At 43.9% G+C, this 230686-nt stretch carries 181 protein-coding genes and 1 pseudogene (2 of these 182 running past the window's edge); 94 read left to right on the top strand and 88 right to left on the bottom strand.

Going from position 1 to position 230686, the window contains the following annotated elements; genetic code table 11:
* On the bottom strand, positions 1-1364 hold the 5' portion of the coding sequence (locus ACPEGP_RS04365; RefSeq protein ID WP_423814054.1) for a hypothetical protein. It extends 274 nt beyond the left edge of the window; only the first 1364 of its 1638 coding nucleotides appear in the window; its start codon is at positions 1362-1364; the stop codon falls past the left edge of the window.
* A gap of 607 nt (positions 1365-1971) precedes the next feature.
* Here ACPEGP_RS04365 and aceE point away from each other — a divergent pair.
* Positions 1972-4785 (top strand): pyruvate dehydrogenase (acetyl-transferring), homodimeric type, encoded by a 2814-nt coding sequence (gene aceE / locus ACPEGP_RS04360; RefSeq protein WP_423814053.1) that lies wholly within the window; start codon positions 1972-1974, stop codon positions 4783-4785.
* 39 nt (positions 4786-4824) lie between these two features.
* On the top strand, positions 4825-6603 hold the full coding sequence (locus tag ACPEGP_RS04355) for a 2-oxo acid dehydrogenase subunit E2 (protein WP_423814052.1): 1779 nt from the start codon (positions 4825-4827) through the stop codon (positions 6601-6603).
* A 158-nt stretch (positions 6604-6761) separates the two neighbouring features.
* Here ACPEGP_RS04355 and ACPEGP_RS04350 read toward each other — a convergent pair whose 3' ends face one another.
* Positions 6762-7397: an OmpW/AlkL family protein gene (locus tag ACPEGP_RS04350; protein ID WP_200661907.1), complete on the bottom strand. Its 636-nt coding sequence runs from the start codon at positions 7395-7397 to the stop codon at positions 6762-6764.
* 666 nt (positions 7398-8063) lie between these two features.
* On the opposite strand from ACPEGP_RS04350, the gene ACPEGP_RS04345 reads away from it, so the two are divergent.
* A complete protein-coding gene (locus ACPEGP_RS04345; protein ID WP_305935788.1) occupies positions 8064-9044 on the top strand; it encodes an ion transporter in 981 nt (326 codons plus the stop codon).
* Between the two features lie 125 nt (positions 9045-9169).
* Here ACPEGP_RS04345 and ACPEGP_RS04340 read toward each other — a convergent pair whose 3' ends face one another.
* Positions 9170-9835 carry a TerD family protein gene (locus ACPEGP_RS04340; protein WP_423814051.1) on the bottom strand — a complete coding sequence of 222 codons (666 nt, stop codon included), beginning with the start codon at positions 9833-9835 and terminating at the stop codon, positions 9170-9172.
* A gap of 158 nt (positions 9836-9993) precedes the next feature.
* On the opposite strand from ACPEGP_RS04340, the gene ACPEGP_RS04335 reads away from it, so the two are divergent.
* Positions 9994-10695 (top strand): IS1 family transposase, encoded by a 702-nt coding sequence (locus ACPEGP_RS04335; RefSeq protein ID WP_423814050.1) that lies wholly within the window; start codon positions 9994-9996, stop codon positions 10693-10695.
* Between the two features lie 70 nt (positions 10696-10765).
* On the opposite strand, the gene ACPEGP_RS04330 is transcribed toward ACPEGP_RS04335, so the two are convergent.
* A complete protein-coding gene (locus ACPEGP_RS04330; protein ID WP_423814049.1) occupies positions 10766-11941 on the bottom strand; it encodes a helix-turn-helix transcriptional regulator in 1176 nt (391 codons plus the stop codon).
* Between the two features lie 179 nt (positions 11942-12120).
* On the bottom strand, positions 12121-14892 hold the full coding sequence (locus ACPEGP_RS04325) for an AAA family ATPase (RefSeq protein ID WP_423814048.1): 2772 nt from the start codon (positions 14890-14892) through the stop codon (positions 12121-12123).
* A gap of 372 nt (positions 14893-15264) precedes the next feature.
* On the opposite strand from ACPEGP_RS04325, the gene rsmG reads away from it, so the two are divergent.
* From rsmG to ACPEGP_RS04275, 10 genes are all read left to right on the top strand, one after another.
* Positions 15265-15981 (top strand): 16S rRNA (guanine(527)-N(7))-methyltransferase RsmG, encoded by a 717-nt coding sequence (gene rsmG, locus ACPEGP_RS04320; RefSeq protein WP_423814047.1) that lies wholly within the window; start codon positions 15265-15267, stop codon positions 15979-15981.
* Positions 15982-16161: 180 nt separating this feature from the next.
* Positions 16162-16947: a ParA family protein gene (locus ACPEGP_RS04315; protein WP_423814046.1), complete on the top strand. Its 786-nt coding sequence runs from the start codon at positions 16162-16164 to the stop codon at positions 16945-16947.
* Between the two features lie 103 nt (positions 16948-17050).
* Positions 17051-18172 (top strand): ParB/RepB/Spo0J family partition protein, encoded by a 1122-nt coding sequence (locus ACPEGP_RS04310; RefSeq protein WP_423814045.1) that lies wholly within the window; start codon positions 17051-17053, stop codon positions 18170-18172.
* A gap of 80 nt (positions 18173-18252) precedes the next feature.
* Positions 18253-18984, top strand: a complete 732-nt coding sequence (locus ACPEGP_RS04305) for a MotA/TolQ/ExbB proton channel family protein (protein WP_423814044.1) — start codon at positions 18253-18255, stop codon at positions 18982-18984.
* Positions 18985-19042: 58 nt separating this feature from the next.
* Positions 19043-19486 (top strand): ExbD/TolR family protein, encoded by a 444-nt coding sequence (locus ACPEGP_RS04300; protein ID WP_423814043.1) that lies wholly within the window; start codon positions 19043-19045, stop codon positions 19484-19486.
* 143 nt (positions 19487-19629) lie between these two features.
* The gene (msbA, locus tag ACPEGP_RS04295) at positions 19630-21417 is read left to right on the top strand and encodes a lipid A export permease/ATP-binding protein MsbA (RefSeq protein ID WP_423814042.1); all 1788 of its coding nucleotides are present in this window, start codon (positions 19630-19632) and stop codon (positions 21415-21417) included.
* Between the two features lie 36 nt (positions 21418-21453).
* The gene (gene lpxK, locus ACPEGP_RS04290; RefSeq protein ID WP_423814041.1) at positions 21454-22572 is read left to right on the top strand and encodes a tetraacyldisaccharide 4'-kinase; all 1119 of its coding nucleotides are present in this window, start codon (positions 21454-21456) and stop codon (positions 22570-22572) included.
* Between the two features lie 21 nt (positions 22573-22593).
* Positions 22594-23436: a 3-deoxy-manno-octulosonate cytidylyltransferase gene (kdsB, locus tag ACPEGP_RS04285; RefSeq protein ID WP_423814040.1), complete on the top strand. Its 843-nt coding sequence runs from the start codon at positions 22594-22596 to the stop codon at positions 23434-23436.
* A gap of 108 nt (positions 23437-23544) precedes the next feature.
* Positions 23545-24687, top strand: a complete 1143-nt coding sequence (locus ACPEGP_RS04280; RefSeq protein ID WP_423814039.1) for a DNA polymerase III subunit delta' — start codon at positions 23545-23547, stop codon at positions 24685-24687.
* 42 nt (positions 24688-24729) lie between these two features.
* The gene (locus ACPEGP_RS04275) at positions 24730-25077 is read left to right on the top strand and encodes a PilZ domain-containing protein (RefSeq protein WP_144297597.1); all 348 of its coding nucleotides are present in this window, start codon (positions 24730-24732) and stop codon (positions 25075-25077) included.
* A gap of 272 nt (positions 25078-25349) precedes the next feature.
* On the opposite strand, the gene ppk2 is transcribed toward ACPEGP_RS04275, so the two are convergent.
* The gene (ppk2, locus tag ACPEGP_RS04270) at positions 25350-26363 is read right to left on the bottom strand and encodes a polyphosphate kinase 2 (protein WP_263612369.1); all 1014 of its coding nucleotides are present in this window, start codon (positions 26361-26363) and stop codon (positions 25350-25352) included.
* A 242-nt stretch (positions 26364-26605) separates the two neighbouring features.
* A complete protein-coding gene (locus tag ACPEGP_RS04265; RefSeq protein ID WP_423814038.1) occupies positions 26606-28300 on the bottom strand; it encodes an acetyl-CoA C-acetyltransferase in 1695 nt (564 codons plus the stop codon).
* Between the two features lie 478 nt (positions 28301-28778).
* On the opposite strand from ACPEGP_RS04265, the gene ACPEGP_RS04260 reads away from it, so the two are divergent.
* The 4 genes from ACPEGP_RS04260 (at position 28779) to ACPEGP_RS04245 (ending at position 33600) form a co-directional block, all read left to right on the top strand.
* Positions 28779-30179: a 3-oxoacyl-ACP reductase gene (locus ACPEGP_RS04260; protein WP_423814037.1), complete on the top strand. Its 1401-nt coding sequence runs from the start codon at positions 28779-28781 to the stop codon at positions 30177-30179.
* Positions 30180-30513: 334 nt separating this feature from the next.
* Entirely contained in the window at positions 30514-31428 is a 915-nt protein-coding gene (locus ACPEGP_RS04255) for a MaoC family dehydratase (protein ID WP_423814036.1), read from the top strand.
* A 48-nt stretch (positions 31429-31476) separates the two neighbouring features.
* On the top strand, positions 31477-32004 hold the full coding sequence (locus ACPEGP_RS04250; protein WP_423814035.1) for a beta-lactamase hydrolase domain-containing protein: 528 nt from the start codon (positions 31477-31479) through the stop codon (positions 32002-32004).
* Positions 32005-32181: 177 nt separating this feature from the next.
* Entirely contained in the window at positions 32182-33600 is a 1419-nt protein-coding gene (locus ACPEGP_RS04245) for a serine hydrolase domain-containing protein (protein WP_423814034.1), read from the top strand.
* A 123-nt stretch (positions 33601-33723) separates the two neighbouring features.
* Here the strand turns inward: ACPEGP_RS04245 and ACPEGP_RS04240 are convergent, their stop codons facing one another.
* From ACPEGP_RS04240 to ACPEGP_RS04230, 3 genes are all read right to left on the bottom strand, one after another.
* Positions 33724-34977 (bottom strand): cation:proton antiporter, encoded by a 1254-nt coding sequence (locus tag ACPEGP_RS04240; RefSeq protein WP_068408236.1) that lies wholly within the window; start codon positions 34975-34977, stop codon positions 33724-33726.
* Positions 34978-35189: 212 nt separating this feature from the next.
* Positions 35190-37100: a dihydroxy-acid dehydratase gene (ilvD, locus tag ACPEGP_RS04235; RefSeq protein ID WP_068408234.1), complete on the bottom strand. Its 1911-nt coding sequence runs from the start codon at positions 37098-37100 to the stop codon at positions 35190-35192.
* A 179-nt stretch (positions 37101-37279) separates the two neighbouring features.
* Positions 37280-38056, bottom strand: a complete 777-nt coding sequence (locus tag ACPEGP_RS04230; protein WP_068408232.1) for a hypothetical protein — start codon at positions 38054-38056, stop codon at positions 37280-37282.
* 247 nt (positions 38057-38303) lie between these two features.
* Here ACPEGP_RS04230 and ACPEGP_RS04225 point away from each other — a divergent pair, with 247 nt between their 5' ends.
* From ACPEGP_RS04225 to ACPEGP_RS04205, 5 genes are all read left to right on the top strand, one after another.
* Entirely contained in the window at positions 38304-38741 is a 438-nt protein-coding gene (locus ACPEGP_RS04225) for an HIT family protein (protein WP_423814033.1), read from the top strand.
* A gap of 298 nt (positions 38742-39039) precedes the next feature.
* Positions 39040-41085, top strand: coding sequence for a BCCT family transporter (locus ACPEGP_RS04220; RefSeq protein ID WP_200661925.1), 2046 nt, complete (start codon positions 39040-39042; stop codon positions 41083-41085).
* A 229-nt stretch (positions 41086-41314) separates the two neighbouring features.
* Complete coding sequence (locus ACPEGP_RS04215) at positions 41315-43354, top strand: BCCT family transporter (RefSeq protein WP_423814032.1); 2040 nt, start codon at positions 41315-41317, stop codon at positions 43352-43354.
* A 110-nt stretch (positions 43355-43464) separates the two neighbouring features.
* Entirely contained in the window at positions 43465-44502 is a 1038-nt protein-coding gene (gene dusB / locus ACPEGP_RS04210) for a tRNA dihydrouridine synthase DusB (RefSeq protein WP_144297609.1), read from the top strand.
* A 168-nt stretch (positions 44503-44670) separates the two neighbouring features.
* A complete protein-coding gene (locus ACPEGP_RS04205) occupies positions 44671-45558 on the top strand; it encodes an SDR family NAD(P)-dependent oxidoreductase (RefSeq protein ID WP_423814031.1) in 888 nt (295 codons plus the stop codon).
* Between the two features lie 333 nt (positions 45559-45891).
* On the opposite strand, the gene ACPEGP_RS04200 is transcribed toward ACPEGP_RS04205, so the two are convergent.
* The 4 genes from ACPEGP_RS04200 to ACPEGP_RS04185 all read right to left on the bottom strand — a co-directional run bounded on the left by ACPEGP_RS04200 (position 45892) and on the right by ACPEGP_RS04185 (position 49004).
* Positions 45892-46521, bottom strand: coding sequence for a hypothetical protein (locus ACPEGP_RS04200; protein WP_423814030.1), 630 nt, complete (start codon positions 46519-46521; stop codon positions 45892-45894).
* A 197-nt stretch (positions 46522-46718) separates the two neighbouring features.
* Positions 46719-47183 carry a hypothetical protein gene (locus ACPEGP_RS04195; RefSeq protein ID WP_423814029.1) on the bottom strand — a complete coding sequence of 155 codons (465 nt, stop codon included), beginning with the start codon at positions 47181-47183 and terminating at the stop codon, positions 46719-46721.
* Positions 47184-47362: 179 nt separating this feature from the next.
* Positions 47363-47893, bottom strand: a complete 531-nt coding sequence (locus ACPEGP_RS04190; protein ID WP_025651820.1) for an inorganic diphosphatase — start codon at positions 47891-47893, stop codon at positions 47363-47365.
* 238 nt (positions 47894-48131) lie between these two features.
* On the bottom strand, positions 48132-49004 hold the full coding sequence (locus ACPEGP_RS04185) for a lipoyl protein ligase domain-containing protein (RefSeq protein WP_423814028.1): 873 nt from the start codon (positions 49002-49004) through the stop codon (positions 48132-48134).
* A gap of 396 nt (positions 49005-49400) precedes the next feature.
* On the opposite strand from ACPEGP_RS04185, the gene ACPEGP_RS04180 reads away from it, so the two are divergent.
* The 5 genes from ACPEGP_RS04180 (at position 49401) to pncB (ending at position 57898) form a co-directional block, all read left to right on the top strand.
* Entirely contained in the window at positions 49401-50903 is a 1503-nt protein-coding gene (locus ACPEGP_RS04180; RefSeq protein ID WP_193030609.1) for a coniferyl aldehyde dehydrogenase, read from the top strand.
* A 316-nt stretch (positions 50904-51219) separates the two neighbouring features.
* A complete protein-coding gene (locus ACPEGP_RS04175; RefSeq protein WP_423814027.1) occupies positions 51220-53178 on the top strand; it encodes a glycine betaine ABC transporter substrate-binding protein in 1959 nt (652 codons plus the stop codon).
* A 34-nt stretch (positions 53179-53212) separates the two neighbouring features.
* A complete protein-coding gene (locus tag ACPEGP_RS04170) occupies positions 53213-54124 on the top strand; it encodes an ATP-binding cassette domain-containing protein (protein WP_423814026.1) in 912 nt (303 codons plus the stop codon).
* A gap of 400 nt (positions 54125-54524) precedes the next feature.
* The gene (gene msrAB / locus ACPEGP_RS04165) at positions 54525-56375 is read left to right on the top strand and encodes a bifunctional peptide-methionine (S)-S-oxide reductase MsrA/peptide-methionine (R)-S-oxide reductase MsrB (RefSeq protein ID WP_423814025.1); all 1851 of its coding nucleotides are present in this window, start codon (positions 54525-54527) and stop codon (positions 56373-56375) included.
* A gap of 281 nt (positions 56376-56656) precedes the next feature.
* The gene (gene pncB / locus ACPEGP_RS04160) at positions 56657-57898 is read left to right on the top strand and encodes a nicotinate phosphoribosyltransferase (protein ID WP_068408208.1); all 1242 of its coding nucleotides are present in this window, start codon (positions 56657-56659) and stop codon (positions 57896-57898) included.
* Between the two features lie 12 nt (positions 57899-57910).
* Here the strand turns inward: pncB and xseB are convergent, their stop codons facing one another.
* From xseB to ACPEGP_RS04145, 3 genes are all read right to left on the bottom strand, one after another.
* Positions 57911-58156, bottom strand: a complete 246-nt coding sequence (gene xseB / locus ACPEGP_RS04155; RefSeq protein ID WP_144297620.1) for an exodeoxyribonuclease VII small subunit — start codon at positions 58154-58156, stop codon at positions 57911-57913.
* Positions 58157-58352: 196 nt separating this feature from the next.
* Positions 58353-59879 (bottom strand): exodeoxyribonuclease VII large subunit, encoded by a 1527-nt coding sequence (gene xseA, locus ACPEGP_RS04150; protein ID WP_423814024.1) that lies wholly within the window; start codon positions 59877-59879, stop codon positions 58353-58355.
* Positions 59880-60081: 202 nt separating this feature from the next.
* The gene (locus ACPEGP_RS04145; protein ID WP_144297622.1) at positions 60082-60450 is read right to left on the bottom strand and encodes a hypothetical protein; all 369 of its coding nucleotides are present in this window, start codon (positions 60448-60450) and stop codon (positions 60082-60084) included.
* A gap of 184 nt (positions 60451-60634) precedes the next feature.
* Between ACPEGP_RS04145 and ACPEGP_RS04140 the strand changes: the two genes are divergently transcribed.
* The 11 genes from ACPEGP_RS04140 to purF all read left to right on the top strand — a co-directional run bounded on the left by ACPEGP_RS04140 (position 60635) and on the right by purF (position 71437).
* Positions 60635-61300 (top strand): alpha/beta hydrolase, encoded by a 666-nt coding sequence (locus tag ACPEGP_RS04140; RefSeq protein ID WP_423814023.1) that lies wholly within the window; start codon positions 60635-60637, stop codon positions 61298-61300.
* 80 nt (positions 61301-61380) lie between these two features.
* Positions 61381-62487, top strand: a complete 1107-nt coding sequence (gene zapE / locus ACPEGP_RS04135; RefSeq protein WP_068408266.1) for a cell division protein ZapE — start codon at positions 61381-61383, stop codon at positions 62485-62487.
* Between the two features lie 45 nt (positions 62488-62532).
* Entirely contained in the window at positions 62533-63222 is a 690-nt protein-coding gene (locus ACPEGP_RS04130; protein WP_423814022.1) for a nitroreductase family protein, read from the top strand.
* 213 nt (positions 63223-63435) lie between these two features.
* A complete protein-coding gene (locus ACPEGP_RS04125; RefSeq protein WP_286795676.1) occupies positions 63436-64722 on the top strand; it encodes an NAD(P)H-dependent glycerol-3-phosphate dehydrogenase in 1287 nt (428 codons plus the stop codon).
* Positions 64723-64812: 90 nt separating this feature from the next.
* The gene (locus tag ACPEGP_RS04120) at positions 64813-65271 is read left to right on the top strand and encodes a SixA phosphatase family protein (RefSeq protein WP_423814021.1); all 459 of its coding nucleotides are present in this window, start codon (positions 64813-64815) and stop codon (positions 65269-65271) included.
* Positions 65272-65391: 120 nt separating this feature from the next.
* A complete protein-coding gene (gene gspL, locus ACPEGP_RS04115; protein WP_423814020.1) occupies positions 65392-66684 on the top strand; it encodes a type II secretion system protein GspL in 1293 nt (430 codons plus the stop codon).
* Positions 66685-66686: 2 nt separating this feature from the next.
* Positions 66687-67250, top strand: a complete 564-nt coding sequence (gene gspM / locus ACPEGP_RS04110; protein ID WP_423814019.1) for a type II secretion system protein GspM — start codon at positions 66687-66689, stop codon at positions 67248-67250.
* A gap of 127 nt (positions 67251-67377) precedes the next feature.
* Positions 67378-67803 carry a DUF4870 family protein gene (locus ACPEGP_RS04105; protein ID WP_423814018.1) on the top strand — a complete coding sequence of 142 codons (426 nt, stop codon included), beginning with the start codon at positions 67378-67380 and terminating at the stop codon, positions 67801-67803.
* A 239-nt stretch (positions 67804-68042) separates the two neighbouring features.
* Positions 68043-69077 carry a quinone-dependent dihydroorotate dehydrogenase gene (locus tag ACPEGP_RS04100; protein WP_423814017.1) on the top strand — a complete coding sequence of 345 codons (1035 nt, stop codon included), beginning with the start codon at positions 68043-68045 and terminating at the stop codon, positions 69075-69077.
* Positions 69078-69157: 80 nt separating this feature from the next.
* Positions 69158-69655, top strand: coding sequence for a CvpA family protein (locus tag ACPEGP_RS04095; RefSeq protein ID WP_423814016.1), 498 nt, complete (start codon positions 69158-69160; stop codon positions 69653-69655).
* Positions 69656-69901: 246 nt separating this feature from the next.
* Positions 69902-71437 carry an amidophosphoribosyltransferase gene (purF, locus tag ACPEGP_RS04090; protein ID WP_068408191.1) on the top strand — a complete coding sequence of 512 codons (1536 nt, stop codon included), beginning with the start codon at positions 69902-69904 and terminating at the stop codon, positions 71435-71437.
* A 236-nt stretch (positions 71438-71673) separates the two neighbouring features.
* Here purF and ACPEGP_RS04085 read toward each other — a convergent pair whose 3' ends face one another.
* The 6 genes from ACPEGP_RS04085 to yajC form a co-directional block, all read right to left on the bottom strand.
* Positions 71674-72045, bottom strand: coding sequence for an AzlD domain-containing protein (locus tag ACPEGP_RS04085; RefSeq protein WP_068408190.1), 372 nt, complete (start codon positions 72043-72045; stop codon positions 71674-71676).
* Positions 72035-72766 carry an AzlC family ABC transporter permease gene (locus tag ACPEGP_RS04080; RefSeq protein ID WP_068408189.1) on the bottom strand — a complete coding sequence of 244 codons (732 nt, stop codon included), beginning with the start codon at positions 72764-72766 and terminating at the stop codon, positions 72035-72037. Before ACPEGP_RS04080 ends, ACPEGP_RS04085 begins: the two co-directional genes overlap by 11 nt.
* Positions 72767-72874: 108 nt before the next feature.
* Positions 72875-74269: an MATE family efflux transporter gene (locus ACPEGP_RS04075; protein ID WP_068408188.1), complete on the bottom strand. Its 1395-nt coding sequence runs from the start codon at positions 74267-74269 to the stop codon at positions 72875-72877.
* 179 nt (positions 74270-74448) lie between these two features.
* The gene (secF, locus tag ACPEGP_RS04070; protein ID WP_068408187.1) at positions 74449-75711 is read right to left on the bottom strand and encodes a protein translocase subunit SecF; all 1263 of its coding nucleotides are present in this window, start codon (positions 75709-75711) and stop codon (positions 74449-74451) included.
* 9 nt (positions 75712-75720) lie between these two features.
* A complete protein-coding gene (gene secD / locus ACPEGP_RS04065; RefSeq protein WP_068408185.1) occupies positions 75721-77598 on the bottom strand; it encodes a protein translocase subunit SecD in 1878 nt (625 codons plus the stop codon).
* A 309-nt stretch (positions 77599-77907) separates the two neighbouring features.
* Positions 77908-78237: a preprotein translocase subunit YajC gene (gene yajC, locus ACPEGP_RS04060; protein ID WP_068408182.1), complete on the bottom strand. Its 330-nt coding sequence runs from the start codon at positions 78235-78237 to the stop codon at positions 77908-77910.
* 475 nt (positions 78238-78712) lie between these two features.
* Between yajC and ACPEGP_RS04055 the strand changes: the two genes are divergently transcribed.
* The 3 genes from ACPEGP_RS04055 to ACPEGP_RS04045 all read left to right on the top strand — a co-directional run bounded on the left by ACPEGP_RS04055 (position 78713) and on the right by ACPEGP_RS04045 (position 84017).
* Complete coding sequence (locus tag ACPEGP_RS04055; RefSeq protein ID WP_423814015.1) at positions 78713-80023, top strand: hemolysin family protein; 1311 nt, start codon at positions 78713-78715, stop codon at positions 80021-80023.
* 286 nt (positions 80024-80309) lie between these two features.
* The gene (locus tag ACPEGP_RS04050) at positions 80310-80804 is read left to right on the top strand and encodes a nuclear transport factor 2 family protein (protein WP_191692031.1); all 495 of its coding nucleotides are present in this window, start codon (positions 80310-80312) and stop codon (positions 80802-80804) included.
* A gap of 171 nt (positions 80805-80975) precedes the next feature.
* Entirely contained in the window at positions 80976-84017 is a 3042-nt protein-coding gene (locus tag ACPEGP_RS04045; RefSeq protein WP_423814014.1) for a LysM peptidoglycan-binding domain-containing protein, read from the top strand.
* A gap of 137 nt (positions 84018-84154) precedes the next feature.
* Here ACPEGP_RS04045 and ACPEGP_RS04040 read toward each other — a convergent pair whose 3' ends face one another.
* On the bottom strand, positions 84155-85378 hold the full coding sequence (locus ACPEGP_RS04040) for a transglycosylase SLT domain-containing protein (RefSeq protein ID WP_423814013.1): 1224 nt from the start codon (positions 85376-85378) through the stop codon (positions 84155-84157).
* A 1080-nt stretch (positions 85379-86458) separates the two neighbouring features.
* Positions 86459-87352, bottom strand: coding sequence for a Nif3-like dinuclear metal center hexameric protein (locus ACPEGP_RS04035; RefSeq protein WP_423814012.1), 894 nt, complete (start codon positions 87350-87352; stop codon positions 86459-86461).
* Positions 87353-87767: 415 nt separating this feature from the next.
* Between ACPEGP_RS04035 and ACPEGP_RS04030 the strand changes: the two genes are divergently transcribed.
* Positions 87768-89102: a S1C family serine protease gene (locus ACPEGP_RS04030; protein WP_423814011.1), complete on the top strand. Its 1335-nt coding sequence runs from the start codon at positions 87768-87770 to the stop codon at positions 89100-89102.
* A 122-nt stretch (positions 89103-89224) separates the two neighbouring features.
* Here ACPEGP_RS04030 and yfaE read toward each other — a convergent pair whose 3' ends face one another.
* The 15 genes from yfaE to ACPEGP_RS03955 form a co-directional block, all read right to left on the bottom strand.
* Positions 89225-89491: a class I ribonucleotide reductase maintenance protein YfaE gene (gene yfaE / locus ACPEGP_RS04025; protein ID WP_068408173.1), complete on the bottom strand. Its 267-nt coding sequence runs from the start codon at positions 89489-89491 to the stop codon at positions 89225-89227.
* A 193-nt stretch (positions 89492-89684) separates the two neighbouring features.
* Positions 89685-90818 carry a class Ia ribonucleoside-diphosphate reductase subunit beta gene (gene nrdB / locus ACPEGP_RS04020; protein WP_068408171.1) on the bottom strand — a complete coding sequence of 378 codons (1134 nt, stop codon included), beginning with the start codon at positions 90816-90818 and terminating at the stop codon, positions 89685-89687.
* 77 nt (positions 90819-90895) lie between these two features.
* Entirely contained in the window at positions 90896-91267 is a 372-nt protein-coding gene (locus ACPEGP_RS04015) for a hypothetical protein (RefSeq protein ID WP_423814010.1), read from the bottom strand.
* 22 nt (positions 91268-91289) lie between these two features.
* Entirely contained in the window at positions 91290-91577 is a 288-nt protein-coding gene (locus ACPEGP_RS04010; protein WP_423814009.1) for a type II toxin-antitoxin system RelE family toxin, read from the bottom strand.
* On the bottom strand, positions 91567-91818 hold the full coding sequence (locus ACPEGP_RS04005; RefSeq protein WP_201617391.1) for a type II toxin-antitoxin system Phd/YefM family antitoxin: 252 nt from the start codon (positions 91816-91818) through the stop codon (positions 91567-91569). Before ACPEGP_RS04005 ends, ACPEGP_RS04010 begins: the two co-directional genes overlap by 11 nt.
* Before the next feature lie 141 nt (positions 91819-91959).
* Entirely contained in the window at positions 91960-93015 is a 1056-nt protein-coding gene (locus ACPEGP_RS04000; protein ID WP_423814008.1) for an AbiH family protein, read from the bottom strand.
* A gap of 107 nt (positions 93016-93122) precedes the next feature.
* On the bottom strand, positions 93123-95399 hold the full coding sequence (gene nrdA, locus ACPEGP_RS03995; protein WP_423814007.1) for a class 1a ribonucleoside-diphosphate reductase subunit alpha: 2277 nt from the start codon (positions 95397-95399) through the stop codon (positions 93123-93125).
* 551 nt (positions 95400-95950) lie between these two features.
* Positions 95951-96262: a YbeD family protein gene (locus ACPEGP_RS03990; protein ID WP_342343299.1), complete on the bottom strand. Its 312-nt coding sequence runs from the start codon at positions 96260-96262 to the stop codon at positions 95951-95953.
* Between the two features lie 221 nt (positions 96263-96483).
* The gene (locus ACPEGP_RS03985; protein ID WP_423814243.1) at positions 96484-97101 is read right to left on the bottom strand and encodes a class I SAM-dependent methyltransferase; all 618 of its coding nucleotides are present in this window, start codon (positions 97099-97101) and stop codon (positions 96484-96486) included.
* Between the two features lie 167 nt (positions 97102-97268).
* Entirely contained in the window at positions 97269-97916 is a 648-nt protein-coding gene (gene tenA, locus ACPEGP_RS03980) for a thiaminase II (protein WP_423814006.1), read from the bottom strand.
* 366 nt (positions 97917-98282) lie between these two features.
* A complete protein-coding gene (locus tag ACPEGP_RS03975; protein ID WP_423814005.1) occupies positions 98283-98444 on the bottom strand; it encodes a hypothetical protein in 162 nt (53 codons plus the stop codon).
* Positions 98445-98450: 6 nt separating this feature from the next.
* Positions 98451-98723 carry a hypothetical protein gene (locus ACPEGP_RS03970; protein ID WP_423814004.1) on the bottom strand — a complete coding sequence of 91 codons (273 nt, stop codon included), beginning with the start codon at positions 98721-98723 and terminating at the stop codon, positions 98451-98453.
* Positions 98724-98948: 225 nt separating this feature from the next.
* Complete coding sequence (gene rpoD / locus ACPEGP_RS03965; RefSeq protein WP_193029956.1) at positions 98949-100868, bottom strand: RNA polymerase sigma factor RpoD; 1920 nt, start codon at positions 100866-100868, stop codon at positions 98949-98951.
* A 619-nt stretch (positions 100869-101487) separates the two neighbouring features.
* A complete protein-coding gene (locus ACPEGP_RS03960; RefSeq protein ID WP_423814003.1) occupies positions 101488-103638 on the bottom strand; it encodes a DNA primase in 2151 nt (716 codons plus the stop codon).
* Positions 103639-103813: 175 nt separating this feature from the next.
* Positions 103814-104977, bottom strand: coding sequence for an outer membrane protein assembly factor BamD (locus ACPEGP_RS03955; RefSeq protein WP_200661973.1), 1164 nt, complete (start codon positions 104975-104977; stop codon positions 103814-103816).
* An 848-nt stretch (positions 104978-105825) separates the two neighbouring features.
* Between ACPEGP_RS03955 and ACPEGP_RS03950 the strand changes: the two genes are divergently transcribed.
* The 6 genes from ACPEGP_RS03950 to ACPEGP_RS03925 all read left to right on the top strand — a co-directional run bounded on the left by ACPEGP_RS03950 (position 105826) and on the right by ACPEGP_RS03925 (position 113479).
* Positions 105826-106902 (top strand): RluA family pseudouridine synthase, encoded by a 1077-nt coding sequence (locus tag ACPEGP_RS03950; protein WP_288726380.1) that lies wholly within the window; start codon positions 105826-105828, stop codon positions 106900-106902.
* A 91-nt stretch (positions 106903-106993) separates the two neighbouring features.
* The gene (locus ACPEGP_RS03945; protein WP_423814002.1) at positions 106994-107866 is read left to right on the top strand and encodes a polyphenol oxidase family protein; all 873 of its coding nucleotides are present in this window, start codon (positions 106994-106996) and stop codon (positions 107864-107866) included.
* 57 nt (positions 107867-107923) lie between these two features.
* Entirely contained in the window at positions 107924-108553 is a 630-nt protein-coding gene (locus ACPEGP_RS03940; protein WP_423814001.1) for a flavodoxin family protein, read from the top strand.
* 934 nt (positions 108554-109487) lie between these two features.
* On the top strand, positions 109488-110942 hold the full coding sequence (locus ACPEGP_RS03935) for a cytochrome c (protein ID WP_191690947.1): 1455 nt from the start codon (positions 109488-109490) through the stop codon (positions 110940-110942).
* 226 nt (positions 110943-111168) lie between these two features.
* The gene (locus ACPEGP_RS03930; RefSeq protein WP_144296890.1) at positions 111169-112770 is read left to right on the top strand and encodes a flavin monoamine oxidase family protein; all 1602 of its coding nucleotides are present in this window, start codon (positions 111169-111171) and stop codon (positions 112768-112770) included.
* Between the two features lie 76 nt (positions 112771-112846).
* Positions 112847-113479, top strand: coding sequence for a c-type cytochrome (locus ACPEGP_RS03925; protein ID WP_191690970.1), 633 nt, complete (start codon positions 112847-112849; stop codon positions 113477-113479).
* A 181-nt stretch (positions 113480-113660) separates the two neighbouring features.
* Here the strand turns inward: ACPEGP_RS03925 and ACPEGP_RS03920 are convergent, their stop codons facing one another.
* From ACPEGP_RS03920 to tolQ, 4 genes are all read right to left on the bottom strand, one after another.
* Positions 113661-114953, bottom strand: a complete 1293-nt coding sequence (locus ACPEGP_RS03920; protein ID WP_193029962.1) for a PD40 domain-containing protein — start codon at positions 114951-114953, stop codon at positions 113661-113663.
* Between the two features lie 133 nt (positions 114954-115086).
* Positions 115087-116106, bottom strand: coding sequence for a cell envelope integrity protein TolA (locus ACPEGP_RS03915; RefSeq protein ID WP_193029963.1), 1020 nt, complete (start codon positions 116104-116106; stop codon positions 115087-115089).
* Positions 116107-116200: 94 nt separating this feature from the next.
* The gene (gene tolR, locus ACPEGP_RS03910; protein ID WP_068408657.1) at positions 116201-116659 is read right to left on the bottom strand and encodes a protein TolR; all 459 of its coding nucleotides are present in this window, start codon (positions 116657-116659) and stop codon (positions 116201-116203) included.
* Positions 116656-117405 carry a protein TolQ gene (gene tolQ / locus ACPEGP_RS03905; RefSeq protein WP_423814000.1) on the bottom strand — a complete coding sequence of 250 codons (750 nt, stop codon included), beginning with the start codon at positions 117403-117405 and terminating at the stop codon, positions 116656-116658. The genes tolR and tolQ overlap by 4 nt, the downstream gene beginning before the upstream one ends.
* 519 nt (positions 117406-117924) lie before the next feature.
* Here tolQ and ACPEGP_RS03900 point away from each other — a divergent pair.
* The 7 genes from ACPEGP_RS03900 to guaD all read left to right on the top strand — a co-directional run bounded on the left by ACPEGP_RS03900 (position 117925) and on the right by guaD (position 131627).
* Positions 117925-119220 carry an NCS2 family permease gene (locus ACPEGP_RS03900; RefSeq protein ID WP_191690933.1) on the top strand — a complete coding sequence of 432 codons (1296 nt, stop codon included), beginning with the start codon at positions 117925-117927 and terminating at the stop codon, positions 119218-119220.
* 916 nt (positions 119221-120136) lie between these two features.
* Entirely contained in the window at positions 120137-123370 is a 3234-nt protein-coding gene (gene putA, locus ACPEGP_RS03895; RefSeq protein WP_423813999.1) for a bifunctional proline dehydrogenase/L-glutamate gamma-semialdehyde dehydrogenase PutA, read from the top strand.
* 11 nt (positions 123371-123381) lie between these two features.
* Entirely contained in the window at positions 123382-124074 is a 693-nt protein-coding gene (locus tag ACPEGP_RS03890) for a 1-pyrroline-5-carboxylate dehydrogenase (protein WP_423813998.1), read from the top strand.
* Positions 124075-124880: 806 nt separating this feature from the next.
* The gene (locus tag ACPEGP_RS03885) at positions 124881-126536 is read left to right on the top strand and encodes a xanthine dehydrogenase small subunit (RefSeq protein ID WP_423813997.1); all 1656 of its coding nucleotides are present in this window, start codon (positions 124881-124883) and stop codon (positions 126534-126536) included.
* 40 nt (positions 126537-126576) lie between these two features.
* Positions 126577-129126 carry a xanthine dehydrogenase molybdopterin binding subunit gene (gene xdhB, locus ACPEGP_RS03880; protein ID WP_423813996.1) on the top strand — a complete coding sequence of 850 codons (2550 nt, stop codon included), beginning with the start codon at positions 126577-126579 and terminating at the stop codon, positions 129124-129126.
* Positions 129119-130111 (top strand): xanthine dehydrogenase accessory protein XdhC, encoded by a 993-nt coding sequence (gene xdhC, locus ACPEGP_RS03875; protein WP_423813995.1) that lies wholly within the window; start codon positions 129119-129121, stop codon positions 130109-130111. The genes xdhB and xdhC overlap by 8 nt, the downstream gene beginning before the upstream one ends.
* A gap of 70 nt (positions 130112-130181) precedes the next feature.
* Entirely contained in the window at positions 130182-131627 is a 1446-nt protein-coding gene (gene guaD, locus ACPEGP_RS03870) for a guanine deaminase (RefSeq protein ID WP_423813994.1), read from the top strand.
* Between the two features lie 82 nt (positions 131628-131709).
* On the opposite strand, the gene ACPEGP_RS03865 is transcribed toward guaD, so the two are convergent.
* On the bottom strand, positions 131710-132882 hold the full coding sequence (locus tag ACPEGP_RS03865; protein WP_423813993.1) for a JmjC domain-containing protein: 1173 nt from the start codon (positions 132880-132882) through the stop codon (positions 131710-131712).
* Positions 132883-133034: 152 nt separating this feature from the next.
* Between ACPEGP_RS03865 and ACPEGP_RS03860 the strand changes: the two genes are divergently transcribed.
* Positions 133035-133226: an NF038104 family lipoprotein gene (locus ACPEGP_RS03860; protein ID WP_068408670.1), complete on the top strand. Its 192-nt coding sequence runs from the start codon at positions 133035-133037 to the stop codon at positions 133224-133226.
* 145 nt (positions 133227-133371) lie between these two features.
* Here ACPEGP_RS03860 and purB read toward each other — a convergent pair whose 3' ends face one another.
* Together purB and mnmA are read right to left on the bottom strand one after the other, a co-directional pair.
* Positions 133372-134763 (bottom strand): adenylosuccinate lyase, encoded by a 1392-nt coding sequence (gene purB / locus ACPEGP_RS03855; protein WP_201591193.1) that lies wholly within the window; start codon positions 134761-134763, stop codon positions 133372-133374.
* An 88-nt stretch (positions 134764-134851) separates the two neighbouring features.
* Complete coding sequence (mnmA, locus tag ACPEGP_RS03850; protein ID WP_200662097.1) at positions 134852-136078, bottom strand: tRNA 2-thiouridine(34) synthase MnmA; 1227 nt, start codon at positions 136076-136078, stop codon at positions 134852-134854.
* Positions 136079-136367: 289 nt separating this feature from the next.
* On the opposite strand from mnmA, the pseudogene ispF reads away from it, so the two are divergent.
* The 6 genes and pseudogenes from ispF to ACPEGP_RS03820 form a co-directional block, all read left to right on the top strand.
* Positions 136368-136844: pseudogene (gene ispF / locus ACPEGP_RS03845) on the top strand (2-C-methyl-D-erythritol 2,4-cyclodiphosphate synthase); the annotation flags it as partial.
* 217 nt (positions 136845-137061) lie between these two features.
* Positions 137062-137412, top strand: a complete 351-nt coding sequence (gene grxD, locus ACPEGP_RS03840) for a Grx4 family monothiol glutaredoxin (RefSeq protein ID WP_068408679.1) — start codon at positions 137062-137064, stop codon at positions 137410-137412.
* Between the two features lie 201 nt (positions 137413-137613).
* A complete protein-coding gene (locus ACPEGP_RS03835) occupies positions 137614-138162 on the top strand; it encodes a hypothetical protein (protein WP_191690915.1) in 549 nt (182 codons plus the stop codon).
* A gap of 259 nt (positions 138163-138421) precedes the next feature.
* Entirely contained in the window at positions 138422-140317 is a 1896-nt protein-coding gene (gene mnmG, locus ACPEGP_RS03830; protein ID WP_288727117.1) for a tRNA uridine-5-carboxymethylaminomethyl(34) synthesis enzyme MnmG, read from the top strand.
* A 192-nt stretch (positions 140318-140509) separates the two neighbouring features.
* Positions 140510-140713, top strand: a complete 204-nt coding sequence (locus ACPEGP_RS03825; protein ID WP_191690910.1) for a ChaB family protein — start codon at positions 140510-140512, stop codon at positions 140711-140713.
* 223 nt (positions 140714-140936) lie between these two features.
* Positions 140937-141896 (top strand): AEC family transporter, encoded by a 960-nt coding sequence (locus ACPEGP_RS03820; RefSeq protein WP_068408685.1) that lies wholly within the window; start codon positions 140937-140939, stop codon positions 141894-141896.
* Positions 141897-142015: 119 nt separating this feature from the next.
* Here ACPEGP_RS03820 and ACPEGP_RS03815 read toward each other — a convergent pair whose 3' ends face one another.
* The 4 genes from ACPEGP_RS03815 to ACPEGP_RS03800 form a co-directional block, all read right to left on the bottom strand.
* Positions 142016-142168 carry a hypothetical protein gene (locus ACPEGP_RS03815; RefSeq protein WP_190295496.1) on the bottom strand — a complete coding sequence of 51 codons (153 nt, stop codon included), beginning with the start codon at positions 142166-142168 and terminating at the stop codon, positions 142016-142018.
* A 48-nt stretch (positions 142169-142216) separates the two neighbouring features.
* Positions 142217-143218, bottom strand: a complete 1002-nt coding sequence (locus ACPEGP_RS03810) for an LLM class flavin-dependent oxidoreductase (protein ID WP_423813992.1) — start codon at positions 143216-143218, stop codon at positions 142217-142219.
* 285 nt (positions 143219-143503) lie between these two features.
* Entirely contained in the window at positions 143504-146062 is a 2559-nt protein-coding gene (locus ACPEGP_RS03805) for a membrane-bound PQQ-dependent dehydrogenase, glucose/quinate/shikimate family (RefSeq protein WP_423813991.1), read from the bottom strand.
* A 202-nt stretch (positions 146063-146264) separates the two neighbouring features.
* Complete coding sequence (locus ACPEGP_RS03800) at positions 146265-147194, bottom strand: LysR substrate-binding domain-containing protein (protein WP_423813990.1); 930 nt, start codon at positions 147192-147194, stop codon at positions 146265-146267.
* A 474-nt stretch (positions 147195-147668) separates the two neighbouring features.
* Between ACPEGP_RS03800 and ACPEGP_RS03795 the strand changes: the two genes are divergently transcribed.
* From ACPEGP_RS03795 to ACPEGP_RS03775, 5 genes are all read left to right on the top strand, one after another.
* Entirely contained in the window at positions 147669-149579 is a 1911-nt protein-coding gene (locus ACPEGP_RS03795; protein WP_423813989.1) for an AmpG family muropeptide MFS transporter, read from the top strand.
* Positions 149580-149644: 65 nt separating this feature from the next.
* Positions 149645-150553, top strand: a complete 909-nt coding sequence (gene prmC / locus ACPEGP_RS03790; RefSeq protein WP_423813988.1) for a peptide chain release factor N(5)-glutamine methyltransferase — start codon at positions 149645-149647, stop codon at positions 150551-150553.
* 102 nt (positions 150554-150655) lie between these two features.
* The gene (locus ACPEGP_RS03785; protein WP_144296910.1) at positions 150656-151450 is read left to right on the top strand and encodes a HesA/MoeB/ThiF family protein; all 795 of its coding nucleotides are present in this window, start codon (positions 150656-150658) and stop codon (positions 151448-151450) included.
* A 70-nt stretch (positions 151451-151520) separates the two neighbouring features.
* The gene (locus ACPEGP_RS03780; RefSeq protein WP_068408695.1) at positions 151521-152876 is read left to right on the top strand and encodes an ABC1 kinase family protein; all 1356 of its coding nucleotides are present in this window, start codon (positions 151521-151523) and stop codon (positions 152874-152876) included.
* A 119-nt stretch (positions 152877-152995) separates the two neighbouring features.
* Complete coding sequence (locus ACPEGP_RS03775) at positions 152996-154324, top strand: YbfB/YjiJ family MFS transporter (protein WP_068408765.1); 1329 nt, start codon at positions 152996-152998, stop codon at positions 154322-154324.
* Here the strand turns inward: ACPEGP_RS03775 and ACPEGP_RS03770 are convergent.
* Positions 154321-154809: an Lrp/AsnC family transcriptional regulator gene (locus ACPEGP_RS03770; RefSeq protein ID WP_068408697.1), complete on the bottom strand. Its 489-nt coding sequence runs from the start codon at positions 154807-154809 to the stop codon at positions 154321-154323. The two genes, ACPEGP_RS03775 and ACPEGP_RS03770, sit on opposite strands and share 4 nt — an antisense overlap.
* Before the next feature lie 227 nt (positions 154810-155036).
* Between ACPEGP_RS03770 and leuA the strand changes: the two genes are divergently transcribed.
* Both leuA and ACPEGP_RS03760 read left to right on the top strand, forming a co-directional pair.
* Complete coding sequence (gene leuA, locus ACPEGP_RS03765; RefSeq protein WP_423813987.1) at positions 155037-156821, top strand: 2-isopropylmalate synthase; 1785 nt, start codon at positions 155037-155039, stop codon at positions 156819-156821.
* Positions 156822-157107: 286 nt separating this feature from the next.
* Positions 157108-157719, top strand: coding sequence for a hypothetical protein (locus ACPEGP_RS03760; RefSeq protein ID WP_423813986.1), 612 nt, complete (start codon positions 157108-157110; stop codon positions 157717-157719).
* A gap of 124 nt (positions 157720-157843) precedes the next feature.
* Here ACPEGP_RS03760 and accC read toward each other — a convergent pair whose 3' ends face one another.
* From accC to ACPEGP_RS03740, 4 genes are all read right to left on the bottom strand, one after another.
* Positions 157844-159211 (bottom strand): acetyl-CoA carboxylase biotin carboxylase subunit, encoded by a 1368-nt coding sequence (gene accC, locus ACPEGP_RS03755; protein WP_144296916.1) that lies wholly within the window; start codon positions 159209-159211, stop codon positions 157844-157846.
* Positions 159212-159369: 158 nt separating this feature from the next.
* The gene (gene accB / locus ACPEGP_RS03750; protein ID WP_144296917.1) at positions 159370-159798 is read right to left on the bottom strand and encodes an acetyl-CoA carboxylase biotin carboxyl carrier protein; all 429 of its coding nucleotides are present in this window, start codon (positions 159796-159798) and stop codon (positions 159370-159372) included.
* Positions 159799-160046: 248 nt separating this feature from the next.
* Positions 160047-161414: an MATE family efflux transporter gene (locus tag ACPEGP_RS03745; RefSeq protein WP_191690966.1), complete on the bottom strand. Its 1368-nt coding sequence runs from the start codon at positions 161412-161414 to the stop codon at positions 160047-160049.
* A gap of 315 nt (positions 161415-161729) precedes the next feature.
* Complete coding sequence (locus tag ACPEGP_RS03740; protein WP_423813985.1) at positions 161730-162224, bottom strand: EVE domain-containing protein; 495 nt, start codon at positions 162222-162224, stop codon at positions 161730-161732.
* A gap of 284 nt (positions 162225-162508) precedes the next feature.
* Here ACPEGP_RS03740 and hemW point away from each other — a divergent pair, with 284 nt between their 5' ends.
* Positions 162509-163831 (top strand): radical SAM family heme chaperone HemW, encoded by a 1323-nt coding sequence (gene hemW / locus ACPEGP_RS03735; protein ID WP_423813984.1) that lies wholly within the window; start codon positions 162509-162511, stop codon positions 163829-163831.
* 64 nt (positions 163832-163895) lie between these two features.
* Here the strand turns inward: hemW and ACPEGP_RS03730 are convergent, their stop codons facing one another.
* Positions 163896-164036 (bottom strand): entericidin A/B family lipoprotein, encoded by a 141-nt coding sequence (locus ACPEGP_RS03730; protein ID WP_144296920.1) that lies wholly within the window; start codon positions 164034-164036, stop codon positions 163896-163898.
* Positions 164037-164291: 255 nt separating this feature from the next.
* Here ACPEGP_RS03730 and ACPEGP_RS03725 point away from each other — a divergent pair, with 255 nt between their 5' ends.
* A complete protein-coding gene (locus ACPEGP_RS03725) occupies positions 164292-164864 on the top strand; it encodes a tRNA (cytidine(34)-2'-O)-methyltransferase (RefSeq protein ID WP_286797729.1) in 573 nt (190 codons plus the stop codon).
* Positions 164865-164981: 117 nt separating this feature from the next.
* On the opposite strand, the gene ACPEGP_RS03720 is transcribed toward ACPEGP_RS03725, so the two are convergent.
* The 4 genes from ACPEGP_RS03720 to tusD form a co-directional block, all read right to left on the bottom strand.
* On the bottom strand, positions 164982-165338 hold the full coding sequence (locus ACPEGP_RS03720; RefSeq protein WP_144296922.1) for a TusE/DsrC/DsvC family sulfur relay protein: 357 nt from the start codon (positions 165336-165338) through the stop codon (positions 164982-164984).
* The gene (locus ACPEGP_RS03715) at positions 165335-165688 is read right to left on the bottom strand and encodes a hypothetical protein (RefSeq protein ID WP_423813983.1); all 354 of its coding nucleotides are present in this window, start codon (positions 165686-165688) and stop codon (positions 165335-165337) included. The genes ACPEGP_RS03720 and ACPEGP_RS03715 overlap by 4 nt, the downstream gene beginning before the upstream one ends.
* An 86-nt stretch (positions 165689-165774) precedes the next feature.
* Positions 165775-166098: a hypothetical protein gene (locus ACPEGP_RS03710; RefSeq protein WP_423813982.1), complete on the bottom strand. Its 324-nt coding sequence runs from the start codon at positions 166096-166098 to the stop codon at positions 165775-165777.
* 96 nt (positions 166099-166194) lie between these two features.
* Complete coding sequence (gene tusD, locus ACPEGP_RS03705) at positions 166195-166653, bottom strand: sulfurtransferase complex subunit TusD (RefSeq protein WP_423813981.1); 459 nt, start codon at positions 166651-166653, stop codon at positions 166195-166197.
* A 356-nt stretch (positions 166654-167009) separates the two neighbouring features.
* Between tusD and glnE the strand changes: the two genes are divergently transcribed.
* Both glnE and ACPEGP_RS03695 read left to right on the top strand, forming a co-directional pair.
* A complete protein-coding gene (gene glnE / locus ACPEGP_RS03700) occupies positions 167010-169859 on the top strand; it encodes a bifunctional [glutamate--ammonia ligase]-adenylyl-L-tyrosine phosphorylase/[glutamate--ammonia-ligase] adenylyltransferase (protein ID WP_423813980.1) in 2850 nt (949 codons plus the stop codon).
* Positions 169860-170164: 305 nt separating this feature from the next.
* The gene (locus tag ACPEGP_RS03695; RefSeq protein WP_068408726.1) at positions 170165-171094 is read left to right on the top strand and encodes a branched-chain amino acid transaminase; all 930 of its coding nucleotides are present in this window, start codon (positions 170165-170167) and stop codon (positions 171092-171094) included.
* 127 nt (positions 171095-171221) lie between these two features.
* Here the strand turns inward: ACPEGP_RS03695 and ACPEGP_RS03690 are convergent, their stop codons facing one another.
* The 11 genes from ACPEGP_RS03690 to aspS all read right to left on the bottom strand — a co-directional run bounded on the left by ACPEGP_RS03690 (position 171222) and on the right by aspS (position 182955).
* On the bottom strand, positions 171222-172103 hold the full coding sequence (locus tag ACPEGP_RS03690) for a ChbG/HpnK family deacetylase (RefSeq protein WP_423813979.1): 882 nt from the start codon (positions 172101-172103) through the stop codon (positions 171222-171224).
* On the bottom strand, positions 172100-172549 hold the full coding sequence (locus ACPEGP_RS03685) for a GtrA family protein (protein ID WP_193030169.1): 450 nt from the start codon (positions 172547-172549) through the stop codon (positions 172100-172102). Before ACPEGP_RS03685 ends, ACPEGP_RS03690 begins: the two co-directional genes overlap by 4 nt.
* Complete coding sequence (locus ACPEGP_RS03680) at positions 172542-173645, bottom strand: glycosyltransferase family 2 protein (protein WP_193030167.1); 1104 nt, start codon at positions 173643-173645, stop codon at positions 172542-172544. Before ACPEGP_RS03680 ends, ACPEGP_RS03685 begins: the two co-directional genes overlap by 8 nt.
* A gap of 74 nt (positions 173646-173719) precedes the next feature.
* A complete protein-coding gene (locus tag ACPEGP_RS03675; protein WP_423813978.1) occupies positions 173720-175327 on the bottom strand; it encodes a glycosyltransferase family 39 protein in 1608 nt (535 codons plus the stop codon).
* A gap of 209 nt (positions 175328-175536) precedes the next feature.
* The gene (locus tag ACPEGP_RS03670) at positions 175537-176463 is read right to left on the bottom strand and encodes an IS30 family transposase (protein WP_423813977.1); all 927 of its coding nucleotides are present in this window, start codon (positions 176461-176463) and stop codon (positions 175537-175539) included.
* 142 nt (positions 176464-176605) lie between these two features.
* Positions 176606-177304 carry a putative nucleotide-diphospho-sugar transferase gene (locus ACPEGP_RS03665; protein ID WP_193030152.1) on the bottom strand — a complete coding sequence of 233 codons (699 nt, stop codon included), beginning with the start codon at positions 177302-177304 and terminating at the stop codon, positions 176606-176608.
* 102 nt (positions 177305-177406) lie between these two features.
* On the bottom strand, positions 177407-178177 hold the full coding sequence (locus ACPEGP_RS03660; RefSeq protein ID WP_423813976.1) for a hypothetical protein: 771 nt from the start codon (positions 178175-178177) through the stop codon (positions 177407-177409).
* A gap of 94 nt (positions 178178-178271) precedes the next feature.
* The gene (locus ACPEGP_RS03655; RefSeq protein WP_423813975.1) at positions 178272-179120 is read right to left on the bottom strand and encodes a hypothetical protein; all 849 of its coding nucleotides are present in this window, start codon (positions 179118-179120) and stop codon (positions 178272-178274) included.
* 29 nt (positions 179121-179149) lie between these two features.
* Entirely contained in the window at positions 179150-179950 is an 801-nt protein-coding gene (locus ACPEGP_RS03650; protein WP_423813974.1) for a glycosyltransferase, read from the bottom strand.
* A 151-nt stretch (positions 179951-180101) separates the two neighbouring features.
* A complete protein-coding gene (locus ACPEGP_RS03645) occupies positions 180102-181061 on the bottom strand; it encodes a lysophospholipid acyltransferase family protein (RefSeq protein WP_423813973.1) in 960 nt (319 codons plus the stop codon).
* 67 nt (positions 181062-181128) lie between these two features.
* Positions 181129-182955, bottom strand: coding sequence for an aspartate--tRNA ligase (gene aspS / locus ACPEGP_RS03640; RefSeq protein WP_423814242.1), 1827 nt, complete (start codon positions 182953-182955; stop codon positions 181129-181131).
* Between the two features lie 423 nt (positions 182956-183378).
* Between aspS and sohB the strand changes: the two genes are divergently transcribed.
* The 5 genes from sohB to ACPEGP_RS03615 all read left to right on the top strand — a co-directional run bounded on the left by sohB (position 183379) and on the right by ACPEGP_RS03615 (position 189301).
* The gene (gene sohB / locus ACPEGP_RS03635; protein WP_423813972.1) at positions 183379-184365 is read left to right on the top strand and encodes a protease SohB; all 987 of its coding nucleotides are present in this window, start codon (positions 183379-183381) and stop codon (positions 184363-184365) included.
* Positions 184366-184658: 293 nt separating this feature from the next.
* Entirely contained in the window at positions 184659-185909 is a 1251-nt protein-coding gene (locus tag ACPEGP_RS03630) for an acyl-CoA dehydrogenase family protein (protein ID WP_423814240.1), read from the top strand.
* A 140-nt stretch (positions 185910-186049) separates the two neighbouring features.
* A complete protein-coding gene (locus ACPEGP_RS03625; protein ID WP_423813971.1) occupies positions 186050-187333 on the top strand; it encodes a phosphotransferase family protein in 1284 nt (427 codons plus the stop codon).
* Between the two features lie 90 nt (positions 187334-187423).
* The gene (locus ACPEGP_RS03620) at positions 187424-188182 is read left to right on the top strand and encodes a histidine phosphatase family protein (RefSeq protein WP_068408751.1); all 759 of its coding nucleotides are present in this window, start codon (positions 187424-187426) and stop codon (positions 188180-188182) included.
* Positions 188183-188431: 249 nt separating this feature from the next.
* A complete protein-coding gene (locus tag ACPEGP_RS03615) occupies positions 188432-189301 on the top strand; it encodes an SDR family oxidoreductase (RefSeq protein ID WP_423813970.1) in 870 nt (289 codons plus the stop codon).
* A gap of 131 nt (positions 189302-189432) precedes the next feature.
* Here ACPEGP_RS03615 and ACPEGP_RS03610 read toward each other — a convergent pair whose 3' ends face one another.
* The 3 genes from ACPEGP_RS03610 to ACPEGP_RS03600 all read right to left on the bottom strand — a co-directional run bounded on the left by ACPEGP_RS03610 (position 189433) and on the right by ACPEGP_RS03600 (position 194512).
* Positions 189433-191133 carry an AMP-binding protein gene (locus ACPEGP_RS03610; RefSeq protein WP_423813969.1) on the bottom strand — a complete coding sequence of 567 codons (1701 nt, stop codon included), beginning with the start codon at positions 191131-191133 and terminating at the stop codon, positions 189433-189435.
* Positions 191134-191792: 659 nt separating this feature from the next.
* Positions 191793-193490, bottom strand: coding sequence for an AMP-binding protein (locus ACPEGP_RS03605; RefSeq protein WP_423813968.1), 1698 nt, complete (start codon positions 193488-193490; stop codon positions 191793-191795).
* Positions 193491-193972: 482 nt separating this feature from the next.
* Positions 193973-194512 (bottom strand): thioesterase, encoded by a 540-nt coding sequence (locus tag ACPEGP_RS03600; RefSeq protein ID WP_423813967.1) that lies wholly within the window; start codon positions 194510-194512, stop codon positions 193973-193975.
* Positions 194513-194788: 276 nt separating this feature from the next.
* On the opposite strand from ACPEGP_RS03600, the gene xthA reads away from it, so the two are divergent.
* From xthA to ACPEGP_RS03585, 3 genes are all read left to right on the top strand, one after another.
* Complete coding sequence (xthA, locus tag ACPEGP_RS03595) at positions 194789-195613, top strand: exodeoxyribonuclease III (RefSeq protein WP_423813966.1); 825 nt, start codon at positions 194789-194791, stop codon at positions 195611-195613.
* Between the two features lie 114 nt (positions 195614-195727).
* Entirely contained in the window at positions 195728-196951 is a 1224-nt protein-coding gene (gene argJ, locus ACPEGP_RS03590; RefSeq protein WP_423813965.1) for a bifunctional glutamate N-acetyltransferase/amino-acid acetyltransferase ArgJ, read from the top strand.
* Positions 196952-197339: 388 nt separating this feature from the next.
* Positions 197340-197738: a DUF4377 domain-containing protein gene (locus tag ACPEGP_RS03585; RefSeq protein ID WP_333613163.1), complete on the top strand. Its 399-nt coding sequence runs from the start codon at positions 197340-197342 to the stop codon at positions 197736-197738.
* An 82-nt stretch (positions 197739-197820) separates the two neighbouring features.
* Here the strand turns inward: ACPEGP_RS03585 and ACPEGP_RS03580 are convergent, their stop codons facing one another.
* A complete protein-coding gene (locus ACPEGP_RS03580; protein ID WP_423813964.1) occupies positions 197821-199254 on the bottom strand; it encodes an L-serine ammonia-lyase in 1434 nt (477 codons plus the stop codon).
* A gap of 497 nt (positions 199255-199751) precedes the next feature.
* Here ACPEGP_RS03580 and ACPEGP_RS03575 point away from each other — a divergent pair, with 497 nt between their 5' ends.
* Positions 199752-201164: a solute carrier family 23 protein gene (locus ACPEGP_RS03575; protein ID WP_423813963.1), complete on the top strand. Its 1413-nt coding sequence runs from the start codon at positions 199752-199754 to the stop codon at positions 201162-201164.
* 104 nt (positions 201165-201268) lie between these two features.
* Here ACPEGP_RS03575 and ACPEGP_RS03570 read toward each other — a convergent pair whose 3' ends face one another.
* Positions 201269-202201, bottom strand: a complete 933-nt coding sequence (locus tag ACPEGP_RS03570) for a DMT family transporter (protein ID WP_288726351.1) — start codon at positions 202199-202201, stop codon at positions 201269-201271.
* A gap of 497 nt (positions 202202-202698) precedes the next feature.
* Here ACPEGP_RS03570 and ACPEGP_RS03565 point away from each other — a divergent pair, with 497 nt between their 5' ends.
* The gene (locus tag ACPEGP_RS03565; protein WP_423813962.1) at positions 202699-203733 is read left to right on the top strand and encodes a WG repeat-containing protein; all 1035 of its coding nucleotides are present in this window, start codon (positions 202699-202701) and stop codon (positions 203731-203733) included.
* A 128-nt stretch (positions 203734-203861) separates the two neighbouring features.
* Here the strand turns inward: ACPEGP_RS03565 and ACPEGP_RS03560 are convergent, their stop codons facing one another.
* Both ACPEGP_RS03560 and ACPEGP_RS03555 read right to left on the bottom strand, forming a co-directional pair.
* Positions 203862-204755 carry an alpha/beta fold hydrolase gene (locus ACPEGP_RS03560; RefSeq protein WP_286797068.1) on the bottom strand — a complete coding sequence of 298 codons (894 nt, stop codon included), beginning with the start codon at positions 204753-204755 and terminating at the stop codon, positions 203862-203864.
* Positions 204756-204999: 244 nt separating this feature from the next.
* Positions 205000-205164, bottom strand: coding sequence for a rubredoxin (locus tag ACPEGP_RS03555; protein ID WP_068406924.1), 165 nt, complete (start codon positions 205162-205164; stop codon positions 205000-205002).
* Between the two features lie 403 nt (positions 205165-205567).
* Between ACPEGP_RS03555 and ACPEGP_RS03550 the strand changes: the two genes are divergently transcribed.
* Positions 205568-206143, top strand: coding sequence for an adenine phosphoribosyltransferase (locus tag ACPEGP_RS03550; protein WP_423813961.1), 576 nt, complete (start codon positions 205568-205570; stop codon positions 206141-206143).
* Between the two features lie 97 nt (positions 206144-206240).
* Here ACPEGP_RS03550 and ACPEGP_RS03545 read toward each other — a convergent pair whose 3' ends face one another.
* Together ACPEGP_RS03545 and ACPEGP_RS03540 are read right to left on the bottom strand one after the other, a co-directional pair.
* Positions 206241-206750, bottom strand: a complete 510-nt coding sequence (locus tag ACPEGP_RS03545; RefSeq protein ID WP_288726349.1) for a hypothetical protein — start codon at positions 206748-206750, stop codon at positions 206241-206243.
* A gap of 151 nt (positions 206751-206901) precedes the next feature.
* A complete protein-coding gene (locus tag ACPEGP_RS03540; RefSeq protein WP_423813960.1) occupies positions 206902-207843 on the bottom strand; it encodes a transaldolase in 942 nt (313 codons plus the stop codon).
* A gap of 419 nt (positions 207844-208262) precedes the next feature.
* Here ACPEGP_RS03540 and pheA point away from each other — a divergent pair, with 419 nt between their 5' ends.
* The 6 genes from pheA to ACPEGP_RS03510 all read left to right on the top strand — a co-directional run bounded on the left by pheA (position 208263) and on the right by ACPEGP_RS03510 (position 215440).
* Positions 208263-209444 (top strand): prephenate dehydratase, encoded by a 1182-nt coding sequence (gene pheA / locus ACPEGP_RS03535; protein WP_423813959.1) that lies wholly within the window; start codon positions 208263-208265, stop codon positions 209442-209444.
* Positions 209445-209519: 75 nt separating this feature from the next.
* Positions 209520-210662, top strand: coding sequence for a histidinol-phosphate transaminase (gene hisC / locus ACPEGP_RS03530; protein ID WP_423813958.1), 1143 nt, complete (start codon positions 209520-209522; stop codon positions 210660-210662).
* Positions 210663-210856: 194 nt separating this feature from the next.
* Positions 210857-213196, top strand: a complete 2340-nt coding sequence (locus ACPEGP_RS03525; RefSeq protein WP_423814239.1) for a bifunctional prephenate dehydrogenase/3-phosphoshikimate 1-carboxyvinyltransferase — start codon at positions 210857-210859, stop codon at positions 213194-213196.
* 285 nt (positions 213197-213481) lie between these two features.
* Positions 213482-214435, top strand: coding sequence for an EamA family transporter RarD (gene rarD / locus ACPEGP_RS03520; protein WP_423813957.1), 954 nt, complete (start codon positions 213482-213484; stop codon positions 214433-214435).
* A 41-nt stretch (positions 214436-214476) separates the two neighbouring features.
* Positions 214477-214884, top strand: a complete 408-nt coding sequence (folB, locus tag ACPEGP_RS03515; protein ID WP_423813956.1) for a dihydroneopterin aldolase — start codon at positions 214477-214479, stop codon at positions 214882-214884.
* 4 nt (positions 214885-214888) lie between these two features.
* Positions 214889-215440, top strand: coding sequence for a 2-amino-4-hydroxy-6-hydroxymethyldihydropteridine diphosphokinase (locus ACPEGP_RS03510; RefSeq protein WP_423813955.1), 552 nt, complete (start codon positions 214889-214891; stop codon positions 215438-215440).
* Positions 215441-215582: 142 nt separating this feature from the next.
* Here the strand turns inward: ACPEGP_RS03510 and ACPEGP_RS03505 are convergent, their stop codons facing one another.
* Complete coding sequence (locus tag ACPEGP_RS03505; RefSeq protein ID WP_423813954.1) at positions 215583-216362, bottom strand: glucose 1-dehydrogenase; 780 nt, start codon at positions 216360-216362, stop codon at positions 215583-215585.
* A 103-nt stretch (positions 216363-216465) separates the two neighbouring features.
* Between ACPEGP_RS03505 and ACPEGP_RS03500 the strand changes: the two genes are divergently transcribed.
* Positions 216466-217008, top strand: a complete 543-nt coding sequence (locus ACPEGP_RS03500) for a DUF924 family protein (RefSeq protein WP_423813953.1) — start codon at positions 216466-216468, stop codon at positions 217006-217008.
* Between the two features lie 244 nt (positions 217009-217252).
* Here ACPEGP_RS03500 and cysE read toward each other — a convergent pair whose 3' ends face one another.
* The 5 genes from cysE to ggt all read right to left on the bottom strand — a co-directional run bounded on the left by cysE (position 217253) and on the right by ggt (position 225754).
* Positions 217253-218125: a serine O-acetyltransferase gene (cysE, locus tag ACPEGP_RS03495; protein WP_423814238.1), complete on the bottom strand. Its 873-nt coding sequence runs from the start codon at positions 218123-218125 to the stop codon at positions 217253-217255.
* Positions 218126-218369: 244 nt separating this feature from the next.
* Positions 218370-219266 carry an RNA methyltransferase gene (locus ACPEGP_RS03490; protein WP_423813952.1) on the bottom strand — a complete coding sequence of 299 codons (897 nt, stop codon included), beginning with the start codon at positions 219264-219266 and terminating at the stop codon, positions 218370-218372.
* The gene (locus ACPEGP_RS03485; RefSeq protein WP_423813951.1) at positions 219266-219643 is read right to left on the bottom strand and encodes an Hpt domain-containing protein; all 378 of its coding nucleotides are present in this window, start codon (positions 219641-219643) and stop codon (positions 219266-219268) included. The genes ACPEGP_RS03490 and ACPEGP_RS03485 overlap by 1 nt, the downstream gene beginning before the upstream one ends.
* 57 nt (positions 219644-219700) lie before the next feature.
* A complete protein-coding gene (gene dnaE, locus ACPEGP_RS03480; protein WP_423813950.1) occupies positions 219701-223417 on the bottom strand; it encodes a DNA polymerase III subunit alpha in 3717 nt (1238 codons plus the stop codon).
* A gap of 360 nt (positions 223418-223777) precedes the next feature.
* Positions 223778-225754, bottom strand: a complete 1977-nt coding sequence (gene ggt, locus ACPEGP_RS03475; RefSeq protein ID WP_423813949.1) for a gamma-glutamyltransferase — start codon at positions 225752-225754, stop codon at positions 223778-223780.
* 482 nt (positions 225755-226236) lie between these two features.
* Here ggt and ACPEGP_RS03470 point away from each other — a divergent pair, with 482 nt between their 5' ends.
* Entirely contained in the window at positions 226237-228321 is a 2085-nt protein-coding gene (locus ACPEGP_RS03470; RefSeq protein WP_423813948.1) for a hypothetical protein, read from the top strand.
* A gap of 120 nt (positions 228322-228441) precedes the next feature.
* Positions 228442-230250 carry a hypothetical protein gene (locus ACPEGP_RS03465; RefSeq protein WP_423813947.1) on the top strand — a complete coding sequence of 603 codons (1809 nt, stop codon included), beginning with the start codon at positions 228442-228444 and terminating at the stop codon, positions 230248-230250.
* 172 nt (positions 230251-230422) lie between these two features.
* Here ACPEGP_RS03465 and ACPEGP_RS03460 read toward each other — a convergent pair whose 3' ends face one another.
* Positions 230423-230686, bottom strand: partial view of a Spy/CpxP family protein refolding chaperone gene (locus tag ACPEGP_RS03460; protein ID WP_423813945.1) — the end only. The gene runs 288 nt beyond the window's last position; only the last 264 of its 552 coding nucleotides appear in the window; its start codon lies off the right edge, out of view; its stop codon occupies positions 230423-230425.

The following is a 230686-nucleotide window of genomic DNA, read 5'->3' as shown; positions in this document are numbered from 1 at the left end:
GCGATACATTTACCAGGCTCTATATTTGTGATTGAATCGGAACTAAAGATAGGGGTTTGAGAAGAAGTACCATTAGTACCGTCATAGTTTGCGTTGATATCACAGTTATTGACGTACTGCGACTTCACCAGTACGAGAGAGGCATAATCCGTTTCAACCTCACCAAAGTCTAGGTTAAGTAAATCGTCAGTTTTATAGTCAAATCTATTAGGATTTTTTGTTAGATCTATCTTACGAATATTTGGCGTAGTATCGACACTAAACGTCCATGGATCGGGCTCTGTTTGCACTAAACAAACTTCTTTAACTGGTAAATTAGCTATAGCGTTTGATGGAACAGTGAATTTGAACTGGCCTAGAGGACTATTTAAATTCGTTTGCGGGTTTGTATTAGAAGTAATAGTAGATATATTATTACCTTTGCAGTCAGTCAAGCTTACGCTTAAACCAGAAGTAGTTCCAATACCAACTTCGTTTGAACGATCAAAAATACCGTTAAAGTAGCTTGAATTACTTGTAAATTTACTTGAGACATCGAATTTAGTTTTAGGCTCGATATTACTTTTAAGAACTCCACCATTGTCGTTGAATACAAAACCTGTGAAGGTATAAGTAGTTGGCGCGATACAGAAATAAAAGTCTGAATAGCCCATGAGATGACCACCTAATGATGTTGTTGTGGCCAAATCATAAGAATTGCCATGAGTGACTACAAAAGGGGTGTTCGCAGTTTGACTATTACTCCAATCCACATTGAAATCACATGAATTAGTGGTGCTACAGTTGTTCCATTTAGTTCCCGATACAGTACTACCAGACTGTGTTAAATAGCCACTGCGTAAGTTGGAAAATACTCCATTGGCGGTGACCAGCGATAGTGATTCGATATACTTACTAGCTTCATTAGTGTCTAAGTCTTGAACAATGAAGCCATACTTAGATACCGACTTATTGATACTCCCTAACAGCCTATGGTTAATAGCTGCTTTTTGACTATTGTGAAACATATTAATAGCGCTGTTTGTCACACTAGGGTAGCTACTATAGCTTGGATAGCCCGTTTGCAAATTTGAGGTGTCAGAAAAAGACAGCGTAAATATAGTGCCATCGCTGAAAGTATAAGTAGTACTAGCGTTTCCTGTTCCACCCGACCAGCTTAGTGGTAGTTTCTCGTTTGGGGTATGGGTAGGGGTTTTATCACCTAGATAATACATCTTATGCCCGCTTGGGCAAATTTGGGCGGCAAGGGATGAATTGCTAATAGCAAGCAATATAATCGTAGACGCAAACATTAAAATTCGATATACATATCCACTAAATAATTGTGAAGCTATTGAATTTGAGAAGCGCTGAATCTGATACATATTGCTATCCCTATATACTGATATTTACTAACAATCACTGATGTAAGCAAGCAAGATAAACATAATCGAAAAGTTGTTTGTATTACGTAACTTAATATATTAAGCAAGAATCTTACAAAAATCCTAAAAAACAGACGAATGGCAGTTTTAGTATGACCAAACACATCAAAATGCTAAATTTAAGTAATAGTTCCGTAAAATAAAACGCCTAAACAATATTCTAAAATATCACAAAAAGAATAATCACTATTTATTTCAAAAATACTTGTGATATCGGCATTTCTTCATAGCTATAAACAAATCCACAATAAGTACCTATAATAGAGTGTCATTATCATTTGATAGTGAGAATCGCATAGTGGCTACCGTTTAATTTTACAACGGAGTTAATTTGCGCCTAATGCTACTCTACAGTGATACGATTTATTTAGAATTTTCTGTTATAACCCTGAATAATAATGCCATGCTTAAATGCAGCAAGGACGTTATAGGTAAGGCACCAATTCAATCGATTGCTCATTAAGATTAAAATTAAGATACGTACACACTCTGATTTAATAACACCCTGCCATCATGCAGGACTGACTGATAAAAAGGATTAATAAAGATGAACTATTATAAGGATGCTGATAGCACCGAAACCCAAGAATGGCTGGAAGCCTTTGAGTCGGTTATCAAACATGCCGATAAGGATCGGGCGCAGTTTCTATTAAAAGCGTTATATAACATGGCGGTACAAGAAGGACTGCCATTTAACCGTCTCGATACCGCTTATATCAATACCATCGCGGTTGAAGATGAGCCAATGTATCCAGGCGACTTGACGATTGAACGTAAAATTCGAGCTTTGATTCGCTACAACGCATTGGCAATGGTTATGCGTGCCAACAAAAATGATGATGATTTAGGCGGTCACTTAGCAACTTTTGCTTCAAGTGCGACCCTTTATGAGACAGGATTTAACCATTTCTTTCGTGCGGCAAGCGATCATTTCGGCGGTGATATGATTTATTATCAAGGTCACTCAGCGCCCGGTATTTATGCGCGCTCTTATTTAGAAGGTCGTTTAGATGAAGAGCAATTAGATAATTTTCGCCGTGAAGTGGGCGGCAAGGGTCTGTCAAGCTATCCGCATCCATATTTGATGCCAGATTATTGGCAGTTCCCAACCGTGTCGATGGGTTTGGGCCCAATTATGTCCATTTATCATGCGCACGTGCATCGCTATATGGAAAACCGCGGCTTGCTAGAAAAAGAAGATCGCAAGATTTGGACCTTCTTAGGTGATGGTGAAACCGACGAGCCAGAAAGCTTGGGTGCCATTTCGCTTGCTGGTCGTGAGAAGTTGGACAATTTAATTTGGGTCGTCAACTGTAACTTACAGCGTCTCGATGGTCCTGTACGCGGTAACGGCAAGATTATTCAAGAGCTTGAGTCGGTATTCCGCGGTGCAGGCTGGCGCGTGATTAAGGTGATTTGGGGCGGTCAGTGGGATACCTTGTTAGATAAAGATGTGACAGGCGTGCTTAAATATCGCATGGAAGAAGCGGTCGACGGTGAATATCAGTTATATGAAGCGCGTACGCCTGAATTTACCCGTAAAGAGTTTTTTGGTAAATATCCTGAGTTAGAGGAGATGGCGAACGAGCTGTCTGACCATGATATTTCACGCTTAAACCGTGGCGGTCATGATCCGATGAAGGTCTATGCGGCCTTTAGTGAAGCCATGAAAACCAAAGGCCAACCGACCGTGGTCTTAGTAAAAACGGTAAAAGGCTATGGCTTGTCTAATCAAGCACAAGCGGTCAATAAGACGCATCAAATCAAAAAACTCGATCATGAAGCTTTGATGTATTTCCGTGACCGCTTTGACTTGCCATTTACCGATGAAGAGTTAGAGACGCTGCCGTTTTATCGTCCAAAAGAAGACTCGCTGGAGATGAAATATCTAAAAGGTCGCCGTGAAGCCTTAGGTGGTCATCTGCCCAATCGCCGTAGTGGTCATATCCCATTAAATATTCCAGAGTTGTCTATTTTTGATCGCGTGCTAAAAGGCAGTAATGGTAAAGAGCAATCGACTACCATGGTGTTTGTGCGCTTGCTAGCAGCCATGCTAAAAAATAAAGATATCCAAGATCGCGTCGTACCAATCGTTCCTGATGAAGCGCGCACCTTTGGTCTAGAAGGTATGTTCCGCCAATTGGGTATTTATTCAGCTTCTGGACAGAAATATACGCCAGAGGATAGTGAAGCTTTGATGGGCTATAAAGAAGCCATCGATGGTCACATGTTAGAAGAAGGCATTAACGAAGCGGGCGCAATGAGTACATGGATTGCTCTGGCAACCAGTTATTCTGTCAACGCCTTGCCGATGATTCCACTGTATATTTATTACTCTATGTTTGGCTTCCAGCGCGTTGGTGACTTGGCATGGGCAGCAGGTGACTGTCAGGCGCAAGGCTTCTTACTTGGCGCAACGGCTGGTCGTACCACGCTAAATGGCGAAGGCTTGCAGCATCAAGACGGTCATTCACAAATTTTATTTAACGTCGTACCGAACTGCGTGACTTATGACCCTTGTTTCGGTTATGAGCTGGCAGTGATTATGCATGATGGTCTACGCCGCATGTATGGTGAGGGCGAGCGCGTTTATTATTACTTAACCTTGATGAATGAAAACTACGAACAACCTGCCATGCCAGAAGGCGTGGAAGAAGGCATCAAGCGTGGTATGTATTTGCTAGAAGACAATGGCTCAAGCCAAGTTCAGCTATTAGGTTCAGGCGTTATTTTACGTGAAGTGCAAAAAGCGGCGAAAATACTACAAGATGAGTTTAATATCTCATCTAACGTCTGGAGTGTGACCAGCTTTAATGAGCTAACCCGCGATGGTATGGCTTGTGATGATTATAATCGCCTGCATCCAATGGATGAAGAAGTGGTGCCATGGGTGACCGAACAGCTTGCTCCGCACGAAGGTATCGTCGTCGCAGCGACCGATTATATGCGCAATTATCCAGAACAAATCCGCGCGTGGTTGCCTGACAATCGCCCTTATACGACTTTAGGTACTGATGGCTATGGTCGCTCAGACACTCGTGAGCAATTACGTAGCTTCTTCCATGTCGATGCCGCGCACATTGTGGTTGCGACACTTAAGCGCTTAGCTGATGAAGGTGAGGTTGAGATGCGTCTGGTAAAAGATGCGATTTCAAGCTTTGGTATCGAAGCGGATCAACCGCCTGCATGGCAACAACAGCCTCATTATGATCATTTCCCAGATGCCCCAGGCCCTGACAATGTACATCCGAACCCTGTGCCAGAGTTTGTCAGTGAAGATGATGACGAAATAAGCAGCGAAGGCCGCGCAGAAGATCCAGCCGATGCCGCCTTACTCAATGATGACGACGTCAAAGAATAGCCCAAAGACAAGGCAACTATAATATAAGGAGAATTACGGATGGACATTAAAGCCCCCGATTTGGGTGTTGATAGCGCCGAAGTCAGTGAGATTATGGTCGAAGTTGGCGACGTTATTGCAAAAGATGACAATATTATCTTATTAGAATCCGATAAAGCCTCAGTAGAAGTACCAAGCTCAGCTGCCGGTAAAGTCACTAAAATTAGCGTAGCAGTCGGCGATCAAGTCAGCGAAGGCATGGTACTCATTGAGCTTGAAAGCGATACTGATGCTGACAGTGAAAGCGACAGTGACAGCCAAAGCACTAACGCTGATACACAAAACAAAACAGACGCTGCTGCCGACAAAAAAGATGCAGCGCAGGATAATCAGCAAGTAGATACTAAAACAGCTGAGGAAAATACTTCTCAACCAGCAAAACAAGCAAGCGAGCAAGCAGGCGAACAAGTAGGAAAAGCAACTACTCATGCCTTGCCTGATCTAGGTGTTGATGAAGCGCAAGTATCTGAGATTATGGTCAATGTCGGTGATACGGTCACGGCGGATCAATCCATTTTGCTCATTGAGTCTGATAAAGCGTCGGTCGAAGTGCCAGCACCAGAAGCAGGCAAGGTTGAAAAAATATTGGTGCAAGCGGGCGATATGGTCGCCAATGGTCAAGACTTTATCGTGATTATTGGTGAAGGTTCAGAGAGCGCCAATAATCATGCTAGTGAATCTAAGGCTGATACTTCTGAGTCGCAAGCGTCCAAGCCAGCTGAGTCAGATAAGAAAACAGATTTAGACCAAGAATCTAATAAGCAAACGACTGGTGAGCCTAAACAAGTCGCTAAGTCTACGACTAATACTAGTGCTGCAAATGCTAAGCTGACCGAAGCACAAGTCAATGAAAAAATGGTCGATATCTATGCTGGTCCTGCCGTGCGTAAGCTTGCGCGTCAGCTAGGGGTTGATATCACCCAAGTGACGGGTTCGGCGCTTAACGATCGTATCTTAAAAGAAGATTTGTTTGCCCATGTAAAAGACAGCTTGAGCAAGCAAAAAACTGCGCCTGCGAGTGGTAATATGACAAGCTCAAGCCTGCCAAGCTTACCTGATATGAGCAGTACTGAGATATGGGGCGAGAGCGAAGTACAAGATTTAAGCCGCCTACAAAAAGTCTCGATACCGCAGCTCAATTACAATACTTTGCTGCCGCAAGTAACGCAATTTGACTTGTCAGACATCACGGACACTGAAAAGTTACGTGGTGAGCTTAAAGGCGCTATGAAGGCGGAAGGTATCGGCTTCACGATTTTAGCTTTTGTCGTTAAAGCAACTGCTTATGCGTTAACCCAGCATCCACGCTTTAATAGTCATTTGAGTGACGATAATACCCAAATTATCTTACGTAAAAGCGTCAATATGGGCATTGCGGTCGCGACGGATGATGGCCTGATTGTACCTGTTATCAAAAATGTGCAAGATAAAGGCTTAAAGCAAATCGCCATTGAGATAGGCGAGCTTGCGGTCAAAGCGCGTGATAAGAAACTTACGGCTAAAGAATTACAAGGCGCGAGCTTTACGATTTCTAGTCAAGGTAATCTAGGCGGTACCGCATTTACGCCACTGGTAAATTGGCCACAAGTGGGAATATTAGGCGTATCAGAAGCCAGTATGCAGCCGCGTTGGAATGCTAATAAGCAATCTTTCGAGCCGCGTCTGATGTTGCCGTTATCTTTATCTTACGATCATCGGGTGATTAATGGCGCCGATGCTGCGGTATTTACCCGTTATATCGCAAGCTTATTGGCAGATCCACGCCGCATTTTGCTCTAGGCTTGCTTATTCATTACAATTAGATATATTGTTAAAAGGACTGTCTGCGGACGGTCTTTTTTATATCTCATTTATAAATGAATAAAAGGTATATGCAGACACAAAGAAGCCAGCTATTAAGCTGGCTTCTTTTACTTATGTTATAGCAATGGACTATATTAGAACTGTTTTACAAAAGCAACACCATATACCCAAGGGCTGATATCGATTTCACCAATATCTGTACCGTTCAACGTAGCATCAGTTTTGATGTCCATATAACGCGCATCAATACGGAAAGACTCAGTCGGCGCAAATGGGATATCTAGACCGATATGACCAGCAACACCAACGCTATCATCAAGTTTTAGTTCAGTACCTGCAACATTGGCTTTCTCTTTAAAGAAAGTTGTATAGTTCACACCAACACCAACAAAAGGCTTCACGTTCATAGGCATGTTATAGCCGTCGAAGTGGTACTGTAGTGAAAGAGTAGGTGGTAAATGTTGAGTTCTACCTGTGATTTCACCACCATTTGCATCAGTCAAAGTGAAATCATGATGAAATGGAATAGCTGCTAGTAGTTCAACACCAACGTTATTAGCGATAAAGTATTCGCCACTGATGGTTGGACGTACATCGCCGTCAACATCTACAGAATAATTTGTACTACCTATAGTGACGTTACCATTATCGCTTTTAGGGTCAACATAATGTGCGCCAGCAGCGATAGACCAAGTACCAGCAGGTACCGCAAAAGCAGTGGTCATAGTAAGGGCAGTTGCAGCAGCTAAAACTAGGGATTGTAGTTTCATCGTTAAGTTCCTCAACATAATAGATGTTATTGGTCAGTTTCTAATGAGGGATAGCATCAGTGACCATTAGATAACGTCAGAGTCAGGATATAACTCGTAACATTATTTCTCTATTATAGTACAAAAGCCTTACGATTAGTAAGGTTTTAAACAGGAAGTTAGCTTAATGGTATTTTATGTTACAGTCGTGACGGATTTTATGGGTTAAATTACTCTTTTCATTTTTAAATGCTTGTCTTATGCTACATCTGCGTTTTTAAACATTAATATTAAACAATGACATGGATAGATTGGATATTATGCTCGGTTATTGTAGTAACTCTCCGCTGCGCTGCGAAAATGCCCGCTCAATTAAGCTTTTAAACCAAATAGATGCCTGTTGTCCTAAATGCGGCTTGTTTTTATTACCAGCCCAAAACTTAAGCAATCAATTACGAGCGGATGAGCGTTTTTTACGTTTGGTCTTTTTTGTCACGGCGCTGCTATTGGTAATCACGACCTACATTTATTACATAAATTTTGTATAATCATAACGTCTGAAGCAAAAATTGCGATAAATTGTTTAAAAAACCCTCATTGATTCTGCAAGCGCAACTGCCTTTTTTTTGATATCTCCCACCTGATTTTTAATAATATAAAACCGGTATTACACCACATAGGGACGGCATGCTATTCCAATCTATTCGGCGCTTGCGTCTTTTCGTCTATAACATTTTGCAAAACGATGAGCATGACACGCTCTTTAGTCGTTATGTCGATTACTTTCTCATTTTTTTGATTATGGCGAACGTCACGGCGGTTATCGCTGAGTCGGTTGACAACTGGTATTACCCGTATCAAGCGTATTTTACGTGGTTTGAAAACTTCTCTATCGTGATCTTTTCTATCGAGTATTTACTGAGGTTATGGAGTGTCGCTGAAGCCAAACCCGACAATACCACGTGGCGTCAGCGCTGGGATTGGCTAAAAAGTCCGTCGGCGTTGATTGATATCGTTGCCATTGCCCCCGCATTTTTGAATTTCTTTGTCAGTATCGATTTGCGCTTCTTACGTATTTTGCGCCTGTTTCGAATTTTGAAACTTACCCGCTATTTTGTCTCATTGCGTATTTTATTGGTGGTTATCAGTAAGGAAAAAGGCTCGTTTCAAGCGGTCATTTTTATCTTAATTATTATGATTGTGACAGCGTCGAGCGGCATTTATTTGGTCGAAAACCACGTCCAGCCCGAGGAGTTTGAGTCGATACCCAAAGCTATGTGGTGGTCGGTGGTCACCCTGACGACGGTAGGCTACGGCGATGTCACACCTATCACCAATGCTGGTAAGATACTAGGTGCACTTATCACCATACTAGGCGTTGGTCTTGCGGCTTTGCCAGCGGGTATTTTGGCGACGGGTTTGGCAAATGAGCTGAGTCAGCGCCGAGAAGAGCTCGAGCAAGATTTTCGTGAGCAACTGGTCGATAGTAATTTTGATTTGGTGCAAAATCAGATGATGATTGAAAAGATTCGCCGCGAGCTTGGATTGGATAAGGAGCAAGCACAAGAAATCGTACTGCAAGTACTGCGCGAAAAAGAGCTTGAGCGCCGAGAAAAGGAAGTGCGGCAAAAGAATTTTTGTCCGCATTGCGGTGAGCCGTTAGAATAAAGCGAATAGTTAAAAATTTTGGGCAAAGATAAAAAGGGCAAAACGCGATATCCCAACAGTGTTTTGCCCTTTTTAATCGATAGGTTTTTTAACTGATGTATAATCAATCTAATATTGGTCATGTATCAGTTATACATAGCTGGCGTAATCGGTAGAGCGCGTGCCAATTCATGCGCCACTTCTTGCGCGGCGGTTGCTAAATCTTTTGCAGGTAGCGGTAGATTTTGCAGGGTCAAATGCCAATCATCCACTTCTCGCTGCAAGTGTGCCGCCCAAAGCGTTACACAGTCACGTGGTAGCTGCTTTAAATTAACCTCAAAAACGCGATTGCCTTCATCATCGCTTAAATGAATCTCGCCTTTTTTGACTCTGCTAAACGGTAGGTTGTGGTAAGAGTTAGCGATTAAGGCAATGTGGGTAATGTGCGCAGGTACTTTATCCAAATAAATTCTGATTTGCTCTTGGTCAAGGGGTGCAAGATACATCGCTTGTTCACCGCGGTCCTTACCGTTGAGACTATCGCCTTGATGTTTGACGGATTCTGCCTTATCCCGTAACTGTTTAAACCAAACGATATCGCTGATGGTGCAGTTGTCGTTATATAGTACGCAGGCCAAATCAATATCAATCGCGCCTTCATTTTTCTTAAAGCGTTTTTTTAGGTTTTTAAATAAGCCTTTTTGCTCAATCTTAGTAAATTCATAATTGAGCGCAAAAAATAATGTCCCCGTGTCTAAACCCAGCGCTCTTAAACTGTCTGAAAGTAACGGTGATGGGGTAGTGGCTGACATAATATTCCTTTTGGGTTTTTAATTTTGTATTAGGTTTTTAATTAAGATAAACGTTGGCGTATTGGCTACAGCGGTTAAATTTTTGGTGGTGTGTCAGAAAGTATGCTGAGGAGATGAAAGGAGGGTGACAGCCGAAGCAAGATGATATATTTGAGGTTATGAAGACACAAATAGATATCAGTTGCCCCGACTGTCACAGTAATAGTCTAAAGAAAAATGGCAAAAAAAGCTATGGTAAGCAGAATTATCAATGTAAGGACTGCAAACGTCAGTTTATTGGCGACCATGCCTTAACTTATCATGGCTGTCACTCTAAAGTAGAAGAGCTTATACGGCTCATGACAGTTAGAGGCTGCGGCGTTAGAGACATAGCTGTTATAGCCTCAGTCAGTATCGGTAAAGTATTGAGCACCATAGGCTCATCTGTTTATAAGATTACGCCTAAGAAGCGCTACTATGAACGCTTAGAGGTTGATGGATTCTGGACTTACGTGTATCGCAAAAAGCGTAAAGTTTGGCTTATTTATGCTTATGATCGCGTTACCAATGAGATTGTTGCTTATGTTTGGGGCAGACGCGACTTAAAAACGGCTAAGAAGTTAAGAGCTCGTTTCAAGCAGCTTAAAGTCAGCTATGGCTCTATCAGTATGGATAACTGGGATAGCTTTAAAACCGCCTTTAAAAGTGATAACAAACGAACTGGCAAACAGCACACCATAGGTATAGAAGGTAATAACTGTCGCCTTAGACACCGATTGCGACGAGCCGTTCGAAAGACCTGTTGCTTCTCAAAGAAGTTTGATAACCACTTTAAGGTGTTTGATTTGGTATTCTTCTATGTCAATTATGGCTATGTCTGATGCCGGCATACTTTTTAGAACACCACCAAATTTTTATCATCGTTAATAATTATAATCATTAGCCACCTTTTTATTGCCGCTGTGCATCATTGATGGGTTTGTCTAAAACCGCTTGATATAGGAGCGCAGGTTTGGCGTCTAATAGACCACTGCCAAAGCCACGTAGCCACCAAACCAGCTGTGAGGTTAAGTTGACGGTTGCGCGTATGGTTAGGGTTCCATCACTATTGATGATTACAGTTTGGTCGTCACTCAGCTTGCTTTCCGTTAAGCTTTTGCCCGCTTGTTTGGTAAATTGTAGCTCAACTGCGGTATGTTTGCCACGATCGGGTAGCTGGCTAAATAGAGGATGGCTAAAGCCCATGCCACCTGCATCTAAATAGTTATCGAGGTGGAAATTATCAGGGGTTTGAGCCGCGCTTTCTAGTATCTCAACGCTTGCAAAGCGGTGGAGGGCAAAGGTACGAATAATCACGTCTGGGTCATCGGTACGCGTCGCCAATAAGTAAATAATCACCCCACGCTGAATGATAGCAATGGGATTTAGAATGTATTCGCTGGCTTGTGATTTATCGCTACGGGTATAACTGGCTTTTATTTGTAGTTGATAAAACAACGCATGATAAATGTTGTCTTTACTTTCCAAGTCAATATGCGGCGCAATCAAAGGCTGCGAGGCAGGCTCGATACGTACCCTATCAATCCATGAATGGGTGACTTTGCTGTTTCTAAGTTGCCGGCGTGCCAAATCAAACCAAGGAAAAAGCTCATCTAAAATAACCGGCGGCAGCAGCTGGCTTAGATTGGCTTCGACCATATTAAAGGCAACCGCTTGCGATAAATTCATATGCGGCAGACTTTGTAGCGGCGCATCATCTTTCCAACGCCAGCCTTGTGGATTGGCATTGTTTTTTTCGATAGGAAAGCGTTTGGCAAGGGCATTTAAATCGCGTTGCACGGTGCGTAAACTGATATCAAAACCTGCCAATTTAAGCTGCTCGTAGACATGGGTGGTGCCTACCCAGCGATTGCGCTGCAACTGCGACAATACTTGCCATTGCCGCGCCGTTGTTGCGGCACCATGGCGATTATCTGCTGCTTCCTCAGACGCTTTATTATCTGTCACAACTTCTTCATTTTGCGCAGCTAATTCTTTCGTTACTTCCTTAGTCACTAGCGCAGTTGCTTGCTTAGTATTAGCTGCTTGCGATTGAAGACCATCGGCGTCAGTAGAATGTACAGTCATTAAAGATAACCTTTATTCAGTCACGAGTTTAATTTTTATAAGGGTATTATTTATGAATACAGCTTATTAAAACAGCAAAGCGCAAAAAACTCATCATCGCAGAAAAGCATATCAGCGTCTAGAGTTGCTCTGCTGTATTTGCGCAGCAGTCATCTGGTTCTTTCTTGGCCTTTTTTTGCTTATCTTGTTTTTTTTTGACGTTTGGCCTTACGCTTTTTTTTGTCCTTTTTCTTCGATTTTTTATCATCGACTTCGTCATCAGCGTTTTGATTTTCATCCCAAAGCATCAACCGACTTAATACTTTACCAAATAGAGTGTCTTTACGGTAGCGACCTTTTTTATTCATGGTGTCGACAGACAGACCCGTCATTAAGGTCAAGGCTTCACTAAGCGTCTGTACGCCATAAATATGAAACTGGCCGGCTTTGACGGCGGCAATGATGTCGTCACGCAGCATTAATTGTTTGACGTTGGCCATCGGAATGACCACGCCTTGTTGTCCCGTCAGCTCTTGCTCACGGCAAGCGTCAAAGAAACCCGCGATTTTAGAATTGATGCCGCCGACTGCTTGGACTTCGCCTAACTGATTCATTGAGCCGGTAATCGCAAAAGATTGATTGATCGGGACGTTTGCTAAAGCGGACAGCAGCGCGCAGCCTTCGCTGACCGTGGCACTATCACCATCGATATGAGCGTAACTTTGCTCAAAAGCGAGTGAGGCGCTAAAGTTGAGCGCATGATGCTGACTAAATAAGGCGCGCAAATAGCTGGTCATAATCAGCATACCTTTGGCGTGTAAGCTGCCGCCCAAGTCCACATCGCGCTCGATATCGAGGATTTCACCCGCGCCAATATTTGGCTGAATGACGGCAGTCAGACGCGCAGGCATACCAAACTCGCTATCGGCATAGCTGACGACGGTGAGTGCATTGACTTGCCCAACCGCATCACCTTTGGTCTGAATCAGCTGTTGGCCATTTTTTAGTTCATCCCAATATAGGTCGCGCAAGTATCCTGAGCGCTCGTCCATATCGTCAATAGCGTGGGTCACGTGTATGGCGCTAACGATATTTTTACCGCTCAAACGTGCATGGCGGTTGGATTCATGCAACAGCTTAATCAATAAATCACTATGCAAACTCAAGCGGTCTTGGTCTTCGGCTTGTAAGCTTAAATGCTCAAGTAAGGCAGCTTGGGCGCTACTATCAAACGGATAAAGGCTGGCATAATCAATGATGTCTGCCATTTTTGCTACCAATGCCAATTCATGCTCAGGGCTGCGCGTCACATCGTCGTGAAAGTCGGCACGAACTTTAAATACCGCATCAAATTCCGGCTCAAGCTCGAGTAATTCGTAATATAAATCTGCTTCGCCAAGCAAAATCACCTTAATATCAAGGTCAATCGGTGCGGGTGCAAGCGACAAACTGCCTGTCAAGGTTAGCATCTGCTCAAGGCTAGATAGTCTGATTTTACGTGATTGCAGGGCGCGCTTAAGGCCTTGCCAGGCGTAAGGGTGCTCAAGCAGATGACTGGCTTCTAATAACAAATAGCCGCCATTGGCACGGTGCAGGGCGCCGGCTCGAATCATACTGACATCGGTGGTTACTGTGCCCAATTGGGTGATTTGCTCGACATGACCCAATAGGTTTAAATGCGTCGGCAAATCTTCAAAGATGACGGGGGCGCCGCTATCTGACGTGTGGCTAACAATAACGTTGACCGCATAGCGGCTCGGCGTTGTGGCAAGAACCGCCGTCACAAATTCCTCGTCATCACCATTGACGATACGCTCGACATGCGTAACCATATCGGCAAATACGGTTTTTAGATACTCGACAACCAAGGGATGAGCAGCAAATTGCTCATAAATAGGCGCAAATAAAGGTTGTAGCGCACGGCGTGCAATATTGCGATGCAATGCTTCAATGGCATCATTGGCTTCGTCTTCTAATTGCTCTAAGGCGATGGTTAGCTGACTTAAGCGCTTTTGCATATGGTTTTTTTGGGCAAAGTTATTCAGCTCAGCTTCATATTCGCTTTTGCCGTATGCGTTGCCATACTCGCTGTTAGCATTATCATCATCAATATTATTTTTAGTAGGGGGCGCAGTCTTTTCTACTGTTGTTTGATTTTTTTGGCTACTAGAAATTTTTGAATGGTCAGTGCTCTGATGGTTTTCTTCGGTAGATAACTTGCTAGGATGGACAAATACCGCTTTATTATCAAATGCGCGAAACGTCAGTGCCAAATCGTACTGTTTACCTTCGGTATTAAGGTCATCGTAAGCCTGACTTTCTTTTTGATGGGTGTCATTTTTAATCGCTTCGATTTTGCTTTGATACTGGTCGCTACGAAAACGTTGGCTAAGTCGTTTTTTGGCTTGCTGCCATAATTGATTAACCTGTTGCTGCAATATCTGCCCTTGTCCGGCAGGTAGACGTAGCGCTTGCGGTGTACGCGGGTCGGTAAAATTGTGCACATAAACCCAATCATCTGGCGTCGGTGCGTCAGCGGCAATTCGTTGTAATAAACGATTTATAACCGTGCGTTTACCTAAACCATTTTCGCCCGCGGCAAACACATGATAGCCGCTGGCATGAATGTCTAGCGCCGTCTGCAAGGCTTTCAGGGCGCGCTGTTGCCCAAAGCCGACATCTAGATCAGGGGCAGTACGGGTATCGGTCGGTAGCTCATCAGGATTGGTATAACGCTTAAGCTGCTCGGCACTAATAAGGCAGCGCTCATTCACCTCGATAAATACTGGATGAGGCGTACTAGGCGTATCTAAAGTGCGCTCTTGCTCATCAGTCTCATTCGCCTTTATTGCTGTCGGCTTTGTATTGGCTGGCTTAGATGCTTTTGTTACTGCTGAACTATTAACAGGTGTTGCCATAGATTTGCTGTCTTTTGAATCTTGATTTATAGGGGTGTTTTGCGGTTCGGTCATAGTTATATAGTAAGTCGTTTTAAAAAGGTGGAATGGTTATTGATTTTTTACTGTTTGCGCTTTAAGTTTAGGAATGTATTTTTAATCATGCTTACATTTATAATAGTAAATAAGAACATCTTACAAGATATCGGCGCGTTTTAGACAAGACATTCAGCGCAGTTTTGTATCATAGTAAAGTGAAAGGTTTGGCTTATTAGGCTGCAACAATGGAGGTTTTGCTACCATAACTTGCTGGTTATTGAAGAAGATAAGCCATCAACATAGGCGTAGATAGTATAAGATGGCGTACATTGGCGTAATCTGCAACTATTCAATGGGCAGAGCGCATGATAAAATAGACGGTTCACATGTTAAAACTGGATAACCCGTATGTCAGATTCTACTAAAACCTCTTCATCGTCTGCTAGCACGGGTAACAGTCGTATTGACCCGACAGGTTTTGTCAAGCTCGGTGCGCAATTACCTAAGCTGGCAACTATGCTGGCGCAAGCAATAGACGAGTTGGGTCTTACGTTAAGCGCGCAGCAACAGCGCACGCTATTATTGTATTTAGACCAGCTTTTATTATGGAATAACGCGTATAATCTGACCGCGATTACCGATCCAGTCGAAGCACTTATCAAACATATCATCGATTGCTTGGCTATTATAACGCATTTACCGCCAGGGTCGCTGCTTGATATTGGCACAGGAGCGGGCTTGCCAGCGGTGATTATTGCTATCTGTCAGCCTGAGCGCCAATGTACTGCCCTCGATAGCAACCAGAAAAAGATTCGTTTTATTAAGCAAATCAGTAGCGAGCTTGGTTTGACTAACATGCAGCCAATCGCTTCGCGTATTGAGGCGCATGAAGCCAGCTATGAGGTGGTAACCTCAAGAGCCTTTGCCAGTTTGATTGATTTTGTCGAAGTGGCGCAGCCGCGCTTGGCAGATAAAGGTTATTTATGCGCGATGAAGGGTAAAGCCCCGAGCGATGAAGAGTTGCAAGCGCTAAGTGACGCTTGGCAGATAAAGACGATTGCATTAAAAGTACCGCATTTACAAGATAGTCGTCATTTAATTGAATTATCTTATAAAAATGTCTAAGCTATGAGCACGTTACGCTATGCAAGACAACAATTGTTCTATGATCATAAATGGCGTGTACGCTGGTGTCTAAATAGACTTATAGGTAAGCGTCAGGTATTTAAGTAATATAATAAGCATGAGCGGCAAAAATACTGTAGTAAAAATCAGTAACAGATTCTAATTAAATTGAGTGAGTGTATGGAAATCATAGCGATTGCGAATCAAAAAGGCGGCGTGGGTAAAACCACGACGGCAGTCAATTTGACCGCCAGCTTAGCGGCCAAGCGCAAGCATGTACTACTGATTGACTTAGACCCACAGGGCAATGCAACCAGTGGCACGGGTGTCGATAAGAACGCCTTGGACTTGACCATCGCTGATGTACTGCTCGATGGCGTTGCGCTATCTGAGGCAATTGTGAGTAGTCCAGCTGGGTTTGATGTCATCGGCGCCAATCGTGATTTGGCGGGGATGGATATTACTTTAATGAGCAAAACCAATAGTCATGAGCTCTTTAAAACGGCAATGGCGCAGTTGGCCAAGGATCAAATCGCGACCAATAAATCTGCTTACGATTATGTGATTATCGACTGTGCACCAAGCTTAAACTTGCTGACGATTAATGCATTGGTTGCCACCGATAGCGTTATTATTCCCATGCAGTGTGAATATTATGCCCTAGAAGGTTTGGCGGATTTGTCGCAGACGATTGAGCGTCTTACTGAGCTCAACTCTAAACTCTATATTCGTGGTGTGGTCAGAACCTTATTTGATGCGCGCAATACCTTGGCGCGTGATGTCTCTGCTGAGTTAGAGGCGCACTTTGGTGATATTATGTATAAGACTCATATTCCAAGAAATATTCGTTTGGCTGAAGCGCCTGCACATGGCTTGCCAGTTATTGCTTACGAAAGATGGTCAAAAGGTGCGCGCGCCTATCAAAAACTGGCGGCTGAGGTGATAAAGCAGAGCGCATCATTATAAGTTCATGTTGCAAGTTAATAAAAGAACAGCAAATTATATGTATCAGTAAGCCGGTATTTAGCAATATTTGGCTTTTTATTTTAGCGTTAGAGGATAGGTAATCATGGCAAAGAAAAGAGGGTTGGCTGCCAATCGAGGCTTAGATGCCTTATTAGGGTCAATCAAAAAAGAAAAGCAAATTGCCGCCTCTGCCTTACAAGATGACACGGTAGTGCGTGAGCATACTGAGTCAACCAAAATACCACAACCTATTGAGCAAGAAGATAGCGCAGCTGCGGCTGTTAACAAGCCTTCTGCCTTGCCAGTGTCTGAACAAACCAATGACAATAATAATCGTAAAGCGCGGACGATAAAAAAAGCCCCTGTTAATAAGGCTCGCACAAACGTCACAGAAAATAGTACCTCTGAAGACCAAATCAGCTTGGTGCAAATCGATGTAACACGTCTGCAAGCAGGTAAGTATCAGCCGCGCCGTGATATGAGCGAAACGGCGCTGGCAGAATTGGCTTCTTCTATTGAGCAGCATGGCGTCATGCAGCCGATTGTTATTCGTCCATTACTGGCGAATGAAGATAAAAGCGAAGCCTTGGTGACGCATGAGATTATCGCTGGTGAGCGCCGCTGGCGTGCGGCAAAAATGGCGGGTAAATCGGTTATACCAGCGATTGAACGTGCATTATCCGATGAATTGGCCATAGCATTAGCCTTGATTGAAAATATTCAGCGCGAAGATTTATCGGTGATTGAGCAGGCAGCTGCCCTGCAGCGTTTTCATACCGAGTTTGGTATGAGCCATGCGATGATTGCCGAAGTTGTTGGTAAAGCGCGTACCACAGTATCAAACCTTTTGCGCTTGAATCAGCTGCACGATACAGTTAAAGATCATTTGGCAACCAGTGCGTTAGATATGGGACATGCGCGTACCCTGTTGGCGCTATCATCAGAACAGCAGCCTATTATTGCGCAAAAAATCATCGATGCAGGCATGACAGTGCGCGAGGCTGAGAAATTGGTTAAGTCAATCTTGCAGCCAGCACCAAAAGCTAATCGCACCGAGCAAGTACAGTCTCGCGATGTTGAGCGCTTAACCCAGCGTTTAACTGATATGTTAGGCGCAGAAGTAAAGCTTAAACATAAAAAAGATGGGCAGGGTAGTGTTGAGATATTCTTCCACAATCATGATCAACTAGCGGCTTTGATCAAGCATATAGAAGCGCAGGCTTAGAGCTTTTTATACCCCTGAACTGGTTATTCAAATGTAAAACCGTCTTTTAATAATTAACAAAAACATAGAAGAGAGTGCGTATGTGGGAGCTGGTAAAAGCAGGTGGTTGGCTGATGACACCGATTGTGGTGTGCTCAATATTGGCATTGGTGATTATTATCGAGCGTAGCCATACGTTGCAGTTTAATAAAATTGTACCTAATAGATTGCGCGAACAGCTGATAACCCGCCTACGTGAGAACGGTGATATTGGCCGTACGCAGCTGATGAATGTCAAAGAAAAAACCCCTTTAGGTGATATTCTGGCGACTGGCCTGCTTTACCGCCAATACGGCCTAGACTCGATGACAATGCACATGCAAAACCGCGCCAGTGTGCAAGTGCATCAGTTAGAGAAAAATATCAATATGCTCGGTACTATTGGGGCGATTGCGCCATTGCTTGGTTTGCTAGGTACGGTGTTGGGTATTATCTCGTCGTTTTTGGCGATTACTGATGGCGCGATGCAAGACCCAACGATGCTAGCTGCTGGCGTGTCACAAGCATTGATTACCACGGCGGCTGGTATGATTGTAGCTATCCCAGCTCTGGTTGCTTATCGTTATTTTCAGCGCCGTATTATCGATATCAATGCACAGTTTGAGACGCAAGCGGGACTGATGATTCAAGAATTGTATGATTATCAATTGCTGGACAATACGCATGCCTCTACCATCTCTCTACCTGCTAATGGGTCGGAAACAACTAAAACTAAGGGTTATGAGCTTTCACTTGACACCTCGGATTTAGAGACAGCCGCTACAGCAACTTAATTGTGTGATGTCACTTATTTGTTGAATCTGTACATTGCAGCCCATTAAAGAGAGCGATATGCGTTTTAGAAAACCGACCGTTGAGCCACTTGAAATCAATCTGACGCCGATGATTGATTGTTTATTATTTTTAATCGTATTTTTACTGCTTGCTACCTCGTTCAATCACTTTAGCCGCTTAAATATTATTCTTCCTGAAGCGGAAGGGGTAGCATTAACAGAAGAGAAAAACAGTATTGAAGTCGCTGTGCAAGAAGATGGCAGTTATTTGGTTAATGGCATCACCCTTGCAAGTAGCGATGAGGCGGAGCTGACCAGCATGCTTCAGCAAGAGGCGGGAAGCAATCGTGATATGCTATTTGTCATTGCTGCTGATGCAAATGCTACCCATCAATCGGTGGTACGGGTCATGGATATCGCTGGTAAACTGGGTTTTTTAAATCTCAATATCAGTACGGTTGTGCCACTTGGGCAGTCTTTACCAGAATCTGCGCCGCAGTAAATTTTAGGGCGTTTGATATATTGCTACAGTAAAAACATCAAACGCCACTATCATGACCCTTGGTGTTTTTACTGCTGTATTTTATGTTCACTTGCCACTGCTGCATTTGTGTCATTTCTTTTTATACCTAAATTGAGGCTTTTATGAGCCAAGCTTATCAACCTGACTCTAAAAAAAATTCTGCTAAAAAGTTGTCAGCAGCGCCATCAAATACGCCTAGGCATAGGACTTTATTGCGGCTATTAAGCTACCTTAAACCTTATTGGTGGGCGCTAATCTTGGTCATAATAGGCTTTGCGATTAATGCGGCGACAGAGATTTGGATTGCCAAGTTATTGCAATATATCACTGATGCCATCAATCAAAACGATCAAAGCAAACAGGATTTATTTCCATTTATTATCGTGGCGCTGTTTTTTGTCCGCGGCGTGGGCAGTTTTTTGGGTAATTACTATACGGCTTTGGTATCGCGCAATCTTGTTTATGAGTTACGCGTTCAAGTGTTCAATAAGCTTTTGCGTTTGCCAAGCTCGTTCTATCTGGAAAATCCAGCGGGGACGATTTCATCCAAGCTTATTTTTGATGTTGAACAGGTGACTGCCGCCAGTACTGATTCAATGAAAACCTTGTTGCGCGATGGTCTGACCGTTGTGGCTTTGATAGGATTTTTGCTTTATAGCAACTGGCGTTTAACTTTGATTTTATTTGTGGTGCTACCACCGATTTTATGGCTGATACGGGTGGCTTCAAAGCGTTATCTAAAGCTGTCTAAAGGTATTCAAGAAACCATGGGTAGTGTCAGCCATATCACCAATGAGGTCATCGGCGGCTATCAGGTAGTGAAAAACTATGGCGGACAAGCGTATGAAGCCAAGCGTTTTGATATAACCTCGAAGAAAAATCTGCGCCAAGGCATGAAGGTCGTTGTGACCAATAGCATTAATACCCCAGCGGTGCAGTTATTGATGGCGATGGCGATGGCGGTCGTTGTATGGCTCGCGCTGCGCCCTGCGGTGATAGATAATATCTCGGCGGGTGAGTTTATTTCCTATATTGCTGCCGCAGGATTATTAAGTAAGCCGGTGCGCTCGCTCACTGATATCAACCAAAAATTGCAAAAAGGGCTTGCCGCCGGTGAGTCAATCTTTACTTTATTGGATGAGCCAGAAGAACAAGACACAGGCATACTTAGCCCGACTCTAGCAGGTGACATTCAGTTCGATAATGTCAGTTTGGTTTATCCTGATTCAACGGTGGCGCTGCGTGATTTTACTTTGGATGTGCGTGCAGGCGAGACGATAGCACTGGTCGGGCGTAGCGGCGCTGGTAAGTCTTCACTCGTTAACTTACTCACGCGTACTTTAAATACGTCCTCGGGGCAAATCACCCTTGACGGTATGCTGATTGACGACATCAAGCTTGAAAGCTTGCGTGCGCAGATTGCGATGGTTAATCAACAAGTGGTACTGTTTAATACCACGGTGTTTAATAATATTGCCTATGGCAGCCTAGCGGATAAGAGCCAAGCTGAGGTCGAGCGCGCTGCAAAAGACGCTTTTGCCCATGATTTTATTATGAAAATGCCAAATGGCTATCAAAGTGAGATTGGCGCTGAAGGCTTGCAGCTGTCAGGCGGTCAACGTCAGCGTATCTCGATTGCGCGTGCGTTATTGAAAGATGCACCAATTTTGATTTTAGATGAAGCCACTAGTGCGTTAGATAACGAGTCAGAGTACTATATTCAAAAAGCACTCGATAACGTCATGAAAGATAGGACGACACTGGTGATTGCCCACCGTTTAACCACCATTGAATCGGCTGACCGTATTGCGGTGTTAGATAGTGGTCAAATTGTCGAATTAGGCACCCATGAAGAGCTGATGCAACTACATGGCCATTATGCGCAAATGTACGCGCGTGACTTTGAATAAAGATGGCTGCATAACTAGGATAAATAACACATCATCATGAGTATTGAAACCACAATGACGCGTGCATGGCAACGTCAGGCTGCTTGGCTCTGGCTGCTACTGCCTGTCAGCTGGTTGTATGGATTCATTACGATGGTGCGCCGTCAGGCTTATCAGGTAGGCCTATTTTCCAGTTATCGTGCGCCTATTCCGCTGATGGTAATTGGTAATATCACGGTAGGCGGCAGCGGTAAGACACCGTTGATTATTGCCTTGGTCAACTATCTACAAAAGCAAGGCATAAAGGTAGGCGTTATCAGCCGCGGCTATGGCGGTGATAGTAACCAGATGCCAGCTTTGGTACATGCCGATAGCTTGCCAAGCATCGTAGGGGATGAGCCGTGTTTAATTGTCAATATGACAGGCGCGGCGATGGCCGTTTGCCCCAATCGTAAGCAGGCTATTACCACTTTGTTAAACGCACATCCTGATTTACAACTGATTATTGCTGATGATGGCTTGCAGCATTATGCGCTGCAACGTGATATCGAATGGATTGTGGTCGATGCGTCGCGTGGTTTTGGTAATCAGCAATTGCTACCAACCGGTTTTTTACGTGAGCCTATGTCGCGCTTAACAGGCGCAAATGTGGTTTATCATGAAAAAGCGGATAGGACGACCAAAGATAATAAGCAAGCTAAAGCTAAGCGTTTAACGATGTATCTACAAGCGGATAAGTTGCAGCCTTTATGGCCTTCTGCTGTTGAGATAGATGGTTTAAGTGTCGCAGCAAAAACACTTATGCCGCCTATACCAAATGGTCGGGTACATGCGGTAAGCGGTATCGGTTATCCGCAGCGTTTTTTTGATACCTTAATGGCGCTCGGTTTTGATGTCATTGGGCACGCTTATCCCGATCATTATGATTTTAGCTTAGATGAGCTTTTACAATATAGCGAGCTGCCGATCATTGTCACCAGTAAAGACGCGGTCAAAATCAGAGCGTTACTAATAAATATGTCTAGCCGCCAACCACTTAACGAAGAGTATCAAGAGCTTATTAATCGTTTATGGGTCTTGCCAGTGACTGCGGTGTTATCGGCTAGCTGTTATGTCAGCTTACAGCAGCAATTAAAAGCTTTAAATATTAATTTATCTAAAAGCACAAAAGCGTAAATGATTTTATAGGAATAAACCATGTCGTCAGACTTAATATCAGCTGAAACAATGCCAATTGAAGCCGCGCCAGTCAAAACTCATATTGTTATCCCTGCGCGCTTTAAAAGTACGCGCTTACCCGGTAAGCCATTATTAAAGATTCATGGCAAGCCGATGATACTGTGGGTGGCTGAAAAAGCACAGTTGGCTGATTTCGCTGATGATATGTGTATTGCGACTGATGATGAGACGATTGCTAAAGTTTGCACAGAGGCAGGTTTTGATGTGGTGATGACCAGTAATGAGCATGCGTCAGGGACCGACCGTTTGGCGGAAGTTGCCGCTATCAAAGGCTGGGCTGAGCATGATATCGTGGTCAATATGCAGGGTGACGAGCCTTTGGTACCGCCGTTATTGTTACAGCAAGTCAAAGCCCTGCTAGTGCAAGATAGCGACAGCGTGATGGCGACTTTATGCGAGCCTATCGAAGACTACGAAACTTTTATGCGCCCATCGGTCGTAAAAGTTGTCAGTCAGACGTCCAGCAATTTACAGCGTGCATTATATTTTAGCCGTGCACCGATTCCGTGCGACCGTGATGTGGTTTTGGCAAAAGATAAAAATATACAGCAGCAACCACCAAAAAACGCTTATCGTCATTTGGGGCTATACGCCTACCGCGTTAGCTTGTTACAGCAGTTTGTGCATTGGCCGCAAACGCCGCTCGAGATATTAGAAAGCCTAGAGCAATTACGAGTTTTAGAAAATGGTGGTCATATTGCTATTGCCACTGCAAGCTGTCATCTACCAGCCGGCGTCGATACCCAAGAAGACTTAGACCGGCTCAATGCCATGAGCTTAGTTGATTTTCAAAACTGCTAATTTACACAAATTAATAATAGCCTAAGTAAATGTTTATAAAGTATTTTATTAAATAGAGTAGGATTGTTTGTTACTCAAAGGTTGTAAGTGTATTTAAGGTATTGAGCGATGATCGTGAATGAGGTAACTGAAATGACCAGCGCATTGCCTTTGACGGATAATATATATTTTGCACCGCTATTACCGTGGCAAAATGAGTTGTGGTCACAGCTGACTAAGCGGGTATTAATGCCGCAGCAATCTTTGCCGCACGCGCTCTTAGCGGCAGGCATGCAAGGTATGGGCAAGCGCGCCTTTGTCTGGCGTTTGGTCGCATGGTTATTATGCCGAGAGCGCAATAACCATCCGCTTGGCGCTTGCAGTATTTGTGAGAGTTGTCAATGGCTCAGATCAGGAACGCATCCAAGCTTACAAGTCCTGCCAATGATTGGTATACCAGTCAGTGTCGACCATGCTGATGCTAAACAAGCGGCAACTAACAGCGCAAAAGACAAAAAATCTGCCAAAGCTGCCAGTAACGCTGCGTTAAAAATAAAAGTTGATGATATCCGTGCTTTGCAGCCATTTATTTATCAAGGCGGGCAGGGCATGCGGATTTGTGTGCTAGATTACGCAGAGCAAATGACGGTTGCGGCTGCTAATGCACTGCTCAAAACCTTGGAAGAGCCGCAAGCCCAAGTACATTTATTCCTCATCAGTGATACTCCAGCGCAGTTACTGCCAACCATAAAAAGCCGTGTTCAGCAGTTGGCACTACAGACCATTGAACCTGCTGTTGCAGTTGACTATGTGACTCATGCTTTAGGTAGTACGGTCAATCGTAAGGCGGTCGGCACAGCGGCCATTGAGCAGCTGATACAGTTGGCAAATGGCGCACCTTTAGCCGCGGTCGCCCTTGCGCAAGCACCATGGTATAGCAAGCGCGCGCTATGGCTGACAACGTGGCAAGCGCTGCGTAGCGGTAAGCGTAGTAGCATAGCAGCAAGCGACTATTGGCAGACCCAGCTTAGTATAAGCGAGTTTATTCAATTGTCGGAGCTAATGCTCGTTGATATACGCCGCGTATGCTTGGGTCTTGATGCGCTGCAAAAGGACATTAATTTACCAGTGTCCTTACACAGTCATCAACCTACTGAGCGCGCGTTAGAGGTCTTTATAAACAGTCTACAACAGACAAAAATCGCCCTACAACAAAATGTGCAAGAAAAATTCGCTTATGATAAGCTGATGCAAGAATTGGCTTATTTATAAATCAGATTAAAAAATAAACCTCACTTATAAAGGAAGCGGACTATGGCAATGCCAGGACGTGGCGGGATTTTAACCTGCCATATTGAAGATATGGAAACGTTATACGCAAGCTATTTATCCTTTGTGACCAATGGCGCGTTATTTGTGCCGTCTGATAGAATACAAAAACTGGGCGATGAAGTGTTTATTGCCGTCACTCTGCCCAATTCTAGCGAACGCTTACCGATGAATGGTAAAGTGGTTTGGATCAATTCAAAAAGCCAAAGCGGCCGTCCAGCAGGCTTTGCGGTACAAATAGGCACTGATGTCGCTGGGCTAAGAATTAAAAACGAGGTCGAGCGCTTATTGGCCGGTAAGCTTGATAGCTTGCAGTCGACTTATACGATGTAGTATTTTGCAGAGCTTGAAATGTATTTGCTATTAGCATAATACATTTAGCGAAAAAATGAAAAAAGCAGCCTTCTATATTGATGAGGCTGCTTTTTTATGCGCCGTATTTTATTGAATGCTATAGTGAGTGAAAAGTAATATCGATACATCACGCACTGCTGATATCAATTTTTCTTGCTTGCTGTGCCTGCGCAGACAGAGGCTACAAAAAATTAATACCAGCAATACCGTCGCGTTTTTAGAATATTTTGATTATACAGGCATACATTTGGCTAATAGCGCGGTGGCACGTACATATCATCGGGAATTGGCTCGCGGTAATATTCATCATCGCGCTTGCGTTCGGGCAATTCAATCTCATCGCGCGGTACTTCTTTATAGGGGATTTGCTCAAGTAAATGAGCGATACAGTTTAGCCGTGCGCGTTTTTTATTATTGCCTTCGACCACCCACCACGGCGCTTCAGGGATATGGGTGCGCTCAAACATGGTCTCTTTGGCTTTGGTATAATCCTCCCAGCGCCGACGTGATTGTAAGTCCATCGCTGACAGCTTCCACTGCTTAAGTGGGTCATGAATCCGGCTCATAAAGCGTGAATGCTGCTCGTCATCGGTAATCGAAAACCAGTATTTGACCAAGCGAATACCTGAGCGTACCAGCATACGCTCAAATTCAGGTACTGATTGGAAAAACTCTTCGTACTGGGCATCGGTACAAAACCCCATGACGCGTTCAACGCCCACCCGGTTGTACCAGCTGCGATCAAACAAGACAATCTCGCCAGCGGCGGGCAAGTGCGCTACATAACGCTGGAAATACCACTGCGACTGTTCGCGTTCGGTTGGTGCGGGTAGCGCAGCCACGCGGCAAACACGCGGGTTTAAGCGCTGGGTAATACGCTTGATAGCGCCACCTTTACCCGCAGAATCGCGCCCTTCAAATATCACCACAATGCGCTCGCCGTATTCGACCACCCAATCTTGCAGTTTGATAAGCTCTCGTTGTAGTCGCAGTAATTCTTCAAAATAAGTACGCCGATCGAGCTTTTCTTGCTCACTCATCGCGCGGCCATCAAAACGAAAGTCGCGCACGTAATCGTCTATCTCATTTTCCAGCTCTTCGTCATAGCTGTCGATCAAATCTTGATGCATTTTGCGTCGCAGCTCATCGCCAAACACTTCTTTATCCATACGGGTAATAAAGCTGTCTTGTTCGAGTGCTGACCGCGCTTGCCGCTTTGAGGTATTTAAGGTTTGTCGATCGATCGATGAGGGACCTTTGCTCATAATAAGCTCCTAAGCAATATTTTTATGGTTATTATTCATTATGATAGTTCTATATGTGGTTTATTACTCTAGCACATTTACAATAACACTATGAGTATGCCGTGTTTACTTGTTGCAGTCTTTTTCATACTTTTTTCAGCCCCAAAAAAAACACCCTTTAATCGTTGGATTAAAGGGCGTATTAAAAGCTTAACGCTATTTATTTAACTAATGGCTTATTGCTAATTACATCAGTGAGAATTTTATTTCTCTAAGATGCAAGTAACGCCTTGACCGCCAGCGGCGCAGATTGAGATAAGCGCGCGACCTGAACCTTTTTGGTCTAACAATTTGGCAGCAGTGGCTAGGATACGACCACCGGTTGCGGCAAATGGATGACCTGCGGCAAGTGATGAGCCATTGACGTTTAGCTTGCTACGATCGATAGAGCCTAGTGGCGCATCAAGACCTAGGCGCTCTTGACAGAACTTCTCATCTTCCCAAGCTGCTAGCGTTGATAACACTTGTGAGGCAAACGCTTCATGAATTTCATAGAAGTCAAAATCTTGCAGCGTTAAACCAGCGCGCTCAAGCATACGCGGTACCGCATAAGCTGGCGCCATGAGTAAACCTTCTTTATCGCCAGATTTACCGATAAAGTCAACGGCAGCCGTTTCTTGATGAACGATGTATGCTAGTGGTTTAAGACCACGCTCTTTTGCCCATTCGTCATTGGCCAATAGCACACAAGAGGCGCCATCGGTTAGCGGCGTCGAGTTAGCGGCTGTCATGGTTGGGTTGGCGTTCTTTTTACCAAACACGGGTTTGAGTTTAGCAAGCTTGTCTAACGTCGTATCTGGGCGCAAGTTGTTATCGCGCGTCAAACCTTTGTATGGCGTGATTAGGTCGTCAAAAAAACCTTCGTCATACGCGCGTGCTAGATTTTTATGGCTGTTAAAGGCAAGCTCATCCTGATCTTCACGGCTGATGTTCCACTCAAGGGTGGTAATCGCTTGATGGTCACCCATGGATAAACCCGTACGCGGCTCGCCATTTTGTGGTGAGTCGATCAAATCTTTAGGATTTAAACCCATTAGCGCTTTTAGACGTTGTTTGTTGTCTTTAGCCGCGCCCAATTTGATTAGCACTTTACGTAAGCCATCACCAACAGCGATAGGGGCGTCAGAGGTGGTATCCACACCGCCAGTAATCGCCGAATCAATAATACCAAGGGCGATTTTATTGGCAGAAGCAAAGGTTGCTTGTAAGCCAGTACCGCAAGCTTGTGAGATATCATACGTTGGCGTATGTGGGTTTAAGGCGGTGCTTAGTGTCGCTTCACGCGTCAAGTTGATATCACGGCTCAATTTCATCACCGCACCAGCAACGACTTCACCGACTTTTTCATCTTGTAAGTTAAAACGCTCGACCAAGCCATCTAACGCGGCGGTTAGCATGTCAGTATTGCTGTCATCAGAGTAAGCACCGTTTGAGCGCGCAAACGGAATACGGTTGCCGCCTAGGATAGCGACGCGATGTTGACCCGAGCTCAGGCCAGTTTTGCTCGATTCTTTAGCGGTTGTAGCGGTTGTTTTTTTACTAGCTGTGTCAGTCTTTTTATTGGCATCTTTAGCCGCACTATCATCTTTAGTAGCGTTAGTAGTTTTGCTGTCTTTTGAGCTTTTTTCAGCGGTGCTCTCCTTTTTAGACTCGTCTTTCTTAGAATTATCTTTATTAGAGCTGTTTGTTTTCGTATCCGCTGTTTTGGCGTCCGACTTTTTATCATCCGCTTTTTTTGGCTCAGCCGCTTTTGAATTTGCCATTGTGTCGAATACATTTGGCTGCTTGGCGTCTTCAGCTGCTGCGTCAGTCGCTGTTTCGGTATTTTGGCTATCACCGGCTTTTACGACGGTCGTTTCAACAACAGGGCTATCAGGGTGATTGTTTTTAGTACTCATAATATTATCCTTAAAAAATATGGGTAGAAGATAAAAGGGAAAAACAAAATAAAAATAAAAGAGAAAAACATAGTACACGGCAGAGAAGGTTAGCATAAGGCGCTTTTTACGCGCTTACTGTATCTCTTTAGCAAACGATGTGACGCTAATTTTAAGCTCATGCCTTCAATGCTAACTATCAAACGCTACTGATTATACTGGTTAGTATTGATTAATAACATTGCATAACGAAGCTTTTGATAATATATTGTTATCTATAAATGCATTTGCCATAACTTATACGTTCGATTTTAACATAAGTGGGGTGTTTTTAAGGCGAGAAAAAGTTGCTATCTTGTATACTGGCTTGTCTACAGATTATGATAGACAGGCGCAGCTTTTGGACTTGTTTTGCATGGAAGTGTATAGTTACAGCAGTTTTTAACCTGTTTATTTATATTAATAATTTTTTTCTTCTCATCAATTATAGGATTATATTATGTCAGACCGTTATGGTGATTTTGTGCAGTCTTCTATTGGCCGAAAAGTGGCAAAAAATCTAGGCTTGCCGATGCCAGTAGAGCTAGACCGTTTTGATAGTGGACAGCCGTCAGTACGCGGTAGTGTATTGGTTGGTCGTGCTGATGGCGACAATACTGCCATCAGTGAATCAGTTGCTCGTATTTTGTCAGACCTGCACGCTGATGTATTTGTCAATAGCCGTGATGCGGTAAAAGACGCACTGGCTGATGCAGGCGTGAAAGCCAAAGCCAATACCGGCGGCGATGACAAGTTTAAAGTTTTATTGTTTGATGCCAGCAATATCAGCAATGCTGATGATCTAAAACAAGTGTATGAGTTCTTTCATGCCGTGGCGCGCCGCGTCGAAAAATCAGGTCGCGTTATCGTTATCGGTCGTCCACCAGAAGATTTGAGCGATATTGAGGCAGCATTGGCACAGCGCTCGCTTGAAGGTTTTGTGAAATCTGTTGGTAAAGAGTTTAAGCGTGGTATCACCGCCCAGCTTATCTACGTGGCAGAAGGCGCTGAAAAGAACCTAGACTCAACGTTACGCTTCTTTGCCTCAGCGCGCTCAGCTTATGTGTCAGGACAAGTGGTACGTGTGACCAATGGCGACAACGTTGATGTCGATTGGACGCAGCCTTTAGGCGGTAAAACTATGCTGGTCACTGGCGCAAGTCGCGGTATCGGTGAAGCCATCGCTCGGGTGTTGGCACGCGAAGGCGCCCATGTTATCTGTCTTGATGTACCGCAGCAGCAAGCGGACTTACAAAAAGTCGCCAGCGAAATTAGTGGCTCAGTTTTGACAGTCGATATCACTAGTGAAGATGCGGGCAAAGAAATCGCAGAAGCGGCGCAAAAGCGTGGCGGTTTAGATGCCGTTATTCATAATGCTGGCGTGACCCGTGATAAGACACTGGCAAAAATGGACGAGAAAAAGTGGGATATGGTCATCAATATCAACTTGGGCAGTATTGCCAAGCTGAATCGCTACTTGCTAGATAATGATGTACTAAAAGACCATGCACGTATCGTCTGCGTTTCATCTATCTCAGGTATCGCTGGTAATCTAGGTCAAAGTAACTATGCTACTTCTAAAGCGGGCGTTATCGGTTTGGTAAACGCGACTGCTAAGCAATTAGAAGACGGTTCTAAAGGCATGACTATCAACGCTGTAGCGCCAGGATTTATCGAAACGCAAATGACAGAAGCGATTCCGTTCGCCATTCGTGAAGCCGGTCGCCGTATGAACTCAATGAGCCAAGGCGGTTTACCAATCGACGTTGCTGAAACTATTGCATGGCTTGCGTCGCCAGCTTCTGGTGGTCTAAATGGCAATATCGTACGTGTTTGTGGTCAAAGCTTGTTGGGTGCATAGCTTGTTGGATGCATAGCCAGTAAAATAGAGGCAGAATACTGCTCGATAAATGACTAAAAGATATCGAGCAAGCCTGTATTAAGTAGGTAAAATGGACAAGATTGTTAAATTGACCTCACATATGCTTACGAAAAATTGCTGATAAATTGTAATAAAGCTGCCCGAGGGTGGCTTTTTTATGATAAAAACAGGTATGAATAAAAGCATGTGCCAGTAAATGAACCAGTAAACCAACCAGTAAACAAATAAGCCGACAAACGAATGCTTCACTGTTTACAAGTAGCCAGATAATTTGCTCCAGCCTCAGTTAGCTCAACCCCATTTAGGATTTATTATGTCAGACAAACATTATGATGCGTTGCCAAAAGCGCATACCACCTACGCCAATATCGTCAAGAGTCTATTGCCTATTGGTAATAACGAAAAGGTCAGCCGCGATCAGTTGCCACAAGCGACGTATTATGTAGATAATTTGCACATCGACCAAAATAATCTTGACGATTATCGTAAGATTTGTGGTTTCGCCGACAATGGCAAAATACCGATTACCTATTTTTCTGTTTTATCACAGACGTTACAAATGAATATGATGGTCAAAGAGCCGTTTCCCTTTGCTATGCTAGGTTTGGTGCATGTGGATAATAGCGTGACGCAGTATCGTCCTATCGGTGAGCGTGAAACGGTAGCGATGGCGGTGAAGTTTGATAATCTGCGTGACCATGCGCAAGGCCAGCAGTTTGATTTTGTCACCACCGTTAAGTCAGACGACGAGGTAATTTGGGAAGGCACTTCTACTTATTTGTCACGTGGCAAAAAAACAGGTAGCAAAGATAAAAAAAGCACGCCGCGTCCAGTGACCGTTAAGCCTTTGGTGAATGAAGAAGGCGTGCACAGTATCTTTGAAGTACCAGAAGATATCGGCCGTCGTTATGCGTTTGTTTCAGGGGATTTTAACCTCATCCATCTCCATCCATTATCGGCACGCGCATTTGGTTTTCCAAAAGCCATCGCCCACGGCATGTGGTCAAAAGCTAAATGTCTAGCGCTGATGGATGAGCTACCAGATGCTTGCACGATCAATGTATCATTTAAGCTGCCTATCTTTTTGCCAGCAGAAGTAGAGCTGATCGCTGAGCCGATAGCGCAGTTAAAGAGCCCAACCGATACTTGCGAGTTTGGCTTATTTAGTGCTAAAAACGACAAGCCGCATCTTGCTGGTGTGATTAAACTGCAAAGCGAAAACAAGTAGATTGCGCCATATTCTTAACCTTTATATTTTATTAACCAATTATTCATTATGACTTTACATGACAATGCAACAAGCGTAGCTGCGCCCGATAACTCAGCTACCATAGATGAAGCTACTGCTAAAGATAACGGTATCGATTTGGAAAATACGTTTGAGCCGTATTTTCGCCCTGATGACAACACCATCGTGTGCGGCGCCCTCGACGACGAAAAGGTCGCTATTTTAGCGGCGGCTGGCGTTGAGTTGGTGCTTAACTTGCAGCCAGATGACGAGCTAAATTTTGATGAGCGCGCGGCGGTAGAGCGCGCTGGTATGCATTATGAGCAGCTGCCTATCAGCGGGGCTAAGGATTTAAAACAGTTAAATATATTGGCGTTTGATAACATCTTGCGTCAGTATCATGGCAAAAAAACCGTCTTGCACTGTGGTTCTGGTAATCGCGCTGGTGCAGCGGTAGCATTGCGTGCAGGCTGGTTACGCGGACGCAAAATGGATACGGCTTTGGAGCGCGGGCGCAGTCATGGTTTGACGAAGCTGGAAGAAGAGGTTCATAATCGTTTATTGGTGCCACGCTAGACTCATGGCATACTAACCATGTATGGCAAACTGTACACGCTACATATGAGCGACATGCAACAAAAAAGGCGACCAATAGGTTGCCTTTTTTATGAGCGAATTTCGTCATTAATTAGCTAAATAGTTAAGTAGTTTTTTGGATATAAGAAACATTTTTATAAATAGAGCGAGTGAAGAATGAAAAATAATAATGAGAAAGCTAATAATCAAAACGTCAATACGTCTACTAATCCTATTATTCAACAAAAATTACAACAATTGTTAACAGATTTACAGCTTGATGACGCTCCAGCGGGTGGGGCTTTAGTTGTTTATCAAGCAGGGCAATGTATTGCTCAGGCTAGTGTGGGAATGGCGCGCGCGGATTTGTCATGGAGTCCCGATACACTATCGCTGAATTTTTCAACAGGGAAAGGGGTGTTGGCGACATTGGTGCATGTGTTGGTCTCCGAGCATATGCTTGATTATGACCGAGCGATTGCGGATTATTGGCCTGCTTTTGCCGCGCAAGGAAAAGAACAGATTACTTTACGTAGCGTCATGTCGCATCAAGGCAACTTGTTTTCGATTCAAAGTATCGATGTCGATAACGACACAGTGCTCGATTGGCAGCTCATGCTAGAAAAGGTTGCTGCTATGCCCGTAACGGCGCCTGAAGACAGCGCCTTATATGAGAGCGCTTATAGCGCCTTGGTTTACGGCTGGGTACTGGGCGGCGTGATAGAAGCCGTTACCCATATGTCATTAGCCACAGCGCTGCGTCACTATTTGACTGAGCCGCTAGGAATTGCAGACAGCTGTTATTTTGGGGTGCCAGACGATAAAGTAGATGAAGTGGCTCATTTGGTTAAATATTTCCAAACAGACGAATACGCAGCCCAGCAAATAAGCAATCAGGAGCTGTCGCAAGCGCGACCTCGCCGCAGCAAACCCGTGTTAAGAGCGGATTCTGAAAATACTTTGCGTATTTATTCAAGCCTACCAAGCTATACTTGTTGGCAAAAAAGAGCGCTAACCAATCAAGCAGGCGCAAATGAAAGCGCAATGGCAGATGGGCTGCCTAATTTGGATACAGCAAAAATTAACCGTTTATACTTTAATAACAGCCAGCTTAATCTAAAAAACTATAAATCGGCTCTTGTGTTGGCTAATAAACAACCTATCGATTATTACGATAAACGGACGCTACAAGCCATCATTCCCGCTGCCAACGGCGTGGCATCAGCGCAAGCATTAGCAACTATTTATGCCATGCTAGCCAATGGCGGTACATGGCAGGGGCAGACATTAATTGACGACGCAACATTTAAGCAGCTTTCAACCCCGCAAACCACTGGCATGGACGCGGTAATGCCGGCGAAAATGAACTGGCGCTTGGGCTATCATCGCAGGTTTAGCATTTGTCAAAGTGAAGCTTCTAATATGAGCGCGCAAGGTTTTGGGCACATGGGTTATAACGGTTCGGTTGCGTGGTGTGATCCTGCGCGGCAATTGTCGTTTACCTTTATCCATAATTTTGATGTAACAATGCTCAATGATGTCCGCCAGTTTGCGCTGACGGAAGCGGTATTAGATTTGATTGACGCTGGAATCTAGTAGACGTGACTCTTGAACTTAACTCAATATTCTTGTTGCCAGTATGAAAAACAGAAATACAGGTGCTTAAAGGATAAGTAGCAACACTATAACTAACAAAAGTATTGAGGTAGTCGTCCGAAATTATCCATGGCGCGGCTTATTAGGCGTGAGCTTAAGCAACCTTGGGGAAATCAAACCATGGATAAAGATAGACGCCAAAATGACAATTGAGCAGACTATCCAAAGTTTAACAGCGTCTACTTCATCAAAGAAGCCTTGATTGAGGGCGTAAGACAGATAATATAAGGTGCCAATACCGCGTATACCGAGCGCAGAAATGGCATACTTTTCAGTATAGGGCAGCTTTAATCCTGATAGAGCAATCAATCCGCCAATCGGTCGAATCAATAATAAAAAGGTAAAGCTGACGATATAGACGCGCCATGTCAGCTCAACGCCCGCTTGCAGTCCTTGACCTAAAAACATGCCAAAAACCACAAGAACTAAGGACATCAGTAAGCCTTCTGACTGCTCAGCAAAATCGTGCAGCTTTTGGTGATAACTGTGTTCACGCTCCGAGCGTCGAAAGGCAAAGGCGGCGACAAATACTGCAATGAAGCCATAGCTGTGTACATATTCTGCCAAACCATAGGCCAGCAAGGTGAGAGCTATCACCACATAACCTTGAGAGATGGAGGTATTGTGGCTGTATTTTGAAAAGACCAATTTTGCTAGTAATTTACCAACCACAATCCCGACCACCAAACCTGCGCCAATTTTCCACAGCACATCAGTCGTAAACCATTGCCACAGCATCTCACCTGTGAACTGCTGCCCGCCGCTATAAGCTTCTGCGACCTTAATCGCTAAATAGACAAATGGGAACGCCAAGCCGTCATTTAACCCTGCTTCTGAGGTCAAGGTAAAGCGCGGTGTATCCTCGCCGCCAGTATTGGGCGGTCCGACTTGGATACTAGAGGCGAGCACAGGATCGGTCGGAGCCAGTACCGCACCGAGCAAGATGGCCGCGCCTAATGTCAAACCAAAAGCATAATAGCCTAAGAGCGCCATGGCAAAAATACCAATCGGCATGGTGATAAGTAGTAAGCGCACAGTCGGGCGCCATAAGTGCCACGACAGCTCAGTATCTATCTTGATACCTGCACCAACCAGCGAAACCAATACCACGATTTCGGTCAGTTTTTCGATAATTAAACCGTTATCCATCGGATTTAAAAAAGATAAACTGGTCCACCAATAGCCCATGAATAGACCAAAGCTTACTTGCAGCATGGGCAGCGAGATGGGCGTACGTTTAAAAAGAATAGGAAACAGTGCCCCGAATAAAAAGGCAATACCGCAGACCAATAAGAATAAATTATAGTTTTCAATCATAAGTTTGGTGCACGCTATTTTTTGGTTTTAAAAAGATAAAGTTACAAGAGGTTTAATCGCTATTAATAATGAGCGCAAATGCTTTTTATTACCGCAAAAAAACGTTAACAGAACGGCGGTAGCGTTGTTTTTTGGTGAAAAAAAGCCTGCATGGCGCAGGCTTTGGGTAATTCTATAAGGTTAGTGATAAATCATTGCGTTTACAGATTTATTTAACGCTCAACTTGGCTCACATCACGGACGGCACCCGTATCGGCACTGGTAGTCATAGCTGCATAAGCACGCAGCGCAGGCGAGACGTGACGCTCACGGCTCACAGGCTTCCATGCGTTACGTCCACGCGCTTCCATCTCTTCACGGCGCGCAGCAAGCTCGGCATCGCTGACTTGCATATTGATGGTACGGTTCGGGATATCAATATGAATGGTATCGCCTTCTTGTACTAAACCAATCGCGCCACCTTCAGCTGCTTCTGGGCTGGCGTGACCAATGGATAAGCCTGAGGTGCCGCCAGAGAAACGACCATCTGTGAGCAGCGCACACTCTTTGCCCAAACCTTTAGACTTAAGATAAGTGGTTGGATAAAGCATTTCTTGCATACCAGGCCCACCTTTTGGGCCTTCATAGCGAATGATGACCACATCGCCGGCGACAATTTGGTCATCAAGCACGGCGGCTACGGCAGCGTCTTGTGATTCAAAGATACGTGCGCGTCCGGTAAAGACTAAGATGCTTTCATCGACGCCTGCGGTTTTAACCACGCAGCCGCGCTCAGCAATATTGCCGTATAGTACTGCTAAGCCGCCATCGGTTGAATAGGCATGCTGAGCACTACGAATACAGCCCGACTCACGATTGACGTCAAGGTTTGGCCACTCTTTTGATTGCGAGAAGGCCTGCGTGGTACGGACGCCACCAGGAGCGGCAATATAGCGCGCACGTGCCTCAGTATTATCAGGATTCATGATATCCCATTTATCGATAGCATCTCTCATGCTTGCGCTATGAATGGTTGGGATATCGGTGGTTAGTAAACTGGCACGGTCAAGCTCGGCAAGTAACGCCATCACACCACCAGCACGGTGGACATCTTCCATATGATATTTTTGTGAAGCAGGAGCGACTTTCGACAGGCAAGGGACACTACGGCTTAGGCGGTCAATATCATGCATTTTAAAATCAACTTCCGCTTCATTGGCGGCGGCAAGTAGATGCAAGATAGTATTGGTCGAGCCACCCATCGCAATATCTAAGCTCATCGCATTTTCAAAAGCGGCTTTGGTAGCGATAGAGCGCGGTAATACCGAATCATCGTCTTGCTCATAACGGCGCTTGGCCAATGATACAATCGTGCGACCCGCTTCTAAAAACAACTCGCGGCGTAACGAATGCGTGGCTAATAGAGAGCCATTACCCGGCAATGATAAGCCTAATGCTTCGGTCAAGCAGTTCATTGAGTTGGCGGTAAACATCCCAGAGCATGAGCCACAAGTTGGGCAAGCCGAGCTTTCAATGGCCAAAACATCTTCATCGCTGATATTATCGTCAGCGGCATCCATCATGGCATCGACCAAATCAAGCTTACGAATCGCATTGCCTTTACTATCGGTCGTGTGCACATCGCTGCCACCATCATTATTATGGCTATGAGCGACAGTGCTAGCGATGACCTTGCCCGCTTCCATCGGGCCGCCAGAGACGAAAACAACAGGGATATTGAGGCGCATGGCTGCCATCAGCATACCAGGGGTGATTTTATCGCAGTTAGAAATACAGACTAGGGCGTCGGCGCAGTGGGCGTTGACCATATACTCAACCGAGTCTGCAATCAAATCACGGCTTGGTAATGAATACAACATGCCACTATGGCCCATGGCAATACCGTCATCGACCGCAATGGTATTAAACTCTTTTGCCACGCCGCCCGCTTTTTCAATCTCACGCGCCACCAGTTGCCCCAAGTCTTTTAGATGCACGTGACCGGGGACAAACTGGGTAAAGGAGTTGGCAATGGCGATAATCGGTTTGCCAAAGTCGCCATCCGTCATACCCGTTGCACGCCATAGGGCACGCGCACCGGCCATATTACGACCGCCAGTAGAAGTTTTTGAGCGATAATCCATGTGATATTCCTTACAAATAAGCGAGATTTATAAACGTCTGCAGCATCCGCTGTCATACGGATAGTGTGCTTTTTATGCCATGTGAGTACTAGTGAATAATACTAAGGCGTTACCATACCATTAGATATGGATAACTGAAAATCATTAACCAATAATCATAAAGACTTGAGGGTCAATATTTAAACGAGGCGCTCTAAAATAGCGGTCTCAAACCAAGGCAAATCGGCTTTATCGGTTTCAAGTTTGGCGATGACGACTAAGGCGTGAGGCGCTGGCAAGAATTGATAGTCAGGACTGGCAGCAATAGTCAGTAGCTGTTTATCGTTTTCGGCGTGCTCATCAATACTGATAAGTGTTTGCTTAGTATTCTTATAAAGCACATCGATACGACCAAAAAACTGCCACTCTTTAAAAGCAGCAGTAAGCGCATCGGCTTCATCTTTGGTATAAATTTGCTGGGTGTCTTTACCAGTATTGGTCCAATGCAGGCGTACGGCCAATTGCAGCGCTTCGCTAAACACCACCAATGAGCCAATCACTTTGACATGCCAAGGGCTGGTGATTAGCGCCTTATCAATACCGATAAGTTTCGCCGCCTCGTCAGCTGTCATGGGGGTATTAAACTGGGCAAGTAGGGCAGGTGTTAATGGATAAGTCTGTTTAATGCTGTCATCTAAACTGTCGTAATGATACAAAAAGGGCAGTGGCATATCCTGCGTCATGATTTTTTTGCTGATTTTACAATTATGGATACGCCAACTGATTGCCTTATCAGTTAATGCCTCAGCTAAGATAATGGCGTTTGGCTCAATGCTTGACATGGTTGACGGTGCGCTATCTTCAAGCGTTTCATTAACCGCAGTATGATTTCTCATAGTGTCATGAGCGTGGTCGCTATGAGCGTCAGTAGTGTTTGATGATTGGGATAATTGGGTTGGCAAGGCAGTCAAATCCATAAACCTGAGGTGATTAAAATAGAGGATTAATATAACATTTAAAGCGCACGGCTCGCCAATAAATTAATCGTATCACTTATAGAATTGTTGATAGCAAAACCCAGTAAAATTGAAAGTGGCTAGTGAATGTATCAGCCACTTGTACTCAATCCAAATTTCGTCCACTATATTTGCTGAGCTATTTACTCTTTAGTACTGACAACCAATTGATGACAACTAATTACTAATAAAAGGTTAAGGAATAAAAATGAGTCAAGATACCCAAACCAAATACGATGATAATAATATCTTTGCCAAAATGCTTAACGGTGATATCCCTTATCATAAAGTTTATGAGAATGACAAAACCCTCGCCTTTATGGATATCATGCCGCAAGCAAAAGGTCATGTACTGGTCATTCCTAAGCAAAAAGCCGTTGATTTAGTCGATCTTGAACCAGAATATGCCGCAGCAGTACTGATGACGTCCAAAAAAGTCATGCAAGCGCAGCGTCAAGTATTCGAGCGTGAGGGTATTATTCAAATGCAGTTAAATGGCGCACAAGCCGGACAAACTGTTTTTCATTACCATGTGCATCTAATTCCATCGAGCATTCATGAGCTAGGTCGTCATGCGGTCACGCAAGCAGATCAAGGTGAGCTTGCGGAAATGGCCAAGCAGTTAGCCGAGGCTATTGATGCTTAATATCTTAAATTAACTATTAATAATACAACCATTAAAAAAAAGGCAGCTAACAAGTTGCCTTTTTTATTGCTGAGTAATAGTCATGTAACAAACGTTAAAATAGTGTTACGAGTTCGGCACTTGCCTAGGGTTTTTGCAGATAGTGTGATAAAAATTATATTTGCTTAATAAGCGGTTTGATAAGAGCCGAACCAACTACTGCCTTTATTCGTACAAATTCATAAAGTGGGCAGTGCTACCTTTTCTTGTTGTATTTAGCTTTTTTATTGATTGTTATTTTTTGAGGACATCACTTTTTATGAGTAAATTACCTCGCTCCACTATTTTGTTACCCGTCTTTGTGCCCGCTGCAACCATTATGTTGTTATTGGTGATTGGTACAGCCATTAATCCTGAGGCAGCTGGTGAGTTGTTTAGTAAGGTATTGGCATTTACCACCGATACGTTCGGCTGGTTTTATATGTTGGCAGTTGCCATATTTTTGATGTTTATTATCGCCTTAGCATTTTCACCATATGGCAGTATTAAGTTGGGCCCTGACCATGCCGAGGCTGAGTATAAGTTCCTTGAATGGTTTGCCATGCTATTTTCAGCTGGGTATGGCATTGCTTTGTTATTTTATGGTGTCGCCGAGCCAGTATTACATTTTGCCAGTCCACCACTCTCTACGCCGCAGACTATTGCGGCGGCAAAAGAGGCGATGCAAATTGCTTATTTCCACTGGGGTTTTCATATTTGGGCGATTTATGGTGTGGTTGGCTTGTCACTGGCGTACTTCTCGTTTCGGCATGGTCTGCCATTGTCCGTGCGCTCAACGCTCTATCCACTAATCGGTGACAAAATCCATGGCCCCATTGGGCATACCGTCGATGTGTTTGCGATTGTCGGTACTATGTTTGGTATCGCCACCAGTTTGGGATTGTCAGTCGCGCAAATTAATGCAGGTTTAAATTATCTGTTGCCAAATACGGTGCCAGTCAGTACCACGGTACAAGTGATTATTATTGCCTTGGTGACGGCGGCGGCACTCGTTTCTGTACTAGCAGGTATGGACAAAGGGGTAAAGCGCTTATCTATCTTAAACATGGTGCTCGCCACTGCCTTGATGCTATTTGTATTTGTTGTCGGACCTTCAGTATTTATTCTAAATGCCTTTATGGAAAACACGGGCAGCTATCTAGGCAATATTGTCGAGCGTACCTTTAGTTTACAAGCCTATCAATCGAGCGATTGGATTGGTAGCTGGACGCTATTTATTTTTGCATGGACCATTGCGTGGGCGCCTTTTGTTGGGCTATTTATCGCCAAGATTAGTCGTGGACGTACCATTCGTGAGTTTGTTCTTGGTGTAATGCTGGTGCCAACGTTGTTTACCTTTTTCTGGTTCTCGGTATTCGGTGATACTGCGCTACACATGATTATGGTCGATGGTTATGAGGCACTGATTAGCGAGGTACAAAACAACCAAGCCATTGCGTTATTTAAGCTTTTAGAGCAATTACCATTTACTCAGATTGTCTCGTCATTGACCGTGCTATTGATTATTACCTTTTTTGTGACTTCGTCAGATTCAGGCTCATTGGTGATTGACTCGCTCGCCGCAGGTGGTCGTAGCGATACGCCTTGGTGGCAGCGTACGTTTTGGGTTGTCACTGAGGGTGCAGTCGCGGCGGTGCTACTTATCGCCGGTGGTTTGAGTGCATTACAAACTGCCGCTATCGTCAGTGCTTTACCGTTTGCAGTGATTATTTTGATCTCGACCTTTGGTATGTGGCGAGCGCTGCGTATCGAAGGCCATCGTAACGAGAGTTTGGCCAACGACAATCATTTACCGCCGCATCTGTTAAAACTAGACGCTTGGCGTGACCGTATTGATTATATGACCAATCAGCCAACGCGCGATAAAGTGCTGGGTTATATTAAAGGTACAGTGCTATCGTCGATGCAAGAGGTGGCAGAGAAATTTGCCGAAACCGGCTGGTTACCTGAGGTTAACTATGATGAGATTAATAATCGCGCCGTACTAGAACTAAGACGCGGGGATAATGTGGAATTCTGGTACGAAGTGCGCTTGTCAGAGCACGAGGTGCCTGATTATTATACCGAAGACATGGCCAATGAATTACCACAAGAGCATCATCACCGTGCCGAAGTTTATCTGCGCCGCGGTGGTCAGACCTATGATTTATATGGCTATCAGTCTGAATCGGTGATTAATGACATTATCGATCAATTTGAAAAGTATCTACACTTTGTCAATGTTTCGCCAAATATCTTGCCGTGGCGTATGCAGCAACATGATGATGACATCACGCTGGAGCAAGGCAGTGTGTTCGATAAATAAATGTGTATTCGTGTGATAAAAAAGGCAGCTAAGCAGCTGTCTTTTTTCGTTAAATAGCGATGTTTTTCAATATTAATAAAAAAGCAATGTTAATGAATAAAGCAATATTTTTTATCATTATTAGGTAATGTAACTATTGGCTCGGTGATTTAAAATTTATTTGAATAACTGGGCGTTATATAACAATATTAGACGCATACCCAAATTTAAGATTTTTTGAGAATTTTTTATGAGTAAACCTCGCTCTACTATTTTGATGCCAGTATTTATACCGACGGCCATTGTCATGTTATTGCTGGTAGTGGGGACATCGGTCAACCCACAGCTGGCGAGTGGTTTGTTTGTCCAAGTACTAGAGTTTACCACCGAGACATTCGGCTGGTTTTATATGCTAGCAACCGCGCTGTTTTTGATGTTTGTGGTGGTGCTCGCATTTTCGCCTTATGGCAGTATCAAACTAGGGCCTGACCATGGTGAGGCACAGTACAATTTTATTGAATGGTTTGCGATGTTGTTTTCGGCAGGGTACGGGATTGCTTTGCTATTTTATGGGGTAGCGGAGCCAGTGACGCATTTTGCCTCGCCGCCGCTATCAGAGCCACAAACTATAGCTGCGGCAAAAGAAGCCATGCAGATTGCTTACTTCCATTGGGGTTTCCATATTTGGGCAATTAATGGCGTCGTGGCCTTGACGCTAGCGTATTTTTCTTTTCGTCACGGTTTGCCACTATCCATGCGCTCGACGCTGTATCCCATCATCGGTGAAAAAATACATGGACCTATTGGTCATGCGGTTGATGTGTTCGCCATTTTAGGTACTTTATTTGGTTTGGCCACCAGTCTTGGCATTTCAGTGTCGCAGATAAATACGGGACTCCATTACCTATTACCAAGTATTCCAGTCAATACAACCGTGCAAGTAATCGCCATTGTTTTGATTACGGGACTGGCCTTGATATCAGTGCTTGCAGGTATGGACAAAGGAGTCAAACGTTTATCTATCTTAAATATGATACTGGCAACGGCGCTGATGCTGTTTGTATTTGCGGTAGGGCCGACGATATTTATTCTCAACGCCTTTATGGAAAACACGGGTAGTTATCTAGGTAATATTGTCGAGCGTACCTTTAGTCTGCAGGCGTATCAGCAAGGCGATTGGATTACCAGTTGGACGCTATTTATTTTTGCGTGGACGATTTCTTGGTCGCCTTTCGTCGGTATTTTTATTGCCAAGATTAGTCGTGGTCGTACCATTCGCGAGTTTATCGTTGGCGTGATGCTAGTACCTACCATCTTTACTTTCTTTTGGTTTGCGGTGTTTGGTGATACAGCACTAAATATGATTATGATTCAAGGCTATGAATCGCTGATTACTGAAGTGCAAAATAACCAAGCGATTGCTTTATTTAAACTGCTTGAGAACCTACCGTTTACCCAAGTGGTATCTGTACTGGCTGTGGTACTTATCATTACCTTTTTTATCACCTCATCCGATTCAGGTTCATTGGTGATTGACTCGCTCGCAGCGGGCGGGCGCAGTGATACGCCGGCATGGCAGCGTACGTTTTGGGTATTGATACTTGGCGTTGTTGCCTCGGCGTTGCTCTTAGCAGGTGGCCTGCAAGCGCTGCAAACAGCGGCAATTGTTAGCGCCTTGCCCTTTACGATTATTATTTTGATTGCGATGTTTGGCATGTGGCGAGCGCTGCGTATCGAAGGTCATCGCAATCAAAGCCTGGCCAGTGACAATCATCTGCCGCCGCATCTGTTGAAACTAGATGCATGGCGTGACCGCATTGACTATATGACCCAGCAGCCAACGCGCGATAAAGTTTTGGGTTATATTAAAGGAACGGTTTTATCGTCGATGCATGAGGTTGCCGAAAAGTTTGCCGAAACGGGTTGGTTGCCTGAGGTGAATTTTGATGAAGTCAATGACCGCGTGGTATTTGAGCTCAGGGGCGGCGATAACGTCGAGTTTTGGTACGAAGTGCGTTTATCAGAGCATGAAGTGCCAGATTATTATACGGAAGAGATGGCGAGTAAACTGCCGCAAGAGCATCATTATCGGGCGGAAGTTTATCTACGCCGCGGCGGGCAAACCTATGACTTATATCGCTATCAATCAGATTCAGTGATTAACGATATTATTGATCAGTTTGAAAAATATTTGCACTTTATTAATATATCTCCTGACATTTTGCCGTGGCGTATGCAAGTACATGATAATGATATTACCTTAGAGCAGGGCAGTGTTTTTGATAAATAGGCATTTTTTCCTTGACGTGCGCTAAGCAAATGATTGCCTCTATCACTTGCAATAAAGTTAAGAACCCTTAGAATAACGGCTTGTTTTCACTACGAATCAAGCCGTTTTTTATGCTTATAAATAATCCCGTGTCTAATCAAGCGTCAGCAGAAGCTAATAATGACCATCCTTTATTGCAGCCCTTGGTTATTGGCGGCTTGACGATTGAAAATCGTCTGATGGTCGCACCGATGGCTGGCGTGACGGATAATCCGTTTCGTAGACTTTGTAAATCCTTTGGCGCAGGGCATGCCGTTAGTGAGATGATCATCGCTGATACTGCACTTTATGCGCGCAAAAAATCGCTCTACCGCGCCAATTTTGATAACGAAATAGCGCCTATTTCTGCGCAGATAGCGGGCGCAGAACCGGATAAATTGGCAGAAGCGGCACGTTATCAGATTGATAATGGCGCGCAGATTATTGATATCAATATGGGCTGCCCGGCCAAAAAAGTGTGCCGTAAATTGGCAGGATCTGCGCTCTTGCAAGACGAAGATTTGGTCGCGCGCTTACTGGATGCGGCGGTAGGAGCCGTTGATGCTCCTGTGACCTTAAAAACGCGTTTGGGGTTTGAAAATGGCCGCGAAAATATTTTGCGCGTGGCCAAGCGAGCAGAGCAGGCGGGTATTGCTGCGATTGCCATTCATGGTCGAACGCGTGAGGATATGTATACTGGGGAAGCGCGTTATGAGCTGATTCGCGAAGTCAAAGAAAGCATTAATATTCCTGTGATTGCCAATGGCGATATCGATAGCGCGCAAAAAGCGCAGCGTGTCTATGAGCTGACCGGTTGTGATGCGGTGATGATAGGGCGTGCTGCGCAAGGGCAGCCTTGGATATTTCGCGATATCGAGCATTTTTTGCGCTCAGGAGAAGTGCTTGCTGCACCTAGTGTGAGCGAGATAAAAGAGATTGTCCTAGCGCATTTGCAAGAGCTATATGAGTTTTACGGCGAATATTCAGGCTGCCGAATTGCTCGCAAGCACATTGCGTGGTATACCACCGGCATCCCTAATTCCAACGCTTTTCGCCAAGCCATGTATGGTGAAGAGAGTACCGCTGGGCAGTTTCGCGTGGTCGAAGACTTTTTACACGCGCACGAATAGCAAGAAAAAACGGTCAGTTTAAGCAATCCACTTGATAATAAATACCTAACTGCTAATATTCATGATATTAAATGCATTTTACGGCTTATTTATTAACTTCAATCCAATTATATTTGTTATGCTTTAGGCGAACATTAACGGAAGTATCATTTACGAAAAGGATCTTTTATGGCCAACCCCTCAAAAAAAGCAATCAGCAAAGCAGTCAAAGATAAGCATATTATTATCACAGGGGCATCAAGTGGTATTGGTGAGCGTACGGCCTATTTGCTCAGTGAATGCGGTGCTCATGTGATCTTGCTGGCACGTACTGAAGACAAATTAAAAGCTGTGAAAGACAGTATCGAGGAGCTTGGTGGTAAAGCTACTTATTACCCTTGTGATCTGACCAATATGGATGATATCGAAAAAATTAGCACGCAAATTTTGGCAGATTTCGGTCATGTAGATGTCCTGGTCAATAATGCGGGTCGCTCAATTCGTCGCTCGGTGCACGAGTCTATAGATCGGTTCCATGATTTTGAGCGTACCATGGATATCAATTACTTTGGTGCGGTTAAAATAGTGCTTGGATTTTTGCCGACCATGATCGAGCGCCAGACCGGTCAAATTGTAAATATCTCGTCGATTGGTGTGCTCGCAAACAGTCCGCGCTTTGCCGCTTATGTCGCCTCGAAATCAGCATTGGATGCCTTTAGCCGCTGCTTGGCCGCTGAAGTAAAAGGCGATAATGTCACCATTACCAATATCTTTATGCCGTTGGTGCGTACGCCGATGATTGAGCCAACTAAGTTATACCGCTACATGCCTGCGCTGATGCCTGATGAAGCGGCGATGATGGTCGCCAAAGCGATTGTCCATAAACCAAACAGTATTGCCAGTAACATGGGCAAATTTGCGTCGGCGACTTATTCACTAGCACCAGCCATTAACGTTGGTATTCAATCGATGGGTTACCGTATTTTCCCAAGTACTCGTGCTGGATTGACTAGCAATAAAAAACCAAACCTTGCTCAGCGTGCCTTTGCCAGAATTCTACCGGGTGAGCATCACTAAGATAATATGTCTGATGTATTTAAAAAAAGAGATGCTACGGTATCTCTTTTTTAATGTCTTAAAATTATTTTTAATTATATAAATGGGTAGGTAGTGGATTTTTGGTTTGCCATAACGTTTCTCAGGGGAAGAAGAGTAGTTCCCTAGTGAGGATTTGAACAATAGGCTGTAGGCCAATGGTATCAAGGTTTCAACTTACGGAAATAGTCATAGTGTACTTCGTGGTGTATCTGCCATACACATTCTATTCGTGATCGATGCGCTATACAGGAATCGATCTGGCAGATGTATGAAACACCTCGGAATTTCCATACTCTCTCAGATTGTTGAGTCTTAAACAATCCTAATGTGGCTCAGCATACGCATCAACCATACACCGTCAAAGAAATATTTTTTGTGGTATTCATCGGCCCAATAGTGATATTGATAATATCGCAAACCTAGAGAACACAAGAAGCTTACTACCAATACCAATATAAACCATGAAATATGCGGTGTTTTTTTAACAAAAAAACGATAAATTATTAAAAAAGACATGGCACACAAACTAAAATACCAAGCAAAAGCACCATATCCCCATGCCACTATATGTCCGTTTGAAGTGTAGTTGACAGGAAAAACATCATAAAAACTTAAAGCTATCGAACATAACAACAAGATAGCTAAAACGACTGAAAATTTGGTCGAGTAGTTTGGTATGGTAAGTAATCGAATAACAAGGTAGAAGAATATATAGTTTCCACAAACAGCTAATATTCCGTAGTCTCCTAACGTCAATCCTATAGATAAATACAACGTGCCCAATATTAAAGTACCAATACCTCCGCCATCTTGACCATCTCCTACCATTATACTTAGCTTATAAGCAGGTAATAATAAACAAAGAACATAAGTTATCATCAAAAATTGAGTTACTAACTTTAGGTTTTGGTCTGATACAAGCAGAGCTGGTCTTTTATTCATAATATTTATGGCTTGTATGCGATTTTGTAAGTGGATGAGGAAAAGTACAATTCGAGCTTTCTAAATAGCCAGTGATAGCTTTTGATTCAAGGCTTTTCAATAGAGAGTATACCCCAACGGAACCAGCTATTTCACCCTTAAAACCTATTAACAGACCACTTAAAACAGACTGATATAATGGAACTATTTAAAACAGGCTAGCCAAACACACGCCACATTATCCAAAATAACCCTGCCATCACCGCAGCAATGACCAATAGCCGCTTTGCCCAATAAGGAATAAGCGGTTTTTTATAGCCCAAATCATTAAGCTGGCTGTCAACGCCGTCTTGTAGACTTTGGAAGCCTTGCTCAGAGGGCGTGCTTTTGACTTTACTTCTAATCAATTGCTCAGGTTCTTCTTGCACTTGTTCTCTATCAAAGCTAAAAGCTTGGCTTGGGATACCTTGTTTGTTGGCGATAGTCGTGAGGGTTTGCTGCTGCTGGTTCTTTAGCGCAAGCTCATAAGCATCTATGCGAGATTTGGCGGCATCCATACTGATATTTTCATCAGCGGCCAAGGTTTTAATTGCCTGCACCAAATTGCCTTTTTCGACCATCATCATAACGGCTTTTGGCAGTTTTTTATTGGCGGGCGTTGAGCCTGAATCAGAGTCAAACATGACAGTCCTTATTTGGGTGTGATACTAGGTAGGTGAGGGTATTATAACCATTTTATCGGCGCAAAATTCAAGCAAAAAAATACCGCAACCATTATCATGTCTGCGGTATTTTCATGGCGCTTATCCTATTTTAATAAAAAAATGGCAATAAACGCTTCTTATAAATTATCTAGGATAATTTATAGGTCTTTCCAGCGTTGGATAGACTCTTTGATGACTTCTTTAGCTTCTGCGACGTCACCCCAAGATTCGACCACCGTTGTACCGGCTTTTTTAAGGTCTTTATAGTGGCTAAAATGGAATTGTAATTGGTTGATAAGCTGCTTTGGTAAGTCTTCTAGGCTGTTATAAGCATTGCCTGTATCACGGTCGTCAGCCGGTACGACGACGATTTTGTCATCAACTTCGCCATCATCAACGAATTTCATCACGCCGATTACTTTCGCTTTTAAGAAAATACCAGTAGGCAAAGGCTGTTCTGTGATGATAAGCGCATCTAACTCATCGCCATCTTCATCAAGGGTTTGCGGAATAAAACCATAGTTACAAGGTTTAGCAAAAATCTGTGGATCAACACGGTCAAGCTCAAAAACTGCCAATTCGCGATTCCACTCAATTTTATGGCTGCTACCAGTTGGGATTTCTACGACCACATTAATGATGCCGCCATCGACGTCGCCTGCGTCTAAAATTTTATTAAAATCTGCCATAAATTGCTCCAAGGTGCTTTTGTTATGAATACTTCAATGATAAAGGGTTAAATGTTGGCGCGCTAAGGTTATTGCTGCGCCCAATTTGTGCGCCTGCGATTATAACAAGTTTGACTAAAATTTTCTCACAATGCTTAAGTCTAAGCGTGCACGATATTATGCAAAAAAGGATTATGCAAAGAACAGTATTTAATTTGAAAAACTGTGTAAGCAAGACTGTATAAAAAAACTTGGAAAATTACTTTGGGGCGAGGGCACGTAATTGGATATGTCCAGCATGACGTTTGGCAATATTATCGATAAGTTTTTGGGTCACTTGCTCATAGCTTAAACAGTTGGTCATTGCTGGCATAGATTTTTCCGCTACCTGCGCTGCCAGTTGTTCATCCACCGTTTGCTCATCCTGCGTTTGCTCAACCATCGCAACGAAGTCAGCCAGTCGTAACATTTGCATGCCCGCATAACCACAAGGATTAATCGCATTAAAGGCCGATAAATCACAATCTAAATTAATCGCGACGCCATGATAACTAAAACCATGCTTGATTTTAAAGCCAAGTGAGGCGATTTTACCGAGCATAATGGCGTCATCGGCCGGAAGCTCAGTGAGTGGTTGAGCCTTGTCATTGCTGGCAGTATTCAGATGGCTATATAAATAAACCCCGGGCGCATCGCGGCGGGCATGGGCGCTGATAAGACTGCTATTAGGCGCGTGGCTTTTTAGGCAGTCATTGACCACATCTTCAATCGCTTGCTCGGCGTGCGATACCATGTTGCGCACACTCCAGCCCAAACTTTCCAAATCAAACAACCAATAGATAACCAACTGTCCATGCCCGTGCCATGTCACCTGACCGCCGCGGTCGGTCTTGATAATCGGGGTATTGGTACGTTGTAGGATATGCTCTTCTTTACCGGCTTGTCCAAGCGTATAGACATCATTGTGATCGACAATCCAAAGCTCGTCAGGCGTACGTAGACCTTGCTCTTTTTTGAGCGCGATACGTGCTAACGTACGCGATAGCATAGCATCAAGGGTAGGGACGTAATCAGCAGCTGAGAGTGATTTGCTGACCAGCATATCATTGAGTGGTTGCGCGGTATTTTGCATGAGAGTGATTGTCTTATGGTTTTGTTATTAAAAAAGGGGCTTGTTATTGATATTTAGTGTAGCAGTTTTAGCTTTTGTGCCCAAATCTAAATTTCGCTATTTAATCTATGAATTAATTGTCCGAGCTGCGTTAAAACTACTGTTAAATTGCGGCAATATAACCCTTGCCTGACACGTATTTCATACAAACCCAGTAGTCAATCAAAGGTGCTGTTCATTGATTGGACAATGCGTTACATTAAACGGCATTGAATAAAATAAATACTGTTTAGCAGCATTGAATGGAATCTCAGGCGCTTTTCGTACTTTAGAGACTGCTTATTTTAACGACCATAGATTCAGAGTCCTAAATCGATAATAGCGTACTGACTCTAACGCTCATAACAAGGAAGACAAATGACTGATAGTAATCAAAATACACCCTCTCAAAATGAGCCTACGCCAACCAATCAAACTCAAAAACCAAATCATGCTCATAATGCAGATGAGTCTCTTAGTATCATTAAAACGGTCGCTGATATGCAAGCGCAATTTGCGCGCTTACAAAAGCTGAGCCGCACGCAGCCTATCAATGATTGGACCACGCGTGAAAATCAACTCGATAATTTAGAGGTGATGCTAAGCGACAACCAAGCGCTACTTGCCAAAGCGATTAGTGCCGATTTTGGCTATCGCAGTGAGTCCGAAACACAGTTTGCTGAGCTATTTCCAAGCTTTACCGGTATTAGCCATGCAAAAAAGAATGGTAAAAAATGGATGAAGCCGCAGCGGGTATCGATTTCAGCGCTTTATATGCCAGCTCATAATGAGATTCAGCCGCAGCCGCTTGGCGTGGTCGGTATTATGGTGCCTTGGAATTACCCGCTATTTTTAGCAGTCGGACCGATGATTGATGCGCTGGTAGCGGGCAATCGCATTATGATTAAGATGAGCGAGGCGGCACCGCAATTTGCTCAAACCTTTGCTGAGACTATTTCGCGTTATTTTTCACCGGATATGGTTTCTGTGGTGATTGGCGAAGTTGAGATTGCCGAAGCCTTTAGTAAACTGCCTTTTGACCATTTATTGTATACCGGCTCGACCGCAGTCGGCAAAAAAGTCATGGCGGCGGCGGCACCGAACTTAACGCCAGTCACCCTTGAGCTGGGTGGTAAGTCGCCGGTTGTCGTTTTAGAAGGTGCTAATTTAGAAAACGCTGTTAATCGCGTGATGATGGGTAAAACGCTTAATGCGGGTCAAACCTGTATTGCGCCTGATTATGTATTGGTTCAACGTCAATATCATGAGGAGTTTACCCGTCTGGCAAAAGAGTGGATGGAAAAGCATTATCCCAATATTGCAGACAATCCTGATTACTCGCACATCATCAACGGCGAGCAGTTTAAACGCGTCAAAGGCTATCTCGATGATCTAGAAGATGACCATATCCATCAGTTGACGGATGCAGATGCTGATCACGACAGCCGCCTGATGCCGCCAGTGATTGTCAAAGAGCCTGCGCCTGATAGTGAGCTGATGCAAAACGAGATTTTTGCGCCGATTTTGCCCTTGATGCACTATGACACTCTCGATGATGCTATTGATTTTATCAATGAGCGTCCACGCCCGTTGGCACTTTATGTCTTTGGTGACAACAGCAGCGAGATAGATCAGGTGCGTAACAATACGGTGTCAGGCGGTCTGTGTATCAATGAAGTCATTATGCATGTGGCGCAGCATGACTTGCCGTTCGGCGGGGTTGGGCACTCAGGTACGGGCGCTTATCACGGCAAAGCGGGTTTTGAGCGTCTTAGTCATATGAAGCCGGTATTCATACAATCGAAGCTCAATGGTCTTAATATTTTATTGCCGCCGTATGGTGGTGTATTTAAAAAAGCCATGGCACTGTTTTTAAAATAACAATACGCTCTAAATAAGTAGCGTTATAAAAAATAGCATCTACTCAGGTAGGTGCTATTTTTTATCTAAAAGTTAATCCATTACCTTCAGAACATTCAAAATAAGTAGTTAAAAACCGCTTTTTAGAATGAATGAGCATTTGTCATCTTATCTATAAATCGCTACATTTTGTAGACCACCTAAACAAAACGGTGCTATTTTTTAGACGCACTCTAAGTAAATAAATTAATAATAAACAACAGACTTTAGGTGTAAAAATAAGCTTTACTAAACTTAGAGATAATTTCAAGAATAATAACGATAAATAGGATCTGCCGTGCGCCAATGGATTGCCTCAAGCTTATTATTAATAAGCTCGCTCATCTTATCTTTACCCGTATCCGCTGCTGTATCAAGTTGTGATGCGCCGATTAAATTTGGCGCGCTCACGTGGGAGAGTGGGCAGTTTACCACTGGGGTGTTGAAATATATCACTGAAAATGGCTATGGCTGTCAAGTGACGGAGGTACCGGGCGCCGGTCCAGCGCTTGAAAATGCCTTGCTGCAAAATGATATCCAAGTCATCGGTGAGCAGTGGATAGGGCGCTCGCCGATTTTAGAGCAAGCTATTGAGGACAAAAAGGTGGCAATCATTGGCGACACGCTTGAGGGCGGTGCGACCCAAGGATGGTATGTGCCCAAATATGTCCTAGAGGAAAATCCGGGTCTGCGTCGTTATCAAGATTTGCCCAAATACGCTGAGCTATTTAAAGATCCTGAAGACCCGAGTAAGTCGCGCTTTATGAACTGCCCGTCAGGATGGGCATGTGAGATTTTTAATACCCGTTTATTAAAAAATACCGGTTTAGATAAGACTTTTAATAGTGTTCATCCTGGTACGGGCGCCGCGCTCGATGCCGAAATATCCTCTGCTTTTGAACAGCATAAACCCTTATTGTTTTATTACTGGCAACCAACTGGGCTCATGGCAAAATACGACTTTGCGCCATTAGAGTTCCCTGCGCACGATGATGCCTGTTGGCAAGATTTATTAATAGCTGATGGTACTTCTGATTGCATCTCAGGTTTTCCTGTTTCTCCTTTGAGTATCGCGGTATCGACGCCTTTTATACAATCTAATCCTGAGCTGACCGATTTTTTTAAACAAGTTAAATTTACCCCGGATCAGCTCAACGGCGCTATTTTAGAGATGAATGAAAACAAGCGCAGCGGTGATGAGCAAGCGCTGGTATTTTTACGTCAAAATCCTGATATTTGGCAGACGTGGATAACGCCAGAAGCGGCGCAGAAGATGGCGGCGACGCTTGGTGTCAGCTTGAATGGTGGCGCTTTGTCAAATAACGCTGCCTCAAATAGATCAACAAACAATAATACCGCTAACTTATTCAGCGTGTCCTCAAGCTTTCCTGCATGGTCGCTTGAAAGCTCGCTCAATAACGTCTTAGCGACTTTGGTTAGAAACTATGGTGACGTTTTTCGCAGTGTTAGTAGCGCCGCTTTAACCTATCTATTGTTGCCCATTGAACGCTTTTTAACCTTTATGCCGCCGTGGCTAATCATTGCGCTGGTGACCGTATTGGCATGGTTTGGCGTTCGTAAAATATGGTTCGCGCTAGCATGTGGCGTCGGATTATTTCTAATTGGTGCGTTTGGACTATGGAGTGCGTTGATTGATACCTTTGCGCTGCTTATTGTATCAGTCCTGGTCACGGTGGTGGTTGGTATTCCAATCGGTATCGCAATGTCTGGTAGTAAAATCTTGCGTAAAATTATCACACCGATACTCGATGTGATGCAGACCATGCCAAGCTTTGTCTATTTGATACCCGTGCTTATGTTATTCGGCATTGGTAAAGTACCTGCGCTATTTGCCACCATTATTTATGCTTTGCCGCCGCTGATTCGTCTGACCACACTTGGAATTACCCAAGTCAATCACGAAATGGTCGAAGCAGGGCGCTCATTTGGTAGCACGCATTTGCAACTGCTGATTTGGATTAAATTGCCGCAAGCGCTGCCGAGCATCATGGCAGGTATCAACCAAGCGGTAATGATGTCGCTCTCCATGGTGGTGCTGGCTTCTATGATTGGCGCACCGGGTCTTGGTGAAGATGTGCTGCAATCGATTCAAACGCTCAATATCGGTCAAGGCTTACAAGCAGGCACAGCTATTGTCATCGTCGCCATCATTATTGACCGTATCACGCAGGCCTTTGGGCAAGGAAAACGCGCGCGGCAAAAAACCATTGATGCGGGCAGACGCCCGATTGGTTAATGATGAATCATAAAAATAAAAAATGAGAGCCACAATGAACCATATTCAATTAGAAAATATCAGCAAGGTTTATAATGCCAATAGCTCGCAAGCGCAGTCGGCCTTGGCATTATTGGCAGAAGGTATGGACAGCATTGCCGTCAAAAAGCAGACTGGCTATTCGGTCGGTCTTTATGATATCAATTTGAGCGTTAAAGCGGGCGAGCTGCATTGTATAATGGGCTTATCAGGCTCTGGTAAATCGACACTAATACGTCATATCAATCGTTTAATTGACCCGACTAGTGGAAAAATTTGGGTGGATACCGCTATTAACGCGAAAGAATCTAGAGCTGACACCTTTTTTAATTCGGTGGTGGTAAGCGAAGAGCAATTAACGGATAGAAACGAAAAGTCTTCTGCTATTAATATCCTAGCGCTCAATGATAAAGAGTTACAGTATTATCGCCAGCAAACGGTCAGCATGGTGTTTCAGCATTTTGGTTTGGTGCCTCATATGACAGTGCTACAAAACGTCGCTTACGGTTTGCGTGTGCGTAAAATGAGTACCAAGGAGCGCCATGAAGTGGCAAGTTATTGGCTCAATGAGGTCGGGCTACCCAATCTAGAACGCAGCTATCCTGATGAGTTGTCTGGCGGTATGCAGCAGCGGGTGGGACTGGCACGGGCATTGGCGACCGACAATCCAATCTTACTGATGGATGAGGCATTCTCCGCACTTGATCCCCTTATTCGCGCGCAGCTACAAGACCAGTTGCTTGATTTACAAGAACGGCTTAATAAAACCATCGTCTTTATTACCCATGATATCGATGAGGCGGTCAAAGTTGGTCAGCGTATCAGTATTTTAAATGGTGGGCGACTGGTACAAACTGGTAGCGCAACTGAGTTACGCAACAATCCCGCTGATGATTATGTGGCGCAATTTATGGGTGCTAAAAGTTAACTACCTTATATTCTTAATCTAACTGATATTAACTATTAAATTTCTTATTAAGTAATTGATTGGCCTAGTAATATTGATTTTTTATTATTTTATCCTCATATAAATATAATCGCCCATTAATAATTGCCCACATCATTTCTTTGTAGCCACTTGTGTATATCACTACTCTTACGGCGTTGTTAAAAAAGTGTAGCAACCACTTATTTACTATTAAAGTAAACTCCACTAGCGATGTATACTATTAAGATAGTCTAATGTCGTTATCATTCTTTTCATTTTCATATATCTCGCAATCTATTTGCTTTCACTAACATTCATTCTGCTTTATTGCTGTTGAATACGCTTAATAATGATTAATCATTAAGCGGGTGCTCGCAAGATTTTGTGAAAAGGATTCTTCATGCTACCTGATAAACAAGATAATAAGTCTCATAATATCAAGCGCTCTGATAAGGGCAGCAACACTCATGATTTAGCGACACAATCACCGCTAACAGCTGCACGTTGGTTAAAAAACGTCAGTGCTTTTGGGGTAACGACGGTGTTAAGTGCAGGGATTTTGGTTGCTTGCGGACAAATGAGTAGCGCAGAAAACAATGCTAAGAACAATGCTAAGAGCAATACTAATGCCAGTAGCCAAAACAGTGGCGTGAAAAGCTCACGGGATATGCTGCCATCTGACATGCTCGGGCAAATGCAAGCGTTGCCGCAATTGACCAAGGGTTTAGGCGATACAGGCGCGGCCGTCATTGACCCGAATAAACCTACTTTGATTAAGTTTTGGGCAAGCTGGTGCCCGTTATGTCTAGGCACGCTTGCAGAAACCGAAGAGTGGCGTACCGATCCTAAGTTTGCCGGTTTAAACCTTGTCACCGTTGCCAGTCCCGGTCATCTCAATGAAAAAGCAGAGAGCGATTTCAGGACTTGGTATGCAGGTGTGCGAGCTGATTATCCTAAACTACCCGTATTATCGGACGCTTCAGGCGAGATGATTAATAAGCTCGGCGTGCAAGTGTATCCAAGCTGGGCGATACTCGATAAAAAAGGCAATTTGGTGCATTTGGTCAAAGGTAATATATCAGCAGAGCAAGCCTATGCCCTTGCTGAAAATGCTGATAATGACTTTGCCGAGCTAAAAGCGGGTAATGCCAAACCGGCAAATGCCCAAATTTCAGACAGTAACAGCAAGATAGAAACCATCAAGCAAAAAGATGGCGTTTATTATAACGATAAAGGTAAGGCGATTAATACGCGCTCAATCTATTTGGCAGGCGGCTGCTTCTGGGGCGTTGAGGCTTATATGGAGCGTGTCGAAGGTGTGGTCGATGCAGTCTCAGGCTATGCCAATGGCGACACGGCCAATCCAAGCTATGAGCAAGTGATTCGCGGCTCAGGTCATGCCGAGACGGTTAAGGTTACTTACGATGCCGATAAAACCGATCTTGATACGATTCTAAAATACTACTTGCGCGTGATAGATCCAACCAGCCTCAATAAGCAAGGCAATGATCGCGGCGTCCAGTATCGTTCGGGCGTTTATTACACTGATAAAGCAGACAAAGCGGTGATTGATGCGGCGCTCAAACGTATCCAAAGCCAGTATAAACAAAAAGTCGTGGTAGAAAATAAGCCTTTAGATAACTTTTATCTGGCTGAGATGTATCATCAAGATTATTTGGCAAAAAATCCAAATGGCTACTGTCATGTTGATTTAAGCCTCGCCGATGATAAACCGGAAGGCACTGTGCGTACCAAGCTTGCGCCTGTAAGCACGGTCGCTGAAACCTTAGACCCTAAACGCTATGCGGGCTTTGATAAAGGCGCGCTGAAGAATACTTTGACCAAAGCCCAATACAATATCACGCAAGATGCCGGTACTGAGCGCGCCTTTAGTCATGAATACGACAATTTATTTGCGCCGGGTATTTATGTCGATGTTGTAAGCGGTGAGCCTTTATTTTTATCAACTGATAAATACCAATCTGGCTGCGGTTGGCCAAGCTTCACCAAACCAATTGATAAGCAAGTCATTACCCAACACGACGATACCGCCTTTAACATGGTGCGTACTGAGATTCGTTCACGGGTAGCAGACTCGCATTTGGGTCATGTATTCCCTGATGGACCAAAAGACCGTGGCGGCCTGCGTTATTGTATCAATGGCGGGGCGTTACAGTTTATTCCAGTCGATGTGATGCCGCAGTCAGGCTATGCGCCCTTGGTTAAATTGGTTAAGCCCGCAAAACCTTAATGATTAACCTTGATAATTAAACTCATGAAGAGACGTTAAGTATAGGCTTAACGTCTTTTTTATGGCTGATGTTTCAAATTTATAGGCTATAGTCACATGATGAATACGTTTATTATCGTTGTATTTTTGCTGTTATAACCGTTGAATTATGAAAAATGAGACAAACTTCGTTATACTCAAAATCTCAACGTTTTCTATTATTAGCACCTTGATAGTTATTGATACCTATTTCGTCGCTATATTTTTTAGCGGCTTTTCATTTTTGCATTTAAGGCTGTAACATGACCGTTACTCAAACTTCTAAACCTTTTGAACCTATTATTACCTCGTTATTGGATAACGACTTATATAAATTTACCATGCTACAAGCCATGCTGCATCAGTTTCCGCAGACACATGGCGTGTACCGTTTTCGCTGCCGCAATAACGAAGATACGCTGTATCCATTGGCGGATATCAAAGACGATTTAGAGCAACAGCTGGACAGCTTGTGTGAATTGCGATTTTTAGAAGATGAGCTGGAGTATTTACGCGGATTGCGCTTTATGCGTTCAGACTTCGTTGATTATCTAGAATTGTTTAAGTTAAAGCGCCGTTTTATCACCGTTAGCACCGACGAAAAAGGCCGCTTGTTTATTGACATCGAAGGGCCGATGATTCAGGCAATGTTTTTTGAAGTATTTGTCCTAGCCATTGTGAATGAGCTATATTTTAGTGCTTTATCAAATGCCAGCGTTATTGAAGAAGGGCAGCGTAGGCTAGATGAGAAAGTTGAGTTATTGCATCAGTATGCGGTAAAGCAGGAAAAATATGATAATAATACACCGCCATTTATCGTCGCTGATTTTGGTACTCGTAGACGCTTTAGTAAGGTTTGGCAAGCGCATGTGGTTGAGACTTTGCATAATGCTGAACCGAAAATCGTCAGCGGTACGTCAAACGTTTATTTAGCAAAAAAACTTGGAATGACGCCGATAGGAACGATGGCACATGAGTTTATGCAGGCATTTCAGGCATTGGATGTGCGTTTGCGTGATTCACAAAAAGCGGCACTTGAAGCGTGGGTACATGAATATCGTGGTGATTTGGGTATTGCGCTGACCGATGTCGTTGGGATGGATGCATTTTTACGCGACTTTGATTTGTATTTTGCCAAGCTGTTCGATGGTCTGCGTCATGACAGCGGCGACCCGTATGTTTGGGGTGATAAGGCCATTGCGCATTATAAGAAATTAAAAATAGACCCAAGAACCAAGATTTTGACCTTTAGTGATGGATTGGATTTAAATAAGGCGTGGAATTTACATCAATATTTTAAAGGTCAAATAAGAACCAGCTTTGGCATTGGCACCAATTTGACCAACGATATGGGTATCACCCCGATTAATATCGTCCTAAAATTGGTTGAGTGCAATGGGCAGCCGGTTGCTAAATTGTCAGACAGCCCAGGCAAGACCATGATCAATAATGATACCTATCTTGCCTATTTGCGCCAAGTCTTTGAAGTCGATGAGCCAGAGTAAAATTGGTTTAACTTAAATGTCGCTTTTCTCGATGCTATCTTCTTCGGCGAAAGCGGCATCTAATGCTTGCTGCACGGCATTAATACGAGTTTCGCAAACACGATAAGCGGCAATCGACTCTTCAACCGTTGTCATCAAATTGTCGATATCGGGCTCATCTTGTTGCTGTAGTTCAGCGGCATTGGTTTTTAGAATATCATAAGCTGCCTTAAAGGTCTTTGGGGCGGCTTTTTTACGTTTGCGAGTAGGGGTTGTCATAAGGTTTCCTAATATTCACATTAGTTTAAGAAAAAAATATAGAAAGAAAAGTAGATAAAAAGTTGTTAAATATTTTAATTTCAGGAGTCTGCTGCTGTTATAAATTTTCCTTGCTTGCTGTGTGACTTCGTCACTGTTCGAGGCTACGCAAAATTTATCCCAACAGCTCTGTATTTTTATGGCAAATAGACTATAACTAATTGGTCTTCACATCAATAATCTGTGCTTTTGCTTTACCATCTTTTAAGACGATATGTAGCGTTTGCTCAGCATAAAGTTGCGTACTGCTGGTTAGTATTTTTTTATCTTTTGCATCAGTCAGCATGGTATAGCCTTGCTTAAGCACACGAGAAGGACGATGCAAGAGCACAATATCGCGCAGATATTCGCTATCACGTTGTGCTTGTAGCAACTGCTGCTGGGCATTATGTATGATCGTCTTTTTTTGGTTTTGGCTATAACTTGATGCAATGGTTAATTGCTGATAAGCAGAATTTTGAGTTTGGACTCGCAGCTCACTGGTTCGTCTGGCTGCTTGTTTGACTTGGCGCTGGGCACTTTGCTGAATACTCTGCCAAGCATAATCACTGTCTTTTTGCAGGGCGGTCAGTTGACCAATCGTTTGCGACTGAATGTGACTCAACTGGCGTGACGTTTGTTGCTCAGCGATATTCAGTTGACGCTGCGCTGCTTGTTTGATTTGCGCTTGGTATTGCAGGGTTTGCGTGACGAGCTGGGCCAAATGCGTCATGATAGCAGCAATCACTTTTGATGGTGTATCAAAGCTGCTATGCGCCACTTCATCTAAAATCACTTTATCACGCTCATGACCGATACCAACCCAGACAGGGATAGGTTGCTCGGCAACAAGAGCGGCAAGCTCGTAATCATTGAGATATGCTAAATCACCAACGGCGCCACCGCCACGGATAATGACTAACAAATCTGGCAGGCGCTGATAGGTGTCGTAAAACTGCTGCTGGGCGCTAACGATAGCTTGACGGATTTCTCCTGGTGCGTGATTGCCTTGAAAAGTAGCATGGTGATAATGGAAATGACAGGCATCTGTACGAGCTAAGCGGTCCGCATCGGCTTGAAAGTCGCCCAATCCCGCCGCTTTTTCAGGGGCAATGACTAAGACATGCTCGATATCAAATGGGGTGGGTAGCTGCTGATTTAGGTTTAATAAGCCTTCGCCCGTCAAGCGGTCGACCATCTCCGCATATTGCCGCGCCAAGTCGCCTAAAGTGTAGCTTGGGTCAATATCTTCAATCGTCAGTGAGAAACCGTATTGTGCATGAAAGCCTGCCGATACTTTGAGTAAGACGGTCAAATCACGGTCAAGCGGCATGCCGGTTGCGCGCTCAAACTTTGCTAAGACGCGCGCCGCTTTAAAGCGCCAAAGATTACCACGGCAGCTGGCAATAACTTTGCCGTCGTCATCTTTTTCTGCTAGCTCAAAGTAATAATGCCCACTTTTACTTGATAGGTTGCGAATCTCAGCTTTTACCCATACGCGGTGATTAAAGGTCTGTTTGATGACCATATCGACCGCCGATAAGTAATCACTTAGGCGCAAAACCGTATCTTCTAAACTGACTTCCAGACTGTTTTCTTGCTCAGCCAGTTCCGCCTCCAAGGTCGCTAAATCTTTGGCAGGCACCAATACTTTGTCTTTTTTGGAGCTGACTTGTTTCATATTTGCTAGATTGGGTTTGCGCATAAGAGGAGACCAAAGGTAATCGAGGCTGAAAGGCTGGTGGCGTTAGATTAACTCATCAAAGTAAAGGTTGCAGGTATAAAAGACCAGACAGGATAGTTTACCCCAAAAGTGCCGCGACAAAAAGTAAAGCCAATAAGCTGCGATGAATATAATAGCTATCTCGCAAAATTATTGGCTAAGAGCTTTGTTAAATTATCATTTTTTATTGGCAACGAAAATTAATCATATACTCATAATCATCTTTACGTGATAAATCTGGCGTGCCCGTCCCAAAGATTGAACCGATGACCGCGCCTGCTTGTCCGACCATACGACCCGTTTGCTCATTTAAAATACCGTTATACTTTACTTTGTCATCAACGATAATCACTTGTTTTCTTCCACAAGTTTTTTGCGCACTGTCTATTGCATTTTGCTGAGCTTTGACTTTGCTCTCAGCGATGCCCGTGGTTTCATAAATCGAGTTAGCGCGCTGAATCACCGGTGAAGAAGGCGTGCTTTGACAGGCACTCAAAGCCAGAGCCGAAGCCAGTGTTGCTGTTAAAGTAGCGGTTTTATTAAAAATATTCATAATAGTTTCCTTTTTCCTATAAGTTCAATATATTACTCGACAACTTGTATGAATCTAACGTATTGCGACAAGGAGTGTCTAGGCGGTTATTGTGTGCAACGTTGCAGGTACACAGCAAATTACTTGAAATATAAACCATATCTAGGATAATTGAGGTATTCACTTTTAACCAATAAGTAAATTTATGCAACTGATTCCTGCTCCTGCTGGCGTGCTCGAAGTCGACGCGCTATGGCAACAAGACAATCCTAAAGATGCGAATACCGATATAGTGGCGCTGCTTTGTCATCCCAATCCGTTATTTGAAGGCACAATGAACAATAAAGTGGTCACGACCATGTATCGTTTTGCGCGTGATAGCGGCATGCATGTGGTACGTTTTAACTTTCGCGGCGTTGGCCAGTCAACCGGCGAGCACGACTACGCAGATGGTGAGGTAGTCGATGCGATGACCGTGCTACAATGGATTGCAGAGCAGACCAACGCTCGTAAGCTATGGCTAGGTGGCTTCTCCTTTGGTGGTTATGTGATAGCACGTGTCGCTGAGCAAGTCATGGTAGCGCCGCATATTTGGGGACTGGGTGATTTTGAAATAGCAAACGTTGCTCTTATCGCGCCCTCAGTCGAAAAAAATGACAGCAGTGATATCACTTTACCCATTGATAAAACCTTTGAGATATATGGTAATGCTGATGAAGTGATTGACCCAAACAATATGCAAGCATTTGCTGAGCGTTTAGGGCTGGACGTTAGTATCGTTGATGGTGCTGGACATTTTTTCCATGGACGTTTATCTGAGCTAAAAGGTTTGTTGGAAGAGCATAGTTTTGGCTCTAAAGAGTCGCAGTAAAACCAGCTGGTGTCTTAACCAATTTACCTAAGCATACTTTTAGTTTTTTATATTTATTTTGTCTAATAATGAGTCGTATTATGAGTTTATCTCCCTTGCAACGTTATGAGCAAGCCATCAGCACTGATGAGTTTACTCGAGATGAGCAGCAATATCAGGCAATGAGCTATTTAGATGGGTTGTATCATCAGCTCAATGATAGCGTGGCGCAAAAAAAAGGCTTTTTTAGCTTTTTAAAGTCAAAACCTGCGGCTCCCAAAGGTTTGTATATGTGGGGCGGGGTGGGGCGCGGCAAAACGTGGATGATGGATATGTTTTACGACTCTTTGACCATTGAGCGTAAGATGCGCCAGCATTTTCACCACTTTATGCAGCGCGTCCATCAAGAGCTAAATAATCTACAAGGTCAAAGCGATCCGCTAGAAAAAGTCGCGGATATCATTTATGCAGAAGCACTGATTATTTGTTTTGATGAGTTTTTTGTCTCCAACGTCTCAGATGCGATGATTTTAGGTGATTTGTTTACCATGCTATTTAATCGCGGCGTGACCTTGGTCGCTACATCAAACATTGAGCCAGCAGGGCTTTATAAAGATGGTCTACACCGTGATCGCTTTATGCCAGCCATTGCCGAAGTTGAGCGTCACACCACAGTGATGAATATTGACTCTGGTATTGATTATCGCCTGCGTGTCTTACAGCAAGCGGAGTTATATGAGTCGCCGTTGACTAAGGCCAATCACCACTGGCTTGCCAACCGTTTCGCTAGCTTGTCTAACAATCAAAAAATCAGCAACGCGCCTATTACCATCAATGGTCGCGAAATCAAAATCAATGCCCGTACCGAAGATATTTTATTTTGTGATTTCCGTCATTTATGTATGGAGCCGCGCTCAGCGTCTGATTTTATCGAGATTGCCAAAGAGTTTAGCACGGTGTTAATCAATTCTGTGCCCGCTTTAGATGATGATTTGCGTGATCCGACCCGCCGTTTTATTTATTTGGTTGATGAGTTTTATGATCGCCGCGTCAAACTGTTGGTAAGAGCAGAGCAGCCAATTCTCGAGCTCTATCAAGGACAAAAATTGGCCTTTGAGATTGAGCGTACACGTTCACGCCTGCTTGAGATGCAGTCAGAAGATTATTTGCGCATGGATCATCGTATCGAAGGCTCAGAAGCGGCGTAAGGCATATCGCTAAGGTATTTGCATAATAATAAATAAGGATAAAACATGAATGGTTCTGAAAATAATATGGATAACGGTAACGAACTGAATAGTAACGAACTGAACAGTAATAGGGAAGAAAATCAAGCCGAAAGCCCGAGAGGGGCAAATGCGCAAGTAACCGATGAGCAGCTGATTAATTGGATTAAATCAAGACGCAGTATCGGCAATTTAAGCATTCCGGCACCGACAGAAAGCCAGATTAGAGCAGCTATTGACTGTGCGGTTACCGCGCCTGATCATAAAAAACTGCGGCCGTGGCGCTTTATCGTTACCCAAGGTAATGCGCGTCACGACTTGGGACGTGCCTTTTTAGCGGCTGCTGAAGCACAGGCGGCGCAAGGAGGCGAAGAGTTGTCTGAGAAATCACGCAAAAAAACTTATAATATGCCGCTGCGTGCGCCGGTTATTATTACGGTCGTCACCCACATGCAAGTGCATAAAAAAGTGCCACCTTTTGAGCAAATGCTCAGTGCTGGCGCAGCAGTGCAAAACTTAATTTTGGCGTTACAAGCTCAAGGTTTTAGTACAGTTTGGCGTACGGGCTTATTGGCTAATGAGCCTGCCGTTAAAGCCTATTTTGGCGTTGGCGCAGATGATTATGTCACGGCTTTTGTTTATACTGGAAGCAGTCCGTGTGATATGCCCACTCGTAAGCCGATTGATATTGAGCCATTACTGCGTTTTGAGTCATAGCGTCTAGACAGGTCTATGATTACAGCGATGTTTCAAAAAAGTAAGCGTTGCTATAACGTGATACAGCAAAGCAAAACAATGACCAAACTGGTCACGTTATTTCAATAAAATAACGGTTCTATATCAATAATTGTTGAAACATACCCTCAATCTCACTGTATACTCAGCACAAATTCTCATCATAATTCAGTCAGTCAATACGGATAAAATAATATGACCAGCGCTAATGATAAAAAGACAGATGCAAATATAGAGGACAGTCAAACAGACAATCAAGGTGCTGAAAAACAAAATAGTTTGCTATCCGGTATCATTGAGCGTGCCACCAAATCTGGGCTAGGGCGTAAGAAGTTAAATCCTAGCGCGGTTGAGTCTGCGGTGGCAAAAAATATGGCAGAAATCCATAACAATCCAACCAAATTGCGTTTGGCATTTTTAGGTGGCGGTAGCTTTGGTACGGCAATGGCAAACTTGGCTGCTCGTAATGGCTGTGATACCACGCTGTGGGTACGCAACAAGCGTACTGTTAAGGCTATGGCAAAGACGCAGACCAATAAAAAATATCTGCCCGGTTATAAGCTTGATGATCGCCTCAAATACAGTCATGATTTACAGGCGGCGGTCAAAGATACCGATATTGTGTTCATTGCTGTCCCAGGTCTCGCGTTTCGCGAAACCCTAAAAAGTATCGCGCCCTTTATTAGCGGACAATCTATTGTCTCTTTAACCAAAGGTATGGAAAAAGATACCTTTGCTTTGATGAGTGATATTATTAAAGATGAGCTACCGGAAGTAAACTTTGGCGTAATGTCAGGCCCAAACCTTGCTATAGAAATCATGAAAAATATGCCGTCTGCTACGGTCATTGCTAGTGACTCTGAGCCATTACGCCATGCGGTACAAGCAGCGCTGCATAGTGCTTTCTTTAGAGTGTTTGCCAGTGATGATGTTCGCGGTGTCGAGCTTGGTGGCGCGCTAAAAAATATTTATGCCATTGCCATGGGTATGGCGGCGGCTTATGAAGTGGGCGAAAATACTAAAGCCATGATATTGACCCGTGGTTTAGCGGAAATGAGCCGTTTCGGTGTCCATGCCGGTGCCAATCCGCTGACCTTTTTAGGTCTGTCGGGCGTCGGTGATTTATATGCGACTTGTAGCTCAGAGCTGAGCCGCAATTACCGTATTGGTAATATGCTTGGTCGCGGTATGACCATTGATGCGGCGGTCAAAAAATTGGGTCAAACCGCTGAAGGCGTCAACACCATTCAGCAGGTACATGAAAAAGCCACCAAAGAAGGCATCTATATGCCGATTACCCATGCGCTTCATGCAGTCATTTATGAAGACAAAGCGGCACTTGGCGTTGCTTTACATCTCATGGAAGCAGGATTCCGTAGTGATGTTGAGTTTGTCATGGAGCATGACCATAGCAATGCTGCCCTAACCGCGCAAATGCAAACAGCAAGCAAGACTAAGCATAAAAAAGACGAAAATAAGTAAAGCGTTTAGCAGAATGTAGCTATTTCATTGTTAACATTACTTTATCATCAAAATAGTCAGGTAAACGTAACACACAAGGTGGTTAAGATTATGAAAATTATCTTAGTACGTCATGGTCAAGCAGAAGATGGGACGCGCCCAGACAGTGCACGGCAGTTGACAGATTTTGGCCAGCAGCAAGCGGCGCAAACGGCAGAGTATATTACCACTCATTATCAACCTGACTGTTTTGTTGTGAGCCCTTATAAGCGGGCGCAGCAGACGCTGGCAGAATTACAGTTGCGCGCTCCTAACGTGCCCTCACAAATACAAGAGAATATCACGCCGTCCGACGATGCCCATCAGGCGCTCATCGACATTGGTAATGTTGAAACGGAGTGTCTGGTGGTTGTCTGTCATATGTCTATTGTTGCTCATATCGCTGGCCTGCTGACGGGTGATTACCCTGAATCGTTTGCTTTAGCAGAAGCGCGCGTGTTTGAGATAGATTTTGTGCTGGCGGGTATGGCAACCGAGATAGACCGCTTTGTTCCAGAACAACCTTATTAGTATCAATCATACACACGCTCATAAGACATTTAAATGCTTGCTAGACCATAGCTTTAATAAATGACAGCTTTAATCAGCAATGACTCTAAACAACAGCTTTGATAATTAAGGACACATTTGGTGTTACATGTTTGGTTAAGAGCGCAGCACAGTCCTCTAGCGGTCTGGCACGAAGACATAAAACAATGGCAATTGGTCGACGGCTGGCAACAGCTACATGATATCTATGGTAGCTATAAAACCAATAGTCAAAAATCGGTTTGTCTGTATTTCCCATCAAGCCATGTCTTACAAGTAGAGTCTGAGCTAAATACGGCTCAGCTTAAACAATTAGGTATGAGCGGTAAACAGTATTTATTTGAAGAAACTTCTCTGACGCCGGTTGAACAATTAGCCATTCGCCAAGTGACTGAAAATACCAGTCATCATCTCTATGCTTTGGCTCAAAGCGATATCGAAGCATGGCAGCAAAGCGCCAAGCTTGCTGGCATGAACATCGTAGCATTATTGCCTGATTTTTTATTACTGCCAACGCCAGAAGAGGGTGCAGGTCAGCAGATTGTATTGTACCAAGATCAGCAAACCATGCTGCTACGCCGATCCTTACACCAAGGTATGGCAGTCAGTTACTTGCCTTTAATCTTTGAGCGTTTTCCGCATTTAAGCGAAGTGTTGCTATTGCCAGCTATTGATGATGCTTTTGTAGATTCGAGCCACGCTACTGATATGGTTAATGAGCCTGCGTTCGATGATATTGATTTCACCAAGCATGAAACTACCGTCAAAGTAACTACTCAAACGGCGGCAATGATTGCCGAGCATCAATTACTATTAACCACGCTACCAGTTGCTCCTAAACCGCTTGAAATTCCTGAGCGTCATGCGCTGAACTTTTTTATTAAATCAACTAATTCACAATTATCACCGTATCTGCGGGTGGCGATGATGGTGGCGCTGTCAGCATTGGTATTACAGATGGCGACCGATGGAGTGCAATGGTATCAGTATCAGGCGGCGACCGCGGCGACCAAAACCGAGATTGCGAGCCAGTATAAGTCTTGGTTTCCTAGTGAGCCGCTTAGTACGCGCACCAAATTGCAAGTGCAATTGCAACCAAAACTGCGTAGTGACAGCCAAGCGCCTAACGCTCACATAGCCGTATTATCACGTATATCACCGCTGATTAAACAGTCGTCATTACAAGCGCAGGCGTTAATCATGCAGCCAACTGCGCTCAGCTTTACGCTGATTGCACCAGACCGCGGCAGTCTTGATCAATTTACCAATACGCTTGTCGCCCAAGGCTTAAATGCTAAGCTGGAACAAGTCAATGGCAATGAGCAAGGGCAGTTTAGTGGTCAAGTGACCGTTGATGTGGTAGAAAACAATAGTAGCGTTAGCAATAAAGGGTAACCATGAAAAGATTACAACGCCTCGCCAAACGCAGTACTATGGTGGCTGACCCTAAAAGCAGTGCATTATCAACGCGGATGAGTAGCTTTCAAAATGTCTTACTGACACGTTGGCAAGCATTGTCTGCGCGTGACCAATTAGCCTTACTGCTATTGTCGGCATTTTTGCTGTTATTTGTCGGTGGTTATGGCGGCTATAGCGTCCATCAATCAGCAAAAGCGAGAAAAAATGAGTATCAAAAGCAGGTTGCTGACTATTTTTGGTTGCGTGCCCAAGCTGGTAATATTGATAGCAATGCGTTAAATGCTACCAATTCAGCAGATGGCGCTGAAGCGATGCCGCCGGCTAGCCGTATCAGTGCGCTGTTAAATAACTCAGGGATTGCTGATGCGCAGGTCATTGCAGCAGGCGATGCGGTGCAGCTGAGCTTTACCCATCCAAGCCAAGCGGTGGTGAGTGGCGCACTCGGTAAGCTTGAACAGCAAGGTTGGCAATTTACCCAACTGTCGATGCAACAAGATTTGGTTACCAAGGCCATTCAAGTACAGGCGACCGTGACTTCTTAATATTTTTAGTCAATTATGTAAGAAAAATATTTAACCACGTTAACGCTTTAAAAATTACCACATTGAAAACCTGACAATTTGCCACAATAAAAATAACTACAGACCACAGAACATAACGAGTGACAGCATGATAAATAATTCTAATAATACGATGAGTGATGATAAACGCCGCTCTTTGACGACGTATAACCACATCACCTATTTGCTCTATGTGCTCAGCTATTTTACCGCTGGGCTATTGTGGATTGTGCCTATCTTTATGAACTATGCCAAACGCCGGGATGCTGACGGTACTTGGCTCGCTACCCATTTTGATTGGCAAATCAAGACATTTTGGTACAGTATTGTCCTGTTTGCCATTGGGGTGCTTATCGTCACTTTTGCTTTAGGCGGTTTTGGCGTCAGTATGTTCGCTGAAACCAACAACATTGCCATCGGCTCAGTATTAATGGCCATTTTAGGTTTTATGGTGATGGGCTTTACTTTTATTTGGCATCTGTACCGTATTGTACGTGGTTGGATTGCGCTCGCCGATGGCCGCCCAGTGCCTTAATCTGCAAATATGAGTATGAATAAGTAGTAAATGCCGATAAAAACGCTGTCTATTATCGGCTTTTTTACTAGGTTAAGTCAGTCAATTGGCAGTATTAACGCTTACTTATTGGCAGGGTATAGTGCAATTTTCCTGATGAAACTTTGGTCTTATTTCAGTTAAGCTGATATAATCGCAGCGCTTGACCGCATTCGTTTTTCTCATTCATTATTTCTTTTCAAGCAGGGTCTGTCATTACTATGTCTTACGCCTTACTTCGCCCTTTTTTGTTTAATATGGACCCCGAGCACGCGCATGAGATGACTTTATCTTTACTGGATAAAGCTCATAAAGCGCGCGTGTTGGGCTTAGTATATGGTCAGTCAATGCAGCCAACCGATTGTATGGGCTTGCAGTTTGCCAATCCTGTTGGGCTTGCCGCCGGATTGGATAAAAACGGCGACTATATCGATGCGCTAGCAGAGTTGGGTTTTGGTTTTATCGAAGTGGGTACGGTCACGCCAAAGCCGCAAGTCGGCAATGACAGACCGAGACTGTTTAGAATCAAGCAAGCCGATGCCATTATTAATCGTATGGGTTTTAATAATGAAGGCGTTGACTACCTGATTGAAAACGTCAAGCGCAGTAAATACCAAGGCAATATCGGTATCAATATCGGTAAAAATGCGGCGACTCCGGTTGAAAATGCGGCTGATGATTATGTCTATTGCTTAGAGCGCGTCTATCCGCATGCGTCTTATATTACGGTTAATATCTCCTCGCCGAATACCAAAAATTTACGCGACCTACAAAGCGGTGAAGCGTTAACCCAATTATTAGATACCATTAAAAATCGCCACAATCAGCTGGCAACCGAGTATGGTTTTTATGTGCCTTTGGTCCTAAAAGTCGCCCCTGATTTAGAGCCATCACAAGTGGATTATATCTCTCAGCAGTTGCTGGATTTTGAGATTGATGGTTTGATTGCCACCAATACCACGTTGAGCCGCGTAGGCGTCGAAGATTTGCCCGATGGTGAGCAAGCAGGCGGTTTATCCGGTCGTCCAGTCAGCCACATTAGTACGCAAATTCTACAACAATTCTCCGATCAGCTGGGTGGTAAGGTCACGTTGATTGGCGTTGGTGGTATCGATAGCGGTGACAAAGCCGTCAAAAAAATCGAAGCAGGTGCAGATTTGGTGCAGCTATATTCAGGGCTTATCTATAAAGGGCCGGGACTGGTACAGTCTTGCATTCAATCTATCGGTGGCTATTACGATGCGATGGAAGGTTAAGACTTTTAACGACTTTCATAATGGTAAGCTTTTTAATTTCACTGAAGTACGCGATATAAGATGCAAATGAGGCGATAAACATGAGTGGTTTAGACATTGTGATTGCTGTGGTTGTCCTGATTGGCTTATGGCGTGGTTTTCAGGTAGGTCTGATTAAGACAGCGGTCGGTTTGGTTGGCTGGTTTATCGCACTTATTGCTGCCACACGTTTGGCAGGTTCGGTTGCGCCGCAATTATCAGGTATGGTAGAGAATCCTGTGTTGCAAATGGCGCTGGCGTTTTTAGTGATTGTGATTGCTATTTTAGCCATTATGCATCTGGTCGCGTTTGTGTTTTCTGGGGTGCTTAAAACCTTACGTCTTGGCATCCTTGATAAGATGGCGGGCGGTGTACTTGGCGCGGCAAAAAACGTGCTTATGGTCTTAGTGGTGCTTAGCGTCAGCGCGCCATTATTGGTGCAAATGCCGCAATGGGAAACCTCGGTGCTCGCGCCTGAATTGCTGCCTTATGCGCCCATGGGTAAAGAGCTGGTCTCAGATATGTTTGGGATGGCATGGGATCAGGTCAATCAGTCTTAAGTTTTATAGATTCAAAGGCATGCTAGGCGCTTAAAAAAAGCTATTCAAGCGCCTTTAATGTTCGTAAAATACACCTCTATTTATCATCATTAACTTGTCTTATGGATAATTAGCCTTATCTATTGTCCGTAAGACGTTATTCTCAGCAAGATCATCAGCTTTGCGGCAAAAGATAGGCAAACATTTAAGACACGCTTATCAGCCGTTATTGTGTTATCAATGTGTGGTACAAAATAGGATACAACTATGTGTGGAGTCGTTGGGGTCGCAGCTCATGAGCCGGTCAACCAAATTCTTTATGATGCCTTAACCATGTTGCAGCATCGCGGGCAAGATGCGGCAGGTATTGTGACTTTACAGGATGGGCGTCTTTATTTACGTAAAGAAAATGGCATGGTACGTGACGTGTTTATGAACCGTCATATGCTAAAACTGGTGGGTAAGTTTGGTATCGGTCACGTCCGTTACCCGACCGCTGGCACCTCAAGTAGCGCCGAAGCACAGCCTTTTTACGTCAACTCGCCTTATGGTATTACCCTTGCGCACAATGGTAACCTAACCAATGCTGAAGGTTTGGCTAAGTCTTTATATCAAGAAGATCGCCGTCATTTAAACACCGATTCAGATTCTGAGGTGTTGCTAAACGTGCTTGCGCATGAAATGCAGAATATCAATAAAACCCACCCGACGCCTACGGATATCTTTGCAGCAGTAACAGCAGTTTATAGCCGTATTGAAGGCGCTTATGGCGTGGTTGCTATGATTACGGGGCATGGTTTGCTGGCCTTCCGTGATCCAAACGGTATCCGCCCGCTGATTTTTGGTAAGCGTATGGCTGCTAACGGCGGCACAGAATATATGGTTGCGTCAGAGTCAGTCGCATTGACAGGTTCAGGCTTTAGCATTGTCCGTGATGTTAAACCAGGCGAAGCGATCTTTATTGATTTGGACCATAAACTGCATACGCATCAGTGCGTTGAGCAAAAAGAGTACACGCCTTGTATCTTTGAATATGTGTATTTTGCCCGTCCAGATTCCATTATGGATAATATCTCGGTTTATAAATCACGCCTACGTATGGGTGAAAAACTGGCCGATAAAATCCTTGCTGAATGGGGTGAAGACCACGATATCGATGTGGTTATTCCTATTCCTGATACTTCGCGTACCTCAGCGATGGAGCTGGCGCTAAAGATGAACGTCAAATACCGTGAAGGGTTTATGAAAAACCGCTATATCGGTCGTACCTTTATCATGCCAGGTCAGCAGCAACGTAAAAAATCCGTGCGTCAAAAGTTAAGCGCCGTACCGCTTGAATTTAAGGGCAAAAACGTCCTCTTGGTTGATGACTCAATCGTTCGCGGTACGACGTGTCATGAAATTATCCAAATGGCACGTGATGCTGGTGCCCGTAAGGTATTTTTTGCCAGTGCTGCACCGCCGGTTAAATATCCAAACGTTTACGGTATCGATATGCCAGTGCGTAGCGAGCTGATTGCTTCAGGTCATAGCGTTGAAGAGGTACGTGAGATTATCGGTGCCGACCGCTTGATTTTCCAAGATTTGGACGATTTGATTGAAGCGGTAAAAGATACCAAGCATAGCAAGGTTGAAGGCTTTGATTGCGCAGTATTTAATGGCTGCTATATTACTGGGCAAATCAACGAAGCGTATCTCGATCATCTACAAGAGCAACGTAACGACACCGCCAAAACAGGCAAAAAAGGCGTGCAAATCGTTGCTGATACGCCAGTCGATATGATGGGCGTAGAAGAGTTATAATAGAATAAGTAACTCAAAAATGGTAGTAAGTAAAAAGGCTGGATTCGTAAAGATTCCAGCCTTTTTTATTAGCACAAATAAACGTAGTCAGTATGAAATAAAATGATGAATAAACAGCCATAGGCGGCTGGTATAAATTTTCCTTGCTTGCTGTTATCACAGAGGTTACGAAAAATTCATCCCAGCCGCGCTGTATCTTTTTTAGGGTCAATATACGCTATACACTAAATTTTTAATCAGCCTAAAAAACGCGTAAATAACCACAAAAAGCCATTAATCGCCGCGATACCGACGATCATGCTGACCAGCAATTGACGACTAAGATGATAGATAAGTAGCACCAATAATAACGCGCCAATTTGTGCCATAAATAAATGTACTTCGGCACTATTTAAGCCAGCTTGGAAGCCAGCATCGCCTGACAAACCTTGATAAGAAAGGCTGGTTAAAATCAGTAATACCATCACAGATAGCGGCAAGCTTTCATTTAAGCGATGTAGCCACGGTGTATCTAGCAGCTTTTTAGGTATTAAAGCGGGCAGGGCACGGGTAATAAAGGTCACGGCTGCCATCGCCAGTGTGGCAAGAATCAAATAACTACTGCTCATTGCTGCCTCCTTGCACACTGCGCTGTAACCAAAAACCACGCGCTAAAATCAGCAGCATACAAATCGTAATCGCTACTAATAACAACCAATTACTGGTAAATAATGAGGCAATCATCAAAGCAATCACCGCAATGCCAATCGGGAAATAGCGTTTGATACTTTGGAATTGCTCATAAGCTAAAATGGCAAATAAACAGACCAAGGCAAAATCCAAATGCGGTACCAAGTCACTGAGTGCACTGCCAATCATTACACCAATCGCACCAGCTAATACCCACCAACTTTGGTTAAACAAACTAATCGGCAGTATGAGTGATTGGCGCGACTCGTTTGGCAAACTGGTCATTACCGAAAACGTTTCATCGGTGAGGGCAAATAAACAGTAGGTTTTCGCTATTTTATTTTTTGGCAAATACTGCAATAACGGCATACCATAAAAGACGTGACGCAAGTTAATGGCGGCAATGTTGGTAGCAATATTACCAATCGGTAGCCCAGCACTTAGCATCGGTAAACACGCATATTGCGCCGCGCCTGCATATAAGACTACACTTAGCATAATAGTCGCCCACACTGGTACACCGGCTACTTGTGCGAGCACGCCAAAGGCGATGCCTGCTGGCAGATAACCCATGGCGACTGGCAAGCTTTTTTTAAAGCCTTCTGCCCAATGGTAATAATAGGCTTGATTTTGGTTTATCTCATTTGATTGAGTAGTCACGTGATATCCTAATTTTTCTTAATCTCTAATTTTTCTTACTTTGATGTGTCGTTGATTATCTCTTTTCTTCTTTTTAAAACGCCTCATGTTAGCTAATTACTTTAATGGTCAAGCTTCAGGCTGCAATTTTTCATAGCTGCCTGTTTGATGGGCACGGTATAAAAACCCACCAAGAATCATCAATCTTAATAATAATAAGCACCAAACGCTAAGCCAAATACCGGTCATATCCCATTGCTGGTAGAGTAGCCAGCTTAAAGGGAAAAAGATAAGCGCCAATATCAGCGCGGCATTACGAATGACGCTACCAGCCGTTAAACCAAAAAATATTCCATCGAGCCAATAAGCGCCAACGCCAACAAGTGGCAGTAGTACCGCATAAAGATGATAGTCATAAGCCAGCGCAAAGACGGGTTCAATATTGGTCATAAAATCCAAATAAGTTGGCATTGCAAGCCACCAAATCGCGCTTAGCATCATGGCAAGGCCGTAACTGACCACGCCTGTGCGTTTGACGATAATGCGAAAACGTGGCCAATCGCGTCGTCCTGCTGCTTGTCCGCTTAAGGTTTCTGCCGATACCGCCACGCCGTCAAGGGCAAAGGCTGAGATGCTTAATACCTGCAATAAAATAGCATTGGCGGCCAAAATGACATCGCCGCTTTGGGCCGACAGTCGGGTAATCCAAGCAAAGCTTAGGGTTAAAATAAGCGTACGGATAAAAATGTCTTTATTTAATGAAAATAGCCTAAGCATTTTATGTTTGGTAAAGTGGTCTTTATTAGCATTAAATAACGCGCGCCAAGAGATTTGTAGATGTCGACGGCTGAGCCACAATGCTAAGACCACCCCAAGCCAAAAGGCAATGGTCGTGCCTAATGCTACCCCAACCAAGCCCATCTGCAGCACATAAACAAAAAACAAGGTCAGAATAATATTAAGCAGGGCGATAAAGCCTTGCTGATAAAGCATATAGCGGGTTTTGCCTTGACCGGCAAACCAGCCGATAAAGGCAAAATTCATCAGCTCTGCGATAACGCCCCAAAAACGGACGTCCAAATAAGTTTTGGCTGCACGACCGCTATCAGGATTGGCAGAAAGCGCTTGCAAGCCAAAATCAATGAGCCAAGGTTTTGCAATAAGTAGCACTGCGCCAATCATAAACGCAAGTAACAAAGCCCGCTGCAAAATTGATAGCAGCGGCGATTGCGTTTGTTTATGCGCATCATTATGAGCCAGCTGACCGAGGGCTTGTGCGGACAGTCCAGATGACGCGTATTGCAAAAAGTTAAAGCTGACTAATATCAAAGACAGCAGCTGAATAGCCAAACCCATGCCAGCAAGCTTGGCAGTGTCATTCATATTACCGACAATAGCTGTATCAATGACGCTTTGTAGTGGCATCGCAAGGTTAGCCAATAATACAGGTAAGGCAATCGCGATGATACGCGCATAGCGAGTATCAATAGGCGGCATAGCACTTGGCGGCAGGGTAGATGACATAGCTTAGTCGCTTATATAACCATATAATAAGACAGAAAAGTTTAGTGATGACTTATCGAATAGTATTAAAAGATGGATAAAAATAGTATAAAGACAAAAGCACCTAGAGTTTAGGTGCTTTTATCGTGATAACGTTTGCTAAACAACTAAAAGTCTAGTGATTGGCTTTTATACAAGCATTAGTCTTGCTCATACATTTTTGGATCATTAAAAGTAACGATTTCTTCTTCAAACTCAGGCTTTACTTTAACGATAAAGTCATCACGTGACAAACCCATCGCTAGAGGAATCGAGCTTGCGATATAAGTAGATGAGTAAGTACCAGCAAGTAGACCAATAAACAGGGCAGCCGAGAACCAGAATAAGCCATCACCGCCTAAGAATAACATCGCTAGTACTACCAATAGTACCGTTGAGATGGTCATAATCGTACGGCGCAGCGTCTCTGTCAATGACAAATCAACCGTTTGACGCGGCGTGATACCACGCACGCGGCGGAAGTTTTCACGAATACGGTCATAAACGACGATCGTATCGTTCAGCGAGTAACCAATCAACGCCAGTACAGCAGCTAGGACAGTTAAATCAAACGGAAAACCAAATAAGGCAAAGACCCCGATGGTTACCACCGCATCATGGAATAGCGACAGTACTGCGCCAAGCGCTAGCTTAAACTGGAAGCGTAGGGCAACATAGCCAAGCATACAAGCCAATGCCAATGCCAATGCCATAACCGAGTTTAAGTAGATTTCGTTACCGACTTGGCTACCGATTATATTAACGTTACTGATTTCAACGTTATTATTAGGCAATGCTAATGCTTTACTCAGGCTGGCGTTCAGTCCATCGACGTTATCTGACTGTGGTGGCAAGCGTACTAAAAGCTCTTGGCGCGTACCTAGATACTGTACGACCGCATCGTCAAAGCCATTATCGGCTAGGGCATTTACCACATCGGCTTGCTCAGCAGGCTGCTCATAACGCACATCTGCTGAAACCCCGCCGGTAAAATCAAGACCTAGATTTAGACCATTAACGGCGATGGCGATAATACTGCCAATCACCATCAGAAGCGATAGAAGTGCCATCGGCTTTTCTAACTTCATAAATGGGATGATACGTTGATCGCCAATGGCTTTGATACCACCTTCTGCGTAAGCAGCGGCATCTTCGGCAGAACCACCTAACATCAAATTAGGATCAACCGCTGCTGTGTTACCAGATGCTTGGGTCGCCAAGGCTTGATTTTCTTTCCCACCGCGGCGGGTTTTTGAACCGGTCAATTTAGAGGTTCTAGGATTATTAGCTTGCGTATTACTGCCTTTGCCATCACGGCGCGGTTTTTTACGGCGGCGCGTACCAGTAGTATTTGCTTCACCGTTTGAGCCATTTCGATCTGGGTTATTTTCTTGTTCTAGCGGATTGTTATTATCGATAGCCATAGTTTTCTCCTAACCGATGCTCAGACGTTTGATAGATTTGCGCTTGCCGTAAGCAATTTGTATCAGCGCACGCGTCACCAAAATGGCGGTAAATAGCGAGCTGACAATACCAATCGCGAGGGTAATCGCAAAGCCTTTAATCGGACCCGTACCTATCGCAAATAAAATAAAGGCGACCAGTAAGGTTGTGATATTGGCATCGAAAATACTACTAAAAGCACGGTCAAAACCTGCGACGATGGCGGATTTTGGCCGGACACCATTTGCCAGCTCCTCACGTATCCGCTCAAAGATCAGCACGTTGGCATCGACCGCCATACCAATGGTCAAGACAATACCAGCAATACCCGGTAGGGTGAGTGATGAGCCTAAGATTGACATGATAGCAATGATAATAATGACGTTAATTGCTAGGGCCACGTTGGCAATGACGCCAAATAAGCGATAGAAAACAATCATAAAGGCGAAAACTAATAGATAACCCACTTGGGTAGAGAATAAGCCTTTTTCGATATTTTCTTGACCGAGTGATGGACCAATCGTACGCTCTTCCACGAAATACATCGGTGCTGCTAGCGCCCCTGAACGTAGTAAAAGGGCAAGCTCAGCCGCTTCAGCGCTACTGTCAAGTCCAGTAATACGGAATGACGAGCCCAGTACCGCTTGGATATTGGCACGGTTAATGACTTTGGTTTCTGCATACGGTGTACGTACTTCAACCGTCTCACCAGTCGCTGGGTCTTCTTTATAAGCGATACGTTGTTTATTCTCAATAAACAGCACCGCCATTTGTTTACCGACAGCAGTACGGGTAGCGTTTTGCATGAGCTTGCCACCAGCACTATCTAGGGTAATGCTGACTTCAGGCGAGCCATTTTCATCGATGCCTGTCTGAGCATTGGTGACTTTATCACCGGTGACAATCGCTTGACGCTCAAGCAATACTGGCGGACCATCGAGTGTTTCAAAGGGGAACGCTTCAGTGCCAGCAGGCGGAATACCGCCCATATAGTTTTCAGCACCTTCAGCAACCATACGGAACTCAAGGTTAGCCGTACGACCAAGGACACGTTTTGCCTCAGCGGTATCTTGTACGCCTGGAAGTTCAACGACGATACGGCTAGCACCTTGCGATTGTACCAAAGCTTCAGTCACGCCAAGCTCAGCAATACGATTGCGTAGGGTGGTCAAGTTTTGGTTGACCGCGTAGCTATTGATTTCATCTAAGGTGGCATCGTTATACGCTAAAATCAGCGCAGGGCCCTGCTCATCAATCGAAGACTGTAGCGTGAAAGTATTACCCATCGAGCCTTGTAAGATGTTTTGCGCACGGTTACGGGTATCGGTATCAGCGAAATGCAGCACCACGCCACGTTTTTCGGTTTTGATACCTTTTACCGCAATACGCTCAGCACGTAAGTCACGGCGCATATCACGACTGGCACTGGTCAAACGCTGCTCGAGCGCTTTATCCATATCCACTTCTAGTACAAAACGTACACCGCCGCGCAAATCAAGCCCGAGTTTCATCGGTTTTGCACCGATATCACGCAACCACTCTGGGGTCGTTTGTGCCAAGTTTAGTGCGACCACATAGTCCTCGCCCAAATTCTGACGCAGCACTTCCTGAGCTTTTAGCTGATCGACTGGATTATCGAGACGCACCAGCGCGCTGTTGCCCTCAAAGGTACCATCATGATTATTGATGCCAGCCTCTTCAAGTAAGCTTTTAGACTGGGTCAAAATACCTTCAGATAGCTGTGTACCTGCTGCGGCACTGGTAATCTGTACGGCAGGTTCATCAGGATAGAGGTTAGGGGCCGCATATAGACCGGCAATGATAAGCACGACGGCGATGAGTAAGTATTTCCAAGCGGGATATTGCATAATCACTTCTTTAAGTTGATAAACTACTGGCGACGCAGGCCACAAGTTAGCAGATGGGAAGTTAGCGATAACAATGGCAGGTGATTAAATGGAGAGCTACTATTGTGTGTTAGTAGTCGTACTAAATTCTGCACCACTGCGATCATCCGCGATGATAGTAAAGCAAAAAACGGTTAAGCGTAAACAGTAAAGCGAAAAATGACCGTAAATAATGTACGGTCATTTTACAGTCATTACAACCAATAATTGATATCTAGCAGCAATTAAGCTCAATAAAAGTTTGTCAATTATTGAATTTCTAAATGACAATTAAACGCTTTCAATGGTGCCAGCCGGCAATACTGAAATCACGGACGCACGTTGCACTTTAACATCGGTATGATTGTTTAAGCTCACTACCGCATAATCACCTTCCAATGCTTTAATACGGCCCATAAGACCACCAGCAAAAATGATTTCGCTGCCAACGGTCAACGCGTTGACCATCGCACGGTGTTCTTTGGTACGTTTAGACTGTGGGCGAATCACCAAAAAGTAAAAAATGGCAAAAAAGGCAACCGGCAACAAGATTTGTCCAAACATTGACGCAGCGCCGGCAGTTTCTGGTGCCGCATGGGCCGCTTGAATGAATAAGCTCATAATTTCTCTCAGTAAGTCATAGATAAGAATAAATTTACACGCATAGTAACAAAAAATCTCAGGCTTGGTAACTGTTAATCATAGGCTGAGGGCGTTTTTGTTGCAATTCATGGGGTGGCTATGATAGTTATAGTGATAGAGGATTTGTTATTATAAGCAAAGCAAGGGCAATTATGCAGTAGACATAACAAGCCAAATGTTAAGTTAATATAAAGTTGTTATTATTTTATAATTTTCAAAAATATGGGTAGCTATATTTCTAAGCAATTGATAATAATAGCTATTTATCGCAAATTGCCAGTATCATAAACAGAATGGCTGTATAATAGAATGGTTTGAGCACGTTTTTAATGATTGGGTAGAAAAGCATTCGTATTTATCGGCTATTATTTTCTATCTGCTAGCGCTTGCTCATGATATATTGTGATTTCCTTTTTCTTCTTTGTTTAGGTTACCTAACTTGTTTACCTTTTTTATGTCTGTACCTCGCTTATACCGTCCTCGCGCTTGTCGTAAAGACGCCTCTGCTAAACCTCCCCCGACGATGGGTGACAGCGATCGCTCTTATATGACACGCTTTAATAGCAAATCGTTTTCGGCGTTTATTCTATTGCTAACCTCTTTGCTACCACAAGCGGTTTGGGCAGCAGGTGAGGTAGCAAATCCTACTGCTAGTAGCGTGCTACTGCTTATTTTATTTGTCCTTATCGCCATTGGTATCTCGTTCATTTGTTCGCTCGCCGAGGCGGCACTCCTCAGCATGACGCCGTCGTATATTGCTGACTTGCAGGAAACGAACCCAAAAAAATCCAACATGCTAAAACGCCTAAAGGTCGATAATATCGATCAGTCGTTGGCAGCTATCTTAACGTTAAATACCGTGGCGCATACTTTAGGCTCGATTGGGGCGGGTGCGCAGGCGACGATTGTCTTTGGTAGCGCTTGGTTTGGTCTGTTTTCGGCGTTCATGACCTTGGCTATTTTGTTTTTATCCGAAATCATGCCAAAAACCCTAGGCACTATCTATTGGCGTCAATTGGGCGGCATGGTTGCTTATTTTGTTCGCGGTATTATTTTGCTGCTCTATCCTTTGATTTGGTTCTCAGAAAAATTAACCAAACTGCTGGTACGCGGTAAAGAGCCGCAAGCGTTTAGCCGCCGTGAATTTGCGGCACTCGCCAGCATCGGCGAAGAATCAGGACAGATTGATCCATTAGAGTCACGTATTATTCGTAATCTATTGGCATTTGGGGCGATTAAAGTTGAAGACATTATGACCCCGCGTTCGGTGATGCTGGCATTTGAAGAGCATAAAACCGTCGCTGATTTATTGGTTGATCGGCCAAAACTGACCTTTTCGCGTTTGCCAATTTATGATGGCGATTTAGACAACATTACCGGTTTTGTCTTAAAAACTGACATGCTTTTGGCAAAATTTAACCATGCCGCTCATAAACCGCTGACCCAGTTTAAACGCGACATTACCTTTGTATTTTCAAAGATGAAACTGTTTGATTTATTAGAGCTGATGCTAAAAAACCGTATTCATATTGCTATCACCGTTGGTGAGTACGGCGAAGTTAAAGGCTTGGTAACTTTAGAAGATGTGTTTGAAACTTTATTAGGGCTTGAAATTGTCGATGAGATAGATCGCGTCGAAGACATGCAAGCCTTAGCTCGGCAGATGATGGACAGACGCGTTGAGCGTTTAGGCATGAAGCTCAGCGATGATGAAAGTTATGAAGACGGCCATAATGAACACAAGCATGAGAAAAATGGTCATTAAAAATTGGACTGAGCAGATAAATGCACAGCACTGTTTTGCGTGAGATTCGCAATAATCACACAGGGTGTCACATAGCTGTGAGAATTGGGTGATAGGCTAAAACTAACATAACAATGTGTCGTTAATTAACCTAAGTTTTACACACAAATAGCCTTAAAACAAAAGAATTATAAGCGCCTGATAAATTTAGGTCTTAAGTCAATGTATGACCATAATCTATAGCCATAACATTATTTGGCTTTAACGACACACGACGATAATGATAATAGTATTACTAAGGAATATCATGAAACGACTATGGGGAAAAGGGCTAATTGCTCTATTGATAAAAAGTGCTGGCGTGACAGCGGTAGTGGCCGCTGCTGGTGCTATTAGTATCAACGCGCAAGCGGCGACCATGAGCAATGCGCTGGTACAAAACTACGCCGCTGCCATGAAATCAGCTGCCAATAGCCAAAACACCAATCAAGTTGCGCGCTTGGTGTCTGATGATGCACTGATTTCGATGTCCAGAAAAGGCAAAACCACCAGCCTTGATAAAGACGCTTATCTGCAACTGCTGCAAAGAAGCTGGCGTGATACGTCAAATTATCGCTACGATATTACGGTGGATAACATTGTGATTACGGGCGACCAAGCCAAAGCGAATGTCACCACCAATGAAAGCTGGGTAAAAGACGGTCAAAAAGTTTCATTTGTCACCTCATCGCGGGTCACACTGACTTTATCTACGGGTAACGCAGTGCTTTTACGCGCGGTCTCACAAGTGACCATCAACTAAAAATTAGTCATATATCAAGTTCTGTATTATGAAGTAAGCCATCAAAAGATAAGGCAAATGACTTTTTGCGCATTATCTTTACGATTAGGCTGGTTTTTGTTTGATATTGCGTACTATACTGTCGATTAACTTTATTTTATCACTTATTGTTGTTAGGAAACTTCCACTATCATGTCTACTGTGTCATCAAAATCTCGCTCCTTTATCGCTTTACCATTGACGCTGGCGGTGTCGACTTTACTTATCAGTGCTTGTAGTAATACCTCAGCGGTAAAAAAGACGGGTGCGACCGGCAGCTCAGCTGTGGTTAACAAACGTCCCGCTACCCAAGTGACTAAACCAAGCACGGGCGCTGATTATTCAACGGCTTTTTTGGATGCTGAGAGCTTAGATGAGCTGGCAGATTTATTAGAAGCGACTGATATGACGATGGTTGAAGGTAATAAACTTGCTATTCAACAATATGGTGATTTGTGGAATCGCTTGCGCGCAGGCTACCGTATGAATGGTGGACGCCCTGTTTATAATCAGCGTATTGAAGCGCAAAAAGGTTGGTTTACCAGTCGCCAAGACTATCTAAACCGTTTGACCGCCCGTGCCAGTCGTTACCTTTACCATACCGTTCGTGAAGCTGAGCGCCGTAATATTCCAACCGAACTTGCGTTATTGCCAGTGATTGAGAGCTCCTACGATCCAAGTGGTACCAGTAGTGCCGCCGCCGCAGGTTTATGGCAGTTTATTCCAAGTACCGGACGCATTTATGGTCTAAATCAAAGTAGTACCTATGATGGTCGCCGTGACGTGATTGAATCAACGCGTGCCGCTTACGACTTTTTGACTGCGCTGCATAATCAATTTGGCAGTTGGGAGCTGGCACTAGCTGCTTATAACGCCGGTCCTGGTCGCGTACAAAAAGCCATTGATGCCAATGCGGCGCGCGGTTTGCCGACCGATTATTGGTCGCTCAGACTACCGACTGAAACCATGAACTATGTACCGCGCTTTTTAGCAGTTGCTGAAATCGTTGCCAAGCCTGAGCAATATGGCGTCTATCTGCCTGCTATTGCTAACCGTCAGCATTTTCGTAGTGTACCGGTCAATTATGGTGTGAGCCTAGCGGAAGTATCGCAAGTGACTGGGGTCAGTTACGATGAGTTAGAAAGGCTAAATACGGCACTGACATCAGCGCGCGTCGACGCATCAGGGCCGCAGCGTATTATCATTCCGAACGATGTCAGCTTGACGACAGATGCTAAGCTGAGCTCGTTAAGAGGTAATGGTAGCAGTAACGTGATAGCTTCTAGTAATACGAGCACGAGTACAACGCCTAGTTATTCAGGCTCAACCACACCAAGCTACAATAATAAACCATACACCAGTAGTGGCTCGTTACCGACTACCGGCAGCGCCCTTGCAGAGTATGCCGCGAGCGCAAGCGTACCACAGCAGACCACCAGTTATATTCCGCCGACGGCTTCACCGACCAGCAGCTCCGTTTACAGTAACAACAATACCGTCCGTACTGAGCCACCGCTGACGTCTGCTGAAACCAAAAAGATTAACGCTGAGTTAAAGAGCAGCAACAGCTTACCGACCACATCGGCGCAAATAACGCAAAACAATACTATCATTCAAGAGCCGCCATTAAGTAAAGCGGAGCGTGATTACATTGCCAATCAGATTCGTATCAGTACGCCTGAAACCAATGTCGTTAACGCCGATGGTAATATCAACCTATCAGCCGTTCAGACGCAGCAATCTATTTTAGAGGCAACTGGGCAAGAGAAGAAACTGAGCTTCCCGAAAAAATCGGCTAGCAAACCAAAACCACAAGGCACGCGTACTACCTATACGGTTAAGCGTGGTGATACCTTGGCGAATATCGCCAGCCGTGCTGGTGTTAGCTGGCGTGATATCGCTGAATGGAATCAGATAGATGCGAGTGCCAATCTGTTGGCTGGCAGTACTTTATACCTATACAACGCTAAATCTATCGAGCCATTGAGTAGTGCGAGCAATACCACTAGCCAGCCTGAAAGCTATATCGTTCAAGGTGGCGACACGCTAATCGGTACTGCCAATCGTTTTGGCTTATCGGTGACTCAGCTCGCCACATACAATAATCTGAGCAGTAGAGCAGACTTGCTACGTGGACAAAAACTGTGGTTGGTACCTGGTAAAGTCACTGCACCTGCTGCCACGCCTGCTGCGCCATCAACCAAACCTAGTAAATCTAGTACGGCTACCAAAAACTACAAAGTCAAGTCGGGCGATGGCTTGATTGCGCTATCTCGTCAATTTAATGTACCGACCACCACCTTGGCAAACTTAAATAATATGGGTACGACGGACTCACTATACGTCGGTCAAATCTTAAAAGTGCCTGCCAATGTAGACTTTACTGCCGCAAATACTAGCTCAAGTAGCGCTAGCAATCCTGTGAAAACCAGTGCTCCTACAAGTATAGTGGCAACGACCAACTATAAGGTCAAATCGGGCGATACTTTAATCGGTATTGCAAATAGTGTTGGTATCAGTCCTGAAGAGCTAGCAGCCGTTAACCCTAACTTTGATGCTAGGGCACGCTTACAACGTGGTCAGACAATCAAAGTGCCGGTTTCAAAAGATTTGGTCGATCGTCAACTTAATGACAAAGCGGTCAGCTATAAAGTGAAATCAGGCGATACGTTAACGGGCGTGGCGCAGCGCTATAATATCGGTTTAAGTGATTTGGCCGCCGCCAATAATTTGAAAACCAATTCTAATCTGATATTGGGTCGTACGATTACCATTCCTGCAAATGGTACGGTCAGTGTTACTAGTACGTCTAACAGTAATACTAGTAGCACCAGTAACAAGAGCACCAGCAGCGCCAGTGCAGAAACCGCAAGCAGTAGCGGCAAAAAACTTGGTAATACTGAGAGCTATAAAGTAAAAGCGGGCGATGGTCTTATTGCCTTAGCGCGTCAGTTTGGGATATCGGTAGAGGATTTGGCGGCGACCAATAATTTGGCGACCAACGCCCAGTTACAACGTGGGCAGACCATCAAAGTACCAAAAGCAACCGTCAGCTATACCGTAGGCTCGGGTGACAGTTTGATTGGCCTAGCACGTAAGTATGGCGTATCTACCAAAGAGCTTGCCGATATGAACAATATCGCTGTCGATACCATGCTACAACGCGGTCAACGTTTAACCGTACCGAATCGCTGATATAGAATGTAGCAGTATTTAATAAATTTTAAGCATTAAAAAAAGCTGCTCTTCTATAAGAGCAGCTTTTTTGTTGGCATTACTTTGTTCAAGATTTAAGACTTTATTCAAGGTTTAGAGCCTTTAGCAAAACCATATTAAACCGTTTGGGTTTTAATGGTTTCAAGATAACTTCTAATATTACTCACATAATGCATGGCCTGACCATAACGGCTGTTCGACGCTCTATTTTCCGACAAATAAGCATATATGTTTGCCCAGCTTTTATCATCGATGCCATTGGCGCTCAATTTACGCTGGATACCTTTTACAGCATTTGGACCCATATTATAAGCGGCGAGGGCAAACCAGATGCGATCAGTCTTTGGTACATCAGCGAAATCGGCTTTCATTTGCTCCAGATAACGCGCACCACCGCCAATACTTTGATACGGGTCAACGCGATCAGAGACGCCCATGGCCTTAGCGGTATTATTGGTCAGCATCATGATACCGCGCACGCCAGTCGGAGAGACGGCATTGGCATTTAAATGCGACTCTTGATAGCCCATGGCGACCAGTAGCTCCCAGTCGTGATTATAATTGCGCGCTTGCTCTTGAAACGATGATTGATAATCAGGCAACTTTTCTGTCAAGGTCTTTTTAAAATGGTCTTGGCTATAAGCATCTTTTAATAAGTTCTGATTATAAAACGCCGCCAGTTTTTGTGTATGATCAAGCTTGATGCTATCACATAAAAAATAACTGGCTTTTTGTGATAACGGGTCATTAGCGGAATTAAATGTCCAACTAACTTTAGGGTGTAAGCCGTTCTTAGTTAAACTGGCATCATAGCCGCAGCTGACATTGACAGAGGCTAAGTCTAGCTGGCTTTTTAGCTGGGTGCTGGCGGTGGTCAAAGCCATATCGGCATCGCCTGATTTTAAGGCTATGAGCGCCGCCTCTTCGCTAGCATAGGCTTTGAGATTGATGTTGACGCCAAGCCCATCTGCATAGCTACGCACTAAATCATAGCCAAAACCGTGCTGAAAACCGTCGGTTGCAAAGTAAGTACTATCGCCTGGTACAGCAGCAACCGTTAGAGTATTTTCTAACATAACGTGCGCATAGGCGGGCACGGGCGCGTTCATCGTGGTCAAGCTCTCAGCCGGTAAAGAGAGCAAAGCGATGCTTGATACTTGTGCCAATTTCTTGGTTTTGGAAAATTTGGTTTTGGCGCAACCAGTCACTTTGATAGGTGCAACTGCTGGAACGAAGTTACTTTTGGTGTGCAGTAAGCGCTTAGATGGACGCAGTAAATAAGAAATACGGCGTTTGGCCCCTTGCGCAGATACTTTCACACGGTAAGTAATACGCTGCATGGATGTCTCCTGATTTTAGCCATCCTGCATACCATAAAAATGCTTAATCAATTTATGCGGCTTATATAGTTATAAAAAGCGTATGGCTATATAAGTGGCATAAACTGGCGTTACATTTTAGATCACATCAGCCTGATAAATAGCATAAGGTCGCTGTCATCTTGTTTACATATGGCGCTGCTAATATCAAATATATAACCATTAGCACAACCGTCTTTTTATCATTTAACGCATAGGTAGCTACTTTTTAGAAGATAAAACACGCACTTCAAACATCATTCTAAAAAAAGACGCACCACAGCGCGAAGGGTATAAATCGGATGATTCCTTCATCGCTATAAAATGAGTTAGTGATTAAAAGACTGGCTATAAAACCATATGAAACATAGGTAAGGTCATGAATAAATTATTGAGACAAATATACAGCATAAGCGCCGTACAACTGCACTTAATCGTTGCTGCGTTTATATTAATCACGAGCTACTCTTTAAATCGATTGTAGTAGAGGAGCTGGCTAATAATATGGTTTGCTCAGCGATAAAGATGAGTAATAATTCTGTCTGCTAGCGAGTAAAAAAAACACCATCAGAGAAATTTTGCTCTAATCTTATCGCGACGCTAAAATAAAAATACTGTTTAAAAACCACTGTCTCATCAGCTAAATAAGGCAAAGAGAGTATTTAAATGATCACCGTTAAAAACCTTATTAATTTATTAAAAAATAGAGCTTTAATCGATGAAAAAAATTTTAGCGCCATAACCGGAAGCTATAAAAATGGGAAGTCTCATGACAAGACATTCTTTCTTCAGGAACTAATATGCGGATATTCATTATATTATTCAAGTGGAGTTAATAAATTAGCGATAAAACTTAACAATAGCACTATAAACGGTAAAAAACGCCTTTGTTTTGGCTGACCCAGTGACAAAAAGTGCTATAAGAAAAGATTGCGCCTAAGCAGCATTTTCTGTATTTGACGCAAAATATTAATATTAACGCTTAATAAACTTAGTGCTTCAACTGAGAAAAAACAATTGTAGGTAGATAAAACTGTTTGATTATCAAGCGGAGCTTAATGGTTAGGCTGGGTTATCAATGTCAATAAAAGTCACGGGCAAGCCAAATTGCTCAGCCAGTAGTTCGCCCAACGCCTGAATACCGCCGCGCTCGGTCGCATGGTGACCGCAGGCAAAGTAATCAATGCCAAGCTCACGGGCGCTATGAGTGGTACGCTCTGATATTTCACCAGAAATATAAGCATCACAGCCCATCAATGCTGCTTGCTCAATCATATCTTGCGCGCCGCCCGTGCAGATACCCACGCGTTCAATCAATCTGCTGTCCGCTTGCGTAGGCTCAGCGTTGGTTGCGGCGTTATAGGTGGCGGGAATGTGTAATGGCACCCGACCTAAAGCAGCGGTAATCTGGGTAATAAGGTTTTGAGCGCTTTGCGGCTGGCAGCTGGCAATATTGCCAACCGGATGCGACTCATGCGGATAAAGCGCACCGATGATATTCATATAGAGTAACTCAGCAAGTTTGGCATTATTGCCAATAATAGGATGGGCATCGAGTGGCAGGTGGTAGCCAATCAAAGAAATGCCATGCTGCATCAGTTTGCGAATACGTTGACCTTTCATGCCTGTGATGGTCTCAGGCTCGCCTTTCCAAAAATAGCCATGATGCACCACGATAGCATCGGCGTTATCAGCAATCGCGGCGTCAATCAACGCCTCACAGGCGGTGACACCGGTGACAATACGACCGATAGGTCGCCCGCCATCTACTTGCAAGCCATTTGGTGCATAGTCTTTAAAGGCTGCTGCTGATAAGTAGTCGTCACAAAAATCCGTCAAAGCTTGTGCGCTAATCGTCTTATTTGGCGTTTGGCTTGAAAACTGACTTGAGAACTGACTTGAGAACTGATTTGAAAGCTGGTTTAAGGTTTCGGTCGAGCTATTGTGTTCGGTCATGGTCTTTCCTTATAATTGTTGCCGTTACGGACGGTTCTTGATTGTTTGTTATTTACAAATTTCAAGCGTTCAATGCAGTAAGTATTGCCGCTAAATAAGCAAAATATCTGTTTATAATTAACTTTGCTCTAAGTCGTTAGGGTGTTTAATAGCGCCATTTTAGCATGGTGCTGTAAAAGAGTAGATAACGCGGATAACTGAAACGGTACACGATACGTTACTATTTATCGATGTTGCCAGTTATAATTTGCATACCTGAATCTATAGAATCCGTAGCGCTTATATTATTCAATCTTGTCTTAGATATTATTAGCATCATTGCCCAACGAGAAGCGTTTGCGTATAGTTATCATTCATTCACTGTTTTTACCAAACTGTTTTCACAAAACTATTTTTAAAATAGAGAGGTTTTTATATGTCGTCATCTCGGAATACCAATAACAATAACAAGGCCGTCGCGTTAACGTGGTTGCCTTGGGTTTTGTTGCTGATAGTGGTTGCAGCGTTTATTTGGTTGTTTACGAGTATGAAGACGGCATCAGAGCAAGCGTGGGAGCCGCCTAGAACCATGCCTGCCGAGCAGCAAGCATCAGCGCCAGCGTCCGATACACCTGCGCCGATTGCTTCTTATCATAATGGCGTTGCTCGCGCGTCACAATCTGTCGTCAATATCTATACCACGCAGACGATGGCCGAGCATCCTTATATGAACGATCCGGTATTGCGCCGATTTTTTGAGTTTCATGGTGGGCCGTCCCAAGAGCAGGGCAATACCAACTTGGGTTCTGGGGTCATTGTTTCAGAAGATGGTTATATCGTGACCAACGCTCATGTCCTTGAAAAAGCTGATGAAATTACGGTTGCCTTTAATGATGGGCGCAAGAGTCGTGCGAAATTGATTGGTACCGATCCAGACAGTGATTTGGCAGTGATTAAAGTTGATATGACTGATTTGACGCCCCTTGGTTTCCGTAAAGACCCTATTCGTGTTGGCGATGTGGCATTGGCGATTGGTAATCCATTCGGGGTTGGTCAGACGGTGACGCAAGGTATTATCTCGGCGACAGGGCGAACAGGACTTGGCGTTAATAAGTTTGAAGACTTTATCCAAACCGATGCGGCGATCAATCCGGGTAACTCAGGTGGCGCGCTGGTTGATGCTTACGGCGAGCTCATTGGTATTAATACCGCTATTTACTCGCGCTCTGGCGGTTCGATGGGTATTGGCTTTGCCATTCCTACTGCCATCGTTGAGCAAGTGATGAATGCGATTATTAAAGATGGAAAGGTTAGCCGTGGTTGGCTCGGTATCGAAATCCAATCGCAGCTGCGCGACCCAACCCAGCTTGAAACTTCAACAGGTGTCGAAGTATTTAATGTCGTGCCTAAAAGTCCAGCGGCTAAGAGTGGCTTACGCATTGGCGATATTATTTTGTCAATTGACGGTATTGAGATGACCGATGCCAATACCTTAATCCAGTATGTCGCTCGTAAAGCGCCAAATACCACGCTTAACGCTCAAGTCCTGCGCCAAGGCAAAAACAAGCAAGTAAAAATCCTGCTAGAAGAGCGTCCAGCGCAAGAACCAATGGCGCGCCCTGTTATCATTCACGATGAAACGCTTGGCGATATGGGCGATCCTAGTCTACAAAATGATGGAGAAGAAGTGCCTATGATGTCAGAAGCGGAGCGTGACCGTATGCGCGAAGAGCTATTGCAGCTATTTGAAAGAGATGGCGCACCTTTATAACGCCATGATTTACATATAGTGCTTTACAGTTTAAGAGATAACAAAAAAGCGCGCTATCTTCAAAATAGCGCGCTTTTTTATTAGCGTTTTTACTTTTAAAAATAACTTTATGAATGTCGCTGCTATTTTTCTATCAGCTCATGATTGATATAAATGACGCCCTGCACGCGGCAGCAGCAGGGCAAGATTTCGTCCTCTTCAATCATAGCAAGCGGCTCAAACGGATAATCAATAACGTGTGAGCTGGCGATGCGCTTGATGCGGCAACTGCCACAATAGCCTTCCTTACACTGATAATTGATATCGTGTCCGGTGCGTAGCAATCCATCGAGCAGACTTTCGTCATCATGCAAGTAGAATTGCTTCTTACTCGTCATTACCCAAGTCATAATTCAACCTTATCTTAATTTTCCCATCGCATATAAAGTGCCTTTAATGGTACTTTTTAATCATAAAATCTTACTAAAACGATAGCGGCCTAACCTTAAAATAGTAAGATTAAGCCATGACAATAATGTGTTTAAAGTTAAACGTTTAAAGTTCAAAGCTCTTAAAGTTCAAAGCTCTTAAAGTTCAAAGCTCTTAAAGTTCAAAGTCGTCAAAGTCGCTATTGGATAAATCTGAATCAATTTGACCGACCAGGTACGAGCTGATTTCCGTTTCTTGCGGCGCAACTTGCACGTTATCAGACGACAACCAAGTATTAATCCATGGAATAGGGTTTGATTTTGAGTTCGGGAACGCTACTGGCAAGCCAACCGCTTCCATACGTAAATTGGTGATATATTCAATATATTGGCAAAGGATATCTTTATTTAAGCCGATCATTGAGCCATCTTTAAACAGATAACCGGCCCATTCTTTTTCTTGCTGCGCCGCTTTGGTAAAGATTTCGATGCTTTCATCGAAACATTCATTAGCAATCTCAACCATCTCTGGATCGTCACGACCATTACGCATCAAGTTTAGGATATGCTGCGTACCGGTTAAATGCAGCGCCTCATCACGGGCGATTAATTTAATAATCTTAGCGTTACCTTCCATCAGCTTACGCTCAGCAAAGGCAAACGAGCAGGCAAATGACACATAAAAACGAATGGCTTCTAGGACGTTAACCGCCATCAAGCATAAATACAGCTGCTTTTTCAGCGATTTTAAGCTAACGGTCACTTCTTTGCCATTGACGGTATGCGTGCCTGCGCCATACATATTGTAAAGCTGTGAGTCGTAGTACAAATCATCGTAGTACTTGGCGATATCAGAGGCGCGTTCTAAAATGTGCTCATTTTGCATAATGTCATCGAAGACCACGCCGGGATCATTGACGATATTACGAATGATATGGGTGTAGCTGCGCGAGTGAATGGTCTCAGAAAACGTCCAAGTCTCAATCCACGTCTCAAGCTCAGGAATTGACACCAGCGGCAATAGCACCACGTTTGGACTACGACCTTGGATAGAGTCGAGTAGGGTCTGATATTTTAGATTACTGATAAAGATGTGCTGCTCATGCGACGACAGGTTGCCATAATCGATACGGTCTTTTGAAACGTCGACTTCTTCTGGACGCCAAAAGAATGACAGCTGCTTTTCAATCAACTGCTCAAAGATAGGGTGTTTTTGTTGGTCATAACGCGCCACGTTGACCGGCTGACCAAAAAACATCGGCTCTGTTAGCGCATTGTTTGGCGTTTGGGAAAAAATCGAGTAAGTCATAGTTCCACCTTTATAAGTGCTACAGTTGTGAATCAAAAGTTTTAAAATACCGTCTAAAGAATACGGGCAAAACGGTGTTATAGGTTCTCTAAAGATATTTGCGTTGGTTCTTGTCCATCATTCATATACGCTTTAAAAATCTCGCTAAGCTCACTATCATCTAAGCTTTCTAGCTCATCGATAGCGCTTTTACGTAGCGTACTTAATTCTACCTCTGCGGCTTTCTGAACTTCTTTTTTTGTCTGCTTTTTAACGGGTTTTTTTGCTGGTCTTGGCGCGTCCATCTTTTCTACTGCGCTACTATCTAATTGCTGACGAACGTCATCGATATCGACTGCTACTTGCACGATATGCGAGTTACCATCATTTAGGTCGGAAAATACATTAGGGATAAATAAACCACCGTCTTTGATGATTGCGGTATATTGCACGTCTATGACCTCCGTCATTTTTATTCTTTCTGTGTTTTAATTATGGCTGGCGAGTCGCAAGCGCCTCATATACTTTGTTATTTTCTCTTTTGCCTACGGCTAATACATAAACCACGACGACATCATCTTTGACGATATATACCAAACGATAGCCGATGGTGCGTAGTTTGTTTTTATAGGCGTCTGTATGTCCTGAGAGTTTTGACGCAGGCACACGCGGACTTGCTAAGCGCTGCTGTAATTTTTTCTTAAACTGCTGCTGAATACTGGGCGCTAACTTTTTCCATTCTTTTAACGCCAAAGGATGAAATTCAAGATTATAAGTCATCCAAACTTACCTTTATAGGTGTTTGGCCGTCATTCATCCTTGCGCTGACAGTTTGGCTTAATGCCATATCGTCCATCGCTTCCATCATGCGCTCATACATATCTGTGGAAACCAAGTAAGCCACCGGTTTATTGTGATTTAAAATAGCAATAGACTCACCGTCCGACTGTTTAATCAGTGCCGAAGGGTTGTTTTTCAGCTCTGATATACTGGCTGTCTGTGTCGCAAATATCGGTTGCATGATTTATTCTCCGCTAATATTAGGCTCTAAATATAGGGCTAATTTTAGCACGAAAATTAGGTCTTATTTGTTAATCTATATATTTTGTAGGGTGCGCCTTGCGCATTTTTAAATACAATTTTCATATCATCGGTGCGCTGGCTACACAACTAAGTCAATTTTTGCATCACCAAATTTGTCAGCCACTTCAATATCAGCAGGCTTAGGTACAATTTTTTGGAACATATCTGTATTTACACCAACATAAATTCTATTACTTATAGTACCCTTTGCACTTTCAGGTAATTTTGTTTGATTTAGAAAATGATTTTTAATATTTCTTCTAAGTCGGTTATTCTTATAAGATAGTGTATTGTCTATATGCTTACTTCTATCAAAAATAATCATATGACTATTACTGTTTCTTAACCTTTCACCAATTTTTTCCCACCAAACTTTATCAGAATCTCCATAAGATAATCCAAAAGCGCAGATTAAGTCTGCATTCTCAATTTTATTTTCAAAATTGAGAATAGAGTCATCACCATTTGCTTCATTACATTTTGATTTCACAATTGATTCTTGAATATCTAAATTTTCATGCAGTTCATTATTAGCGACTTGAGTTAGGTCATTTACTCCTAAAATCATTTTATTATCTACGTACCCGTGAATATGTTGTATACGTTTATTTAAAATATGTCTTATTTTTTGGTTTGAAAGTTGATGACTTCCTATATCGGAGTCTTTAGTATCTTCTAGAATCTGCTCAACAATATTTGTATAGTTAAATGAAACAATACTTGTAGTCCAAGAGCTATTTTGAAATTTATCTTTAAATTCGAGTATTTTTTTTTGGTCTTCAAGGGTTAAATAGTTTTCAGGAGAGTCCAAATCGTGAAAAAAATTCTCACATTTGATGTTGGATTTGTTAAAGTTAGATTGTATATTTTTCAGATACTTAGATAAGGACAAAATAATATCTTCCATTACTGTATCAAAATCTTCAATATTTTTAAATTCTTTAGTATATTCGCCTAATGCCAGTTCTAAGTCTGACCAGTACCCATTTGTGTTTTTACTAATATGATTTTTAAGTTTCATAACTAAATCATGATTACTATGATTTTTGCTATAAACATCGTAAAAGTCCTGATACCTAGTTTTTAACCCAAGATTGATATCAAAACCATTACCTAAAATAAATAAAATCTTCATAACGAGCCCTAGTTTGCTTTTATAGTTTTAAACGAATAGCGAATCTAACTCAAAAGCCAAATCCGCCATCCATCAGAAATTCTATTTAAAGAGCTTCTTTGGCAAACTTAAATCTTACAAGCGCCGCCAGCACAATCATCTTCCATATCCGCTTGCGCATCGTTCGCACCATCACGAGTGTTATGGTAGTACAACGTCTTCACGCCAAGCTTATACGCGTTTAGCAGATCTTTTAGCAATATCTTCATTGGTACACGGCCACCTTCATAACGAACAGGATCGTAGTTGGTATTGGCAGAGATACTTTGATCGACGAACTTTTGCATGATAGCGACCAGCTTTAGGTAACCGTCATTATTCGGCATTTGCCATAGTAGCTCGTACTGATCTTTTAGGGTAGCAATCTCAGGCACGACTTGTTTTAAGATGCCATCTTTTGACGCCTTGATAGACACCAGACCGCGCGGTGGTTCGATACCATTGGTGGCGTTGGCAATCTGGCTAGAAGTTTCAGACGGCATCAAGGCGGTTAGGGTAGAGTTGCGCAGACCGTGAGTGGTAATCTCGCTACGTAGCGTTTCCCAATCGAGATGTAGCGGCTCTTGGCAGATTTGATCTAAGTCTTTCTTATAAGTATCAATCGGCAAGATACCTTGCGAGTAGGTGGTCTCGTTAAAGGCAGGACACGCGCCTTGCTCTTTTGCCAATTTGTTCGACGCTTTTAAGAGATAGTACTGTAGCGCTTCAAAGGTTTGATGGGTTAGACCAAGCGCGCTGCCGTCTGAATAGCGCACGCCATTTTTCGCTAAATAATAAGCGTAGTTAATCACGCCAACGCCCAAGGTACGGCGACGCATACTACCATTTTCAGCCGCTTTGACTGGATAGTCTTGATAGTCGAGCAGGGCATCAAGCGCACGGACGATAAGTTCTGCTGGCTCTTCGATGTCGCTGACGTTTTCAACTTTACCTAAGTTGACCGCTGATAGCGTACAAAGGGCGATTTCACCAGTTTCATCGTTGATGTTATCAAGTGGCTTGGTCGGTAGGGCGATTTCCATACATAGATTTGACTGGCGAATCGGTGCAACTGTGGCATCAAATGGGCTATGAGTGTTGCAATGGTCTACGTTTTGGATATAGATACGACCAGTGCTGGCGCGCTCTTGCATCATCAGACTAAACAATTCTGTTGCTGGAATTTGACGGCTACGGATATTAGGGTCGTTTTCATACTTGGTATATAGTTCTTCAAAGGTGTTTTGGTCTTCAAAGAACGCATCATACAAACCTGGAACATCAGACGGTGAAAACAGCGAGATATCTTGACCTTTAATCAAACGGGTATACATGGTTTTGTTTAACTGGACGCCGTAGTCCATATGACGGACACGGTTGTCTTCAACGCCGCGGTTGTTTTTTAGCACCAATAATGACTCAACTTCTAAATGCCATAAAGGATAAAATAACGTCGCCGCACCGCCACGCACGCCGCCTTGTGAGCAGCATTTCACCGCTGTCTGAAACAGTTTGTAAAATGGAATACAGCCAGTATGCTGTGCTTCGCCGCCACGGATAGGGCTACCAAGGGCGCGGATACGACCAGCGTTGATGCCGATTCCAGCGCGCTGCGAGACATAACGGACGATGGCACTGGTGGTGGCGTTGATAGAGTCTAGGCTATCACCGCATTCGATTAGGACGCACGAGCTAAACTGGCGCGACGGCGTGCGTACACCTGACATGATAGGCGTTGGTAGCGAGATTTTAAATTGTGAGGTCGCATCATAAAAGCGTTTGACATAGCTTAAGCGCTCGCCCTTGTCATAATTGGCAAACAAACACATGCCAACGAGCATATATAAGAACTGCGGGCTCTCGTAAACGGTTTTGGTCACGCGGTCTTGGACAAGGTATTTGCCCGCCATTTGCTCAACGGCAGCATAAGCCAAATTCATATCGCGCCAGTGGTCGAGGTATGCTTCTAATTCATCAAATTCTGCGCGGCTATAGTCGGCTAGGATATGTTCGTCATATTTACCAGCATCGGTCAACGTTTTGACATGGTCATACAGATGCGGCGGGGTAAATTTGTTATAAGCAATTTTACGTAAATGGAAGATGGCCAAGCGCGCGGCTAAATACTGATAGTCAGGCGTGGTTTCAGAGATAAGGTCGGCGGCTGACTTGATGATGGTTTCGTGAATATCACGCGTTCTGATGCCATCATAAAACTGAATATGCGACTTTAGCTCAACTTGCGATACCGACACATTATCTAAATCATGAGCTGCCCACTCGATAACCTTATGAATCTTGTCTAAATCAATGGGCTCTAAACGTCCATCACGTTTGGTTACTTTGATATTATCGATATGTGTCATGCTGACCTCGTAAGTTGATTGCTAGGTAGTTATTTATAATGTTGCTTTATAGGCTGCTGCGCGGTTAAATCTGGCAGACATGCTTTGTCACGCTATCTTTCAGACGCTATCTGTTTTAAGACAAGATATCCTGTCATGGCAGATGTTTTTTTAGGCAAAACGATGCCGCGGCTCATAGTGACGGTTCAAATCACTGAGCACTACATATAGCGTATTTGTTAGTAGGTGGACACAATATAGCGGGAAAATTTTGAAAATGCTATATTGATTTTAAGGGCAAACTATGTTGATGCGAGGGTAAAGCGTGTCCAAATTTTGGCAAAGGACGATGGGATAAGGGTTAGACGCCGATAAGAAAAATAATAAAAGTTTTGTAAAAAATGGCGCGGATTTACTTTTTATTGTTGGCTAAATTTATAAAGGCCAATTGTCTAAATAGCAGTTATATTTCGGGTGGAGATTGTACCGCAGACAATAAAAAATCGCCACCCATATGAGTGACGATTCGGATGAAAAACGGGCTAGATTTTATAAAATTAGCAAAACTACCGTTAAACCACCATACGTACGGTTTTTGCATTATCAAGCGCCGCATAAAGCGTGTTCACTTGCTCAACGGTGGTTAAGTATAAATTGGCACGTACCGAATGGAAGCGTCCTGTTTTTGAGGGTTTGACTTCCATAGAGGCCAAATCAAACTCAGGGAACTGACTACCCAAGATAAGCTTCACTTCATTGAGTAAACTTTCGTGCTCACCTTCATGACCGATGATGCTCATTGGGTAGTTCATTGGGAACTCCCACAGCTCAGGGTTTTGCACATCGGTTTTTTTGCCTTTTAAGATACCGTCATTAGCGACCAATTCTGTCACTTTAACTTCTCTTTTCGACGTTGGACTAGCATTGCTGCCTTGACTTTCGGTGCTCGAGTTGTCAGTGTTTGGAGTAGTGGTGTCTTTTGGATCATCAGTCATGATGTGGTCCTTATTTTTTATTGAAATATGATAAGCGCTTTATGCACCATTTATAAGGGCGTTCGGCGTATTATTCAAGTGTCAGCCAGCGATAACGCACATTAAAACCGTTATTTTTTATAACCACAAATTGCCACGTAGTCGCCGCGATCATAGCCTTCGATGACCTCTTGGACTTTGTCGTTGGCATACATAGGATGGGTCAATAAAGTCTGCGCATATTCAAAATCAACGAAACCATTGGCTTGCATTAAGGCGATTTTTTCATCAGAGGTACGCCAGTTAGCTGACTTCACCAGCTCGATAGGATAAGGATCAGCAGGCGAGATGTGCGCAAGTAGTGGATGCTCCCACGTATCTACCGCGCTGGCAAGGTTATATAAGCTGGCAAAGCCACTTTCTTTTGGTACATCAATCAGAATAAGTTTGCCGCCCGTTTTTAGAGCGTCAAAGGCTTTTTTGATACAGGCATCTAAATCGCTGATATAGCTGACGCTGCCGTTAAACATGATGATGTCAAACTTATTGGGCTCAATCTCGCAGGTTTCGGCAGGGCTGATATCGACTTGCATACCGCGCTTTTCTGCAACTGCTGCCATGTCTTTTGACGGCTCAATACCGTATTTGATATGAATGTCACAGTCTTTTGCCAGTAGAGACTCAAACAGTCCGCTACCACAGCCGACAGACAATATCTCGCTGTCTTTATCCAAGAAATGAGCAACCAGTTTTAGTTCGCTGGTCAGTAGATTTTAATTGTCAAAAAACCAGCTGTCATACGCGCTTGCGTGTTCATCGAATGCTGCCATGATGATTCTCCTTGTGGATCGTTATTATTGATCATTGTTTTTGATTCTAGAGGGCTTTTTTAGAACCGAGTCAGATTGTTTATAAATTAAGACAAATCTAACGCCTGCTGCCAAAAATTGACTTCCATACGCGCTGCGGCATTAAATAAGTATTGGAACTTGGCTGCTTGAGCAGGGCTGGCATCGGCTAATAGCGTATTAATTTGTGCTTCGTTTTGTGCGGTAATTACTTGAAACTCCTGACTGGAAAACACGTCAATCCATGGCTGATACGGATTATCAGCGATAGATCCTTGTTCTTTTATAGACTTACCAATTTCCCCATAACCTATCAAGCAAGGTGCAATTGCAGCATACAGTTCAGCTAGCGAGCCTGACATTGCCGCATCTAAGATATAACGGCTGTAGGCAATGGTGGCTGGCGATTCAGGAGCGTTTTCAACTTCCTCAAGCGCGATTCCCCACTGCTGACAAAAGTCTAAATACATGCCAATTTCTAAATCAAGCATGGCGTTGATACCGGCTTGACCGACGCGCATTTGTGCCAGCGTGTCGCTCTTATATACGCTCAGCGCCATCACGCGGGTATAGTGAATTAAGTATAAATAGTCTTGCACAAGGTAATGGCGAAAGCTGTCAGGGGCGAGCGTTCCTGCTGCCAGTTGATTGACAAAATCATGTCCAATATAAGCATCCCAAGTCGGACAGTTATTGCGTAGTGTTTGGTAATCCATAGTTTTTACTTACTGTTATAAAGTGCAGTAAGCAAATGGCAGAAAAAAAGAGATAATAAGGCACAATAAATTTGCCAGTCTAGGTTAAATAGATTGGCAAAACATAAAGTAATTGTGACTTGTATATCGACACGCTTGTTTCCTACGTCAGTGCTAACTGCATCAGGTTCGCGGGACTCTCTCAGCCATGATTTTGATGGTAATTAAATCATCAAAAATCAAAGCACCCCGACAAGGTTCTTATGATTCAAATGTTGGTCTTTATGGTTATAAGACAACCGAGCGTCCCTATGATAGGCGAACTCAGCTATCATTAGCAAGTGATGCTCAAACAACCATCAATAAAAGTAACGTACATTTAGAAAGTTATTTTTTATTAAGCTGTGCAATGGCAGTGTGGTAGAGCATCAGCATGGCTTTAAAACGGCGCTCATATAACCCTTCTGCATATAGTAGCTCCACACTTAAGCTATCGATAATGCCTAGATAAGCATCGGTATAAAGCGCCAGTTGCGCAGAGTCGAGCACATAAGGCTATAGAGCCAGCTGTATTTGCTCAGTCAACACCTTTATATAGACATTAAAAGTCGCCGCGCTGGTATCGGTCAAATGCACAGGTGCGGCATAGGCCATGCGAATTAAAAACCGTAGGGTAATCGCGCTTTCATAACGTGCTTCAAACGCTCGGCAATACGCTTCACCGGGAGCAGGAAATTCACCAGTCGTCGCAAAGCATGATTCAATAAATGCACATTCTGACTCAAGCGCATCTTGTAGTAATTCTAAGTATACTGCTGCTGATAGCAATTTTTCTTGCTTGCTTGCTGTGCCTGCGCAGACAGAGGCTATAAAAAATTGATATCAGCAATAACGCAGCGTTTTTAGGATATTTTGATTAGATAAGTTAATAGCATAAGCTAATAGCTATTAAATAACCGCCATCAAATAACGGGCACAAAAAAGCTGAGACATGCTCAGCTTTTTTGATGTAATTTTAAGAAACTTTTAGACAATGAAGCATGTCTAAATAAATTAGTCATTTTCTAAGAACGAGCGCAGATGCTCAGAACGTGATGGATGACGCAATTTACGCAAAGCTTTTGCTTCGATCTGACGGATACGTTCACGCGTGACATCAAACTGCTTACCGACTTCCTCTAACGTGTGATCGGTTGGCATATCGATACCAAAGCGCATTTTAAGCACGCGTGCTTCACGCTCAGTCAGATTGCTCAAGACATCACGCGTGGCTTCTTGTAGACCAGCCGCCGTCGCATCGTCAACTGGGCTTGAAATTGTACCATCTTCGATGAAATCACCTAGGTGCGAATCTTCATCATCACCGATTGGCGTTTCCATTGAGATAGGCTCTTTGGCAATTTTGAGCACTTTGCGGACTTTGACTTCGTCCATCTCTAAGCGTTCGCCCAATTCCTCAGGTGTAGGCTCACGTCCCATTTCTTGTAGCAACTGACGAGAGACACGGTTTATCTTATTAATAGTCTCAATCATATGCACAGGAATACGAATGGTGCGCGCTTGGTCAGCGATAGAGCGGGTGATTGCCTGACGAATCCACCATGTCGCATAAGTTGAGAACTTATAACCACGACGATATTCAAATTTATCGACCGCTTTCATCAGACCGATGTTACCTTCTTGGATTAAGTCCAAGAATTGCAGACCACGGTTGGTATATTTTTTAGCGATAGAGATAACAAGACGTAAGTTAGCTTCGACCATTTCTTTTTTGGCGCGGCGTGCTTTAGCTTCACCGACAGCCATACGGCGTGCGACGTCTTTCATATCGTGGATTTTCATATCGAGCTGCTGCTCGTAGTCACGAATGCGGCGCTGCAATAAAATCACATCGTCGGCGACTTTTTCTAGCGTGCCAGCAAACGCAGGCTTACCTTTAATACGTTCAATCAGCCAATCGACGTTGGTTTCATTGCTTGGGAAAGTCTTACGGAACTCGTCACGCGGCATACGGCCACGGCGAATCACCAAACGCATGATTTGACGCTCATGCTTACGCACATCGTCATAGACATCATGCATGATTGCCATGACTTGGTCTGACAAGCGATTATTGAGCTTAAGCATCATAAAGCGCTCAGCAAGCAGGGCATAAGCTGCTTCCGCTTCTACGCTACCACGGCCATAATCAAGCAAGGCTTGCTTAGCTTTGATAAACAGGTTCTCAATTTCTTCTAAACGCAGACGAACTTCTTCTGGGTCGATACCGCCGGTTTCTTCTTCGGCTTCTTCTTCAACCTCTTCTTCGTCTTCATCATCATCGTCAAGCGCCAATTTGGCATTGGCTTTTGCTTTGATAACAGGCGGATTTTCTTTTTCTTCTTTGATACGCTCGCGCTCTTCTTTAGCAGCGTCTTTGGCTTCTTGTGCGGCGATTTTATCTTCTTCGGTTTCAGGGTCTAAAAAGCCTGTGATAACGTCGGACAGTTTTTTCTCGCCATCTTGTACTTTTTCGTACTCATCAAGGACAAACTGTACCGTACCCGGCCAGTAGGCCATGGCATGTTGCACATCACGAATACCTTCTTCGATACGCTTAGCAATGGCAATCTCGCCTTCGCGGGTCAAAAGGTCAACCGTACCCATCTCGCGCATATACATACGTACAGGGTCAGTGGTGCGTCCCGGTTCGGTCTCAACCGAAGCCAATACTGCTGCGGCCTCATCGGCTGCCATGTCATCATCGCTTGAATCATCGTTCATCAAGATGTCATCGGCGTCGGGCGCAGATTCAAAAATTTTAATGCCAACGTCCGTTAGCATTTGCACGATATCTTCAATCTGATCACTTTCAGTAATAGAGTCGGGCAGTTGGTCATTCACCTCGGCATAGGTCAAATACCCTTGCTCTTTACCCATTTGGATTAAGGTGGCCAGTTGAGATGTGGACTTAGAAACTGACTTATCGTTCATAAATACTCGCTTGCTTGTATCGGACATTTTTATATTGTGACTCGCTAACGCTTACGGGGTGCGTTGATATAATCAATCGATTCATCAAAATATGGCGTAAAGGTTGTCAATAATAACAAAAATGAGTGGATATGAATAAAGGCTCAAAATACTACAATTACAATACTAAAAAACCGCTAAAAACTGTTCCTGCATAAATACGTCAAAACACGCTTACCTAAAAAATACCGTTACTTAAACTTGCTTAAAATGGCGGTTTAAAATCTAAAAGCATTTAAAATGAATAGTCTAAAAAACGCTTTAAAAGTTGTTCGCTAAAATTGCGCTTGCACCAAAAATGCTACTCAATAATATGGGCGTATTGTCATCTATTAAATCGGGCTAGAAATATACAGCGACACAGTTTAACACAGACCAGGCTCATCAAGCACAAGCTAGTGAATCTCGCAGGCATTTATTATCCGTATTGATGATTATTTCTTAGCCATGACATTTTTATCATTTTTTAACCAGCGCTTGCTTTGGCGCTCAATATGCAACTGGGCATAATCATTAATAGTGGGGGCAATGGCTGTACTTTTAAAGGGCTACCGATGATAAATAAAGTTTTGCCTAGCTATTAAGATTTCACCGTGGCCATTTGTGCTGAGCGTTCCGCGTGCTGTTCGCGTAGCCAATCATTCAATAACTGTGATTGCTTACGGACAATTGCCAGTTTTATGTTGTCTGGGTTTTTTACCAAGTCTTGAATTTTTTTCTTCATGTGGCGTTCAAGAAGTTGACTGACCAGCTCTTCGACCAAGCCATCTAAACTTAAGATATTACGAGCAGTAAGGGCTTTATAAAAAGCGCCCCAATCACCGCTAAGCGTTTCTTGGGTGCTCGGTTTGACATTCGATAAAATAAAGTGCGCCGCAGCATTAGCGTCTTTTGGTAGATAATTAAGACAGCGCTTAATGGTGCTGACGATATCGAGCAAGGCATTATCTTGCAAATCTTCCCATGCTAGCGGGCGCAGAATATCGGCCGAGGCTTTTTGTTTAATATGCGCTGGTAGCAGCAGCTCATGAATACCTGCCTGCTGCCAAATGGCTTCGATAGGGTCATCGATTAAGGTGCGCGGCTGGAATAAAAAACACAGCTGCAGCTGCTGACTGATGGTCATCTCACCATCGAAATCTAACAGCGCATCTCTTGCGTCTTTGTTTTGATTGCGCCTGCCGCCAAGCTTTTGATAAATGTCATTATTGAGCAAATAACGAAAGCTGCTACCTTTCGGCAGGGCAGTGGTCAAGGCACGCACTTGTGACATCAGCTTGGCTTTGCCTTCGACCAGACTTAGATCATAACGCTCACTCAAATAAGCAAATATATACTGCGATAGCGGCATGGCATTGGCAATTTGCTCGCGCATGGCATCTGCGCCCTGACTTTTGATAAAAGTATCAGGGTCATGGTTATTTGGTAGAGTTAAAAACCTTAGCTCTTTATCATCACCAAGCACAGGCAGCGCCACTTCAAGCGTACGCCAAGCGGCTTTTTGCCCCGCACTATCTCCATCGAAACTCAATGTTAGGGTAGGGTTTAATGTCAACAGCCGTGATATCTGACTCTCATTAATCGCTGTGCCCATCGACGCCACCGCACCATAAATGCCGGCTTGATACAGGGCAATGACATCCATATAGCCTTCGACTACTAACCATTTATCAGCGCGCTGCTGGCGAGATTCATAGTAACCATATAGGACGTGCTGCTTATGAAAAACGGGTGAGTCAGAGGAGTTGATATATTTGGGTTTTACCTCGTCATCAAGCGCGCGACCGCCAAAACCAATGGTGCGACCTTGGTTATCGCGAATCGGGAAAATCACTCTGTCACGCAGTAGGTCGTAATCGCGCCCAGATTCTGATTTGCGCACTAAACCTAGCGCTTTAAGTCCCTCGATATCTTGCGGGAATTGATGCTCAAGATGCTGCCAACCAAAGGGCGCATAGCCGAGACCAAAAGCCTCAAAAATCTCTTCGGTGATACCGCGCGATAAGAAGTAATGCTTGGCATGCGGATGAGTGGTGAGATTATGCTGATAAAACTGCTGGATTTGCTCTAATAGCTCGTACAGGTTGCCATCTTTATCAGAGACGCTAGTTTCATCATAAAGAGCAGTTGTATCAGCAGCGCCACTACCACCAGTCAACCATGCAGGCGGATAACTATTATCGTCTTGATCGTTAGCACCTTGATAATGAGTATCGTAGTCATCGGCTGTATAAGGCATCGAATCATACGCGTCTAATGGCGGATAACTTTCATAATTATCATTATAAGTTGGCGGCTGCATATCAGCAGCTAGCATGTGCGTTTCTTCTGCCGATATTGGTGCCGATGTTGTTGGCTGAATAGCGAGTTTTGGCTTGGTTACTGGCTTAGCTTTTGGCTTAACTGGGGCACGCTGATAGCTGACGTTTTGCTGCTCTTCTTTTGGCACTTCGATGCCCGTTTGTTTAGACAGCTCATTAACCGCTTCGATAAAGGTTAAGTTTTCATAGTCACGTAAAAAACTGATGGCATTACCACCAACGCTACAGCCAAAGCAGTGGTAGATGTTTTTTTGTGGATTGACATAAAAAGACGGCGATTTTTCGCCATGAAACGGGCAGCAGCCTTTGTACTCACTACCCGCACGTTTGAGCGTGGTATGACGCCCAATGATACTGATTAAGTCAGCTTGGCTATTTAATTGTTCGAGAATATGGTTAGGAATGCTCATACAAAAAACAGTTTACCATAGGACGATTATATTAAGCATCGACAATCAGCTACAAAAAACTGACAGTAGATAAAAATTATAAGAAGTAAAAACAGAAAAATAAGGCCAACAGAACGTTGACCTTATTTTTGATGATAGGTATTAAGCGTCTAAAATAGACGCGAGCCGTATCAATTTACTCAGCAGGTAATGTGGTACGGCGTACAGGATTTATGTTTTGTGGGTCGACATCGGCTTCTCTAGCAGTATCGCCAGTGCTCGATTGGCTCGTCACGCGCTCGGTCGATGCTTCAGGCAAACCTAAGCCTACATTGATACCACTATTGGCACGCTTAGGAGACATATTTAACGGTGCGTTAGCATTCGCTGCCGCCGCATTATCACTTGGCAATCTTAATTGATTGGCATTGCGAATCACTTGGGTTTTGGTAGCACCGCTGTAGTTACCTGTTGCAACCGAGGTATCTTTATTAAAACGGTTTAATTGTCCAAAGGTGAGTTTATTAAATAAAGTACGCTCACGTTTGGTATTGAGCTTGACGCGTCCATCAGCGCTGAGCATGTTTGGATAGTTGATTTGCAATAGCGTCTTATACTCATTTGCTAAGTCATTAAGACCGAGCTTTTCATGGCTATAAGCCAATACGGCGAGGGCATCAGGCACAGATTCACTTAATGGATAATATTGGAATACCCATTTAGCTCGGTTGACCGCAGCGACATAGGCTTCACGCTCGACATACCAGTTGGCTGCACTCATCTCGCTTTCGGCAAACTGATTATAGATAAAGGTCATACGCTGAGCAGCATCGGGCGCGTAAGGGCTGTTTGGGTATTTATTGATAAGCTCTTGGAAGTTGGCAAAGGCAATACGCAAATAGGCGGTATCACGCTCAGCTTGATTGAGCTTAAACAATTTTAGACCTTCAGACGAGCCTTGCATATTGGCCACGCCGCGTACGTAGTAAGCATAGCTGACTTGCGGATTAGAAGGATATAGGCTAATAAATTGCTCAGCGCTGGCCGCAGCCGCCTCAAACTTCCCACTTTCATATTGGGCGTACATCACATCAAGCAAGGCTTGTTCGGCATATTGTCCCGTTGGATAAAAAGTGCGCAGATTGTTCAAATCTTCGATAGCTTGCGTATAGCGACCCTTATCAATCTGAGCGATGGCGTCGTTATAATAACCTTGCTCAGACTTCTCAGCAGTGGCAACCGCATCCACGTCTTTACCGCCAGTTAGGTTTTTAAACGTTTGACAACCCACCAAGTTGACGCTTAACGCCAGTAAGGTGATTGAGGACAGTTTGATAAACGTATTGCCAACAGCTTGCATACTTCTTCTCCGACACAAGACGCGTAATAGCAGCGACGCTATTAGGCTAAATTATAAAAGGGTAATCAAGGTAATAATAAAAAACGATGCTGGCGGCATCCATCAACGGTCTGCTACTAAGTAAGCGCTAGCAGTAAACGCACTCATTATTAACATCGTTTTTATCGAATGCCGTTTTGCCAATATTAATAAAATAAATTATTTTAAAAGTTCTTATTTTAAAAAATCAGTGCCATAGCATACAGCAAAACAACGCTTACTTTATAGAATAACGCCTGCTTCGTCTATTTTTTCGTTATCTATTTTGTAGTTAAAGGGCTCATGCTTTATGTATGTTGGCTTCGGTCTGTAGTTTAGCATGAGCCGTCGTCACGAGCGATATTGAATATGGCTGACAAGGACAAATATACAGTAAATTACAGCCATGTCATATTTTAGAGAGTTAATCTGCTAAATAGTCACCATCGGCTAGCGACTTAATTTTCATCACGGCTCACTACCTTTGGAAAAATGGTAACGATAAAAACGCAGATAACGCGCAGCTTCTGTAGGGCATAAGCGCTTGGCATGTTACACTATGACGATATGACTGCTGCTTTTTTCGACCGTCCTTATTTTTGCTGGTCTGTGAACGCCAGTCCACTTTCTTATCTCGTTTCCTTATGAAGTCGGCTTATAAAGCTGTAAGCGACTTTACCCTATATCAATCCGCTATGAATAATGATGCTATGACGACCAATTTCCCTAAGAAACAACCGTTAGATACCGATATGTCAGCACAAGAGTTACCAATGCCAAATGAATTATTAAATGACCATCAGCGTGCGCTTGATGAGCAAACGCCGGATATGTCTAATGATGAGTTTGATGAGTTGGTCGCTGACGATATTGTCGACGATGAAGATGAAGATGAATACGAAGACAGTGAGGATTCAGTCGTAGTCGCTGGGCAAGCGGTTCCGGTCGTTATTGATGTCACGCATACCGTCATAGAAGACGAAGCGGGCTTACGTATTGATAAACTGGCATCAAAAGTATTTGCCGATTTCTCGCGTGCCCAGCTGCAAGGCTGGATTACTGATGGCAGCTTACTGTATAACGGGACGGTACAAAAACCGAAAATCCGTGTCAAAGCTGGTGATGTCTTGCATTTATCGACGACACTGCAGCAGCATAGCGAAGATCAGCCAGAAAATATCGATATCGAAGTTGTCTATGAAGATGATGATGTCTTAGTGATTAACAAGCCTGTCGGTATGGTTGTCCATCCAGGCGCTGGCAATCAGACCGGTACCTTGGTCAATGCGCTCCTTTATCATTATCCGCAGCAGCATCATTTGCCGCGTGCTGGATTGGTACACCGCATTGACAAAGACACCTCAGGACTGCTGTTAATTGGTAAAACCAAGCCTGCGCAAATGGCTTTAATGGAGCAGTTAAAGGACAAGTCTGTCTATCGTCATTACCAGTGTGTGGTCGCAGGGGATGCGGCAAGTTTACTGCGTCATCGCCGTATCGATGCGCCGATTGGTCGCCATCGCAATCAGCGTACCAAAATGACGGTGATGACGGCAGGGCGTGAAGCGGTGACGCATTTATTGAATGTCACACCGCTGAACGATAACTATTGCCTATTAGATGTCGGTCTTGAAACAGGACGTACCCATCAGATTCGTGTGCATCTAAGCCACATTACCTATCCGATAGTCGGTGACCGCGTCTACGGTGGGCGTCGTCAATTGCGAGCAGGCTTAACAGAAGCGCAGCGTCAAGCGATTAATAATTTCCCGCGTCAAGCATTGCATGCTTATACTTTAGGTTTCGTGCATCCAACGACTGGCGAAGATATTGAAGTCACCACGCCAATTCCTGAAGACATGCAGCAATTGATGGCGGTACTAAGCGAAGGTTATGACGAAGAATAAAATCTGATGAGCTCTATTAAATAATGATATTCGTCTGGTAACAATCTGGCTGTAATGCTCTAATAGTAACGATAAGACTGGTGCACTGACTATGCCTAACATAACAAACAATCTGCCTGTCACCTTAGTTGCTCAGCTTGATGACGTGACGGTTTTTCAAACGGCAGCTTTTAGCAGCGATGATAGTGAAGCGGCTAATGAGATAGATAATCAGGCAAATTATGGTGTGCTAAATTTAGGCTTGCATGTCAATGATAACGCCAAAATAGTCTTAAACAATCGCATGCGTCTATTAACGGCGATTAATGAGCAATTAGCGGCGGGGCAGCGTGCGCCAGTTAATAGCTTACACTGGCTCAATCAAGTTCATGGGCAGCAGATTTATGATGTCGATGCGACGGCGCTACCTATACGCCCGCTAGATGCCGATGCCATGGTCAGTCAACAAGTGGGCTTAGGTCTTGCGATTATGACCGCCGATTGTGTACCGATTGTTTTATACCAGCCCGCAACGGGACAGATAGCTGCTATCCATGCAGGCTGGCAAGGGCTGGCGTGCGGCGTCATAAAGGCAACCGCCGAGCGCTTTGATGATGATAAACCAATCACGGCATGGATTGGCGTCTGTATCAGTCAAGAAAATTATGAAGTCGGCAGCCAAGTACGAAATAAGCTGCTGGCAGGCTGTATAGATAATCAAGTCTTGTCATCACAGCATCTTGAGAGCTTTGAACAGCGTTATGTCTTAGCATCTGTAGCGGACAAGATTAAACTGAACCTACCAAAGCTTGCCGCTGACCAATTAAGTGCAGCAGGCATTACCGTTAGCAGTCAATCCGAAATACCTTGCAGCTATGCGGATTCGCATTATTATTCTTATCGACGTCAAACGCATCTTGGCCAGCCTGCAACCGGACGTATGGCATTGATTATTACCCGTAGCGCTTCTAGAGAGTTGGCTTGATTCAGCTCTTGAGCTTCTATTTTTATTTCATTTTTAATTGTCATTATTAGAGTTCGTATGAATACACCTGACACACCGCCTGCCATTTTAGAGCATGAGAACAATCTCGCTAATATATCGATGGCGGTTATTTATCATAGTAATTATGGGCATACCAAACGCGTTGCCGAAGCAGTGGTGACGGGCGCGCGTCAACAATTACCAGATTCGCAGGTTAAAGCGGTTGATGTGCATGACGTTGATTGGGATTTTGTCGATCAGGCGGATTTATTGGTGTTTGGTAGTGCCGTGTATATGGGCAGCGTGACCGCAGGCTTTAAGACTTTTATGGATGAGACCTCTAAGCGTTGGTATCACCGTAAATGGGAAGGCAAGTGGGCCGCAGGTTTTGCCAATTCGGGCGGTCTGAGCGGTGATAAGCTTGCCGTCCTGCAGCAGATTTGTCTCTATGCCATGCAGCACGGAATGAATTGGATCGGTTTACCACTGATGCCAACAGGCCATGAATCACATGATTTAAATCGTCTTTCGAGCTTTTTGGGCTTGATGACACAGTCGCTAGATGGGCCGCCTGAAGTCACGCCTGGCGCAGGCGATATTGATACCGCCATTTGGTTTGGCGATCATTTGGCTAAGACTATTATCAAGCATCAGCCTAAACAACAAATAGTTATTGCAGAAGATTAAAGTTAAATATTTCTATTGATTATTAATAACTTACAAAAGCAGCTATCAAACCGATAGCTGCTTTTTTTATTGGCCATTATTTGTAGTCGAAGGGATTTGAGAGGGAGCAGCGTTAGCGGGTCGGCGCGCGTTGGATAAATTTTCCACAATAAGCGTTTTAGAAGACACCCTTTTAGAAGAAACAGTTTTAACAGGTATCGGACTTTCGACAAACTGAAAAGATTGGCAACCTGTTACAGGGATTGTCGCTGCCAACGTAAATATAAAGAAGAATGATTTCATAAGGACATCTCGAGCGTTATTGGCAACATGGCAATGGTTGGCGATATTAAACAGCATTTATCATAAATAAAATGCTGTATCAGTCAAAAGGGTTTTTGCGAGTAGGGTAACGCTTATTTGGAATATAAGGTGGATGACAAACGGCCGCTATGTATCCATTATGTACGCTTAAAACCTGTAATAACAAGTGCAGAAGTCGTTTTTTGCTATATATAGCGATTTATCTCCACGCTTTAATAATGGATTTCATAAATTTTCTAGGTTTAGTAATTGTTTTTTAAAGGATTAATTATCTTGCTCAAATTTATAATATGAAAATATATAGTAATCAAATATAAATTAAATCTCTTAAGAGGTTTTTTTAACTTTTGTAAAAGTGTGCGGTGAATGAGTTACTATTTAAGTAATAGTGGCGAAATAGTTTTACATTAGTGGGGTGAGCAGACATTGTTTAGAAACTATCTCTATTAAGTTGTTTTATCACGCCACTTTATTAAGCATTTTACTGGACGATTTGCTAAATCATGTAATGGATTATCCGTTGAGTACTGACGCCATTGTCAATAATTTCACTCAATATCAAATGTCTTATCTTGACCAATCGTTCTAATAATAATTACAACACCCTAGGTGCCAGCTATATGAGGATATTATGAAGCCACTTTCTGTGATGTTATCGATGCTTGTCATTGGTATTACCTCCAGCGCCGCGATGGCTGAAGGTGCTAACCTTCCTAATGCCAATTTACCCGATGCTAGCTTACCTAATGTAAGCCCCGCCAATAGTGAGCTTGTCAACCGCGGTGCTTATATCGCTCGCGCTGCTGACTGTATGGCTTGTCACGGTGAGAATTATACGGGCGGCACAGCGATTGAAACCCCTATGGGGAAAATTTATTCAACCAATATTACCCCTTCTAAACGTTACGGTATCGGCAATTATACCGAAGCAGATTTAAAGAACGCTTTACAAAAAGGCCGAGCGCCAGACCATATGCTGTATCCTGCCATGCCTTATCCTTCTTATAGCGGCATGAAAGAAGAGGATATTAGTGCCTTGTTTGCTTATCTACAAACCGTACCGGCTGTCGATGAAGCGCCTAAGCAAGAAACCAAATTACCTTTTCCCTTTAATTTCCGTAGCTTAATGATCGGCTGGAATCTGCTCAATATACCCTCTACTGAAAAGCGCGACGGTCTAAATGAGACCCAAAAACGTGGCGAGTATCTGGTCAATAATCTCGAGCATTGCGGCACTTGTCATACGCCGCGTAACAGCACCATGGGCTTTGATAAAAAAATGTATTTATCAGGCGCGTCGCTTGGTAATTGGCATGCGCCGAACATCACGCCTGACGAGTCGAGCGGTATTGGCAGTTGGAGCGAGCAAGATATTATCACGTATCTACGCACCGGTGAGCTTGACCAACGCGCCTATGCAGGTGGGCCAATGGGTGAAGCAGTTGCGCACAGTACGCGTTATCTGAAAAATGAAGATTTGAGCGCGATTGCCTCTTATCTAAAAGCCATACCCGCTATCCAAACAGAAGACAAGGTCAATAGCGTCAATGTGGCGCGCCTGCCAACGCCTGTGAACGAATCTATCACGCATGACTTACTGGCGCAAAAAGACTACTTGGCGCAAGCAAAGTCAGAAGTAAGTAACGGTAGTAACTCACCAGAAGCGTTATATTTAGCCGTTTGTGGTAGCTGTCATGGTGTTGATGGTTATGGTCAGCCTGACGCGCGTTACGCGCCTATCGTTGGACTGAGCAGTCTGCGCCGCGAAAAGCCTGACGCTCTCGTTAATATGATTTTGCATGGGGTAGAGAGTGCGACCAATACTTCGCCTATCATGCCAGGATTTTCAGAAGAGCTCAGCAGTGAGCAGATTGCGGGTATCACCAACTATGTCCGTACTAGCTTTGGCGGTCATGCAAACAGCGAGGTCAGTGCCGCTGATATTGAGCGCATCGCGTCTATAGGCGTCGAAAAGCCTTTTTTAATTAAGTACGCAGGCTTATTAGCGATTGTCGGAATCATTGTGGCGATACTGATTATTATATTTATTGTGCGAGCCATTTTACGTTCTAGACGCCGCCGTTAATTATAGTTTAACTATTGCAAAGAGCTTTGAATTTATTACCAGACAGGGATTAACGGCAAGACGGTAGTCCACGACAGCTTGGCAAATAAACGCAGAATTAAGCCAAGCTGTTAAATTACAGACGCTTATATTACAAGCACTTATAAATGAAATAAGCGTCTACTACTACTACACATAGAACAAGTGCCTACTGTTATGTACGAACGTCTACTTTAAGGATATTATTATGAAAGACATGCTTCAATCACCAACGCGGCGCCAACTGCTCTCGATGATTGGTAAAACAGCGGGCGCGACCGCCATGTATCAGGCGATGACGACGTTAGGATTTGCCTCAGAATCAAGCTTTAAAGAAACGATGGATTTAAAAGGGGCGCCTCCTGGTGCTAGTATCATCGTTTTGGGTGCCGGTCTTGGCGGACTAACCGCAGCGTATGAGCTGCGTAAAGCGGGCTATAACGTCAAAGTCCTCGAGTTCCAAAACCGTGGCGGCGGTCGTAGTTGGACGCTGAATAGTGGCGATAGGTATACTGAGCTTGGCGGCGAAGAAGTTACTTGTGATTTTGAAGAGGGCAACTATTTTAATGGCGGGCCGTGGCGTTTACCAAGTCATCACTATGCCGTTTTCCATTACTGCAAACAGTTTGGTGTTGAGATGCAACCCTTTATTCAAACCAACGACCGCGCTTATTTGCACCGTAGTACTCATTTCAATGGTGTGCCGCAGCGCTTAGGTGATGTAAAAAACGACATCCAAGGACACGTAGCAGAATTATTGTCAAAAGCGGTGAATGTTGGCGGTTTGGATCGTTCGGTCAATAAAGAAGATAAAGAAAAACTACTTGAAGGCTTAAAAGGTTGGGGCGTGCTCGATAAAGACTACCGCTACCGCGCCAGCAATGCTACTAGTAAGCATCGTGGTTATAGTGTCCTGCCGGGTGGTGGCTTGATGCCTGATGAAACCCCATCAAAGCCTTTACCGATCAGTGAAATTTTGGATTCGGGCATGTGGGCCGATATTTATGGTAACCATATGACCTATGCGCATCAGCCAACGATGTTTCAGCCTGTCGGCGGTATGGGTAAAATTGGTGATGCCTTCACCCGCGAATGCCGCGATATGATTGAGTTTAATGCCAAAGTGACTAAGATTCATCAAGATGAAAGCGGCGTTACGGTCAATTATGTCGACAGCAACAGTCCAGATGGCGCGACTAAGACCATCCGTGCCGACTGGTGTGTCTGTAATATTCCACTAACTGTACTGACCCAGCTTGATATCAACGTTTCAAAGCCGATGAAACAAGCGATGGCAGCGGTACCTTATGAGACTTCTTACAAAGTAGGTTTAGAGTTTAATCGCCGCTTTTGGGAAGAAGACGAGTGGATCTATGGCGGCTTGACCTATACCGATATGCCGATTGCCCAGATTGCTTATCCTTCAGAAAATATGTTTAAAGACGGTACTGGGGTATTATTAGGGGCCTATGGTTATGGACCAACCTCATATAAATTTAATACGTTAACCCCGCAAGAGCGTATCAATGTTGCGCTTGCTTATGGTAAGTATATTCACCCGCAGTATCCAAAAGAGTTCCGCGCTGGTACGTCAGTGGTCTGGCATCGCATTCCTTGGACACTCGGTTGTTATGGTATTTGGAATGAGTCGACCCGCCGTCAGCATTATGACACCTTATGCAGTATCGATAACCGTATTGTACTCACAGGCGAGCATTGCTCACACATTCCAGCATGGCAAGAAGGCGCTATTTTATCTGGCATGGATGCCGCCAAGCGCCTACATAAAAAAGCAAAAATGCTGGGTTAATATGAATAACTATAAAAATTCAGAGGCTATCATGGACAATGCAATCGTAAAGAAGGCAATCGTGAATAAAAAAGTCATGAGAGAAATGACCCCTAAACTGCTGACTGTGATGTTGTTGGGTGCGACCGGTAGTGCAGCACTTTTAGGCTGTAGTCAACAATCAGACGATGTACAAACGGTGGCAACTCTACATGAGCAAGACCCCATCGTAACGGACGATTATCAAGCAAGCCGTAATACCGGTAGCTGGGGCGGCGTTTACATGAGTCGTGAGGAGCTTACTGCACCAGCCGTCAATGTCGTTGATCACAGCTCGCTTCCTACTATGGACAATGACCCAAGTATTGCTGAGTGGGAAACCAAGTTCGAGGGGACAAATGCCTTTGTGACAACAGATGGCAAAAAACTCTACCATGACTCTTGTGCTGCTTGTCATATGCACAAAGGCGAGGGCGCTTATGGTGCTGGTTATTATCCACCACTTGCCAATAACAGCAAAATGCAGTCAAAGTATTACATAATTGATATCTTAATTAATGGTTTCCGCGGTATGCCCTCATTCCATAACATGATGAATGATGAGCAGATGGCAGCGGTCACGCAGTACGTGGTCACTGATTTAAATGGTTATACGGATACGGTCACCGCCGCAGATGTTGAACAATTGAGACACGCTGTGCCGCCGGCTAGTGATCCAAGTGATGAATAGGGATGAATAATGCTTTTTATTATTCCAGCTCATAGCATTTAAAGGTTCAAGAGTTAAGAGCTATTTAATAAGAAGATTATTATTCTCGCGAAAAAAGCGCCCGATATGTTTATCGAGCGCTTTTTTATTTTTGAGCATTCAGTCCAGTCTAAGCCTATTTTACGCAATAAAGATGGCTAAGTTATCTAGGGCTAGATGACCAAACTGGGGAGCGGATAGTACCTTGACCAGATTTACCGAATGCTTCGCCGCCGTTCAATGACTTAATAGTCAGTACGCCTTTACCGCCTTGCTTTGAAGCAAAAACCACGCGCTTACCGTTCGGTGAAAAACTTGGTGCTTCATCGATACCTGTCGCGCCTAAGTTCGCAGTGATGGCGCCGCTACTGTTCATGATGGCAGCTGAACGACCACTTAAAAAGGCGATTTGCGAGCCATCGCTACTAAACTGCGGGCTAGTGGCATAGCCACCATTCGATACTTGCGTGGTACGGCCTGAACCAAACTCATAACGATAGATGCGAGGTTTGTTAAACCCTGCACGGTCACTAACAAAGACAAAAGATTTGCCATCAGGGGCATAACTTGGTTGTACTTCACTGCTTGGCCAATTGGTCAGACGTCGTGGTTGACCGCCACTAGCGCTCATCTCATAAATATCGGCGCTACCCTCAAAGCTACTAGAAAACAATATTTTGCTACCATCGGGCGAAAATGACGGACTAAGGTTGCTACCTGGGAATGGCGTCAATGGTGTAGCTCCGCCCCCGCTTACGTTTTGAATATAAATAACAGGGTGAGATTTATCGCGTTGCACTGAATAAGCAATGCGATTGCCATCAGGTGACCAAGTTGGCGAAAAGATAGAGCCTGCCACTTCTGTGATGGTTTTGGCGTTTTCGCCGTCAGCATCCATAACCTTTAAGCGCGAGATTTTCTCTTTGCCAATGCCTATTTCTTCGATATAAGCAATGCGTCCTGAGAAGTCACCAGGAATACCGGTAATAAGCTCATATACTTTGTCCGAAATCACGTGGGCGGCGTAACGCATGCTTTCTTTATTATTATCAGCGGTTAACGTTTGCTTGCCTTCTAGCACGCGTCCGGTTTTAACCTCAACGACTTCATAATCGGTGACCACTTTACCGCGATTGCTGCGCGTGCTACCGATGACAAGGTAAGGAATGCCCATACTTTGCCAAACGGGCAAAGTACCTGCTAACTCGCTACTGCTGTGCGGCTGCTGCGGTAGGTTTTGACTGGTTACTTTTAGCTCAGTTTTGCTCAAATCATTTAATATAATCGGTGATAAGGTAGAATCGCCAGCAAAGGAGACAAAAGCCACTTGGCTTTGTTGTACCGGAATCTCATAATCCAATTCTAAAACGACAGGCGCCGCCAAGACGCTAGGAGCAAGCAATAAGCTTGAGGTAGCGGCAAGTAAAGAAAGGCATAGTTTTTTATGAATGCGCATAACCAAGTCAAACTCCTAGATGGGGATAATTGTTTTTATAAATACTAAATCAATGATAACGTTAAAATGATATCGCCGCGGGTGCAAGTTGCTTAAGGTAACGTTAGCAATAATATCGTGTATGGGCAACTGCTTAATTACTGCCCTTAAACTGTATGGTAAAGGTGGGATATTTGGGGTCATCAGCATCAATCGGTAAGCTGCCGGTATTGAGCACCGCTTGTTTGGCGGCTTCATTGACCGCGCTATCAGGGCCTGACGCTGAGACATTCACGACAGCGCCACTGGCATTGACTGTGATGGTCAAGGTAGCACGCTGCGTCGAGCCTTTTGCTGCTGTCGGCGGATTATAGTTGCGTTTGATTAAATTGATGATTTCACTATTACTGGCGCCGCGACTACCGCTTGTTGATGCCGAGCGACTGCTACCTTTTGCAGTGCTGGAAGTGATGGCGTCACCAGACAGTGTTGATTGTCCATCATCTCCTAAGCTAAGGGTCTGTCCTGCGCTACCTGAGCCGCCCGTATTGATTTCTATATTTTTGTCATTGGCAGTAGGGCGTTTAATCTTAGGCGGATTGTTTTGTTTATTACGAAAATCTCGCAGCCTTTTTTGCTCTTCTATCAGCTGCGCTCTTCTTTCTTGTTCAACCTGATCATGCTCATCTAGTACAGATTCGTCCAACTGCGCTGCCCACTCAGCCATATTGCGCTCATATTCTTGATTTTGCTCAAGTAGGCGCTGGTGTTGCTCTTCGCTCATCAGCATCGGGCGAGGGTTCACCGCCTCGTCAGAACGAGTAAAAACAGGCACGCGCTGTGAAATCGGCTCGTTTGGATTGTCGTAGCTGACGCTGTCATCAAAGCTAGTTTCTGGCATATTAGTTGCTGAGCCACTTGCACCGCTATCGGCTGGCATCGCGCTCGCCGCTGCGGCACGATTGGCCAGTATCTCGCCTTGCATCTCAGCCAATTGCTCAGGAGATATCATCACGGTTTCGATGCTACCTGCGGTCTCGACTTCCATGTTTTGATACGTATAAGCCAGTATGCCAATCACAAGACCGTGTGCCAACAAGCTTAAAAGTGTCGGTAAAGTCAGCCCGTTACCTTCAGGTTCGGTCGGTACATAAACGGTGGGCGCATTACGCATAGTTGGGATACTCAAATACGATATTTATCAAATGAACGACTTTATTATAACCAGCTGAGCCAATCAAAGTTAATCTAAGAGCAGGGTAGACAGATTATAAAGAAGGGGCGGGTAACGGTGCACCCGTCAATAGTCCTACCTTTTGGATGCCTGCTTGTTGCAAGGTTGCCATCAGCGTCATGATAGCGCCATACTGATTGTTTTTATCAGCGTTAATCATCACTTGTAAAGGCTGAGCGCCAGCATCGGTATTTTGATTTTGCAAGTTGGTTAAGGTATCAATCAGTTCCGGCTCACTAATCGGCAGGTCGATGTTATTTTCATAACTGATAAAAATCTCGCCGCTATCGGTCAAGGAAACAATCACAGGCAGCTGACTTTGACTGATGGTATTGGTTTGCTCTTTTGGCAAATCAACATCGACGCCCGTTATCAGCATTGGCGCAGTGACCATAAATATCACTAGCAGCACGAGCATGACGTCGATATAAGGAACGACGTTCATCTCCGCATTTAGCGCTTTTTTCTCACGGCGATAAGGGCTTTGTTTCATAGACCAGTTACCTGAGTACTTTGGCTATTTTGAATGCTTTGATTGGTTTGGCTTACTTGCGTACCCGCTTGCGGAGTCTCAATATTGGTCTCGCGCTGTAGCATGCCTGTCATCTCGTCACAAAACAAGGCGCGCGAGTCGTATAATCGGCTCGCTTTGGCGGTAAAATGGTTATACGCCAATACCGCAGGGATCGCAGCAAACAAACCCATAGCAGTGGCAATCAAAGCTTCGGCGATACCGGGCGCCACAGTCGCTAAGGTCGCTTGCTCGCTTTGTGACAGTCCCAAAAAGGCATTCATAATACCCCAAACAGTACCGAATAAACCGACATAAGGCGCCACCGAACCAATACTTGCCAGCGTCGTTAGCCCCGACTCTAATAATTGCTGCTGACGACCCAATCCAACTCGAAGCTTACGCTCAACGCCGTCGATAATGTCATCTTTAGGCTGACGTTTTTTATGCATTCTTAGGTATTCAGAGAACCCAACATAAAAAATTTGCTCAAGCCCTTGGCGCTCAGGCGAGCCTTGGACGCCTTGATACAGCTTTGCCAAATCTTCCCCTGACCAAAACCAGGTTTCAAACTGCTGGTCAAAATTTCTGGCGGTACCAAGACGCGCACTCATACGAAAAATAATCACCCAGCTGAGCAATGACGCTAATAACAACAATGCCATCACAATCTGTACCAATAAACTGGCTTGGGTGATTAGGTCGATAATATTTAAGGATTCAGGCATGTAAGCGGCTCATGGATAATGAATAATAGTTAATCTAATAAGGGATTTTATATCAACCCGTTAGTGTACTGCTAAATCACGCAAATATCATTAATAATATGTTAATAGCAGTGCATAAATCGCTCTCAATAAATATATGAAAAAAATAATGACAGCACGAGTATTTTATAATATTGTCCATATGGTCAACTAATTTGCACTCTTATACTAAGAAGATGCGCCATTCATTGAAATTTTGAGCGAATTTCACTAGAATGTTATGGTTTGTTGCTGTCATTTTTCATGATGGTTCGTATTTACCAAATTATGTGTGGCTAACGGATTAAAAACATCGTCTCTAACCTTAGTGTATCAGCGTCATTTACAGTCGCAATCTGGAAGCGTCATTTATCGTCGCAATTTGGGTGTATTTTATATGTTTGTTTTAAACGCAGTATCGAGCGTCGCAATTTGGAAGCGACACTTATCAATACAGTTAAATAATGATAATTTACTTACTGCAATTTGGAAGCGACTCTTATGAACGCAATCGAACGCTATTTTGGTATCAATGGTCAAAACACCACGATCAAAACCGAGATTTTAGCCGGTGTAACCACGTTTTTGACGATGGCTTACATTATTTTTGTCAACCCTAACGTCCTTGCTGACGCTGGTATGGATAAAGGTGCGGTGTTTGTCGCTACCTGTCTTGCCGCCGCAGTTGGGTGTTTTATTATGGGGATTTATGCTCGCCTGCCAGTCGCGCTAGCCCCCGGTATGGGACTCAACGCCTTTTTTACGTACGGCGTGGTTTTAGGAATGGGCTACGCGTGGCAAACGGCACTTGGCGCCGTATTTTTGTCCGGTTGTATATTTATATTATTAAGCCTTTTTAAAATTCGTGAATTGATTATCAACTCTATTCCGGACAGTATTAAACAAGGCGTAGTTGCTGGTATCGGTGCATTTTTGGCCTTTATCTCCTTACAAACCGCAGGCGTCATCGTCAATAATGATGCGACGTTAGTGGGACTGGGCGATATGACCGCGTTCTCACCTGCGATGGCGGCATTGGGCTTTATTGTTATCGTTGGCTTGTCGCATAAAAAAATACCCGGCGCGGTAACGATAGGGATTTTATTGGTAGCGCTTATCAGCTTAATTACTGGGAACACACAATTTACTGGCATTATATCGGCACCGCCACCGATAGCGCCAACGCTGATGCAGCTTGATATTGCTGGTGCATTTGACGTAGCGATGATTAGTGTTATTTTTGCTTTTTTATTCGTCGATTTATTCGATACCGCTGGAACCTTGATTGCAACGACCAGTCAAGCAGGCTTAATTGGTAAGGATGGCAAAATACCTAATATGGGCAAAGCGCTACTGGCAGATTCGAGCGCCACGGTTGCGGGTACGCTACTAGGTACTTCATCGACCACCAGCTTTGTTGAGAGTGTGTCAGGTATTGCAGCCGGAGGACGTACTGGATTAGTCGCTGTGACGGTCGGGGTGCTATTCTTATTAAGTATGTTTTTTGCTCCACTTGCTGGTATGATTCCAGGCTATGCAACAGCAGGCGCTATTTTTTATGTCGCTGTACTGATGATGGGTACTCTAAAAGATGTTGATTGGTTAGATCTAACAGAGGCGGCGCCCGTTGTCGTTGTGTTGTTGTTTACGCCATTAACTTACTCAATCGCTGATGGTATCGCGCTTGGATTTATTACCTTTGCTGCTATTAAAGTCGTCGCCGGTAAGTTCTCTGACGTGAGTATTCCTGTTTGGATATTAACGGCCGTGTTACTTGCGAAGATTGTGTTTATCTAAGATTGCAATTTAAATTACAATCATTTTCAGTCATTTTTAGTCATTTGATAAATGCTCAGCTTTGCTCATTAAACCCTTCTTATTTTAAATGAGAAGGGTTTTTTATGCGAAAAGAAAAATACTATAAACAGCTATATTCAGCACTAAATAAAATGATTACGTTATTGATTCGCTCATATTCTGTATGGGTTTAAATTAAATGGCTGAAATAAATAAAGACAAGTCATTGATTCAAAAACGATTAATTAGCCATAGTAAATATAAATTTATAACTAAAGCGTCATTTCTAATAAGTGGTTAATAACCATTTGTTTTTAAACAGTATTTTGTTTGGTTAAAATAGGTAAATTCGTTAGTTGGAAAATTTTTTTCATGCTACCATGTCGAGGTTAAGCGCATCACCTCAATCAACGCCGTAGAGGTTTTTCTTACAGTGAATTAGTATTCTATAAGATGACAGATAAGTGTTTATTAGGCTTTAAGTTTCCATAAAACTCAGATGTTATAAATGTTAGATTTTATGAACGCAAACCTCTATGAAACGTCACTTACCTCTGAGCATCACCTCCTTTCACTACTAACAAGAAGAAGGCACTAATGCCGCTTAGCTGTTTGTTGTTGCCTTTATATTGTTAACGTAGCCCGTTTAACACTAAAACGACCTACTTGACCGTTTCCAGCCTATGCTGGATTTTCTCGTTTTATAATGGCGCTGTTTGGTCTTTTGTATATTGCTAATTGGCTTATTTCTATAGTTATTATTTATCCCCTATTCGATATCAAAGATGTTTGTTATCAAGAATAGTACGGATGAAATTTTAAGAATGTTTAACAATAGTTGCCGCTATATCTTTAGCAATCAAAGCTCCTACCGCACCATTTATTATGGTTTTTAAACGATAGTTATGGAGTTGTTATGAACCCAGTAGACCAATTTACCCCGCAAGAGCCGATTTTATTTAATCCGCTCGATATATTAAAGCCCGCTTATCTCAGTCAATTGTCGAACGAGCTGTTCTTCCGTATTTCACCTTTATATAGTGTGGACGAGGAGCGCTGGTTGACGGACTTGTTGCCGCTCGCTAAGCCAACGGATGCCGAGCGTGAAGGGGCTGCTACGCAAACTCGTCAATTGGTCGAACATGTACGTAATGATGGCAAAGCCGTAAAAATGGTTGATTCATTATTGCTTGAATATAGCCTTGATACCCAAGAAGGTATCTTGCTCATGAGTTTGGCAGAAGCCTTGATTCGGGTGCCAGACAATTACACCGCTGATGCGCTTATCCACGATAAAATGAGCGTCGCTGACTGGAAAAAACACATCAAAAATGACAATGGTTTTATGGTCAATGCCTCGACGTGGGGCATGATGATGACGGGCCGCGTTGTCAGTATTGATCGTGATACTACCGCTGCTGGGTTTTTGGACCGTATGACCAAAAAAATGGGCGAGCCGGTCATTCGTAGTGCCATGCAAAAAGCCATGCGCATTATGGGGCATCAGTTTGTACTTGGCGAAACCATCGAGGGCGCCAATAAAAACAGCCAGCCTTATCGTAATAAAGGCTATACCTATTCGTTTGATATGCTAGGTGAGGCGGCGATTACCCATAAAGATGCGGAAAAATACTTTAACGATTACCTGCATGCGATTAAAGCGACGGCCAGCATCAAGGTAAAAGAAGGTATGCCAAAGCCGTCAGTGTCTATTAAGCTATCAGCATTGCACCCGCGTTATGAAGCGACGCAAGAAGCGCAAGTGATGGGACTACTGCGTCAGCGTTGCTTGTTATTGATTGAAGCGGCCCGTGAGGTCAATGTCGATATCAGTATCGATGCTGAAGAAGCAGACCGTCTTGAGATTTCTTTAAAGCTGTTTGAGTCTCTTTACCGTGATAACTTAACCGCCGGTTGGGATGGCTTAGGGTTGGTGGTACAAGGTTACTCTAAACGTGCGATTGCCGTTTTGACGTGGCTTGCGCGTTTGGCAACTGAAGTCGGTGACCGTATTCCAGTACGTCTGGTCAAAGGCGCGTATTGGGATACTGAAATCAAACTGGCCCAGCAAAAGGGACTGTCCGGCTATCCGGTCTGGACCCGTAAAGAAGGCACAGACACCGCTTATCTTGCCTGTGCGCGCTTCTTATTGTCAGAGCATTTGCGCGGTTTGATTTGGCCACAGTTTGCTACCCATAATGCGCATACGCTTGCTTCAGTGATGACCATGAGTGCGCACCGAGAGTTTGAGTTCCAGCGTCTTCATGGCATGGGCGATGCACTTTATGACCATATTCTGCAAGCTTATAAAATCCCCGTGCGTATTTATGCACCTGTTGGCGCTCATAAAGACTTGCTACCGTACTTGGTACGCCGTTTACTAGAAAACGGTGCCAATAGCTCGTTTGTGCATCAGTTATTAGATAAGTCTTATCCCATTGATAAGCTCACCGTGCACCCATACGATAAGTTATTGAGCAATGCTACTTTGCACAATCCTGATATTCCGTTGCCATTAGATATCTATGGCGCGCGCCGAGCCAGTTTTGGCCCTAATATCTTTGTAGAGTCGCAGTGGCTACTATTTAAAGCCGCTATCGATAGCCATTTGCATAAAACTTGGTCGGCAACTTCTATCATTAACGGCAAAGCAGTTGATGCAGATAAAGTCGATGGCAATTCTGAAAAACTTGAGTCGCAAACCGTACGCGCGCCTTGGAACCATGAAGTCATCGCCGGTGAAGTCGCCTACGCCAATGCTGATATTGCGCAGCAAGCCATTGATGCTGCCATTGCAGGTCAAAGCGTATGGCGAGCCGTACCTGCTGCCAAGCGCGCGGCTATTTTGCGCAAAGTAGCGGACTTGTATGAAGAAAACTATGCCGAATTGATGGCACTTTGCCAAATCGAAGCGGGTAAAACCATGCAAGACGGCATTGATGAAATCAAAGAAGCGGTTGATTTTTGCCGTTTTTATGCCGATGAAGCAGAACGTCTCGACGCCAAGGTTTATGAGTTTACCGACTTAGCAGGCAAGCAATCACGTCAAGTGTATAAGCCGCGCGGCACCTTTGTTTGTATTAGCCCGTGGAATTTCCCCTTGGCAATTTATACCGGTCAAATCATGGCGGCGCTTGCGGCGGGTAATACTGTGGTTGCTAAGCCTGCCGAGCAAACCAGCTTAATCGCGCATTTTGCTGTGCAGCTGATGTATCAAGCTGGCGTGCCGGTAGACGCTTTGCAGTTTGTTGTTGGCGCTGGCGAAGTTGGCGGCACGTTGACCGCTGCCGATAATATTGCAGGCGTTATTTTCACCGGTTCAACCCAAACGGCGCAGCATATCAATCAGAGCCTGCATCAGCAAATCAGTGGTGAGTTGCCAGTATTGATAGCCGAAACCGGCGGTCAGAATGCCATGGTTGTCGATTCAACCGCATTGCCCGAGCAAGTGGTTAAAGATGCGGTATTATCTGCCTTTGGTTCGGCAGGTCAACGCTGTTCTGCGTGTCGTATTTTATGTGTGCAAGAAGAAGTAGCGGACAATTTAATCGAGCTGTTACAAGGAACGATGGCAGAATTGGTCGTCGGCAATCCATTGTATGCCGCAACCGACGTCGGCCCAGTAATTGATGCTGATGCCAAGCAAAGTCTGGACGCGCATATCGAACGTATGGCGGCTGAACCAACGGCGACGATCTTGGCGCAGACGCCGATGAGCGCAAGCTCAGTGGTTAGCGAAGAGCGCTCTACCTTTGTTTTGCCAACCGCGATTGAGGTGAAAAGTATCGATGTGATTGGCGGTGAGCACTTTGGTCCGATATTGCATGTGCTACGTTATCAAGCGCGCGACTTGAATAAGCTTATTGATGCGATTAATAGCACAGGTTTTGGTTTGACCTTGGGTATCCACAGCCGTATTGAAAATATCGCCGAGCATATCGAGCGCCGTGCCTTTGTCGGCAACACTTACATTAACCGCAACCAAATCGGTGCCGTCGTCAACGTGCAACCGTTTGGCGGTTGTGGTCTATCTGGTACGGGTCCAAAAGCTGGTGGTCCGCATTACGTTGCGCGTTTGATGCAGCTGTGTACTGAGCCGAACACGGCGGTAGAAAATAATAGCACTGAAACTCTTACCCAAATCGCATAAGGAGTAGCAAGATGGCGAATGAATTTAAAAAGAATCATGCCCAAGTTTGTGAAGCTTGGCGGTTATTAAGCGCGGTAGAGCGAGCAACTTATCTACAAGCAGCTGTTGCTAAACTGGCCTTACTTACTGGTGACGCCAATAAAGCCCAGCGTTTATTTACCCATTTATTAAATGCCGCGCCGATGCTCGATGACGTGCAGCGTATGACGGGCGCAACAGGTGAGTCCAATGATTTGTACGTGACTGCTCGCGGCAAAACCATGGTTATCGGCGGCGAATCTGCTCGCGCGATGGCGGTACTTGGGCAATTGGTTGCAGCTTTACTGACTGGCAATGAGGTGATACTGCATTGTCCAAGTCAGAGCGAGATGTGTATTGAAGCGGCAAAAATATTGCATGACACTGGCATCAGCGATGATGTCTTAAGCGTTGCCAATGATTCGCAAACCATTACACTGCTATATATCGATCGATTGGCGCAAGTTGCAGTCGCTGGCAACCAAAGCGAAGTGCAAGCCATCAGCCAAGAGCTTGCTAAGACCGATGGTATCTTGACGCAAGTTATTGCCATCACTGATATGGAGGGGATGTCAGAGATGCTGACGCCTGATTACCTGTACCGCTTTGTCACTGAGCGGGTAAGGACCATTAATACCACAGCGATTGGCGGTAATGCCAGCTTGCTCGAGCTTGGCACCGAGTAAGTGCTGTAAAGCTAAATAAAAAAAACTAGTATTGTATAAGCGGCGGTCAGTAGCCATTTTTCAAGCAATTTGGGAAATGATTACTGACCGTTTTTTATTGTTTTATGAAAAATTAAGGATAAAATTAATCAGAAAGGTTGGCTAAAAATATATAGTATTAAAAAGCTTTTGAATTATAGTCAGAGCACTTTTAAACCGCTACGGTGTTACCTGTCCTAGATGTACTCAATGTACTATCTGCGGTCGGTCGCCTTGTAGCGATTCTAAAATTCCTTGACCATATTAAACAAAATAATGTGCTTTTTTTAGTTGTAAGTTAAATAGAGTTAGTGCTAGTATAAGTTAACCGTTTAGTCAGCATTTATTCATTGAATGCTAATAGACAGCTTCAACACGGAATGTTGAGGTACTTTAAGCTAAAAAGGAGTGTGACCCATGCTTATATTCTCCGCTTTTCCAATAGGGTAGGTAGCCTCACCTATACCCAAACCTTTATGACCGCTTTTTAATTGACGCATAGATGATTGGTGAATTAAAAAGTTCAAACCGCAAACCGATTAAGCCTGAGCAAGTCAGTAGTCAGATAGGCAGTCAGCTTATTCAATACCCGTATAACTATCAGTATTGATGTAGGTATGATGATCGTCATCGTATAAATATTATTAACATGATAATTGAATACTACCTTAGGGCGGTGTCGTAATAACGCCTGACCTTTGCAGATATTGATTGTTAACATTTTATATTCGATTTCAGATAAAACTATAGTTTTTATCTGCCTTTTATCCTGACAGCCGAGCGTTGCTATGATTCGTTTTTATTTGAACGGTCAGTACAAACAAGTCACTGATCTAAACCCGAACACCACCGTTCTTGAGTATCTACGCCTGCATGAAAAGCAAACCGATACCAAGGAAGGCTGCGCGAGTGGCGACTGCGGCGCGTGTACCATCATGGCGCAGCGCTTGCCTGCTCATGACGCAGACCAATCTATGCAAGCACCTTTTTATACCCTTAATGCTTGTATCACGCTACTGTCATTGATGGATGATCATCATCTGATGACTGCCGCTTATATCGCCGATAATCCCGCCAATCACCCAGATCGCGCCTTATTGCACCCAGCTCAGCAAGCCATGGTTGATTGTCATGGCTCGCAGTGCGGTTTTTGTACGCCTGGATTTGTCATGACGCTGGCGAGTACTTATGAAAACCAACGTTTGCAAGTGGCAGCAGGACTGGCATCGGACGATCTTAGTTACAATGATATTGTCGCTGCTATATCCGGAAATCTGTGCCGCTGTACCGGTTATCGTCCTATTATCGATGCGGGTTTAGCGATGGGCAAAATTGGCAAACAGCGCGATGCTGAGCAAATCTTTGCTAAAGATTTAACGATAAAGCTGGCAACCGATGCAATGGCAAACAGCAAACACGCTGCTAGCAATACTATTGAGCCTGCACTCACGCAAGCAGCACGCAAACTCTTTATTCCGCAGTCCATTGACGAGCTCAATCAGGTGTTAGCCGCGTATCCAAACGCAACTATTTGGGCGGGCGGTACTGATTTGGGGTTAAGCGTGACCCAGCACCTGGTCGATCATGAGGTAATTGTGCAGCTGTCAGCGGTTGAGGCGCTAAAAACTTGGTCGCTACAAGACTTACATCAACATACTGATGAGAAATCTAGAGTTAATGTCGATAAAGTTAACAGCGACAAGGTTAATAGCGAAATGAAATCGGCAGTACCATCTTTAATATTGGGCACGGGCATGAGTTATCAGCAACTGCTGCCTGTCCTTGAAGAGTATTTTCCGAATTTTGCTCATCTATTTGAACGCATTGCCTCGCCGCAAATTCGCAATATGGGCACCATCGGCGGTAACGTCGCTAATGCTTCACCGATTGGCGATTTGCCACCGGTTTTATTGGCATTAGATGCGCAAATTCATTTGCGTCATTGCGCAGCTATTGATGGTAGCGATGCTAATAAAAATGGTTATATTGATGAGATTATACCTTTGCAGGCATTTTTCTTGGATTATAAAAAGACCAAACTGCGCGCTGGCAGTTATATCGTGGCGCTGCATATTCCACTGTTACAAGACCATCAGCATTTATATGTTCATAAGGTAAGTAAGCGTTATGAAGACGACATTTCTGCTTGCTTATTGGCAGCAAGAGTCGATTTGTCAGCAGATGGCATGACGATTAAAAATGCAAAATTCGGTCTGGGCGGTATGGCGGCGATTCCTTTATTAGCGACGAATTGTCAGGAAATGCTGGTTGGGCAATCTGTTGAGGTTGCCAGTTTTGAAGCAGCGGCGCAAAATCTGGCGTTAGATGTCTCGCCCATGACGGACGTTAGAGCCAGTCGTGAGTATCGTATGCATGTCGTGCAGCGCTTAATGATTAAATGCGGTAAGCAATTGGTCGCAGATATACAACCTGCGAGCGCTTAACGTTTATCGCCATTTGTAAAGAATACAAGGAAGAGACACTATGAGCCATCATTCTTCACTATTTGACAGTTATAGTATACGCCGACAGCGCCCGCCAAAAAATAAAATCGGTACGGGAGTCAAACATGACAGTGCTATCAGCCATGTGATGGGAACGGCCACTTACGTCGATGACATGCTAAAACCGCAAAACACCCTGCATTTAGCGATTGGTAAAAGCACTCATGCCCATGCCCGTATCGTGCATATGGATTTGAGTGCAGTATGGGCGGCCGATGGGGTGGTCGATGTCATTACGTTTCAGGATTTGCCTGCTAAGACTGATATCGGCCCAGTGTTCGATGGCGATCCATTAATGGCAGATAAAGTCACCGAATACGTCGGTCAAACCTTATTTGCAGTCGTTGCAACCAGTCACCGTGCCGCCAAAAAGGCAGTGCTGAATGCGCTGATAGAATATGAGCCATTAGCAGCCATTTTGACTATCGATGACGCATTAGAGCAAGAGCAGTTTGTACGGCCGAGCCACTTTATGCAGCGCGGTGATACGCAAGCTGAGCTAAAATCAGCACCGACGCGTATTGCAGGGCATATTCATATGCTTGGGCAAGAGCATTTTTATCTTGAGGGGCAGGTATCTTACGTTGTGCCTTGTGATGATGGCGGTCTTGAAGTTTATACGTCGTCGCAGCATCCAAGCGAAGTGCAGCAACTGGTCGCTGAAGTAGTGGACCTGCCATTTCATGCGGTGACTACCATTGTGCGTAGAATGGGCGGCGGCTTTGGCGGTAAAGAAACCCAAGCTGCGGCGTGGGCGTGCCTGTGCGCTATCGTGGCTAAGCGCCAAAATATGCCAGTCAGTATGCGCTTAGATCGACAAGATGACATGGTGGTGACTGGTAAACGGCACGAGTTTTCCAATCGCTATGAGGTCGGCGTCAATGAAGACGGACAGATACTTGGCGTCGATATGCAGCTAGCAGGACTATGTGGCTATTCGCCTGATTTGTCCGATGCTATTGTCGATCGGGCGATGTTTCATTGTGATAATGCTTACTATTATCCGGCCGCGCAGATAGCAGGTCACCGCTGCAAGACCCATACGGTATCTAACACTGCTTATCGCGGTTTTGGTGGGCCACAAGGTTTGCTAACCGCTGAATATATGATGGATCACATTGCTTATACGTTAGGTAGAGATCCGTTGCAGGTACGTCTAGCAAACTTATATCAAAACGGTCAAAGCACCCATTACGGTCAGCCGATTGAGCATTTTGATTTGGGGACTATCATGCGGACGCTCGCACAGGATAGCGATTACGATAAGCGCCGTCAGCAAATTATCGAAGCAAATAAAAAGGCTGAAGCTGAAGGCAATGATAAACGCTGGGGTCTAGCGTTAACGCCAGTGAAATTCGGTATCTCATTTACCGTGCAAACCCTCAATCAAGCTGGCGCTTTGGTACTTATTTATACCGATGGCACGATTCAAGTCAATCATGGCGGCACCGAGATGGGTCAAGGGTTATATATTAAAATTGCCCAAATCGTTGCTAATGAATTTGATGTCGATTTAGATACGGTAAAAGCCACTGCTACTCGCACCGATAAAGTGCCAAATACCTCGCCGACGGCTGCCTCATCGGGTACGGATATGAATGGTAAAGCGGCGCAAAATGCCTGTATCACCATTAAAAATCGTTTGCTTGAGTTTGCTGCCGAGCATTTTCAAGTCAATGCCGAAGATGTCCGTTTTGAGCGCAATCACGTTTATATCGGTGCTAAAGAGGTGCTTACGTTTGCAGATTTTGTCTTGCTCGCTTATCAGCACCGTATTAGCTTGTCTTCGACTGGCTATTACAAAACGCCCAAGATATTTTACGACCGCTCAAAAGCGTGGGGGCGACCCTTCTTTTACTTTGCTTTAGGTGCAGCCTGCGCAGAAGTTGAGATTGACACTTTAACAGGAGAGTACAAGGTGCTGCACTGCGATATCTTGCACGATGTCGGACAATCGATTAATCCTGCAGTTGATATTGGTCAGATTGAAGGAGGCTTTGTGCAAGGTATGGGCTGGCTAACCACTGAGGAGCTTATTTGGGATAAAAAAGGCAAGCTTGCTTCTAACAGCCCCGCTAATTATAAAATTCCTACGGCACATGATTTGCCTAAACAATGGCGCGTCAAACTGTTTGATCGTAAAAATGAAGAGCAGACCATTTATAATTCTAAAGCCGTTGGTGAGCCACCGTTTATGTTAGCAGCGAGCGTTTGGTGTGCGATTAATAATGCCATCGCAAGCTTGGGTAATTATAAGAAAAATCCAGAGCTGACCATGCCAGCGACGCCAGAGGCCGTACTAAAAGCCGTCATGCGTCTACAAGGTCAAGCGTGGGAAATCGCTTCTAAACCAGATACCGAAACTATTGAAAGCTTAACGCCAGCTGACGATCGCGTATTGCCGCAGCAAGTACCGCATGCGACAGACACGACACCGCCTGCGTCTGAAGGTCAATTGTTTGATGAAGAGCCTGAGGCGATAGAAAACCCTAACGTCTCAACGGCTCGTGGACCTGCGCACAGTGAATAAGTCACTTATCACGCAGATGCCACCAACGAAATGGTATGAGGGACTGGCGCAATATCAGCAGCAGGGGGTTGCCCATGTATTAGCGACGGTCGTTGCCGTCAATGGTTCGGCACCTCGCGAACTACAGTCTAAAATGATTGTCACGCTCGATGACTGCTGCGATACGCTGGGCGGTGGGAGTTTAGAGCATGATGTAACGCTAACAGCGCGGCAACTATTAAATGGCGAGCTTGAGCCAAATAATTCGAAAGCTTTCTCTCAACCATTAAAAGCAGGCAGGTCTGCAAAAGCACAAGCGGTACGCCGTGAAGCAGTTTACAGCAAACATTATCCATTGGGCGCTAAGTTAGCACAATGCTGCGGTGGTAGCGTGACGGTGATGTTTGAATGCTTTCACTTAACACCACCGATGTCGCTATTGGTTTTTGGGGGCGGACACGTAGCTACCGCATTAATGAGCATATTGGCTGAGCTGCCTTGCCAAGTGGACTGGATAGACAGTCGTCCTGAGATGTTTGAGCGTTATCTGAGCGCTGAATCTGGCACAGCGGACGGACAGGTGAATGACCAATTACCAGCGCATATTCGTGTGCATATTGACGACGATCCGGTTGATTTTATCCGTCCATTTTTGACCAATGGCGCTCGCAGACTATCTACAAATAAAGGTACGCAATATTTTATTTTAGTCATGACTCATGATCACAGTCTTGATTTTGACTTGGTGCGCGCGGCTTTAGATTGTTTGCTAGCTACTGATTCAAAGACTGCATTAAAGGAAAGCAGTGCGCGGCCTTATGTCGGCTGTATCAGCTCGGCAACCAAAGCCAAGCGCTTTAAAGAAAAGTTGCTGCAGCGCGGTTATAGCGAAAAAGTCGTTGATAAGGTAACGATGCCAATTGGCCTTGAGATTGGCGGTAAAGAACCAATGGCCGTTGCGGTATCTATCGCCAGTCAAATTTTGCAGCTGTATCACCAAGCATAAATATTATTTCTAATTAACATTTATCAGTAAAACTTTATTGCCTTTTACTCTATTTAGGTGAGACGCCTTTATGACCATACATATTTATCAAGCACGACTGCTGCATTATCTAACCGAAGACAATCTGGCTAAGAGAGAAAAAAGCACCAACAGCAGTGATACAAGCACTAATGATACACATGCCAATGATGCCACACTACCAGTGGTTGATAAAAATGTCATATTGCGCCCTGTAATCGCAGGTATTAATGTTTATCCTGAGTATATTGCCGAAGGTGCTTTGGTCGTCGATGATGTGAGCGGTCGCGTGCTAGACTATGGCAGTAAAAATGTGATTATGGCGCGATATGCTAGTAGTAGCGCACAACAGAGCAAAGCGCCCGTACAGATTCACGATTATCAAGACAAGCTTATCATGCCAGGCTTTATTGACACTCATGTCCACTATCCGCAGATAGATATGATTGCCGCCTTTGGTGAGCAATTGCTTGATTGGCTCAACAATTACACCTTTGTCACCGAAGCCAATTTTAGTGACCCACAGGTTGCGCATGATACCTCAAAGTTCTTTTTAAACCAGCTGCTTGCCAATGGTACGACCAGCGCTTTGGTGTTTTCGACCAGTCATCCTGAGTCTGTTGAAGCGTTTTTTGAAGAAAGTACTCGCCTCAATACGCGTATGATTACCGGTAATGTACTGATGGATCAAAATGCGCCCAAGAATTTGTGTGTACCGACTGAGCAGGGCATCCGCGATTCGCAAAACATCATTGATAAATGGCACGAGCGAGGCCGTCAACATGTGGCGATTACGCCAAGATTTGCCATCACATCGACGCCAAAACAGTTGCAAATGACGGGTGAGTTATATCGCAGCTATGATAGTGTGTATCTGCAAACGCATCTGGCTGAAAACCTTGCTGAGATTGCCTTTGTGCGTGAACTTTATCCCAAACATACGGGCTATCTTGACGTTTATCATGATTTGGGATTACTGGGAAGGCGGACTACTTTAGCGCATGGTATTTATCTTGAAGCATCAGAGTATGAGGTACTGCGTGATACTGGGACGCAAATTGCCCATTGTCCAACGTCCAATTTATTTTTGGGTAGTGGTTTGTTTAATTTATCTAAGACTTTACGTTATACCGGCGTTAGTATCGCCACCGATGTAGGGGCAGGAACCAGTTTGTCGATGCTGACGACGTTATCGGAAGCTTATAAAGTGCAACAATTACAAAACAACCCATTATCCGCGCATCAAGGCTTGTATCAGATTACTTTAGGTAACGCGCAGTCGCTATTATTAGACGATAAAATCGGTAACTTTATGCCTGATAAAGAAGCGGATTTTGTAATAATAGACATGGGCGCGACAGAGTTACTTACGCACCGTATGAGGCAGACAAAATCACTCGATGAACAATTATTTGTGCTGATGATGCTTGGCGACGATAGAGTGATTGAAGAAACAGTCATTGCTGGCATGAGCCGTTATAAAAAAGGGGTGATATAAAATAAGCTGACAAATAGCCAGCTTATTTCAAGGTGAATTTTTCAACAACACTCATAATTATTGAGTGGTTATGGCTACCGTATCATTCGGGATATTGTAGCCACACCCAACCATTCTCTAACCATTCGCTTAAATCATCTGGGTCAATATTTTTAACATCTTGAGTTTGTAAATGCTTACCATTGGCCAAACGCATTAGCACAGCGGCCGCTTCCGCATCCAAACCATCAAGGCGCTGACCGTTGGCATATAGCGTCACGCCATCATTGGTTTGGCTATAAAGCAAACGATTGCTATAGTCGGCTTGTAGCGTTGCGCCATCTGATAGGGCCTGCATCAACTCATCAGTATCTAGCGTTTCTTCTGGCACTAGCGCATCATACTGGCGCTTACTGACAACTTCGGATACTGCTTGGCGGATGATATCGTTGCCGCGCTCAGATTGCAGCATTTGTAAGAGCTGGTCTTTAATCGCCTCGATACTGCTTGCTGTCAATTCACCCGACGCTTGTAGTGCTTGTGGCAGTATCATAGGGATAAATAAATCGCTGTCGTTGGTAGCAATATCAGCCAGACTGTCGATGATTTGCATCAAATTCGGACGACGACAACCAAAAGAGAAGGTTAGGCAATCATCTTGCGCGACGCCAAAGTGTGATAATTTCGGCGGCACATAAAGTACGTCGCCCGCTTCTAATATCTCATCAAAAATAATCTCGCCCATATCATCGAACAATCTAATCGGCTCATCGGCGACAAACTCAGTGTTTTTATCACAAAATTTGCCAAGCTGCCAACGACGCTGACCGTAGCCTTGCGCTAAAAACACATCGTAATCATCATAATGCTTGCCGACTGAGCCGCCTTTTGGCGCATAAGACACCATGATATCGTCGCGTTGCCACTGCGGGATAAAATCAAACGCTTGCCACAACTGTCCGAGCTCAGGCGACCATTGTTCAAGGTTTTGTACCAGTACCGTCCATTGTTCAGGCAAATTGTCAAAATCGCTTTCAGTTAAGGGACTTTTTTTAAGTTGCCATTGCGCTAGGCCGTCTTGCTTAGTAGCGGCTTGGGTGAGCAGGCGTGCAGCCGCGTCTTCTTCAATAGCAAGACCAAGCATATCGTCTGGCTCAAACATGTCAATTAGCTGCGGTAAGCCTTGCTTAATAAGGAGCGGTTTTTTTTGCCAATATTCACTTAAAAATTGCTCAGGCGTGATAGAGTCGGGCAAGCAAAGAGGAATTGTGGTCATTGATAAATCCATGTCTAAAAATGGGTATAAGAGAAATAACAAGAGATGCTTTATAGGAAAGTTTTAATAGTTTATGATTATCGCCTAGCTGATAGCGAGTATTACCGTATGAATAGTTGCTGTCAGAACACCTCATCAATCGTAGGAAGTTTATGAAAAAATTACATTTTATCGTTATTATCGCCAGCGTATTTTTATTACAAGCTTGTGTGCACAAGGTTGTGACCGTGCCAGCTAAAATCGCTTATAAAACCACCAAAGGCGTGGTCAAAGGCACAGTGGCGGTCGGTAAAGCCATCATACCGGGCGACAGTGATGACGATGATAAAAAAGATAAAAAATAAAACCTTACCCATTAACTAACTGTCTTTTAAGACAAGTAATAGTAGGTAAGGTTAATGTTTTTCTTAATATAAATGAATAGGCAGTCCTACTCATTTATATTTATTTCAAAATATGTCCGCTAGCTACTTCAAGCTTGATCAGAGATTAAATCTTAGCAATCCAGTCTTTAATCGTGCGAGCTTGCTCAGCGGCATTACCAGTATAAGTCGCAGGCGTCAGTTCACGTAGGCGCGCTTTATCGCTATCTGAAACCGCAGATAATTCATCGCTTTCTACGAAAGTCAGCATGGCCTCACGTGTCATAGCATTGCCACGGGTCAAGGCTTTGAGTTTTTCGTACGGGTTCTCAACACGGTAACGACGCATGACCGTTTGAATCGGCTCAGCCAATACTTCTTGCGCGTTATCTAAGTCGTCATTTAAACGCTGTGCATTCAATTCAAGTTTACCAACGCCTTTTAGGCACGCATCATAAGCAATCATACTTTGCGCTAAGCCAACACCGATATTGCGCAGTACAGTCGAGTCTGATAAATCGCGCTGCATACGTGAAATTGGTAGTTTTTCACCCAAATGTGCAAGCATCGCGTTCGCCACCCCCAAGTTACCTTCTGAGTTTTCAAAATCAATCGGATTGACTTTGTGCGGCATGGTAGAAGAGCCCACTTCACCATCTTTTAGGCGCTGCTTAAAATAGCCTAAGCTAATATATTGCCAAATATCACGGTTAAAATCGATCAAGATGGTATTAAAACGTTTGACCACATCGAACAATTCAGCGATATAGTCATGCGGCTCGATTTGGGTAGTGTAAGGGTTAAACGTTAGCGCTAGGTGCTGGTCAATAAACTGCTCAGCGTGTGCTTGCCAATCAACATCAGGATAGGCTGAGAAATGAGCATTATAGTTACCGACTGCGCCATTAATTTTGCCGAGTAGCTCAACTTGACCGATTTGTTTAATTTGGCGGGCTAAGCGATAAGCGACGTTTGCCATCTCTTTACCGAGCGTCGTTGGACTGGCCGTTTGACCGTGCGTGCGTGATAGCATTGGCTGGTCAGCATGAGTAATCGCCAAATCAACAATGCTATCGGTCACTTGCTGCATTTTTGCAACCACAATCTCGCGGCTGTCTTTTAGCATTAATGCGTATGACAAGTTGTTGATATCTTCACTGGTACAAGCGAAATGAATAAACTCCAAGCTGTCTTCTAACTGCTGATTACCACGGAATTTGTCTTTGATAAAGTATTCAACCGCTTTGACATCATGGTTGGTCGTCGCTTCGATATCTTTAATCGTTTGCGCGTCCGCTTCGCTAAAGTCGTCAACGATGCTGTTTAAAAAGGCATTGGTATCGGCATCAAACGCTGCCAACTCACCAATTGCGCTATTATCTGCCAATGACTGTAACCAGCGAATCTCGACGGTAACGCGAGCTTTAATCAGACCAAATTCAGATAGATAAGGACGCAAGCTGTCGGCTTTAGATGCGTAACGGCCATCGATTGGAGAGAGTGCGGTAAGTGGAGTCATAGTGATGCCTCAAATAGTTGTCAAAAGTAACAGGAGTAAAAGTGATAAAAATAAGCAAAAATGAAGAAAGGTTGAAAGTTATTTAAAATCAAAACCCACAAGGCGCATCGATAGCGGCAATCACACCGCCACCAAGACACACCTCATCGATATAAAATACCGCTGATTGACCAGGCGTAACGGCTCGTTGCGGCTCATCAAATACCACACGGACTTCACTGCCATCATCATTTAGCGCGTAAACACGGCAGGCCTGATCGGGCTGACGATAGCGAGATTTTGCCATACAGCGTAAGCCTTCCGTGCTAAAAATATCGGCAGGCGGCAAGCCTTCGACCCAGTCAAGCTTATAAGCTTGTAGCTCATTACTCATCAGCATCGGATGCTCATGACCTTGACCGACGATCAAACGGTTTTTAGCCAAATCTTTTGCTAGTACAAACCAAGGCTCTTCTGGACGGTCTTTGACGCCGCCGATACCGATGCCGCCGCGCTGACCTAAAGTATAATACATCAAGCCATCATGCTGACCTATCACATGACCGTCGTCGGTGACGATATCGCCTTTTTGTGCTGGCAAGTACTGTTGTAAAAAGTCTTTAAAACGGCGCTCACCAATGAAGCAAATACCAGTAGAATCTTTCTTTTTAGCCGTCGCCAAGTCATGTTCTTCAGCGATTTGACGCACGACTGGTTTTTCAAGCTCGCCTACCGGGAATAGCGTCTTAGCGATTTTATCGCCGCCGACCGCATGTAAGAAGTAGCTTTGGTCTTTATTATTATCTAGTCCACACAAGAGCTGGGCGACGGTTTCACCGTTGTTATTTTCATAGTTCACGCTGCGGCGCGTATAGTGACCAGTGGCAATATAATCAGCACCGAGGGTCAAAGCATAATCTAAGAACGCTTTAAATTTGATTTCTTTATTGCATAAAATATCTGGATTTGGCGTGCGTCCGGCTTTGTACTCTGCTAAGAAATGCTCAAACACGCGATCCCAATATTCCATCGCAAAATTAGCGGTGTGCAGCTTGATACCGATTTTGTCACATACCGCTTGCGCATCTGCTAGGTCGTCCATCGCCGTACAGTATTCGGTGCCGTCATCTTCTTCCCAGTTCTTCATAAACAGACCTTCCACTTTAAAGCCTGCTTGCTGGAGCAAAACGGCAGATACGGAAGAGTCGACGCCGCCTGACATACCAACGATGACGTGCTTGCTGCTAGGATTGTCAATATTGGCAAGCGTCAAAGGACGATGGATGCTAAAAGCGTCTGAAACGGGTAGACTTGAGGTGTTTGGCGTGGCTGACATAGAATTGCTCAACAATTTATACCTTACCCAAAGTATAAAATGCCCCTATTCATCGATAAAAAGACTAAGAGTGATAGACTTAGTCAGCGGATAAGGTCATCTCATTTTTTGGACGGGGTATTTTGGACTGGGTATTGTGATAAAATAAGCGTCATATTATAACAGTTAATCGTAAGCGGTGGCGAGCTATGCACGCTCATGTTGTCTAAAAGCGCTTTAGAAATTTAGATAGCGGTTCTAAATTATTTTAATCACTCTTCATTCACTTAGTAATTCACTTGGAATAATAATGATAAAAATTGGTCAAGGTATCGATGTCCATGCGTTTCATAATACGGGCGAGCAGCAGCAATATGTGATATTAGCAGGCGTGCCGATAGAGCATACCCATAGTTTGCTGGCACATTCTGATGGCGATGTGGTGCTCCATGCGCTTGCTGACGCACTGCTTGGTGCATTGGCACTTGGGGATATTGGGCAACATTTCCCAGATACCGATGCCGCGCACGCCGGTTTGGATTCGCGCGTCCTACTCCGTTATGTGTATGGTAAAGTCCAAGCTGCCGGTTATACTTTAGGCAATGCTGATATTACTGTGATGTGTGAGCGCCCAAAATTGGCACCCTATAATTTGGCGATGCGCGAAAATATCGCCAGTGACTTGCAAACAGCTGTGAGTAATGTCAGCATTAAAGCCACAACGACTGAAAAATTGGGCTTTACCGGTCGCCAAGAGGGCATTATGGCCAATGCCGTGGTATTATTGGTACCAAATATGATGATGTCTGACGACAATATGGCTAGCAATACTATTTCTGATGTTAACGTTTCAGATGCTAATATGCCTAATGTTTAATCCCTAATGGCTTAGTAGTCAGTCATGATGGTTGCAATAAACGGCAATCGCCCCATGTAGCAGCCACAGGCCAAATTTAGCGTGACCTATCTTTTTTTGATAATAGTTTTAATAAATAGGAGCTTTTATGAGTGAGCAAACCCCAAATACTGCTGCAAACGATGTTGAACAGCTGATTCGTGATCAAATCAAAGACAATAAAGTCATCCTTTATATGAAAGGCACACCGCAGTTTCCACAGTGTGGTTTTTCTGCCAAGTCGATTGAGGTTTTGACCCAAATTGGCCGCCCGTTTGCTTATGTTAATATTCTAGAAAACCCAGAAATTCGTGCTACGTTACCGAAGATTGCTAATTGGCCAACGTTCCCGCAATTATGGATTGACGGTGAATTGATGGGCGGTTCAGACATCATTTTGCAAATGTACCAATCAGGCGAGCTAAAACCTTTGGTTGAAGCCAATAGCCCAGCTGCTTAATGGTTAAGCGTTTTTATTGGGCAGTTGATAAGCCTCAATAAATCATTTAGAAATTGCAGCAAAGTAAACCTGAATAGCCATTTCTCTTCATGAAGAAAGGCTATTCGGGTTTTTTATTGTCTATGCAATTTATTGTTTTTATCGCTTTTAGCCCCATATAGTGTCCAAGATAAATATATTTTGCCTAAAAGCGAGAGTTATATGAATAATCACTTAGCAAACACCGAATTACCAAATACAGAATTAACGGAGCAGCAGGAGGCGGCTGAACAAGCGGCTATCGAAAAACGCCGCGAGTATTTAAAAAACGAATCAACCCGTTTAATAGATATGGCGGGCAATGAGCCAAATTCTGCTCTTAAATGTATCCATCAGCTTAGCGTAGCAGGCGGCGCAACCGAAGCGACTTATATTGCCATTGAGCAGCGTATCGTCGCGGATCAAGATGCAGCTGGTGCTTATCATTTGGCATTATTGGCACAAAACACCCCTGATTTACCCATCGATGCGCGGCAACTTATTGAGATGGTTGTGCTAAAGGGTGATAACGCTCAGCGTTTGGCCTTGCTAAAAAACTTGCCATTGCCGCCAGTTGAGATGATTAAAGAGCAAATCTTGGCGACCAATGACGGCGACGCTATTGGGCAGATGAATGCCTATTTGCAGATTAACCCAGAAGCTTACGGCAGCCACCATATGCTGGCCAGTGGGCAGGCTGACCGCATTGTACCACTCAGTCCTGGTAAATAAATCCATTCGAGGTTTATCAAGCTTTTATTGATGCACCTTTATGATTAATGGCAATAGCAGTTAATTTAAATAGTTTTTCGTATAACGTTTTTTAAGCGGTAAAAAATTGTTATAATTACCGGCTATTTTACCTATCTTTAATGGCTCATCTGAGTCGTTATCTCTTTTTTAAATTCGACTGACGCTTATTGACCAGCAGCCATGCTATGCAGCGATAGCCTCTGGCTCACGGTTGCGTCGAGAGTCAAGTGAGGCATACATGCAATACCCAAAAAATTACGACGTGGTAGTGATCGGCGGCGGTCATGCTGGCACAGAAGCAGCTTTGGCGGCCGCACGTATGGGTGCGCAAACGTTACTCTTGACGCATAACATTGAAACGCTAGGGCAGATGAGCTGTAACCCTGCGATTGGTGGTATTGGTAAGTCGCATTTGGTACGTGAGATTGATGCGCTTGGCGGTGCGATGGCACTGGCGACTGACAAATCTGGTATCCAGTTTCGAGTGCTTAATAGTCGTAAAGGTGCTGCCGTGCGTGCCACGCGTGCGCAAGCGGATCGCATTCTTTATAAAGCCGCCATTCGTCATACGTTAGAAAATCAGCCAAATCTTGATATATTCCAACAAGCAGCAGATGATATCTTAGTCGAAAATGGTCGCGCGACCGCTGTTGTGACGGCAACGGGGATTGTTTTTAACACCCAAACTGTGGTGCTGACTTCAGGAACGTTTTTAGGCGGTGTCATTCATATTGGTTTGGAAAATTCAAAAGGTGGACGCGCAGGCGATCAGCCTTCTATCAAGCTTGCAGATCGTTTACGCGAATTGAAATTACCGGTGGGTCGCCTAAAGACCGGTACACCAGCACGTATTGATGCGCGTAGCGTTGACTTTAGCGTGATGACAGTGCAGCCAGGCGATACACCGCTGCCGGTGATGAGCTATATGGGCGATGTGTCCATGCATCCTGAACAGGTCAATTGCTATATCACCCATACCAATGCGCGCACCCATGACATTATCCGTGAAAACCTAGACCGCTCACCGATGTTCTCAGGCAAAATCGAAGGCGTTGGGCCGCGTTATTGTCCATCAATTGAAGACAAGATTCACCGTTTTGCCGATAAAGACAGCCATCAAATCTTTATTGAGCCAGAAGGTTTGACCACGCATGAGCTATATCCAAACGGTATCTCAACCAGCTTGCCGTTTGATGTGCAATTAGACTTTATCCATAGTATGAAGGGTCTAGAGAACGCACACATCACGCGTCCCGGCTATGCGATTGAGTATGATTATTTTGATCCGCAGAACCTAAAACCAACGCTTGAGACCAAGTCAATCGACCGCTTATACTTTGCCGGTCAAATCAATGGTACAACAGGCTACGAAGAGGCGGGCGTCCAAGGTTTATTAGCCGGCACTAATGCGGCATTGGTCACCTGTGAAAACAGTGAATTTGATATTTGGACGCCGCGCCGCGATGAAGCCTATCTTGGCGTACTGGTCGATGACTTGATTACGCATGGTACCACTGAGCCATATCGTATGTTTACCAGCCGCGCCGAATATCGTTTGCTACTGCGTGAAGACAATGCTGATCAGCGTTTGACTGAGACTGGTCGCAAGCTTGGTTTGGTAGATGATGTGCGCTGGCAGGCTTATCAAGAAAAAATGGAAGCCATTGCTACCGAAACCTCGCGTCTTAAAGACATTTGGGCAACTCCTGCTAATGCTTTAGGTCAGCAAGTCACGGCGCAGACAGGCGAGGTGCTGTCTAAAGAATCGACTGCGTATGATTTATTAAAACGTCCGCAAATACATTTTACTGATATCGCGGCGATTACTGGTTCAGAGGTTGATAGCCAAGTCGGTGAGCAGATTGAGATTTCTGTTAAATACGCCGGCTACATTGACCGTCAGCAAGAAGATATCGATCAGATGAAGCGTTTGGAAAATACTGCCTTGCCAATGGATTTTGATTATAGTGTGGTGTCGGGATTGTCCAATGAGATTGTGCAAAAGCTGGCGCAAATTCGTCCTGCCACGCTTGCCCAAGCGGGACGCATCAGCGGGGTCACGCCTGCCGCCATTCAGCTATTGGCGATGACCGTCAAGAAGCAGAAAAAAGCCCAAGCAGCGTTAAACTCATAATAATGGTTTAGCAAATCTTAAAGCTTTAAACTGTGTTTATAAAAGAAGCCCGTAATGACAAAGCGTTACGGGCTTCTTTATGGCAAATACCTTAACAATTTCAAAACAGTTTCCTGATTTAAAACTTGATAATTTAAGACGTGCTCGTTTAAGAGTAGGATAAAAGAAAAATAATTAGCAAGGAGTAATGATATGCCTTACGATAAATTATCTGAACTGCCCGATTCGGTAAAAGGTAATCTGCCTAAGCACGCGCAAGAAATCTTTTTGGCCGCATTCAATAGCGCCAGTAAACAATATGACGATGAATCACGCTGGTTTGCTACCGCATGGGCCGCTGTCGAAAACAGTTATGAGAAAAACTCGGACGGCAAGTGGGTGAAAAAGTCTGATTAGGGCGTGTTTTCATTTTAAAATTTTAACCATTTTTAGCCCATTTAGATATATATTGATTGAATTGAGAACACGCCCTCGTATTCAAATCAGCAATAGCGGCGTTATATACACTATAATAAAATAGCTTTCCGTTATCCAAGCTAACCCATTTTAAAATACCTACTCACCATTGCTGTTTATTTAACAATATAGCTTTGGATATATTCATAACCTGAGCTTATTTATGACCGCTGCTATTATTTTTGCTATCACTATTGTATTGCCCAACCTTGTTTTGATGGGGTTGGGTTTTTTTATGCAAAGGCGCGGCGAGGCAAGCCAAGCTTTTATCGATCAAGCATCCAGCTTTGTCTTTAATTACTGCTTGCCGTGCTTACTGTTTTTTAGCGTGGTTGATAGTGAGGTCGATTATGCCAAACAAATGACTTTAATCATTGCTGGTATTGTCGTGACCTTTATTTTGTTTATAGGCGCAGAAATTTATGCCAAGGCTTTTGTCGATAAGCCTGCCGACCAAGGGGTGTTTGTACAAGGTATCTTTCGCAGTAATATGGCGATTATCGGTCTGGCAACCGTCGCTAATGCCTACGGCGAGCAGGGTTTAAGTATTGGTGCCGTCTATATGGGGGTGGTGACGATATTATTTAATATCTTAGCGGTCATTACCTTAAGCCGGGTGTCTAAAAGCGCGGACGATACGTGGATCAGTCGCAGCATAATGATTGTCAAAAAACTGTTTACCAATCCGTTAATTATCGCCTTGGTCGCAGCTTTTGCTTATAAAGCCCTGCCGTTACCGCCTATTAGCGGCGTCATTCATACCACTGGCGATTTACTAGCTGCGGTGGCATTGCCGTTGGCACTGATTTGCGCGGGTGCAAGTATCGATTTAAAGTCGATGTTGCATCCGTCAGGTTTATCCATGCAAGCCAGTATTGGACGTATTGTGATTGCGCCTATAATCGCTATTGCAGTCGGATTGGGTTTTGGCTTATCAGGCGTGCATATGGGCGTGCTGTTTTTGATGGTGGCGTCACCGACAGCGGCGGCCAGTTATGTGATGGCGAAAGCCATGGGCGGTAATGATATATTGGCGGCCAATATTTTAGCATTTACCACCGTGGTGGCAATGTTTGGTATGGCGATTGGTGCGGCGATATTACGCGGATTAGGGTGGATATAGCATCGATAATAATGTTAGGTATATGAGAAATGCTTTCGCTTTTAATAAAAATAAAAACAGTCGTTATAAAAAAGTCCCCTTTTTAAATTAGAAAAGGGGACTTTTAAGATTTATTGTCGTTATCTCACATTGTCTTTATCATGATTATTCACGCGGCGATGTTTGCGTTTAGGGCTAACACGATACGTCAAATAACCGCCAATAATCAAGACCACAATAAAAGCGACGATGTATAAAAATATTGATGAGCCGATAAAGGCAGAAGGTTCCATGACCATAATCTCCTTAAGGTTTATCAATAATTATGCAAGCGGCGCGGGTTATTGTAAAGTAAACAAGTTTAACTCAGATGTAAGTTCCAGTGAACGCAGACGTGCTGCCTGGTCATAAACATTGGCGGTGACAATTAGCTCATCTGGTTGATACTTTGCGATAAATTCTGCCAGTTTTGGTTTGACCGTTTCGACAGAACCAACAAATGACACCGATAAAGCGTTGTCTACCATCATTTTTTCCGCCGGGCTCCAGATGCTGTCCATATCATGAGTTGGCATTGGCATTTGTCCACGCTCACCGCGGCGCAAGCGGACAAAGCTTTGCTGCGCTGAGGTAAAGTGATAACGCGCCGTTGCGTCGTCGTCAGCCAGTAGCAGGTTAGCCGCCAGCATTACATAAGGCTTATCTAGATGCGCTGATGGTTTAAACTGTTCGCGATAAGCATTAATTGCTTGTGTCATCATCTGTGGCGCAAAATGCGAGGCAAACACATAGGGTAGGCCTAAATGCGCTGCTAGAGTGGCGCCAAAAAGAGACGAGCCCAGTATCCAAATAGGAATATTAGATTTCGCCCCTGGGAATGATTGCACAGGACTGTCATCGGTGCCATCACCTAAGAAATACATGAGCTCTTGGACGTCTTGCGGAAAACGATCGGCATCTTGCATTTGACGACGCAGCGCCTGAAATGTTGCACCATCGGTACCTGGCGCGCGGCCTAAACCTAAATCGATACGGTCACCGTATAACGCCTGCAAGGTACCAAACTGCTCAGCAATGATAAGCGGTGCATGGTTGGGCAGCATGACGCCACCAGCCCCGATGCGTATGCGCTTGGTTTGGCTACCGATGTGCGATAACAGCACCGACGTCGCCGCACTAGCGATACCTGGCATATTATGATGCTCTGCCATCCAGTAACGGTTTAAGCCAGACTTCTCTGCTTGCTGCGCGGTTTGTACCGTTTGAGCAATACCTTCAGAGATGGTATGGCCTTCAGGTACTGGTGCGAGATCTAAAAAAGATAAAGGGATTTTGTTACTCATAAATTATCCAGTAGAGTGATTAATTATTTTCTCTTGATATGCTTGTCACCATTACCGATTTCAAGCCGTGTTACAGAGTAGCAATAAATCATAACAAAGACAGATTATCGATGATTTAGGCACTTGGTGAGCAACAGCATCCGTTGATAAATAAGTCTATCATCATAAAAAGAATCGTATAATAAAAAGCGTCAGCACATAAAAAAGCAGGTAACCGAAGTTACCTGCTTTCTCAAAATGACGTTATTTAACTGAGTGGTTATTGCAGTCGATCACTTAGACCGATTATTTAGCTTGGTCGCCAAGCTTATAAGCGACCACATAATCACCAATCTTCGTACCTACTGAACCATGTCCACCAGCTACCAATACCACCATTTGCTCACCTTTAGAGTTCAAATAAGTCATAGGCGTGGCTTGTCCGCCTGCTGGAATACGTACATTCCATAGGACATCGCCATTCTTTAGATCATAAGCTCGGAAGTTGTTTTCGGTTGCTGCTGACAAGAATGCGACGCCACCTTTAGTGATGATAGGTCCGCCGATACCAGGCACCCCCAATTCAAACTTGATTGGAATAGGAGATAAGTCCTGTACAGTACCGTTTTTGCGCTGATAAGCAATCTCACCTGTGGCCAGATCAGCACCTGCGATCGTACCCCATGGTGGCTGCTGACAAGGTACACCAAGTGGTGATAAGAATGGTCCCATTTCTACCGCATAGTCTGCGCCTTCATTGGCATTCACACCTTGTTCACCTTTATTGGTCTCAACATCGCCAAGTGTGTCTTTAGGGATGAGTTTTGAGGTAAAGGCAAGGTAAGTTGGCATGCCGAACATCACGCCATTTTCAGGATCGACAGCGAGACCGCCCCAGTTAAAGGTACCAAAGTTACCAGGATAGACTAAAGTACCGTTGGTTGATGGCGGCGTATAGCGGCCGTCGTAGTTGAGTTTGTTGAACTCAATACGGCACATCATCTGATCGATGAGACTTGCGCCCCACATGTCTTTTTCTTTCAACATCGGCGGCTCAAAGCTCAAACCAGAATAAGGTTGCGTCGGAGCAGCATGTTCACCAGCAATGAGGTAGCCTTGCGGTGCATCACGCTCTTTGATAGGTACAATAGGCTCGCCTGTTGCACGGTTCAAGACATAAACATCACCTTGTTTAGTCGGTACCACCAATGCAGGCTGGACACCATCAGCGGTATCTAAGTCAAGCAGTGTTGGCTGCGCAGGCGTGTCCATATCCCAAAGGTCATGATGGACAAACTGCTGTACCCAGCGCGCTTCACCAGTTTTCAGATCTAGTGCGACCACAGAGGTTGCATACTTTTCTTCAGCAGCATTACGATAGCTACCGAGCTGATCGGGCGTGCGATTGCCCATTGGGAAGTAGGCCAAACCAAGCTCTTCATCAGCACTGGCAGTCGACCATGAGTTTGGCGAGCTGGTGCGATAGACTTGAGTTGGATCATTGACATCAAAAGGGGCTGTGTTGTCAGGATCACCTGAATCCCAGTTCCACATAAGCTCGCCAGTATTCACGTCATAAGCACGGATCACACCAGAGGGTGAGTTTACATCGTAGTTGTCGTTAACAGCACCAGCGACAATAATAACGCCACCTGCAACCACTGGGGCAGATGTTGAGTAGTAGTAGCCTGCTTGCTGGAACGGCATGTTGTGCATCAAATCTAATGCGCCATCTTCACCAAAGTCTTGACAGCGTTGTCCTGTTTTTGGATCGAGGGCATATAGCTTGGCATCAGAGGTTGGGATAAAGATCTTGGCATCGCATTGCTTGGAAGGATTTTCAAAGGTATTTCCAGCAATTTTTTGCACCAATGTATCGCCAGTCGCAGCCGGTTTATTAGCCGCTACTACGTTATTATCAGCGGTGTCACTGACGGCGCTATCGCTAGCTGTCTCGGTACTAGCATTAGCTGCTGGCGTAGTGCTTTTTGTACCAGCTTGACCAGCGTAATAAGAGACACCGCGGCAAGTTTGATGCTGACGTTGGAGGTTTTCGCCAACCTTAGGATCGAACTTCCATAGAGTCTCACCAGAGTCGGCATCTAATGCTAGCACCCAGTTATGCGGCGTACACATATAAAGAGCGTTGCCGATCTTTAGTGGGGTTGCTTGATAAGTGGTTTCGCCAACATCATTAGGACCTTTGACATCACCGGTTTGGATTTGCCACGCTAGCTCCAAATCTTTGACATTCTCTGTGTTGATTTGAGTCAAAGGAGAGTAGCGTTGGCCATAGTTAGTACGGCCATAGGCGCTCCACTCACCATCTGGTGTTTGCTCACCAGTGGATAATGGGTCGCCAAGGTTGGTAGAAGTGGCATTTTGACCGCCGTCATCTTTGGCAGTTAAATCGAGCTCGCCCAATTTGTCGGTGGCATTATTGGCCATACTACCAAAAGAGAGCAGTGCGCCCACAACCACACTGGCCATTAGTCCCCAATAATAAAGAGGACTTTTCTTAGTGTTGTTTGTGGTTGTTACTTGAGCGTGTTTCCCGTGCATCTTCTTAGAGACCCACGGTAAAAGCATTAATAAACCAAATATTAGTGGGAAACCCAAGCGAGTTGCCAGCGCCCACCAATAAAATCCAGATTCCCAAAGCGACCATACTAGTGTCACAACGATAAATATCGCGTACACCCCGTAAGCGCTCCAATGTTTTTTGAACAATAAAAATGCTGTCGTTAACATCATAACGCCAGCAAAAAGATAGTAAGGACTACCGCCTAAAGAGAGCAGATAAGCGCCGCCAATAAGCAAAGGGGCGGCAAAAACTGCCATAATGATCGCTACGAGTTTTTCCATGAGCGGTATCACCTGTTACATAGAAGCAAATGGACATGCAGTGATCGACACCCAGTACAAATCAATGTCTAGGCGTCCAGCAATACATGCAGAAATAAAAAAGAAATCAAACGTTAAATAACGTTTGAGACTGTATTTTATCACTTATGCATAAGCTCGGTAAAGGAGGCGTAAGGTAGGACAGCCGCTTTAACCGCTTTGTTTAGTTGTCAAATTGCTTTTGGCATAGTTCCATAAAGGCGCGTCCGTATTGACGGATTTCTGCATCATCACGTACCGCCATCCAACTGGTAAAACGTCCAAAATGATCGACAGGAATGGCGGTTAAATTATGATAATGGCTTGGCTCAAATGCCATTTCAGCGATAATACCAATGCCCAATCCTAATCCAACATAAGTGCTAATCACGTCGGCATCAAGAGCTGCGAGTACAATATCAGGCTCAAGTCCTGCGTCGCTAAAGGTTTTGTCAATCGCGCCGCGTCCCGTAAAGCCGCCGTGATAAGTGACAATCGGGTAGCTGGCAAGGGTTGGCAAATCAATCGATTCTAAACCCGCCAGCTCATGGTCGCTCGGTACAATAACCCGATGCGTCCAGTCGTAATAACGGTAGCAGCGTAGATAATCATTGTGCAACAAGGATTCGGTCGCAATGCCAATATCTGCCTGCCCACGAATAACCATCTGCGCGATGGTTTCGGGATCTGCTTGTTGCAGGATTAAATTGACCTTGGGAAAACGATCTTTAAATTCTTTGACCACTCTTGGCAATACATAACGCGCTTGCGTATGGGTGGTCGCAATGGTCAGTGTGCCAATATTGGGGTTATTAAAATCCAAACTGAGGTTTTCAATGGTCCGGATTTCAGCAAAGATAGATTCGATATGCGGCATCAGCGCTGTACCCATGGTCGTCAGTCCTGTTAGACGTTTGCCTTGGCGCACGAACACTTCGGTTTTGAGCTGGTTCTCAAGTGCCGCGATATGCTTTGATAGACTCGATTGACTGGTATGCAGCACGGTGGCCGCTTGACTTAAATTATAGCCATTGATTACCGTATGCCACACTGTTTCCAACTGTTTGAGCTGGATTTGTAGATGCCGCTGATTGACCACTACGTCGATTGCCATCATTTAACCCTATGTATAAATATACAAACCTCGTCTGTATATAAAAGTAAAAAATTACAAGTATTCAATAAGTCGCTAGTGTAAATCAAAGTTATTATTCTCGTATATAATAAATGGCTATGAATTTATACTAATTTGGAATATATAGTAATTTATTTTTCTTAAATTAACAATAGGTGCTTGGAGCAATAGACGATGAAAGAAAAGCTGTCTTAATATTTAGGTGAGCTATTGATACACGACGTTACCATAAAGAAATAAAATATATTGCCAAATGCTATGGTTATTAAGTTAATGCAAAAACATCTAGTCAAGGTTAGCGTTCTCAAGTACCATAATTCAATTTTGTGCTAACGATGGTTTTTATACAACGCTGAGCAATTTTTATCGATCCTTTTTATCTGTATTACTGAGAAATGATTGATAAAAATTGTGCGCAGTTGTGTTTTTTATCTCAATTTTTGGTGAGTGATTATGTCTGCTGTCCAACCTGTAACGCCTGAACAACCGATTGCCAAAAAATCATGGGCTGAAGCCGCCAAGGCTTATCTAGATTCGCGCGTTATTATCATGCTGTTTTTAGGGTTTTCGGCCGGTATTCCTATTTTGCTTATTTTTTCCAGTCTGTCGTTATGGTTAAGAGAAGCAGGCATTGACCGCGGTGTCGTCACCATGTTCAGTTGGGCAGCATTGGGATACTCATTTAAGTTTATTTGGGCGCCATTAATCGACGCGCTGCCAGTGCCTTTTTTGACCAAATGGTTGGGTCGCCGCCGTAGCTGGATGGTGGTATCGCAGCTGCTGATTGTATTGGCCATTTTTTTGATGGCGACGGTCAATCCTATTAGTGAAGACGTTTTGGTTTATATGGCGGGTGCGGCGGTTTTGCTGGGCTTTTCTTCTGCTACCCAAGATATCGTTATTGATGCTTACCGCATTGAGCTGGCACCGCCATCGATGCAGTCTATTTTGTCCTCTATTTATGTGTCAGGTTACCGCATTGGTATGATTGTCGCTGGGGCAGGTGCGCTGTATTTAGCAGATTATTTTGGTTCGACGGAAAGCTTTTATAGTTATGAAGCGTGGCGTAATACCTATTATATTATGGCCGGAGTGATGACTTTAGGCATATTGACCACCTTTGCCAGTTATGAGCCAACCGCCGAGATTCTGCAAAATAATAAACAAAAAAACAACCTCAAAGTTTTCTTGATTTACTCAGCGTTACTATTAATACCAGCGTTGTTGTTTAGCGCCATATATCTTGTCAATATTCTGATTAATAAAGTTTTTGATAGTAGCATTGTGCTGATACCGCTGATAGCCATGCCGAGCATTAAGTTCTACTTTTTAGCATTGGTTGCTTGTGCGCCATTGCTGCTGCTTTATTTTATGATTAATCAACCTAAAATTATTAATAAAGCGCCATTAGTGGCTGAAACCCGCGAAGACTATGTCAGATTGGTTTTATTGTTTGTCTTTGCCGTCGTCGCATTTATCGCCGCCTATGTTTTGATAGGACAAGGATTGCCAGAGTTTGAAGGCGTGTTTGTCAGCTTTATCAGTGAGACACTGCATTTGCTAACAAGCTTAGCCGTAGCGCTGGCAGCGGGTTATGCCTTGGTTAAAGTTGGTTTAGTGAAAAAAGAAATTGCGATGGCGACCTGGATTGAGCCTATCTTAGATTTCTTTAGACGCTATGGTAAAAAGGCATTATTGTTATTGGCCTTGATTGGTTTATATCGCATCTCAGACATCGTGGCAGGGGTAATATCAAACGTCTTTTATCAAGACATGGGCTTTAGTAAAACCGATATTGCCAATGCGGTAAAACTGGTTGGCGTGATTATGGCCATTGCTGGTGGTTTTTTAGGTGGTCTGTTGGCGCAGCGTTTTCGTATCATGCATGCGATGATGATTGGCGCTATTCTCGCTTGTGCGACCAATTTGTTATTTGTGGTGCTGACTTACAATCCTGGCAGCTTGCCTATTATGTATATGGCGGTGATTTTTGATAATTTAGCCGCAGGTCTTGCTAGCGCGGTATTTATTGCTTTCTTATCGGCATTGACCTCTATACGTTTTACCGCGGTACAATACGCTATTTTTTCTTCATTGATGACTTTGATACCTAAAGTCATGGGTGGCTATTCGGGCTCTATCGTTGATAGTATGGGCTATCCGTTCTTCTTTATTTTTACCTTTGCGATTGGTATTCCAATTTTAGCGCTGATTTACTTTGTTGATAAATATATCGTTATTGGTGATAACGACGATATTTATGGCGATAGCGATGGTGAAGGCGGCAGCGGTATTGGCGATAAGTTAACCAAAGCCAATCCAAACCTAACGGATACCAAAGAGCCGCCCCGCGCTTCAGAGTAGTTAATGCATGACATATAGCCAGTTCAATAGGCTTATTTAGTAAACAGTAATTTTACGAGTTATCTATGACAGCAGCTACCATTGGGCAAATAAAACAAAAAATTCAGCAGTGGCTAAACGACAGTGAAAATAGTCATTTGCCCTCGTTTTGGCTCACGGATTGGCTGTTGTTTGTCATTGAGCAGCCAAGCTCTTTTTTAATCACGGATGAAAACTATCAACTGACCGATAGCGAGCTTACGCAATTTTATGCGGGTGTGACTAAGATGCAGCAGGGCACGCCCTTGGCGTATTTAACGGGACAGCAAGAATTTTGGTCGCTGAATTTTACAGTCAATGAGCATACATTGATACCGAGACCCGATACTGAGGTACTGATTGAACAAGTTTTAGCTTGGATAAACTCTCAACCAAACCGCAACGATGACGATAATAAACCAAAGCGCCTCTTAGATTTGGGCACTGGCTCAGGCTGTATAGCGATTAGCCTCGCGCATGAGTTAAATAAGCGTCAGCCAAACAATAAGGCTGAGAGATGGCAAGTGGTTGCCGTTGATTTATCGCTAGAGGCGTTAAAAGTGGCTAGTCATAATGCAGTGGTAAATGAGGTTGCTGCTGATATTAAGTTTATCCAAAGCAGTTGGTATGAGGCGCTGTCTGCTCAGGATGAGCCATTATTTGATGTGATTGTATCCAACCCGCCGTATATCGATGAAGAAGATGAGCATTTAGCAAGACTGGTCGCCGAGCCGATTAGCGCCTTAAGCGCCCCCAATCATGGACTTGCCGATATAGCGCTTATTGTTAAGCAGGCACCGCAATATTTGAATGCAGCTGGGCTTTTAGCAATTGAGCATGGTTTTGATCAAGGTGCGAAAGTTAGTCAGCTATTTTTGGACAATCGCTTTGAGTCTGTTCATACTGTGCAGGACTTTGGCGGTAATGACAGGGTGACTTTAGGTCAGCTGTTATAATTGGTTTTTAAGAGTAAGTTTTTAAAGGTGAGTCTTTAAGAATAGGTTTTCAATAATAGATATTTTGCTTATAACTTGTGGTAAAAAATAGTGGTAGAAAGTATGACGCACTCCAAAGAAACAGGACAGCTAACAGATGCAGAACTGCTGCGTTATGCGCGGCAGATTTTGCTTGATGGCTGGGATATCGATGCGCAGCTACGTTTGAAAGCCTCGCGAGTCGTGATGATTGGGGCGGGCGGTCTCGGTTGTCCTGCTTCTGAGATGTTAGTGCGGGCAGGGCTTGGGCAAGTGCAGCTGATTGATGATGATGTGATTGAAGCCAGTAATCTACAACGGCAAACGCTATTTTTACCTGAAGATATCGGCAAACCTAAGGCGCTCACGGCAGCTCATATGCTGACCAAAATTAACCCTTTGGTTAGGGCGCGTGGGACAGTGGCCAGATTGAGTGAAGACAATGCTTATGAGCTGCTTGAGATGGCATCTGGTAAGCCTGACTTACTTTTAGACTGCACGGATAATTTTGCCACTCGCGATATCATCAACCGCATTAGTGTGCGTTACCAGATTCCGTTATTATCCGCCTCAGCGATAGCCATGCAAGGACAATTGGCACTATATGAGCCGCACTTAAATACCGGCTGCTATCATTGCGTCTTTGGTTCGGTAACAGACGATGCAGCGGCGGATGAACGTACTTGTGCCAATTCAGGGGTACTCGCCACCACGCCCGCTATTATGGGTAACTTGCAAGCCAATGCAGCGCTACAATATCTAGGATTAACCAAAAATCCACTGACAAATAAGCTGTTAATATGGGATGGTAGCCAGATGCAGCAACGACTGATGGGCTATCGCAAAGATGTGCATTGTCCGATTTGTGCCAAACATTAGCAAATTGCTCAAGCTTTTTAACTCTTCCTATCCTCATAACCTCCTTTTTATTACCATAGTTGTTTTTTTTATGAAAATTCATCGTCCGCATTTATTAAAGCATACCTTTAATGTCGTTAATCGTGTGCGCCAAACCGCAAGCGTTGCTGGTTTGTCTGCACTGAGAGTTGCAAAGGGTGAAAAACCTGATGCGATGCTGTTAAAAGAAACCTTTGAGCAATTGGGCACGACTTATATAAAAATCGGGCAGTTTATTGCCAGTACGCCGTCATTATTTCCACGTGAATATGTAGAGGCGTTTCAAAGCTGTTTAGATCAAACGACGCCCTTATCCTATGCCTATATTGAACAGGTATTAAAAGAAGAGCTGGCCGCCGCTGGCCTGTCGCTTGAAGAGATTTTTGCTTATATTGACGAAAAACCACTCGCTTCAGCGTCTATTGCCCAAGTGCATGCCGCGCGTTTACATAATGGCGATGAAGTAGTGCTAAAGGTACAAAAACCAGGCGTTGAAACGATTATGCAAACCGATTTGGGCGTCTTGCACGCTATGACCAAGTTGGTTGAGCTACTAATGCCTTCGATGCGCTTTGCCAGTATTGCGCCAATCATCGATGAGATTCGTCTGCGGATGCTTGCCGAAACCGATTTTATTGCTGAGGCGCAAAATATCCGTGATTTTCAGCAGTTTTTAGCGATATCAGGAAATACACGCGTCGTTGCGCCAACTGTCTATGAGGAGCTGACCACCAAGCGCGTGCTGACTATGAGCCGCTTATACGGCGTTTCTATGGTAGATGAAGCCGCCATGCGTCAGTATTGTAATGATCCGGCGCAAGTGATGGCAGATACCCTTAATACTTGGTTTGCCAGTTTGATGCTGTGTAATAGTTTCCATGCAGATTTGCACGCGGGTAACTTGATGCTATTAACCGATGGGCGTATTGGTTTCTTAGACTTCGGTATCGTTGGTAAATTAAAAGCGGAAAGCTGGCGCGCCTGTATGGGTATGATGCAAGCAATGCAAGACAGTGATTATCAAGCAATGGCGCGCCATATGGTTGATATGGAAATGACTCATGGCGGCAATCAGGTTGACGTCGCGGCATTGGGCAATGATTTGCAGCGTATGATGAAAACCATCATGGCAGAAGACAAAGCCTTTACCAGCGGTGTGCCTTTTAATAGTAAAGAGCAAGCTGATGAGCTCAATAAAATGATGCTAGAGATTGTTGAGGTCGGCAAGCGTCATGGTATTCATTTCCCACGTGACTTTGCCTTATTGACCAAGCAAATGCTCTATTTTGATCGCTTTATGCGCACGCTTGCCCCTGACATGGATATGTTTAGCGATCAGCGCGTGCAAATGCTAGGGCAGACAAAAGCAGCTGAACAAGCAAGCAATCCAATTCGCAATATTTCTTAGTAGTAAGCACGTGATAGCAGTAAGTGTTGTATTGAGACGTTTTTCTATTTTTAATTGGTTAGGTATGGCTTTTTTTAACACAAAGGATTGTGGGCGTTTTGCCACAAAATGGCTCTGTCATGATGACTGCTCTTAAAAGCCGTGCTGCTACTATTATTACCCATCAAACGGCGATTGCTTGTATAGGGTTGTATTGTCTGGCAGTAGTGATGGGGTTTGGGCGCTTTTTATTTACCGCCACCTTACCTGATATCATGACGCAATTATCGTTATCGACGGTCATTGCAGGTTGGCTGGCTTCGGTCAATTATAGTGGTTATTTTATTGGGGCGCTGATTGCGATGTTTGTGCCCCAGCGTTTGACATGGCAAATGCTCATAACATGGACAGCCGTCAGCATCGTGACCACCATGCTATTGGTGGTGCCAAATCTGTCATTAAATAGCTGGTATGTTATTCGGTTACTATCGGGTATCGCCAGCGGTGTGGCCATGATTTTAAGCTCATCGCTGGTTATTCAAAACTTTAGCAATGAGCGCCGCTCAGTGCTCTCAGCTTTGCACTATGCGGGGATTGGCGTCGGTATCAGTGCCTCTGCCGTCTTGACATGGTGGCTATTAACGCTCGGTTATCATTTTGATATTATTTGGCTGGTAGCAGGAGTTATCAGTCTGCCGTTATTATGGCTACTTTATGCTATCAGACCACAAAGCTTGATTTCGTCCGCTTCACACTCATCTCAATCCACGTCCTCTAATTTACAATCCTTTCAGCAAAAGGCTCTCAAATCGAAGCCTGCCGAATTAAACCATAACAATCAAAACCTATCTGTACCGCAAGCTTATCGTAATTTTAAACGTTCGTTATATGAAGCGGCCGCTGGTCATAGCAAGGCGATTGCATTACTGTCGGCAAGTTATGTGCTGGCGGGGTTTGGTTATATTACGTCGGCGACTTTTTTGCCAGTCATGGCAACGCAGCGCCTGACAGCACAAAGCTATGCAGGGCTACTGATTTGGTTAGTGGTTGGTATCTTTGCCATGCTATCGAACCCTATTTGGGGCGCGCTTGCCAAGCGTATTGGCGAAAGCAGAACCTTGATGGGGTTGACGTTATTACAAGCGTTTGGCATGTGTTTACCGCTATGGTTTGATGGCGCTATTGGCTTGTACGGTAATGCGGTGATTTTAGGATTAACCTTTGTCGGTATGGTGTCAATGACGCTAAATTTAATTAAAAATATCAATCCCGCTTACTCAAATTTGCTGATTGGACTGGCAACTTTGGCCTATGCCATAGGGCAGTTCATAGGGCCGCTGGTCACGGTAGCGCTGGCAGGGAAACAGGATAATTTTAACGCGGGTTTATTGGTCGCAGCGAGCGGTTTATTAGTGGGATTGGTTTTAGTCTTCTTTTTTCAGCGTCAAGCTCAAAAGCAGTCAAACTAGACCACGCTACGGCTAAAGACTTCTCGTAGCTCAAAACTGGTATGCACTTGAGCGACGCCTTCGATGCGATTGAGCCTATGTAATAAAAATTCTTCATAATGTGCCATATCACGCACCCGTACTTTGATTAGATAATCTTCGGTGCGACCGGTGACAATACTACAGCTCACCACTTCATCGAAACTTTGAATTTTCTCTTCAAAATGCTCAAAGCGATCTGCAGTATGGCGATCCATGCTAATCGCAATAAAAACGGCTAAAGGATAGCCAAGTTTTTGCGCATCGGTCTGGGTATGGTAGCCGGTGATAATACCTGCTTCTTCCAAGCGTTTGATACGGCGCGCGCAAGGGGTCGCCGATAAATTCACCTGCTCGGCAAGCTCGGTAATACTCATACGTGCTTGGGTTTGTAGTAAGCGTAATAACTGTTTGTCGGTAGCATCAATATCTATAGGTAAAACATTGTTCGTATGATTATTTAACATCGGATATCACCTATCTAGTGGAATAATCCAATTATAGGTGAGACAGTGGTCTATTTCACTAAAATTTTATAAATAGTAGCTAAATAAAGCTGATTTCTAGCACAGAAACTTTGTTATTATAATGGCATAAACTTTTATTATCTCGTATGATAAAGAGTGCTTGGTCATTAGTTGCCCAGTTAAAACTATACTTCAACTCAGCTCTTTATGTTATCTAAGGATTGATTATGCCTAATCAAGCAACACGCAATGCAGACCGCGCGCCTGCAAAAGTCACCCCAAAAAATGCCGCTTTTGATTTCCGTAAATATCGTCCATTTGCGTTTGCTCCTGTGCTAGCAGATCGTACATGGCCGAGCAAGACGATTGAGAAATCACCAATTTGGGCAAGCGTGGACCTGCGTGATGGCAATCAGGCGCTGATTGATCCGATGACCATTGAACAAAAAATGCGCTTTTTTAAAACCTTGGTCGATGTGGGTTTTAAAGAGATTGAAATTGGTTTTCCGTCGGCGGCGCAAGTAGAGTTTGATTTTGCTCGCAAGTTGATTGAAGAAAATCATGTCCCTCACGATGTGACCTTGCAAGTATTGGTGCAGGCGCGTGAGCATTTGATTGCCCGTACTTTTGAGTCATTAAAAGGCGCGAAGCGTGCCATCGTTCACGTCTATAACTCAACCAGTCGTGTACAACGCGAAAAAGTATACGCTAAAGATAAAGCAGAAATTAAAGAAATAGCCATTGCTGGCGCTAATTTATTGGTTGAATATGCGGCCAAGTACCCTGAAACAGAATGGGTATTTCAGTATTCGCCTGAAAGCTTTAGCCAAACGGAAACTGAATATGCGGTAGAAGTCTGTGACGCGGTGTGTGAGGTTTGGCAGCCTGAAAACGGCCAAGAAGTGATTTTAAACTTGCCAGCGACGGTTGAAGCATCAACGCCAAACGTATTTGCCGACCAAGTTGAGTATTTTTGTCGTCATATTGCCAAGCGTGAGCATGTCACGGTAAGCTTACATACGCATAACGACCGTGGCTGTGCGGTAGCTGCTGCCGAGCTTGGCGTGCTTGCTGGTGCCGATCGTATCGAGGGCACCTTGCTTGGCAATGGCGAGCGTACCGGTAATATGGATATCATGGTGATGGCGATGAACTTGTTTAGCCAAGGTATCGACCCCGAGCTTGATTTTAGTAATATGAGTGAGATTGTACAAGTGGTAAGCGAGTGTAATAACTTGCCCTTACATCCGCGTCATCCATACGTTGGCGAGCTTGTGTTTACCGCCTTTAGTGGCTCACATCAGGATGCTATTAAAAAATCTCTTGATTACAATGAAAAACACCAAGATGAAACCGATAACGTTTGGGACGTTGCTTATCTGCCAATTGATCCGGCGCATATCGGGCGCAGCTATCAAGATGTGGTCCGTATCAATAGCCAATCTGGTAAAGGCGGCGTTGCTTATATCTTACAGCGCAATTATGGCTTTAATTTACCGCGCTGGATGCAAATTGACTTTAGCGGCGTGGTCCAAAAACAAGCGGAAAGCGCTGCTCGTGAATTGCAAAACGATGAAATCTTACAAGCTTTTGAAGAGACATATTTGCAACAAGGCAGCTTCGAGCTTTTAGATTATAGTGTCAATAACAAGGGCGGCGAGGTCTACTTTAACGGTCAAGTACAGATGAATGGCGACACCATTACTATTGACGGAACCGGTAATGGTCCATTGTCATCGTTTATTGATGGGCTTGCGCAGCACACGGGTAAATCTATCCATGTTATCAACTACGCTGAACACGCGATTAATCCGCAGCACAACAGCGGTAATGGTATCGATGATGATACCAACAATGACAATAAAACCAACGCCAATGCCGCAGCTTACATTCAGCTAAATGTCGACGGTGATGTTTACTCAGGCATCGGCACTTGTAGTAGCACGGTATCAGCGATGCTGAAAGGGGCGTTATCTGCTTTTGCTCAAGTGGCTAGCCCAGTTGCTGCTTAATATCGCCTTTAGCCGATAATAAAATAGTTCGATTTACGATGTTAGTTTATAACGCCATGGCTTTTGCAAATTAGCCATGGCGTTATTTTTGTGTATATACACTTAATATTTGGTAGGTGAGTTTTAAAAAAATATTGGGCATGAATTTATTGATGAAGGTTTACGTTGAGGTCAGGGTTGGTCAAAGTCGTACGACTAATAGCATAATGTTACTTGTGTTTTTGGTGTCTAAGACTTACGCTAATGTACGTCTTATTTATTATTATAATATTAAAAAAGGTTAATTATGGAACCTATATCTTTTGCTTCATTTTCATTGGCCTCTATTTTAGCGTCACTGCCAGTGAACGGTGAAGCGGTTAGCAAACCTACCGTTACCACCCATATCAGTCCCGCTATTGCCGGACAGTGGGAGATAGATTTAGACAGTGGTATTACGATGACCAAAGAAGTGCAAGCTAAGCAAGCGGCGTCAAAGATGGAGCTGGGCAAAATTGATGAACCAAAAGTAGGCACTGGCGCTGAGGGCGGCGTGTTGACCCAAAATGAAAAGCGTATCGTCAAGGTGCAGCCAACTAGTAGTAAAAACCTGTTAACCGCTAAGTCTACTCAATGTCGAGAGATTTATAATTTTGCGGCCGATAATGAGATGTGGGCAGTTAGTGGTAAAGAGTGGACCTACGGGCGCTACTTAGTCACCCATCGTGATGAAGGCTTACCTATTATTGCGCTAAAAACGGTTTATGATAATAACGAAGTCGATTGCTCGGGTAATCAGGTAGATCAAACTGGCGAGGCATTAATAGCGTTTTTGAACCATGAAGGCAATAAAATGCAGTGGTGCGCCGATCCTGAGGGTACAGAATGCTTTATGAATTTCACCAGAATATTACCTTAGCATTCTTTTAGCGTTATTTATAAAATTTAAGCAGCACTTTATAAAATTTAGACATATAAAAAAACCGCTATCTTTTAGGTAGCGGTTTTTTTAATTTCTGCTTAAACAAAAAGACTAAGATTAACTAAGAAGCAGAATCAGCTTTATCTTTATTAGATGTTAATAATTCTCTTTCTAGGTAGTGAATGTTTTGCGCTTCATTAACAAATTTATCATCCGCTAAAATAACATCACGATGCAAGGATATATTGGTTTTGATACCTTCAATCACCAATTCATCAAGCGCATGCAGGGTTTTAGATATCGCTTGCTGACGTGTTTGACCGTGACAGATCAGCTTGCCAATCAAGGAATCATAATAGCTTGGAATCTCATAACTTGGGTAGAGGTGCGAGTCAAAACGCACGCCCGCGCCACTTGGGGCAAACAACTGATTGACCGTACCTGGGCAAGGCATAAAGGTCGCTGGATCTTCGGCATTGATACGGCATTCTATGGCGTGGCCTTGAATTTCAATCTCGCTCTGGCGATACGATAAACCATAACCAGCCGCGATTTTAAGCTGTTCAACGACGACGTCAATACCGGTAATCATCTCAGTGACTGGATGTTCAACCTGCACGCGGGTATTCATCTCAATAAAAAAGTATTCATTATTTTCAAATAAAAACTCAAAGGTACCGGCGCCGCGATATTTCACCAGTTCACAAGCTTTAACACAAGCATCTAAAATAGGCTGACGCACATCGTCAGGGATATCTGGAGCAGGTGCTTCTTCTAAGACTTTTTGGTGACGACGTTGTAATGAGCAGTCGCGGTCATACAGATGAATGGCATTGCCATTACCGTCGCCCAGTACCTGTACTTCTACGTGGCGCGGATTTTGGAGATAGCGCTCCATGTAGACGGTATCGTCACCAAACCACAGCTCAGCCTCTTGCTTGGCAGCTTGTACTTGGCCAATAAGCTCATCAAAACGCTCAACAACGCGCATACCGCGGCCACCGCCACCAGAAGCAGCTTTAATCAAAAGCGGAAAGCCGATATTGCGCGCTTGCTCTTCAGCGTTATGCAAAGTGACGGCACCCACTGAACCAGGAACTGTTGGTACGCCTGCTTTTTTCATGGCATTAATGGCTGATACTTTATTGCCCATTAAGCGAATGTGGTCAGCATTGGGGCCGACAAAGGTCAAACCAGCTTCTTCAACGCGTTCAGCAAACTCAGCATTTTCTGCCAAAAAACCATAACCAGGGTGAATGGCATCAGCGCCAGTGATTTCAGCGGCGGTCAAAATGGTGCTAATATCGAGATAGCTTTGGTTGGCATTGGGTTTGCCAATACAGATTGCTTCATCAACAAAGCGTAGGTGCATTAAATTGGCATCCGCCGTTGAATAGACGCCGACGGTTTCTATGCCAAGCGCCTTGCAAGCTCGAACGATACGTAGGGCAATCTCACCTCTATTGGCGATGAGCAGTTTTTTTATCATGGGGTCATCCTTGTCGAAGCGGCAGTCATTGATAGCCTCGCTATTTTGGACATCGTAACAGCAAACGGCGCTAAATCAAATTTAGACAAATTGAGCGCTGATGTCGATGAATAATAACGAGGTCTCAATCATTACAAAGTAAAGGTTGGTAGATAGTGTTACGCTTTATAGCGTATGACTGGCTGACCAAACTGTACCACTTCAGAATTATCCACTAAGATTTCATCAATGACGCCGCTTTGAGTCGCTTCAAGAGGATTCATGATTTTCATGGCTTCGATGATACCAAGCGTATCGCCTGCTTGCACTTTTTGACCGACCTTTACAAATGGCGGGTCATTAGGACTTGGGGCTGAATAATAAACACCCACCATCGGCGAGGTTTCAACGCTGCCAGCTTTGACAGCGGCTTTTGCGGCGGCAGCGACAGGTGCAGCACCTGCGGCAGGCGCAGCCATCATCGTCGGTGCTGGCGCATCATAGTGACGAGTTAGACTGATGTGTTCGTCATCTGAGCTGATTTCTAAATTAACCAGTTCACTTTCTTCCATGAGTGCGATCAGGGTGCGTATTTTTTCAATATCCATAATTTTAATTTTGCCTTGTACTAATTTCTAGAAAAAATAGTGTAACTAAATATTGTATTGGTAATTGCTAATGATACCTATATTCACGCCAATGAGCAATCAATGTACAGTTGTTAACTGAGTTTTTTTACATATTATGACGTAAGCGTGCTTAAGCGTAAGAAATATTCAATGATTTATCATAGTCGATGTCACAAGGTAGCGCCAGTCATGGTTACTAGACGCTACGTTTGAACCAAGCGACCGCATCAAGCCCATAATGTTGTCAAGCGTTTTTGCTGATAGCGCAGACGCAGACTTAATAATATAGACGATAAGAATAACCCAGTGATGAGAGCCATCCAAAAACCCTGTGCGCCAACGTCGGTGAAGCGCACCAGATAGACGCCAAGTGGTAAAGCAACCAACCAATAACAAAATAGCGTCACCCACATCGGCACAGTGGTATCTTGCATACCGCGTAATATACCAGCGACATTGACTTGCCAGCCATCAAATAATTGATAAGCGAGAGCAAAAATGAGTAAGTGCATGGCTTGCGCGCGTACCACAGGATTATCGGTGAATGCCGCCGCCAATTGCGGCCTAAATAACCAAACGCCGAGCATAGACGTCAGCGCAATGATAACCGTCCATACAAGCCCTGTAGTTAACACTTGACGCAGCGCCATCAGATTTTTTTCACCAAAGCGGTTAGAAATCATAATGGTCAGCGCCATCGCAACTGATATGGGAATCATAAACAGCTGCGAGGTCACGGATAATGCCACTTGATGCGAAGCGGTCGCAATCTCACCGAGCGGACTGATAACTAGCGCCCCTAAACTAAATAAGCTGGCTTCAAAAAAGATAGAAATACCAATCGGAATGCCAAGTTTTAATAGTTTTTTAATTTGCGTGCGGTTAGGGCTGGCAAAAGCATAAAAGAAGCGCGTGCTGGCAAATTGCTGACGTTTGGTAAAGCTGGTATATGTCGCTAACAGCAAGACATTAATCCAAAGTACGATGGCTGTTGCTACCCCGCAACCAGCGCCGCCCATTTCGGGCATACCAAATAAACCGTGGATAAAAATATAGTTAAGCGGAATATCGGCGAGTAGCCCGATGATACTAATAACTGTCACCGGCTCTGGTCGGCCAAGCGCTTCACAATAACTGCGCAGCACGGCATAGACCGCGATTGCCGGAAAACCGAACGATACCCCATGTAGATATTGCGCAGCAATGGGTTGAATGTTTTCAGGTACGCCCATCACCCCAAGTATATTGGGCGCTAGATTGACAATGATAAAGCCGAGAATACCAATGACGCCGGCCGTCCATAACGATTGCTGGGTAATATGTGGCACTTGGCTATGATTGTTTTGGCCGATGGCTTCGCCGATAAGCGGCGTGGTGGCAATCAAAATACCGGTCGCCAATAAAAACAGCGGCAGCCAAATACCGGAGCCGACAGCCACGGCCGCCAAATCAAGGGCGGAGACTTTACCGGCCATAATGGCATCGACGACACCAAGCGCTGCTTGGCAAAACTGGGTAATTAAGATAGGGAGGGCGAGTACGCCTAAGCGTAAGCTGTAACTTTTAAAATCTCTAAAGGATAATGGGAAAACCATAATGAGCAACTTTTTATTCTTTGCAGTAATTATTGTGGATGAGCAAATGCTGCCATCAACAAGTTAATAGCGAAACAGTGAAATAGGATTGGTGCGACGATAATACTCCGATAAATAATATGAGCAAGTCCATTTTTAATGACTATTAATAACAACATGCCGATAAAGTAAAAAATTAAACAGTTAAGACTAAAATGAAAAATGACCCGTCAATCCGTAAGTAGAATTGAGAGGTCAAGATAAGAAAGTTTTGTTAAATTCGCATTAGGATTGGTATTTTTCAAATTTTAATGATTTACCAGTCCTACGTTATGGTTAAATGGCGCTAGGCGAATTTGGCAACAGATTCAGCTCTTCTGCCATATCCATAATCGTGTTCCAATGCTTGGGTTCAAGCGGCAAAATGGTCAGCTGCTCACAGCCTTTTCTTAGCAATAAAGAATCCTCAAGCGCCGGCAAAAATTTAAGCTGCGCTAATGGCAGTATATCCGTAAAAGCCTGCTCAAAAGTCACATCTACCATGTACCAGCGCGGCTTATCTTCAGTTGCTTTAGGATCATAATGGCGATGTTCGGGATGAAACTGGGTTGGGTCAAGGTAGCCAGCTCTGCTGATAGTTACGATACCAGCGACGCCAGAAGGTTTGGCGCTAGAGTGATAAAAAAATGCTTTGTCACCAACTTTCATATCGTCACGCATAAAGTTGCGGGCGCGATAATTACGTACCCCATCCCACATCTCCGTGCCTGCACGTTGTAAATCTTCTATGTTAAAACAGCGGGGATTGGATTTGATAAGCCAATATGCCATGGTCTTTATCCTTGTAAAATTATTAATGTAATCATAATGGTTTCATAGTGATGGCTTTAAAAGCTGCTCATCATCTATTTTTATTCCATATTTATTTTCATTCTTTGTAGTCATCTAGCTTATCTAGCATTACCACTATCGGCCATTGCTATAAACGCCGATTGTTCCCAATACTTTTATGGCCAATTTATGCTGATTAGGCTTTTCTTTAGCACGCCCAGCCGTTATCCTAGCGCTACTTTCTGCTGATGACCGCAGCTACTCTTTTATAGATAAGTCCGCTTATGTCAAATATCAAATCTTCTCATTTTTCGAATCATCTTGACGCTACTAATCGTAACGAAACAAGTGCGCTTATAGTGAAAGATATTCCGTTAGCACTTTATATCCATATTCCTTGGTGCGTGAAAAAATGCCCTTATTGTGATTTTAATTCGCATGAGCTGCCGATGGACAGTCAGCTATCTATGTACGATGAGTACGTTGATACGCTATTACTTGATGCAGCGTCACAGCAAGCGTTAACCCAAGGACGAGAAATCAGCTCAATATTTATCGGTGGCGGCACACCGTCGCTACTGCCCATTGCTCAGTATCAGCGTTTATTTAACGGTTTGCGTGAGATTTTTCAGTTTGCCGGTGACATTGAAGTGACGATGGAGGCCAATCCAGGCACCCTTGAGCATGCACCATTTGCACAGTATTTAGACGTAGGCATCAATCGTTTGTCGATTGGCGTACAAAGCTTTGCTGCTGGCCAGCTCACCACGCTGGGGCGTATTCACGATCCCGCCCAAGCACTATCAGCTATTAAAGCCGCTCGTCGCGCTGGATTTGAACGTGTCAACGTCGATTTGATGCATGGGCTACCGCAGCAAACGATGAGTGAAGCCCTGAACGACATTCAAATGGCACATGACGCAGGTGCTACTCATATTTCATGGTATCAGTTGACCATTGAGCCAAATACGGTGTTTTATCGCAGTCAGCCGATTTTACCCGATGAAGATAGTTTGGCAGATATTGAGCAAGCGGGGCAGACATTGCTTGAGCATTTGGGCTATGACAACTATGAAGTGTCGGCCTGGGCAGGCTCGTCTGATAAACCTTGCCGTCATAACGTCAATTATTGGCAGTTTGGCGACTATTTGGCAATAGGTGCGGGCGCGCATGGTAAAGTTACCATTGATGATAAATATGTAAATCAAACATTAATGGTTGATAAAGTGTCTGATGAGGTATTGAAAAAGGTATTAGCAGAGGCGGGTACTTATCGCTTTAGCAAATCACGTATGCCAAAAGACTATATAACTTTTGATATCGACACGATGAATAATATAAAAAAAGAGGGCGCGCCAAAAATGGTCGGTTGGCAGGCAATCGCGAGTGATGAGCTGGTCAGTGAGTTTATGCTTAATGCCTTACGTTTACATGAAGGCGTGACATGGTCTTTGTTTGAAGCTCGAACAGGGCTGAGCTATGACAATATTGCTCTAGAAGTAAGTCAACTTATTAGACAAGGGCTTTTAGTAGATGATAATGAACACTTACAGCCAACGGCGTTGGGTAGAAGATATCTTAATCAGATCTTAAGAGTATTTTTATAAAGCGTGCAGACAAAAAAAGAAGCTTACCAAATGATAAGCTTCTTTAATATAAGCCTAAAAAGGCTTAGATTTTGTTTTGTACTTCTTGTGCAGTACCAGTTACAGCGCCACCAGCACTTGATACGTCTTGACCTAGACCTTTAAAAGTGTTGCAACCAGTTAGTACAAACATAGCAGTCAAAGAAGCGATAACTAATTTTTTCATAATTTTTTCCTCAAAAAAGATAGAGTGTTATAAGTCATAACAATGGAACCTAGCGTTTTACATAAGTTTCACTGAGGGGTTACAGGATACAAGGACAATGTTTTTAAATTATCTCGCTATCCATTAGGGTCATGATAATCAAAGTTAAAATCTGTGCCCAGTATCAAAATGTAATTATTGGCAGTAAACTGTAACTTTTGATTACGTCTGTTATATACGTTTAGACAAAATGCTTAAATCATTTATGGAGTTTGTATGACCATTCATATCGTGTTGGTAGCGCCAAAGATGCCTAGCAATACTGGCAATATTATCCGCTTATGTGCCAATAGTGGGGCGCAGCTACATTTGGTCAGGCCGTTAGGGTTTGAGCTCGACGATAAGAAGCTACGCCGTGCAGGTCTCGATTATCATGAATACGCTCATCTGCAAGTACATGACGATTGGGCAATGACCAAGCAAGCGCTACAAGCGGCTGGTTGCGAGATTATCACCGCACTGACGACTAAGCTGAGTAAACCGTTTTATGACTATGATTTTAGCGGACAAACGACTCAGCATTTAGATAGCAGTGCGTCTAATAGTCCATCTTCACATCATGTGGCGCTGGTCTTTGGTTCTGAAACGGCAGGGCTGCCAGAGGATATCCGTACCGATATCGGCGCTGATAACTGGCTACGCTTACCAATGCTTGCGGATTCGCGCAGTTTAAATCTTTCTAATAGCGTGGCAATATGCTTGTATGAAGTTTGGCGACAGCAAGGATTTGACGGCGATGAAGGTCGCAGTATCGGTTATGACACCTTGACCGTTTATGACCCAAAATAGAGTAGAGATAGAGAAGCTAGCAGGGTGAGGTGATTGGGTAAAAAAGCGGTTAAAGAAAATTAGTCGTTTAATTTTCTTTAACCGCTTTTTTGCTGCTTTTTTTATAAACCACGTGCTTTATAAACAATTTGGCGGTTTTGGCAAGCCAGCAAGCCGATTGACATGACGGGCAACCAAACCCGTACTAAATAACTGCTGGAGCTTTTGATTGCTGATGTCATGCTCAGGCAAGGTTTGCTGTAGCCATTTAATCAGCGGGCGGGTCGCTGGCGCGTGATTGAATTTGGTAAAAAATGCGCGTACCTGCTGTAAGATGGCTAAATGTTCAGCATTTAAAGTTACATCTAGAGTATTCGCGAGCTGCTGCGCAATCGTAGGCGTCCAAACTGTATGGTCGCATAAATGCCCGTCTTGGTCTAAGTCCACTGCAGTCATCTTCTCAGCAGGTGTAATATCATCTTTAGAATTCATCATAGAGCAATTGTTACCACTTTATCAAAGGTAGCGCCATTCGTATGAGTATTTTGAGTTAAGGCGACCCATTCATTATCGCTCAAAATAGCCGTTAATTTGGCGGATAAATTGAGCTTTGCTACTGTATTATCGTTCAGCTGCGCTACGTCCTCAGCGAGGGCATAAATTGCCGCTACCTCTTTTGTTTCAATGTCCTCAAGGTCTTCCAAATAAGCATTAAACCAGTCAATAAAAGCGACCGTTGTGCCTAATAGTATAATGCTATCACCCGCACGCCACGTCGATGTCATTTGTTCTGTGCTGCGTCTGAGCGTATCCATACTGCTATGTAATTGGTATAAAGTTGCCATAATCGTGTCCGCTTACTTACTGTATTTATTGTCATATTAAAATAAATATTAACAATGTAAATTCGTCCTAGCCCAAAAAGTTGCTACTAAAAGACCAAAATCTGGTCAAATTCTTGCGAATTTACCACCTCTGGTATCAAGGTCAGCTGCGTCGCCAAATCTGCCGGTAACATACCCGCAATCCAACCGCTAAACACATCGTCCGGTAACCAAGCGGCTGGCATATCATATAACTCAAGCGACTGAATCATGCCATGCAAACGTGATTCAGGCTGCATTAAAAAACCAAAGACCGGCGCATCCAAATACAGCTGCACCTCATGACCAAAAGTCGCTAACGTTAAAGCCAGCGCGCAGCCTTCATAGCTTGCCATCTCGGTAGGCGTATGCAAGCGAATGAGTAATTTCATGGTGTATTCCTAATCTGATTATCGCCAACCACTATTATTCATCTGGTTATTATTAAGTTGGCTGTTTTGACAGCGAGTTGTCATGCAAAACGCTGTTTAAAACTGCAGCAAACGACAGTTACCTTGCATCATCATGGCAAGCTCACTCAGTCCTACCAGCTTAAAACAAGCGGCCAGATTTTCGCTATTTAACTGATGACGGGTACTATTTTCACTATCTGAAATACCGCGGCTAAGCGCCGTACTGACGCAAACGGGCAGCGTCAATTGATATTGCTCAGCAAGCTTTTGCCACTCTTTAGTGATATTCATCTGGTCTGCTGACTGCCAGCGCAAGCGATTGGCGGTATTAGCGGCATCGGCATAGAAAAAAATATTCAATGGCGCAGGTACGTTTTCATTATTATCACTGTTATCGGTCTCATCATTATTGTTCGTGTCATTATTATTTGTATCAGTGTTTGCGAGATAGGTACGCGCATAGCGTAACGCTAGATGTGCCAGCGGATGGCTGGGATCAGCAGTAATTAATAATAGCGGGGTTGTGGTCGTCATAATCGCGGTGTCACTTATGATGAATGAGTATGAAGAAAAAAGCGCAACGCCTTAATTTTTTTAAGACTCAAGAATTTAAGAATCGAGTTTTTAAGAATCAAGCACTTAAGAATCAAGCACTTAAGAATCAAGTTTTTTGAGCCTTTTAAGCATTGGCTATTGTAGCATTATTCGCAAAACTTTCTTATGTTCGTCAGTTCTTAGTCAGTAAAGTGCTGTCAGTAGCATGGCTGAGGATTTATGCTACTATAAAAATCCTAAAATAAGATTGTTTATAGCCGCGTTAATATTGTAAAAATAATTTTTGCGATTGATGTGGTTTTTATAGCTTTATGCTGCAAGGAGTTGTTGTCGTTATGCTATCTACCATGCCTAGTAGTACAGGCTTTCAGCCTAGCTCAGAGCAGCTACAAGTGCTACAGACTGCCAGCGAGTTTGCTTATCAGGTTTGGCAAAGTCGAACGGGCGCTTGCCAGACGTTTTTGCGCAGTTATCCGCTAGAGAGCACGTTAACGCGCCAGCAAATTGATGATTTGATTCAAGATTATACGTTGGATGAGAATTATCAGCTCGCCAATGAAGACAAGGTAATGAGTGGTTTGCGGCATTTGCGTATGCTGCTAATGATGCGCTGGATTTGGCAAGATGCCTTGGCCATGATTGAGCTTGAGCAACTGACCGATGAGCTGTCTGAATTTGCCGATGGCTGTATTTTATTTGCCAAAGACTATACCTATCAGCAGCTGATTGTGCAGTATGGGCAACCGACCTTTATTAATGCCAAAGGTAATGTGCAAATCGATGATATGGCGATTATGGCAATGGGTAAGCTTGGCGCGCATGAGCTGAATTTATCCAGTGATATCGACCTGATTTTCGTCCATCAGGCGCGCGGTGAAACGGACGGTGACAAAGCAAAAGGCACGCGCAGTATTGATAATAAGCGTTTTATGACCCGGCTTGGACAAGGCATTATTAGGCTGCTCGATAATAATACCGCTGATAGTTTTGTATTTCGGGTCGATATGCGTTTGCGTCCGTGGGGCGATGGCAGCGATTTGGCGATTCATTTATCCGCATTGCAGAAGTACTTTGCCCAGCATGGGCGGGCATGGGAACGTTTTGCTTGGCTCAAAGCGCGTGTGGTTGGGAACATCGAGCAGCCGTTTTTTGACGACATACAAGCGCTGATTAAGCCTTTTGTGTTTCGTTATTACGTTGATTATAGTGCTTTTTCAGCTTTGCGAGAGATGAAGTCTCTGATTCAAAATCAAGTCGCTCAGCGCGAAGACTTAGATAATATCAAGCTTGGCGCGGGTGGTATCAGAGACATTGAGTTTATCGTCCAAGCCTTTCAACTGATTTATGGTGGTCGGCATCCGCAGTTACAGGTTAAGTCTTGTTTGGCAGCGATGCAGGCACTGTGTCAACTTGGGTATTTAGAAGAAACTACTTATCAAGAGCTACAGGCTGCTTATCGTTTTTTACGGCGCCTTGAACACGGTATTCAAGCGATTAACGATCAGCAAACGCAGCGCTTACCGCATGACCCAGAATGGCAGCATAATTTGGCAATGACCCTTGGCTTTGATGATTGGCCAGGGTTATTAGCGACGCTGAATGATCACCGCTATCATGTCAATGTGCCGTTTGAGCGTATGGTTACCGAACGGCAGATACCCGATCAAGACGATGATGAGTTTGAGCCTGAACATCTAAACGAGCAGATTGCGCGCTTAAATGAGGTGTTAACTGAAGAAAATCGCGAGCGTTTACAAGGTTTTTGGCAGTCAAAAATGGTCGCCAATTTGAGCGATGAAGCGCGTGAGCGTTTGGATGATGCGTATCCTGTGATTGTCCACGCGCTCCTTGTCCATGAAGAGCAGCAGCAACTTGCTAATATCGCTTTGCCGCGTTTAATAAATTTGCTAGAAGCTATTTGCCGCCGTTCTATTTATTTGGTGATGATTGCAGAAAACCCCAATGCCACCGTTGAGCTGATTCCGATGTTATCAGCCAGCCCTTGGATTGCTAAGGAGTTGGCGCATTATCCGGTACTTTTAGACACGTTTTTGCAGCAGCGCTATCGGCATTTGCCTGACAAGCTTGAGCTGCGTGATATTTTGCGCCAGCAGTTGTTGCGCGTAGAGCCTAACGATGAAGAAGAATTGCTGAGCGTACTGCGATTGTTTAAAAAGAACCAAGTGCTCGCAGTGGCTGCCAGTGACGTGCTGGCAGAGCGCCCAATCATGAAAGTGTCAGACTCACTGACTTATATTGCCGCTGTGGTGTTAGAGGCGGCGCTGGAGCGTGCCTTTGCGGAAATCGTCAAACGTTATGGTTACCCAATTGGTCAAGATGGCGATCCGGTCACTGAAGCGGATTGCGGCTTTGCCATCATTGGTTACGGCAAGCTTGGCGGGCTTGAGTTATCCTATTCATCTGATTTAGACTTGGTGTTTTTGCATAAAATAAAAGAGCAGGGCATGACCACGGGAGAGAAATCGGTCAGTGGTATGAAATTTGCCGCCCGTTTGGCGCAAAAGCTGATGACTTATCTGAATACCCAAACCCGTGACGGCCGCGCTTATGAAGTCGATATGCGCCTGCGTCCCTCGGGCAATGCGGGCATGATGGTGGTTTCTTGTCATGCGTTTGAAACCTATCAGCTTGAGAAAGCGTGGTCTTGGGAGCATCAAGCGTTGGTACGGGCGCGGGCTATCTGCGGTGATAAGCGCGTGACCGCCCGTTTTTGTGACATTCGTCGTACCGTTTTGGCGCTACCGCGTACCATTGAGCAAGTCCGTATCGAAGTCACCAGTATGCGTATTAAAATGCAAAAGCATCTGGGCACCAGTCAGCACCAGCAGCAAGCGGGCAAGTTTCACCTTAAGCAAGATGCGGGCGGCATTGTCGATATTGAGTTTTTGGCGCAGTTTGCGGTATTGGCTTATTCGCACGAGCATCCAAGCTTGACCAAATGGAGTGATAACGTGCGTATCTTTGAAGAAGTCGCCGCGCTTGGTATTTGGGAGCCAGAAGTTTGCCAAGATTTGACCGATGCGTATTTACGTATCCGCGCCGCGACCCATCAATTGGCACTATCTGAGCAATCGTTACTGGTGGATGAGTCATTATGGACAGAAACGCGAGCACTGGTACAAGCGCAGTGGCAGCATTTGATGGGCGTAGAATCTGCTGAATAATCCTGCCATAAAACAATGATGCGGCATTATAAGTTCATTGCAATAAGCGTAGGGCTTTGATAGCCATTGTAACGAATGGTATATGAATAAAAGCCATGCAGTGATAAACTAAAATATTGTATTTGCCTCTCGTGCCGGTGCTATAATCACTGGCACCTTAAATTTGCAGATAGAAAAATTGCATTTGAAATTGCATCTGAAAATAGGCACTCAGTGTCAGCAGGCAATTTTACTTAAAACATTTATTTAACCATTAACACTCAACAAGAAAAGTTAGACGTCAGCGCTAGCATAAGGACTATTAAATGAATATGGCAACACAAGAAGGTAAGCTTTGGATGAATGGCACGATGATTGAACAGCCAGATGCCAAAGTTCATGTGCTTACGCATAGCCTGCATTACGGCATGGCGGTGTTTGAAGGCGTACGTGCTTACCAAACTGCTGACAATCGTACGGCGATTTTTCGCTTAAAAGATCATACCGATCGTCTATTGGGTTCTGCAAAAATCTTTCAAATGAATGTACCGTTTGATGCAGCCGCACTTGAGCAAGCGCAAAAAGATGTGGTCAAGCAAAACAACTTGGCAGAAGCCTATATTCGCCCACTTATTTGGGTTGGCGCCGAGAAATTGGGTCTATCATCGCGTGACAATAGTATCAATGCGATGGTCGCTGCTTGGCATTGGGGCGCATATCTTGGTGAAGACGGTATCAAAAACGGTATCCGTGTAAAAACCTCGTCATTTACCCATCACATGACCAACGTGACCATGTGTAAAGCTAAAGCCTCAAGCAACTATCCTGTGTCTATAATGGCTAACCAAGAAGTCACGCGTAATGGCTATGATGAAGCTATCTTGATGGACCCACAAGGTTATGTCTGCCAAGGCGCGGGCGAGAACTTGTTCTTAGTCAAAGATGGTGTACTGCATACCCCAGATTTGGGCGGCGGCGCCCTTGACGGTATCACTCGCCGTACTATCATTCAATTCGCTGATGATTTGGGTATCAAAGTCGTTGAGCGCCGTATCACTCGTGACGAGTTTTACTTAGCCGATGAAATCTTTATGACAGGTACCGCGGCTGAAGTGACGCCTATTCGTGAATACGATGACCGCGTCATCGGTAATGGTGGTCGTGGTCCATTGACTGAGAAGTTGCAAACCTTGTACTTTGATGTAGTCCATGGCCGTAATGAGCAATATATGGATTGGTTAAGCTTTATTGATTAATTTTTAAAGCTACATTTCATTTTTAAAACCAGATCGTATGAATAAAAAAGCTAAGACTCTTGATAAGTCTTAGCTTTTTTATTTGTCATTGGTCATTTTTATTATGGCTTTGTTAATTATTAAAGGTTCAAGAGGGTGATGTTATATCTGACCAGCGCATCAATTTTACTTCATACTGAGCTAATAACTCTGCAAACTCTTCACTGATTAACCACTTATACTCAATCTCACGAGCCGCTTTGATTTCATCCTGCCAGCTATTACTCCCACTTTCAGGAACAGCAGGATGACACATAATCAGAGTAGGTGTTAGGTTAGCTGTATGACGCGGTGCAGCTTGCAGCCACTTTTCCCATAACATTACTAATTGCTGACGATCAGCATCAAAACCATAAACCCCACCAAATTTATCATTGGTTAGAATTTGATGATGCTGACAAGATTTTCGCCAAGCATAACCACCTAGTATATAAATGATCCAAGACTTTACGTCATTGATAAGCGGTGTAGTAACGCGTGCGCTCAGCATGTCTTTTGCTATCTCATCACTATAGCGGTTAGTTAGCTCTTTAATCAAGCTCTCACGAATAACAGGAAACTGATGAATATGTTGATGTCCGTCAATAAATACAGGCGCACGATTAAAGCGTTCTTCAAATCCATCTAATTGTTGTTTAATAACATCGCTTACTTGCATGGGATTCAAACGACGCAAGTAGCTTGCAATAATGATTGATTTTAATGAACCACGTAGGGCAGATGGGAATATCCCCGTCAAATCTAAATGCAAGCCAATATCGACATTGAGTTGGTTCAGACGATTGATATTGCTATCCGTAATTGTACCGCCAACCATATAGCTGCTGGCACCAATACGTCCAAGTTCAGCAAGATGAATGACCGCATCGTTGACGGCAGTCGACAATCCTAAATCATCAACGTTAATAATCACAGGGCGGGTATGGTTAGATAGCGCAGCAGCTTGCTCTTTATAACGAGGATGGCTCATGATTTAAATGCCCAAAACTTGCCCAAGGCAAAGGTCATAACGGTAATAACGCCCGTGACCAGTAGCCATATCAGCATATAATACTGCTCGCCAAACCAACGTAACCCTAAAACGAATAAGCCTTGATTGGCAATAAATCCTGCAGCAGAACTACTAAACCATTTTCCTAAAGCAGGAAGATGCCTTTTTTTATGAATATGATTATTGTTGTGCTGAATGCTCTTATCTGAATACTCTGATTGTTTAAAGGTAAAATAAAAATGCCCGAAAAAGCTGACCACAAAAGCAATTAAAAAAGCGCCTACGTTTGCCCATGCTGGCGTGGCAGTCGTGAAATTAACAATACTGACCAATACTAAAAAATGCACCAAAGCCGCACTGGCACCAACGGCTAAAAACCAAAGGGCTTGCATAGAATTCGATTGCGTTTCTGCTGTGTTATTCATCAGCTGGTTTGTCCATTGCACTTTTGGCCGTCGCCTGTAGGTAATTATCAGCGTATTGATGAGTAGTATGCGCAGACTTGCTATTGATGACTTCATCGATTAAATACAGTGGTCGCTGCTTAACCTCTTCATAGAGTCTACCGACATATTCGCCAATCACGCCAATACAAACCAGTTGTATACCAGTAGAAAACATAATTCCTGCGGCAACCGTTGCCCAGCCTGCGACATCGCTACCAAATATTAGGGTATCTATCACGATATATAAGCCGTATAAAAAAGCCAATGCAGAGACTGCAAAACCTATGCGTGAAATCAGCCGCAGTGGTCGCTGAGAAAAGGAGGTAATACCTACAAGTGCCAACTCAAACAAACTGCCATAGTTAAATTTACTTTCACCAGTATCGCGATTGGCAGCGGTAAAGGGCAAATAGACCGTATTAAAACCAACCCAAGCATACAAACCTTTCATAAAGCGTTGGCGCTCGGGTAATGAGCGTAAAGCATTTAGCACCTTGCGATTCATCACCCGAAAATCACCGGCATTAGGACGAATCTCATAACGCTGACTGTCCTGGATAAAATGATAAAAACTGCCTTTTAAAGTTTTTGCAAGCCGGCTTTCATGCGGGCGATTGGCTTGAATACCCGCGACCATATCAATATCCGATTGCTCAATCATCGTTAGCATTTGTGCTAATACTGCTAAGGGATGCTGTCCATCGGCGTCAATCATAGCAACCATCTCGCCTCGCGCAGCTGCTAGACCAGCACTAAGCGCAGGCTCTTTACCAAAATTACGCGATAAACGTATGAGCTCTAATTCTGTATTTGTTGGACGAGTAGGCATTAACTGTGTGACTACCTCGACTAAGTTATCGCGGCTACCATCATCAACAATAATAATCTCACAGCTTGCTATTCTTGCTGTTGAGCTCCTTAGATTTTGCTCGGCCGATGCTATCTCTACTGGCGCGCGTAGTGTCTGCGTAAAGGCAAAGACCTCTGGCAAAAACACTTGTAAGGCTTCCGCATCATTATACGCAGGCATAATAATCGACAAATAAGGGCGAGATTGTGACAACTGATCTAGCATAAACACTCAATTATTTTATTCATATAAATGGCTATTTACCAGCCGCTGATAAGTAAATGCTGATAGGCAAAGTTTTATTTAGAATGCTGAAAGCAGCGACTTGGGACATAAGCTACCCAGTTTATCAATAACGGCTTTTCTATCTTACCGTCACGCCAATCAATCTGCCATTGACCCTGCTGCTTAATTAAGGGATTAGCGTTGTTATGGCTATTCTCTACTTCAGTAGTGGCAATAGCATCAACATCATCAAGCAGCGGCAGTACGATAGCTTCTTCGCCCTCTTGCCACATGACTAACGTTCCATTTTCTTGTAGGCGCTGGGTGTTCATCCAAGGCGAGTGACTGGCAGGGCCCGATATCATTTGTGAGGGAAAGCCGCTATTCATCGCGACTAATGCGCCAAGCCAGCGATCACCTGAAACGCTATCAAGTGTACAGCTACTCAATGATTGCCAAGTGGTTTGTGCTTGAACTGCCAATGCCTGCTCCGGCCACTGCATACGAGAAGGCTTATGACGAATCTTGTCGCCAAAGCCCACATATACTACCATTAGTACGGTGACAAGGGACAACCAAATAGTAAGTGCTTTTCTTAGCTTGATGGCAGTTAATAATTGAGTGGCAGGTGCTATCAAGGAGGCAGCGAGCAACCCTGACAGTGCCCACATTGGCATACCCCACATATCACGCAAGCCCACCCCAAACACCAAGCTTAAAACAACCAATACCGCCATTGGTGATAACCACATATACCAAAGTAATGCTGCGTTCTGCGGCAAGCTGTGCTTGTAGTCATCAGTCTTTAATAAACGCTTGCGATTAACAGCAAGCATGATAAATAGCGGAATATGGGCGACAAGCTGAGCAATGATAAATCCTATCCAGCTAAAATGCCGCTTGATGTTATATGCCCCAGCAGCAACCTCTTGCGAGCGTCCACTGGCATAACTAAGCGGCAACCAATCGTGCGTTGCTAACCAATATAAATGCGGTGCGAAGATAGCCAACATAATAAAAGCCGCTATCCACGGTTTCGGTTGTTTTAATAATGGCCACTGTCTTGGCAGCATTAAATAGAATGCCATTGGTATCAGTAAGAATATTACAGTGTACTTGGTTAGCATGCCAAGTCCACCAATCACACCCAGTAATATCCAATCTCTGAGACGGTTTTGAGTCATAGATTGATAAAACGCTAAGTACAATCCTGCCCAAATGGGAAACTGAGCGACGTTGTGATTAAACTCAAGGCTAGGGTAAGTGTAGTACAGAACCGCTAAAGTTAACGCACTACCGATTAGAGCGGTGGTCGGTGACCAAATCTTCTTACCTAACTGATAAATTAGGACTAAGGTCAGTAAGACAGATAATTGGCTGAGTAAATAAGGGCCAACATGACCAAACAATTGATAAAAGCTGTATAATATCCATGACGATAATGGGGGGTGTTTATAATAACCCCATTGCCATTCGCTGCCCCAATTGATACCTTCGCTAATATCGAAGGGTACACTGCTGGCTAGAAAGCTTGGAGTGATAGACCAAATTAGAAAATAGGCTATTAAGAACAACCCAAACCAGCGCCAAGACTTAGATTCTATAGGTTGTTGTTTAGGGGGAATATCCATGCCATTATTTATAGGCTGAGCATAAGAGGACGATTGTTCAGAGGGTGTCATAATACGAGCCTTATAATAATACAACCAACTTAAAGTAAGTCTGGTTTATAAGTTTTTCCGTATTATAGAGACAATTGATAGATAGGCATAGTCGGGCACGATTTTTATCTGTCGTAGTATGAATTTTTCGTTACTAAAAACCATTAACATATAATAATTTTTATTGTACTGGATTATTAGGATCTTAGATTAACACACCAAGTGCAACGCTAATTAATATTATAGAACGCCTGCATAGGCGTCTTAAACCCTAATCGTTTTCTTGGTCTGTTGTTTAGTTTGTTCTCAATGTCCTGTATTTCATTATCAGAAACTTGTCTAAAGTCACAACCCTTAGGCAAGTACTCTCTGATAAGGCCATTGGTATTCTCGTTGGTTCCTCGCTGCCATGACGCATAAGCATTGGCAAAGAAGAAAGGGCTAAAGAGCTTTTGTTTCACCTTCTTATGCTGAGCAAACTCTTTACCATTGTCAGAGGTAATGGTCTTAACCTGCAACCTCACTGGCGCTAAGAGTTCTATCATTGCCTGTGATACTTGCTGTGCTATTTTATGACCCACACGCTTCATCTTCAATAGCCCCGTTTTACGTTCAACGAGCGTGACAATCTCTTGCTTGTGATGCTGACCGATAACGGTATCCGCTTCCCAATCTCCAATACGTGAGCGTTCTTCAACAATACAAGGGCGCTCATGAATCGAGACTCTGTCATTGATACGGCCTCGAGTCTCAGCGGTTAGACGCTGCCGGTATGGTTTGGCTTTACGTCTGAGACACTGCCACAATGTACCGCCTTGCCTCTTATCACGCCAAATATAGCGATAAATGCTCATATGACTGATACCAGCATGAACGCCAGATATTTGCTCAGGACGCAAGTTCTCTTTAAGCTTGTCTGTCACCCATGCCCAGAGGTCAGCCACAATAGTTATGGCGTTGTTAGCCCGTCTGTCACAAGCCTTGTTATTAGCATGCTTTGCTCGGTAACCTCGTAGGCTTTTATGACGCCTAAGCTCTCTTGATATAGTACTGGGACTTCTGTTTAACGCTCTCGCTATGAAATTAATACTATGTTTTGCCCCTTTAAGGGCATAAATCTGGTATCGTTCACCTAGGCTTAGATGCGTATAGCTCATGGTTGCAATCTCACTTTGGTCGGTGGATAAAAACTTTGATGCTAGCGCATCTAGTTCTTTTTTTTACCTCGCATTTGGTATTGCACTTCATTTGTTAATCTAAGTTATATTTTATGCTCTGTTATTAGAAAATACATAGAGGTTAGAATGCTAATAGGCCATAAGCTACTAAAGCAATAATAATTAAAGCAGTAATAATCGCTATTCTATTACGCTGTCGTATTTTTTGCCGTTTAAGTTTAGTATGACCGCGGCTGGCCTGATATTGCTCAATATAAATATCACCATCATAGTCTTTATCGAATATTTTTATATAACCGGGATTGAGTGCTTCTACGGTTAAAGTGTCGCCAAGTTTTTCCATAGCGACATCCAAACTATCTTGGTCCACTTGTGTTTGTTTACCGTCTACTTGTTCGGTTATCCATTGTTCTACTAAATTTATAGTATTGGCAGTATTGCTAAAAAACATAGTACTAGCCAGATAGTCGTGCGACATGCCTGGCAGTCCTTTAGTCTTATAAAATGCGACATCAGCATCAATAGTATTAAAATAATCTAAAGGTTTTTTGACCAGTGCATCGGCATCTAAATATAAAATATTTTTATTAGGGAATTTTTTTAGACATTCTAAAATGAAGTGTGGTTTGATGCGAGTATTTGCTTCCCAGTAACCCGCGTCTTCCACTTCTTTAAAGTAGTAATTGAGGTTAAATTTATCGAGAGATTCCTTTAAGTTTAAAGCATGACTGCGATAACTATCGGTATAAAAACAACATACGATAAAGCTATCCGGCGCATTGATTTTTTCGAAGAATAATGGAGTTGAAGCTGAAGTCATGGAAAGCTCTATAAATTTAAGAATATAACATGAATGGTGGAGTTTTCTGGCGATATATTAGATAAGTATTTCAAATATATCCAGTAGTATTAGTAACTGATTTTAATCTAACCACCATTTAGATTTTTCGCTCTTGTGTAATGAGCGCATGGTGGAAAAAGCACTGTCGCTCTTTTGAAGCTTGTCAAAAACGGATAATAGCATTGTCGTCGCTAACTTATCGGACCCATAAAAACTCTCGTAACGCTTACGCATGTTCTTTAAAGTATCATCGGAGCCCACACGAAAATAAGTTAAACCGTCATATAAAGGGATGTCACTCCGATAAAACGCCTCAATGTTATCGTCGAGTAGGGGCAAAGATTCACAATTAGCAGGTCGTAGCAAAAACTGTTTAGTTTCATAAACTCTTAAAGTAGTCACAAGCGTAGTGATGTTCATCAAAATAGCAGCCCTGATGCTATCGGTTGAATGATCAACAAAGGTGTCACAGGCAGAAACAACCCAGCGTAAAGACAAATGCTCTAACAGATAGTCTGTTTCTGTATTCCATAACTGCTCAAACTCAGCAAAGATTTCTTTGGACTTATAATTTCGACGTAATAGGACTACGAGTGTGGCATGATAAAAACAAAGCTCTGATTGCCCGATAAACTGATGTTTTAAATTCTCCAAATGAGCAGTTAAATCATTGGTTCGCGGTTTATGCGTTAAGGCTGAAGAAGCATCGCACATAGCATCTGTGATTAGAGAAGCTTTCATCTCATCAAGGCTTTTATTCATAAAGGTTTTGACGATTTTTCCTGCATTTAACCGTTTTTCACTTTTAAACAGTAAAATCACTTTTCTTTGCCATCCACTCGGTGCTGTCATTTAATACAAACCCTATTCGTAAATGTTTATATATTGATTGAAGCGTGTATCTGACCAAAAATTTTTATCTACTAATTCATTTAAAAAATAGCAATTAATCTAGTGCACTAAATAGACCCTGAGAGACTGGTGAATGATTTACAACAGGCACGTTATTTTCTTTATAAATCTTACCTAGCAGGTTAAAAGACGGCACAATCCGATCAGTAATTGCCTTATCTAATTTACAAGGCGCGCTATCGCATTTACTCTCATAAAATCGAGGTTGGTTATTATTCAATAAATCAATCCCATATAAGTGAATCGCGCCAGCATGACGTGAATAAGCCAACTGGGCGGCGACGTAAGCTACTGTTCCTGCTTCTATAAACCCATAAGTCATATCTAAAGATAGGCCGATAGGCGCAGGCTGATGCTGCGTATCTATAACAAAGTTAGGTTGATTGGCCAATAATGCTAGCGGTATCTTTTTATTATGTGAGAGTGGTTTTGATAGTAGCCGGCCAAACCAAGACTTATTTGTTTTTACGCTCCAAGCTCGATCGGCAGGGTAGATAATACGCATTGCATTATGGTATTTGCTTATCATGCTGGGGTGTGAGAATGCTAATGCCTCAAACACTGCTAGAGTTGCATACAAAGGCTGGCCTGTGTAGTACTTGTTTAAAATATCTGGTTGATGTTTGACGAAGCGCGCATCACTAATGACATAACCGACGACATTGGTAAAATTGTATTGAGCCATTAGGCTAATACTACCATTCACAAAAATAGTCGCCGTATCTACTAAGTCCGCAAATGATAAATCTGTAATAGATGGACCAGAAGCAATGATATTGACTGCTTGCTGGTGAAGGTTTTGCTCGGCTTCTCTTGCATCAAAAGCAGAAATACCAACACTCTGATTGTCAATATTAAAAGTGGCGCTAGGAGGTAATTCCATGTTGGGTTCCAGATGTTTCTATGACTTAGTTACACCCAATACTCTTGCAACCAAGGGCTAGGCTTCACATGACGATACCATTTGCCGCCGCCACCTTTGATGGCGTCTGGTGGATTAATCTCACCATGAAAGATAACAATTTTTGCGCCTTCAGGTAACGTCGGTGCACGTACAAAATTCAAAGGAGTAGGCGCCATACACTGATATTTAAAACTGACACACCAGTTTTTATCCCAGTACTCTAAATGGTGATGCTCACGCAGATAGTTAGAAAGATAAGCCTGCTCATGACGAACCTGTGTGCGAATGGTTTCAAAGTTGCGCTCAAAGTTTGCGAGCAAATCAGGATAGGAACCCATACCGATGTTAAAGCGATAAACCGAGCTATTGCCAATCATGCGCCATGGCTTTTTCCAGTCACGAATAATGACGACGCTGTCTTCATACTCAGCTTCATAAGTGAAAAAAGCATCAATGTTATCGACAATAACAATATCGATGTCTAAAAATAAGGCGACACCTTTTAGGTCATATAATTCAGGCTTAAAAGTGGTCAGCTTTTTCCAGCCACGTTCAGGACCAGCTGGTAAATCCATTTCTGGAATGGGGTAACAAGTAACTGCAGGGTCGATGCCAGTACTATCATCGGTTAGGCAAACCATTTGAAAATCTAAGGTCAGATGCCGACTAACCATATTATAAAGACGGTTGACGTATTCATGGCCATATTTATCACCCCATTTCATACAAATAATATAACGCTGCTCGGCAGTGCTATGATCGGTTTGTAGTTGCTCGGTCGATGAAAGGCTGGTTACGTCAGTCGCCATAATATACTCATATTAAAGTCAATGAAAATTTGTTCAGTCATTAGTCAGCCAAAAAATATCCTAATAAATAACCGCTTGCTCATATTAGCATAGCTATCATTGACGATATTTCTAGATGCTTAACTGATTGTACGAATGTTGCTTATTAGAATTAAACTTCAGAATCATTAGACATTTGCTTATTATCATGTAAGGCATGTTTTTGTATATTACCGTTGATAAAATCAGCCAAAGCTTTTTCGTCAGCCCTATAAGGGTTGTCTAATAAAGGAATTTGTTTAAAACGGCGATAACCCCACATATAATGACTGTAATGAGCTTCAATCATATGCTGCATGGCAATATTGAGCGCATGAGCAGCGGTTTCGGTATTACGATCATAGAGCGCTGGATCGTCTAACTTATAACAATAAATATCAAAACCTTGCCCATCGTCGCGGCGAATACAAGATAAACCAACCAACGCACACTTGGTTTTGCTTGCCAGTTTTGACGCCAATGTGCTGGTTAAAGTTTCAATACCAAAAAAGGGCACAATTACGCCACCTGAAGGTTCAGGAACGTGATCAGGCAATACAATACTAAAACCGCCTTGTTTTAAGGTCTTAAAGACCGCTTTGACGCCACTACCATCGGTCGGAACCAGTGTCGCATTAAGACGCGAGCGACCTTGTAGAACAAAATCGTTGGTGAGCTCACCTTTAACAGGTTTGTACATAATCGTTGGCGCGCCAAACTGATTGAGCCACGCGTTCATCATCTCCCACGTACCGAGATGTGGGACAATCGCTAGCATACCATTAGGATTGGCAAGCCCTTCTAATAAATACTCTTTATTATGAACGTCACGAATCTGGGCGATGCTCCATTGCGGTGGCATCGCCCAGCTTTTAATAGATTCGATACTGGTTAAACATTGATGATAAATAATCTCTTTGGTTAATGCGCGTTTTTGATGAGCAGATAACGACGGCGCAATCAGCGCCATATTGATACGCACAGTGCGCATAATACTAGCATTTGGTAGGCGTAATATTATCCAGGCAACAAAACGTGCCAGCATCTGCAAAACAGATAGTGGCACGAATTTGAAGAGATGATATGGATTCATAACCATTCACATGGTGATGAATCACATAACGGGTAATGCAAACAATATCTGCGCATGACTAAACCATTTATTGTGCAGGTTTATTGGTATCAGGCTGGGCCTTTTCGCGTACACGGATACCAAGTTCACGTAGCTGTTTGCTATCTACCGGAGCAGGCGCTTGCGTCAATGGGTCTTCAGCAGTTTTGGTTTTAGGGAAGGCGATCACGTCACGGATAGAGCTTGCGCCGACCATCAGCATAATGAGGCGATCCAAACCAAAGGCTAAACCACCATGCGGAGGCGCACCGAATTTTAGAGCATCAAGTAAGAAGCTAAATTTCTCTTCGGCCTCAGCCTCATCGATACCTAGCGCTTCGAATACCGCTTTTTGCATCTCAAGGGTATTGATACGTAAGCTACCGCCACCGATTTCAGTACCGTTTAACACCATATCATAAGCGATAGAAAGCGCTGATTCAGGGTTGGTTTTTAATTCTTCAACAGAGCCTTTTGGCTTGGTAAACGGATGGTGCATTGACGTCCAGCGTCCATCATCCGTCTCTTCAAACATTGGGAAGTCAGTCACCCAAAGAGGCGCCCATTCGCAGGTCAGCATCTCTAAGTCTAGACCAATTTTTTGACGTAACGCACCGATGGCGTCGTTGACGACACTGGCTTTATCGGCACCGAAGAAGATAATATCATTACTCTCGGCACCCGTACGCTCAATCAAGCTTGCCAACACGTCATCAGTCATATTTTTGATGATAGGCGATTGTAGACCAGATTCTTTATCGACACCGTTGTTGATGTTGCTGGCGTCATTGACTTTAATATAAGCCAAACCACGTGCACCATAAATACCAACAAACTTGGTATAAGCATCGATTTGCTTACGGCTGAGCGAAGCGCCGCCAGGAATTCGAAGGGCAGCAACGCGGCCTTTAGGGTCGTTGGCAGGACCGGCGAAGACTTTAAAGTCAACGTCTTTCATTAAATCAGCAACGTCGACCAATTTTAATGGAATACGTAGGTCAGGCTTGTCTGAGGCATAGTCGCGCATGGCTTCCGCGTAAGTCATACGTGGGAAATCTTCAAACTCAACATCCATCATAGTTTTAAAAAGATGCTTAATCAAACCTTCGTTGATATTCATGATTTCTTCTTCATTTAAGAAAGAAGTCTCAATATCGACTTGGGTGAATTCAGGCTGACGGTCAGCACGTAAGTCTTCGTCACGGAAACACTTAGCGATTTGATAATAACGATCAAATCCTGACACCATTAACAACTGTTTAAATAGCTGTGGTGACTGCGGCAGGGCAAAGAAGTTACCCGGACGGGTGCGTGAAGGCACTAGATAATCACGTGCGCCTTCTGGTGTGGCACGAGTCAAGATAGGGGTTTCAACGTCTAAGAAACCATGGTCGTCTAAATAACGACGAATCGTTGAGGTGGCTTTAGCACGGAAAACCATACGCTCTTGCATTTGCGGACGACGCATATCAAGGTAGCGATATTTTAAACGCAGATCTTCTGATACCGTGGTTTTCTCATCATTTAATGGGAAAGGCGGGGTTTCAGATTTTGCCAATACTTCAATCTCTTTACCCAATAGCTCAATCTGACCACTGGTCATATTAGCGTTTTCAGTGCCTTCGTAACGACGGCGAACGCGACCGGTAATTTTTAAAACATATTCAGGACGTACCGCATCAGCAGTCGCGAACGCTTCTGGGGTGTCAGGGTCAACGACAACTTGTAAGATGCCTGCGCGGTCACGCATGTCTAAGAAAATCACACCACCGTGATCGCGACGACGATGTACCCAGCCTACGATGCTAATGGTTTGCTCAAGTAAGCTTTCGGTTACAGCGCCGCAATATTCGTCTCGGTATTCGCTATGCGTCATAGTGCTTTGCGTCATAATATAATTATCCAGTTGTCAGCCCAATTCGAAATACAATAATGCAGCCGCTAGCGTGTAATATAAGCGCCGTGCCTTTGAGTATTTAGCCAAAAAAGCACGAATAACGCGATATAAGACAAATGGTCATCACGTTGGCTGCAGAAAATTTGATGTAAACGCATATTATGCCTAATCTGCCTTTGTTATACAACCTGTGGCGTCCAATCAGTAGTGTTCAAACGAAGGGCAGGGACGTATCAGTAGTGGTGGTATTTATGCAGTAGTATTTGCCTTGGGTAAAATATTGTCATTTTGCTTGAAAATACTATCCACTGTGCGCATATCAAGCTAACTTATTAAACCGTATTAAAATCACTTCAATTATCTATTAAAATTATTTATTTCAACTATCAAGGAATCCTGCTCATGCTTTTTCATCCTTCTAAAAATCCTGTTGAGCTAAGAGTTATTCATCTCAATAAAAGCCAAGAGCAACGTCGTGAAGATCTGATGGAGGCGACGCAAGGTAAAGCGGCGCTTAAACAACTGAAGAAAACCATGGCGAAAAAAGCCAAGCAAGCATTAAAAGTAAAAAATAAGAATAAAAACAAAAAGAATAATAGCGATGAGAAACAGCAAGTTTTTGTACTTGATTTCGATGGTGATATCAAAGCCACGGCGGGGAAACATTTACGCGAAGAAATCAGCACGCTCATCAGTACCGCCAATAAAGGCGATGAAGTGGTCGTACGCTTAGAGTCAGGTGGCGGTTTGGTTCATGGTTATGGCTTGGCAGCGGCACAATTGGCTCGTTTAAAAGATGCCGGTCTAAAACTCACCGTCTGTGTTGACAAAGTTGCGGCAAGCGGCGGTTATATGATGGCTTGTGTCGCCGACAATATTGTTGCCGCGCCCTTTGCGGTGATTGGTTCAATCGGTGTGGTCTCACAGTTACCAAACTTCCATAAATGGCTCAAAAATCATGACGTTGATTACGAGATGTTCACCGCAGGCGACTATAAGCGCACCGTGACCGTATTTGGGGAAAATGACGCCGAAGACCGCGCCAAATACCAAGAAGAGCTGGAGCAGACGCACGAGTTATTTAAGCACTTCGTTAATACCTATCGTCCAACACTGGATGTTGCGAAAGTCGCCACTGGTGAGCATTGGTATGGAGAAGATGCGCTAAAACTTAACTTAATTGATAGCTTGCAAACCTCTGACAGTTATATTTTAGAGCGTATGGAAAATAATGAAGTGTACGCGCTGCATTCACGTCAAAAGCCAACGCTTGCCGAAAAATTGGGTTTATCACAAGCCGCAGAAGCAACACTCAGCATGGCGATTGATAAGTTACCAGATGCATTGGCACGTTTTGATTTAGACACTCGCTTAAATATCCTAAAATAAGTTTAAATATCATTAGGTTGCTTGATAGTTAGCGTTTTAACATTCCAACACTGAATCGTGCATTGTTTGTATTTTGTAAAAGGCGTGTCCTAGCGGGTCGCGCCTTTTTTGCTGTTTAATCGCAAATGCTGTGTTATAAATGGGGCAGATAAAACAGAGTATACGTACGTACACTATAAAATCTCATTAATCTTTTTATGCAATCTCAACACATAGAATTTTGATGTGAATTTTATAAAAGCCATTAATCATCAGTAAAGAAAAGGATGTCAACTATGTCTACCGACACATTAATGTTTACCGCCAGCGAACATGGTCAAGCCGTGCATGCCAAAGTCAAAGAGTTTATCGAAACCCAAATCGAGCCCATAGAAGCACAGTTTTGGGCGGATTGTCATGCGCAAAACCCTGATGGTAATTGGAAAAATTGGCGCTGGCCAGAAAAGTACGAGAGCCTACGTAAACAAGCGCGCGAGGCGGGTTTATGGAATTTGTTTTTACCTGATGATAAGCTTGGCGCTGGGCTGTCGGTTACTGATTATGCACCGATTGCCGAGCTGACCGGTCGCAGTTTGCTTGCGCCTTATGTCTTTAACTGTAATGCCCCTGATAGCGGTAATATGGAGCTGTTATGGCGTTATGGCTCACAGGAGCAGCAAGATAAATGGCTCACGCCGATATTAGAAGGTAAAACGCGTTCGGTATTTTGTATGACTGAGCCTGATGTGGCATCAAGTGATGCAACCAATATGCAAGCGACTGCTGTCGTCGATGGCGATGAGATTGTTATCAATGGTAGCAAGTGGTGGTCATCGGGTCTTGGTGACCCTGCGGTCGATGTTTTGATTGTCATGGCTTATACTCCTGATGAGAATAAAGACCGTCACCATCAGCATTCGATGGTCTTGGTGCCAGCAAAAACCGCAGGCGTTAACATCGAACGTATGTTGAAGGTATTTGGTGATTACGATGCGCCGCACGGTCATGGCGAAGTCAGCTTTAACAATGTACGTGTGCCATCTAGTAACTTTATCGGTGGACCCGGCATGGGCTTTGAGATTGCACAAGGTCGCTTAGGACCAGGTCGTATTCACCATTGCATGCGCTGTATTGGTGCTGCTGAGAAGTCTCTTGAGCTCGCGGTTAAGCGCGGTATGCAGCGTACAGCTTTTGGTAAGCCATTGCTACAATTGGGCGGTAACTTTGAGCGTATCGCTGAGGCGCGTATTAAGATTGACCAAGCACGCCTGCTGACTTTATACGCGGCGCAAAAAATGGACGCGAAGGGGACCAAAGCGGCCCTAACTGAAATCTCTGCCATTAAAGTGGTTGCGCCGACTGTCTTGCAAGAAGTGGTTGATATGGCGATTCAAATTCACGGTGGCATGGGTGTTTGTCAAGATACGATGTTGCCTGCTTTCTTTGCCCAAGCTCGCGCACTACGTTTAGCCGATGGTCCTGATGAAGTGCATAAAACCATGATTGCCAAATTAGAATTAAAACGTCAAGGATTTAGCCGTTCGTCTAAACCTGCTAAATCTTAAAAAGTCGGCTACATTGTCATTTAAATTATATGACCAAAAATTCACTATCGATTATTTGATAGTGAATTTTTAACTCTTAAGCTTTTATAAACAACAAGTAACTGGTAAAAAATAAACGACCACACGATAAGGAATGTCTTATGGCAACTGAACATCATGCCAACCATACTGATGCTGACAATCAAACCGTTAATAAAGTTTTAGATAAAGGCGGCGAAGTGCGCGAGGGCGAAGAGCTTGACGCCAAAGCGGTCAGCGACTGGCTACGCGAGCAAGGCGTTGACGTAGAGGGCGATCCAACCGTTACCCAATTCTCAGGTGGCGCTTCAAACTGGACTTACCGGCTGCAATATGAAGGCGAAGGTGACGGCCAAGATTTGATTTTACGCCGTCCGCCAAAAGGCACCAAAGCCAAATCGGCACATGATATGGTGCGCGAATATACCGTGCAAAAAGCTTTAAAAGATGCTTATCCCTATGTACCAAAAATGGTCGCGCTCTGCACTGACGAAGACGTTATTGGCGCAGATTTTTATGTCATGGAGCGAATGGAAGGTATCATTCCGCGGGCTAACTTGCCAAAAGGCGTCGATTTAAACGAAGCCCAAACACGAGAGTTATGTACCAATGTCATCGACGCTTTGATTGAATTGCATGAAGTCGATTATACCAAGCACCCTGATTTGGTAAATCTTGGTCGCGGCGAAGGTTATTGTGATCGCCAAGTGTCGGGCTGGGATAAACGTTATGTCAAAGCCAAAACGCCCAATGTGCCAAGCTTTGCCTTGGTAAGACAATGGCTTGGCAAGCACACACCTGCCGATAGTAAAACTTGTGTTATCCATAATGATTGGCGCTTTGATAATGTGATTTTGGCGGCTGATGATCCGACCAAGGTCATCGGTGTGCTCGATTGGGAAATGGCTACCTTAGGCGACCCTTTGATGGATTTGGGTAGCGCGTTAGCGTATTGGATTGAAGAAGATGACAACATCATCATGCAGCAATCCCGCCGTCAGCCAACGCATTTAAAAGGCATGATGACCCGTGATGAAGTGGTGGCCTATTATCTTGAAAAGACGGGTCTTAAGATAGATAACTGGACGTTTTATGAAGTGTTTGGACTATTTCGCCTAGCCGGTATCGTGCAGCAGATTTATTATCGTTATTATAATAAACAAACCAGCAATCCAGCTTTTAAGAACTTTTGGATTATCGTCCATGTCTTACATGCTAAATGTCTCAAGCTGATTGCTCAGTATGAAGGCGAGGCTTTATTTATATGCCACGTGCAACCGCATCTGCAAGATATGGGCGTCGATGCGTCGATGATCGAGCAACTGCCAAGTCCGATTCAAACGGTTATCAAGGGCATTTTACCAAAAAGCTATTTTGGACAAAATACTTCTAAAGCTAAAGAATAAGCGCTTTAAACGCATGGTAAATGCACAAATTTATAGCCGTTGATTCAATCTAAAAAATTTAAAAAAGTACGATTAATAAGGCAATGTTTTATGACAACCATACTTTTAGCGCGTCATGGTCAAGCGTCATTTGGGCAAGAGGATTATGACCAGCTCTCAGAGCTTGGTAGTATGCAGGCGCAAATGCTGGGTCAGCATTATGCAACGACCCAGCGCCGAATCGATGCGATTTTTAGCGGTAGTTTGGTTAGGCAGCAAGATTCTGCGCGCCATTTTTGGCAAAGTTATCAGTCATCTTTTGGCGAGAGTAACGAAAAACCAAGCGTAACTGCCATCAATCTAGATGAGCCTGATAGCTATGTACTGCCGCAATTTGATGAGTTTAATCATAAAGATGTACTGATAAAATCGAATCCTGCTTTTGCTAGCCGTGTGGGAATTGCTGCTGAGATTGCTAAAGCAGAGGTGCCAGTCACACGGCTGGCAGAGTTGTTTGACGACGCGATGCAGCGTTGGCATGCGGGCGAAAACGACAGCGATTATATCGAAAGCTGGCTACAGTTTAATGAGCGCGCCAAGCAAGCGCTTGAGCAAGTACGTCAACAAGTTGCTAATTTGCAGTTAGGCGTTGATAGTACGGTTTTGGTGTTTACCTCGGGTGGTATTATCGCTGCGATTACCGCCCAGTTGTTGCAACAAGGCAGCTCAACAGCCTATCAAATCAATAAAAGTTTGGTCAACACTGGCGTGACATCGCTGACGCTTAAAAATGAACGGAGTCGCCTGTTGTCTTTGAACGAATACAGTCATTTATTTGCTGAGGGCAAACGCTTTGTGACTTGGCGCTAAAAAACAAAGATCAAAGTCTTAAAGTCAGCTAATTAAGAAGTTAATTAAAAACATCGTGAAGCGGTTACTGTAACTAGGTAGCCGCTTTTTTTGCATGAGCTTTCATGACTATCTTTAAATTAGTTTAATTCTATGCTGCTTTAGGTTGCTTGCGTGTTTGCTTTAGGCTATAACTGCTAAACTTATTCTATAGATTTACGTTATGATAGACAGTCGACGTCATTTATATGAATACCAATAGGATGGTTTATGAAAAATAAATTAATAAACTTAGTGACCAGTAGCGCTAACCACCATAAAAATCAGTTATTTAGTGCCATTCAGCCAGCGCGTTATCTTAAAGGTTTAAATAAGCAGCAGGTTGGCCGCGGCAAAACGATTTTAATCACTGGCGCAAGCTCAGGATTGGGTGAGGGTATGGCAAGACTCTTTGCAAAACTTGGTTATAATCTTGCCATTTGCGCCCGCCGTACTGATCGTTTAGAAAATTTAAAAACCGAGCTATCGGCGCAGTATCCTGATATTCGTATTGAATACCGTGTCTTGGATGTCAGTGATTACGATGCGATATTCGAGGTGTTTGATGGGTTCGCAGCGGATTTTGGTCATATCGATCGCGTGGTGGTCAATGCGGGCGTCGGTGATAGCCGCCGGATTGGCAAAGGGCGCTTTGATACCAATCGCAAAACCGTCGAGATTAACTTCATCTCAGCGCTTGCCCAATGTGAAGCGGCGATGAATATTTTCCGAGCCCAAAATAGCGGTCATCTGGTGGTGATATCTAGTATGTCAGCGATGCGCGGCTTGCCTAAACATTTAACCGCTTATGGGGCAAGTAAAGCGGGTTTAGCACATCTAGCGGAAGGTATCCGTGCCGATATGCTATTGACCAAATTGCCGATTAAGGTATCGACTATTTATCCAGGCTATGTGCGCACCGAAATCAATGAAAATGCCAAACCTTTACCGTTTGAAGTGGATGCAGAAACAGGTACCAAAGCGATCGTTGCTGCGATTGAGGCGGAAGTAGACGAAGCTTGCGTACCAAGCCTGCCATGGACGATTGTCGGTCAAGCGATGAAGCATTTGCCATTACAAGTGGTCAATAGAGTCAGCTGATAGCAGTTGTGTTGTTATTAATTTTAAAACTAATCAAGAAAAATTAACGCAACAAAAAGCCCGCTACATTTTATATAGCGGGCTTTTATTTTTTAAAACTTATAAGTCTTAACTATTGAGAGTCTTAACGACTACAAGGTTTGCGGATTATCTGACATATGTTTTTCACGCAATTTTTGACGTAGTATCTTGCCGACATTACTCTTTGGTAGCTCGCTGACAAACTCGATATGACGCGGGCATTTATAACCGGTCAAGTTATCGATAGCGAACTCTTTGATATCTTCTTTAGTTACATTGTTGTCGGCAGGGACGATATAGATTTTCACCGCTTCGCCTTGGTGTTCATCAGGAACACCGATGACTGCACACTCAATAATGCCTTTACAATCAAGCATGACCGACTCGATTTCATTCGGGAAGACGTTAAAGCCTGAGACCAAAATCATGTCTTTTTTACGGTCAAGCAAGGTGATATAACCTTTTTCATCCATGCTGATGATATCGCCAGTACGGAAATAACCCTCTTTGGTAAAGTCGTTGGTGCTGTCTTTATTAAAGTAACCTGAGGTAATGTTTGGCCCTTTGATACACATCTCACCCGCTTGATTATAACCAACAGTCTCGCCATTATCATCAACCACGATGATATCGACACTTGGGACAGGAATACCAATCGTACCGTTAAATTTGCGATCTGTGATGACGTTAGCCGTACCCGCTGCCACGCCTTCGGTCATACCCCAACCTTCAACCATCGGACAGCCCGTCACTTCCAACCAGCGCGCTGCTGTTTGTTCCGTGGCTGCCATACCGCCCGCTTGGGAGATACGTAATGAGCTAAAATCTAGGTCTTTAAAGTTTGGCTGATCAAGTAAGCCTTTAAACAAAGTATTAACCGCTGGGAAAATATGGAACGGTTGTTTGGATAAGGTTTTGATAAATCCAGGCATGTCACGCGGATTTGGTACCAAAATAAAAGTGTAACCAGAACGCATGCCAAGTAAGCTCAGCATAAAAGCAAAAATATGATACAGCGGCAGCGCCATGACCATATTGATATAGACCTCGTTGATATCCGAGGTGACAGGGCGGTACCAAGCTTCTGACTGCATCGCTGCGGCAACGACGTTACGCTGAGTTAATACCGCGCCTTTAGATAATCCTGTAGTACCACCGGTATATTGCAAAATCGCTTTATGTTGCAAAGCCGTTTTTGGTGCTTGGAATGGTAGGCTTTTGCCTTTTTTTAGCACATCTGGAAACTTGGTAACGTGATATTTAGGATCATTCAAGTTGTATTTAGGAACCAAGCGTTTGACCTGACGGATAACCGTATTGACCAAAATACCTTTGAGACCCATCATGTCGCCCATTTTTGATAGGACAATACGTTTGATATCCGTCTCTTCGATTACCTGCTCGAGCGCTTGGGCAAAATTATCCACCACAAAGATAACTTGAGCACCAGAATCATTGAGCTGATGGCGTAACTCGCGACCAGTATAGAGCGGATTAATCGGCGTGCAAACGTAGCCCGCGCGCAAAATACCAATCATCGTCGGTAGATATTGCGGCACGTTTGGCATCATCAGTGCAACCACGCTGCCTTTAGGAATTCCCTGCGCTTGTAACCATGCCGCTACGGCTAGAGAGGCTTTATCCACGTCACCATAAGTGTGAGTCACACCCATACAAATGGTCATAGGGTGCATACGAAAGCGATCAAAGCACTCTTCATAGAGGTCTATAAGGCTTTCATACTGATCGGGATTAATGGTTTTAGGTACGTTTTCTGGGTATTGAGCAAGCCAAGGCTTATCAGTGGTCATACTTAGTGTCCTTAAATTTGTGATAAGTTAAGGCTTTATAAAAAAGTAGTCACATCCCTGTCAACAAACCCATTCTTGCTCTATAGACGATACGTCCTATAGTCGGTGGCTTGTCGCGTGCTATCCCATTTATTCACATACTGCTAAAATACGGTGGCCTTGATACAAATGTATTTAATTACAAGATTGTTTGACTAGAAAGGTATTTAACTACGAGAAACAACTACTGAAGTAGATTAAATAGCCAGTTATCGAGGATACTATCAGTACTAACTAATAATAAACAATAGCGTAACATATTTTGGCGTTACATTAACATAACTACTATTGAACCAGTTATTATAATACAGAAACTTGTGCGTATATAGTTAAATTTGATAAAAAGAGAAAACTGTGTTGCAAGTAAAATCCGATAAATGGTTAAAAATACGAGACGAAAGGGTTCTTGGAATAGAATTAGTTAACAATATAAATAATAGCAGCTAATATGGATAACTCTACTAGAGGGTTTTTTGTATTTTTCTTAAAAAATAGTAATACTATAACAGCGTGACTATCAACGGCATAAGTATTGTCCATACTAAAGTTTAAAATTTTAAAATAAAAAAGCGCTCTATCGTTTAGTTAGAGCGCTTTTTGAGCATAGATATTTGCTTTAATTATAGCTGAGGGTTATCAGCCATATGTTTTTCCCGCAGTTTTTGGCGCAGTACTTTACCAACGTTACTTTTTGGTAGCTCAGTAACAAACTCGATATAACGCGGACATTTATAGCCGGTCAAATTGTCTAGAGCAAATTCTTTAATCGAGTTTTTGGTCACGTTATTGTCGGCAGGAATGACGTAGATTTTGACCGCTTCCCCTTGACGCTCATCAGGAATACCAATCACCGCGCAATCAAGAATGCCTTCACAATCAAGCATCACGGATTCTACTTCATTCGGGAAAACATTAAAGCCTGAGACCAAAATCATATCTTTTTTACGGTCTAATAATCTAAAGTAGCCTTTTTCATCCATACTGACGATATCGCCCGTGCGAAAGTAACCATCTTCAGTAAAGTCTTCGCTACTGTCTCTATTCAGATAACCTGAGGTGACGTTAGGACCTTTAACACACATCTCACCAGCTTCATTGACACCGACGCGCTTGCCGTCTTCATCTATGATGATGACATCAACGCTTGGGACTGGGACGCCAATAGTGCCGTTAAACTTACGGTCGGTAACAACGTTGGCAGTGCCGACAGCCACGCCCTCAGTCATACCCCAGCCTTCAATCATGGCGCAACCAGTGGTTTCAAGCCAGCGCGCTGCCGTCTGTTCGGTCGCTGCCATACCGCCTGCTTGCGAAATACGTAGCGAGCTAAAATCAAGGTCTTTAAAGTTTGGATTATCAAGCAAGCCTTTAAACAAGGTATTAACCGCTGGGAAAATATGGAACGGTTGTTTGGATAAGGTTTTGATAAATCCAGAAATATCTCGTGGATTGGGTATTAATATAAAGGTATAGCCTGAACGCATACCAAGTGAGCTCAGCATAAAGGCAAAAATATGATACAGCGGTAGGGCCATGACCATATTGATATAAACTTCGTTAATCTCTGACGTAATAGGACGCGTCCATGCTTCTGATTGCATGGCTCCTGCGACGATATTACGCTGAGATAAAATCGCACCTTTAGAAAGTCCAGTCGTACCACCGGTATATTGCAAAAATGCTTTTTGATCCAAAGTCATTTTTGGCTTTTGGAAGGGTAGGTTTTTGCCTTTTTTGAGCACATCGGGAAACTTCGTGACTTCATGCTTAGGGTCGTTCAGCTTGTATTTGGGCACCAAGCGTTTGACTTGACGGATAATAGTATTTACTAAAATACCTTTGAGGCCCATCATATCGCCCATTTTTGATAAGACGATACGCTTAATTTGCGTCTCATCAATCACTTGCTCGAGCGCTTGAGCGAAGTTATCCACCACAAAGATAACCTTTGCACCTGAGTCATTTAACTGATGGCGCAGTTCACGGCCAGTGTAAAGAGGGTTAACGGGCGTACAGACGTAACCTGCGCGCAAAATACCAATCATGGTTGGCAAGTATTGCGGCACGTTTGGCATCATCAGCGCAACCACACTGCCTTGAGGCAGTCCTTGTGCCTGTAACCAAGCGGCGACGGCAAGAGAAGCTTTATCAATGTCATCATAGGTATGAGTCACGCCCATACAGATACTCATAGGATGCAGACGAAAGCGATCAAAACACTCTTCATACAGCTCCACGATGCTGCCATATCTATCTGGATCGATCGTTTTCGGCACACTCTTAGGATATTGGGCAAGCCAAGGTTTATTCAACGTCATAGTCAGCGTCCTGGAATTTCAATTAAGTTTCTATCGTTAAGCAGTCGTATCCGTGTCAATAAAAAATCAGCGCTGACGTAAAGCAATGGCCGCTGAGTTTGATAACATCCTTATCTATTGACGGACTACTAAGTTTCTTTGCAACTAAAAGATAATGTATCGACGATATAATGATACATTTAAGCAACACATTAGCATGAATCTAAGTAAAGGCAATATTAGCATGCGAGTACTGCCCAGTACACATTAAATATTTATAAATAAATGCTTCTATAGGAAAAAAAAGACCATCAATGAGGTCGTAGTGAAACATGCTGATATTTGGATAAAAATTTAAGATGACCTTTGGATAAATACGATGAATAACTTAAAAACCGTTTAAGTCGTGCCTAAAAATATCACTGCAAAGGAATAGCGATATGTTAAAGAGTAGTGTGTTTTTACTTAAACTTTAAACGAGAATGAATCGGCACTATGTACGGTTACTGTTCAGTTATTGCTTGATTAATGGTTTCGCTTAATTTTTGCGGTACACGAATAGGGCGCATGGGTGCGCTATGATTGCTTGCAGAGTCTGGCGTGACTTGGTTTTGCACGCAAGCGATGACGATTTTAGCGCGACTTAATAAAGTGGTATTTGAAAAGGCATTTCTTTTCTGAGGGCTATCATTGTCATTCGGCGCTAAGCGATGGATACTTTGATAAAATATAATGCTGGCAGGTTTTAGCTCAACCTTATCAATGCGGACATTGATGACCTCATCTAATAAAATGGCTTTTTTATATTGCAAATCTGCTTTGCTGACGACAAAATGCTGAATTTCACCATCATCGGTCTGCAAAAAATAGCCATTTAAACCAAGCTTGGTGAACCAGTCGCGGCGGCAGTTTTCAAAAAACACTAAGTGATTGGCATGATAGACAATCCCGCCTGCATCAGTATGGTTAATATAGACATTATAATCAGTAGCAAATAGCGGGATGCTTGCGTGCATCGATTGTGCAGCGGTACTTTTATTCATGGTTGTCATTATCGTGTTGCTCAGTAAGTTTGCGCCATTAATAGCGTGTAAAGTTTGAGAGGTTGATATATAAGGTTATAAAAATAAGAGGTAATAATGCCTAAATTATTACTCATGACAGCTACTCTATCGTAAGAGATAAAGGCGCGCAACAGCTAGCTGTGGCGATGTCTGTTATGATAAGTCTTTATTTATAATGTCTCGCTGCTTGCCTTATTTTATAAAAATACTTGTTATAGAAAGATTTTATTTCAATTCATAATGATAGGATAGTTTATGACCCGTTTTGTTTGTTTTAATATCAATGGTATTCGCGCTCGTCAACATCAGTTAGAAGCGATAAAAGAGATTATCGACCCTGATGTGATCGGTCTGCAAGAAACCAAAGTACACGACGAGCAGTTCCCGCTCGCAGATGTGGAAGGTTTGGGCTATCACGTCGAGTATTTTGGTCAAAAAGCGCATTACGGCGTCGCATTGTTATCTAAAATTGCCCCTATTTTTGTGCAAAAAGGTTTTCCGGGAGAAGATGAGGAAGCACAAAAGCGCTTTATCCATGCGCGTTATGTATTCGACGGTCGCGAAGTGGATGTGCTTAACGGTTATTTTCCGCAAGGAGAAAGTCAAGACCATCCGACTAAATTTCCTATGAAGCGTGCCTATTATGCGGATTTGATAACCTATATTGATACGCTAAAAGCTGAAGGGCGCTCGCTGGTTATCATGGGTGATATGAACATTGCCCCAGAAGATATCGATGTTGGCATCGGCGAGGCCAATGCCAAGCGCTGGCTTAAAAATAGAAAAACCTCGTTTTTACCTGAAGAGCGCGAATGGTATGGTAACTTGATGGCGCGAGAGCTGACCGATACTTATCGTCTGCATTATCCAGACAGCACCGAATTATATAGCTGGTTTGATTATCGCAGTCGCGGTTTCAATGATGATCCTAAGCGCGGACTGCGTATCGATCATATTTTATGTACGTCAGATTTGATCGACCATTGTGTCGATGCTGGTATCAGCTATGAGCTACGCGGCATGGAAAAACCGTCTGACCACGCGCCAATTTGGGCAGCGTTTGATTTAAATAAAGTATAATAACTGGCTTTGAACCATAGACTTTTAACATCAGGTTTTTAGTACCAGTTTTGCACAACTAAAAATGAATAACCAATAAATAATACATCAGCATTGATGAATAAGGATTGAATGATGGCTGTCGGCAACGTTGCAGTACCTAATACGATTTATCCTATTGATGGGATTAAACTAAGCGCTACCGCGGCAGGCGTACGCTACAAAGACCGCGATGATTTGGTGGTGATAGAGATTGCTGATAGTGCCAACACTGCCGTTGTCACTACCAAAAATACCTTTTGTGCAGCACCAGTACGCGTGTTACGAGAGCATTTTGCCAAAGCCAGTCCGCGCTATTTAATCACCAATACCGGCAACGCCAATGCTGGGACTGGCGCTGGCGGTAAACGCCGCGCGCTTGATATCTGTGCCGCTTTAGCTGCCAAAGCTGGTGTGGACGTCAGCTCTGTGTTGCCATTTTCGACAGGCGTGATAGGTGAGCCACTCAATAGCGATGCCATCATCGCAGGTTTAGACAATGCGTTAGCCAGTTTGGGCGCTGATAATTGGTTAGCAGCAGCAAATGGTATTCGTACCACTGATACAATTCCAAAACTTGCCAGTGAAAAGGTCGATGTTGACGCTAGCAGCTATCATGTTACTGGGATGTCAAAAGGCTCAGGTATGATACGTCCCAATATGGCGACCATGCTCGGCTATGTAGCGACTGATGCCAATATCGCTGCTGATTTATTGCAAGAAATGCTGAGCAAAATTAACGAGCAATCTTTTAATCGCATTACTGTCGATGGCGATACCTCAACCAACGATTGCTGCGTCTTAATTGCAACCGGAAAGGCAAATTCAGAGGTTATTGATAGCCCAGAACATCCGCATTATCAGCCGATATTTGATGCCTTGACATCAGTGTTTGTACGTTTGGCACAATTGATTGTACGAGATGGAGAAGGCGCAACCAAGTTTATGACGGTCAAAGTCACGGGCGGCAAAACCACGCAAGAATGCTGCGATGTAGCGTATGCCGTTGCGCATTCACCACTGGTCAAAACCGCGTTTTTTGCCAGTGATGCCAACTGGGGACGTATCTTGGCAGCGGTTGGTTACGCGGGTATCGACGACCTTGATACCGAGCAAGTTGATGTCTACTTAGATGAAGTGATGATTTGTCAAAATGGCGGTGTGGCACCAAGTTATACGGAATCGGCGGGCAAAGAAGTCATGAGCCGGCCTGAGATTACCATTAATATTGATTTGGCCCGTGGTGACGCTGAGGATACGGTTTATACCTGCGATTTGTCTTATGATTACGTTAAGATAAATGCAGACTATCGCAGTTAAAAGTTCTTTATTATTTTATAAAACGCTCGAAGCTAACGTTGTCATGCATAGTTTGAGCGTTTTTTTGCTCAATATTTTTGTATTAAATAGGGCTTAATTTAAACCGTTTATTAACAGCAGTTGCAAAAGCTGACGTTACTTTACAAAGCAGTTATAGAGGCTGGGCATCTGCGCGACCTATACTGATTGCAGTAAACAATAGACGGTACTATTAACAGTTGAGGAAGTTTATATCAATAATGCTCGTTTTTATTTTATATGAGCTTAGATTGATTTTCTGATTAACAGTATCTTTATGACTGCTTGCTACCTTCTAGATAGTGATAATTGATTAAAATGAGTTCAAAAGGTAATGATTAATACTAATAAATAAACTGAGGATTTAATAATGAAAAAATTAGCAATTGCGGCATTGATGACAACTTTTGTTTTGTCAGGTTGTTCTACCATGGGTATGAATGATGAGCGTACTATGGTGGTTGAAGGCGAGCCTGTGAATGTGAAAGTGGTAAATATTCCAAGTTTCAAAATTGAAATAGCGCCACTTAAAGCGGTATGTGAGCTGCCAACCGCGAGTGGTACTATGGTTGAGTCAGAGTGCCTACAATATCGTCAGACTTATCAGAAAAACTACACGCCTCTAAATGGTGATATTCAAGGCTTTACTTATGAGCCAAACTATCGTTATGTCTTAGATGTACGTCAAGAAGCAGTTATGAATGAAGCAACGAAAGTGGTGAAACCTGTTTGGATTCTAAACGAAGTGATTTCAAAAACTGCTGAATAATTTTAGTTGTAGATTATTATAGAAAAGCCTCTAATCATTAGAGGCTTTTTTTAGTCACATAAAAAGGAAAACATATTTTATATCAACATTGACTGTAATTAACACTGACGCCGCGGCTTGCAGTAGGAATGCGGTTATCAGCATAAATAGCCAGACCACCGCGTGCGGTTTCTTTGTATTTATCAGACATATCAGCGCCTGTCTGCTTCATGGTTTCAATCGCTTTATCGAGTGAAACAAAATGCTGACCATTGCCGCGGCAGGCAAGACGCGCGGCGTTGATGGCTTTGACAGCGCCCATCGCATTACGCTCGATACAAGGGACTTGTACCAAACCACCAATCGGGTCGCAAGTCAGACCTAAATTGTGCTCAATCCCAATCTCGGCGGCATTCAAACACTGCGCTGGCGAGCCACCCATTATTTCGGCCAATGCCGAACCTGCCATCGCACAGGCTGAACCGACTTCCCCTTGGCAGCCAACTTCAGCACCCGAAATAGAAGCGTTTTGTTTAATTAAGCTGCCGATAGCGGTGGCATTTAATAAGAATTTACGCACGCCATCTTGGTTGTAATTGGGCAGAAAGTCACGATAGTAGTGCAAGACCGCCGGAATGATGCCCGCCGCACCATTAGTTGGGGCGGTGACGACTTTACCTCCATTGGCATTTTCTTCGTTGACGGCAAGCGCATACAAATCGACCCAATCCATTGCGGCCAGCTTGTCAGTCTTGGCGATAGGTAGACCTTTTTCAGCACATAATTGATTGTGTAAATCGTGGGCACGGCGTTTAACATCAAGGCCGCCGGGTAAAATGCCGCTATTTTTACAGCCTTGGGTTACGCAGTCTTGCATCACTTGCCAAATCGTATCTAAATAGCTAAAAACATCTGCTTGATCGCGGTAATGGCATTCGTTAGCAAGTACCAACTCGCTGATACTTAATCCATGTTCATGGCACTGCTCAAGTAACTCTGCGGCAGTATTAAAAGGGTAGGGAACGATATCAATCGTTGGGCTGGCATGGTCCTCATCGGGATTATTGGCGTCATCTTCGTTAATAACAAAGCCTCCGCCAACTGAATAGTAAGTTTGCTGATATTTGCTACCATCGGTCAATACCGCGCGGATGGTCAAGGCATTTGGATGATAAGGCAATACCGTATCATCATACCAATACACATTACGCTCGGTGTCAAACTCGATAACATGTTTGCCCGATAAATTAAGCTGCTTGTCCGCGAAAATAGGCGCCAAGTATTGATCCGTTAAGCGCGTATCAATGGTGCTTGGCGTATGACCAAGCAAACCTAAATATATCGCCGTATCAGTTGCGTGCCCTTTACCAGTAGCAGCCAAAGAACCATAAAGCTCGATTTCAATATTCTTAATCGTTGTCAATGCGCTTTGTTTAAGCAATGACGTCAAAAATAAGTTGGCTGCCACCATAGGCCCAACGGTATGAGAGCTTGATGGCCCAATACCAATTTTAAATAAGTCGAAAACACTAATCATAAAAATACCAAGAAATTGTCAGTGCATCAGCGTCTGTTGTAGAAGGGGCTTAGTACTGGAGTGAAAAAATAATAGATAGCCGTCCAAAAACTCTCTGATAAATACCGTATGATGACGATACAGAGCGTTGTTTTAGATGCTCACTTAAATAAAAGAGCTAAGCATTTAAAAATTTGCGACGTTATCTATGAATACCTATCAGTATAGGCGGACAGAAGGCGAGTGAATAATAACTTTTATTTATCAGAGAACTCCGTTATCATGCTCGCAACCAATATCCTTGTAACATCCTGTAAGCCAGCCATCACGATAGTGTAGATAATGGCGCAAACAGTCGAGCATGATTTTTAATGTAATGTATTTGGCGATTTATATTTACTGTAAGAAAATACATTTTCGCTATTATCGTTTTGACTTAATTCACAGTTGTATTTTTACATTGGCTTTTTAACAGTTTTTAGCTGATTGGTATTCTCTTAGCTCAAATAGGACAGCGCATGACCACACCTGAACCTCACTCTCCAGCACCAGAGAGCAATCATCCAGAGCCTCATAATGCATTAGCAGCAGCTGGCATCGATACAGCTGCGGTGAGTTATCCGCACAATCCAGACTTTGATAATGGTCGTTGGTTTCCAACGTGGCGTCCTTATAAGGGCAACTTGGATCGCGATCCGGTCGGCATTAATGAATATGTACCGCCTGGCAAGAGTGTGTTATTAGGGGTGCAGCATACGTTTGCGATGTTTGGCTCGACCGTGCTTGCGCCGCTATTAATGGGCTTTGACCCCAATTTGGCCATTTTGATGTCCGGTATCTGTACGGTGATGTTTTTTATTATTACTGGCGGGCGCATGCCCAGTTATTTGGGCTCAAGCTTTGCTTTTATCGGTCCTGTGATTGCGATTACGGCCTATGCAGGCATCGGGTTTAATGACAATCTGAATGTCGCCTTGGGCGGTATCATGGCATGCGGCATCATTTATGCCTTGATAGGTTTGTTGGTGATGAAGACGGGTACAGGCTGGATTGAGCGTTTGATGCCGCCTATTGTCACCGGTGCTATTGTGATGATTATTGGTCTAAACTTAGCGCCTGTGACCATTCAAGGGGTGTCTGCCAACCAGTTTGATGCATGGATGGCGACGCTGACGGTATTGCTTATCAGTGGGGTTGCAGTATTTACCCGCGGTATGCTGCGCCGTCTGTTGTTGCTGGTTGGGTTAATCCTGTCTTATATTGCTTATTTTGTCATGACCAATATACTCGGTTATGGCGTACCGATTGATTTTAGCAATGTATCGGCAGCTGCATGGTTTGGTCTGCCAAGTATTCATACACCGCATTTTGAGATGAGTGCGATTATTTTGATTGCTCCTGTCGCCTTTATCTTAATTGCCGAAAACTTAGGGCATTTTAAAGCGGTCGAAGGTATGACCAAAGCGCGCGTGACACCTTATATGGGTCGAGCATTTTTTGCTGATGGCTTGGCGACGACGTTTTCGGCAGGCTTTGGTGGCACAGGGGTGACCACTTATGCAGAAAATATCGGTGTCATGGCCGTAACCAAAGTCTATAGCACGACGATTTTTGTGATAGCGGGTTTGGTTGCTATTTTACTCGGTTTGTCACCAAAGTTTGGTGCCATTATTCAGACCATACCGGCGGCTTTATTGGGCGGCGCCTCTATCGTAGTCTTTGGTTTGATTGCGATTGCTGGGGCAAAAATTTGGATAGACAGTCATATCGACTTTAGCAAAAACAGCAATTTAATCATTGCCGCGGTTACCGTTATTATGGGTACGGGTAATTTTAGTCTGCATCTAGGCGGCTTTGACTTGGGTGGAATTGGTACGGCAACTTTAGCGGCGATTGTGCTGAATGCTTTATTTAATAGACAAAAAGATTAACTGTCAAAAAGCTTAATTTGTTCATCGTAAAAAAAGCCACAATAATTCTTGTGGCTCTTACTTATTAAGGCTTTTGCTTATTATGACTTTTACTCATTACCGATTTATTTATAATTTCGTTTATAAAATCTGGCAAAAAAACGATAACGGCGTAGCGCGCGTGGCTTAGGTTTTAACGACCCTAAATAAATGGCAAACATAGTCAATAGCGCGCCGCTCCATTGCAGCGTATTAATCGGTTTATCAAGCCAGCTATAATCAATCACCAAGGCTGCGATGGGCTCGGTTAATAAAAGCAGCCCTGTCAATGCTAAAGACAGCTTAGGAATGGAGTAGGCGATAAGTCCCCACGCCAAGCATTGCATCACCGTGCCATAAATCAATATCCAACCAATCTCAGACCAAGTATTGGGCAAAATATTACCCATATCAAAGATAAACATCGGTAGAATCATTGCTATCACGCCGCCGATACTCACCAGTTGCATCAGCATAAATATCGGCGTTGGCTCAGTATCATGGGTTTTACGGATAAAGGTCATCGACGCGGCAAGCATAGCGCCTGAAACGATACCCGTGACAAACCCCCAAGTCGCCGCGGTGTTTTGCGCAAATTCAGGACTACCTATCATTGCCACGCCTAGCATGGCTAAAAACAAACTGATAAGCTGCACGATAGATTGGCGCTCATTAAAATATAAAAAACCAATGGCCGCTAAAAAGAAAATCTGCAAGCTATTAAGTAAGGTTGAGATACCGGGACCGACCGCATAAATACTCTCGTGCCATAGCGCTAAATCGAGTCCTAAAAACGCGCCTGATAATAGACCGTAAAAAACAGCCCGCTTTGAGCGTGGAAGTCGTTGTCCTGTCATTTTAGCCAATAGAGCAAAGACCACGCCTGAAATAGCCAGTCGCCAAAATGACATTGCCCAGCCGCCGATATCGACATGAGCGACAATTAAGCTGCCCAAACCAAAAATGACGCAACCAATGACCAAGCCAGTAGCGGCAGAGCGTGAAGAGGCGATAGCCATGCAATATCCTTATCTCATTACTATGATGCTTTTTTAAAATACTTTCTAAGTGTTGTTTGCTAAAGAGCTGGTTTATCAAGAGCTGGTTTATATAGACAGGCCATATTGTCAGTGTTTTACTCTTAAATTGGAATGCTTTGGCGCGATTTATTTTATAATGACGTATCATCCACCTTAGATAAATAAAGCGCTCACCTTCTTACAGCAATAATATTGGCGCACGTGCTGCCATTTGTTACTCTAACATTCATTTGTAGTTTAAAGTGCGTCATGTTTAAAATAGCGATACTCTTCAAATACTTAACTTAATATAGTGAATTCTATATAAAATAGAGACATGATATTTTTACGCGAAACTGTCGTAAGTTTTCCTCGCTTGCTGTGCGCTTTGCACTCCAGAGGCTTCAAAAAATCTATGACAGTCCCGCTATATGGTTTTTATAATGAACTCACTCTATATTTACAGAGCTTCTATTATTTTTAGTCTAGGTTTGCTTATGCTGCAACGTTCTATATCGAAACGAAAAATAGATTTCTTATTGACACTGCCGCGACAACTATCGCGTGCAATCTTTGTCGGGCGCCTGTCTGTCATAAGCATCATAGCTGCTACGTTTTTTTTGACGTTAAATGCGCAAGCCGCTAGCTGCAAAATACCCAAAAGCTATTATAAAAATGTCTCTTGTACCTCTAGTAGCGGCTATTTTTTAGCCATAAAAGATTATGGAGCACCAGTTGCCTTGATTGATAAGCAAGGCAAAAGTGTGCTTGATTTAACCCGCTATCAAAGAGTAGATGCTGACAAAATATCGGGCGGCTTGCTACCAGTGCTGCGTAATGGTCGGGTGGGCTACGTCAATATGCAAGGTCGCGAGGTTATTCCTGCGATGTACGATATGCTCAAAGAAGGACAAAGTTGGGCGCGTCCCGTCTCTGAAGGTCGCATTGTGGTCAAGCAAAACGGTCATTATGGGGTTGTAGATACTGCCAACAAGACAGTCATACCATTTTCCGCTGCAATTAATGATATTGACGATTATCGTAGCGGCATGACGCGCGTACGTAAAAATCAAGCTATCAGCTGGTTGGATAAAAACGGCAAACCTACCTCTGACCTAAATAGCAAGGCTGCTAGTCAAAATTCGAAAAGTACACTTGTTAGTAGCAATGAAGCTGCGCAAAAGTTGCCACCGTCCCGTAGTTTTACCACCTTGCAGCCACGGCAACAAGACGGCAAATGGGGCTTTGTTGACGATAATAATGTGTCTATGATTACCTATTCTTTCGATGAAGTGCGACCATTTTCTGAAGGCTTGGCGGGCGTGCGTATCGATAATGAATGGGGCTTTGTCAATTTAGGCGGTGAGTTAGTGATTCCTTTTCGCTTTGATAATAACGGTGTGAATGCGAGCGATCATTATAAAGACCAACCTGCATTTGTATTTACGAATGGCAAAGCTTGGATTGGCAATTTAGAAAATGGCAATAAAATGTGTATTGATAAAGAGGGTGATAGTATTGGATGTGATTGATACTTAAGACTTATCATTTAATATCACGCTTAAATTTGCCGGCAAAAAAAGAGTGTCAGAGCGATAGGTTATTCATCGCTCTGACACTCTTTTTTTGCTTGAGGCGGACTAGCCTTAGACGTAAACGGTCATTTTTCTAGCAAGTGCTTGCTAATTAAATCGACCATATAGGGCTGATAGTATTCGGGAATATCGTGTGCCATACCTTCGATTAAATGAAAGCTTGCATTAGGAATGGTCTTTGCAACCACTCGACCTTGTGAGGCGGGTAACAGACCATCAGCGCTACCATGCAGCACAATCGTCGGTGCTTTAACTTGTTTGCTATATTTGCTAATCGAGCCAGAGGCTAAGATAGCATTGAGCTGTTGTACCGTACCAAGCGGATGAAAATTACGCTGATAACGTATCTTGGCGATGTCACGTACCATGCGCACATTGACGTGCCCTGGTGTGCCAACGGTTTTCATAAACCAGACGCTATGCCGCACGATATCGCGCTCAGAGTGGCTCTCAGGGCGGTTGATCAGGGTATATAACTGCTTGGGTTTGGGCGGCTTTAAAAAAGCACGATTGGTGGTGGTAAACATCAAGGCCATGCGCTGTACCAAACTTGGATAACGCGCGGCAACGATTTGCGCAATCATCCCGCCCATAGAAGCGCCAAGCAGATGCGTTTTACCAAGCTTTAAGGCTTTGATTAAACGCGCCGTATCTTCTGCCATGTCGGTTAAATTATAAGCAACCGGCGCGCCTTTATTCGACAGTCCCGTTTGCAGACGCATCATCATTTTTAATTGGCTGATACGCGGCAAACCATCAATCTGTACTTTGGACGACAAGCCGATATCACGATTGTCAAAACGAATTACAAAAAAACCGGCATCGATAAAGCGCTTGATGAAACTATTAGGCCAAAACACCATTTGTGAGCCAAGCCCCATAATCATAAGTAACGGCGGATTCTTGGGATCACCACCTGCCTCAACACACAGCTCAATGCCATCGCCGATATCGATCATCGATTGATAAAGATGCTCGCTCAAATCAGACGGATACCAAGCATGATCGCCAAACTTTTGCCATTCAGGCGTCGGGTAATCGATTGTTGGAGAGTCGATTGTCGCAGCGCTAAGTGCTGAAGAATTTAGTGTTGGAGAGCTAAGCACTGTATCATTGTCGGTTTCTTCTGAATTTACAGACGCGTTTGTGTGATTGGTGGGGTTTGATTCTGTCATGAAGTATCCTATTTAGATGGTCGTTGGCTTAAAATTCGAGCATCTCAAAATCAAGCTTGCCAACGCCGCATTCTGGGCACGTCCAGTCGTCTGGAATGTCTTCCCATTTGGTGCCAGGTGCGATGCCTTCTTCTGGGCAGCCAAGCTCTTCGTCGTATATCCAGCCGCAGACAATACATTCATAACGTTTCATAAATAGTCCTATCGATTATTTCCAGTATTACGATTACCAATATTTCTTTTACCAGCATTTTTGCTATCACCAGTGGCGTTAACTAGATTAATTGGCATTTTTAAAGCAACTATTAAGTATTCTAGCCGACATTTAGCGTGTACAAACGCACGTAGTTTAGCATATAGCAGTCATTTTCATAGTTAAGTTTACACTTGTATATTGAGATTCACCAGCTTTTATCAAGTGCTTACGCGTCATTTTCAAGGTTTTAGCTGGGCTGTTATTACCAATTTCGCCGCCACGATAAAGCCGATTATGCTATAATTCCCGCCGCTATTTTTAGCGACTGTCATTTCATTTATCACCTACCTCATTTACCACCGTCATATCATTATTTAAGTTTTATAAGTTAAGGGTTACTATGAGCGCGAATACCGCCGTTACACCAGCTGAAGTTAAGACCACAACCGATTCATCTAATACGCTCAATACTGACCATCCATTTTGGCAAATCATTCGCACAGTACCAGACTTCCCAAAAATTGGTATCGATTTCTATGATATTACGCCGTTACTACGCAGTCATATCAATGCGGTGATTGATGAGATGTTGGCGGCTTTGCCTAAAGGTTTGCTTGATGAAGTGGATTGCTTAGGCGCCGTAGAAGCGCGTGGGTTTGTATTTGCCAGTTTGCTGGCGGGACGTTTGGGTAAAGGCATGATTTTGCTGCGTAAACCCGGTAAATTACCGCCGCCGGTTGCTAATAAAGCTTATGCATTAGAATACGGCAAAGACACGCTTGAGATGCAAAATAATTTGCCGCCTGAGCGGGTATTATTGGTCGACGATATCTTGGCGACAGGCGGCACGCTGATGACCGCTTATGAGCTTTGTAAATCTGCACAGCATACGGTGGTTGGCGCCTTGGTATTGTTAGATTTAGTTGCTTTACATGGCGAGTTTCCTGTACCTATTTATACCGTTTTAAAAGCTTAGAGAATGGTTTTAGCATAATAAAAAGCGCGCTGGATAATTATAGTTCAGCGCGCTTTTTTTAATGCTATTTGTTTGTCTTAATTCGTTTTACTTTACGCTATTTAGCTTGCTGATAACTTTTACACGCCTGTTCGACGAGCAAGCGACTGATCGTTTTTGGTTTGGTCAGCTTAAAGTCTTTGGTCGTTAATATCGGCATATCAGATTGCCAAGATTTTAATACTTTATCGTCAGCTGCATAATTGACGTAAGCACGCTGATAGTAGCTTGCGTCCTTACATGAGATAAGCCATTGCTGGTCGCTATGATGAATGCTGGTTTCTTTCACTGTTTTATTAGCGCCTTTGTCTTTACTCTCTTTTGCTTTCGCCTCATTTTCTTTAGCGTCTTTTGCGCTATCCTTTGGCGCAGGATAGGTTCTACGAATTGAGACAGTAATGTTTTCGACTTCTTTTTCATCAATAATATGAATGTCTGAGCGTTCGATAGAATCCACATCCAAGCTAAAAATAGAGCCAGTTTGGCTTTTTGAGACCTCTAACCAGTTTGCCGCATAGCCACTCATTGCAAGCGTACTACCTGCTAATATCACTGCTAGCCGTTTCATAATCGAGCCTTGCTTGTTGTTATATAAAGTCGCTTATCATAGCCAACTTGATAGAAGCAGGCAAATTACTTTTATGACAAGGGGTTCATACTGAGACAATCTCAGCACTCGTGATTAGCAGGCAAACGCATAAAATATATAAATATCGCAGTTAATCTCGCATCGCCGCGAGCATTTTCGCAAGCTCATCACGCGCACCGATAAAGCCATCGATACCCTTAGGTAATAAGTCTTGTGTGACCGTATCTTGCTGATAAGCGGCACTGAACTCGTCATGGGTTAAGCTGACCTTCGCCATGTCGGGCAAATCCATTGACATACTTGGTGACAGTTGGCGTGTCACTTCGACATCCATGGCTGCCAGCTCATCAATCAGATTGGGCGCGATGGTCAATAGATCACAACCAGCCAGTGCTAATATTTGCTCGGTCGAGCGGAAACTTGCGCCCATCACTTGGGTCTTATAGCCATGTTGTTTGTAGTATTGGTAAATAAGCTTGACCGATTGCACACCCATATCATCTGAAGCAGGGACATTTTGGCGGTTTTGCTGACGTTTTTGCCAGTCTAAAATACGCCCTACAAAAGGCGAGATTAGGGTCACGCCCGCATCGGCACAAGCAATCGCTTGATGCTGACCGAATAATAACGTCAAGTTGCAGTGAATTCCCTGAGTTTCAAGGTAACGCGCCGCTTCAATACCTTGCCAGGTTGCGGCCATCTTAATCAATACGCGCTCTGAATCAATACCTGCTTTTTGGTAGGCTTCCATAAAGCTGAGCGCTTTATCAATGGTGGCTTGAGTGTCATAAGATAAGCGTGCATCGACTTCGGTTGAAACGCGACCTTCAATCAACGCCAAAATATTACAGCCGATTTGAACGGTTAATTCATCAATCACTGCATCGACATCACCGCGATGGCGACTCATGGTTTCTGACATCAGCGCTTCATTGTCCGGATGAATCAGCGCTTTGGTAATAAGGCTTGGATTGGTCGTGGCATCGATGGGTTTTAGACGCGCAATGGCGGCAAGGTCGCCCGTATCAGCGACAATAGTGGTCATGGTGCGAAGCTGTTGTAATGCGCTCATCAGATATCCTATGATTAATTTACGTTTTGATGTTTTTATTTAGCCGTGTTATTTAGATTGGTTATTTCAGTTAGTTGCTTATGAATTTTCATTGATAAAGCGATTTATCATGGCGGTATGGTGAATTTAACGGCTATCTTTAAACTGTATCATATATTTGGACGGTTGTAGCCTGATAGTTTTATAGGGTATAGCGTTTATCGTGTATAACTGTGCTAAGATTTATGGCAAATTGCTTATTTGCGCGTATTTACGAATGGGCACTGTCGATAGTTTTTGCTATAGTAGAGCCGATCCACTGTTTGGCTCGCTAAACATGAGAACTAAGCGAGCATTTATTATTAAAATAAGCAGGTTACCTAGCTAGTAGACAACAGTCATAAACTTTAGCAATAATTTTAGAAAAAGGATGGGCGGTAATGAGTGAGCAGTCACCAGAGAAAAATGTAGACAATCTAAACCAAACCCCTGCAAGTGTTGATGGGGCTGCAACTGATAAAGCGTTTTTAAACACATTGCGCCAAAGTATTGATGCAGTTGACTGCGAAATTCAAACGCTCATTAATAATCGTGCCAAATTGGCGCAGCAAGTAGCGACGGTAAAAAAAGACCACGTTGCCAATAGTCCTGATGCCGAAAAAACCAATCCTATTTTTTATCGTCCTGAACGTGAAGCGCAAGTGTTAAAGGCGGTGATGGAACGTAATACCGGACCCATTGCCGATGAGAAAATGGCGCGTTTGTTCCGCGAAATCATGTCAGTCTGCCTTGACTTGGAAGCACCGCAACGTATTGCATTTTTGGGCCCTGTCGGCACCTTTACCCATGCCGCCGCTTTAAAGCACTTTGGTAAAGCCGCTGATACCGTGCCGCTAAATACTATTACTGATGTCTTCCGAGAAGTTGAAGCAGGCACAGCAATGTATGGCGTGGTACCAGTTGAAAACTCGTCAGAGGGCGTGGTTAACCATACCTTAGATGGCTTTTTATCTTCTACGCTAAAAATAATCGGTGAAGTTGAGTTGCCTATTCATCAAAACTTCTTGGTTGCTGAACACACCAAAATTGATGGCTTAAGCCGTATCTACTCACATCAGCAGTCATTGGCGCAGTGCCGCCATTGGCTTGATGTCAATTATCCTAATGTCGAGCGTGTGGCGGTATCGAGCAATGGTGAGGCTGCCCGCCGTCTCAAAAACGAATGGCATTCAGCGGCGATTGCCGGTGACGTGGCTGCTGCAGAGTACGATTTACATAAGCTGTATTCAAACATCGAAGACAATCCAAGCAATACCACGCGTTTCCTAATTATCGGTCATGAAGCAATTGCGCCATCGGGTCAAGATAAAACTTCAATCATGGTTTCGGCGCATGATAAAGCAGGCGCATTAATCGAAATCTTAAAGCCCTTGTCTTATCATGGCGTGTCGATGACCAGTATCGAGACGCGTCCTGAACGTCCAAATAAATGGGCTTACGTGTTCTTTATCGATATGGATGGACACATCGAAGACGCAAATGTGAGTGCAGCGATTGCTGATATCCGCCCATTGGTCAAAGATTTGCGTATTTTAGGTTCTTATCCAAAAGCCGTGCTATAAAGCTGGCTTAATAGAATGGTTTTAACAGTAGGGATTCATCAACAGTAAATGCCATATCACATCCAAGGATAAATCATGCAGTCATCTCAGTCGACAGAGTCAAATTTATCACCGCTAGTGCCGACCTATGACAGTATTTTAGAGCTAATGCCTTATCAGACGGGCAAGCCGGTTGAAGAGTTGACACGCGAGTACGGTGTCTCAGATGTGGTCAAGCTTGCTAGTAATGAAAATCCACTGGGCTGCTCACCGCATGTCACGCTTGCGATTACCGAGCAACTGGGTCAGCTGGCACGTTATCCTGATGGCAATGGTTATTATCTCAAACAAGCACTTGCTGACTTTAACGATGTTGGTGTTGAGCAGATTACTTTAGGTAATGGCTCTGATGATTTGCTTGATATCTTAGCGCGTAGTTTTGCTGGCGTCGATGATGCGATTATTTATAGTCAGTATGCTTTTATCGTTTATCCGATGCTGGCCAAAATGCAAGGCGCAAAAGGCGTGGAAGTGCCAGCCAATCGTTTTGGTCATGATTTAAAAGCGATGAGTCAGGCGGTAGCGGACAATCCTAATAGCAAAATAGTCTTTATCGCCAATCCTAATAACCCAACGGGCACGCAGCTTACGCAGCAAGAGTTACGTGCGTTTGTCGCTAGTGTGCCAAGCTCAGTGTTGGTGGTATTAGATGAAGCCTATAACGAATATAGTCCTGAGAGTAATAATAGAGCGCTGCTCGATGAATTTGAGAATGTGGTTATTGTACGTACCTTTTCAAAAGCCTATGGGCTAGCAGGTTTGCGTGTTGGTTATGCGTTAAGCTCAGTCGCTGTCGCCGATTTACTCAATCGCATTCGTCAGCCGTTTAACGTTAGTAGAGTCGCTTTAGCTGCTGCCAATGCTGCGCTTGCAGACCAAGACTTTATTGAAAAAACAAGACTTAATAACCAAGAGCAAATGCGCTGGTTAGAAAAGCAGTTTGATGCCTTGGGGCTAGGGTTTATTAAGTCGCATGCCAACTTTATCATGGTTGAAATAGAAGTTGAGATGGAAGACATAAACGCGGCAGCCATTTATCAAGCATTGCTAGAGCAGGGCGTGATAGTGCGTCCATTAGCAGGTTATGGTTTGCCCAATTGGTTGCGTATTACGGTAGGGGTTGCAGAAGATAATATGCGCCTGATTGATACCTTGCGCTCAATATTGACTGAAGATTAATAAAAAAGTAGTTATCCCTATTTTAATCAAAAAATAAAACAATTTTACGACGCCGATATCAGTATGTTTTATGCCTACTGATGCTGGTTTGTTGAAAGAGAAACGCCGTGAGTCGCCAGCAAAACAATCTTAGCAATCAAAATATAAGTAATCAAAACCTAAGCAATCAACCCATAACCAACCAAAACAATCATATGCAATCGTCTATATATACTCAGCCGCCATTATTTGAGCAAGTCTGTGTTATCGGTCTAGGGCTGATTGGCGCGAGTCTTGCCCAAGCCATCAAAGACCTTGGTTTAAGTGCGCGCTTGGTGGCGGTTGATCGACATGCACCAAGCATCGATGAAGCCATGGAATATGGTTTGCTAGATGCGGGTAGTGCCGTCTTAAGTGAAGTGGTATCGGGCAGCGACCTAATTATCATTGCCGTGCCAGTGCAAGCGGTAAAGGCTGTGTTTGTCGATATCAAAACCGCGATGGATAACGGACAGCTTGCTGCTGATTGCCTCATTACCGACGTCTGTAGTACCAAGGTTAATATCATTGAGGCGGCAAAAGCGGTCTTTAGCTCGCTACCAACGGGGTTTGTCCCTGCGCATCCGATTGCTGGGGCGGAAAATTCAGGCTATCATGCCAGGCGCGCCACTCTATTCGTCAATCATAGCGTGATTATCTGCGAGCTGCCAACGACCAATGATAACGCTGTTGCTAAGCTGCGGCAGTTATGGGAGGCGGTAGGTGCGACGGTCATGCCTATGGCGGCTGAACGTCATGACGCAATATTGGCACATACCAGTCATCTGCCGCATCTGCTGGCGTTTAATTTGGTTGAGCAGTTGGCAAGTCATGATGACAATTTAGATATGTTTCGCTATGCCGCAGGCGGTTTTCGCGACTTTAGCCGTATTGCCGCCAGCGACCCTAAAATGTGGCATGATATATTTTTTGCCAACCAAAGCGCGATTATAAGCGCTCTTGACGAGTATGGCGTTTATCTACAGAATATGCGCCAGCTTATCATTGATAAAGATTCGACCGCCCTCATGGGGCTTTTGGGCCGCGCGCAAGCCGCACGGCGACATTTTGGCCATATGTTAGCCAGCACCCCTTATACGGATACTTCTGCCATGTCAGCTTCTTATAATATTACTCCTAGCAACACCGTCTCTGGCACCATTACTATTCCTGGTGATAAATCTATCTCGCATCGCAGTATAATGCTTGGTAGCCTTGCCACAGGTGTCACCAACGTCACAGGGTTTTTGGAAGGAGAGGATGCGCTAGCTACCTTGCAAGCATTTCGTGATATGGGCGTGAGCATTGAAGGCCCTGATAAAGGTAAATTAACCATTCATGGCGTCGGTATGAATGGTCTAAAACCAAGCAAAACGCCCTTATACATGGGCAACTCAGGCACCAGTATGCGCCTGCTTGCCGGTATTTTAGCAGCGCAGTCATTTGATAGTGTATTGACAGGCGATACCAGTCTAAATAAGCGTCCGATGGAACGTGTGGCCGCACCATTACGTGAAATGGGTGCCGTCATTCAAAGTACCGGTCATAATGGTACCGCACCGCTTAGCATTACGGGTCGAGCGAATGTTGGTGAGCCGCTCCAAGGTATGGAATATGATATGCCAGTTGCCTCTGCACAGGTTAAGTCTTGCTTATTATTGGCGGGACTTTGGGCAGAAGGTACCACGACCGTTATTCAACCTGAAGTTAGCCGCGATCATACCGAACGTATGCTCTCAGCCTTTGGTTATCCTGTGACGGTTGATGGCAATCGTGTCAGCGTCGAAGGTGGTGGCACGCTCACAGGCGGTGACATTGCTGTGCCTGCTGATATCTCATCGGCGGCATTCTTTATGGTAGCCGCAGCCATCAGTCAAGGCAGCGAGCTGACCCTAACGCAAGTGGGTATTAATCCGACGCGTACGGGTATCATTGATATCTTAAAATTGATGAATGCTGATATTAGCCTAAGCAATGAAACCCATGTCGGCGGCGAGCCAGTCGCTGATATCACTGTTCGCAGCTCAAGCCTAAAAGGTATCGAGATTCCAGAATATTTAGTACCTTTAGCGATTGATGAGTTTCCCGTATTATTTATCGCTGCCAGCTGTGCCCAAGGTCGTACGGTGTTAACCGGTGCAAAAGAGTTGCGCGTGAAAGAGTCCGATCGTATCGCCGTGATGGCAGATGGTCTACAAACGCTAGGTATTGATTGTACGGTGACTGAAGATGGTTTGATTATTGAAGGTAAAGGTATTGAAGGTAAGGGCATTGAAAGTAAAGGCGGTGAAGGTCAAAATGACGCTGTAAATAACAGCCAACCTGTCTTTGGTGGCGGGCATATCACCTCGCATCATGACCATCGCATTGCCATGAGTTTTGCGGTTGCAAGCTTACGTGCAGCGAAGCAGATTACCATTGAAGGCGTTGAAACCGTCAATACCAGCTTCCCAGGATTTGCTGAGCTTGCCAATCAAACCGGTATGTCTATCAAGGTTGATAATGGGGAGGCTTAATATTGAAGTTGTTATTTACCTGAAAAAAATATTATTAACTTCTAAAGTTTAAAGCTTTATCTTCTGGATCTGTTAAAGTCCAAAAGCTAAATTTTTAAACTTGTTATAAAATTTATTTAATAATAGTTGTTGTCGTGAGCAATGTGTTGATACTTAGTTGGTATCAACGCATTGCTTTTTACTTTCTATCCTCTACGTAGTAACCCTGCGCCCTTACTTTTATCATTTGATATTGGTTTAAAAATAGGTAAGGGCGCGCTTTGCTCTAAAAAGTTGTATCGTCTTATGGCCACTCAAAATGTTGTCAAAAAACCCGTTGCTCCTATTCAAACCACCAGACGCGGTATTGCCACCGCGCTAACAGCGTTCTTTATTTGGGGTGCATTTCCGTTATACTTTAAGCAGCTCGCTGCTTATGATGCGACCGAGATTATCGGCCATCGCATTATATGGACCTTTGCCTGCTTGCTTATCGTATTGGTGCTGACCAAGCGCTGGCAGTGGATTGATACGCTAAAGCAAAACCCGAGATGGATAGCATTTTCTTTTATATCGGGGTTGATTATTGCGACCAACTGGCTGACTTATGTATGGGCAGTCAACCACGACCGCATTCTTGAGGCCAGTTTGGGGTATTTTATCGGACCATTGGTCGGCGTGGCGCTCTCGATGATTTTATTTAAAGAGCGTTTGCGCCCCTTGCAATGGGTAGCTATTGGTTTTGCGCTATTGTCCGTGCTGATTCAAGTCGTTATGATTGGTAGCCTGCCATGGATATCGCTGATTTTAGCCTTTAGTTTTAGTACTTACGGCACCATCCAGCGCCAAACACCGCTCACGGCGGTCGATGCCATGTTTGTAGAAACCACCATGTTAGTACCGATCTGTTTATGGTGGTTTTGGCAAGCGGACGTGGTGAGTAGTCAGTTAAGTTTTTGGTTTACCTCAAACATTTGGCTGCTGATGCTGGCAGGTCCGATTACGCTGATACCATTATTGCTGTTTAATAAATCGACTAAGATGGTTGCTTTTAGTATTCTAAGCTTTATGAATTATCTGACCCCGACCTTTATTTTCTTCTTAGCGGTATTTTATTATAACGAGCCTTTTGATTTACATCGTCTGGCGGTATTTGGTTTGATTTGGCTTGGGTTATTATTATTCAGTATTGACCTATGGCGGCATCGTCCGAGTAAAGCGTTAAAAGCTGCGCGCCTGCGCGACGAGGCGTTATTGTAAAATTGTTTTAAAATAAAAGCATAATAAATAAGGATGAGTGCATGTTTCATACCGAATCTGATGTGGTATTTGTCAAAGGCTTAACAGTAGAGGCGGTGATTGGTGTCTATGAGTGGGAGCGCGCTATTACGCAGCCACTCCTGATTGACATAGCGCTTGAAACGGATATTAATAAAGCGGCTGTGTCAGACGATGTTAATGATGCGCTCAATTACAAAGCGGTCTGCGATGATGTGAGCGCATGGTGCCAAGCCATTCAAGCGCAGCTGCTTGAGCATTTGGCTGGTCAAATCGCTGATAAGCTACTGGCAAAATATAACTGTCATAAAATAACGCTCAGCGTTGCCAAGCCAACTGCTATTCAACAAGCGGATGCGGTTGGGGTGCAGATCACCCGTTATGCCAAAGGTTTATCAGCAGCCGAATCCAATGTAAACCAAGATAGTTAATCTGATGACACATAGAGCATTGGCTGATTTGAATCTTGAAGACTTAAAACAGTGCGCGCCTGAACAGCTGCAAACGCATTCTGTATCGGCAGTGCTGCTCGCCCTCGGTAGTAATTATCAAGCTGAGAAATACTTACCACGCGCTCGAGAACAGCTTACGGCTTTAGGTGAAATACAGCTATCAACGGCATTTCAAAATCCTGATTTTACCGCGACACCTGAGCTACCAAAACCTGACTATACCAATCAGTGTGTTTATTTAACCCTTACTTCTGCCATGACCCTGCAGCAGTTGCAGCAGACTTTTAAAAAAATTGAGAGTGATTGCGGTAGACAGCGTTGCTCTGAATCAATAAAAAACTCTATAAAAAAAGTCGCTATGGATATCGATATTTTACTAATAAAATTAGGCGATAGAAAAAATAGCCTAAGTAATAATTTAGCGCCTAAAAAAATAGTCAAAAATTCAGAGCAATGGATAATCATGGCAGATCGTTATCCATTTAAGACCCATGAAAGGGCAGGGGTTGAAGAGTTGATTTTGAGTGGGCTTTAAAGAAGTTAAATGCAGTGGCTGAGCTGTTATTAAGAATAAGTCAAAGCTATTAAATCCTTAGTATTTTCCTTCAAGTATCTAAAAACAAAAGCCGGGTACTACCCAGCTTTTATCTAATTCATATGGTTTAGCGCAAAAATCCTTACTGCGCCGTCAAACCGCCATCAATAATAAATTCTGAACCTGTTGAGTAGCTCGATTCATCTGACGCTAAAAATAGTACCATACCGCTGACTTCTTCCGGCTGCGCCACACGTCTCATCGGAATGGTTTTGGCAAAAGCTTCAACTGCATCTTTGGTATCGCCTTGCATAATCATTGGTGTAGCGATGACGCCTGGGTGAATGGAGTTCACACGTATGCCATAAGGGACGCACTCTAATGCCGCCGCTTTGGTCATACCGCGTACCGCAAATTTAGAATCGGTATAACCGATAGCGCCGCCAACCAAACCGTTAATCGATGAGATATTGATGATAGAGCCTTGCTTAGCGGCTTTCATCGTTGGAATAACTGCTTTCATGCCTAAAAAGACCGATACTTGGTTAATCTCTAAAATCTTGCGATAGTCTTCCAAAGAAGTATCCAAGATAGATTTGTGCGTGGTAATACCCGCGTTATTTACTAAGACATCGATTTGACCAAATTTTACCTGTGTTTCTTTAACGACTTGTTCCCAATCATCTTCATTGGTGACATCATGTTTGATAAATAGCGCATCAGCGCCAAGTTCGGCGGCCAAGGCATCGCCTTTATCAGAATTGATGTCGGTCAAGACGACTTTAGCACCCTCCGCCATACATAAACGCGCATGAGTTTCGCCCATGCCTTGAGCTGCGCCCGTGATGATGATAACTTTGTCTTGTAAACGCGTAATGATAGTGCCTTTTTTTATTATGAATAATAAAAGAGTATAAGACAAAACGACTAAATATTCATTAACAGTTATATAGTCTTGACTGCATATTTTATCTTTTAAACAATGCTTTTAAAGCATAGCTTTAAATCATGATAGTGAGAAAACGATGTACAACGATATATTGGATTTTTGTTTTAATGAGGCAGGTAGTGAGAAGTTTTTTGAAAAAGACTTAGCGTTTGATAAGTTATTAATAGAGCGCTACAGCGATATACTTGAGCAAGCAGCGGCGGCAGAGTTTTATACGTGGCGTAGCAGCATACAAGGGCGCTTAGCAGAAATTATTATATTAGACCAGTTCTCGCGCAATATTTACCGTAATACGCCAGCGGCTTTTGCCCAAGATGCGATGTGCCTTGTACTTGCGCAAGAGGCGGTAGCTGCCGGAGCATTAGAGGCGCTTGAAACGGTGGATGAACGTAAGTTTGTATTGATGCCTTATATGCACAGTGAATCAAAACTGATTCATCAGCAAGCAGAAAAGTTATTTAAACAATATACCAATGCAGACACCATAGATGCTGAGCTCAAACACAAAGTAATTATCGATCGATTTGGCCGTTATCCGCATCGTAATGACATTTTAGGACGGGTGTCGAGTAGCGAAGAAATAGAGTTTTTGACCCAGCCTGACTCGTCATTTTTATAAATGTTGTCTGTTAACTATAGTGAGTAAAAAGTAATATCGTTACATCACGCACTGCTGATATCCATTTTTCTTGCTTGCTGTGCCTGCGCAGACAGAGGCTACAAAAAATTGCTATCAGCAATACCGTCGCGTTTTTAGAATATTTTGACGATAGCTAGTCGTTAAAGTGCTATTTCTCAATTGGCTAAAATAAGAAAGAGGTTGTTTGGTCTCTTTTTATTTAATCTCCAAGCTAGCGAGCAATTTATTTCTGCTTAGTGCCAGCTGCATCCATATCAGCACGACCGATGACATCTAAGTCTTCTAAGCACAGTTTATCGTATTCTTTTTTGCAAAAGTTTGGGTCTATCTTGCACATGGCCGCTTGTAGTTGATCGAGTCGATTTTCTGATTGCTGGATATGTTCGAGCATTTTAGCAAAGGCTTCAGCCACAGGGTCTTGCGATGAAGGATCAATCCCATAAGCCTGAAACGCTGTCGCTCGTGCAGTGTTAGAAGTAGGGTCTTTTTCTTGCTGGTTGGCGGTTGCACCTGCTTGCGCGGCTTTTTCTTGTTGTTTGGCGTCCTGTACTTTGGTTGTAATAGGATTGCCTTTTTCGTCATGATGGTCTGAAATCATACGGGCGGCGCTACCAACCATCGTTGCACCTGCGGGTACAGGTTTGACTACTACCGCATTTGAGCCGATTTTAGCGCCTTTACCAACCGTAAATGGTCCTAATACTTTGGCACCAGCACCGACAATGACTCCGTCCTCTAAAGTAGGATGACGTTTGCCATTATTCCATGAAACGCCGCCAAGGGTGACGCCGTGATAAAGGGTAACGTCGTTGCCAATCTCAGCCGTTTCACCAATCACTACGCCGACGCCATGGTCAATAAAAAAACGCTTGCCGATTTTAGCGGCAGGATGAATCTCAATGCCAGTGATGATACGCGAGCCATAAGAGACGGCGCGCGCCGCCAGTTTTTGCTCATTTTGCCAAAGACAATGCGCGCCGCGATGTAAAATCAGGGCGTGAATGCCAGGGTAGGTCAAGATGACTTCTAGGCTATTACGCGCAGCAGGGTCGCGATTGAATACCGCTTCGACATCTTCTTGTAGGTCTTTTTTGATACGGGCAAGCGATTTGAACAAGGAGGTTGGCAATGACATAAAGCGTCCTATCGATTGTCAGAAAAATACTGTCGGGAAAATAGTGTCAGAAAAATCACAATGACATCTTTTAAAGTTATAACAGCTTTGAGTTGTAAAATACAGTGTTGTCTTATCTGTGTGGCTCAGGCTTCTATCTGTTCAAAGACAAGTCCCGCAAATAAATGATAAATGGCGCTAACAACGTAATGACAAAACCATTTTTCTAATGTTTGCTAAGCTTAGCAATCAGTGCGCTTAATAGCTGATATTCTTTTTGATCCAGCTGCACGCGTGAGCCAAGTCGCGACAGTCGCGCTGGCAATGATTTCAAATGTTCGCTGTCGGCCAAGCCGCGCTGAACCATCAAATCAGTGGTACGCTGAATGAGCTGTTGTAGTTGCTGCTGGGTGATGGCCGGTTCATCCCATTGTTGACGTAAATGCACGTCTAATATGGGCTGAACTGGGTTTACATCGTCTAAGCTTTCATCAGGGTTTTGAGCATGGGTTTGCGCATCAGCAAAGATAAAGCTGGCAATGACCTGTACGGCAGAGGCAACATTGAGCACCGGATAAGCGGGATTGGCATCGATTTGAATATGATAATCGGCGTACGCCAGCTCTTCGTTGGTTAAGCCTCGGTCTTCACGACCAAATAAGATAGCGATGTTGGGCTTGCTAATAGCTTGCGGGCTTTCACTATTATTTGCTAAATTAAGCGCAGTTTGCTTATCGATAAAGTCAAACATGATTTTGGCCGCTTGCGTCGGTGTGACCACAGGACGCGGCATGTGACGGCTACGGCTGCTGGCCGCAAATACCAGTTGGCAATCCGCTATTGCCGATTCTAACGTCGGCGTTATGGTGGCTGACGTTAATAATTCACTACCGCCTGCCGCATGCGAAACACTGGTTTCATCAATGGGTAGCTTGGGGTCAACGACGGTCAGACGCGATAGACCCATGGTGTGCATGGCGCGCGCCGCTGAGCCAATATTGGCAGGTAAAGTGGTATTGACCATAACGATTTGTAAGCAAGACAGATAATCGCTTACCGTATGGCGGGCGGTTGAATTTGCTAAGCTTGTATTTAATAATAATGAGGCAGAGTCGTTACGCATTATAGCCCCAGTCTTTGTTTGATTTCTTGTTCAACCCGTTGTAATGCTACGGCGACGTCTTCAACTAATCCAGCTTGGTTACCAATAAGGCGCTCGCGGCACGCTTCTTGTAATTGGCTACTAATGCGAGTTAACTGAGTTGCGCCCAAATTGGCACTGGCACCTTTTAGCGCATGAGCAAGCTCATAACCGTTGGCGTTATCATCCTCTTGTTGTGCGCGTCTTAGTTTGACAATGCGCTCGTGACTGTCAGTAAAATACACTTGTATCAAATCAACAAAGTCCTCTTCTAACAACTCACGCATATCATCAAACTGTTCGTCGTTGATAATCTCGTCATCAGTTTGCGTATTTGTATTGTTAGGATGTTCAGTCATAATCATGTGTCCAATATTTTAAAAGTTAAAGTGCTCAGCTTAGCTACTATCAAAGTATTAGCTATAATGAAAATGTAAATTGTCTTCATTAACCATGCTCTTTAATTGCTGTAAATTGTCATCGTTAGGGTAGATGCGCCAATGCTCAGATAGCCCGACATTGGCAATACCGTATTCTTCATAAATGCTCAGCCCAAGCGGCAAGCAGTTATCATTAATAGAAGCATCGGTGTTGCTAAGGGCATTATTAGCATAGCCGCCGTTTTGCAGCGCATCTTGCTGCATGTCATTTTCTAACGCTAATAAATCATTGCCGTTTTCATCGTATAAGCTGCCACCCATCGCTGGGTCATAAGCGCTGTTACCACTGCCACCATTATTACCTTGCTCGTCCTGCTCATCGTTATAAGACAAGCGCGGCGCTGGTATGATGTCTGCTTGAGCGGATTTTAGCAAAGGCTGCATACGCGTGAGCAGATTAATATCGCTACCGTGGACTTTAATGCTAATTTTTTTCATCCAACGCAGGCGCGCGTCAACCATACTCATGGCATTATCAAGGCGGGCAAAAATGCGCCCGTCACGCTCACGGATACTGCCTTTAATGACGACAACTTCGTCAATCTTCAACTGCTCTTTGACACGATTAAAGCGCTCGGCATAACAGCTGACTTCTAAACGTGAGGTGCCATCGTCTAAAGTGATGACGTTACGCGTACCGAAATTGGCGATATCGATAATCAAGCCTGCAAAGTAGCAGCTACCGTTATAACCCGTGTCTGCCAGCTTATCGAGGCGAGCGCCGGAGGTATAACGTTTAAGCTCATCGCGATATTCATCGATAGGATGTCCAGTTAAGTATAAACCTAAGGTATTTTTTTCCGCTTTCAGGCGGTGTTTATCACCCCAAATCAGCTCTGGCGTCATGACCAGTGGCGGCGCTGCGACCACGCCATCCATTTCACCGAACAAGTCCATCATGCCAAGCTCATTGTTTTGGCGGTCTTGTTCCGCAGCTTGTACGGCGCTTGGCAGTTGACTCATCAGCGCCCCGCGAATCTCGTATGCTTCGTCGCTTGGCAAGTCTGGTCGTAAAGTCGCGGCAAAATCATCAAAACAGCCCGCACTGACTAAGGCTTCCAATGTACGTTTATTGACTTTTTTAATATCAACGCGGCGGCAAAAGTCGTATAAATCTTTAAACGGTCCTTCACGTCGGCGCGCCTCAACGATAGACTCAACCGCCCCTTCACCAACACCTTTAATCGCACCCAAGCCATAAATAATATTGGTCGGCGTATCGGCGACAAAATGCCACTCACTACGGTTTACCGATGGATTAACGACGGTCAAACCAAAATTTTCACGGCAATCATTGATAAAGAACACCACGTTATCAGTGTTGTTCATATCAGAGGTCAGTACCGCCGCCATAAATTCGGCAGGGTAGTACTGCTTTAGATAAGCAGTCTGATAAGCAAGGACGCCATAAGCAGCAGAATGCGAGCGGTTAAAACCGTAACCGGCGAACTTTTCCATCAAGTCAAAGACGCCGCCCGATGTCGCTTCATCGATGCCTTGCGCGGTCGCACCCGTGACAAAAATATCGCGCTGTTTGGCCATTTCCTCAGGTTTTTTCTTACCCATGGCGCGGCGTAGCATATCCGCGCCGCCCAAACTGTAACCAGCCATAACCTGCGAGATTTGCATCACCTGTTCTTGATAAACAATAACACCGTTGGTATTTTCTAAAATTGGCTCAAGGTTAGGATGGTCATAGATGACTTCCTCGCGGCCATGCTTACGGTCGATATACATCTCAACCATGCCTGCATCGAGTGGACCCGGACGATAGAGCGCACACATGGCAATGACGTCTTCGATATTGGTTGGTTGTAATTTTGATAGATATTTTTTCATACCCATACTTTCTAACTGAAAGACAGCCGTGGTTTTGGCTTCTTGCAGCAGCTTATAGGCTTTTTTGTCATCTAAGGGCAAGTCCTCTAACACTAGAGCTTCTTTGCCTTCGCGGGCGCGGCGCAGATTGATGTTTTCTACTGCGGCGTTAATCACCGTTAAGTTACGTAAACCTAAAAAGTCAAACTTGACCAGCCCAACGGCTTCGACGTCGTCTTTATCAAACTGACTGACGCGGTGACCTTCGTCATCACAGTAAATCGCGCTAAAGTCAGTAATTTTATGGGGAGCGATGAGGACGCCACCCGCATGCTTACCAACGTTTCGACAGACGCCTTCGAGTTTAATCGCCATTTCCCAAATCTCAATGGCATCTTCATAGTCCATATTATCGGGGTTGGAGATTAAGTCTTTTAGCTGCGGCTCTTGTTCAAGTGCTTGGCTAAGCGTAATTCCTGGGGTTTTTGGAATCAATTTGGAGATTTTATTGGCCAAAAAGTATGATTTGCTTTGTACCCGCGCCACGTCTCGTACCACCGCTTTTGCTGCCATGGTACCAAAGGTAATAATTTGCGACACCGCTTCACGGCCATAGGTTTGTGCCACATAATCAATCACGCGGTCACGACCTTCAATACAAAAGTCAATATCGAAGTCAGGCATAGAAACACGTTCAGGATTTAAGAAGCGCTCAAATAACAAGTCGTAATGAATGGGGTCGAGGTCAGTAATATTGAGCGCATAAGCGACCAAAGAGCCAGCACCAGAACCACGACCGGGTCCAACCGGTACGCCGTTGGCTTTTGCCCAGCGGATAAAGTCCATGACGATTAAGAAGTAACCGGGGAAGCCCATCGATAAGATCACTTCAAGCTCATATTCTAAGCGCTCATCGTACTTTTGGCGAAAGTCACTCCAATTGTCAGTACGTGCTTCAATCGGAAAGAGCTTATCCAATCGATGATTAAGACCGCGTATTGATTCGGCGCGGAAAAACGATTCAATCGTTTCACCTTCGGGCACGGGAAATTCAGGCAGGACATTAATGCCAAGGGTCAAAGTCACATTACAGCGCGTGGCTAAGCGTAAAGTGTTAGCAATGACCTGTGGAATATCGGCAAACAGTGCCGTCATTTCCTGCTGGGTTTTTAAATACTGCTCATCTGAATACAGCCGTGGACGATTGGGGTCGGCAAGGACATAAGAGCCTGCGATACAAACGCGCGCTTCGTGGGCGTCAAAATCATCTCGCTCTAAGAAACGCACATCGTTGTGAGCAATAATAGGAATACGATGCTTGGCACCGGCATGAATAGCCGCTTTTATAAAAGCGTCTTCACCCGAGCGATTAGTGCGCTTAATAGCAAAATACAAGCGATCATCAAACTGTACTTGCCATTCTGTCAGCAGCTCGTCAGCTTTTTCTGGCATAGAACTCACCAATGCCTGACCGACATCGGATTTTTCGGTAAATAAAACAATGACACCAGCGGCGTGCTCTAAAACATGGCGACGCTCAACCACTGGGACCCCATGATTGGCAGCATCGGCGCGCCCCTCGGTAAAGCCAAGGGAGACAATGCGGGTGATATTTTGATAACCCTCATTGTCCATCGCCAGTAGCACCAAGCGCGTGTCCTCATTATCCATAATGATTTCACTGCCGATAATGGGCTTGATACCCGCGCCTAAGCAAGCACGATAAAACTTCACCGTCGCATAAAGGTTGGATAAATCAGTCAATGCCAGCGCACTCTGATCGTCCGCCGCTGCCGCTTTAATCAGCGGCTTGATGCGCACGATAGAATCGGTAATGGAATATTCGCTGTGGATGCCAAGGTGTACAAATGCCATAGAAGACTCTTACTGGTGCAATCAAAAGGGAATAAGCTGTATGATAATAAATTTTTTATTATCAATGCCTTATGGTTTTTTAAGAAGTGTTAGGACGCGAAAATTGATATTTTGAGCTTTTAAAGCTGGTCGTCAATAATAGCATTATTTGGCGCAGACAGCCACCGATTCAAACGTATAAGAGAGAGAGCGAGGGTAGAAAAAGCAAGTTTAATCAGGATTAAACAGTTTTAATGAGTTTAGCCAAAAATGCCCTCTATAGGGTTAAGAATAAAGAATAGAGGGCAAGATAAAGGCTAGAGAAGGGCATTATTTGCAATCGTTTTTAAAAGATTAACTTTTAAAACAAACTATCAAATTTTAATAACCCACCACTGCAGCATCAACAATACGCGGGTCGGATGAGCCGTAAACACCATTTGGCGTTATCATAATCGACTGGGTTGAACCCATGGCTGACTGCGGGCTAACTTTATGTCCCATTGATTCTAGCTTTTTAATCGTATCAACATTTAAGGCTTTTTCGATACGAATCTCATCGGGCAGCCATTGGTCATGGATACGCGGTGCGTGGGTCGCTTCGGCAATATTCATATCATGGTCAATGACGTTGGAGATGACTTGCGTGACGGTAGTAATAATGCGGCTACCACCCGGGCTGCCAGTAACGATATAAGGTTTGCTATCTTTGAATACCAGAGTCGGGCTCATTGAAGATAATGGGCGTTTATTGGCCTCAACTGCGTTGGCATCGCCACCGATTAAGCCATAACCATTGGGCACGCCGGGTTTGGCAGAAAAATCATCCATCTCATTGTTTAACAAAATCCCTGTCCCTTCAGCGACAAGCCCTGTGCCATAAGAAAAATTCAGCGTATAAGTATTGGCGACGGCATTGCCATCTTTATCAACGATAGAGAAATGCGTGGTTTGATCGCTCTCGTATGGTAAGGGATTATTCGCCTTGATGGTTGCCGCTGGCGTGGCTTTGTTTGGATTAATTAATGCACGTAATTTATCGGCATAAGCTTGTGAGGTTAAGCCGCTGGCAGGTACGTCAATAAAATCAGAATCACCCAAATATTCTGCGCGATCGGCATACGCTAACTGCATGGCCTCGCTCATCAAGTGAATGGTTTGCGCGCTGTTTTGACCGTAGTCTTTTAGCGGATAGCCTTCTAAGATATTTAAAATCTGCACGATATGGATACCACCAGAGGAGGGCGGCGGCATGGAGACAATCTCATAACCACGATAATCGCCTTTAACGGGCACGCGAGCAATCGCCTTGTAATTGGCTAAGTCTTGCAAGCTCATATTGCCACCTGCTTCATTGACGGCTTTGACCAATTTACGCGCGGTTTCGCCTTTATAAAATCCATCAGCACCTTTTGCCGCAATCAGTTTCAGAGATTTTGCCAGCTCCGGTTGACGTAGTAGCTCACCGGGTTGATAGGCACTGCCGTCGGGTTTAAAAAATATCTTTTTGGTACTTTGCCATTTTTGTAGACGGTCACTTAACGCTTCTAGCGATTCGGACAACCCAGCGGTGACTTCAATACCGTTTTCAGCCAGTGCAATCGCTGGAGCCATGACTTGCCCGCGACTCATGGTGCCATGATCTTCCAAGGCTTTTAGTAAGCCTGCTACGGTGCCCGGCACGCCAACCGCCAAGCCATGATAACGGGATAAGTCACTAACGGCATTGCCATCGCTATCAAGATACATATCACGTGAGGCGCTACTGGGCGCTTTTTCGCGATAATCGAGCGCCACCGTTTTGCCTTGCTTGGCATCATAGACCATCATAAAACCGCCACCCCCGATATTGCCCGCACGCGGTAAGGTCACGGCTAAGGCAAAGCCAACGGCGACAGCGGCATCAACAGCATTACCGCCATCTTTTAAAATCTTTAAGCCGATATCAGAGGCGAGGGCTTCTTGAGTGGCGACCATGCCGTTTTTTGCCCAAACAGGGTGATAAATGGCGTCAGCTGAGTAGATAGCTTGATCGGTTTTGGCTGTCTTGCCACTAACGACGGCTGTGCCTGTGGCGGTAGTGGGCGCTAGGGCAGAGGATTTCGATTTTGTAACGCGCTGAGTTTCAGACAATACAGTCGGATTATCAGCCATAATCGCTAAATTAATCGCACTGGTGTTAATCGAGGTTGGATTGACGGTATTTTTTGCGGTCGTAGGTTTGGTTTCTGCGGCGTGAGCAGAGACAGAAATTAATAGAGTGCTGCTTATCAATAAGATAGCAGTTTTGATTTTTGTTTTATAACGAGAAGTATCACCGTGAACGTTTTGATGGATTTTTGAGAGTGATTGGCGCATCGTAAATTCCTTTTTACGTAGATAAGAAGATAAGGTCTTATTGTGCTTGCTATTCATGAAATACACAAATTGCTTCAACTAAAAATAATGCAAACATTCATCATTGTATGACAACGAAAATTTGTTATGAGCTTTACTTTAGCAAAATCTCTAGAGGTTATTATGAATAAACCAATCGTCAAATTTTAGATTGTACCAAAGGCTTAGACATTATTAATGAAAACTATAAAGCGCATATTTGCTTGTGGTAAAGACCCTTGTATACAGAAAGAGCATATTTGATGGCGATTTTTTAATTTTTGCAATAACAACAATGCATTAGCTTTTAGAGAATTGAGAGCGCTTCAATATTTATCTAAGCAGCTTATCATTTTTGCTGAAAATAATTCCTTTGCGTTACTAATCTGTAATATATTGTGTTATAAATAGCAGCCTTAATACTGCCTTCACAATTGTTTGTCAGCTTGGATAAAGGGATTTTTATGTCATCGCTTAGCTCTTCTAAACGCACCTTGCTGCCTCATTTTCAAAGCTTGGTAGCTCAATCATTCACAAATTATAAAAAGTCTTCTACTAAGTTTGCTGTCTGCGTGCTTTATACGCTTACTGCTGTAAGTGCCACCGTGACGTTAATGGGTTGTCAAACGACGACAGGCTTATCATCACAGTCCAATTTATCCATGACAGGCATAGATTTTAGTATTGCTGATACTCAGCAAAACCAAACTCAGGGCAAAATGTTTAATAGCAAATTGGATAAGAATGCTGAACGTTATCAGCGTTTATTTGACCAAACTAAAAGCCCAAACCCAGAAGTGCAAGCTAAGGCACGTCTACTGAGCGCTATTCGTCAGCATTTAGCGACGGAGCACGTGTCAGTATCGCAGGCTAATTATCATTCAACTCCCTATATTAAAGCCGATAGTATTGACGCTGGCTCAAGCAGTTTTTTTAGAACATTGCTCGAGCTGTATCTTTATAACAGTGCTACTGATGAAGATATTAATGAGTATGAAAATCTAGCAGAAGCAGATGAGGCGGCGGTCGAAGAAGACATTGACGGCTATAATGATATTGAGGATAACGATCAGGTTTATAGTGGCGATTCTGCCTTTGAAGCGGTGGCTGCCGCCGTCGCTGCGCGCACTGCCGAAGAAGAGCGTCATTACGATGAGTATGGCTATGATCAAAATGGCTATGATGAGGAAGGTTATGATCAAAACGGCTACGACGAATATGGCTATGATAGTGAAGGTTATGATGAATATGGTCACGATAAGTATGGTTACGATACAGAGGGCTATGACGAGAATGGCTACAATGAATACGGCAATCAGAGAGATGATAGTCCATACGAAAGCGACGCTGGTGGTTTGTTATCTAATTTAAGTCGCGTCAAATCAAAAGATTGGTTACGTAACTATGAAGACATGCAAGCCAGTAAAACGGCAAAGGGTATTCAAGATGAAAACGCTGTTCGTGCTTATCCGGGGTTAATGACCAATCTTATCAATATGTTTATCCGTACCCCTGAACAAGTTCAGGCAATGAATGCCTACCATTATCAATACCTGACTCTCAATAGCGTCAGTCATTATAAGCCCAAACAAAAGCAGCTACAGAGTGTCTACAGCTACGACTATGTTGCGCCGACCATCCATTCATCGATTCAACTACCGCTTGCTCTTGATTTTAACAAAGGGGCAGCGACGATCGATCCATCGGCATTGATGCCTATCTTGGCGCTAGCCAATCCTGAGCATACGCCGTTACCCGAGCAAATGACTACCCATACGGTGAATTTTGGTTTACCTGAAGCGGTTACTTCTATTGCTCAAATACCGCCAAGCGTTATTTATGATGCGGTCATTAACGCCGTACAAAACAGTATGGCGGAATTAGAGCCAGAATATTTCAGTGCTGTAGATATACGGGATGATGAGTTTGCTAAAGAGGTAGGCGCTGATAGGGCGGTTAAAGTCTATTTTGGCAGTCGTCAAAGCGGCGAGATGATAGGCAAAATATTTAAAAACATCTCACGCTCGCTGCAAAAGCATATTGACCAAAACCCACAAAACTATCCTGATGATCATGTGTTGAAAGCTGCGATTGCTAAGATGGAATTATATAACAAAGGCTATCAAAGTGCAGATGTTGGCGGATTGCTACAGCTGATAGAAGCGGTGAGTCCTATTTCTTTTAATCATATTAATTACTATTATTTAGATGGCTCAGACCATTTATTGGCAAAACAGCAACGAACCAATATCGGCAGTGACTTTTTTGGTTCACAAAACACGGTCTTGAATCAGACGCGCTATGATAATGCCAGCTTTAATAAACACCCATTAGCGACATTGTTGGCACAGTCTTTTGGCGCAGAGGCACCGGTCGCTATCGATGGCAATGCTTGGCTTGCAGCACAGCGTCAGCAAAAAGAGAGGTTAGAGAAAGCACGTTATGCGCGTTATGATTATGTGGAAGCAACTGAGGCAGGAGTAACTGAGGAAAGTGTGGATTATGCTGATGATGATGCCACAGACACAGCAGAAGACACCTTGTTTTAAGCCCCTCGTTTGATGATAGGCGCTGATACGCTGATATATTTTCAGTATCCATCATCGTCGCCCAACGCTTAGCAACATATAACGGTTAGCAAAATATAACGCCTTTCAAGGATAGAGAAAATGAAAAAATTAAATGTGGCCTTATCCATTAATACAGCAAAGCAGATAAATCCCTTGTGCTCTAAATCAATGATGACGATAAGCTCTTTATTTTCTAGTGCATTGGTTTCTAGTACATTAGTTGCCAGTACATTATTGATAACGGCTTGCCAGTCTACCAATGTATCTAACAATCTTGGTCAATCAAAAAATTTACAGGCAGATAATGCGCCAAGCGTTGCAAAAAACGCATTGGCCAGCGCATTACAACAGCAGCGCCGCCAGTCTTTTGCTTATCATAGTAATATTGAGATTAGTAATGAGCATCAATTTACAGCTATCGATAGCACAAAACTGGTGGCATCAGACGATGTTGATAGCTATTGCGAAGATAATCACGATCAAGCTTATGCAGCCTTATTAACAAAGGCAGAAGCACAGAAAAAAGAGGTTGCGTCGATTGATTACGCGCCCCAGCGTGAGGCACTTAAGCAATCGTACCTAGCCTGCTCAGCAGCCTATGAAGCATGGGCTGAGGTCCACTATGATAGTACGGCTTATAGCGTTGAGGAAGCAGCGGAGGACGTGGTAGACGCGGCGGCCGAGGTCGCGGTGTCAGCATCATCTGCTATAGATTCTGCTAGCGCCGCTACCATCTCACCTTATTACCAAAAGCTATTTAATGAGTATGACAGCAAAAAATCTACACTAGATATCAAAAAATCGCAATTACTGGATGCTTATCTGCTAAAGCCATTATCTATGAATGCGCAGGGTGTTTATCAGCCGTTGGCAGGCAAGTTTACCATGCTGGGTAGTGCGCAGTATTCGGCGCGTAACCATCATAGTAGTATCAATCAACCTATTTATATCGATTTCAAAACTGGTAGCCTCTATCTGTGGGCGGACAATTTTGCTTTGCTGACATCAAAGCTGGTCGATGATAAGTTGGGCACCAAATGGCAAAATAAATGGCTAAAAATAGCCCTTGATGATGGTACGTTACCGAAAGATTTTGGTCGTGCCGTAATAAAAAGCCACATTCAAGCAGAAGACAGCATCTATGTCAAAGCTGATGTGAGCCAGTTTGATTTTATTGCCCCAAATATTTTGACGTCGCTATCACCCAAATTACCTGAAAAGCAGCTAGCACCCATGCTCAATAGTGCCAAAATCATTCGCCGTGTCCAAAGTAGTGCGAGCGATGAACAGGCATATAAAGACTATATGGGCACCTTCTATAAACTCATCACTCAGCAATATCCTGAGCTGATAACCCAAAATGTTTCTGATACGCAAGATGACCTTTATCCTACGGACAGTAAAATCACCAGTAAATCGATGGTCAAACAAGTTTTAGTAAAAATGAAAGATTTTGCTGATGATAAAATGCTGAGAACACAAGAAACAGGTTTACTCGAAACACACTCACCAACTTTATCTGCAGCTGCAAATCTGCCTGTGCAAAAATTATACGGTTTTAGTAAAGGCGGTCAATTGCAATGGCAGCACAGTCGCCATTACCTATCAACCGATGCCAGTGATGAAACAAGTGGTGAGTCAAATGGTGAGTTGAGTATGGAAACCACAAAAAAGAGCAGTCTCATTGTCGATGCCCTTACGCAATATATGCCTATCCGTGCTCAAGATAAGGCGTTTCCCAACTTACCGAGTAACAGTCAGATACCAACCGCCAATAACAGCATTGATTTAAAAGAATATAGCGCTGAGCTTGGCGAGTATTATCGTCAAGGTAATGGTACCGCAATGGGCAAAATGCTCTTTAACATGCTACCAATGTATCAACAGCGTTTTGGTTCGGTAGAATAAGTGTCGGGCGCTAAATTTTAGGTTTATAGTCCATTTAAATGAGTGAAGTACTTATAGAAACAATAAAAAAACGCACCGGTTAACCGATGCGTTTTTTAGAATATATCTTTTAAATATAATATTTTTCATTAAGAGTGGCCGTCAATGACACATCTTACTGCCAGTACTGACCTTACTGCTGGTGTTTGCTGTGCATCTGACGGTTTTTTGAACCATGATGACCTTTTGCTTTTCTTTCTAATTTTAATTGCGCCATTTTTTGACGTTGTTCAGGCGTTAGCACTTGTGCGATAGCATGCTCAGTTTGCACGCGCTCAATAAAGCGCTGCTTGGTTTTTGCCGCTTGTTGATCGGCTAGGCGGTTAACTGCTGCGGCATCTAAGGTTTTGGCATTGGTCAACGTTTGCATTTGTTGTTGCATTTGCGCGCGCTCTGC

It is taken from the genome of Psychrobacter sp. 219-2-C, from assembly GCF_049560815.1.
In the GTDB taxonomy this organism is placed as follows: Bacteria; Pseudomonadota; Gammaproteobacteria; order Pseudomonadales; family Moraxellaceae; genus Psychrobacter; species Psychrobacter faecalis.
Note: the sequence above shows the minus strand (reverse complement) of the source record. Positions and strands in the feature narration are given on the sequence as shown.

Bases quoted from the DNA above. Each gene is read 5' to 3' on its own strand.
- ppk2 (WP_263612369.1), bottom strand. From the start codon at position 26,363: ATGAGCAAAGGTCCCTCATCGATCGATCGACAAACCTTAAATACCTCA.
- folB (WP_423813956.1), top strand. From the start codon at position 214,477: ATGTTTCATACCGAATCTGATGTGGTATTTGTCAAAGGCTTAACAGTA.
- ACPEGP_RS03470 (WP_423813948.1), top strand. From the start codon at position 226,237: ATGTCATCGCTTAGCTCTTCTAAACGCACCTTGCTGCCTCATTTTCAA.
- xseA (WP_423814024.1), bottom strand. From the start codon at position 59,879: ATGCGCAAACCCAATCTAGCAAATATGAAACAAGTCAGCTCCAAAAAA.
- ACPEGP_RS03745 (WP_191690966.1), bottom strand. From the start codon at position 161,414: ATGGTTTTCCCATTATCCTTTAGAGATTTTAAAAGTTACAGCTTACGC.
- dusB (WP_144297609.1), top strand. From the start codon at position 43,465: ATGCTTATAAATAATCCCGTGTCTAATCAAGCGTCAGCAGAAGCTAAT.
- zapE (WP_068408266.1), top strand. From the start codon at position 61,381: ATGAGTTTATCTCCCTTGCAACGTTATGAGCAAGCCATCAGCACTGAT.
- ACPEGP_RS04335 (WP_423814050.1), top strand. From the start codon at position 9,994: ATGAAGACACAAATAGATATCAGTTGCCCCGACTGTCACAGTAATAGT.
- ACPEGP_RS04045 (WP_423814014.1), top strand. From the start codon at position 80,976: ATGTCTACTGTGTCATCAAAATCTCGCTCCTTTATCGCTTTACCATTG.
- pheA (WP_423813959.1), top strand. From the start codon at position 208,263: ATGAGTGAGCAGTCACCAGAGAAAAATGTAGACAATCTAAACCAAACC.
- aceE (WP_423814053.1), top strand. From the start codon at position 1,972: ATGAACTATTATAAGGATGCTGATAGCACCGAAACCCAAGAATGGCTG.
- ACPEGP_RS03610 (WP_423813969.1), bottom strand. From the start codon at position 191,133: ATGACCACTGATAAGCCTTGGCTTGCTCAATACCCAGAAAACGTACCT.
- secD (WP_068408185.1), bottom strand. From the start codon at position 77,598: ATGCAATATCCCGCTTGGAAATACTTACTCATCGCCGTCGTGCTTATC.
- ACPEGP_RS03960 (WP_423814003.1), bottom strand. From the start codon at position 103,638: ATGAGCATTCCTAACCATATTCTCGAACAATTAAATAGCCAAGCTGAC.
- ACPEGP_RS03600 (WP_423813967.1), bottom strand. From the start codon at position 194,512: ATGAATAAAAGTACCGCTGCACAATCGATGCACGCAAGCATCCCGCTA.
- ACPEGP_RS04035 (WP_423814012.1), bottom strand. From the start codon at position 87,352: ATGACCGAACACAATAGCTCGACCGAAACCTTAAACCAGCTTTCAAAT.
- ACPEGP_RS03710 (WP_423813982.1), bottom strand. From the start codon at position 166,098: ATGAAATTACTCATTCGCTTGCATACGCCTACCGAGATGGCAAGCTAT.
- ACPEGP_RS04215 (WP_423814032.1), top strand. From the start codon at position 41,315: ATGAGTAAACCTCGCTCTACTATTTTGATGCCAGTATTTATACCGACG.
- ACPEGP_RS04030 (WP_423814011.1), top strand. From the start codon at position 87,768: ATGTCGTCATCTCGGAATACCAATAACAATAACAAGGCCGTCGCGTTA.
- gspM (WP_423814019.1), top strand. From the start codon at position 66,687: ATGAAAAGATTACAACGCCTCGCCAAACGCAGTACTATGGTGGCTGAC.
- ACPEGP_RS04355 (WP_423814052.1), top strand. From the start codon at position 4,825: ATGGACATTAAAGCCCCCGATTTGGGTGTTGATAGCGCCGAAGTCAGT.
- ACPEGP_RS04330 (WP_423814049.1), bottom strand. From the start codon at position 11,941: ATGACTGTACATTCTACTGACGCCGATGGTCTTCAATCGCAAGCAGCT.
- ACPEGP_RS04170 (WP_423814026.1), top strand. From the start codon at position 53,213: ATGAACCATATTCAATTAGAAAATATCAGCAAGGTTTATAATGCCAAT.
- ACPEGP_RS04015 (WP_423814010.1), bottom strand. From the start codon at position 91,267: ATGACGGAGGTCATAGACGTGCAATATACCGCAATCATCAAAGACGGT.
- ACPEGP_RS03835 (WP_191690915.1), top strand. From the start codon at position 137,614: ATGAATAATCACTTAGCAAACACCGAATTACCAAATACAGAATTAACG.
- ACPEGP_RS03680 (WP_193030167.1), bottom strand. From the start codon at position 173,645: ATGCTAGATCAGTTGTCACAATCTCGCCCTTATTTGTCGATTATTATG.
- nrdB (WP_068408171.1), bottom strand. From the start codon at position 90,818: ATGACTTACTCGATTTTTTCCCAAACGCCAAACAATGCGCTAACAGAG.
- ACPEGP_RS03820 (WP_068408685.1), top strand. From the start codon at position 140,937: ATGACCGCTGCTATTATTTTTGCTATCACTATTGTATTGCCCAACCTT.
- accC (WP_144296916.1), bottom strand. From the start codon at position 159,211: ATGATAAAAAAACTGCTCATCGCCAATAGAGGTGAGATTGCCCTACGT.
- ACPEGP_RS03565 (WP_423813962.1), top strand. From the start codon at position 202,699: ATGCTGCAACGTTCTATATCGAAACGAAAAATAGATTTCTTATTGACA.
- ACPEGP_RS04250 (WP_423814035.1), top strand. From the start codon at position 31,477: ATGACTTTACATGACAATGCAACAAGCGTAGCTGCGCCCGATAACTCA.
- ACPEGP_RS04275 (WP_144297597.1), top strand. From the start codon at position 24,730: ATGGCAATGCCAGGACGTGGCGGGATTTTAACCTGCCATATTGAAGAT.
- purB (WP_201591193.1), bottom strand. From the start codon at position 134,763: ATGACTCCACTTACCGCACTCTCTCCAATCGATGGCCGTTACGCATCT.
- ACPEGP_RS03555 (WP_068406924.1), bottom strand. From the start codon at position 205,164: ATGAAACGTTATGAATGTATTGTCTGCGGCTGGATATACGACGAAGAG.
- ACPEGP_RS04325 (WP_423814048.1), bottom strand. From the start codon at position 14,892: ATGACCGAACCGCAAAACACCCCTATAAATCAAGATTCAAAAGACAGC.
- xthA (WP_423813966.1), top strand. From the start codon at position 194,789: ATGACCCGTTTTGTTTGTTTTAATATCAATGGTATTCGCGCTCGTCAA.
- guaD (WP_423813994.1), top strand. From the start codon at position 130,182: ATGACCATACATATTTATCAAGCACGACTGCTGCATTATCTAACCGAA.
- ACPEGP_RS04300 (WP_423814043.1), top strand. From the start codon at position 19,043: ATGCGTTTTAGAAAACCGACCGTTGAGCCACTTGAAATCAATCTGACG.
- rsmG (WP_423814047.1), top strand. From the start codon at position 15,265: ATGTCAGATTCTACTAAAACCTCTTCATCGTCTGCTAGCACGGGTAAC.
- ACPEGP_RS03620 (WP_068408751.1), top strand. From the start codon at position 187,424: ATGACAACCATACTTTTAGCGCGTCATGGTCAAGCGTCATTTGGGCAA.
- tolQ (WP_423814000.1), bottom strand. From the start codon at position 117,405: ATGCCTGAATCCTTAAATATTATCGACCTAATCACCCAAGCCAGTTTA.
- ACPEGP_RS03605 (WP_423813968.1), bottom strand. From the start codon at position 193,490: ATGACGTTGAATAAACCTTGGCTTGCCCAATATCCTAAGAGTGTGCCG.
- ACPEGP_RS03800 (WP_423813990.1), bottom strand. From the start codon at position 147,194: ATGGCAATCGACGTAGTGGTCAATCAGCGGCATCTACAAATCCAGCTC.
- ACPEGP_RS04130 (WP_423814022.1), top strand. From the start codon at position 62,533: ATGAATGGTTCTGAAAATAATATGGATAACGGTAACGAACTGAATAGT.
- ACPEGP_RS03885 (WP_423813997.1), top strand. From the start codon at position 124,881: ATGATTCGTTTTTATTTGAACGGTCAGTACAAACAAGTCACTGATCTA.
- ACPEGP_RS03865 (WP_423813993.1), bottom strand. From the start codon at position 132,882: ATGACCACAATTCCTCTTTGCTTGCCCGACTCTATCACGCCTGAGCAA.
- ACPEGP_RS03945 (WP_423814002.1), top strand. From the start codon at position 106,994: ATGCCTAACATAACAAACAATCTGCCTGTCACCTTAGTTGCTCAGCTT.
- ACPEGP_RS03715 (WP_423813983.1), bottom strand. From the start codon at position 165,688: ATGGCAACTTTATACCAATTACATAGCAGTATGGATACGCTCAGACGC.
- ACPEGP_RS04000 (WP_423814008.1), bottom strand. From the start codon at position 93,015: ATGAAGATTTTATTTATTTTAGGTAATGGTTTTGATATCAATCTTGGG.
- ACPEGP_RS03655 (WP_423813975.1), bottom strand. From the start codon at position 179,120: ATGGAATTACCTCCTAGCGCCACTTTTAATATTGACAATCAGAGTGTT.
- ACPEGP_RS03545 (WP_288726349.1), bottom strand. From the start codon at position 206,750: ATGAAACGGCTAGCAGTGATATTAGCAGGTAGTACGCTTGCAATGAGT.
- ACPEGP_RS04005 (WP_201617391.1), bottom strand. From the start codon at position 91,818: ATGCAACCGATATTTGCGACACAGACAGCCAGTATATCAGAGCTGAAA.
- ACPEGP_RS04145 (WP_144297622.1), bottom strand. From the start codon at position 60,450: ATGAATATTTTTAATAAAACCGCTACTTTAACAGCAACACTGGCTTCG.
- ACPEGP_RS03550 (WP_423813961.1), top strand. From the start codon at position 205,568: ATGAGCGCGAATACCGCCGTTACACCAGCTGAAGTTAAGACCACAACC.
- ACPEGP_RS03900 (WP_191690933.1), top strand. From the start codon at position 117,925: ATGAACGCAATCGAACGCTATTTTGGTATCAATGGTCAAAACACCACG.
- accB (WP_144296917.1), bottom strand. From the start codon at position 159,798: ATGGATATTGAAAAAATACGCACCCTGATCGCACTCATGGAAGAAAGT.
- ACPEGP_RS03935 (WP_191690947.1), top strand. From the start codon at position 109,488: ATGAAGCCACTTTCTGTGATGTTATCGATGCTTGTCATTGGTATTACC.
- ACPEGP_RS03540 (WP_423813960.1), bottom strand. From the start codon at position 207,843: ATGAGCGCATTACAACAGCTTCGCACCATGACCACTATTGTCGCTGAT.
- ggt (WP_423813949.1), bottom strand. From the start codon at position 225,754: ATGCGCCAATCACTCTCAAAAATCCATCAAAACGTTCACGGTGATACT.
- xseB (WP_144297620.1), bottom strand. From the start codon at position 58,156: ATGACAACCCCTACTCGCAAACGTAAAAAAGCCGCCCCAAAGACCTTT.
- ACPEGP_RS03675 (WP_423813978.1), bottom strand. From the start codon at position 175,327: ATGACACCCTCTGAACAATCGTCCTCTTATGCTCAGCCTATAAATAAT.
- yfaE (WP_068408173.1), bottom strand. From the start codon at position 89,491: ATGACTTGGGTAATGACGAGTAAGAAGCAATTCTACTTGCATGATGAC.
- ACPEGP_RS04040 (WP_423814013.1), bottom strand. From the start codon at position 85,378: ATGCAGCGTATTACTTACCGTGTGAAAGTATCTGCGCAAGGGGCCAAA.
- ACPEGP_RS03860 (WP_068408670.1), top strand. From the start codon at position 133,035: ATGAAAAAATTACATTTTATCGTTATTATCGCCAGCGTATTTTTATTA.
- ACPEGP_RS04220 (WP_200661925.1), top strand. From the start codon at position 39,040: ATGAGTAAATTACCTCGCTCCACTATTTTGTTACCCGTCTTTGTGCCC.
- ACPEGP_RS04055 (WP_423814015.1), top strand. From the start codon at position 78,713: ATGTCTGTACCTCGCTTATACCGTCCTCGCGCTTGTCGTAAAGACGCC.
- ACPEGP_RS03815 (WP_190295496.1), bottom strand. From the start codon at position 142,168: ATGGAACCTTCTGCCTTTATCGGCTCATCAATATTTTTATACATCGTC.
- ACPEGP_RS04120 (WP_423814021.1), top strand. From the start codon at position 64,813: ATGAAAATTATCTTAGTACGTCATGGTCAAGCAGAAGATGGGACGCGC.
- ACPEGP_RS03490 (WP_423813952.1), bottom strand. From the start codon at position 219,266: ATGCGTAACGACTCTGCCTCATTATTATTAAATACAAGCTTAGCAAAT.
- ACPEGP_RS04180 (WP_193030609.1), top strand. From the start codon at position 49,401: ATGACTGATAGTAATCAAAATACACCCTCTCAAAATGAGCCTACGCCA.
- aspS (WP_423814242.1), bottom strand. From the start codon at position 182,955: ATGACGCATAGCGAATACCGAGACGAATATTGCGGCGCTGTAACCGAA.
- ACPEGP_RS03915 (WP_193029963.1), bottom strand. From the start codon at position 116,106: ATGCGTAATGCGCCCACCGTTTATGTACCGACCGAACCTGAAGGTAAC.
- ACPEGP_RS03695 (WP_068408726.1), top strand. From the start codon at position 170,165: ATGAATATGGCAACACAAGAAGGTAAGCTTTGGATGAATGGCACGATG.
- grxD (WP_068408679.1), top strand. From the start codon at position 137,062: ATGAGTGAGCAAACCCCAAATACTGCTGCAAACGATGTTGAACAGCTG.
- ACPEGP_RS04095 (WP_423814016.1), top strand. From the start codon at position 69,158: ATGAGTGGTTTAGACATTGTGATTGCTGTGGTTGTCCTGATTGGCTTA.
- ACPEGP_RS03770 (WP_068408697.1), bottom strand. From the start codon at position 154,809: ATGTTAAATAATCATACGAACAATGTTTTACCTATAGATATTGATGCT.
- dnaE (WP_423813950.1), bottom strand. From the start codon at position 223,417: ATGGCATTTGTACACCTTGGCATCCACAGCGAATATTCCATTACCGAT.
- ACPEGP_RS04345 (WP_305935788.1), top strand. From the start codon at position 8,064: ATGCTATTCCAATCTATTCGGCGCTTGCGTCTTTTCGTCTATAACATT.
- ACPEGP_RS04350 (WP_200661907.1), bottom strand. From the start codon at position 7,397: ATGAAACTACAATCCCTAGTTTTAGCTGCTGCAACTGCCCTTACTATG.
- rpoD (WP_193029956.1), bottom strand. From the start codon at position 100,868: ATGAACGATAAGTCAGTTTCTAAGTCCACATCTCAACTGGCCACCTTA.
- ACPEGP_RS04010 (WP_423814009.1), bottom strand. From the start codon at position 91,577: ATGACTTATAATCTTGAATTTCATCCTTTGGCGTTAAAAGAATGGAAA.
- ACPEGP_RS04305 (WP_423814044.1), top strand. From the start codon at position 18,253: ATGTGGGAGCTGGTAAAAGCAGGTGGTTGGCTGATGACACCGATTGTG.
- ACPEGP_RS04125 (WP_286795676.1), top strand. From the start codon at position 63,436: ATGACCAGCGCTAATGATAAAAAGACAGATGCAAATATAGAGGACAGT.
- ACPEGP_RS03660 (WP_423813976.1), bottom strand. From the start codon at position 178,177: ATGACAGCACCGAGTGGATGGCAAAGAAAAGTGATTTTACTGTTTAAA.
- ACPEGP_RS03940 (WP_423814001.1), top strand. From the start codon at position 107,924: ATGAATACACCTGACACACCGCCTGCCATTTTAGAGCATGAGAACAAT.
- ACPEGP_RS04265 (WP_423814038.1), bottom strand. From the start codon at position 28,300: ATGAGTACTAAAAACAATCACCCTGATAGCCCTGTTGTTGAAACGACC.
- ACPEGP_RS04340 (WP_423814051.1), bottom strand. From the start codon at position 9,835: ATGTCAGCCACTACCCCATCACCGTTACTTTCAGACAGTTTAAGAGCG.
- lpxK (WP_423814041.1), top strand. From the start codon at position 21,454: ATGAGTATTGAAACCACAATGACGCGTGCATGGCAACGTCAGGCTGCT.
- ACPEGP_RS04240 (WP_068408236.1), bottom strand. From the start codon at position 34,977: ATGATTGAAAACTATAATTTATTCTTATTGGTCTGCGGTATTGCCTTT.
- ACPEGP_RS03775 (WP_068408765.1), top strand. From the start codon at position 152,996: ATGATGACTGCTCTTAAAAGCCGTGCTGCTACTATTATTACCCATCAA.
- ACPEGP_RS04255 (WP_423814036.1), top strand. From the start codon at position 30,514: ATGTCAGACAAACATTATGATGCGTTGCCAAAAGCGCATACCACCTAC.
- ACPEGP_RS03580 (WP_423813964.1), bottom strand. From the start codon at position 199,254: ATGATTAGTGTTTTCGACTTATTTAAAATTGGTATTGGGCCATCAAGC.
- ACPEGP_RS03510 (WP_423813955.1), top strand. From the start codon at position 214,889: ATGACACATAGAGCATTGGCTGATTTGAATCTTGAAGACTTAAAACAG.
- ACPEGP_RS03785 (WP_144296910.1), top strand. From the start codon at position 150,656: ATGACGCACTCCAAAGAAACAGGACAGCTAACAGATGCAGAACTGCTG.
- ACPEGP_RS03730 (WP_144296920.1), bottom strand. From the start codon at position 164,036: ATGAAAAAATTAGTTATCGCTTCTTTGACTGCTATGTTTGTACTAACT.
- ACPEGP_RS03685 (WP_193030169.1), bottom strand. From the start codon at position 172,549: ATGAATAACACAGCAGAAACGCAATCGAATTCTATGCAAGCCCTTTGG.
- ACPEGP_RS04105 (WP_423814018.1), top strand. From the start codon at position 67,378: ATGATAAATAATTCTAATAATACGATGAGTGATGATAAACGCCGCTCT.
- ACPEGP_RS03585 (WP_333613163.1), top strand. From the start codon at position 197,340: ATGAAAAAATTAGCAATTGCGGCATTGATGACAACTTTTGTTTTGTCA.
- ACPEGP_RS03810 (WP_423813992.1), bottom strand. From the start codon at position 143,218: ATGAGTAACAAAATCCCTTTATCTTTTTTAGATCTCGCACCAGTACCT.
- msrAB (WP_423814025.1), top strand. From the start codon at position 54,525: ATGCTACCTGATAAACAAGATAATAAGTCTCATAATATCAAGCGCTCT.
- ACPEGP_RS04225 (WP_423814033.1), top strand. From the start codon at position 38,304: ATGAGTCAAGATACCCAAACCAAATACGATGATAATAATATCTTTGCC.
- ACPEGP_RS03690 (WP_423813979.1), bottom strand. From the start codon at position 172,103: ATGAGCCATCCTCGTTATAAAGAGCAAGCTGCTGCGCTATCTAACCAT.
- ACPEGP_RS03645 (WP_423813973.1), bottom strand. From the start codon at position 181,061: ATGAATCCATATCATCTCTTCAAATTCGTGCCACTATCTGTTTTGCAG.
- ACPEGP_RS04195 (WP_423814029.1), bottom strand. From the start codon at position 47,183: ATGTTTGACTCTGATTCAGGCTCAACGCCCGCCAATAAAAAACTGCCA.
- ACPEGP_RS04310 (WP_423814045.1), top strand. From the start codon at position 17,051: ATGGCAAAGAAAAGAGGGTTGGCTGCCAATCGAGGCTTAGATGCCTTA.
- ACPEGP_RS03780 (WP_068408695.1), top strand. From the start codon at position 151,521: ATGAAAATTCATCGTCCGCATTTATTAAAGCATACCTTTAATGTCGTT.
- ACPEGP_RS04185 (WP_423814028.1), bottom strand. From the start codon at position 49,004: ATGCAAAATACCGCGCAACCACTCAATGATATGCTGGTCAGCAAATCA.
- ACPEGP_RS03795 (WP_423813989.1), top strand. From the start codon at position 147,669: ATGTCTGCTGTCCAACCTGTAACGCCTGAACAACCGATTGCCAAAAAA.
- ACPEGP_RS03575 (WP_423813963.1), top strand. From the start codon at position 199,752: ATGACCACACCTGAACCTCACTCTCCAGCACCAGAGAGCAATCATCCA.
- ACPEGP_RS03720 (WP_144296922.1), bottom strand. From the start codon at position 165,338: ATGATGAATTCTAAAGATGATATTACACCTGCTGAGAAGATGACTGCA.
- ACPEGP_RS04205 (WP_423814031.1), top strand. From the start codon at position 44,671: ATGGCCAACCCCTCAAAAAAAGCAATCAGCAAAGCAGTCAAAGATAAG.
- purF (WP_068408191.1), top strand. From the start codon at position 69,902: ATGTGTGGAGTCGTTGGGGTCGCAGCTCATGAGCCGGTCAACCAAATT.
- ACPEGP_RS03825 (WP_191690910.1), top strand. From the start codon at position 140,510: ATGCCTTACGATAAATTATCTGAACTGCCCGATTCGGTAAAAGGTAAT.
- argJ (WP_423813965.1), top strand. From the start codon at position 195,728: ATGGCTGTCGGCAACGTTGCAGTACCTAATACGATTTATCCTATTGAT.
- ACPEGP_RS04260 (WP_423814037.1), top strand. From the start codon at position 28,779: ATGTCAGACCGTTATGGTGATTTTGTGCAGTCTTCTATTGGCCGAAAA.
- secF (WP_068408187.1), bottom strand. From the start codon at position 75,711: ATGGCTATCGATAATAACAATCCGCTAGAACAAGAAAATAACCCAGAT.
- hisC (WP_423813958.1), top strand. From the start codon at position 209,520: ATGCAGTCATCTCAGTCGACAGAGTCAAATTTATCACCGCTAGTGCCG.
- ACPEGP_RS03560 (WP_286797068.1), bottom strand. From the start codon at position 204,755: ATGATCGATATCGGCGATGGCATTGAGCTGTGTGTTGAGGCAGGTGGT.
- ACPEGP_RS04280 (WP_423814039.1), top strand. From the start codon at position 23,545: ATGATCGTGAATGAGGTAACTGAAATGACCAGCGCATTGCCTTTGACG.
- mnmA (WP_200662097.1), bottom strand. From the start codon at position 136,078: ATGTCAGCCACGCCAAACACCTCAAGTCTACCCGTTTCAGACGCTTTT.
- leuA (WP_423813987.1), top strand. From the start codon at position 155,037: ATGCCTAATCAAGCAACACGCAATGCAGACCGCGCGCCTGCAAAAGTC.
- ACPEGP_RS03920 (WP_193029962.1), bottom strand. From the start codon at position 114,953: ATGCGCATTCATAAAAAACTATGCCTTTCTTTACTTGCCGCTACCTCA.
- ACPEGP_RS03630 (WP_423814240.1), top strand. From the start codon at position 184,659: ATGTTTACCGCCAGCGAACATGGTCAAGCCGTGCATGCCAAAGTCAAA.
- kdsB (WP_423814040.1), top strand. From the start codon at position 22,594: ATGTCGTCAGACTTAATATCAGCTGAAACAATGCCAATTGAAGCCGCG.
- ACPEGP_RS03740 (WP_423813985.1), bottom strand. From the start codon at position 162,224: ATGGCATATTGGCTTATCAAATCCAATCCCCGCTGTTTTAACATAGAA.
- glnE (WP_423813980.1), top strand. From the start codon at position 167,010: ATGCTATCTACCATGCCTAGTAGTACAGGCTTTCAGCCTAGCTCAGAG.
- ACPEGP_RS03930 (WP_144296890.1), top strand. From the start codon at position 111,169: ATGAAAGACATGCTTCAATCACCAACGCGGCGCCAACTGCTCTCGATG.
- ACPEGP_RS03955 (WP_200661973.1), bottom strand. From the start codon at position 104,977: ATGCAAGCTGTTGGCAATACGTTTATCAAACTGTCCTCAATCACCTTA.
- ACPEGP_RS04050 (WP_191692031.1), top strand. From the start codon at position 80,310: ATGAAACGACTATGGGGAAAAGGGCTAATTGCTCTATTGATAAAAAGT.
- ACPEGP_RS03500 (WP_423813953.1), top strand. From the start codon at position 216,466: ATGTACAACGATATATTGGATTTTTGTTTTAATGAGGCAGGTAGTGAG.
- ACPEGP_RS03465 (WP_423813947.1), top strand. From the start codon at position 228,442: ATGAAAAAATTAAATGTGGCCTTATCCATTAATACAGCAAAGCAGATA.
- hemW (WP_423813984.1), top strand. From the start codon at position 162,509: ATGTCAAATATCAAATCTTCTCATTTTTCGAATCATCTTGACGCTACT.
- ACPEGP_RS04075 (WP_068408188.1), bottom strand. From the start codon at position 74,269: ATGTCATCTACCCTGCCGCCAAGTGCTATGCCGCCTATTGATACTCGC.
- tenA (WP_423814006.1), bottom strand. From the start codon at position 97,916: ATGGATTACCAAACACTACGCAATAACTGTCCGACTTGGGATGCTTAT.
- sohB (WP_423813972.1), top strand. From the start codon at position 183,379: ATGCTTTTTCATCCTTCTAAAAATCCTGTTGAGCTAAGAGTTATTCAT.
- ACPEGP_RS03615 (WP_423813970.1), top strand. From the start codon at position 188,432: ATGAAAAATAAATTAATAAACTTAGTGACCAGTAGCGCTAACCACCAT.
- msbA (WP_423814042.1), top strand. From the start codon at position 19,630: ATGAGCCAAGCTTATCAACCTGACTCTAAAAAAAATTCTGCTAAAAAG.
- xdhB (WP_423813996.1), top strand. From the start codon at position 126,577: ATGAGCCATCATTCTTCACTATTTGACAGTTATAGTATACGCCGACAG.
- pncB (WP_068408208.1), top strand. From the start codon at position 56,657: ATGACCGTTACTCAAACTTCTAAACCTTTTGAACCTATTATTACCTCG.
- ACPEGP_RS04315 (WP_423814046.1), top strand. From the start codon at position 16,162: ATGGAAATCATAGCGATTGCGAATCAAAAAGGCGGCGTGGGTAAAACC.
- ACPEGP_RS03805 (WP_423813991.1), bottom strand. From the start codon at position 146,062: ATGGAAAAACTCGTAGCGATCATTATGGCAGTTTTTGCCGCCCCTTTG.
- ACPEGP_RS04200 (WP_423814030.1), bottom strand. From the start codon at position 46,521: ATGAATAAAAGACCAGCTCTGCTTGTATCAGACCAAAACCTAAAGTTA.
- ACPEGP_RS04100 (WP_423814017.1), top strand. From the start codon at position 68,043: ATGTCTTACGCCTTACTTCGCCCTTTTTTGTTTAATATGGACCCCGAG.
- ACPEGP_RS03650 (WP_423813974.1), bottom strand. From the start codon at position 179,950: ATGGCGACTGACGTAACCAGCCTTTCATCGACCGAGCAACTACAAACC.
- ACPEGP_RS03485 (WP_423813951.1), bottom strand. From the start codon at position 219,643: ATGACTGAACATCCTAACAATACAAATACGCAAACTGATGACGAGATT.
- ACPEGP_RS03670 (WP_423813977.1), bottom strand. From the start codon at position 176,463: ATGAGCTATACGCATCTAAGCCTAGGTGAACGATACCAGATTTATGCC.
- nrdA (WP_423814007.1), bottom strand. From the start codon at position 95,399: ATGACACATATCGATAATATCAAAGTAACCAAACGTGATGGACGTTTA.
- ACPEGP_RS03950 (WP_288726380.1), top strand. From the start codon at position 105,826: ATGTCTAATGATGAGTTTGATGAGTTGGTCGCTGACGATATTGTCGAC.
- mnmG (WP_288727117.1), top strand. From the start codon at position 138,422: ATGCAATACCCAAAAAATTACGACGTGGTAGTGATCGGCGGCGGTCAT.
- ilvD (WP_068408234.1), bottom strand. From the start codon at position 37,100: ATGGATTATCGCTCAAAAACTTCTACTGGCGGTCGTAATATGGCCGGT.
- ACPEGP_RS03760 (WP_423813986.1), top strand. From the start codon at position 157,108: ATGGAACCTATATCTTTTGCTTCATTTTCATTGGCCTCTATTTTAGCG.
- ACPEGP_RS04230 (WP_068408232.1), bottom strand. From the start codon at position 38,056: ATGGATTTGACTGCCTTGCCAACCCAATTATCCCAATCATCAAACACT.
- yajC (WP_068408182.1), bottom strand. From the start codon at position 78,237: ATGAGCTTATTCATTCAAGCGGCCCATGCGGCACCAGAAACTGCCGGC.
- ACPEGP_RS03925 (WP_191690970.1), top strand. From the start codon at position 112,847: ATGAGAGAAATGACCCCTAAACTGCTGACTGTGATGTTGTTGGGTGCG.
- ACPEGP_RS04245 (WP_423814034.1), top strand. From the start codon at position 32,182: ATGAAAAATAATAATGAGAAAGCTAATAATCAAAACGTCAATACGTCT.
- putA (WP_423813999.1), top strand. From the start codon at position 120,137: ATGAACCCAGTAGACCAATTTACCCCGCAAGAGCCGATTTTATTTAAT.
- tusD (WP_423813981.1), bottom strand. From the start codon at position 166,653: ATGACGACCACAACCCCGCTATTATTAATTACTGCTGATCCCAGCCAT.
- ACPEGP_RS04085 (WP_068408190.1), bottom strand. From the start codon at position 72,045: ATGAGCAGTAGTTATTTGATTCTTGCCACACTGGCGATGGCAGCCGTG.
- rarD (WP_423813957.1), top strand. From the start codon at position 213,482: ATGGCCACTCAAAATGTTGTCAAAAAACCCGTTGCTCCTATTCAAACC.
- ACPEGP_RS03890 (WP_423813998.1), top strand. From the start codon at position 123,382: ATGGCGAATGAATTTAAAAAGAATCATGCCCAAGTTTGTGAAGCTTGG.
- ACPEGP_RS03525 (WP_423814239.1), top strand. From the start codon at position 210,857: ATGCAATCGTCTATATATACTCAGCCGCCATTATTTGAGCAAGTCTGT.
- tolR (WP_068408657.1), bottom strand. From the start codon at position 116,659: ATGAAACAAAGCCCTTATCGCCGTGAGAAAAAAGCGCTAAATGCGGAG.
- ACPEGP_RS03725 (WP_286797729.1), top strand. From the start codon at position 164,292: ATGACCATTCATATCGTGTTGGTAGCGCCAAAGATGCCTAGCAATACT.
- ACPEGP_RS03665 (WP_193030152.1), bottom strand. From the start codon at position 177,304: ATGACTTCAGCTTCAACTCCATTATTCTTCGAAAAAATCAATGCGCCG.
- ACPEGP_RS03625 (WP_423813971.1), top strand. From the start codon at position 186,050: ATGGCAACTGAACATCATGCCAACCATACTGATGCTGACAATCAAACC.
- ACPEGP_RS03570 (WP_288726351.1), bottom strand. From the start codon at position 202,201: ATGGCTATCGCCTCTTCACGCTCTGCCGCTACTGGCTTGGTCATTGGT.
- ACPEGP_RS04190 (WP_025651820.1), bottom strand. From the start codon at position 47,893: ATGGCAGATTTTAATAAAATTTTAGACGCAGGCGACGTCGATGGCGGC.
- prmC (WP_423813988.1), top strand. From the start codon at position 149,645: ATGACAGCAGCTACCATTGGGCAAATAAAACAAAAAATTCAGCAGTGG.
- ACPEGP_RS04140 (WP_423814023.1), top strand. From the start codon at position 60,635: ATGCAACTGATTCCTGCTCCTGCTGGCGTGCTCGAAGTCGACGCGCTA.